The sequence below is a fragment of the Nordella sp. HKS 07 genome (assembly GCF_011046735.1).
Taxonomy (GTDB): domain Bacteria; phylum Pseudomonadota; class Alphaproteobacteria; order Rhizobiales; family Aestuariivirgaceae; genus Taklimakanibacter.
Genome location: NZ_CP049258.1, coordinates 1,857,539 through 2,087,199, shown reverse-complemented (window position 1 = coordinate 2,087,199; position 229,661 = coordinate 1,857,539). Strand labels below are relative to the sequence as shown.

Here is a 229,661-nt window from a genome sequence, read left to right as displayed (position 1 = left end):
GCTGTCGGCGCGCTCCTGTGAGCGGGTCGCCGCGGCATGGCGCGGCCATTCGATCTCATGCTGATGGTTGGTGCTGATGCGCCGGTCGAGAACCTCGGTCGGCCGGTCCGGCGCCACGAAGACGGTGGCATGACGGCCTTTGCGGTCGAGAAGGGCGATGGAATAGGACATATGCACCGGCACGCGCTTGAGGATCTTCACCGCCTCGGCGACGCTGGAGGAGAATTCCAGTACATAGCGCATGACGATCGGGATGCCGAAACCGTCGCCCACCGCGGTGCGCCCGCCAAAGGCGAGCGACACGGCAAGGCCGTCCTCATTGATGCCGTCGAGTGCGCCCCACAGGCAGTCGACCACCGCCAGGACGCGGCGGCCATGGAGCCTGGAGGCGAGCCAGGTCCCTTCCAGAAGCTCGGGACTGTAGTCGTAATTACGCAGGAGGGCGGGCGTGCTTCCCGCCACCACGGCCTGCGAACAGCCGCCGACATACATGGGCGGGCACCACATCGACAGGAAGCGCGCCTCGAGATCGCCGCCGCCAGCCGTTTCCGCGACGCGCTCATAAGCGGGTAGAAGCTCCGGCATATGCTGGCGCAGCGCGCGCAGGCTCGCCAGATAGGTCGGCCTCGGCTTCATCCCGTCACGCATGAACCAGCGGCTATAGGCATGCCAATGACGGTCATAGACCGCCCGCCATTTCGGTCCCGGCTGGTCTTCCGCGATCGCTTCGAAGATGAGGTTCATCTGCTTCCACTGCCCTTCATCCTCACCCTGAGGTGCCCGCCGAAGGCGGGCCTCGAAGGGTCTGTTGTAGCGAGCACGTTCTATCCTGATGGATGCTTCGAGGCTCGCTTCGCTCGCACCTCAGCATGAGGGTGTATCTTAGAGTATCTTGAACGATCCCGGCGCCGGCGCTTCCTCTCTCTGCACTTCGGTCAAGGGCTTTGCCGCATAGAGGCGCTTGATGCCCTTGATCCAGTCGCGCGCCCGGTCGTTCAAGTCGAAATCGTCGCTCATCACGCGTCCGCGGGTGATCAATATGCCGAGATCGGCGCCCTCATAGCGATAGTCGCCGGGACCGGTGATGCGCAGGAAGAAGGCTTCGCGCTCGGACTCGATCGCCTGCCGGTTATAGTCGAAGCGGTCATAGGAGACCGAGCCGTCGCTCGCCATGCGATAGACGCCGGTCGGCGGCGCATGGGTCACGATATCGACCGTCTCGTCGGTCGCCTTGATGACGAGCTGCGACCAGGAATCGATGAACTCCTTGCGCGCCCAGCGCTCGTTCAGTTCCTCGACATCGATCTTGTATTTGAGGCCGGAGAACTCGAGCAGATGGAAAAGGAAGAGCGGCGCGTCGGCATAGGCGAAGGCCGCGTGGTTGGTCATCGAAGAGGCGCCGCAGATGCGCGGATTGAGCTCGCCCAGATAGACCTCGCCGTCGGTCTCGTCGATCAGGAAGTCGAGATCGAAATAGCCGCGATAACCTTCTTTGATCAGCCGGTTGCCGAAGCGGAACGCCATGTCGCGCGCCTTGTCGCGCACCTTCTCGCTGAAGGCGCCGGGGAAGATCTCGTTGCCGCACCAGCCGCCTTTGTAAGGGGTGAGCTCCTTGCGGCCGACCACCTCGGTCAGGAGCGGGCCGACCAGCGTGCCGGAACGGGTGGCGCAGGCCTCCATCGTGGCACCGCGGCACTTGATCCGCTTCATGATCTTCACTTCCTTCTCGCCCGTGATGTCCTTCGCATGGCGGGCGAAGTCCTGCTCATTGGCGATGAAGAAGGTGGTGTGGCCGGAATCGCCAAAGGCGCTCTGCACCACGAGATCGCGGCCGATCTTGGCCTTGTCGGCGGCCTTGATCAGCTCGTCATAGCTCGAGGCTCTCGCCAGCGTGTTCGGCACCGAGGCGACGCCCGCCTTGTTGCCGATGCGGACGGTCTCCATCTTGTTGTCGCAGCGCGATCTGAGCTCGGCTTGCGGAAACCAGACATCGATGCCGAGCTCGTCGCACAGACCTTCGGTCTCTTCATCGAACATGAGGAAGGTGGCGGCCGGTGTGCCGCCGCGCTTCGTCACATGATCGACCACATCCTTGTGCTGGAGCATGTGGTTGTTGATGTCCTCGATGGACTCGAACTCGTCATGCGGCGCCTTGGACGGCACGAAGACATTAGGATGGCGGCCGTCGAAGCAGTCGATATAGGAGATGAATTTCAGATTGCGTACCCACTGGTCGATGCCGAGCAGATTGAAATTCGTCGCCGAGATGAAATAGATCGGCCGCTCGTTGCGGTGCATGACATTGCGCAAATCCGAAACGTTCCTGACCGTCTGCATCGCTCCCCCTTTAAGCCGCGGAACTTATCCGCCGGGTCTTGTGCTTGACTTCGAGATAGGCATCGAGGCCCCAGGGTCCGAGTTCGCGGCCGATGCCGCTCGCCTTGAAGCCGCCCCAGGAGGTCTCGACGAAAATCACTTGCGGACTGTTGATCCAGACGAGACCGGTCTCGATCGCATCGGCGACGCGCTCGGCCTTAGCTGAGTCGCGCGTCACCACCGTCGCCACCAGGCCGAAATCGCTGTCATTGGCGAGCGCCACCGCCTCTTCCTCGCTGGCGAAGGTCTTCACGCACAGGACAGGGCCGAAGATCTCCTCGCGCCAGAGCGGGCTCGAAGTCGGGACGTCGCCGAAGATTGTCGGTGCGATGAACCAGCCGGTCGCGAGTCCGCCCGGCCTGTCGCCGCCGAGGACCAGATCGAGGCCTTCGGCTTTGCCCTTGGCGATATAGGACAAAACCTTGTCATATTGCGCTTTCGTGGTGAGCGGTCCCAGTGTCGTTGACGGATCGAGCGGATCGCCGGGCTTCAGCGCCTTGGCCGCCGCGATGACGCGCTCCAAGAGGCTCGGTGCGATCGATTTCTCGACCAGCAGCCTGGATGTCGCCGAGCACATCTGGCCGGCGTTGAAGAAGATCCCGTTCACCACGCATTCGGTGGCGATGTCGAGATCGGCGTCGGCGAAGACGACGATCGGCGACTTACCGCCGAGCTCGAGGCTCACCGCCTTGGGGCCGGCCGCAGCCGCAGCCATCACCCGCGATCCCACCCCATTGCTGCCGGTGAAGGAGATCTTGGCGACATCCTTGTGGGTGGTGAGCGGGGCGCCGACATCGGGACCTGAGCCGGTGACGAGATTGAGCACGCCCTTGGGCAGACCCACCTCGTCGGCAATGGCGCCGAGCTCGAGCTCGACGATCGGCGTCACCTCTGAAGGCTTCAGCACCACGGTGCAGCCGGCGGCGAGTGCGGGCGCCACTTTCCACGCGGTCGTCACCATCGGGAAATTCCACGGCACGATCAGCCCCGCGACGCCGATCGGCTCGCGCCTCAGGCTGGCGCGGAAAGCGCTGTCCGGCACGGGGACGGACTGGTCCTGCTCGCGGTCGAGAGCCGCGGCAAGGCCGCCATAATAGTCGAAGCAGGCGGCGACATCCTGCATGTCGATGAGCGCCTCGGCGAGCGGCTTGCCGTTGTTGAACGACGACAGACGGGCGAGCTCGTCCTTGCGCTGGCGTATCTTCTCCGCGATGGCGCGCAGGAATTGCCCGCGGACCGCGCCCGAGATGCGCCGCCAGATCGGAAAGGCCCGCGCCGCCGCCTCGACCGCCAGGTCGACATCCTCAGACCCGCCCGCCGCGACATGGTGGATGACCTGTTCGGTATAGGGATCGAAGACGGGCAACTTGCCGCCTTTCACGGGGGCGCGCCATTCGCCGTCGATATAGAGCTTGTCCCGCATCACTTGGCCAGCTCGCGGGCGAGGCTGTCGCCAGCGCGGATCTCGATGATGGTCGGGACTTTGCGCTTCGCCGACTGCACGAGTTCCTTGTGCAAGGCGGCGATCGTGGCGGGCCGCGAGGCCTTGCAGCCGAGCCCTGAGGCGATCGCGACGAAGTCTGGCGTGTAGATATCGACGCCGATCTCGGGGATCTGGCGCTCCATCATGTAGGCTTTGATCTCGCCATAGCCGGTGTTGTTCCAGATCACAACCGCGAGCGGCACCTGCGCTTCAACAGCCGAGGCAAGCTCCGGCAGCGAGAATTGCAGGCCGCCATCGCCGATGAGGCAGACCGAGGGACGGTCCGGCTGGCCGAGCTTGGCGCCGATCGCGGCGGGCAGCCCATAGCCCAGCGTACCGTAGCCGGTGCTCGAATTGAAATAGGAGCGCGGCTTCGGCGCCTCATAGGTCTGGTTCGAGGCATAGACCGGCTCGGTCTGGTCGCCGGCGATGATGACATCGGGCAGGGCCTTGCCGATCACCTCGAGCAGGCGGCCATGCGTCTTGCAGGCGGGCCAGAGTTTGGCGGCGATTTTCTTGCGGGTGGCGGCCGCACGCTCAGTGCCCTTGCGCGCCTGGCCGGCGGCGGAGCCCAGAGCATCATTGAGCGCTGAAACCGCAAGCGCGCTGTCGGCGGTGATGGCGATATCGGCGGGCAACTGATTGACGATCTGCAATGGATCGATGTCGATGCGGATAAGCTTGCCCTTGATTTCAATCTGCCTGGCGGCCGGATACATCTCGGTCTCGCCGAATTCGGTGCCGATGGCGAGGACGACGTCACTCGCTTCCAGTTCGGCCTGCGCCGCATCCATGCCGAGATTGCCGGCGAGCGCCAGCCTGTGGCCGGGCGGCAGGATGCCCTTGCCGTTGATGGTGGTGAAAACCGGCGCGTCGAGCGTCTCGGCGAGCTTCTGAATGCCCTGCGCTGCGTCCGCCGCACCGCCGCCACCGATGACAAGCGGCGTCTTCGCCGCCTTGAGCAGCTTCGCCGCCGCGGCGATCAGCTTGGGCTCCGGCGCCGGGCGCGAGGGCAAGGTCCAGGCCTTGGCCCTTCCGTTCATCCTGGCGGTGATGACGTCGAGCGGGATCTCGATATGGACGGGACGCGGCCGGGCACTGGCGAAGACCGCGAAAGCGCGCGCCAGCACTTCCGGCAGCTGCCTGGGATCGAGCAGCGTGTGGCTGAAGGCGGCAACGCCCGAAATGAGATTGCGCTGCGATGGCAGCTCATGCAGGCGGCCCTGCGCCATGCCGAGATGCGTCCTGTCATTGACGCTCGAGATCACCAGCATGGGGATCGAATCGGCATAGGCCTGGCCCATGGCGGTGGCGATATTGGTCATGCCGGGGCCGGTGATGATGAAGCACACGCCGGGCTTTCCGGTGCTGCGGGCATAACCATCGGCCATGAAGCCGGCGCCCTGCTCATGGCGCGGCGTCACGTGGCGAATGCGCGTCTGCGGCAGGCCACGATAGAGCTCGACGGTGTGGACGCCCGGTATGCCGAAAATGGTGTCGACACCATAGGCTTCGAGGATTTTGACGAGGAATTCACCACAGGTAGGCACGTTCAATTCTCCTTGCAGATGGCGGCGTGTGAGCAGTACTGGGGTTCGGGCGCCGAGGCCATCTCATTCGTCATCCGAAAATTCGGCGGTGCGCGGCACGACGATGATCGGCACCGGCACGTTGCGGATGATGCGGTTGCCATTGGAGCCGAGAAAAACCTGCGCCAGGGGGACCGATGCGGCCGGAGCCGATCACCAGCATCTCGCCTGATTTCCAGCCGATGGAAGACAGCGCTTCCTTCCAGTTGGCGCCATCGCCGATCTCGGTCTTCACCGCCATGTCGCTGCCGATTTCGGCAAGGAGCGCTTTCTGCGCCGCGATGGCCTGGCTGCGCCATTGATTGGCGACGAGATTTTCGACCTGGTAGCCGGCACCTGTCGGATACATCTGCTTGTCGCGCACCACGAATGTGGCGAGCCTCAGGGGCACCTGATATTTGCGGCAGAATTTGACGCAGTAGTCGACGGTCGCCCTGGACTTGGGCGTCGCGGCGAAAGCACAGGTCAGCCGGGTCAGCACCGTCTTCGGCCCTGCGTCGAAGCCGCGGGTCGCGAGCGCCACCGGCAGCTTCGATAGATGCAGGAGATTGCGGGTGACGCTGCCTTCGAGGAATTTTCCCGACGAGGCACTGCGCGATGAGCCGAGCACGATCATGTCGGCGCCGAGCTCCCCGGCGGTGGCGATCAGCCCTTCTTCGGCCGAATTGTGGCTGCGGGAGATGAACTGCGCAGATAATTGACTGCCGACAGCGGCCCGGGCCTTGTCCAGCGTCTTCTGCGCGTATTTGTCGAGGAAGGCGGCATATTCCGCGTCGACGCGGGCCATCGAGGGATAGCCCCAGGTCCTCGGCAGAATGAGGCAGATGACGAGCTTCGCCTTGTCGCGCCGCGACAGCATCATGCCGAGCGAGAGCGCTTCCTGTCCGCCGCGATCGGCCGAATAGCCAACCAGATATTTCATGTGGCGCCTCCGTGCGTTCAGGATCTGGTGACACGAGCCTTGGGTTCGAGCCGGGATTTCTTCACGCTGTAGAGGAAGTAGAAGATGGCCGCGAGGAACAGCCATATGCCGAAGAGCTCGTAGACCTGCACCTTGAGATTGGAGATCAGGTAGAGCGAAGAGAGAATGCTGAGGATGGGCAGTACCGGATAGAACGGCACCTTGAAGCCGCGCGGCATGTCGGGCTTAGTTCGGCGCAGGATCATGACGCCGGCCGAGACGACGATGAAGGCGGTGAGCGTTCCAAGGCTCGTCAGATCCCACAGGATGTCGTTCGGGATGAAGGCGGCGATGGCGCCGACGAACAGTGCCACCGCGATGGTGTTGGCGACCGGCGAGAGCGTGCGCGGATTGACTTGGTTGAACAGTTCGGGGATCAGCCCGTCGCGTGACATGGCGAAGAGGATACGGGTCTGGCCGTAGAGCACGACCAGCGTCACGCTGAACACCGAGATGACCGCGCCGATGGCGAGAATCAGCGCCGGCCAGTCGGAGCCGGTGAGATTCTGCAGAATGGTGGCGAGGCCCGCTTCCTGGCCCTCGAAGGCGGCGGGCGCCTGGACGCCGATCGCTGTCACCGCGGTCAGCACATAGAGCGTGGTCACGATGATGAGGGCCGCAATGATGGCGAGCGGCAGATTGCGCTTCGGATTCTCCACTTCCTCGCCCGCCGTCGAGACCGCATCGAGGCCGACAAAGGTGAAAAAGATTGTGCCTGCGGCGGCGCTGATGCCGGCGAAACCGGCGGGCGCGAAGGGCTGAAAATTGGCGGAGGAGAAGCCGGTGGCGGCGATGGCGATGAAGAGGATGAGGACGCCGATCTTGATCATCACCATGATGGCATTGGCCCTGGCCGATTCCTTGGTGCCGCGGATAAGCATCAGGCAGCACAGGAAGACCAGGATGGCGGCCGGCAGGTTGATATAGCCATCCCCGCCCACGGCGAGCCGGTGGTTGTCAGAGATGAGGGGAGCTGAGGAGAGCGCCGCCGGAAGCCCTGAGCCGAAGACGATCTCGAACAGCTTGTTGAGATAGCCGCTCCAGCCGATGGCGACGGCCGACGCCGAGATGCCATATTCGAGGACGAGGCAGGCGCCGACGAAATAGGCGACGATCTCGCCCAGCGTCGCATAGGCATAGGAATAGGACGAGCCCGAGACCGGGATCATCGAGGCCATTTCCGCATAGCAGAGCGCGGTGAGACCCGCGACGACACCCGCCAGGAGGAAGGAGATGACGACTCCCGGACCGGCGGTCGGCACGGTCTCAGAGAGGACGAAGAATATGCCTGTGCCGATGGTGGCGCCGACGCCGAACATCACGAGCTGGAAGAGGGTGATCGAGCGGCTCAGATGGCCATGCTCCGAATCGGCCCCTTGCGTCTCGCTGAGCAGTTTCTCGACCGGCTTCTTGCGCAGCAGGCGAAAACCCAGCGTTTGCTGTTCCGACATATGCGTTCCTCCCAATCCCGTCGATGGCAACCGGTCTCGCGGAGTGCGCGGCCGGGCTTATTCTTCGATTTCTTCGAGGCGCGAAGACGCGCTTTCTTTGACGGCGCTTTTACAGTGAAACGGCCAAAATGTGCTGCCGTAGTTGATGCCGGGGACAAGCGAAGCTATCGGCACGTCTCCCCGGCAAAGCGGTTTCTGCTGTCCTACTCGACAGCATCCGCCCTTCGGTGTCAAATGGTAGGGCGGGGAGGGTGGATGATGAAAGACAATGTGAGGCTCGATCAGCTCGACCTCAAGATACTGGCCAAGCTCCAGACCGATGCCCGCATCACCAACCAGGAACTGGCCGATGCCGTGGGCCTGTCGCCGAGCCCGTGCCTGCAGCGCGTCAAGAGGTTGGAGCGGGCGGGCATCATCGCCATGTACCAGGCGCAGATCGACCTCAATAAAGTCTGCCGGCATGTCGATGTCATCGCCGCCGTCACCCTGAACAGCCACGGGCTCGAGGATTTCAACGATTTCGAGAGGATGGTCGCCGACATGCGCTATGTCGTCGAGTGCACGAAGGTCTCAGGCACCATCGACTATCTGGTGCGCTTCATCTGTCCCGATATCGGCTCCTATCAGATGCTGTCCGACGAACTCCTCAAGCTCGGCCCGAAAGTGGGAAATCTGAGCTCCTATATCGTGCTGAAGGCGGTGAAGCCTTTCCGCGGCGTGGTGCTCGACGATCTGGTGTCGACGACCTGAAGCACGCTGGCACCTCCTTAGCCCGGGATTCTTGCGAAAAACCGCTGCCCACTTTTCGCATCCCGCGCCAAGGCTTCGTACAAAACAGCGTCTTCCCGGCGAGAGCCCCTATCGGATTCACACATCTGATGATGGCCTGCCGCTTTACCCTCGCCCTGCAAGCGAAGCGCAGCGGGGAGAGGGAAGGGGCCCGACGCGCAGCGGCGGGAAGGGTGAGGGGCACGGCCACCGACGCAATGAGGGCATGCTTGTCGTGAGAGAGTTCAGTTGTCTGAGGTCGAACTCAATCTCGTAAAGGCCCCTCACCCTCCCATTGCTACGCAATGGGCCCCTCCCTCTCCCCGCTAAAGCGGGGCGAGGTAAAGGGCCGGCTTTCGTCGGGATGACAGGTTGCTGGTGCGGTATCGGGCGTTGCGCGCGGGCCGGGCCGCTTCTATCGTCGTCGCTTTGCAAGCCGTGAGCGTGAGTCCTTCATGAAAGCCGTCTATTACGAAACCTTCGGGCAACCGCCCGTCGTCGCAAAACTCGCCGATCCGACGCCTGGCCCACACGGCGTGGTCGTCAAGGTGGAGGCGACCGGTCTCTGCCGCAGCGACTGGCATGGCTGGATGGGGCATGATCCCGATATCGTGCTGCCGCATGTGCCGGGCCACGAGCTTGCCGGCGTGATCGTCGCGGTCGGCCCTGACGTGCGGCGCTGGCGTCCGGGCGAGCGGGTGACGGTCCCCTTTGTCGGCGGCTGCGGGGCGTGCCCCGAATGCACCAGCGGCAACCAGCAGGTTTGCGAAAGGCAGTTCCAGCCGGGCTTCACCGCCTGGGGCTCCTTCGCCGATTACGTCGCCGTCGATTATGCCGACACCAATCTGGTCAGGCTTCCCGAAGAGCTCGATTTCGCCACCGCCGCGAGCCTTGGCTGCCGGTTCGTCACCTCGTTTCGCGCCATCGTCGATCAGGGCCGCGTCGGGCCAGGTGAATGGGTGGCGGTGCATGGCGCCGGCGGCGTCGGCCTCTCGGCCATCATGATCGCCTCTGCCATGGGCGCCAATGTCATCGCCGTCGATCTCTCGCCCCGGAAACTCGCTCTGGCGATCGACTGCGGCGCCAAGGTCGGCATCGACGCGGCGAAGACGGAGGACGTGCCGGCGGCGATCCGCGACCTGACGCAAGGCGGCGCCCATGTCTCGATGGATGCGCTCGGATCGCCCGTCACCTGCTTCAACTCGATCGCCTGTCTGCGCCGGCGCGGCCGGCATCTGCAGGTCGGCCTGATGCTCGCCGATCACGCGCGTCCTGCCATCCCGATGGACAAGGTCATCGCGCATGAGATCGAGATCAGGGGCAGCCACGGCATGCAGGCGCATCGCTATCCGGCAATGATGGCGATGATCCTCGCGGGCAAGCTCAGGCCGCAGAAGCTCATCGGCCAGACGCTCCGCCTCGATGAGGCGCCGGCGGCGCTGATGGCGATGGACAAGTTCACCGGCACCGGCATCAGCATCATCGTGCCATAAAGCGGCCCGGTATGGTTAACGGCTTGTAAAGGTCGTGGGCGCAGACTGGACCGACATCCAGGAAAGTGCCGCGCCATGCCGACGACCGCAGTGCCCGAAGTCCCCGCTTTCACCTTGACCTGTCCGGCCAAGGACAGTCCCGATCACGAAGTGCGGGCGATAAGGGCGCGCGGCAACCTGCCCTTGATGATCGACGACCGGCTCCTGGCCGAGATTGCCCAGGGCGATCTGGCGGAGGGCTGGGAAACGGCGGTGCATCTGCCGACGAGCGTGCTTGCCGATATGAGCCGGCTCGCCGGTACGCGTCTCGCTTCCGTGCTCGACGCCAATATCGATTCCGCCGACCTCACCGATGTGGTGAGCGACGCGGCGGTGCTGTTCCTTCTCGCTATGCGCCGCGCCGGCGTCAAAAGCCCCGACGAGATCGGGCCCTGCACTTTATTGTTTGACGAAGAGCACCCCCAGGAGCTCATCCTCAAACGCGGGTGACTCATGGAAGATGATAACGGCTTCATGCCGGCGCCCGAGCTGGCCGGTCTTTCCGGCCGGGACTTGGCGTCAATCTTCTGATGCGTGATGTCGGCGAAGGCGTGCGTTTCGCCAGGGAAGTCCTCGGCGCCACCATTCTCCATGCCGATCAGGATTTCGCCGCCATCCGTTTCGGCGAAAGCGTGTGGATGCTGCATCACGACCGTACCTATCGCGGCAATGCGCTGCGCGGCGTGGTCGATGGCCTCGAAGGCCGTGGTGCCGGCGTCGAGCTCCGGCTCTATGGCTGTTCACCCGATGTGGCGGAAGAGCGCGCCCGGGCCCAGGGTTTCACCGTACTGGCGGGATCGATCGACAAGCCGCATGGGCTGCGCGAATGCGTCATTCTCGATCATGAAGGTTATGCATGGGTGCCGGGCATCGGTATTCCCGACAAGCAAGGATAAGAACCGGCGGATTGACAGTGCCGGTCCAGCGCAGCCTTGTGCGTTCCTGTTCGGGAAAGCCCGCGCGGACCGGTTGCCAGTATGCTTGCGCGATCATCAGCGCCGCCAGTCGAACACCGCGGTGACGAAGCCCTGCGCGTCATGGACGAACTCGTCGAGCAGCGACATGGGCGTCGGGCCGGGCGGTGTCATCTCGCCCGCCACCTCACCCTCGGCGAAGGTCAGCCGCGCGCCGAACTTGCCGGCGATATGGCGCATGCGGGCATTCTCGGTGAGGCAGATCATGTGCAGCCGTGCCACGCCGCGATTCTGCGCGGCGGTGAGGATGCGATCCATGAGCTCACTGCCGAGGCCCTGATCCTGCCAGCCGGCCTCGACCGCGAAGGCCGCTTCCGCGTCGGGCGAAGGTCCGCCGAAGATGCCGCGCAATTCGGCGGAGGCGCGGATCTCGCCGTCGATGACGACCCCGAAAATGGTGGCATCGAGCCGGAAGGCGGTGTCGACATAGGCGTCGATGAAGTCGTCGGTGGTGACGGCGCCGAAGCGCAGCCGTCTGGCTTCGGGGTCGAGGCGTTTCAGATGGGCGCGCAGCGCCGCCAGATCGCCAATCCACAGTTTGCGTAGGGTCTTGTGCATAATATCGGTCCGGTCTCACGAGGTGATCCCGACCTGGACTGTCCATCCCTTATATTACAGTTATGCTGCATCGCATCAAATTCAAGGAGATTTTTTGTGCAGTGCATGATATAAATTCCGGCAATGCAGGGCTCTCGCACAGGGCAATTTGGCGCATGAATTCAGGGTGCAAGGCGTCTATAGAGCCATCAGGGAATTAGGTTACGCCAGTTGGGCGCCGCGGGCGCCATCCGGAGGAGCTCATGACCAAGACAATCGGACATTTCATCGGCGGCAAACGGGTCGACGGCAAGTCGGGCCGCTTCGGCGATATTTTCAACCCTAATACCGGCGAGCTGCAGGCCAAGGTCGCGCTCGCCTCAGCCGCCGAAGTGCATGAGGCGGTGCTCAATGCCAAGGCGGCGCAGCCGGCCTGGGCGGCGAAGAACCCGCAAGTGCGGGCGCGTGTGATGATGAAGTTCCTCGAGCTCGCCAATGCGCATCGCGAGGAGCTGGCGATGCTGATCTCGATGGAGCATGGCAAAACCATACCCGACGCTCTGGGTGACCTGCAGCGCGGCCTCGAAGTGGCGGAATTCTGCACCGGCATCCCGCATCTCCTCAAAGGCGACTTCAGCGACAGCGCCGGTCCCGGCATCGACATGTATTCGATGCGCCAGCCGATCGGCGTCGCCGCCGGCATCACGCCGTTCAATTTCCCGGCGATGATCCCCTTATGGAAGGCGGCACCCGCCATCGCCTGCGGCAACGCCTTCATCCTCAAGCCGTCGGAGCGCGACCCGTCCTGCCCGATGCGTCTTGCCGAGCTCTTCGTCGAAGCTGGCCTGCCGCCGGGCATCCTCAATGTCGTCAATGGCGACAAGGAAGCCGTCGATGCGGTGCTCGATGATCCCGATATCGGCGCCGTCGGCTTCGTCGGCTCGACGCCGATCGCCGAATATGTCTATTCGCGCGGCACATCGCACGGCAAGCGCGTGCAGTGCTTCGGCGGCGCCAAGAACCACATGATCGTGATGCCCGATGCCGACATGGACAAGGCGGTCGATGCGCTGATCGGCGCCGGCTACGGCTCGGCGGGCGAGCGCTGCATGGCGATCTCGGTCGCCGTGCCGGTGGGCGAGGCGACCGCCAATGCGCTGGTCGAGAAGCTCATACCGCGCGTCGAGAAGCTCAAAGTCGGGCTCTCCACCGACCGCGAGGCCGATTACGGCCCGCTCGTCACCAAGGCGCATCTCGACAAGGTGAAGTCCTATATCGATCTCGGCGTCAAGGAAGGGGCGAGCCTCAAGGTCGACGGCCGCGGATTCAAGATGCAGGGCTATGAGAACGGCTTCTTCCTCGGCGGCTCGCTGTTCGACAATGTCACCAAGGACATGCGCATCTACAAGGAAGAGATCTTCGGTCCCGTGCTCTCGGTGGTGCGCGCCAAGACCTATGAAGAGGGCTTGGCGCTTGCCAACGACCATGAATATGGCAATGGCGTCGCCATCTACACGCGCGACGGCGATGCGGCGCGCGATTTTGCCGCGCGCGTCCAGGTCGGCATGATCGGCATCAATGTGCCGATCCCGGTGCCGCTCGCCTATCACACCTTCGGCGGCTGGAAGCGCTCGGCCTTCGGCGATCTCAACCAGCATGGGCCCGACGCGGTGCGCTTCTATACGCGCACGAAGACGGTGACCTCGCGCTGGCCATCCGGCATCAAGGAGGGCGCGCAGTTCTCCATTCCGACGATGCGCTGATCATGAGAGAGATCGAAAACGCCATCGCCGCCGCCCAGGTCCTGAGCTTCAGGCTGCCGATGCTGTGGGCGATGGCATTCTCGCCGACACCCGAAAGGCGGGCCGAGGCGGTCCGCATGATCGCCGAGAAGCAAATGGCGGTGGCGGAAGGTCTCAACGCCGCCGCCCTCTCGGCGCTTGCCACCTGGATGAAGCTCGCCAGCGGACAATCCGTCTCGGCCAGCACGGCCGCAAGCCGGATGGTCAAGGCGGCGACGCGCCCGGGAGAGCGACGGATGCGCGCCAATGCGCGCCGGCTCAGCCGTCGGCGGAAGGTGTGACCTGCGTTTACGACTGGAACGCGATCTTCATCTTTCGGTAACCATTCGGTGGGAGTCTGGAAAGTCTAGCGCGGAGCGTCGTTTGATGCTCCGGGGCTCCGCCTGACCGATAGTGTGGCGCAAGACCTCCGGCCAAACGGCGTCTCGGACCGAGATGGAGGCTTGCATGTTGCCGAGAACCCTCCGGCGCACCGCGTTCATCACCCTTGCGGCCGGTCTATATCTCCTCGCTCCCGTCGTCGCGCGCGCGCAATTCGCCATGTGCGGCGAGCGCGCCCCGATCGTCGAGGGCCTGAAATCGAAATACAACGAAACGCGCCAGGCGGTTGGCCTTATCGCCAGCAGCGGCGTGGCGGAGCTCTATGTGTCCGAAGCCGGCACCTGGACGATGCTGGTGACGCTGGAAAACGGCAAGAGCTGCATCATCGCCGCCGGCCACTCCTGGGATCCCTCGCCGAGCCTCGCGCAGGGCAGTGGTATCTGACCGGCGGATGTGACGGAACCTTTGACGGCTACCGCCTGACGGCCATGGGCCCGCCAGCTGAGCTGAACAAATCGCCCGCCCAATAGAGTCTGGTTGCCATTTCCACCGCGCGCTGGCAATTGAAGCAGCCATTGCATATCGGCGAACCTTCATCATCCGTGGACGCATTATAGGCGCATCGGCTTCAGCGATCCGCGGCCGGGTGTGTTCGCCGCCGGCAACCTAAAATAAGCGGGGCACTTCGATGCGTTCGATCAAAGGCTGCGAATTCGGATCACACCGGGCCAATGGCGTCATGCCGCAACCGGCCCGGGAGATCGACGCATCGCCGGATATCTGGTCCAACGAGGTCCTGCTGGAGGTCGAGTTTCTCAATCTCGATTCCTCAAGCATGCGCCAGCTGGCGAGCGAGGCGGGAGGCAGCGCCGAAAAAGTGGCGCAGCGGATTCTCGAGATCGTCCGGACACGCGGCAAGATGCACAATCCCGTCACCGGTTCGGGCGGCGTCGTGGTCGGCCGGGCGCTAGAGATCGGACCCGATCATCCGGCGCGGTATCTGAAGGCGGGCCAGCTGGTGTGTCCCAGCGTATCGCTGTCGCTGATGCCCCTGACCCTCGACCGCATCGAGCATGTCGATATCGCGACGACGCAGGTGCGGGCAAGCGGCAAGGCCGTTTTGTTCGAGAGCGCCACCATTGGCCTGATACCCGAAGACTTTCCCGTCCGTCTCGCCGTCGGCATCATCGATGTCTGCGGCGCCCCCACCACCGTGCATCGCTCCCTCGAACGCGGCCAGTCAGTCGCCATCATGGGCGCCGGCAAGGCCGGGCTCGTCTCGGCGGTCGCGGCGCGCGCGGCGGTCGGCCCCGAGGGTCGCATCGTGAGCTTCGATGTGGACGAGAAGTCGCTCGCCGAGATGGCGTCGCTCGGCGTCGTCGACGAAGTGATCGTCGCCGATCTGACCAACCCCATCGAAACCTATCGCCTGGCGCAGGCGGCGAGCGACGGCCGTCTCTTCGATTTCGCCGTGAATGTCACCAATGTCGGCGGCACGGAAGTCGCGACCATTCTCTCGACACGCCAGCGCGGCCGCATCTTCTTCTTCGGCATGGCAACATCGTTCCAGGTCGCGGCACTCAGTGCCGAAGGTGCGGGCAAGGATATCGACATGATCATCGGTAACGGATTTGCCGAAGGGTGCATCGACTTCGGCTTTGACGTGGTCCGCCGCAGCCCGGCACTGAGAACGTGCCTGGAGCGAAAATTTGCCTGATATGCCTCAGGCCGGTTGTGTATTCGCCGGGGCAGTCTGCAGTGCTTCCCGGAAGGAGACCAAGCGCCGCTTCTTCTCGTCCCACAGCACCAGTCGCACCGAGCGCAAACTGTCAAGCAGGGTCAGGCGGCCGACATCGCGAAGTTCGGGATGGTCGCGCAGGACTTCCGGCAGGCGGTAATAGGGAATCCGGCTCGACAGATGATGCACATGATGCACGCCGATATTGGCGGTGAACCAGCGCAGGATGGGCGGCAAGTCGTAATGCGAGCTGCCCCGCAGCGCCGCCTCGTGGAATTTCCAGTCGCCGTCGTGGTCCCACAGCGTCTCCTCGAACTGGTGCTGGACATAGAATAGCCAGACGCCGATTGCCGCCGCGAGAAGCGTAATCGGCAGATGCACCAGCAGGAATGGTACAAGGCCGACCAGCCAGATCGCCGCCCAGGCCAATAGGGCGATCGCGGCGTTTGTCGCCATGGCGCTCACCCAGGGCCGCCAGCCTTTGCGCATCAGACCCATCGGGAGCCGGTGGCGCAGCACGAACAGATAGGCCGGTCCGATGCCGAACATCACGATCGGGTGCCGATAGAGGCGATAGAGGCGTTGGCGCCACGGTGTCCGCGCCCGAAACTCGTCCACGGTCAGCGTGTCGATGTCGCCGATGCCGCGATGATCGAGATTGCCCGATGTCGCGTGATGCAAGGCATGGGAGTGCCGCCAGTAATCATAGGGGGTCAAGGTGAGTACGCCGAGCACGCGCCCGACCCAGTCGTTGGTGAGCCGATGGGAGAAGAATGAGCCATGACCGCAATCATGCTGGATCAGGAAGAGACGAACGAGGAAACCGGCCGCCGGCACGGCCAGAAGCAAGCCGATCCAGTAGCCCGCATCCACGGCAGCCCATATCAGCACCCAGATGAGCAGGAACGGCACTATCGTGGTCGCCAGCTCGAACAGACTGCGCATGCTGCTGGGCGCGCGATAGCGAGCCAGACCCTTCATCAGCCGGCGTGAATCGGGCGCGGCTCCGGCAATTGGGGATTGTTCAAGCATGAGAAGGCTCCTGACCGGCTGGAAGGCGTGAAGCAGTTCTTCCATCCGGGATGGGAACCTTGCACCGCGCCGCTTACTGTTTCCATCGGTGGGAGTTGCTTCCCGATATTGAAGCCAATGGGGCGATATCGCAATCGCCTGGAGATGCCCATTAGACATTCCAACGCCCGGCGTCCATTCAATATTGGGTGTGATTAGTGCGTTATCGGGTCTACCGGTTTCCCGCCCGATCACGCGCAAAACTCAGGATTCCGATCACATTAGATCACGTTGAGTTTGGATCGAATCGATCCAAACTCATAAACGTGATCGATTCTTATATGTTAGCGCGGGATTCTCGCGAAAGACCGGTGCCCACTTTTTCGCATCCCGCGCTAGGCCGTTCGGACCGGAAGTTATCTCGATTCAAGGGGCCGCCACCGTGATGCGGCCCTTCATATTGGGATGCAGGCGGCAATAATAATCGAACGTGCCGGCCTTATCGACGACGATGCTGCCCGATTTCTTCACCGGCAGCATCACCTCCCAGCCGCCCTTCACCGTCGCGGTATGGACGAAAGCATCCTTGTTGATCCATTCGATCGTGTCGCCGACTTTCGCCTCGATCGCGGCAGGCGAGAAGGCCATCTTGTCGATCGTGATCTCGATGGTCGCGGCGTGCGTCATGCCGGCGCCCAGCATCAGCGCCGGCACGATGGTTATCAGGAGACGATGTCTCATCGTCTCTACTTCAACTCGGCCGCGACATGCTCGGCATGCTGCTGGTGGCCCTGGAACAACTTCAGGCCGGTTTCGAGCAAGGCCTTCAGTTCAGCATTCTCCGCCGAAGGAATGAGCAGGGTTGCGAGCGCGTTGTTCACCTCTTTGTGGTAAGCCACCTCATTGTTGACGTAGGCCTTGTCGAAAGCGGCACCCTTGAGACCGTCCAGCTTGCCGCGCTCCTTCGTCGCCGCCTTTGACAACGCCTGGCTCGTCGCATTGTCCTCCGGCGTCACATTGAGCTTCTTCACAAGCGCCAGCGCCTGCTGGTTGACCGCCTCGTGATCGCGCACCATGGTTTCGGCAAAGGCGACCACTTCCTTGTTCTTGGATTTGGCGATGGCCTGTTTGGCCGCCTCGATGTCGATGACGCCGGCGGTGTAGGCGATATGGGCGATCTGCGGATCGGTCGGCTTGTCGGCCGCGTAGGTCAAGGACAGCGAGCTGAACAGGCCGAGAGCGGCGAGTGCCGCTAGTGATCTCAAACGCATGGGAGTTCTCCTTCGCCCGACGCTCAGCGCCGGGTCCGTTGCAAGTGACAAAGATTGGATGCGGAGAAGTGGGAAACGTTCCCGAGATCTTAGTCGCCGAAGCCGAGACGCTTCATCACTGCCGCGGTCAGCCGCTCGCAGCGCCGGCCGGCAAAGGGAAAGGCATCGAGCATCAAGGGACCGATCTGTTCGTCCAGGCGGCGGCGCACCAGCGCGCGGGCGCGATGCAGCCTGGTCTTCACCGTCTGCGGCTTGATGCGCAAGAGATCGGCCGTCTCCTCGAGGCTCAAGCCCTCGATCACGCGGGCGACGAAGACGGTGCGATAGACATCGGGAAGCGCGTCGGTCGCCTGTTCGACCAGCGCCAGGATCTGTCTCTGTGCCATGGTTCGTTCCGGATCGTCGCTGCCGGCATTGAGCGGGAAGGGAATGATATGGGCGTCGCCCGCCGGTTCATCCGAGATCAGGGCCGTCTGGCGCCGTCTCTTGCGCAGGCGGCCCAAAGCCTCGTTGATCGCGATGCGGGACAGCCAGGTCGCCAGGCTTGCCTCGCCCCGGAAGGTCCCCAGATGCGCGAAAGCCGTGACATAAGTCTCCTGGACAATGTCTTCGGCCTCGCTGTCGTTGCGGACGATGCTGCGCGCGAGGCGGTAGAGCTTCTGATTATGCCGGCGGAGGATGGCACGGAAGGCCTCGGCGTCGCCGGCCTGCGCCCTGCGGGCGAGATCGAGGTCATCCGGCGCGGCAACGTCGCGATGAAGCTGCAACATGATCAATCTCCTTAGCATTGGACGAAGTTCGAGGGAAAAGGTTCCCGGAAATCTCATCGCATGCCGAGCGAGGCCAGGAATTCGCCACGCAGCCCGGCATCGTCTTGAAATGCGCCGCGCATGCACCTCGTCACCATGCGCGTCCCGTGGGCGCGCACCCCTCTCGTCGTCATGCAGGCATGCTCGGCCACCAGAATCACCGCCACCCCGGCCGGACGGAGGGCGCGATCGATGGCTGATGCGATGTCGCCGGTCAGGCGCTCCTGTATTTGCAGGCGGCGGGCGCAGGCTTCAACGAGGCGGGCGAGCTTTGAAATGCCGACCACGCGGTGGTGCGGCAAATAGGCGACATGCGCCTTGCCGGTGATCGCGGCCATATGATGCTCGCAGACCGAATGGAACGGAATATCGTGTAGCTCGACCATCTGGTCATAGCCCCCCGTTTCCTCGAAAGTGCGCTCCAGCAAGGCGGCCGGATCCGCTTCGTAACCGCCGAACCACTCTTCATAGGCGCGGACGACCCGCTGCGGCGTCTCGCTCAAGCCCGGCCGTGCCGGATTGTCACCCGCCCAGCGGATGAGCGTGCGGACGGCCGCCTCGGCCTCGGCGCGAGTCGGGCGCTCTTGGGCGGATATTCCTTCTTTGCGCTGACCCGCTACATTCCCCGGCATATCCATCGGCTTCTCCCATCGTGGCCCGATTGATTGGATGCCGGCGAGCCGGTTTGGTTTCCGTCCTTCGCCCGGGCCGCTGTTGCGCTCGCAAGTGCGCCACGCCATAAGGCGGCATGGGGTTCTGGGCGGATTATCTGGAAAAGATCGAAAGCGGGACGCTCAAGCCGGACGAGGCGCAGGCTGACGTCGCGCGCCGGCTCGGCCGCCTGGCGGATGAGCTCAAGGACTATTCCCCCAGGCCTGCCGGCTTTTTCTCGAGGCTGATCAAGCCCAGGAACGGCCCGCCGCCGCAAGGCCTCTATATCCAGGGCGACGTCGGGCGCGGCAAGACGATGCTGATGGACCTGTTCGTAGCCGATGCGGAGATCGCGCCGAAGCGACGGGTGCATTTCCACGCCTTCATGCAGGATATCCATGCGCGCCTGCATGAGGCGCGTCGCGGCGCCAAGGATCCGCTTGTCACAGTCGCCTATGCGGTGGCGGCGGAGGCGCGCCTCCTTTGCCTCGATGAAATGCAGATCGTCGATATCGCCGATGCGATGATCGTCGGCCGGCTGTTCGGCATCCTGTTCGAGCGCGGCAGCGTCATCGTGACGACCTCCAATCTCAAGCCCGCCGATCTCTACAAGGACGGGCTCAACCGCCAGCTTTTCCTGCCCTTCATCAAGCTTTTGGAAGAGAAGCTCGAGGTGGTGACGCTCGACAGCCCGACCGATTACCGCCTCGGCCGCGTGAAGGGTCGCGAGACCTTTATCCATCCTTTGGGGCCTGAGGCGGACCGCAAGCTCCAGGATCTTTGGGAAAAGCTCACCGACACGGAGAAGGGCGAGGCTTCGACGCTCGACGTGCTCGGCCGCAAGCTTATCGTGCCGCAGGCGGCCCATGGCGCGGCGCGCTTCAGCTTTGCCGATCTCTGCGAGGCCCCGCTCGGGCCCCCCGACTATCTGGCGTTGGCGCAGAATTTCCGCACCTTGTTCATCGAGCATATTCCCCAGCTGACGCAGCGGCATCGCAATCCCTCGAAGCGCTTCATCCTGTTGATCGACACGCTCTATGACGCGCATGTGAGGCTGGTCGCCTCGGCCGCCGCACAGCCTGAGGCGCTCTACAGCGAAGGTCACCACGCCCAGGAATTCCTGCGCACGGTCTCACGTCTGCAGGAAATGCAGTCGGCGTCCTGGTGGGGCGCAAAAATCGTCGAAACTTGACGTTTTGGTCAAGAATTTTTCAATGATTTCTTGAACCTCCCAGCCTAGGGGAGTACAGGTTCCGTCGCTTTCGCACTGCAAAAAGGCGCGCATAACGCGTTGACCTGCACGTCACAGGGAAAATACTAAATGGCAAGAAACAAAATTGCGCTGATCGGCGGTGGCATGATCGGTGGGACTCTCGCACATCTGGCCTCCTTGCGGGAGCTGGGCGACATCACGGTGTTCGACATCGCGGAAGGCCTGCCGCAGGGCAAATCGCTCGACATCGCGCAATCGGGACCGGTCGAAGGCTTCGATGCCAAGCTCACCGGCACCAACAAATATGAAGCCATCGAGGGGGCGGATGTCGTCATCGTCACCGCTGGCGTGCCGCGCAAGCCCGGCATGAGCCGCGACGATCTGCTCGAGATCAATCTCAAGGTCATGGCCCAGGTCGGCGCCGGCATCGCCAAATACGCGCCCAAGGCCTTCGTCATCTGCATCACCAACCCGCTCGACGTCATGGTATGGGCGCTGCAGAAATATTCGGGTCTGCCCGCCAATAAGGTGATCGGCATGGCGGGCGTCCTCGATTCGTCCCGCTTCCGTCATTTCCTCGCCGAGGAGTTCAATGTGTCGGTCGAGGACGTCACCGCCTTCGTGCTCGGCGGCCATGGCGATACGATGGTGCCGCTGACGCGCTATTCGACCGTCGCCGGCATCCCGGTGCCGGATCTCGTCCAGATGAAATGGACGACGCAGCAGCGCATCGACCAGATCGTGCAGCGCACCCGCGACGGCGGTGCCGAGATCGTCGGCCTGCTCAAGACCGGCTCCGCCTATTACGCGCCCGCCACCTCGGCGATCGCGATGGCCGAATCCTATCTCAAGGACAAGAAGCGCGTGCTGCCCTGCGCCGCCCAGCTCACCGGCCAGTATGGCATCGACAATCTCTATGTCGGCGTGCCGGTGGTGATCGGTGCGAACGGCGTCGAGCGCATCGTCGAGATCAAGCTCGATCCGGATGAGAAGACCGCCTTCAAGAAGTCGGTCGACGCGGTGAAGGGCCTGATGGATGCGGCGAAGAAGATCGCCCCTGATCTCGCCTGATGTGAGCCACATGCGGAAGCTTCATTGGAACGACAACCCGTCATTCCCGGCGAAAGCCGGGATCCAATGAACCGGTGAAGCGCGGCAACCGCCGCCCGCTCTTTATCTATTATGGGGATCCCGGCTTTCGCCGGGATGACGACGTGAGGAAGATGCCATGAACATTCACGAATACCAGGCCAAGCAGGTTTTGAAGGCCTATGGCGTGCCGGTGGCCAAGGGCCTCCCGGCCTTCACGGTGGACGAAGCGGCGAAAGCCGGCGAGACGCTGGGCGGCCCGGTCTGGGTCGTCAAGGCGCAGATCCATGCCGGCGGGCGTGGCAAGGCCGGCGGCGTCAAGGTGGTGAAGTCGATCGACGAGGTAAAGAGCGAGGCCAAGCGGCTGCTTGGCTCGACCCTCGTCACCCATCAGACAGGCCCGCAGGGCAAGGTGGTGCAGCGCCTCTATATCGAAGAGGGCTCAGGCATCGAGAAGGAATTCTATCTGGCGCTCCTCGTCGACCGCGAGACATCCAGGCTCGCTTTCGTCGTCTCGACCGAAGGCGGCATGGACATCGAAAAGGTCGCCCATGACACGCCCGAGAAGATCGTCAATGTCTCGATCGATCCCGCCACCAATATCTGCCCGCATCATGTGCGCGCCATCGCCAAGGCGCTGAAGCTACCCTTGGGCGGCCCGCAACAGAAGCAGCTCGCCAAGCTCGTCACCGATCTTTATCGCGCCTTTGTCGAGAAGGATATGAGCCTGCTCGAGATCAATCCGCTGATCGTGACCAAGGCGGGCGACATTCTCTGCCTCGACGCCAAGATCAATTTCGACAGCAACGCGCTCGACCGTCATCCCGACATCAAGGAACTGCGCGACGTCAGCGAAGAGGATCCCAAGGAGATCGAGGCCTCGAAATTCGATCTTTCCTATATCGCGCTGGACGGCACGATCGGCTGCATGGTGAATGGCGCCGGTCTCGCCATGGCGACGATGGACATCATCAAGCTCTATGGCTCGGAGCCGGCCAACTTCCTCGATGTCGGTGGCGGCGCCTCGAAAGAGAAAGTCGCGGCGGCGTTCAAGATCATCACCGCTGATCCGAAGGTGAAGGGCATCCTGGTCAACATCTTCGGCGGCATCATGAAATGCGACATCATCGCCGAAGGCGTGGTCGCGGCGGTGAAGGAAGTGGGCCTCAAAGTGCCTCTCGTCGTCCGTCTCGAAGGCACCAATGTCGAGCTCGGCAAGCAGATCCTGCGCGACTCGAAGCTCAATGTCATCCCCGCCGATGATCTCGACGACGCGGCGCAGAAGATCGTCAAGGCCGTCAAGGAAGCCCATTAATGTCCATCCTGATCGACAAGAACACCAAGGTCATCTGCCAGGGCATCACCGGCAATAACGGCACGTTCCATACCGAGCAGGCCATCGCCTACGGCACGATGATGGTGGCCGGCGTCACGCCGGGCAAAGGCGGCATTACGCATGTCGGTCTCCCCGTCTATGACACGGTAGTGGAAGCGCGCGATGCGACGGGGGCGGACGCCACTGTCATCTATGTGCCGCCGGCTTTCGCGGCGGACGCCATCTCGGAGGCGATCGAGGCGGAGATCCCGCTCATCGTCTGCATCACCGAAGGCATCCCGGTGATGGACATGGTCAAGGTCAAACGCGCGCTCACCGGATCGAAGTCGCGCCTCATCGGGCCCAATTGCCCGGGCATCCTGACGCCAGGCGAATGCAAGATCGGCATCATGCCGGGCAACATCTTCCAGAAGGGCTCGGTCGGCATCGTCTCGCGCTCGGGCACCCTCACATATGAAGCGGTGTTCCAGACGACGCAGGAAGGCTTGGGCCAGACCACCGCGGTGGGCATCGGCGGCGATCCGGTGAAAGGCACAGAATTCATCGATGTGCTCGAGATGTTCCTCGCCGATCCCAAGACCGAATCCATCATCATGATTGGCGAGATCGGCGGCTCGGCCGAAGAGGACGCCGCGGAATTCATCCGCAAATCGAAGGTGAAGAAGCCGATGGCCGGCTTCATCGCCGGACGCACGGCGCCGCCCGGACGGCGCATGGGCCATGCCGGCGCCATCATCTCCGGCGGCAAAGGCAAGGCCGAAACGAAGATCGAGGCCATGAAGCGCGCAGGGATAGCGATATCGGATTCCCCGGCCGCCCTCGGAAAGACATTAAAGCATGTCTTGAAAGGCAAGTGACGCGTTCTATGTTGAACATGAGGAGGGCCGGACAGGGTTCCCGGTTCTTGGTGGAAATGAACAAGACAGATCTCACGACTGCTTTCGAGCAAACATCCTTCCTTTATGGCGGCAACGCCCAGTTCATCGAGCAGCTTTACGACAAGTTTCTCACCGACCCGGCTTCGGTCGATCCGGCATGGCGGCAGTTCTTCGCCACACTGGCCGATGACAAGGACGCGGTGAGGAAGCAGTTGAAAGGCCCGTCCTGGGCGCGGCCCGACTGGCCGCAGCCGCAGAATGGCGAGCTGATCTCGGCGCTCGACGGCAACTGGCCGGCGGCGGAAGCGCAGGTCGGTGCCAAGATCGCCGCCAAGGCGAAGGAAAAGGGTCAGGCGCTCTCGATCGAGGAAGTGCGCAAGGCGACGATGGACTCGGTGCGGGCGCTCATGATGATCCGCGCCTATCGCATGCGCGGTCATCTCGCCGCCGATCTCGATCCGCTCAGACTGCGCGAGCCGACACCGCAGCCCGAGCTCGATCCCAAATCCTATGGCTTCACCGAGGCCGATCTCGACCGGCCGATCTTCATCGACAAGGTTCTGGGTCTCGAGCAGGCGACCATCCGCCAGATGGTCGACATCCTGCAGCGCACCTATTGCAACACGCTCGGCGTCGAGTTCATGCACATCTCCGATCCCGACCAGAAGGCGTGGATCCAGGAGCGCATCGAGGGCCCCGACAAGGAGATCTCCTTCACACCCGAAGGCAAGATCGCCATATTGGGCAAGCTCATCGCGGCGGAAGGCTTCGAGCATTTCCTCAATGTGAAATATACCGGCACCAAGCGCTTCGGCCTCGATGGCGGCGAATCGATGATTCCGGCGCTCGAGCAGATCGTCAAGCGCGGCGGCCAGCTCGGCATGCAGGAGATCGTGCTCGGCATGGCGCATAGAGGCCGCCTCAACGTGCTCGCCAATCTGATGTCGAAGCCGTTCTCGGCGATCTTCCACGAATTCAAGGGCGGCTCCTCGACGCCCGACGAGGTGGAAGGCTCGGGCGACGTCAAATACCATCTCGGCTCGTCGTCCGATCGCGAATTCGACGGCAACCAGGTGCATCTCTCGCTCACCGCCAATCCCTCGCATCTCGAGATCGTCGATCCGGTGGTGCTCGGCAAGGCGCGCGCCAAGCAGGACCAGCGCGGCGACAAGGAGCGTACCAGCGTGCTGCCGCTCCTCATCCATGGCGATGCGGCCTTTGCCGGCCAGGGCGTGGTGGCCGAGTGCTTCGGGCTTTCGGGCCTCAGGGGCCACCGCTCGGGCGGCTCAATCCATTTCATCGTCAACAACCAGATCGGCTTCACCACGAGCCCGCTCTGGGCGCGTTCCTCGCCCTATCCGTCCGACGTCGCCAAGATGATCGAGGCGCCGATTTTCCACGTGAATGGCGATGATCCGGAAGCGGTGGTGTTCGCGGCGAAGATCGCCATCGAATTCCGCCAGAAGTTCAAGAAGCCGGTGGTCATCGACATGTTCTGCTATCGCCGATTCGGACACAACGAATCGGACGAGCCGTCCTTCACCCAGCCCTTGATGTACAAGCGAGTCGCGGCGCATCAGACGGCCGTTGCTCTCTACGGCAAGCGCCTCATCGATGCGGGCGTGCTGACGCAGGAACAGCTCGATGCGATGAAGGCCGAATACCGCAAGCATCTCGATGATGATTTCGCGGCATCGGAATCCTACAAGGCCAACAAGGCCGACTGGCTCGACGGACGCTGGTCGCATCTGAGCTATGCCAAGGACCATGAGGACCCGCGTCGTGGCCAGACGGGCTATGACCTGACCAAGCTCAAGGAGATCGGCCTCAAGCTCAACAAGGTGCCGAAGAGCTTCAAGCTGCACCGCACCTTGCAGCGCGTGCTCGATGCGAGGCGCAAGACGATCGAGGAAGGCCAGGGCATCGACTGGGCGATGGGCGAACAGCTCGCCTTCGGCACGCTGCTTCAGGAAGGTTTCCCGGTCAGATTGTCGGGCCAGGACGTGCAGCGCGGCACCTTCTCGCAGCGCCACGCCGTGCTGGTCGACCAGGACACGGAGAAGCGCTACACGCCGCTCAATCACCTGGTGAAGCAGCAAGCGGTCAGGATCAACGTCATCAACTCGATGCTGTCGGAAGAGGCTGTGCTCGGTTTCGAATACGGCTATTCGCTGGCCGAGCCCAACACGCTGGTTCTGTGGGAAGCGCAGTTCGGTGATTTCGCCAACGGCGCGCAGGTGGTGTTCGATCAGTTCCTGTCGTCGGGCGAGCGCAAATGGCTGCGCATGTCGGGCCTCGTCTGCCTCCTGCCGCACGGCTATGAGGGCCAGGGACCGGAACATTCCTCCGCCAGGCTCGAGCGCTATCTGCAGATGTGCGCCGAGGACAATATGCAGGTGGCGAACTGCACGACGCCCGCCAACTACTTCCATATCCTCAGGCGCCAGCTCAAGCGCGACATCCGCAAGCCGCTCATCCTGATGACGCCGAAATCGCTTTTGCGCCACAAGCGCGTGGTTTCGACGCTCGCCGAGATGGGGCCTGAGAGCAGCTTCCACCGGCTGCTTTGGGATGATGCGCAATATACGGGCGCGCTCGTCGCCGACGAGCAGATCCGCCGCGTGGTGATGTGCTCGGGCAAGGTCTATTACGACCTCTTCGAGGAGCGCGAGAAGCGTGGCCTGAAGGACATCTATCTGCTGCGCGTCGAGCAGCTCTATCCGTGGCCGCACAAGGCCCTGATCCAGGAGCTTGGACGTTTCAAGCAGGCGGAGATGGTGTGGTGCCAGGAAGAGCCGCAGAATATGGGCGCCTGGACCTTCGTGCAGCCCGGCATCGAACGGGCGCTCGACTATCTCGGCGCCCAGCACCGGCGCCCGCGCTACACCGGCAGGCCCGCGTCGGCCGCCACCGCGACGGGCCTGATGAGCAAACATCAAAGAGAACTGAAGGCGTTTCTCGAAGACGCGCTAGGGGAAAAATAGACGATGGCAAAGGAAATCCGCGTGCCGCAGCTCGGTGAATCGGTCACCGAGGCGACGATCGGCAAATGGTTCAAGGCGCAAGGCGAAGCGGTGAAGGTGGATGAGCCGCTGGTCGAGCTCGAAACCGACAAGGTGACGGTGGAAGTGCCGGCACCCGCGGCGGGCGTGCTCGCCACGATCGCGGCGCAGCCCGGCCAGACCGTGAATGTCGGCGCCCTTCTCGGCGCCATCGAGGAAGGTGCTGTTGCGGCCGCCGCGGCGCCGAAGGCGGCCGAAGCCAAGCCCGCGAAAGCGCCCGAGCCCGCGCCGCAGGCGCCGGCTGCCCCCGCTCAGGCGGCGGAAGCCAGGCCGCTTTCGCCGGCGGTGCGCAAGATCGTCGAAGAGAACAAGCTTGATCCCACTGCCATTGCCGGCACCGGCAAGGACGGCCGCCTGACCAAGGGCGATGTGCTGGAGCAGGTGGGCAAGCCCGCCGCTCCTGCGCCTCAGGTCTATGTGCCGCCCGCCGCACCCGCGCCGGCTGCGCCGCGTGCGCCCTCGCCGCAGGCCGATGCCGAGCGCGAGGAGCGTGTGCGCATGTCGAGGCTTCGCCTCACCATCGCGCGCCGCCTCAAGGATGCGCAGAACACCGCCGCGATGCTCACCACCTTCAACGAGGTGGATATGAGCCACGTGATGGCGCTGCGCAACCACTACAAGGAAGTGTTCGAGAAGAAGCACGGCGTCAAGCTCGGCTTCATGAGCTTCTTCGTGAAGGCGATCATCCAGGCGCTGAAGGAGATCCCGGCGGTCAATGCCGAGATCGACGGTGACGACATCGTCTACAAGAACTACTATCACATCGGCGTGGCGGTCGGCACCGACAAGGGCCTCGTCGTGCCGGTGGTGCGCGATGCCGACCGGCTTTCCTTCGCCGGCATCGAGAAGACGATCAATGATTACGGCAAGCGGGCGCGCGACGGGCAGCTGCAGATCGCCGAGATGCAGGGCGGCACCTTCACCATCTCCAATGGCGGCGTCTATGGCTCCTTGATGTCGACGCCGATCCTCAACGCGCCGCAATCGGGCATTCTCGGCATGCACAAGATCCAGGAGCGCCCGGTGGCGGTGGGCGGCCAGGTGGTGGTGCGGCCGATGATGTATCTGGCGCTCTCCTATGATCATCGCATCGTCGACGGCAAGGAAGCGGTGACCTTCCTCGTCCGCGTCAAGGAAGGGCTCGAAGACCCGCAGCGCGCGCTGCTCGATCTCTAATCCCCCGAACTCGTCATGGCCGCCTCCATGGCCGGGCTTGACCCGGCCACCCAGTACATAGAAAGGCAACCATAAAATGGCTGATCCCTTCGACATCACCATCATCGGCACCGGTCCTGCCGGCTATGTCTGCGCCATCCGCGCGGCTCAGCTCGGCATGAAGGTGGCGGTGATCGAGAAACGCGCCACCCATGGCGGCACCTGTCTCAATGTCGGCTGCATTCCGTCGAAGGCGTTGCTGCATGCCTCCGAGCTCTTCGCCGAGGCCGGGCATTCTTTCGCCAAGATGGGCATCGGCGTCTCGCCGACCCTCGATCTCAAGCAGATGATGGCCTTCCGCCAGGAAGCCATCGACGGCAATACCAAGGGCATCGACTTCCTGTTCAAGAAGAACAAGATCACGCCCATTCGCGGCACGGCCAGGATCGTGGCGCCCGGCAAGATCCAGGTCGACGGCAAGGACATCGTCGAGACGAAGAACATTGTCATCGCCACCGGCTCCGACGTGGCGGGATTGAAAGGCGTCGAGGTCGACGAGAAGCAGATCGTTTCCTCGACCGGCGCGCTGGTCCTCGACAAGGTGCCGGAGACGCTCGTGGTGATCGGCGCCGGGGTGATCGGGCTCGAGCTCGGCTCGGTCTGGGCGCGACTCGACGCCAAGGTCACGGTGATCGAATATCTCGACCGCATCCTGCCCGGCATGGACCTGGAGACGGCGAAGAATTTCCAGCGCCTTCTCACCAAGCAGGGCTTCACCTTCAAGCTCGCCAGCAAGGTGACAGGGGCCGAAAAGACGAAATCCAAAGTGAAGCTTTCGGTCGAGCCGGCCGCCGGCGGCGCGGCGGAGACGATCGAGGCCGACACTGTGCTGCTCGCCATCGGCCGCGTGCCTTATACGAACGGCCTCGGCCTCGATGAGGTCGGCGTCAAGCGCGACGCCAAGGGCCGTGTCGAAGTCGGCGATCATTTCGAAACCAATGTGCCCGGCATCTATGCGATCGGCGACGTCATTCGCGGCCCCATGCTGGCGCATAAGGGCGAAGACGAAGGTGTCGCTCTGGCGGAGCTGCTCGCCGGCCAGGCGGGTCATGTGAATTACGGCGTCATTCCGAGCGTCGTCTATACGACGCCGGAGATCGCCGCGATCGGCAAGACCGAGGAAGAGCTCAAGGCGGAAGGCGTCGACTACAAGGCCGGCAAGTTCCTGTTCCTCGCCAATGGCCGCGCCAAGGCCAATCAGACGACCGACGGTTTCGTGAAGATCCTCGCCGATGCGAAAACCGACCGCGTGCTCGGCGCCCATATATTGGGTGCGCAAGCAGGCGAGCTCATCCACGAGGTTGCGGTGCTGATGGAATTCGGCGGCTCGGCGGAAGATCTGGCACGCACCACCCACGCGCACCCGACGCTCGCCGAAGCGGTGAAGGAAGCCGCGATGGCGGTTGCGGGACGAGCTATACATTCGTAGCAATTGCCGCGCATCTGACCCAATATTGGTGGAGTCTATTGGGCCCCCGGCTGTCGCCGGGGTGGAAGGTGGGAGAAGTGGAGCCTGTCTACCCCCCTACTGTCATCCCGGCGAAAGCCGGGATCCATTAGGCTTGTTGCATATACGCAGCAGTACGTTATCTTGCGGGGGTGCGCGAGGAGAAGGTTCCGGCCGTCTATATTCTTGCGAGCAAGCGCTACGGCACGCTCTATATCGGCGTGACGAGCGACCTTTGCAGCCGTGTCGCGGCGCATAAGCAGGGTGAGCTTGCCGGCTTCATAAGGCAGTATAGCGTGAAGACACTCGTCTGGTACGAGTTCCTCGGATCCATGGAGGAGGCCATCAAGCGCGAAAAGCAGCTCAAGGAATGGCAACGGAAGTGGAAGATCGAGCTGATCGAGAAGCTCAATCCAACCTGGCGCGATCTCTTCGACGAAACCTGTGGCGCCTGGATCGCGTAAATACGCACGCAGTGTGTCAGCGGATGGAGTTTAGTGGATCCCGGCTTTCGCCGGGATGACGAGTTGAGAGAAGGAGCGCGAATACCCCTCCACCGTCATCCCGGCGGAAGCCGGGATCCATTAAAATCGTTGGAGGACTCAAAACCCCGTGGTCGGCTGCGGCTTGGTGCCGTCGAAATAGCGCGTGTAGCGGAAGGGCGCGGGATCGACACAAGGGGTGGCACCGGTGACGAGATCGGCCATCAGCCTGCCGGCGCCCGGACCTAAGCCGAAGCCATGGCCGGAGAAGCCGGTTGCGAGATAGAGCCCCGGCAGCTGCGCGATCGGCGACATCACCGGCACCGCATCGGGGGTCGCATCGATCACGCCACCCCAACGCTGGACGATCTCGATATCGCGGAAGACCGGGAAAAACTCCTTGAGACTTTCCGATGCCTCGTCGAGGATCGATGTCACGGGCTCGGGATCAAGAACGCGCACTTCTTCGAAAGGCGATGTCTCGTCCAGCGCCCAGCGGCGCTTGAGCCGCGCTTCGTCGAAGAAGCGCCTGCCGAAGCGCAAACGCAGGCCGCTCCAGTCGACTTTCAAGGCGGGCAGGAATTCGCGGAACAGGAGGACGGAATCAGGCACGATGTCGGCCACCGACAGATGCCGGTGTGTGATTGTATAGCCGCCGTCGAGGCGCTTGCGGATGGCGAATTTGCCGGCCGAGCAGGAGCGCTCGAGCGGCGTCTCGATCGGCGCCGACCGCATCACCGAATTGACGACGGAAAGCTGCGGGAAGGGAATGTCGAGATTGCCGAGGAAGCGGCGCGACCAGGCGCCGCCCGCCAGCACCACCGTGTCACAGGCGATGCGGCCCTTTTCGGTGACGACCGCCGACACTTTGCCGGCAGAGGTTTCAAGTCCCCGCACCGCGCAGTGGGTGAAAATCTTCGCGCCCTTCGCGCGGGCGCCCCGGGCCATGGCGGGCGCGGCCATGAAAGGCTCGGCGCGGCCGTCGGCGGAGGTGAAGAGCGCTCCTTTCCAGCGCCGCGTGGCGCCGGGCTGCAGGCTCTCCGCCTCTTCGCCCGAGATAAGCCGGGTGTCGAGGCCGAAGGGCTTCGCGTTGCGCTCATACCAGGTCTCACGCGCCGCCAGTTCCGCGTCGGTCTCGCAGAGATAGAGGATGCCGGATTGCCGGAAGCCGGTCTCGGCGCCGATCCTGGCATTCATGCCGCGCCACGCCTCGAGCGCGGTCAGGATCAGCGGGATCTCGCGGGGATCGCGGCCCATCTGCCGGCACCAGCCCCAATTGCGGCTCGACTGCTCGCCGGCGATGACGCCCTTCTCGAGCAGGGTTACGTCGACGCCGCGCTCGGCCAGTTCGAGCGCCGTCGCGACGCCGATGATGCCGCCGCCGATGATGGCGACGGTTGTCTTCTTGGGGATATCCGTGTCGGAATAGACGTGATCGGGCGTGACGGGCATGGCGAGGATGAGGCGATCAGTTGACGGGCGTCACTTCGTAGCCGGCTTTGCGAAAGAGCTCCACAAGACCTTGGTCGCCCGGCAGATGCGCCGCGCCCACGGCGATGAAGGCATTGCCGTCGGTCAGCAGCGGCAGGGCGCGCTCGGCCATGATCCGGTTGCGCTTGTCGATCAATTCATTCTTCATGAAGGCCGATAATTCGGCGTCCGTCTGATCCGTCGGCACGCCCTGTATCGACAACAGCAGCATGCTCGACAGCCGGCGGCCGGCATGGAGTTGCACGAAGGTTTCCGCCATGTCCTCGATCTTACTCCCGTATCGCGCCGTCATGACGAGGAAACGTGCCTGCTGCTCGAGCGGCGCGCCCGCGAGGATCGCCATCTGCTCCTCGACCTTTTCCAGGCCAACCACGGCAACTCCATGCGCGGAAGCGAGCTGGCCGATCGCCCGGTCGAGAACCGGGAGGTCCGCCTTCTGCCGCGCGACTTCGCACATCGGGTAGGACAGAGTGAAGGCTACCATCCAGGGCTGGACGGCACCCAGCGTGATCATCCGCTCCGGTGGAATCTGCGGTGCTTCGCGAATGAAGCGTTCATCTTCGTCCGGAATGAGGTCCCACATATCCTGGCCGAGCGGCATCGCCGTGAAACGGGCGTTGCGGTAATACGCGCGTATATGCGCGCGCGGATCGACTACTTCCTTGACTTCCAAGGCGACGACGCGGGCTTTCGCGATGGCGTTGCGGGCTTCCTCGGACAAGGCATGCACACGCGGATCGGTCAGATGAATCGTTCCGAAAAGATGCGAAGGTTCGGCCTGGCCGGTCTTGTCGATGATCCGCCAGAGGACCGCCTCACCGTTCGGGATGTCCTTCTCCGCGCTCGCGAGCCTGGCGCTCAGTTCGGGCGCGGTGCTTGCAAGCTCCGGCAGGATGCTCTTGCCGGCGCAGGCCGGCGGCTCGGCCGCTGAAGAAATCTCGATGCCGAAGAGAAGAGCGGCGATGGCGGCGAAAAGGCGGTTCGGCATCAGGCCCTCGGATGCGCCTTGGCATATTGCTCGAGCAGATGGGTGGTGTTGATCTCCGTATAGACCTGGGTGGTCGACAGCGAGGAGTGGCCGAGCAATTCCTGGATAGTGCGCAAATTGGCGCCGCCGGCCAGGAGATGGCTGGCGAAGGAGTGGCGCAGCGCATGCGGCGTCGCGGTATCGGGCAGGCCCAACGCGCTGCGCAATCTGGCGATCAGGAGCTGGATGTTGCGGGCATTGAGCGGACCGCCTTTCACGCCCCGGAACAACGGCGCCTTGGGATCGAGCGCCAGCGGGCAGAGTGCCAGGTAACGATCAAGCGCCGCGCGCGCCGCCTGAATGACCGGCACGATGCGGGTCTTGCCGCCCTTGCCGAGAATGGTCAGCGGATCCTGGCGCGCCTGCTGCGGCGTGAGGCTCAAGGCCTCCGAAATGCGCAAGCCACAGCCATAGAGCAAGGTGAGCACGGCGGCATCGCGGGCGGTGACCCAGGCCGGCGTCTCCTCACCGGCAAGCGTGTCGGCCTTGACGAGATCGCGCGCCGCGACCGCCGTCAGAGGTTTCGGCACGCCATGGGGGATTTTCGGCGCCCTGATCACGCTCAAGGCGGCGTTAGTGAGGATCTTGCGCCGCTCGAGGAACCGGAAATAGGTGCGGATCGCGGAAAGCTGGCGGGCGAGGCTGCGGCTGCCGCTGCCTTCGTTGCGCCGGCGCGCCAGGAAGGCGCGGAAATCGGATGGCGTCAGCCCAGCGAGGTCATCGAGCGTCGGAGAGCCGCCCAGATGATCGGCGAGAAAGGCCATGAACTGGCCGATGTCGCGGCCATAGGCATCGAGCGTGTGGGCGGAAGCGCGCCGTTCCGTCTTGAAATAGGAAAGCCACGCCGCGACGGTCTTGGCCGTGTCGGGCGCGGCATGGAACAGCTCGAGATCGCTCGCCTGGGACATGGTCCCAGACTAGCGCCGAAATGGTTACGAGATCACCTACTGCCGTCATCCCGGCGAAAGCCGGGATCCACTAGGTCAGTGCAAGCGGGTGACGGATCAAATCGCCTGGCCGGTCTTCTTCCAGTCGGCGAGGAAGGACTCGATACCCTTGTCGGTCAGAGGATGCTTGATCAGACCTTTCAGCACCGCGGGCGGAACGGTCGCCACATCGGCGCCGATGAGAGCCGCTTCCTTCACATGATTGGCGGTGCGGATCGAGGCAGCCAGGATCTCGGTGCCGAAATCGTAATTATCATAGATCTGGCGGATCTCGCGGATGAGCTCCATGCCGTCGATATTGATGTCGTCGAGACGGCCGATGAACGGCGAGATGAAGGTGGCGCCGGACTTGGCGGCGAGCAGCGCCTGATTGGCCGAGAAGCACAGGGTGACATTGACCATGGTGCCGGCCTGGGTCAGCGTCCGGCAGGCCTTGAGTCCATCGAGGGTGAGCGGCACTTTCACCGCGACATTCTTGGCGATCTTGGCGAGCTTCTTGCCCTCGGCGACCATGCCGTCGGCATCGAGCGCCGTCACTTCGGCGCTTACCGGCCCCTCCACCGCGGCGCAGATCTCGGCGATCACTTCCTTGAAATCGCGTCCGGATTTGGCGATCAGCGAGGGATTGGTGGTCACGCCGTCGAGGAGGCCGGTGGCGGCCAGTTCCTTGATTTCATTGATTTCAGCGGTGTCGACGAAGAATTTCATGGCGATGTCCTTAGAGATTTGAGCGGCAAACTAGTCCGCGAGGTCGGCCCTGACAAGGTCAAAGCGCATCCGCCTCACGCGGGTCGAGGCCCGATTCCCGAACGATTTCGGTGCATAAATGTTCGAAATAGCGCGCCAATGCCGCATCGTCATGACGCAGCGCCCGGCCGTCCAAGGCATGCACCGGGCGGACGAGGCGCAGGCTGTTGGTGAGGAACACCGCCTCGGCGTCGTGAAGCTCGGACGGCGCGATCTCCCTTTCAACGGCTTGCGTCAGGGACAAGAGCTTCTGCCGGGCGATGCCGGGCAGGATGCCTGCACTCAAAGGCGGCGTCGCCAGCCGGCCGCCGCGCCGGATGAAGATATTGGCGATGGTCGTGGCGGCGACCTCACCTCTGGTGTTGAGGAAAAGCGCATCATCGCATTGAGCCGCCGCCGCCTCGCGTACGGCCAGGATATTATCCATGTAGGAAAGCGTCTTGAGGCGCGAGACGGGCGATGTCTCATTGCGCCGGATTGTCGAGGTGAAAAGCGTCGCCGGCGCGAAAAGCGTGCCTTTGACCCACGGATTTGCGGTGACAAGCAGACTCGGCTCGGCGCCATTCGCGGCAAGCCCGCGCACACCAGCTCCGCGCGTCAAAGTGATGCGCAATATGCCGTGGCGATGTGCGCCCGCGCGCAAGGTCTCCGCGACGGCGGCTGCGATCGAAGCGCGATCGGCCGGGATACCGAGAAGCGCTGCGCCCGCCAACATCCGGTCGAGATGCTCGGTGAGCCATATGGGACTGCCGTTGAACACGGCGATGGTTTCAAAGAGGCCGTCTCCCAGCAGGAATCCGCGATCGCCCGGGTCGACGGCGAGCGTGCCGTTGACGAGTGTGCCCTTGAACCAGACGGTCGCGCTCATCCAGCCGCCTTCAGGAAATTGCGCAGGATGTCGTAGCCATGCTCGGTCAGCACCGACTCGGGATGGAACTGCACGCCATAGGTCGGATGGGTCTTGTGTTCGATCCCCATGATCTCGCCATCCTCCGAGCGCGCGGTGACGGTCAAGGGTTCACCGCCGCCAAGCTCGACGATGAGTGAATGATAACGTCCGGCATTGAAACCGTCGGGCAGTCCCGACAGCACGCCCGATCCCTGATGGCGAATGGCGGAGGCCTCGCCATGCATGGGACGTCTGGCGCGCGTCACCTTGCCGCCGAACGCCTCACCGATACATTGATGGCCGAGGCAGATGCCGAGAATGGGGACATGTCCGGACAATTGGCGCACGATGTCGAGCGAAACGCCGGCTTCATGCGGCGTACACGGGCCCGGCGAGATCACGATGCCCCGCACATCATCGCTGATCCTGTCGGCGGTAAGCGCGTCATTACGCTTGACTTCGGCTTCCGCGCCGAGTTCGCGCAGATACCGCGTCACATTGTGCACGAAGGAATCGTAATTATCGATGACGAGGATCATGTCGCGTCCCGCCTCTCGAAGCTCCGGGCGATACGCGCCACCTTGGCGAGCGTCTCCTCATATTCGTCGGCCGGATGCGACTTGGCGGTGATGCCGCCACCGCCCTGGAACTCGGCGCGCCCCTCATGGAAGAGAACGGTGCGGATGGCGATATTGAGATCCATTTCGCCCGTGAAGCTCAGGAAGCCGATCGAGCCGCAATAGACATTGCGCGGCACGCGCTCGATCTCGGCGATGATCTCCTGGGCCCGCATCTTCGGAGCCCCGGTGATCGAGCCGCCGGGGAAGCAGGCGGCGATGAGGTCGCCGCGGCTCTTCCCGGCAGCGAGGCGGCCGGTGACGACGGAGGTGAGATGATGCACCGAGGCGTAGCTTTCCAGACCGCACAGCACCGGCACCTGCACCGTGCCGGGCTCGGCGACGCGCGAGAGATCATTGCGCAGGAGATCGACGATCATCACATTCTCGGCGCGGTCCTTGCGGCTGGCGAGGAGCTCGGCCTTGAGCTCCGCATCGATGCTCGCATTGGCGTCGCGCCGCCTGGTGCCCTTGATCGGGCGCGCCTCGGCGGTCTCGCCGTCGAAACTGACGAGGCGCTCGGGCGAACTCGATGCGACCTTCACCGCGCCATAATCGAGAAAAGCGCCGAAGGTCGCCGGATTGAGCTTGCGCAGATTGAGATAGAAGGCGAGGGGATCGAAGCCAGGCGGAATTTCGGCGTCGAAGCGCTGCGCGATATTAGCCTGGAAGATATCGCCGGCCAGGATGTAGTCGATGGTGCGCTGGATCGCCGCCTCGTAGTCGGCACGTGTGAAGTTCGACCGCCAGCTCGCGATGACGTAATCGCCGGCTAGTGCGGGTTCGGGCGTCAGGCACAGATTCTCGATCTCGGCGATGCGCCGTTCGGCGCGCCGGATGCGTTCCTCCGGATCGGTCTCTGGAAAGCCGGTCGAGACGATCCAGCAGCGCCGGGCCTGATGATCGAAAGCGACGACCGTGTCGTAAGCGTGCAGCAAGATCGGCGCGATGTCGGGCGGCGGGGTCCTCGCCATGATCTGCGGCTCGAGCAGGCGGGCGAATTCATAGGCGATATAGCCGGCGAAGCCACCCTGGAAGGGCGGCAATTCAGGAGCGCGCGGCAGGCTCCAGCGTTTCAACCGGCGGTCGAGGCGCGCCAGCGCCGCGAGGCCTCCTTCGCCTTCCGCCAGCGTAAAGGTCTCGAAAGGATCGGCCGCGATGTAGGAGTAGCGGCCAAGCTCGCCCTGCGGAAGCGCGCTGTCGAGGAAGGTCAGGTCCTTCTGGCGCGCAAAACGGCGCAGCAGCAGGGCCGGATCGCCATAAGCGATCTCGCGCCGCAGCACCTCGCCGGTGGACGCAGGGACATGTTTCATGGTCGCCTCATATAGGCAATCGGGCGGGGTTTTGGGCCATTGCGCCAATTTGCATAAATCATTGATGTACGAGAACAAAATGGCAATTTTGGCCTGCGTTGGGTTGTTGTCTTTTGCATCATCTTGCGCATTTTTGCTTTCTATGTGCTTACTAGGCCCCTACTGGAATTTTCCGTGGAGGCACGGATGGCGAAACGCATCGGGCGCAGGGACGTGCGGGCCCTCGAACCCAACCAATCAATCTGGGACTCGGCAGTACCGGGGTTTCACGCCCGCCGCCAGCGCTCGACCGCAGTATCCTACGTTCTCTTCTACCGAACCGCCGAGGGCCGCCAACGCTTCTATACCATCGGGAGGCACGGTGCGCCTTGGACGCCCGAGACTGCGCGCGAGGAGGCGCGGCGTCTGCTCGGCGAGGTGGCGCAGAAGCGTGATCCCGCCGCGAGCTCGGCGGGATGCACGGTCGCCGAACTCTGTGACCGGTACATATCGGACGCGGAGTCCGGACGCCTCATGACGCGCCTCCGCAGAGCGAAGAAACCGAGCACCCTCGTGACCGACCGGGGCCGCGTCGAGCGGCACATCAAGCCGCTCCTGGGTCGCCGCAGCGTGGTGGAGGTCACATCGAACGATATCGAGCGCTTTATGCACGACGTCGCGAATGGGAAGACTAAGGCTAACATCAAGACGAAGGAAGGGCGCGCCATCATCGTCGAGGGGGGCATGGGCACCGCGAGTCGCACGGTGGGGCTGCTCGGCGGCATCTTCACTTATGCCGTGCGCCAAAAGCTCCGCCCGGACAATCCGGTGCGCGGTGTAGTGCGCCCGGCTGATGGACGCCGCACGCGTCGACTCAGCGACGCGGAGTACGCGGCGCTCGGGGCCGCACTCCGGACGGACGCATGGCCGCCCTCCGTCGCGGCGGTCCGTTTCCTCGCGCTCACCGGCTGGCGCTCGGGCGAGGCGCTCGGGCTCACGTGGCGCGAAGTAGATCTGGAGCGGCGGACGTGCAGGCTAGGTGACACCAAGACCGGAGAGAGCTTGAGGCCGCTCTCGGAGGCCGCGTGCGCAGTGCTGGCGGATATGAAGGTGCTGGGCCTCTCGGGCGAGCTCGCGTTCCCGCCGACGCGAGGATACCGATTGGAGCTGGGCGGGTTTTGGACGAGCCTGGGTTTGCCCAAGGACGTCACGCCCCACGTGCTCCGGCACTCATTCGCTTCCCTTGCGGCGGACCTCGGGCTTTCCGAGCCGACCATCGCCGCCCTCATCGGCCACAAGCGATGGACCGTGACGAGTCGGTACATGCACTCGGCGGACGCGGTGCTCCTTGCGGCGGCGGATCGCGTGGCGGGTGAGACACTGAAAAGGATGTGCGCTGCAGGCTAGCGGCGCTTTCCGCTACATAGCTAGCCATCTATCCGTGAGCCCGTTGGGCGGTTTTGCGAAGGTGGGCCCTCTGTTTGCGGATACTCGCTCGCAATCTAACGGAACTGTTACATAAATCTGGTCGCATCGAAAACGTTGAATTTCTTTTCCATCAACTGAGCTAGTTTCTTTGCCCCTCCGGTGGCGCGATAGGCAATCCCATCCGACACCGAACAATTCCAATTCTTATCTCCTACGCTAAGTATAAAGCCCGCATACTTACCCCGTCCCAGAACTGACAACGACATATGAGCGTCGTATCCTGTTTTCAGCATAAAAAGAAATTCTTTGAATTCTGGAAAGATGAAATTTACACCGGAGTGATCTATGTGATGTAAGCTTTCAGGGAAGGCTTGAGGAATCGTCGTTTTAAGTTCCTCGCGCGATAGCGAGAGGTATCTTGAGACTGCTTGATCAACTAAAGTCTTGAGGCGAACAGCATCATCGTTCACTTCGCTGCGTATTAAAAATCCAAACATGGGCTAGCTCCCCAAGTACATCTGGACGAGTTGAACGCGCCGCTTTGCGCGGAAAAGCCAGCCCTTTCCCAGTTCCGTGGCCTCCGTGCGGACTAACACTTCTATCGCAACATAACCTGCCTCACTCTCTTCACGCGAAAGGAGCTTCTGGTCCATTAGCGTGTTCACTCGAGCCAATCTAATTTCTGCATCAGCTCTCAGTTGCCGACGCCCCTCAGGTGTCGCAGAATCTATTATGTCTTGAATCTGCTGTTGTTCTGAACTCGACAGCGGCATGGCTTTCCTCTTTATCCAATATACTTACTTCTAAGTTCGAGGACTGGGACGCGGAATCGACCCCGGGACAAAGAAGTCTTCCTCGCAGCCCATGGCCGCGTGATGTAGAACCTTGGCAACCTTGCTGCTTGCGAATAGCTGTCAAATACTTGTTATTATATGCCATGGAGCCCTACATACGGGCCAATATTTACAAGGAAACGCCCCCCTTAGCGCTAATGTCTGGAATCTTGCTGGGCAGTGCTGCTCTTGCTTCTTCTCGGTGTCCGTTTCGTTACAAGGACTCGGATACTCTAGTTTGAGGGAAACAGAGATCACCTGATTCCTTGATCCAGGCTCGAGTCTAAACACAGGGACTTGAGCCGACTGAGTCCGGGCGCGTGGACTCGATTGGAGTCTAGTTGCGCAAACTCGGCCCGCGCTCCCCTCGAAGTGACGACCCGAACTCGGCGAGATTGGACTCAAAGTTGAGGACTCGGAAAATGGAGGAGTCCTGATCTCGCGCGCGCGAGGTTTGGGTGAATAAGCGCGAAACTCGATGATGTGCCAGACTCGGCATGCCGAGAACCTGGCGCGCAAATCTTGCGCTCCGAGGGACTCGTAATTTGTCTCGCAAGGCTTGTGATTTGAATCCCGAGGTTCGCAACATGGCTCGAAACTTGTGATTTAGCTCCCAAAACCTCATACATATCAATGATTTACCAAAATTGTAATTTGACAATCCATACCATTTGCGCGATGTTGTTGGAATATTAAAACCATGCCCGTTGTCTTGTTGCGCCACGGAAAACGCGAAGGCTATGAGTATGCGTACCGACATGAGCCTGTTAAGACGCCGCGCCCTGGCAGACGCCCTGACGGCTGAGGGCTTCACGATCAGCGCAACCACCCTGGCGACGATGGCGACACGAGGGGGCGGGCCGCCGTTCCGGCGGTTCGGGCGGGTGCCCCTGTACGAGTGGGGTGAGGCGCTGGAGTGGGCGCGCTCACGGTTGGGGAAGAAGGTGCACAGCACGGCGGAATTTGATGTGAAAGGACAACTGCAATGACAATGAATCACCGGGATAGGTTGCGCGAGATCACAGCGAAGAACTTCACACGTGAGCAGTTTTCGAGGGTGGATGCCAAGTAGGCGGAGATGCGGCGGCGGTATCCGGTGGAGTCGAAGCCGGTAGTAGACTTTCTAGAGCCGACGGGCCTGATCTGCCATGCGGACGTGATTGAACATTTTGCGAGTGGGGTGGGCGTGCCGGACTTCCGGGCGGGGCAGCAATTGCAGCTGTACCCGAGTGCAACGGGCGTCTGGTGGAATGATCAGGTGGGCGAGGACGCGAAGCTGTACAAGGAGCAGAAATGAGAGAGATGATGCCGGGGGTTGCGTGGCCGCGGTGCTTCGAGCATCGGTGGATTGGCTGGTCGCCGTACAAGGACCCGCGCGCGCTGAGTGTGGTGCACACTATGGAAGCGATGCTGCAGGGGGCGCTTGAGGAGGGTGATCCAGTCGAGATAGTGCGGATGTTGCGGGCGGTGCGGGAGGTGTTCGTGCAGTCTGTGAAACAGGGCTGTCCGCATGAGGAGTACCTGGCGATGATGGAGTATGCGCTGGAGGAGATCGGGGCGATGGCGCGGGCGGCATTGGCGCGGCGGGGGATCGTGGTGGATGACGGTGGGGGTGGGGATGACCGTGGGGGGCGGGATGCTGATTGGCCGGTGGATGATGGGCGGGATGCGGAACGGCCGGTGGTGGGCCGTTTGCGGGGCACCACGCGCCGTCCAAAGCGGCGGGCGCGGAACACGGGCCGTATAAAGCGGTGGCAGAAGCGGGACCGGCGACCGTGGGATGGCTGGCGGTACTGATGGGCGAAGAGGTGAAATGGACTCCCGAGAAGCACGCCAAGTTTAAGGAGATCGTGGCGAAGCAGCGGGTGGAGATTGATGAGGCTCTCAAGGAGGAGGACAGGCAGCTCGAGCGGATCGCGGGGAAGTGGCGCGACCTGAAGGTGGTGCCGTTCAAGGTGCAACTGCCGACTGTGTTGACGACGAGCGTGTCCAGGCGGGAGTCTAGCGCGCTTCGGACGGAGCCGACGCGGGCGATTGTGCTGAGCGCGTCGAGGGTGGCGGAGGCGGCTGAGGAGGCGATGCGGCGGCTCGTCGAGTTGGGGGAGCCAATCTATCAACGGGATGGGATGCTGGTGCGTCCGGTGCAAGCGGGCGCAGGCGTGGTCCTCGTTGGACTGGATGAGGCGTATCTCAAGATGACGCTGTCGAAGCAGTTTCGATGGCAGCAACCGGGCTCAAGAAAAGAGATCGGTCCGAGCAACGACGTGGTGGGGATGGTTCTTGCGGCGCGAGGGGATTGGCCGTTCAAGCGGCTGGATGGAGTGCTGAATGCGCCGACACTCCGGCGCGATGGGACGCTGCTCGATAAGCCGGGGTACGACGAGGAGACGTGCATGCTGCTCGCGGCGTCGGCGCTGCAGGTGTCGATCCCGCCTGAGCCGACTCGCGAGGAGGCGGAGGGGGCACTCGACGTGCTTCGGGAGCTGTTCGAGGAGTTTCCGTTCGTGGATGAGGCGAGCGAGGGGGTGGCGCTGTCACTAGTGCTGAGTACGATGGCGAGGAGCGCGCTCGACGCGGCTCCCCTGCACCTGTTCAAGGCGCCGGAAGCAGGCTCCGGGAAATCGTACATTGTGAACATTGCGAGCATGATTGCGACGGGCGAAAGTTGCGCCGTGATCGCGGCAACCTCGAACGTGGAGGAGCAGGAGAAGCGGATCGCGGGTGCGATGATGACGGGCCTGCCGCTGATCAGCCTCGACAACCTGAATGGGACGCTCGGATCGAGTCTGCTTTGCCAGGCGGTAACTGAGAAGCGGGTGACGCAGAGGCCGTTGGGTGGGAGTGGGCTGAAGATCATTTCGAACTGCAGCGTGTTTACGGCGAACGGCAATAACATTGCGATCATGGATGATCTGGCGAGGCGGACGGTTCAGGGGGACCTGGACGCGAAGATCGAGAAGCCCTGGCAGCGCGAGTTTCGGCGGAATCCGCTGGCGATGATCGAGGCGAACCGCGCGAAGTATGTGGCTGCGGCGTTGACGATCCCGCTGGCGTACCTGATGAGCGGAGAGCGGGTGCAGCTGGCTCCGGTGGCGAGCTTTGAGGGGTGGAGTCAGTTTGTGCGGGAGCCGCTGGTGTGGCTGGGGATGACGGACCCGGCGGTGACGATGGAGGCGGTGCGCGAGAACGACCCGAAGCTGCAAGCGAAGGCGGCGGCCCTCCATGCGATTGCGGCGATGTTTGGGTGCGGCAAGGAGAACGCGAAGACGGCTGCGGACATGATTGTGCCCCTCTCGATTAAGGAGGAGATCGAAGGGAATCGACGGGGCGCGGAGCTGCGGGAGGCGCTGATGGCGGTAGCAAGCGCGGGGAAGGAGATATCGGCCAAGAAGCTGGGCACCTGGCTTCGGGATACGCGGGGTCAAATGGCCGAGGGGCTCCGGCTGGAGGGCGAGCGCAATCGACTGAACACAATGGAGTGGTGGGTTGAGCGAGCTTGAAGGAGATGGTGCGGACATGGCCTTAGCCATGTCATGCGGGTTATGTAATGGAAATGAAACGGAAATATGGGACTGCTGGACATGCTGGACATAAAATGGATTATCCCCACCACCCACGCCAATACCACTACGCGTGACGAATTAATTCGGGGCCCAAAGAATCTGTGTCCAGCATGTCCAGCAAATATGCAAAAACCATGTATTTTCAATGTCTTATGTTGCTGGACATGGGCCCCCGCGATGTCCAGCAGGATGTCCAGCACCTCATGCATTACGCAACCCGGACTCCGTCGGACTGAATATCCTGCAGGCATGTTGCTCAGGTCCAACGGAACACATTGCCCAGAAGGGCGGTCCGCTCGTTGGGCTCACGCCAGACACATCCTCAGCGAGTGGGTCTTCCCTGCACTTAGGAGCCCACCCCGATGACCCGCTCAGTTGATGCCCTCCTCACCATGATGCTCGACTCGGGTGCGTGGCTCGGACGTCGGATTGAGGCCGCCGAGAGCCTGCTCGCCTACGAGGCACCCCCGGAGCACGTCGAAGCGGCGAAGGCGTTCCTCACCGCAGTCTTCGACGATCCCGACCAGGATGAGGAGTTCCGGATGAAGGCGCTCAAGCTGGTTCGCAAGGCGGAGGCCCGCAGGGTCGTGTCCTCGACCACCTCAGGTAAAATGGACGAGCGCCCGCACCGGGAACTCAACCGGAGAATGTTACGCGCCAAGCGTCGCCTCGCCCTCATGGAGGCGGGCCTGTGGCCCCCACCGAAAGGCTGGGACGCGGACATCGCGAATGCCGAGCCTCCACGCGGCGCGATCGTTGACCTCTCGAACATGGCGGAGCGGATGGAGGCGGCGAGGCTGAGGATCATCAAGAAATAGCGCCGCGCTTCGCGCGCGCTGATCGGCGGGGAAGAATCAAGGAGCGCGCTACGAAACACACACGCTGGGCGCGACGCGCCTGGGCGAGACGGTGAAGCCCGCAAGCCGCCCCAGTCTCACGTGGTCGTTAGACGTCGTCTAACAACCATATCGCACTGGCGGGCAACGTGCGCCGCGCGAAGCGCGCGCTGTATGGCTTTTTTAATGGTTAAAAGAGCCATATCGCCCTAGGCGGTACGGTCAAGGAGCGCCGGACGCTTCGCGCTCGTGCTAACTCGCCTTCGTTCAACATACAAGAGGCGGTATGTATGTTTGCACTAGGCATACCACTATACAGGGCGCGCGCTTCGCGCCCACGCGAATTGGCCTCACATCAACATGGAGAAGTTCCTTAGCCTGTATGGCTTGTTAAATCATTTAACAAGCCATACAGCCGCCTGCGCCCCGGCGAGGGCGAGGGCGGTTTCCAATGGATGCGATGCGAGCCGCGCTCCGGGTGGTGAAGCAGCCTGTATGGCTCCTTTCGTTTTGAAAGCAACCATATCGGCCTCGTCGCTTTTTCTGCGTTCCTCGTGATAAGGAACCAAGCGCGCAATCCGGGTGGTTAAGTAGCCTGTATGGCTATTGCGCTTGGCGTAATCGCCATATCGGCCTCGTCACTCTTTCTGCATACCCCATGATAAGGAACCAGGCGCGCGGGCGCGCGCGATGCGCTGGACGGTCCCGACGCCCACGCCCACTTTCGCAGCGACTTTGCGGGTACCGGCAGTCTCGAGGCCGCGCAGTCTTCGTGGGTCGCAAGACTGTCGCCGGTGATCATCGATTCAGTGGGCATAACGAGGTTAAGGGAAAATCCCGACCCGTTATTCCTCTGGCAGGTGGTGCAAACCCGCCACCAACGCCGGTTCGGCGACTGACGTGTTGCGGATCAGAGCAGCAGGTTTCCAGTGCAAGGCCTGACCTCTACGCGATCATTATGGAGGAGCGTCGCTCCTCGGCATGTACACTCAACTTGGAGGGGCCGGTCGCGGAGTTACTAATGTTCTGATTTACTTCCGCTTTCGAGGGCATAGTGGACATGGCCAGCCTTTGATGGATCGACCCGGTCGCAAATGACCCAAACCGGACATGCCGGGAACCTTCATTGCTGGGTGCAGCCAGCGCTGGAGTGATCTAACTTCCTTTGGTCCGTACCTCGGGCTCGTACCGTGGAAGACCTCATGATAGTATGGATTATAGTGGAGGGCGGGCTTGCGACATGAACTTGAGCATCGACCAATGGCTGACGGAACATGGGCTTGAGATGCTGGCAGGCACGATGCATGCGAACGATATAGATCTGGAAATATTGCAAGAATTATCAGAATCCGAATTGGCAGCTTTGGGGGTCTCACTTGGAAACCGCAAACGACTTCTGAAGGCCTTAGCTAACGCCAAAAAGACGCTCCCGCCAACCGCTGTCAGTTCGACGCCCATCGGTGAGCGACGACAAGTTACTATTTTATTCGCCGACATCGTCGGTTTTACGACATTATCTGACCGATTAGATCCCGAGGATACGCACCGTCTCTTGGGGCGCTATTTTCACGTTGTCGATCGTATCGTGGCTGATTTCGGGGGCTCGATTGACAAGCATATCGGGGATGCTGTGATGGCTGTCTTCGGAGCGCCGAAATCTCACGGCAACGATGCTGAACGGGCGGTGCGTGCAGCCAATGCCATTCACGAGGCGCTATCAAGTTTTGAGCCGCGCCTCGACGTTCACATTGGTGTTGCGGGAGGCGAAGTACTGGCCAGTCAAACTGGCAGCGAGGATCACGCAGAATACACGGTGACCGGTCCGTCGGTTAATTTGGCCTCTCGGCTTCAAGGTGTAGCTGGTGCGGGCGAGACTCTCGTCTCGGAAAGCGTCTATCAGGCGATTGCCGGTTTTACGGCATGTGAGAGTCGAGGAGAAATTCAAGTCAAGGGTCTGGGTGATGCTCTAAAAGTATGGTGCTTAGCCGGAGTTAGCGACAGGCGAGGTGTTTCGAGTGAGCAGGTTTTTGTTGGACGCAGGAATGAATTACAACAGGCTTTGGGGGTGCTCGATGCCCTCTTTAAGAACTCTTCTGGTAGCGTTTTGTACATTCGTGGAGAAGCCGGAATCGGGAAGACCCGGTTTGTTGACCAGGTGGAAAAACATGCTCAGACACGTGGTGCCGGGACCCATGCAGGACTGATATTGGATTTCGGCGTCGCTCAAGGGGAAGACGCCATTACATTGCTACTGCGAAGCCTGTGTTCAGTGCCGGCGCGAACAGACAAAAGCGATGTGATAATCGCCGTTCGAGAGCTTGTAGAAAAGTCTGTAATCACGCCATCCGATCAAGTTCATGCTTTTGCGCTTTTGGGCATTTCACAACCCTCAGAGCTCAAGCCTATCTTCGATGCCCTGGACAACGAAGCCCGAAAGTCAGGCAGGCTGAGGACGCTCTCGTCCATATTGAGACACGCTGCCAAAATGGCTCCGCTCTTTCTAAGAGTCGAAGATGTCCATTGGGCGGACGAAGCTATTCTTCAGTCTCTCGCGACTATAGCTGGCGAAACCGCCGAGCATCCCATCCTCTTGGTTATGACTTCTCGGGTTGAGGGCGAAAAGATTGACCATAGTTGGCGGGCGTCTGCACGAGACTGTTCTTTTTCGACCTTGGATCTGGGGCCTTTGCGAAAGGATGACGCAATGGTCCTTGCAAGCGGCTACTTGAGCGCGACGGATGGCTTTGCTCAGAAATGTATCGATCGGGCAGCCGGGAATCCTCTGTTCCTTGAACAGCTGCTAAGGAGCAAACAGGGCGATGCTGTCCCCGGCTCAGTACAGAGTATTGTGCAGGCAAGGATTGATCAGCTTAGCGAGACTGACCGTACCATCCTCCGCGCAGCCTCAGTCCTGGGCCAACGCTTTTCTCTCGCAGCCGTGCGGGCGATGATAAAAGATCCGGGATCTTCTTGTTCCAATCTCGTCGCCCAGCATCTGGTCCGTCCGCAAGAGGAGGACTACCTGTTTGCGCATGCGCTTGTGCGTGATGGCGTCTACCAATCAATCGTACTCAATCAACGCAAAGATTTGCATTCAGCTGCCGCCGGTTGGTTTGCCGGCCGAGATATGTCATTGCGAGCTTGGCACCTGGGTATGGCAGCCGACCCGTCGGCGCCCTCGGCATATTTAGACGCCGCTCAAGCGCATGCTGAGGCACATCGGCATGATCGTGCCACCGAGCATTGCAAGACTGCTCTTGGTCTTAACCCGCAGAGAGAGATCGTGTTCTCCTTGCTTGCATTGCTTGGAGAGGTTCAGCTTGAGTCTAACGACCCTGCCGGATCCATTGATACGTTCGAGCTTGCCTTGCAGACCGCTGAACACCCACTGGAGCGTGCCCGCGCTCTGACCGGGCTGGCATCGGCTATGCGTCTGGTCGATCGGCTGGCCGATGCCGAAGTGAACATAAATGAAGCTATCGAACTTGCGGGCCGTGAAGAAAACCACCTTATTCTATCGAAGGCTTACTTTCTGAGAGGCAATTTAGAGTGGCCAAGAGCAAATTATAGTGCGTGTATCACAAATCATCAGGCTTCGCTCGATCATGCGCGCGCATCGTCTTCTATAGAGCTTGAAGTTCAAGCACTCGGCGGTCTGGGAGATGCTAACTATCTTCGCGGTTGCATGATCACCGCTAACGAGCACTTTGAGCTGTGTGTCAGAAGAGCTGATGAGGGCGGGCTCGCCCGCGTGGCCGCTGCCAACCGCCCGATGCTTGCATGGTGCGCCATCTACAAGGGTGAGCTCGATCTTGCTTGGAATCATGCGATCGAGGCGCGTGAAAATGCCCAGTCAATCTCACATAAGCGCTCTGAGATTATTGCCTTGAATGCTCTTGCCCTAATTGCGGCAGAGCGAGGTGATGTCGCCTCAATTTTTCACTATACTGAGCCAGCTATGGCACTTGCCCGCGAGCTTGGATCCCAGCGCTTTCAGGCCATGGTTCTAATGCTGCAAAGCAAGGCTTTCTTCATCGAAGGTAGTCCAAATCGGGCTGCCAAGTATCTCCACACTGCCTTGGATCTCGCCAGTCAGACGCTAAGCTTTATCGGTCCATGGATTATGGGAGGTCTAGTCTTGGCCGCCGATTCGCCCACCGAGAGACGCCAGTGGTTAGATCAAGGCCTCTCTATCCTGCAAAACAGCGCAGTTTCGCACAACTATCTGTTCTTTCATGCTGACGCAATGGATGCCCACCTGATCGATCGAAACTGGGACGGCGTCCGGAAGCACGCCGAATTGCTGGATCGATATACGACAAATGAGCCCCTGCCGTTGTCGAGCTTCATGATCGAGAGAGCGCGGTGGGCTGCCGCAATTGGCGAGAACACGAACGATCACGAACTGCGTGCGGTCGGACGGCAGCTCCAGAGTCGCGGTCATCAAATGGGACTCAAGCGCTCATTAGAGTTGTTTTCCAATTTCTCTCATTAGCGGGTGCGTTGTCGGCCCTTTCGCCGAGATGCAGTGCTAGTCGGCTGTCCAAGATGTCCGCTATTGATGCTGTGGACGGCTCCTCCACCTGGTGCGCAAGCGCCATAGGATTGGTTGCCAAAAGGTGACTACGATTCGGAGGAGCTCGATATGCAAGCGGTGACGACAATCGGTTTCGACATTGCGAAGTCTGTTTTCCAGGTTCACGGCATTGACGCAGACGGCCAGGGCGTTATTCGCCAGCGCCTCAGGCGGTCACGGGTTCTCGGCTTCTTCAGGAAGCTTTCGCCTTGCGTGGTTGGTGTCGAGGCATGCGCGTCCTCGCACCACTGGTCGCGCCAGTTGCAGGCACTCGGGCACACGGTTCGATTGATGCCGCCGGCCTATGTGAAGCCGTATGTGAAACGCCAGAAGAACGATGCGGCCGATGCCGAGGCCATTTGCGAGGCGGTGCAGCGGCCAAGCATGCGGTTCGTGCCGACCAAGAGCAAGCCTGTCTGATGCTCCACCGTACGCGGCATCTGTTCATTCGCCAGCAGACTGCGCTGATCAATGCGATCCGCGCCCACCTTGCCGAGTTTGGCATTGTCGCACCAGTCGGCCGCAATGGCGTCGAGAAGCTGCTCGATGTGGTTGCCGATCCCGACGATGGACGCGTGCCCGAGATTGCGCGCGAGTGCCTGGAGGCACTGGGCCGTCAACTACGGCAGCTTAAGCTGCAGATCCTGACGTTCGACCAGCATATCAACGCCTGGCATCGCTCAAACGAGACCAGCCGTCGGCTCGACGAACTCCCCGGGGTCGGTCCGGCGCTGGCAACCGCGCTGGTCGCCAGTATTCCCGATCCGAGGGCGTTTCGCTCGGGACGCGACTTCTCAGCCTGGATTGGGCTGGTGCCGAAGCAGCACTCCAGTGGAGGCAGGGAGAGGCTTGGCAATATCACCAAACAGGGCGATCGATACCTGCGCTCGCTGTTCTGTGCTGGCGCGTTGGCGGTGATCCGATACGCGAAAATCCACGGCAGCAAGCATCGGCCATGGCTTGCCAAGCTGCTGGAACGGCGGCCGACAAAGGTGGCCGCGATCGCGCTCGCCAACAAGATTGCCCGCATGGCCTGGGCGATGATGGCCAAGGGCGAGCGTTACAGGGAACCCGCCGCGCTGGCTCGCTAGGGCACGGCGACTTTGGACGAGTTCGCGCCGGCAACGGCGTGATGTGAAGGCTGGAAAGGACTGACAGCAGGTAACGCAGAACCGGTCGATCCGGCGATCAGGACAACCCACATGGGCCACAGCATTGTCGAACGCGAGCTTTTGACCGGGACCTGATCCGCGGAAGGCATTATGGCCAGCGGCCCTATGAGCCGCGCTCAAAGGCCGAACACATGGCTGCTACGACCAGCGCTGCGACATGCAAAGAACCTTGACAGCCCGGAGCCGTCCACACATGGCCCTTCGCGTCACTTCTCGGCTCTGCAGGATTTTGTCGCTATCGGGGCAAAGCTGACAAGGCCGGACTTGCGGCTGGCTCGGCCCGGTCGCGAGTGACACAATGTATGGCCCGGCCGTGCGTCGCGTATCCGGCCTCTGATTGGAGTTAGTGTTTCAGATGATGCGAACGTTATGGCTTGGCAATCTTGGTTACCGCCATATTGCGCATCTTGATCGTAATTCCCTCAGGCTGAATGTCGGTGAATTGAGATTTCTTGCCGTATTTCTTCCATTCATAACCAAAGCCAGCCATCACAGGGCCGACGATAAAAGTGATCCGTTTCGGATTCTTTTTTACACCCGGCTCGCATTGATTTGTGATGTAACAGTGGGGTGCCTGATTTGTCGCAACGGCCTCTGCCGAATAGATGACCTTGTCGTCACAACTGACCTTGATCCATCCACGCTTGTCCGCAGTCCAGCGCACCTTCATCGAAAACGAAACCCACTGACCAAATCGTTCCTTCGGCTGGCACTGATTGCCGAGGAACGTAATGCCGTGGATGGTGTCGGCTTTCAACATATAGAGAAAATTGTGGAGGTAAGGACCTTCCCAACTTGCGATCCGCAGTCGGCTGTCGAGCGCGTCCTTCAAGAATCCTATGGAGTGGCCGTTGTAGAAGCCGCCGTAGGAGAACGATGGATCAATCCAAATGTCGAAGTGATATTCTAAAGCGGTGTTCAGTCGAGCGTCAGGTTGGTAAAGCAAGTTCGAACGCACATTTCCATTGTAACAGTCGCTTTCACCTCGCCCGTCACCGTAGTCAACTTTGCTGCACTGCTTGTCCTGAATCCGGAACGTCGTCACCCCGCCTTTTGTCACCGGCTTTACGGCATTGAATTGGTGGTTGGAAAAGCCCTTCGGATGTGGATCGGCAACACTATCCGAGCTAGGCAGAGCCACAAAGAGCCCCACGACCATCGTGGCGAGTAGATTTGTCATGTTTTTTCCTGCCCTCGCCTCAGGCTGACACGCCAGCGCAAATTGTGTCAACAAGCGCCTAGGCTTCCCCGCGCACAATGCCCCACGCGGTGGTGGCCGAGGAGATCAAGTTCGGACCCCAATGAAAGGTACAGACATTTTGTCTGCACTCTTGACGCACCGAACACTCTTAATGATGTCGCTTATTGGCCCATCGCGTCGCTTTGGTGCGCTGCCGAAATATTGTCGCTATCGGGGCAAAGCTGACAAGGCCGGACTTGCGGCTGGCTCGGCCCGGTCGCGAGTGACCCAAAGCTGAAGTGCGAACCTCTCGCACAAGCATCCGCGTTGTTAGGTAAAGCGGACTCAAACATTAGATGTCCAGATGACTTCGACACCAAGGTACGCGGAATTGGCTGCGGCCAACTCAGCAATCCGCACTCGCGTTTCTCGACAAGCCGTAATAGCATGCTTCGGGGCTTTGGCTGGCAGGGATCATGGAGCGAAGACTCGCAGCAATCTTGGCTGCCGATTTGGTCGGCTACAGCCGGCTTATGGGGCAGGATGAAGCTGGTACTTTGGCGGCACTCAAGGCTGTCCGCGCGGAGCTGATCGACCCCAAGATTGCCGAACACAAGGGGCGAATATTCAAGGCTACCGGCGACGGGGTGTTGGCAGAGTTTCCAAGCGTCGTAAATGCTGTCGCATGCGCGGTCGAAATTCAATCGTCGATGGCGACGAATAATGCGGAAGGGCCTGAGGAGCGGCATATCCTGTTTCGAATTGGGGTAAACCTTGGAGACGTAATTGCTGAGGGCGACGACATTTTCGGAGACGGAGTGAATGTAGCCACGAGGCTTGAAAGCACGGCACCACCGGGAGGTATCGCAGTATCTTCAGTGGTCCGTGACCAGATCGGTAACCGGCTCGACGTCCAGTTCGAAGATATCGGAAAACAAGAACTCAAGAACATCGCTCAGCCAGTACACGTCTACCAACTGGTAAATGGCAGGGCCAACAGGCCGATGAAGGAAAGGTTGGCACTGCCAGACAGACCATCAATCGCGGTGTTGCCCTTTCAGAATATGAGCGGTGATCCGGAGCAGGAGTACTTCGGCGACGGAATAGCAGAAGATATTATCACCGCAATATCGAAACTTCGGGGCTTCTTCGTCATCGCGCGCAACTCGAGCTTCGCATACAAGGGCAAATCCCCGGATATCCGTCAAATAGCACGGGAACTGGGGGTGCGTTATGTGCTCGAAGGCAGCGTACGTAAAGGAGGCGATCGGCTGCGGGTGACCGGTCAGTTGATCGATGCGACGAGTGGTAACCATATCTGGGCTGAGCGCTACGACCGCCCGACTGCAGAAATCTTTGCACTGCAAGATGAAATCACGGCCAGCGTCGTCGCAGCCATCGAGCCGCAGCTCTATGCTGCCGAAAGCCTCCGTTTGCGGAGCAAGTCACCGGAAAGCCTCGATGCATGGGGCTGTTTGGTGCGGGCAATGCCCTATATTTGGACCTGGGTCATCCAAGACGAAGACACCGGCATCAACCTCCTAAAGCGGGCCATCGAGCTCGATCCAGGCTATGCACGCGCACGCAGTCTACTTGCATGGGCATTCGCAACCCGCGTAGCGTCAGGAAAACTGGAATTTGAGCAAGGCATATTTGATGCCCTTACTCTTGCACAACGGGCTATTGACCTCGATCCCGATGACCCATGGGCCCACTTTGCGGCCGGATACGTTTATGCATTTTCGAGGCGACTGGGGCCGGCAGTTGAAGAACTGAATGAGGCGTTGCAACGCAACCCCAATTTTGCGTTTGCCCGAACAATCTTGGCGTGTGCGTATGGTTACGCGGGGCTTGCAGAAGATGGCGTCCATCAACTCGAACTTGCACGACGACTGAGCCCCCGCGACTATACGCAAGCCGCGAGTCTCTCCATCGAGGGCCTTTGCCATTTTGTCGCTGGGCGTTACGGAGACGCTGTGACTGCAGAACGTCGAGCGATTCAAATTCGACCCGATTTTTGCACAGCTTGGCGCACTTTCACCGCGGCTGCCGGTCTCGCAGATGACTTGGAGCAGGCGCGCATAGGTCTGGTGCAATGCAAGCGACTACAGCCGAATTTAAGTATTGACTGGGTGGAAAAATATCACCCGTTGATCAGACCTGACGACCGCGCCAAGTACATCGAAGGTCTGCGCCGAGCAGGTCTCGAATAGTTGGTGCCCCGCCGGAGAAGATTTGGACAATCTCGGTTTTGTCGAGAGACTTAGTTTTGACCGTCATAACAGCCCATTTGCGCTTGCACCGCGCCGTCATTGTATAGTGGAAGGTTGCCGGCACGCTAGGCCTTCCGCCTAGCCAGCGTTGTGCCTGGCTGAATTTGAGGCGGTTGGGCGCCAAAATGCTGGGCCAAGCCGCTTCCGCAACAATGAGCGCCGGTGGCGGTCCCAATGGCAAGTCACTCAGGTCTGCTTCTGGTCCGAACCAGACATGCCGCGTTCGCCAAATCAATGAGCCAAAGGGGTAACTATTGGCGAACCTCGGTGTCTAGTAGACTTCAACGGCAGCGGCAACTGCAAGACACGGCGGAGCGCTTAAAGGTGGCGAGGCTGCGCGATGCCTCGCTCCGAAACGAGAAATGATGCAAAGCGAGTCGTGAGTCGGGTACGTCGCTGCGACACCCACTGTCCCAGGCTCAGTCGAATTGGGTATGTCCCTGAAGCCATACCCCCGCCGCTCGGATAAGCCAAATCAGAGTCCGTGCGGGGACAGTTCTTGGGCAGGCCAATATAGGCCAGTCTTTCAGACCGCCCTGTTCTTCGCAATCATCGCCCAGACAGCGAGCACGATGACAGCTCCGACGACGGCTCCAATAAGGCCGGCGCCTTCGCCCGGGCCATATATTCCCAGGACCTGGCCCATGTAGCTCGCAACGAACGCCCCGACAATACCCAGGATTGCCGTCAGTATAAACCCGGACGGTTCATTCGGGCCAGGCATCAGGAATTTGGCAATTACCCCTGCAAGGAATCCGATGATGATTGTCCAGATAATACTCATGGGCGTCTCCCCTGTGTCGCAGTTATCCTGCAGCACTTCGAAAGTGCTATGCTGGAACCCGATGGTACTACGAAAAATAGGAGAGGAAAATGGCTAGAGGAATGCCTTCGCTCGGGGCTCTTTTGGGGCTGGTCGCCATCGCGGGATATCAAAATCGCGACAAGATCGGGGAATTTGTAAAGGGTCTCGGAATATCTGACCCCAATAGCCCCCTCGGTGGAATCTTGGAAGGCGCGCGGAAATCTCTTGGTGGCAGCGCGACAGGCACCGATATGAATAGTGGTCTTGGTGAGCTGGTCGACCGCTTCCGGCAGAACGGCCAGGGTGCAACTGCAGATTCATGGGTGGCAACCGGAGCCAACAAGCCGATCAATGATTCGGAAGTGGAACGCGCGTTAGGGCCAGACCTCATCGACAGTCTCGCTAAACAAACCGGCTTGAGCCGCGCGGATTTGCTTTCGCGCTTGGCCTCAATGCTTCCCGATGTCGTGGACAAGATGACCCCTGGAGGGCGTTTACCGCAATGACATGCGCTGCCCCTGAGTGACGTCCCGAAGCGTTGATTGCGGCCGGCCGTCGCAAACGGAGCACAGCAAACATCGAGTAAATTTCGTCGGGCAAGGACCAAGTCGCCAATGACCCAGAACGGACGTCGATCGGAGCCAAGGGATGTCAGCGAGGCACCGAACTTCTTCCCGACAGCGCTGTGTTTCTAAGGCCACTATTCCGGCAGCCCGGCTTGCCGTATAGCGCCTGCCCACCGATCGAAATGCTCCGATTGCCGAATTGGAATGAAGTCCTTCAGATTGGACATGCGGAGTTCGGGCATGAGTTGACGCAGGCGTGCCATGGCGACGTCTGCTACTGCGCGGTTTCCGGCGAGTGCGCCGCTGGCCGCCGCCAATGCGTTTGACGGGGCATGGACTGGTTGCGCTCGTCTTGCCATTTCCGCCCAGGTCAATGCCTCGCTGTAGCGGCCAGCGAAGAAATGAGCCAGCCCGATGGCGAACTGCATGACGAAAACTTGAGCATCTTGCGGACTGAGACGCATGGCATGGGTGGCGTGCTCAATCGCGACCTCCGGTTCGCCGAGCCACACCCTGACCAAGGCGCTGGATAGCCATACCCACGCCAGGTTCGGATTGAGGACGAGAGCCTTTTCGATATGGGCGGCGGCGCCGTCGAGGTCGCCCACGACAAACCCGAGGGCTGCCCCGGCCGAACAGAGAGCCGACGCATCGTCCCCACCGATTTCTCCCACTCGCTGTCCGAGCCGAGCCGTCTCAGCGACCTCATACGCGCGATCGGTCATCCAGCCACCCGATTTGCGCTGTGAGTAGCTGCGCGCCGCCATGCCATAGGCCGCAGCAAAATTGGGGTCGAGTTCGATAGCCTTGTAGAACAATCGCAGCGCCTCGTTGTTCGCTTCATTGTTCCACAGATGAAAGGCGGCCATGCCGCGCAGAAAATAGTCGTAGGCGTCAAGATTTTCAGTCGGCTTACGCGCAGCCCGCTCTATTTCGGCTCGCTCCAACCTGGGCGCGATGGCTCCGACAACTCTCCCCGTTATTTGATCCTGCAAATCGAAGATGTCTTCTAGCCGACCGTCGAACCGTTCCGCCCATAAATGAGCGCCGGTGCCAGCATCGATGAGTTGGCCCGTGATGCGCACACGGTTGCCGGATTTGCGGACACTGCCTTCGAGCAAATAACGCACACCGAGCTCGCGTCCAACCTGTTTAATGTCCAGGCTTCTACCCTTATAAGCAAAGCTGGAATTACGCGCGATCACAAACAGCGAACGCATTCGCGAGAGCGCCGTGATGATCTCTTCCACCATGCCATCGGCGAAATACTCCTGCTCAACATCACCGCTCATGTTTTGGAAGGGCAGGACGGCGATCGATGGCCGGTCGGGAAGCGGTCGCGCATCCCTAGCCGACGACGCGGATAAGCTGTTGACGGATGCATTGGGGGGCTTCACACGATAGGCGCGCACCGGCTCCGCAATGTTGTGCACCCGTTGCTCGCCGAGGTCATCATAGGCGTAAGCAAGTTTGCCCTTCACTTGATCGTAGATGGCGTGACCGATGCAGACACCGCCTGGCTCCGCGAGCTTTTCCAGTCGCGCCGCGATGTTAACGCCGTCTCCGTGGATCGTGTTGTCCTCGGCGATCACGTCGCCAAGGTTCACACCTACGCGGAACGCCATACGCCTGTCTTCCGGTAGACTGGCGTTCTGACCGACCAACTCACGCTGCACCTCAACAGCGCACTGCACCGCATTGACCGCGCTCGCGAACTCGATCAGCAGGCTGTCGCCCGCGGACCCGACGATGCGCCCGTAGAACTGGGCGATCTTTGGCTCGAATACCTCCGCTCGGAGCCGCCTGAGTCGTCCCAGCGTGCCCGACTCGTCAGCCGCCATTAGGCGCGAGTAACCCGCCACATCGGCAGCCAAGATCGCCGCCAGCCTACGTTGCCCTTCCTGCAAGGACAGACCTCCTGCCAGTTGGAGGCATCTTAGCCTATGGAGCGGCGCGCGCGAGCCCTTGTTAGGATGCCTCGAAGGTCCGAAAATGGCCCACTGCGTCATCTCGCTGCGCTGCGGAATTTAGCCGCTATCGAGGCATAGCGGACATGGCCCGACTTGCTGCTGGCTCGACCCGGAAGCGAATGACCCAAAGCGGAAATACCGTCCACCCATTTAACGCTGGCTTTGACAAAGGATGCATATGCATCCTGCACTATCACCAAGGCCCCACGGACAGCCTGCGGCAGCAATTCGCTTGCCAATAAATTGATACCAGCGCAGGTTTTAGGCCCGAGGCACTCGTCGAGTATCAGATAGACGTGTATTTGTGACGGCAGGGAGGCAAGCCATGACGTTCTGTTTCGGCGCAGCCATCGGAAGGATGGTCTGCACATTTATTGCTGTGACTGGAATTAGCCTAGCACTTCCGGGGATGTCGGTCGCACAGCAATCCAACGCTCCGGCGGGATCGCCAGCCGCGACACGGGCAATCGACGGATTGCAGCTGCCCGCGCCCGCTATGCCATTCGGAGGTAAGATCGATCGCAACGCACTGCAGTCGAAACCCTTTTGGCAGCCGCGCATAGCGCCACCTGAAGGCGCACCCAACGTATTGCTGATCATCACCGATGATGTGGGTTTCGGGGCGCCATCGACCTTCGGCGGTGTGATCCCCACGCCGGCGCTCGATCGGATCGCCCAAATGGGCCTGCGCTACACCAATATGCATTCTACGGCGCTTTGCTCGCCCACACGGGCGGCACTCATAACAGGGCGCAACCATCATTCGGCCGGGTTCGGCGTGATCGCAGAGCAGGCGACGGGCTATCCCGGCTATGATAGTGTCATCACTAAGGACAAGGCTACTATTGGCACGATCTTGAAGGACAACGGCTATGCCACGTCGTGGTTCGGCAAGAACCACAACACGCCGTCTTATACGATCAGCATGGCCGGACCCTTCGACCAGTGGCCTACCGGTATGGGCTTCGACTACTTCTACGGCTTCAACGGCGGCGACACGAGCCAGTGGACGCCGGGAAATCTCTTCCGCAACACGACTCAGATTTACCCGTTCGAGACGCAGAAGGGCTATAATCTGATCACGGCGATGGCTGACGAGGCCATCGGCTACATGCAGCAGCTCAACACGATTGCGCCACAGCAGCCCTGGCTCGTCTATTACGCCCCAGGCGGTACCCATGCGCCTCATCATCCGACCAAGGAATGGGTGGACAAGATCAGCGCCATGCACCTATTCGACGATGGCTGGAACAAGCTTCGCGATACCATCTACGCTAACCAGAAGAGGCTCGGCGTCATTCCACAGAACGCCGAACTCACTCCCTGGCCCTCGGACCTCTTGAAGAATTGGGACCAACTTTCGGCGGACGAGAAGAAGATGTTCATCCGCCAAGCTGATGTCTATGGCGCCTATCTCGCCTATACCGATCACGAGATCGGCCGGGTGATCCAGGCGGTCGAAGACATGGGGAAGCTCGACAATACCCTGATCATCTATATCTCGGGCGACAACGGTTCTTCTGCAGAGGGAACACTCGTGGGCACTCCTAACGAGGTGGCGCAATTCAACGGAGTTGATGTGTCGGTTGCGGATCAGCTTAAGTATTTCTATGACATCTGGGGGACAGAATACACCTATAACCACATGGCTGTCGGCTGGACGTGGGCCTTTGACACGCCGTTCAAGTGGACCAAGCAGATCGCGGGTTACTTCGGCGGCACAAAGCAGGGTATGGCCATCGCCTGGCCCAAGGTTATTGCCGACAAGGGCGGCCTCCGCACCCAGTTCGCCCATGTGATCGACATTGCGCCGACTATCCTCGAAGCAGCGGGTATTCGCGAACCTTCGGTGGTTGATGGCATCGCGCAGAGCCTGATGGAGGGGACAAGCCTCGTCTACACTTTCAATGCGGCCAACAAGGATGAACCATCCCATCATCGCACCCAGTATTTCGAGATGATGGGCGAGTTCGGTCTCTATCATGAGGGATGGATGGCAACGACCAAGGTCAAGCGTCCGGCCTGGGTTACATTCGGCAATGTGGACTCGGATCCCGCCAACAATGCGGTATGGGAGCTCTATGACATCAACAATGACTGGACCCAGACTAATGATCTTGCTGCTAAGAACCCGGAGAAGCTTAAGGAGCTTCAGGGCCTTTTCTGGCAGGAGGCTCAGAGATATAACGTCCTGCCGTTGGATGCCTCGGTGGCAACACGTGTTGTCACACCGCGTCCGAGTGCCACTGCTGGTCGAACGGAGTTCGAATTTCCTGGAAAGATGACTGGCATCTCGAACGGGGTGGCGCCGACTATCCTGAACTCTTCCTATACTTTCATTGCCGATGTGACGGTGCCAGAAGGTGGCGGCGACGGGATGATCATCACCCAAGGTGGACGCTTCGCGGGCTATGGTTTCTATATCAACAAGGGGAAACCCACTTTCGACTGGAATCTTCTCGGGTTGAAGAATGTAGTTTGGGAAGCTCCCGACGCGTTGAGTGCCGGTAAGCACACACTCGTGTTTGACTTCAAGTATGACGGGCTTGGCTTCGGCACGCTTGCGTTCAACAGCGTAAGCGGCCTAGGCCAGTCAGGCACGGGCATAATGACGGTGGACGGCAAGGTGGCGGCGGCGCAGAAAATCGAACATACCCTGGCAACGATCCTTGCCTGGGATGAGAATATGGACATCGGCTCGGATACCGGCACGCCAGTGAACGACAAAGTGTACCATGTGCCGTTCGCTTTCACTGGCACGATTGACAGCCTCAAGCTGGTGGTTGACCGGCCGCAGCTGAGTGATGCCGACAAAGCCAAGCTGGAAGCGGAGATGAAGAAGGCAGCCGACTGAAACTGTGAAAAACACATGGCTAAGCGGATAGGCTGGCGATGATCTGTGATGACCGCTCCTGGCCCTTCGCGATATTTTGCGCTGCCGCACGACTCGGCCGCTTTGTGAGCAAGGCGGACATGGGCGTCGCGCCACGCCACCAAGTTTAGGGGTATACGAAACTAACTACTGAGGACGCGAACCGAGCCTGAAAGTGCGAAGCGCGCCTCAGCGAAGCGAACTGCGATATGGCTGACGTACTTTGTACGTCGACCATATCATAGATTGCGATATGACTCGGCCAGCAGAATTGCACCTAGCCCCGAAGCGAAAGCGGGACCGAGTCCTTCTGCGGCGCGCGAAGCTCGCGGGCGATACGCTGAACCGTGCCAACGCCCACGCCCACCTTACGCGCGACCTTCCGGATGCCGTCTGTTTGCAGGAGTCGCACGATCGCGCGTTCCTTGCTCGGCTCAATCGGTTTGCGCCCCAGCTTCACGCCCTTCGCCTTTGCCCGAGCGAGCCCCGCCCGAATGCGCTCGCGGATCATGGCGCGCTCGAACTCCGCGAACACGCCACACATCTGGAATAGCGCCCGCCCCGCCGGAGTGGTCGTATCGAGACCCTGCTGCTGCAGGTACAGGTCCACCCTCGCCACAGCGATGTCCGCGAGGAAGGCGACGAGGTCCTGCAGCGAGCGGCCCAGCCGATCGACGGACCAGGCCATGATGACGTCGAACTTGCGGCGCGTGGCGTCCTTACAGAGGGCGTCGAAGCCCGGCCGTGCGGAGCGCGACTTCGCGCCCGAGATGCCCTCATCGCGATATGTGGCTACGATGTCCCAGCCCGAATGGGCCGCGACGTCCCGCAGTTCGCGCTCTTGGTTCTCGGTGGTCTGCTTGTCGGTGCTGACGCGCAGGTAGATGGCGGCTCGACGCATGCAGGAATGGTATCCTAGACGGGTACCGGAATCAACTGATTTCGGTACCAGGCAAAGCGGGGGGAAAAGCTCAATGAAATTGCGGGCGGAGCTGGGCGGACTGCAGAGGGTTTTCTGTACACCCGTCACCCCCGGTCAGAGCGCGCAGGTGATCGCGCTGGACATAGTTTGTTTCTCCTCGATGTGCTGTAGCATGCATCGCCTGTATGGCTGTTATCACCGTGATAACAACCATATTCACCTCGGTTCAAGCGGTACCGAGACTTGTTGCAATATTGCGCCAATTGGGCGCGCAAAAGTAAGCTCCTTTGTTTCTGGCGCTGGATTTTGGCGAGACAATTCGAGGCATGCCTCAGTCCGCGCGGGGGGTGGGGGGTTCGCTGGTGCCGGACACCCCCGTACCCCTAGGCCCCACCCTCGCAAATTTATTCGTGATATCCGAGTTTGCCCATGTTTGAGCTCTCGCAAATTCATTCGCAGAACTGGATTGAGTTTCCCTTGCCCCTTTGGATCAGTTGTCGCCATTGCTCGCATTTCCCGATCCTTCTGCAATCAATTCCACAATTAAGGATCATGCAGCGCGTGAAGCGATTGGATCGACGGTAAGCAACTGAATATGCGCGGCCCACCTGTTTAGTGCTTATTTCCGCTCTTCAACGAACTCATGCCGTTGATAAACGGCAGCTACGCCGGCAATCATGCCAGTCTGATGGTTCAAAATACGATCTGCGACATGAGGTGGCACTTCCAAGCGGTCGGATAACACCAGAACTCAACGAGATTGGCTCTTCTGCACACCCAATTCTGTGTAGGTGAAGGAGCGGCCCTCCAAGGTGATTGTATTGCCGCTCACGGTCGCTTCAACTTGCTCCCCAAAATCGATGCCACTCAGCCAAGTGCCTGGGATCGGCAAGGCAGCTATCGGCTCACCGGTAAATGGCGAAACAAGCCCCGGCGTCGCGACCGTTATGGAGCCTTCGCCAAGCCTAGTTGCGTAACGGACATCGACAGTAGCTTCCCGGTACGGCCTCGCCCAGTCGACGAGACCCGCCTCAGCAAGTTGGGTGTCGATGCGGCCCCGCTCGTAGAGGCGTTGCCAGAGAACTTGCCATTTGCTTCCCGTCTGATCGGCCACCTCGCGTAGGTGATCCGCATGCGTGGCGCACTCGACCAGTGCCCTACTGTGATCCGGGACCACAATCTGGCCATGTACGCGAACCCAATCCAGCGTTTCTCCTACACTCAAGATGTTCTGATAGACCCACGGCCAGCCCTGTCCGTCACGGCCAATAGGTTTTCCGTTCTCAGCGACAAACTCGGTCAGGGGACCTGGGTCGATTATCCAAGCTCGCGGTCGTGATCCATGCCGGTGGCGATGCAATCGGCCAAGGCGCTGGAGCAGAACGTCGGCCGGGCAGCTGTCGGTGATGAGAAGGTCGGCGTCGATGTCGAGCGACTGCTCTGCCGTTTGCGTCGTCACCGCGACGATGCCACGCCGCTGTGCTTTTGGACCGAAAATGCCGAGAAGGCAGCGATCCAACCAAGACCGATCTGCGAGCGCGTAACGACTGTGATGGAGCAACGCTTCGACCTCAGCGGAAACGGCAAGGTAGTCGGCAATCGCATCTTTTACTGTACTACGTATTAGCAGGACAGCATGTCCATCGCGCGCAGCTTCAACCGCACTGGCGCGAGCCTCATGGTGCGGCACAAGCCCAATATCTATCGCACGCCTTTGCGTGTTGGTGAGAACCGTGTCGCCGCTTGGCGTTCTTACTACAGGGTAGGAAACGCGTTGCGCGTCCTCGAAAGACTTTCGCCTTCGGTCCTGCAATTGCGCCAGCGCTGTCTCTCCCAGCGTCGCCGACATGGCAAGCACATGCCCCCCAAGGTTCAGATGCCGACGAACCAAGGCGTTGGTCAGCGCGGCCATGTAGGGGTCGCTGGCGTGGACTTCATCAATGATCAGAAGATGGCGGGAGAGCAGCGCGGCGCGCAGCCATGCATGGCGGTTGCGAATGATTGAAAGGAGGGCCTGATCAATGGTTCCAATGGCGATTGGTGCGGCAAAGACCCGCTTGGGTGCGGCCACTGCCCAAGTCTCTGGTGGATAGTCCGGGCGAGCATCCTCAACATCCAACATGCCTGGCACAGCGCGGACGATCTTCCCCCTCAATGCAGGATGCTGTCCGGTCATCACCCGGCCGATCCGGGCGTGGAGCTCTGTAGCGGCAGAACGCGTCGGAACCGCAAAATAGAGGCCGTCGACAAGATCGTCCAAGACGAGACGGCTTGCCCAGATCAGGGCGGCTTCGGTTTTGCCAGTCCCGGTAGGCGCTTCGATGATCACCAGGTTCTGAAGCGGGATTGTTTCAACCGCAGCCTGAGCCGCCGTAGGTTCCCAGCCACCCAGAAGTGCTCGCGGCGTAGCGCCGCTGTGCCAGCCGGACCAGCCGGTCCGATCAAGGAGCTCCTCGGCAAGCTCCCGCCTGCCACCCGGATCGAAGGCAAAGCCGGACGCCATCCAGTCTGCGGTCATTAGGATGCCTGCAAACAAGTGCTGGGCCGCAGGCGCGAACGTCAATTGCTCCGCCCCGGAGAGCGCTTGAGGGAATGCAGCGAGGAGGCGGTCCCTGAGCCGGGTTATTTCCGTGACCGGATCATGTCCGTAGCGTGTGGTCTGGAGAAGTTCGCGGACGATGGCGAGGTGTCGACGGAAGCGGTCCTCGCCTACCGGTTCGCCGTGATGACAGACTGATACATAGATTGGATTGGTGGGCTCCCCGAACCACTCGCGAAGCAGGGCTGTCCCAACCGCATCTCGCGTTTCACGCACTGATACGAGGACTGCCAGTGCTTCGGCTACATGGCCAGGTCCTAACGCGGATAGGGAGCCGAGCTTGTCCTGAAAACCTTTCAGGCATTTGCCAAAGTCGTGCAGGCCACCGAGGACCGCAAGCCGCGCCAAGTGCACATCAGTCAGTTTGACGTTGAAAGCTGACGACAGGCGTCGGCGCTCGATTTCACGGTCAAGGATAGCATGGATGGTGAGAGCCACGTCCAAGGAGTGTTCAAAGACGGAACGGGTTTCGCCTTGCGGATTGATCTTGGCCCACGGTTCAATCAGCTGATGCATTCCTTAGGTGACAGCGACGAGCAGGAGACAATTGTCCACCTCTGCGCAGTTGAAGAGACCATCGTTAAGTCAGCGCGGCTGTTTGCCCGCTCGGTCCACCTACGCACGGGGAAGAGACGTTTCACAATAACCTATCTGGCAGAGCACCCACGGTCCACCCCCGCGCACGGGAAGAGACGAGATGCAGACCACATTGATGCCGTTCCATGTTGGTCCACCCCCGCGTACGGGGAAGAAACCCACCGTCATAGACAACGTCGGCGCCCATGTATGGTCCACCCCCGCGTACGGGGAAGAAACGTGTTCATGCGCTCGCCGCCGATGGGCACCATGGGTCCACCCCCGCGTACGGGGAAGAAACTCGCCGGTCTTCGCCGTCTGGTAGGCGGTTTCCGGTCCACCCCCGTGTACGGGGAAGAAACGAGCCGTCATAGGTCCGCACCCCGTCGTCGCCGGGTCCACCCCCGCGTACGGGGAAGAAACGCCTGGGCGTACATCGGCAGTGCATGCCAATAGGGTCCACCCCCGCCTACGGGGAAGAAACTGGCCGGTGTCCTTCTCGGTGATGTGAGGATACGGTCCACCCCCGCGTACCGGGAAGAAACTAATCGTGCTCTTCGAAAAATCGACGATAGCGGAGTCCACCCCCGCGTACGGGGAAGAAACACGTCGGCAATGCGGCTGTCGAGATCGGGCGACGGTCCACCCCCGCGTACGGGGAAGAAACAGCAGCCCCTCGCGCACCACCACATCCTGCTCCGGTCCACCCCCGTGTACGGGGAAGAAACGCGTGGCGCTCCACTTCGAACAGCTCGAGGTCGGGTCCATCCCCGCGTACGGGGAAGAAACCCTTGTACGTAACTATCTGCAATCAAATGATTTAGCGAGGATAGCATCACGGTACCGACTAACCGCCCAACTTGACCGGTTGCAGGCGAACCATGCCGTAGCCATAGACCCGCTGCCGCCCAATGCCCGCTCGGATGCAGCTGGTACAAGTGGTGGCGTCGGTTACTTTCAGCGTTCCAGTGAGGATGGCTTCGGGCATGGTTATTTGGGCTCGGCCGTCCTTCTTTGGGCGTGTGAACCGTACCAACCGAAAGCCGTCAAGTCGGCACGATGTAACGTCAGCTCCGCCCAACTTGCTCTTCAGGTACCGCTCGTAGACTAGACCGCGAGCCAAGCCACCATCGGGTCCGGTCGCTTCCGCCGCGACAAGAAAGGCATCGCGCTCGCCGTGTCGTCGCTTGCCAGTCGGCGTGATACGCACAGTTGGGATCAAACGAACGTTGAAACGGAATGCATCGCCGTCTTTGAGCGGAGGCATCTCGACGCTGAGAGCTTCACCCACCGCAGCTTGCAGCGACGGTAAGGCAAGGGCACGACGCGCGTTCAGCGCCTCGGCACCCTCATCAGAGTACCCAACTATTGTGAGCAGAGGGCCGTGCCGTGAATGTACCGCCCAAGGCCTCACCAAGGCACCGCTGAAAGTTTCGGTGAGAACTGTCTTGATGAGCAGGCTATCGTCCTCCAGAGCACGCGACCCTATGAACGAACTCAGATGACGCGCGGACTTGGTGATGTCGAGCGTGAGCTGGATGAGATACATCGCGTTCACCCTGGCTCGACAGCGGCAGGCTGGCGACACACGTACAGTTCGCTGCCTGAATGACGGTTCGCGGGCCAATCCCGCCTTCCGGGAATTGAAACTGGCAAGTCTCCCCATTGGGGCTGGGTGCAACCGGCTGGCAGATAGATGAGCGCCGACGAGCGTTCGGAGGCGACCTTATTGACTGCATCTTCGAGACCGGCCGCCTCGATGATTGCACCTGCAAGGGCCACGTCCGGCGGGCAAGAGGATCGCCCGAGAAATAACGGGCGCGCTGGCTCGTGGAAGGCCGCAATGATCTCCTCGGCTGTGTTGGGGGCGCTGGGATCAAGCTCCACGACGAGCGTCATATCAACGTCGGCCAGGTAGGGCTTCCATTGCTGCCTCAGACCCGTGATCTGCGATCCCTCGCGCTCCACGATCCTCGCCCCGGACGACCACATGGGTCCAACGAGATATGGTTTTGAAAGGTCCGCTATCTGATAGTCGATCACTTCAACGCCCGGTTTGTGAACTACACAGGCAAGGCGCATCCCGTCCTGAAGGGCCTGTAGCCGCTCGGCCTCCGCGCGTGAAATACCGAGCGCTGCTCCAATCATTCCGGTGATGAGCGATGGCGTTGGAATGGGTAGTGTTTGCGGCTCACCATCGATCCGCGGTCCTTGTAGGGCTGCGAGTGGCCCCTTGAACCGAATGGTGAAGAAAGACATGGCTCACCAATTAGCTCTACGCGGCCCGTAGGTACTTAGCGGCTGCATCGCTCAGCGCCTCCACAGCGGGGAGGGTACCTCCTGTGTGCTCGCGAAGCAGAACCCGCCAACCGGATTTTCCGGTGAGGGCGTCCATTTCCGCCGCATGGGCAATGAGCCGGGCACGAGCTTCTTCCGACAGCGAACGTTCGGAGGTTCGATCTACTGGGTTCTCAAATGCACCGATGAGGCTGCGTGGCTGACGCCTGCCGATCTCGACCATTAGTTCACGCAGGCAGGAATACGGTGCAGTCGAGCCAAGTTTTGCAGCGGGCTCGACTTGCGCCACGGCACGAATAAGCCATGCAACAATCGCGCCGCGCTGAGCGCTGTCAAGCGATGCGAAGTTCTCCTCCAGCTGGCGTAGATCAACGACGACGTAGCCATAGAAAAGGCCGCTGGTCAGCTCGGCCGTGTTGATGTGGCTGCCGCCCCGGTCTTCGCCTTGGCCTGTCTTCAGCAAGTCCTGGACGGAAAAAAAGTCCGTCACGCTGAACAGCGGATGCACCGTGACGAGATGAGCGACATGCACAGCACTGTCCACATTGTCGACTGCAACTCCCGTTGCGAAACGTCCAAATAATGCTCCGTCCATACCGGCGTTTGCCTTGATGGCTCGCATATTCTCTATTGCTTGTCTGACCGCCTCAGGAGCCTTGTTTCGTGCCTGAGGCTTCTCAATCATGTTGCGGAACTCCTTTGTGTCCGTCCCCGCGACTTTCAAAAGGGTTGCGGCCCTCACCAACGCGTCAACTTCTTTCTCGCCGACGACGAGCGGGGTGTCGGACGCGACTGCAGCATCAGCCTTGCGCCAAAGTCCCATGATGGCATTGGCCCAGGTCTTGGCCTCTTCTTCGCTGAAACCCTTTTCCATGAGCTTGGGCAGCACAATGCGTTCCTCGATCAGAGCGGAGCGTATGCTCATGCCGATGCCACAACCATTCGCCAGCGCACGAAGTGTGTCGTCTACGGTTGAACCATCATGAGCAGTCCGGACCAATGTCTTGCTGTCGCGCAGCGCGGCTTTGAAGCTCTGCGAGGAGATACGCTGGCGCTCGATGCCGCCATAGACGGTACGCTTGGCGAGGCCATCCTGCCCTCTGTTGGGCAATGCCGTCGAGTAATCCCGCAGCGTATGTATTTGAACGAACATCAGTCCTCTCCTCCGACCGTCGCTTCACTTGTCCGCGCGGGCACGCTTGATACAATGGGCGCACCGACATATTGAAGAGCTATGCTTCGTCGCGCCCAGTCGCGCGCATCATGATCGTCGAGTGCATCGCCGAGCCCGACCGTTGCGAGGTCCGCGAGATTAGCCTTATCCACTTCGTGACTTACGAGCCACCGCGCCAACTCGTCGAGCAGGCCCGGAAGTGACGACCCTGTGGCGACCAGAAAACGGCTCAGACGGTGCTCTGGGAAATCCGTTTCCCGCAGAATGCGTCCAAGCGGACGCGATGCATGATAGACGCGACCGACCGTGCGCAACACAATTTGCCAAACTTCAAGGCAGCGCTTGTTCTCCGTATGTGCAGCAGGAACCTGGGCCATCAGTTTCCAGAAGGAAAGCGGTGGGTCGCTGAGTGACATGGTTCTCAGCCGTGCCCGGTCATCGGGAGAGAGGTGAAGCATCATCTTTGAAAGAATTGCGTAGGTTTGGCGGGCAAGAAGAGGTTGGACTTTTTGCTCGTTCATGGCGGCCCCCTTGAGTTGAAAGCGAATGCCGGTCATGAGCTTATCCTCGGCTCGCGCGTGTTTGAGTGGATTGGCGAGTGCGGTAGCGGCAAGCTTGAAGCACTCGAATACGACTTCGGCCACGAGCTGATCGAGTGACCGCTGCTCCATTGCGATGTCCTCATCGCGCGATAGCGCGTCGAACACAAATTGGATTGAGCGCGGAGCTACGGTTGATCGGAACGTCTGCCGGACTGTATCGATACGGTTCCAGTCAACATCACTCGGCTCGTCCGCTTCCTTGAATAGTTCGATAAGCGATCTGTTGAGTATCTTTAGTCCGGTCTCAATGGTTTCCAAGGCTCGCCGCGACAGGCGAGCCGGACGATCTGCCTCGGAAGGCTCATCGAACGAAAGCAAGCTGCTGCCACGTGCGGCGACATACGTTGCCTCGCGGTACCCTTTCGTCTTGCCCTGTTCCGATCCAAGCGCACAGAGCCGTACCACCCGATACTGCCCGAGGTCGAGAATGCGGGGTCGCACGACATCTTCCTTGTCGCTACGAGCACCAAACAGCACCGCGTGTTCGAAACGATAATCGAAAGGCTTTCTCGCCAATTTGTAGCGCTTGGCATCTTTGGATGTGACCACCTTGGGTGTGTGGGGATCATCGAGCCACGGGTCGGCGTCTGCGTTGATCCTGGCGGTATTGTTCGGCACGGCCCAGACCTCGAAAAGGTCCCTATCTACCGCCCTTAGTCTCTGCGCGCGGCCGACATCGAGGAAAGGTAAGGGTAAATCGGCGAGACTGAGGGGGGCGGTCTTAGGCGAGTACATTCTCAGCCAGACGAGATGATCCTTCGTTGCGTGATCCGCCGCGGGGCCAACGAAGAGGGCATCAAACGCAGCTGCGAGATGGGCGATTTCATCGCCGAGTGCGCCATTGTTGCTGGTAAGAACCGCGGTCAGGCCGATACGGCTGGAGCTGCGATGATCCTTGACGTTGGGGCGAAGCATACTCCCCATGATTGCGAACAGGCCGCGCTCAGCCGTAGTGCGCCACGTCTGTTTGACTTCATGCTCCACCTTGGCAAGCAGCAGATCGGCTGCCTCGATGGATTGTTGTGAAGTTGGTTCGATGGTAGGCGGCTGCAAGAAGGCAACCTCGTCATGCGATGCCGTAAGACGCAGGGCATCATGGCCGATCAGGCGTTCCCATGCGGACGCCCAACTCCGAGGATCAGCAACATCGATGTTCCCATATCGGCACAGCAAGTGGCTGAGGATCGCGAATACGGTGACGACAGCCGGTCTTTGGTGCGCGGCCATGGCAGTCAGATCGACCAGCTTCGTGGTGGCAGCGGAGCATAAGAGCTCAAAGAGATTCAGCTTCTTGATCTCGGTTTGCAGCCGTGCCGAAAAAATGGGGTCGGCTAGCGTGGTAGGATTGGATACCATTTATTTCGTGGAAAGTAGCAGGGCCTGAGCCGTCTAACTGGGCTGCTGTGAGTTCGGTTGAAGCGCTTAACCTACTCCTGCCTCATCTTGAAGTCTACAAGCGCTGGTCGAAGGACAACGGCATCGCCATCCTCACAGGTCCAGCACAAAAGGTAGTGATGGGCTGATAGTCGTCCTTTACACCTGAAATGAGGAGACTAAAGCTACGTCGGTACCATATTCATTCATTTGCACCGGAACCCTTGTCTACTCGGATAATTATGCTCTTGCCGCGAGCCGCGCGGAACTGCATCAGGCGGCCGGACCAACATCGGTCTGGTATTCACGGACGGCTATTCCAGGCCCGGCAGCGAAATTGATGGCACTTTTGTCTTGTACGTGCCAGCCAGCATCCGTCAGCCTCTAGTCGATCTTGTCACGTGCGATCTGTTCTGGGTTCTGGTTATTGCTGGTTGCCACGAGTGAGCTCTTTAGTTCAATGATCCGAAGCCGCAGAAGCTACATGGAGTCTTGAGATTCCAGAAACCCCATTTTCGCTGGGCTAAGTGATATCCTTCGGTTGCATTAGTTGCTTGCTAATTGCTTGCTACCCAATTTTGGAATGAATTAATTGTCATCTAACTAATTCAAATCATTAGCGGACCTGAAAGGATTCGAACTGTGCCATTTGCTTCATATAGGCAATGGAGCCGCGCCACGCCATGGGCTTGTCCCCTGCCGATGGATGGCGCAAGTCTTCGATCATGTCCGCCGATTCCCTCGTCACCGCCGATGTCCTGCTGCCGCTCGCGCTCGAGGGGCCTTATACTTATGCAGTGCCATCTGGCCTTGCGGTGGCGCCCGGCGACTATGTCGAGGTGCCGCTGGGGCCGCGCTCCTTCATCGGCTGCGTGTGGAAGCTTGGTGTCGGCGATGGCGGCGGCAAGACCTTGCGGCCGATCGTGCAGAAATTCGACCTGCCGCGCTTGAGTGACACGCATCGCGCCTTCATCGACTGGGTGGCGCAGTATTATCTCGAGCCCCTCGGCAATGTGCTGAGGCTCTGTCTGCGCGCCCCCGGCGCCTTCGGCGAGTCGAAGGGCGAAACCGCCTATCGTATCGGGCCCCACCCGCCGGCGAAACTCACCGCCCAGCGCGCCCGCGTCCTCGATATTGCGTGCGAGGGACCGGCGATGAAGGCGCCCGAACTGGCGGAACTCGCCGGCGTCGGCACGTCGGTGGTGAAGATGCTGGCCAAGACGGGGGCGCTCGAAACTGTTGCGCTGCCGCCGCATCGCGCCTTCCCGATGCCCGATCCTGCCGCCGGCAAGCTCACTCTGTCGCACGAGCAGGAAGAGGCCGCCCAGGAACTGCGGGCTTTGGTCACGCGCCGCACCGCCGGCACCTTGCTGCTCGACGGTGTCACCGGCTCCGGCAAGACCGAAGTCTATTTCGAGGCCATGGCGACGGCGCTCGCGTCCGGCCGCCAGGTGCTGCTGCTGCTGCCCGAGATCGCACTCACCCCGCCATTCATCGAACGGGTGGAGCGGCGCTTCGGTGTCGCGCCGGCGCAGTGGCATTCCGGTATGCGGCCACGCGAGCGCGAGCGCGTCTGGCGCGGCGTCGCGGAAGGCGGCGCGCGCATCGTCGTCGGCGCGCGCTCGGCTCTGTTCCTGCCCTGGGCCAAGCTCGGCCTCGTCGTCGTCGATGAGGAGCATGAGAGCGCCTACAAGCAGGAGGACGGTGTGCCCTATCACGCGCGCGACATGGCGATCGTCTATGGCGCGCTCGGCAAATTCCCGGTGGTGCTCGCTTCCGCCACGCCCTCGCTCGAAAGCCTCGTCAATGCCGAGCGCGGGCGCTACGTTCACGTACGGCTCACGAGCCGCCACGGCACGGCGGAATTGCCACCGAGCCACATCATCGACATGCGGCAATCGGCGCCACCATCGGGCTCATGGCTGTCGGAGCCTCTGGCGCAAGCGGTTGCTGAGACGCTGGCGCAGGGTGACCAGGCGCTGCTCTTCCTCAACCGGCGCGGTTATGCGCCGCTCACCTTGTGCCGTGCCTGCGGCCATCGCTTCGATTGTCCCAACTGCGCCGCCTCCCTGGTCGAGCACCGCTTCCGCAAGCAGCTGATGTGCCATCATTGCGGCCATACCGCCGCGATCCCGCCGGCCTGCCCGAAATGCGAAACGGCGGGCAAGCTTGTGCCCTGCGGGCCGGGCGTCGAGCGGCTGGCCGAGGAAGTCGTGCAGCGCTTCCCGGAGGCGCGCCTCACCATATTGTCGAGCGATCTGGCGCGCGGCACGCTGCTCAAGGATGCGATCCGCGAAGTGGCCGACGGCGTGCACAATCTTGTCATCGGCACGCAGCTCGTCGCCAAGGGGCATCACTTCCCGCATCTGACACTGGTCGGCGTCGTCGATGCCGATTTCGCCCTCGATTCCGGGGATCCGCGCGCCGGGGAGCGCAGCTGGGCGCAAATGGCGCAAGTGGCGGGACGCGCCGGGCGCGGCGAGAAGCCGGGCCGCGCGCTGATCCAGACCTATCGGCCCGATCATCCCCTGATGCTCGCTCTGGCGGCGGGCGACCGCGACGGTTTTCTCGCCGAGGAGAAGCGTCTGCGCGAGGGCGCCGAGCTGCCGCCTTACGGACATCTCGCGGCCCTCGTGATATCGGGGCGCGACGGGCACGAGACCGAACGCTTCGCGCGTTCACTGCAGCCCTTGGCGCCCTATGGCGAGGGCGTGCATGTGCTGGGCCCGGCACCCGCTCCCTTGCATCTGGTGCGTGGCCTGCATCGCTGGCGCTTTCTCGTCAGGGCGCGCCGCGGCATCAATGTTCAGGCCTATCTCAGGGCCTGGCTCGGCGACATCAAGCCCAAGGGGTCGCTCCGCCTCGCCATCGATGTCGATCCGTATAGCTTCCTCTAACCCGCTTGCTCCGCTAGGCGGCGCCATTTTTCGGCGTAGTCGGCGATCATCGCGGGGGCCTCCGGTGCGATGCGGTCGAGCGACAGAGCGAGCTCGGGCAGCTTGTCATCCTCGCCCATCAAGGCCAGCACCATGGCGCCCTGGGTGGTGCCGTCGCGCAATTGCGAGGCGAGCACATTCTGCTGCGGGCGCAGGCCGGCGAGCGATGACAGGAAGACCGGATTCTTGGCGAAGGGTCCGTCGACGATGATGTCGCCTTTCGACTTCACGGCGCAGAGCGAGCGATCGACCATCAGCGCGCAATATAGGGCCGCGAGTGTCGCGCGCTCCTCCTCATTGGAGGGGCGGGGCCCTTGACCAGGCCTTTGTTGCCGGTGCCGGGCAGGGGACCGCCGCTGTCGGTGTAGGAGGGCAGCGCGAAGCTCTCTTGCGCCAGTATATCCGTCAAAGCCCGGAAGCTCGCGGCTTCGGCGGATGCGCCGCGTGAGAGATTTCGAATTCGCGCCCGCCCATGAAGCGGCAGCAGGCCACGGGCTTGCCGAAGATGTCGGTATTGGTCACCGTGTCGCGCTCGGGATCGAGCTCGGTGATGACGGTGTTGGTGTCGAAACCGATGATCCAGGTGCCGGTCGACAGCAGCGTGAAATGACGCCTGCCGCCGGCGAGATAGCGCAGATAATTGGCGCTCGAATCATGGATGCCGGCAAGCACGTCGCCCCGCCCGCGGAAACGTTTGCCACGAAAGCCGTCCTTGAGCGGCCCGGTCACTTCCCAGGCCTTGGCCCAGGGCGCGAAGAGCCTGTCCCAGCCGCGCCGGCGCGCCAGTGAGGAAAAGCTGTTGTCGCGCACATCCATGAGCTGCGACTGGCAGGACATGCTGGCGATCTCGATCACCGCCTCGCCGCTCAGGAGATAGCCGACATACTGGATCCAGGGCAGGATGGTCCTGACCTTGGCGAATTCGGCGGGAAAGGCCGTCTCCTGCCAGAAGAGCTGTAGCCCATGGGTCAGCGCCATGGGCAGCAGAGGGCCGAAGACTTCCTGGAAAGGCGGCTCGATCTCGCGATAGGCGGCGATGATCTCGGGCGGCGGCTCCGCCATATAGTCCATGACCGGCAGCGCCAGTGACCCGTCTCCTGCCAAACAGGCGATCGCCGCGCCATGGGCCGAGGGTACGATGACATCGATGGGAAGCACGGCGTCGAGATCGGGCAGGTGCTCGGCGCAGAAGGCGACCAAGGGTCCCGGATCCAGATGCGGAAAGGGCGGCCCGGCGCCATGGCGGCTTGCCATCTTGCGCTCGGCCAAAGGCTTGCCGGCACTGTCGAAAAGAACAATCTTGCTGTTGGTCGCTCCGACATCGACCACGGCGATGCCGCGCAATCTGTCTTCGGTCATGATCCCCTCTGTGCCGTGCCTCCCGTCACAGATTTTTGTACATGATCGTAGTGGAGTCGAGACGATCTTTATGGGTATCGCGGCAATAGCCGGGGATGACGCCGACGGTACGATAACCGAGCGAGGCATAGAGCGGCTCGGCATTGTCGCCGGTGCGGGTGTCGAGGGTGAGGAGGCTGCGCCCCAGGGCGCGCGCGTGATCCTCGATCCCGGCCATCAGCAGGCGGGCGATGCCCAGGCGGCGAAAATCGGGATGCACCAGCAACTTGCGGATCTCGGCGCGGTGCGGCTGGTTGGCCGGCGTATCGATATCGAGCTGGACGGCGCCGGCGATGCGCTCACCGCAGGTCGCCACGAGCAGCAGGCGTGTGCCAATGGCCACCGCGCCTTCAACTTGTCGCGCCAGAAGGCTTCAGCGTCCTTAGGGCCGTGCGGCATGATGAAACCGATGCTGGCGCCGGCATGGACGCAATCATGCAGGAGCCGCGCCAGCTCCGGCAGATGTGCTGCGATGTCACAACTTTCGAAGAGCGCCAGGGTGACCGGAGATTTGGCGAGCATGTTGCGTCACACCATGAAGATCAGATAGCGGGCCGATACTCTCTTCGGCGTCGCGAAGCTGCTCGGGCCGAAAAGCTGATAGCGCAGGCAGTCGCCGGCTTTCAGCTCGTGGGTCGTGCCGGCGACCGTGATTTCGAGCTGGCCTTCGAGCAGCACGAGATGATGCTCGAGGCCCTGTTTCGGTGATCTGTCGTAGTCGATGCGCGTGCCGGGGCCGATCTCGCCTTCGATCACCTCGCCGGCGAGCGTCTGCGCCGGCGGCGACACGGCGCGGCGGCGGAAGCTGATCTCGGGATCGCTCCACACCGTCTGGGCGCTGCGGCGGAGGAGCGGCGCGAAACCGTCTTCCGCCATATGCATGAGGCGGGACAAGGTGATACCGAAGGCGGCGCACAGCTTGCCGAGCATGCTGGTGGTCGGGCTGATGGCGGAATTCTCGAGCCTCGACAGAGTGGCACGGCTGACCCCGCTGCGCCCCGCGAGCTCGTCGAGCGACCAGCCGCGGTCGACGCGCAGAGCCTTCAGGCGCTGGGCGATCCGCCGGTCCACGGCGTCCTCGAGGATTTCCTGTTCTTCCATATATGAGAATTTTTCTCATAATGGAGAGATTGTCAAGGCCTTCTCAAGCCGCGTTGCTGGACCTTTCGGCTTTCCAGTTGTAGGGTCCGCCCGATTTTGATCAAACCCGGAGCGGACGCAATGTCGAAGTCGAAGAATGCCGATCTCAAGAAGAAGATCATCTCGGTCTGCCGCCGGATGAACGAGATGGGCATCAATCAGGGCACGTCGGGCAATGTCAGCGCCCGCACCGCGGACGGCTTCGTGATCACCGCCTCGGGTGTTCCTTATGACATCATGGATGTCGAGCATATCGTCGAGATGGATCTCGAGGGCGGCTATTACGGCAAATATCTGCCCTCGACCGAGTGGCGCATGCATATGGACATCTTCAAGGCGCGCCCCGAGGCGGGCGCCATCGTGCATACGCATTCGATCTATGCCACCGCGCTGTCGAGCCTGCGCAAGGACATTCCGCCCTTCCACTACATGATCGGCGTGACCGGCGGCTCGACCTTGCGGGTCAGCGATTATGCCGAGTTCGGCACCCAGGCGCTTTCCGACACGATGCTCGCGGCGCTGAAAGAGCGCACCGCCTGCCTTCTCGCCAATCACGGTCAGATCGCCTTCGGGCCCAATCTCGACAAGGCTCTGTGGCTCGCGGGCGAGATCGAGACCTTGTGCCATCAATATTGGGCGGCGAGCCTCGCCGGCAAGCCGGTCATCCTCTCCGACACGCAGATGAAGACGGTGTTGGCGCGCTTCAAGACCTATGGCAAGCAGGCCGGAGAACTGAAGCAGGGCGAGGCCCTGGCGGTGATCGCGCCGACGCGGCGTGACGCGCCTAAAGCCGCGTCGCCGAAAAGCAAGAAAGAAAAACCAAAGAAAGACAAGTCGAAGTGATCGCCAATGTGTCGTCGCTGGCGCGCGAGCTGCGCCAGCATGCCGAAGCCAAGGGCCCCATCAGGATCGGCGTCGCCGGCGCCGGCCAGATGGGCACCGATCTCGCGGTGCAGCTCGCCCGCATGCAGGGCCTGAGGCTCGCCGCCATTTCCGAGCTCAATATCGCCAATGCGCGCGCGGCCCTTCTCCTCGCCGGCCATACGCCTGATGATTTCGCCGAAGCCAGAAGCGCCCGTGACATCGATCGGCTGATCGAGCTGAAGAAGATCGCCATCACCGGCGATCTCGAGGCGCTCGTCAATGCGGGGCGCGTCGATGTGGTGATCGACGCCACCGGCAACCCCGACACGGGAGCGGTCTTCGCGCTGGCGGCGATCAAGGCCGGCAAGCCGATCGTCATGCTCAATGTCGAGGCCGACATCACCATCGGGCGCTTCCTGCATCAGGAAGCGCGCCGCGCCGGTGTCGTCTATACCGGGGCGGCGGGCGATGAGCCCGCGGCGGCCCTCGAGCTCATCGGCTTCGCCCAGTCGCTCGGCCTCTCTATCGTCTGCGCCGGCAAGGGCAAGAACAACCCGCTCAAATTCGACGCGGTGCCGGCCGAGTTCGAGGCGGAAGCGAAACAGCGCAACATGAATGCGCGTGTGCTGGTCGAATTCGTCGACGGCTCCAAGACGATGGTCGAGATGGTGGCGATCGCCAATTCGACAGGCCTCGTGCCCGACGTGCCCGGCATGCACGGGCCGGCGGCGACGCGCGACGAGCTCGCCGATGTGCTGATCCCGAAGGACAAAGGCGGGGTCTTGAGCAAGGCGGGCTGCGTCGATTATTCGATCGGCAAAGGTGTGGCGCCCGGCGTCTTCTGCATCGTCGAGGCCGACCATCCGCGCGTCATCGAGCGCATGATCGATCTCAAAGTCGGCAAGGGCCCGTATTTCTCGCTGTTCCGCCCGTTCCACCTGACCAGCCTCGAAGTACCGATCTCGGCGGCGCATGCGGTGCTGCACAAGCAGGCCGATATGGTGCCACTCGATCACCCGGTGGCGGAAGCCATCGCCGTCGCCAAGCGCGACCTTGCGCCCGGCGAAACGCTGGGCAAGATCGGCGAGACGCAATATCGCGCCTGGGCCATGACCTGGAGCGAGGCGCGCCGCGCCAATGCGATCCCCATCGGCCTCGCCGAGCGGGCGAAAGTGATGAAGCCGGTCAAGGCCGGCAGCTATCTCACCTACGAAAATTGCGCTCCCGACGACGCGCTCACCATCACGCAGCTGCGCCGCCGCCTCGATCAGGCCGACGCGCAGTTCCTCGCCGCGGCGGAGTAAAGACTGCACGCATGCGTAGTTCCCCTTCTCCCGCTTGCGGGTGAAGGTGGCGCGAAGCGCCGGATGAGGGTGTCTCGCGCCGCATTGCTATTCGAGAAGATGCATTCCCAGCTGCGTTTCAACGGCAGCGTCTGTATCAGCTGCCCCAACACCCTCATCCGCCCTTCGGGCACCTTCTCCCGCAAGCGGGAGAAGGGGAACTGTTGGACGGTCTGAATAGTCTCAGCCTACAATCACTCGCGCTATATCCCCGGCGCGCTTGCTGATATGGGGCACGGCGACGGTCTCGAAGAACTGGCCGCGGGTCAGCGTGCCTAGCGCGAAGAGGCGCGACGGCTGGCCGTCCCGCGTCCGGCAGCTTCCGTCATCGTCGATGGCGATACCGAGGCCCAAGGGGCATTCGGCGATCAGGCCCGCATCGAGAGCAGCGCTGAGCAAGGCATGTGAGCGCAGTGACAGGCTTGGCCCCGTCGTGTTGACGACGAGATCGGCCGGCAAGGCGCCGGTGGCGAAGTCGACATCGATGCGTTCGGCATGCGCGGTGAGACCGCGTATGCGGCCGGCGCGCAAAGACAGCCGGCCTGTTTGCATGAGCTCTTCGATTCTCCGCCAGGTTGGCGGCGGCGAGCGGTGCCGGTGATGCAGCCAGAGCCGGGCGCCGTGTTTCACGAAACTGCGACGCTGCTCCTGCGTCCAAGAGGCCCAGATCGCCTCGACATGCGACCGCAAGCCATCGACGATCTCATACCAGTCTTGACAGCGGATCGCATGCTTCGCCGTGCCCCAGATCGCAGCGGGTGACCGGCCGACGACCTGTGCCGCCTCGGGCCATGGCGTGACGGTGCGGTCGCAAGGCGGCAAAAGTGGATGCGCGGCGGCCAAGGTGAAATGCGCATGGGGATTGGCGTCGGCGATCAGCACGACCGCGTCGAGCGCGGTGAGGCCGGTGCCGGCGATGACGACACGGTCGCGGCCTTGCGCCATATCCGGCGTGAGGCTCCAGGGATTTTCGACGAGGCGCGGATCGCTGATCTCGGGCGCCAATCGTTTGGGCGACAGATTGCCGAGCGCCAGCACCGCCTCCGCGGCATGAAGAGTTGTCCCATCCGCAATGGTGATGGCGAGGCCGTCGCCGTCGCGACGGATTGATGTCGCCTTTGTTCTGAAATGCCGGACATCCGTGCCTGCGACGGCTTTCGCCACCGCTTCCAGCAGGAAGTCGCCATAGAGCCGTCGCGGCGCATAGTCAAAATCGGCGCGCTGGGCGAGCCAGGGCGCGAAAAGCGGATCGCTGTCCTCCGCCAGCATGTCCATCTTGGGCGTCGCCACATTGAGCAGGTGCTTGTCGAAACTTGCCGAATAAGCGAGGCCGCGGCCCAATCCCTCGCGCGGCTCGATGATGTCGATGCCATCGCAGCCTCTTTGCAGGAGACGCAGCAGCATCCAGGCGCCGGCGGCGCCGCCGCCGATGATGACGGTGCGCTGCTTCATCAGCGCCGGCGTTCATGCACGATGCGGCCGCCCACCATGGTGAGAAGGCTCGACAGGTCTTTCAGCCCTTCAGCCTCGACATTCAGCGGATCGGCGTCGAAGACCGCGAGATCGGCGAGGAAGCCCGGCGCGAGCGGGCCCTTGTGATGCTCATCGTAGGTGAGCCGTGCGCCGCTGACCGTCAGCGCATGCAGCGCCTCCCGGCGCGTCAGGCGCTCGGCTGCGCCCATCACCCTATCGTCGGAGCGGCGCCGGCGTTCGCACATCGACCACAGAGTGAAGCCGGGATTGTGGGGAATGTTGTCGGTGGCAGCGGCGGTGTCGATGCCGAGATCGAGCATGGTGCGCATCGGCACGATGCGGTCGCCGTCCTTCTCGTCATACCAATGGCCGCCCTTCCACAGGAAATAAACCGGGATGGTGGTCACCAGCACGCCGAGCCGCGCCAGGCGGGCGAGTGTCTCAGCCTCCGTCTTCGCGATATGCTGGATCACCCAGCGCCGGCCGGCGAGCGGCGATATCTCATTCACCCGCTCGAGGATGGCGACGACGTCGCCCAGGCGGTCGGCGACGATGGTGTTGAGCCGCAGATCATGCAGCAGCGCCAGCCGGCAGAGTGCTTCGAAATCCTTCGGTCCCTGCGCCTGCTCGACGAAGCCCGACCAGCCGGTATTGGGCAGATCCATGCGGGCGATCTCTGCCATGCGCTCGTCGCCGCCAAAGGCGACATGGATGCCGGAAAGGCGGAACCATGGATCGCCGAGGCCGGAGCCCTGCGCATGGGCCAGCCAGTCGCGCATGATAACGGCCGCCTCGCTGACATCCTTCCAGGACGGGCTCGCCACCAGCCCCATGCGCACCGTGAGTTCGCCTTTCTCCCACAGATCGCGATAAAGGCCGATGATCTCGGCGGCCGAGCCATGGCCTTCATAGGCCGATGTCGTGCCGACGCTGTTATAGAGATGCATCGAAGAGATGATGCCGGCGCGGCGATCGGCGGCGGAAAAACGCGGCACGGCGGGCAGGAGATCGAACTCCACCATCGGGCGCGGATTGCGCTCGATGATGACGCCGGTCGGCTCGCCCTTATCGTCCTTGACGATCTCGATGCCGCCAACGCTCGGCGTCGAGGCGCCAGTGATGCCATTGAGCGCCAAAGCGCGCGTATTGAGGCAGGAAAAACCAGGTGGCGCACCCCAATTGCCGAACAGGCCCGATATATAGACGGGATGATCGGGGGCGGCGGCGTCGAGATCGAAGCGATCGGGAGCTCTGGCCTCGGCAAGCCCAGCGATGGCATTGAAGAAGAAAGGCGGCGCGCCGATCGGCATGGTGACGATCCAGTCGCCGGGCTTCGTCCTTTGCACTTCCGCTTTGATCAACGCCTGGATGTCGGCGATCGAGCGGCAGCCGGCGAGCGACGGACGCCTGAGCTTCAGCCCCTCGCGCTCCATATGCGCATGGGCGTCGTTGATGCCGGGCGTGACGGTGGCGCCGGGCAGATCGATGAGGCGCGTCTTCGGCGTGGCGCCAGCCTTGAGTGCTGCCGCATCACCGACGGCAAGGATGCGGTCACCCTTGATGGCGATCGCTTCGGCGACACGATCGTCGCGGTCGAGCGTGCGCACACAGCCCGTGGTGATGATGATGTCAGGCACTGGGGCGATACCAGGGGAAGAGCTTCCGGCACAGAGCGACGAACAGACGGTCTCCCGCGAAACCCAGGAAGCCCAAGATCACCAGGCCAGCGAACATGATGTCGACGCGGAAGAGCTGGTGGCCCATCGACATCATATAGGCGACACCGGCGCGGGCACCGGCGAGCTCGGCGGCGACGAGAACGATGAGCGCGATGGCGATACCCTGCCTGAGCCCCGCAATGATGAAGGGCAGTGCTGCCGGCAGGACGACGAAACGCAAGGTCTGCCAGCGATTGGCGCCGAGACAGGCGGCGGAGCGCAGATAGATCTCATGCACGTCGCGCACGCCGATGAAGGCGTTGATCCAGATGGGGAAGAAAGCGCCGGTGGCGACGAGCGCGATCTTGGCGCCTTCGCCGATGCCGAACCAGAGCACGGAAACGGGCACAAGTGCTATGACCGGAACCGAGCGGAAGCCGTGCAGCAGAGGCTCGACCAGGTCGCGGATCAAGGGGGCCCGCGCCGTCGCGACGCCGATGGCGACGCCCAGCACGGCGGCGATGAGGAAACCGGCGCCGGCGCGGCCGAGGCTGACCAGGATATTGTAGGGAATCTCACCCGAGCCGAGCATCGGCAAAGCGGCCTCGACGACTTTCGAAGGCGGCGGGAAGAGGACCGGATTGGCGATGAAGCCGAGACGCGGGATCAACTCCCACAGCGCCAGGAACAGGAGAACGCCCAAAATGTTGAGGGCAATGCCGCGCCAGCGTCTGAGCCTGAGGCTGCGCTGATGATCGGCGAGGAAGCGGGCTTCGAAGGCGGCGGTGTCCATCACATTGTCACGCATCAGGCGGCCTGCTTCCGTTTCGGGTCCTGATGCAGCGCTGAATTGATGCGCGCATACCATCTGGCGAATTCGGGCGAGCCGCGGTCGCGCGGATGCGGCATGTCGATGGTCATGATTTCCTGGATGGTGCCGGGATGCGCCGACATCACCACCACATCATCGGCGAGGAACACCGCCTCGTCGACATTGTGGGTGATGAAGACGATGCTCAGGCCCAGCTGCTGCGACAGCCGCAGCAGTTCCTCCTGCAAAGTCGCGCGCGTCAAGGCGTCGACCGCCGCGAAAGGCTCATCCATCAGGACGAGCTGCGGATGGGTGGCAAGGGCGCGCGCCACCGCCACGCGCTGGCGCATGCCGCCCGACAATTCATGCGGGTAGCGGTCGGCGGCCTGCGCCATGCCGACCATGGCCAGAAGATCGTCCGAGCGCTTGCGCCGCTCCGCCGCCTTCATGCCGGCGATGCGCAAGCCGAATTCGACATTCTGGCGCACGGTGAACCAGGCGAAGAGGGCATATTCCTGGAAGACGACGCTGCGGTCGGGGCCGGGAGCGGTGATCGGCTTGCCGTCGAGACGGACGCTGCCCGCCGTCGGCTTGAGGAAGCCGGCGATGAGCTGCAGCAAGGTGGTCTTGCCGCAGCCCGAGGGGCCGACCAGGCAGGTGAAGCGGCCGCGTTCGAGGCCGAGGCTCACATCGCGCAGCGCCCAGGACGGTGTGCCGCCGGTCCCGACATAGAGATGCGAGACATGCTCGATCGAGATCAGCGGCATGACGTCAGAGGCTCACGCGGTCGGGGGCGACCTTCTTCAAGGGCTCGGCGGCGATGAGACCGGCGAGCAGGGTGCGCACATCCTCCGCCGGCGCCTGGGCGAGACCGGCGGCGATCGCCCATTCGGCCTGTTTCACCAGATCGTCGAGGAAAGCCTTGTCGAGGCGGACCTGGAACTCGAAGACCGAGGTCATCTCGCGCACGAAATCGGCTTCGGCGCGCACGCGCGGCGCCACGATCTCGGGCCAGGAGGCGTTCTTGGCCATGTAATCCTCGGCGGCGAGCAAGGCGCGGTCGGCTCTTTCACCCAGTTCCGGCTGGGCTGCGAGTGCCGCGTCGTTGGCGAGCAGCAATTGATGGCTGACGAAGAAATTCTCGAGACCATCCTGCGACATCTCGAAGATCTTGTCGGGTGCGGCGTCGAGGGCGAGCTTCGAGGCCTGCGAGGTCCAGGCGAAGCCGTCGACATCACCGCGCAAGGTGGCGGCGAGCATGTCGCTCGGATTGAGGTCGACGATCTTGACGTCGCTGTCTTTCAGGCCACCCATCGCCAGATAGCGCGACAGCATATACTGGCCGCTGGTCCCGACCCTGGTGCCGATGGTCTTGCCCTTGAGCGAGGAGGGATCCTTCTCGGAAGCGCCGCTCGCCTTGCTCATCGTCACCTTCATGTCGCGCGAATAGCGGCTGTAGCTCGCCAGGATCTTCGGCTTGAGGCCCTGGAGGGCGGCGAAGATCACCGGCGTGTCGGTCGAGGTGGCGAACTGTGCCGAGCCGCCGAGCAAAGCCTGCATGGACTCGCGGCCCGTCGGGAAATCGAGGGCGGTCAAGGACACGCCTTCCTTCTTCCAGCTGTCGATGCCTTCGGCGACGAAGGAAAGCGCCCAGGTATAACCGGTGCTGCCATAGGCAATGGTCGCCTCGATCGGGGCGGCCTCGGCCCGGGCGCCCCGCAAGGGCGTCGCCAGGAGGGCGGTGCCGCCCAAAGCCAGAAGGGCGGAACGTCGGGTCAGCAGCATTGTCTCATTCTCCTTGTTCAGCCGGCAGTAACGGTATCCGCACCCCTCGGCAACTCGATTGACCGGTTTCTCACAGCAAAGTGCGGCGCCGCCGCCAACCTAAAAAGCTCACCGAAGCGTAAAGATTTTCTAATGATTATTTAGGGTTGTGAGAGGCGCCGGGTACGCGGGGAAAATCCGGGTTGACAGGGACGCGACGCACGCGTTTACTCTCGTTACATTTGTTCCGGTGGAATTACAAAAGTTCAAAACTCGCCGGAGGGACTCGATGGGAGGCCACATGACCGCGAGCTGGGGCGGCGAGACGATCCATGCCGGAGTCCGCGCATGAGCGATGCGGCGCTCGCCCAGAGCCCGTCACCCGGCTGGTCATGGCCCAAATGGCGCTGGCTTACCTCCGAACATCCCTTGCCCTGGCTGCTGCCGGCCTCGGCGCTGATGATCGTTTTCGGCATCTATCCGCTGCTCTATGCGCTGTGGCTGTCGCTGCATAAGCGCAACCCGGTGACGCGGGCCAATATCTTCGATCCCGCCTATAACTGGGCCAAGGCCTTCGGCGATGCCCGCGTCTGGGACGCGATCGCCACCACCTTCCTCTATACCGGCATCGCCCTCGTCATCCAGCTGGTGCTCGGCCTTCTCATCGCGCTGCTGCTTGATTCCGACCGCAAGGGCTATGGCGTGCTGCGGGCGCTGATGACCTTGCCGCTGGTGGTGCCGCCCGCCGTCACCGGCATGATGTTCCTGCTCATGCTCGACGGCTCCTTCGGCGTGCTCTCCCGCTCGCTCTACGCCGTGGGGATGCTGTCGCCGCAATATCCGATCCTCGCGACGAGCTCGACGGCGCTTGCCGGCGTGCTGCTCGCCGATATCTGGCAATGGACGCCCTTCATGGTGCTGATCATGCTAGCGGGCCTGCGTTCGCTGCCGAAGGAACCCTTCGAGGCGGCGGCGATCGACGGCGCCTCATCGGTGCAAGCCTTCTTCAAGCTGACGCTGCCGATGATGTCGAAGGTGATCGCCATCGCCGTCCTCATCCGCGGCATCGATCTCTTCCGCATCTTCGACTATGTGAAGGTGATGACGGATTCGGGGCCCGGCACCGCCACCGAAACGCTCACCTCCTATGCCGGTCGCATCTATTTCAACGGCGATTTTCCCTATGCCTCGACGCTCTCGCTCATCACCCTCATCCTGGTGATCGTCGCGTCGAGCCTGTTCATGAAGATTTTCCGGGTGAAGCTCTGATGGAACAGTCACTCCCCAAGCGCATATTGCGCGATATCACCGCGGTCACGGTCGTGGCGATCTTCATGTTCCCGCTGTTTTGGTGGGCGCTGACCTCGATCAAGCCGATGTATGCGATCTTCAACAAGGACGAGGTCGTCGTCTTCGATTTCGTGCCGACGCTCATCAACTATGCCGTCGTGCTGCTCGGCTGGTCGCGCGCCGAGATCGCTATCGAAAGCGGCTCGACCTTCGGCGTCGGCGGCACCAGCTCCTATGATTCGCGCCAGACCATCGTCGACTCGATCATCGTCGCGGTGGGCTCCACCGGGCTCACCATCATCATCGCGGTGCTCGCGGCCTACGCTCTCTCGCGAATGCGCTTCCGGGGGGCGCGACGGCTTCCTCAACTGGGTGCTCGGCCAGCGCTTCCTGCCGCCGATCGCGATCATCGTGCCGCTCGTCGGCATGTACAAGGTCGCCGGCATGCGCGACACCGACAATCTCTTTCTCGGCTATGTCGGGCTCATCATCATCCATTCGCTGATGAACCTGCCGATCGCGGTGCTCCTGCTCAAATCCTTCTTCGACGATGTGCCCAAGGATGTCGACGAGGCGGCGATGATCGACGGCGCCACGCGCTGGCAGACCTTCCGCAAGGTGGTGCTGCCGATGGTGAGGGGCGGCGTCGCCGCGGCGGCGGTCCTGTGCTTCATCTTCTCGTGGACCGAGTTCCTGCTGTCACTCTTCCTCACCACCATCATCCGCACGGTGCCGGTCAAGATCACCACCTTCGTCACCTCCACGGGCTCGGAATGGGGCTTCATCTCGGCGCTCGGCACCGCGGCGATCCTGCCCGGCTTCATCTTCATTCTTCTGGTTCAACGGCATCTGGTCCGCGGCCTCACTCTGGGCTCGCTCAAGGAATGAGACACGGACGAGCAAATACATACGCAACCCATGGGAGGAATTCATGAGTTTCCGTGACTACGACAAGAAGACCTTCATTATCGACACGGCGCGCGACTTCGCGGCGCGGCGCATCTCCAAGCGCGACTTCCTGCGCAAGGCCGGCATGGCGGGCATCGGCTTCTCGGCCTTCGCCTCGGGCCTTCTCGGCACGACGCGGCCCTTCCGCGGCAATCTCGGCGGCAATGCGGCCTACGCCCAGACGCCGGAAGAGATGACCAAATGGCTCAAGGATGTCGGCGGCCAATTCAAGGGCACCAAGGTGCGCTACACCTCGGAAGCCACGCCGCCCACCGTCGTCCTCAACCAGATCAAGGGCGAATTCACTGACGCGACCGGCATCGATGTCGAGATCGAAATCGTGCCGCTCGAGCAGGTGCTCGCCAAGGCGACGCAGGACGTGCAGGGCCAGCTCGGCACCTATGACGTCTATTATCTCGACCAGTCCTGGGTGGCGACCTTCGCGCAGGATACCGTCGACCCGGTCCAGTACTACAAGGACAAGCCCGATCTCGCGATGCCGGGCTTCGACTTCGACGACTTCTCCAAGCCGCTGGTCGAGGGTCTGGCGCTCTATGACGGCAAATGGGCCGGCATTCCCTTCGACATTCCGATTTTCATCACCATGTATCGCAAGGACATCCTCGAAAAGCACGGCATCAAGCCGCCGACCAATTTCGACGAGTTCACCGCCGGCGTGAAGGCGATCACCGAGGCCGAGAAAGCCAACGGCATCTTCGGCACCGGCCTGCAGGCGAAATCGGGCCACTATTCGCTCGAATGCGATTGGACGGCGGCGGTGTGGGGCCATGGCGGCTCGATCTTCGGCAAGGACAAGAAGTTCGCCGGCAATGACGAGCAGGGCATCAAGGGTCTCCAGTGGTATCAGGAGATGCTGAAGAACGCCCCGCCGCAGTCGACCGCGTCGACCTGGGATGGCCAGTTCCAGATGATGCATGCGGGCCAGGTGGCGCTGGTCAACAGCTGGGACGAGTTCTTCCCCGGTCTCGATGCCGATGATTCGAAGGTGAAAGGCCTGTGGGAGCCGCTGCACCCGATCTCCTCCATGAGCGGAATCCGCGCCGTGGCGGATGCGGGCTTCGGCGAGATCCCGAATGTCGGCCATCAGGGCGGCTCGATCCTCGGCCTCTCGAAATACTCCAAGAATCTCGACGCCGCCTGGGTCTTCATGCAGTGGGCCTGCTCGAAGGAGATCATGACCCGTTGCACGCTGTTGGGCGGCTTCGCGCCGATGCGGCTTTCCTCCTTCGAGGATCCGCGCGTCAAGGCCAAGGCCGTCGTCGGCCCCGGCACCACGCGCCATCTCGAAGTGGTGAAGTGGACGATCGACAATGTCATGGCGTCTGAACCCGACATGCCCCTGTGGGCGGGCTTCTCCAACAATGAGATCCCGGTCGAGCTCGGCAAGCTGCTCACCAATCAGGACTATGGCGGCGATGCCAAGAAGTGCATGGACAACGTTGCCAGCCTGATCAACAAGGCCGTCGAAGACGCCGGTCTTCTCTGATACTCCCTGGACTGGGCGGAGGCGGACGATCCCGTCTCCGCCGCTTTTTTTGATGCATTCATGACCCGCGACCTCGTCATCGGCCTTGATTCCTCGACAACCGCCGCCAAGGCCATCGCCTGGGACCGCGACGGCAATGCGCTGGCAGAAGGCCGCGCCGGGATCGCCTTGTCCAATCCGCAGGCCGGCTGGTTCGAGCAGGAGGCGGAAGACTGGCGGCGCTCCGCCGAAACCGCGATCCGCGAAGTCCTGGTCAAGGTGAAGCCCGAGCGTGTCGCCGCCATCGCCATTTCCAATCAGCGCGAGAGCTTCGCGCAGTTCGACGCGGCGGGATCGCCGCTCAGGCCCGGCACGCTGTGGCTCGATGAGCGTGGCCGCTCCGAAATCGAACGGCTCGCTCAGCTCATCGGCCGCTCCGAGATCCATCGCATATCCGGCAAGCCGGTCGACCTGACGCCCTGTCTCTATCGCTGCGCCTGGTTCGACGCGCATATGCCGGAGATGTGGAGACGGACCGCCCGGACCGCCGAGGTGCATGGCGTCCTCATCCATCATCTGACCGGCGAATGGGTCACCTCGACCGCTTCCGCCGATCCGATGGGGCTTCTCGACATGGCGGCGCAGGACTGGTCCGACACGCTACTCGACGCCGTGGGCCTGAGCCGTGCGCAATTGCCCAGGCTGATGCGGCCGGGCCAGAAGATCGCGGCATTGTCCGAGGGTGCGGCAAAAGCCACCGGCCTGCCACGCGATTGCATCGTGGTGGCGGGCGGCGGTGACGGGCAATGCGCCGGCAGCGGTGCCAATGTGTTCGAGAAGGGCCGTGCCTATCTCAATCTCGGTACCGCCGTGGTGTCGGGCAGCTTCGGCGAGGCCTATGCGCATGATCCGGCCTTCCGCACCATGACGGCGATCGCCGAAACCGGCTATATCTACGAGTCCTGCCTGCGCACCGGCACCTTCCTGGTCAACTGGTTGGTGGAGCAGCTCTTCAATATCGATCCTGTGAAGAATCCGCAGATCTTCAGGACGCTCGAGGCGGAAGCCCAACAGTCGCCCATCGGCTCCAACGGCCTGGCGCTGGTGCCTTACTGGTCGGGATCGATGACGCCCTATTGGGATCCCCATGCGCGCGGCGTCATCGCCGGCCTCACCGCCTCGCACCGGCGCGGCGATGTCTATCGCGCACTTCTCGAAGGTGTGGCACTCGAGCAGGCCATGGTGACGGACCGCATCGGCCGAGTGACGCAGCCCATCGATCATTTCGTCGCCATTGGCGGCGGTGCGGCTTCCGATCTCTGGTGCCAGATCATTGCCGATGCGTCGGGCCGCAAGGTCCTGCGCTCGACGACGGTCGAGGCATCGTCGCTGGGGGCGGCCGCCGCCGCGGCGACGGGAGCGGGCTGGTATCCAACCGTCACGGAAGCCGCGCGCAATATGACGGGCGACCTCACCAGGACGTTCACCCCGGACAGCCGTTCGCATGCGCGCTATGCCGAACTTTCCGCCATCTATGCCGATCTCTGGCCGTCTCTTTCGAAATGGAATGCACGCATGGCCGCCTTTGCCCAAGGAACAAATTGATGACTGACGCCATGCGCGACTGGAACGAACTGATCGGCGATGTCGTCGCCGGCAACTGGACCGATCCCGAGACCGGCAAGCCGGCGAAAGTGCCGTTCAAGACCATACTTCTCGCCGAGACGCTCGATGGTGGTGCAGCCGACGTGGCCGCGCCCTTGAAGCTCGGCAAGCGCCTCGCCGTCGTCTCCGACAGCAACACGCTCGAGGCGATGGGCCGGCGCGTCGCCAGGGAATTGAAGGCGCTCGGCACGATCGACGAGATCGTGATGCCCGGCAATATGGAATGCGACGAGCCGTCGATCGCGCTCGTCCAGGAGAAGACCCGTCATGCCGATGCGGTGATCGCGGTGGGTTCGGGCGCGCTCAGCGACACTTGCAAATACGCGACCTTCAAGGACGGCCGGCCCTATGCCACTTTCGGCACCGCCGCCTCGATGAACGGCTATGCGGCCTCCACCGCCTCGGTGACGCTCGCCAATGGCTACAAGACCTCGCTGCCGGCGCATGCGCCCAAGGGCATCTTCCTCGATCTCAAGGTTTCAGCTGATGCGCCGACCTGGCTTTCGGCCGCGGGGTTGGGCGACTGCCTGTGCCGTTCCACCGCGCAGATCGACTGGTGGGCCTCGCATCGCCTCTTCGACACCTTTTACTCCTCGGTGCCCTATGCGCTGCAGAAGGACGACGAGGCGCCGATGCTGAAAGCCGCGTCCGGTCTCGCCCGGCACGACGTCGCCGCCAATGGCTACCTGCACCGGGTGCTCACGCTGTGCGGCCTCGGCGTCTGCTTCACCGGCATCTCGCATCATGGCTCGATGGGCGAGCATCAGGTGTCGCACTGGATCGACATGTTCGCCGGGCCCGCTCATCCCGGCACCACCCATGGCCAGCAGGTCGGCGTCGCCTCGCTCGCCATCGCGCGTCTCCAGAGCGAATTGCTCAAGCTCGACAAGGCGCCGAAGATCAAGCCGACCCATATCGTCGAGGCGGAGTTCATCGATCGTTATGGCCGCGAGATCGGCAGCATGTGTTATGCGGAAGCGAAGAAGAAGGCCTTCGACAAAAAGGGCGCCGACGCGTTCAACGCCAAACTGGCCGATCTCTGGCCGCAATTGCGCGAGGAGCTCAAGGGTTTCGTGATGGACCCGGCCGAGATGGAGAAGGCACTGAGGGAAGCCGGCGGCCCCACCACCGCGACCGAGATGAATCTGCCGCGCAAGATCTGGCGCGATGCGATGAAATATGCCCGCGAGGTGCGCAACCGCTGGTCGTTCCTCGACCTGGCCGATGACGCAGGCCTGCTCGACGACTTCCTCTCACGTGATCCGCAATAGGGACGGGTAAAGCTCATGGCATCGGTTTCCGCCAAGAAGGTCTTCAAGAGCTACGGGGATGTCGCGGTCGTCCATGGCATCGATCTCGATATCGAGGACGGATCCTTCGTCGTGCTGCTCGGGCCTTCGGGCTGCGGCAAGTCCACGCTCCTGCGCATGATCGCCGGGCTCGAGAGCGTCACCAAAGGCGATATCGAGATCGCGGGCAAGCGCGTCAATGACGTGCATCCCAAGGACCGCAATATCGCGATGGTGTTCCAGAATTATGCGCTCTATGCGCATATGAATGTCGCCGACAATATGAGCTTCTCGCTGAAACTCGCCAAAAGGCCGCAGTCGGAAGTCGACCAGAAGGTCTCCTGGGCGGCGAAGATCCTCAATCTCGAACCCTATCTCAAGCGTTACCCTCGCGAATTGTCGGGCGGCCAGCGCCAGCGCGTCGCCATGGGCCGCGCCATCGTGCGCGACCCGGCGGTGTTTCTCTTCGATGAGCCGCTTTCCAATCTCGATGCCAAATTGCGCGTGCAGATGCGCACCGAGATCAAGGAGCTGCATGAGCGGCTCAAGACGACGACCGTCTATGTGACTCATGACCAGATCGAGGCTATGACCATGGCCGACAGGATCGTCATCCTGCGCGACGGGCGCATCGAGCAGATCGGCTCGCCGCTCGAAGTCTATGACCATCCGGTCAATCTCTTCGTCGCGACCTTCATCGGCTCACCGGCGATGAACCTGCTCAAAGGCGAGACGGTCAAGGCCGATGGCGGCATCGCGGTCAGATCGGGCGACGTGCTGCTGCCCTTGCCGAAAAGCAACGAAGTGGAAGCGGGCCGCAAGGTCATCTATGGGGTGCGTCCTGAGCATCTCGATCCGGTTTCAGGCTCAGGCGGCCTCCCCGCCACGATCAGTGTCACCGAGCCGACGGGCCCCGAGATCCATATCTATGCCGAGCTAGCCGGCGAGGAGATCTGCGCCATCACCGACGAGCGGCGCGAACTCAAGCGCGGCGAGACCCTCGGCCTGCAGCCGCGGCTCGACCGCATTCACCTGTTTGACGCTGAGAGCGGCAGAGCGATTTTGTGAGGAGTTTCAGATGAGAGTGTTGAGCTCATCCACTTATCGTCATCCCGGCGCAAGCCGGGATCCATTAAATTCTTTCCACGCGGGCAGCGTTTCCCAGGTCGCGCTTATTGAATGGATCCCGGCTTGCGCCGGGATGACGGTGTAGAAAATGGCGGTCATCACCATTCTCGGCGCCGGCGTCATGGGATCGGCGATGGTCCTCCCCGCCCGCGACAGAGGTCATGAAGTCAGGCTCGTCGGCACGCATCTCGACCAGGCGATCATCGACAGCGTCGCCAGGACCGGCCGGCATCCGCGACTCAATGTGAAATTGCCGGACGGAGTCAAAGCCTTCGCGCATGGCGACTTCGGCGAGGCGTTCGGCGGCGACACCGATCTCGTGATCCTCGGCGTCAGCTCGGCCGGCGTCGGCTGGGCCATCGAGCGCCTGTGCGAGACGCTGAAGAAGCCGGTGCGGGTGATGATGATCACCAAGGGACTGATGCCGAAAGACGGCACCATCCTGACATTGCCCGATTTTGTCCAGGCGGAAGTGCAGCGGCGCACCGGCATGGTGCTCGATCTCGCCGCGGTCGGCGGGCCCTGCATCGCGGGCGAGCTCGCGGTGCGCCGGCAGACCGGCGTCGTTTTCACCTCGCGGACCGCCGGCCTTGCCGCCAAACTCTGCGGCTGGCTCGAGACCGACTATTATCACCCGCGCGTCTCCGACGACCTGGCCGGCGTCGAGCTCTGCGCCGCCTTCAAGAATTTCTTCGCCATCTCGGTCGGCTGGGCGGCCGGCCAGCATGAGAAGATGCCGCCCGTCGAAAACGGCGCTTTCAATTTCAACGCGGCGTCCGTGATCTTCGACCAGGCGATCGCCGAAATGATGGTGCTGGCGCGATTCATGGGCGGGAGCGAGAAAAGCGTCTGGGGCATGCCCGGCGCCGGCGACCTCTATGTGACGTGCCAAGCCGGCCGCAATTCCAGGCTCGGCCGGCAATTGGGCCTCGGTCTCTCTTACGCGGAGGTCAAGGCCGGGCCGATGAAAGATGATACGATCGAGGGCGCCGAGCTCGGCATCGCCTTGGCTTCGACGCTCAAGGAACTGATGGCCGCGGGCAGGCTCGATGCCGCGCAATTGCCGGTGACGGCCGCTTTGCTCCAGGCGCTCACCGCCAACGACAAGCTCGCAATGCCGTGGAGCAAGTTGCATCGTTACGCGTGACTGGTTACGGAGTGTGCCATGACTGAGAAGAAATCCATTGCGATCGGCGCCGATCATCTGGGCCTCGACCTCAAGAACACGCTGGTCGAGCATCTCAAGGCCAAAGGCTATGAGGTGGAGGATATGGGTGTCGTCGACAGTAATCCGGTCGACTATCCCGATATCGGCGTCAAGGTGGCGGAAGCCGTCGGGCGCGGCGACTATCCGCGCGGCATCCTGGTCTGCGGGACGGGGGCCGGCATGGCGATCACCGCCAACAAGGTGCCTGGCGTGCGCGCCGTGCCGGTGATGGACCCCTATACGGCGGAACGCGCCATGGCGTCCAACAACGCGCAGATCATCACCTTCGGCCAGCTTATTGTCGGGCCGGCGGTCGCCAAGATGCTCACCGATATCTGGCTCAATGCGGAATTCCAGGGCGGCCGCTCGGGACCGAAGGTCGCCAAGATGGATGCCATCGACGAGAAGTACCGCAAAGCGGTCAAATGAACGACGAGTCCCTGCTGGTATTGCCGGTCGACCGCGACGAGCAGCTCGCGACGCGCGCCGCATGGCTCTATTTCGTCGCCGGCCTCACCCAGGCGCAGATCGGCAAGAAGCTCGGCATCAACCGCATCCGCGTCAACCGGCTGCTCGCCCAGGCGCGCGAGCAGGGAATGGTGCAGATCCGCATCACCGGCCGCCTCGCCGACTGCGTCGCGCTCGAGAACAGGCTGACCGAGCGTTTCGGCCTCGACCAGGCGATCATCGTGCCGACCCCGCCCGATCCGGCGCTGGTGCGCCATGTCATCGGCGCCGCCGCCGGCAGCGCCCTTGCCGAGCGCCTGAAAGACGGCATGTCGGTCGGCGTCGGCTGGGGCCGCACCCTCAGGCTCAGCCTGCGCTCGGTGCCGCGCCGGCCCTTGCGCCGCGTCTCGGTCGTCTCGCTGATGGGCGGCCTTACCCGCGGCGCCGCCGTCAACCCGCATGAGACGGCCTCGCATCTCGCCGATCTGATCGACGCGCAATGCTATTACATCGCGGCACCCGCGCTCGCCGATACGGAAGCGACGCGCGATCTCCTCGCCCAGCAGCCGATGCTCAGGGACGTGTTCGACCGCCTGCGCAAGGTCGATCTGGTGCTCGTCTCGGCGGGCGGGCTCGCTGCCGACAGCACCATCAACCAGGTCGACCTGATCAGCGCCGCCGATGCCGGGTCGCTGAAGGAGGCGGGTGCCGTGGGCGATCTCTGCGCCCATTGGCTCGATATTCACGGCCGGCTCGTCGATCATCCCTTGAACAAGCGGGCCGTCGGCCTGTCGCCGCTCGATCTCAAAGCGGTGCCCTGCGTCATCGTGGCGTCAGGCGGCGCCGATAAGGTCGATGTCCTGCATGGCGCGCTCGAAGGTGGCATGGTCGACATATTGATCACCGACGAGGCGACGGCATCCGGAATTCTGGCAACGGCTGATCGGGTGATGTGATGAGCGAAGCAGCCCTCGGCATAGATATCGGCACTTCGGGCCTGCGCGCCGTCCTGCTCGGGCGCGGCGGCGACATCCTGGCGATGCGGGAGACCGCGATGGTCCTGCCGCTGCAGAGCTTCGGCCGCCTGTGGCAGGATCCGCATGTCTGGGCGGCGGCGCTGGACGAAGTGTTGCTCGCGCTCAGATCAGAATTCAAGGCGCACCAGGTTCTGGCGCTGGCGATCGACGGCACCTCGGGCACGATCGTGCCGACCGACATCGAAGGCACGCCGGCCGGCCTCGCCTCGATGTATAATGACGTGGCCGCTCAGAAATATCTCGATCCGGTCATGAAAGTGGCGCCGCAGGAGACGGCGGCGCGCGGCGGCTCTTCGCCACTGGCGCGGGCACTTGAAATGCAGGCGACGATCAAGCCCGTCCGCATTCTGCATCAGGCCGACTGGCTTAGCGGACGCTTCTCGGGCCGCTTCGATGTGAGCGATGAAAACAACGCGCTGAAGACCGGCTATGATCCGGTCGCGCGGCGCTGGCCCGGCTGGATCGTCGAGACGGGTCTCGCCATGGAGCTCCTGCCGCAAGTGGTGGCGGCGGGTGAGCGCACGGCCAAGATCCGTCCCGCCATCGCCGATCGCTACAGTCTGCCGCGCAATGTCGCGATCGTTGCAGGCACGACCGACGGCTGCGCCGCCCTTCTGGCGAGCGGCGCCTCTGAGCCCGGCGACGGCGTAACCTCGCTCGGCACGACCTTGACTCTCAAGCTGCTCTCCGACCGGCCGGTCTTCGCGCCGGATTACGGCATCTACAGCCACCGCATCGGCGATCAATGGCTGGCGGGCGGCGCTTCCAATACCGGGGGCGCTGCGCTCAATGCCTATGTGAGCCGCACGGACATCGTGCGCCTGACGCCCCTGATCGATCCCGATCAACCGACCGGCCTCGATTACTACCCGCTGCCGAAGCCCGGCGAGCGTTTCCCGATCAATGATCCGAATATGGAGTCGCGTGTGACACCAAAGCCCGATGATGAGCGGCTGTTTTTTCAGGGACTGCTCGAGGGCATAGCGGGCGTCGAGGCGCTGGCCTATCGCCGCCTCGCCGAGCTCGGCGCCACGCCGCTCAAATCCCTGCGCACAGTTGGTGGCGGCGCCGCCAATGAAGGCTGGACGCGCATCCGCGAAAGACTGCTCGGGGTCGCCAATGAAACGCCGCGCAGCGAACATGCGGCGGTCGGCGCCGCGCGTCTCGCCTGGCGGGGGATGGGTCATGATCCCTATTGAAGGCGTCGGCGAAATCGCCGGCCAGTATGACGGCATGCTGATCGACCAGTTCGGCGTGCTGCATGACGGATCGAAACTTTATCCCGGCAGCCTCGAGGTGCTGGCCGAATTGCATCGGCTCGGCATTCCGGTCGCGGTGATGACCAATTCCGGCAAGCGCGCGGCCGCAAATGTCACGCGCCTCACGGGGATCGGCATACCGCGCGACTATTTCGTCGACGCGGTGAGCTCCGGAGAGGTCGCCTATCAGCTGCTGGCGTCCTCGCCGGCGAAACGCGCCTTTATCATCGGCAAGGAAGGCGACGATTATGGCTTCGATCATTTCGATCTCGTCGCCCGGCCGCAAGATGCCGAAGTACTTCTGATTCTCGGATCGGATGCGCCCCGGACCTCGCTCGAAGACTATGAGCGACTGCTCAAGGGCCTCACCCAGCCCGCCATCTGCTGCAATCCCGATCGGTGGATGATCACCTCGTCAGGCCTTTATCCCGCTCCCGGCGCCATCGCTGCCCTTTACGAAGCGCAGGGCGGTTCGGTGCGGTGGATCGGCAAGCCCTATCGCGACATCTATGATCATGCGCTCAAGGTGATCGCACATCCGAAGCGCGTGCTGTGCATCGGCGACAGCGCCGAGCATGATGTCGCCGGCGGTCGCGGCGCCGGACTTGCGACACTGCTGATCAAGACCGGCGTTTCGGAGGGGCTCAGCGAATTCGAGCCGGCGCCCGATTATCTGATGGAGCGCTTCATTTGGCGATGAGCCATTCATGCTCCTTCGCATTGTGGAATTTCCAGGTGCGCTTCGGCCCCGCCATCACATTGAGGTAATAAAGATCGTAGCCATGCGTGGCGGCGCAAGGGTGATAGCCCTTGGGCACCAGCGTCACATCGCCGTCCTCGACCGCCATCGCCTCGTCGAGCGAGCGGTCATCGGTATAGACGCGCTGGAAACCGAAACCCTGGGGCGGGTTGAAGCGGTGATAATAGGTTTCCTCGAGGAGGGATTCACGCGGCAGGTCGTCCTGGTCGTGCTTATGCGGCGGATAGGACGAGGTGTGGCCGCCCGGCGTGATGACTTCCACGACGAGTAGGCTTTCCGCCGGCTCGGTCTCGGGCAGGATATTGGTGACATAGCGCGTATTGGTGCCCTTGCCGCGCGTCTCCTGGCCGAGGCGGTCGGGGGAGATGACGCGCAGCGGCAATTTGCCGGTGCCGGGTGCGGTGCAGACGCCGAGCTCGAGCGGCGTCTCGGCGGTGACGCTCCAGGCCGCCCCCGCCGGCACATAGACCGACCAAGGCTTGCCGTCGAAAGGCGACATACGTTCACCAAGAAGCCCCAGCTCCTTGCCATCGACCGTGACGCGTCCCTTGCCGGAAATGAAGACCAGGCACGTCTCGCGGCTTTTGTCGTCACCCTTCGCGCTCTGGCCCTTGCCGAGCTTCCACACATCGAAGCCGACATAGGTCCAGCCGGCGCTTTCCGGCGTCACATGCAGGATGCGTCCGTCACCCTTCTTGTGTTTCAGCAGCAGTTTCGACATCAGGTGAGCCCGCCTTCTTTCAGGAACCGGACCAGATTATCATGGCCGAGCCTGGCATATGTCGCCGGCTCCGCCTTCTTCGGGTCCTGCTCGGCCTCGACCACCACCCAGCCGGAATATCCAGGCAGTTCCTTGAACACCGAGACATAATCCACCATGCCGTCGCCCGGCACCGTATAGACGCCGGCAATGACCGCATCGAGGAACGACCAGTCTTTCTGCTCGGCTTCCTTGCGCACGGCCGGACGCACATCCTTGCAATGAATATGGCTGATGCGTTTGCGGTAGGTTCGCGCCAGCTTGACCGGATCGGCGCCGCCCCAGGTGGCGTGGCCGGTGTCGAGCAGGAGGTGAACGGCTTCACCCGTCTCCTGCATCAGCCGGTCGATCTCTTCCGGCGTCTGCACGACCGTGCCCATATGGTGATGATAGACGAGCTGGAAGCCTTCCGCGCGCAGGAGCTCGGCGAGCTTTGTGAGCCTTTCGGTGAAGCGCTTCCACTCGGCTTCCGTCATCTTCGGTCGTGTCGAAAGTGGCCTCGACTTGTCGCCATGGATGGTGCGGGTGCATTCCGCCACGATGAAGACATTTGTGCCCATGTCCTTCAACAGCTTGCGGTGATGCGCGGCCTCGGCGAATTCGGTCTCGGCATCGCGCTCGATCAGGAAGATCGAATGCCAGCCGCCGATCAGCGCATGGCCGTATTTCTCCAGGATCGGACGCAGCTTCGCCGCCTCGCGCGGGAATTTGTTGCCGAGCTCCATGCCGACAAAACCCGCGGCCTTCGCCTCGCTCAGGCACTGCTCGAGCGGAATCCATCCGCCGAGCTCCTGCATGTCGTCATTCGACCAGCCGATCGGATTGGCGCCGATGCGGATTGCCATGTGTGATGTCTCCTCTTCAAACCTCAAACAATTTACTTGCTCCGTCCGTCCTCACCCTGAGGTGCGGCCCCGGCCTTGAGCCGGGGGAGCCTCGAAGGGTGTGTTGCAGCACTCTCGCCTTGTCCGGAGGGATGCTTCGAGGGCCGCTTCGCGGCCACCTCAGCATGAGGGTGTTGCAAGAGAAGAATCGAATTCCCTAATCCCCCACCCGCTGCTGCTTGACCGCCGTCTCGTATTTCTTGCGCGCCGCGTCGACTTCCTTGCGGCTTGAGACTTCCGGCACCGCCACATCCCACCAATGGCCGCCGGCCTCGGTGGAAATCCACGGATCGGTGTCGATGACGATGACGGTGGTGCGCTTGTTGGTCTTCGCCGCCGCCAGCGCCGTTTCCAGATCGGCGAGCGAGCTCACTTTCTGGGCGTCAGCGCCCATGCTGCGCGCATGGGCGGCGAAATCGATCTCGGGCAGCGTCTCATGCACGCTGTCGGCGAGCAGATTGTTGAAGCGGGCGCCGCCCGTCGCTTTCTGCAGCCTGGTGATGCAGCCATAACCCCGGTTGTCGAGCAGCACGATGGTGAGCTTGACGCCCATCATCACCGAGGTCGCCACTTCCGAATTGAGCATGAGATAGGAGCCGTCGCCCACCATCACCACGACCTCGCGCTCGGGCTGCGCCAGCTTCATGCCGAGGCCGCCGGCGATTTCGTAGCCCATGCAGGAGAAGCCGTATTCGAGATGGTAGGAAGACGGCGTGCTCGCCTGCCAGAGCTTGTGCAATTCGCCGGGAAGTCCGCCCGCGGCGCACAGCAGCGAGATATCGCGGCCGAGAGCGCGCTGCACCGCGCCGATCACCTGCGCGTCGGAGGGCAGCGCATTGCTGGCGGCGGTCACCGCATCCGCTTCCTTCATCCAGGCCTTGAAGCCGTCCTGCGCCGCCTTCGTCCAAGCGGCGGGCGCCTTGTAGCTGCCGAGATTGGCGGACAGCTCATCGATCCCCACCCGCGCATCGGCGATCAGGGGCAAAGCGCGATGCTTGCCGGCGTCGAAACCTTGCGCGTTGAGCCCGATGATCGTCTTGTCGGGATTCTTGAACAGCGCCCAGGAGCCGGTGGTGAAATCCTGAAGCCTGGTGCCGACCGCCAGGATCACATCGGCTTCCTCCGCCAGCCGGTTGGAGGCCGAGGTGCCGGTGACGCCGATGGCGCCCATATTGAGCGGATGCAGGAAGGGGAGCGAGGATTTGCCGGCCTGCGTCTCGGTGACGGGAATGCCATGGCGCTCGGCGAAGCCCGCCAGCGCGGCGGAGGCTTCCGAATAGAGAACGCCGCCGCCCGATATGATCACCGGCTTCTTGGCGGCGCGCAGTGCGCTCACCGCACGCGTTAGCTCGCTTTCATCCGGTCGAATGCGGCGCGGCGACCACACCGTCTCGGCGAAGAAGCTCTCCGGATAGTCGAAGGCTTCAGCCTGCACGTCCTGGCACAGCGCCAGCGTGACGGGGCCGCATTCAGCCGGATCGGTCAGCACCTGCATGGCGCGGTGCAGTGCCGGTATCAGCTGCTCCGGCCTGGCGATGCGGTCGAAATAGCGCGAGACGGGACGGAAGCAGTCATTGGCGGACGCCGTGCCGTCACCGAAATTCTCGATCTGCTGCAGCACCGGATCGGGCTTGCGGTTGGCAAAGATGTCGCCGGGGAGGAACAGGACCGGCAAGCGGTCGACATGGGCGACGGCAGCGGCGGTCACCATATTGAGGGCGCCGGGACCGATCGAGGTGGTGCAGGCCATCATACGCCGACGGCGCGTGGCCTTGGCATAGGCGACGGCCGCATGCGCCATCGCCTGCTCATTATGGGCGCGATAGGTGGGAAGCGTATCCCTCACGCCATAAAGCGCCTCGCCCATGCCGGCGACATTGCCATGGCCGAAAATGGCCCAGACCCCGGCGAAGAGCGGCACCTTGCGGCCATCGACCATGGTCATCTGGCGGGTCAGGAAGCGCGCCAGCGCCTGGGTCATCGTGAGGGGGATCGTCCTGGTCATGAATGCGTCCTCTTCCACAAATCGACGAGCTTGCCGAAGCGCCCGGCCATGGCGGCGACCGCCTGATCGTCGCTTTTCTGTCCGCCGAGCCAGTCCTTCGCCACATCATTGAAGATCGTGCGGCCAATGGCAAATCCCCTCACCTCGGGCTGGCCGGCCGCCACCGCGAAGGCTCTGGCGAGCGCGTCCTCCGGGGCTTCCAGCCCCAGAAGCACGATGCCCCGGCAATAGGGGTCGTTGCGCTTTATGACGGCGCCGATGGTTGCCCAGGCCTGGGCCGTGGCTTGCGGCTCGAGCTTCCACCAGTCGGGCCGGATGCCCTGCGCATAGAGCTCTTCCATGGCGCGCGCCACCGTATCGTCCTCGAGCGGGCCGTTCTTGCCGCAGATGATCTCGACCAGGAGCTCGCGGCCGACGCGGCGCGCCGCTTCGAACAGAGTGAGGAGCTTCTGCGCCTGCTCGTCCTTCAAGGCCTTGTCGTCATCGGGATGATAGAAAGCGAGGCATTTGATCGTGTGCGTCACCGGCCATTCGACGAGGCGCGCGCCGACATCCTGGGTGAATTCGAAGCGCAAGGGCCTGGAACCTGGCTCCTCCAGCGGGCGGGCGATCCACAGATTGTGCTTCGCCGCGTCGAACATGGCGTCCCGGCCATAGGTGTCGTCGAGCAGCATGCCGAAGCCTGCAGCACCTTGCGCAACCTGCGCCGTGGCCTTTACCGCGAGGCGCTTGAAATCGGCGATGCGGTCGCGCGGAACATTGAGCTTGTCGGCGATCTCCTCGAGCTGCTTCCTGTGATCGATCGCCAGCGCCAGCAGGGTCTTCGCCTGCGGCCGTCGCGTCGTCGCCCAATGGACATGGTTGATCGCCGCGTCCTTGCGCAAGGCGCGATAGGGGCTGCCAACTTTGAGAAAATACTGCAGCTCTTCCCAGGTCGGGATTTCCGGCGAGCACAGCAACCGCGACACGGCGAAAGCGCCGCAGGCATTGGCCCAGGTCGCGGAGGTGGCGTGGTCCTCGCCCGTGAGCCAGCCGCGCAGAAAGCCCGACATGAAGGCGTCGCCGGCGCCCAGAACATTGTAAACCTCGATGGGGAAACCCTTGCCGACAATGCCGTCCTCGATCCGGTCCGGAATGGCGTCGGGATAAACGACGCAGCCCATCGGCCCGCGCTTCAGCACGATGGTCGCCTTGGAAAGGGAGCGGATCTTGCGCAGAGCGGTGAGCGTATCCTCGGCGCCGCCGGCAATATGCACTTCCTCCTCGGTGCCGACGATCAGGTCGCAATCGGCGAGGATGGCCTGCAGGCTTTGCGAGACCTTGTTGGATTTGATGTAGCGCGCTTCGCCCGCTCCATGGCCGGCAAGGCCCCAGAGATTGGGCCGGTAGTCGATGTCGAAGACGACCTTGCCGCCATTGGCCTTGGCGATGCCGATGGCCTTTTCCTGCGCGGTGCGATTGTGGGGCCTCGCGAAATGCGTGCCAGTGACCAGGACGGCCCGGCTCGAGCGCATGAAATCGGGATCGATATCGGCTTCCGACAGCGCGCTGTCAGCGCAGTTGTCGCGGTAGAAGATGAGCGGGAAGGTCTTGTCGTTCTCGACCGAGAGCAAAACGAGGGAGGTGAGGCGTTCCTTGTCGGTGACGATGCCCTTCAGGGAAACACCTTCGCGGACCATCTGCTCCTTGATATAGCGGCCCATCGGCTCATCGCCCACGCGGGTAATGAGGCCGGATCTCAGACCCAGCCGGGCGGTGCCGATGGCGATATTCGACGGACAGCCGCCGACCGATTTGGCGAAGGAGCCGATATCCTCGAGCCTCGACCCGATCTGCTGGCCATAGAGATCGACGGAGGAGCGGCCAATAGTAATGATATCCAATTCCGCCATGGCCTGCCGATCATCCTTGATTGCTGTGCTTGACGGCATGAAACAATAATTCTATTCAATCGTCAATTCAGAATATTTGTTCCGTTTCGGGAGGTCGCATGATCAGCTTCGGAGTTCTGGGCGCTGGCCGCATCGGCAAGGTCCAGGGGAACACACTGGCCAATTCCGGCCGCGCCAAGGTCGCCTATGTCGCCGATGCCGATGGCAAGGCCGCCGACAATCTGGCCAAGGCGGTGGGGGCGAAGGTCGCCTCGGTGGACGAGGTGATCAAGGCGAAGGATGTGGATGCCATCCTCATCGCCACGCCGACCGATACCCATGCCGACCTGATCGAAGCCGCGGCCAAGGCCGGCAAGATGATCCTGTGCGAGAAGCCGGTGTCGCTGTCGGTCGAGCGCATCCAGAAGTGCCTCGCCGTGGTGGAGAAGGCGAAAGTGCCGCTCATGATCGGCTTCCACCGCCGCTATGATCCCAATTTTTCGGTCCTGGAAAAGCGTCTGCGCAAGGGCGAGGTGGGAGAGGTCGAGATCGTCACCATCACCTGCCGCGATCCCGCTCCGCCGCCGGTCGCCTATATCGAGCGCTCGGGCGGCCTCTATCGCGACATGATGATCCACGATTTCGACATGTCGCGCTTCCTCTTGGGCGGTGAAGAGATCGAGCTCGTTCATGCGCTCGGCGGCAACATGGTCGATCCCGCCATCGGCAAGGCCGGCGACATCGACACCGCGGCAGTGCATATGCAGACGAAGCGCGGCGCCATGGTGATCATCACCAATTCACGGCGCGCCACTTATGGGCACGACCAGCGCATCGAGGTGCACGGCAGCAAGGCGATGCTGCGTGCCGGCAATATCCATGTCACCACCGTCGAATGCGCCAGCGGCGACGGCTTCACCAGCGACCTCATTCCGTTCTCCTTCATCGAGCGTTATGCCGAAGCCTACCGCCTCGAAGTGCTGGCCTTCCTCGATGCGATCGAGAAGGGCGTGGCACCCACCGCTTCCGGCCATGACGGCCTTCAGGCGCAGAAGCTCGCCGAAGCGGCGACGGAAAGCTGGAAGACCGGTAAGCCGGTGAAGGTGAAGTAAGAAAGCGAGCGGCCGTTCGCTTTGCACGGGTCTATTTGGGGCCCGGCTTTGCCGGGATCAAGTACGTCATCCCCTAAAGTAGGTCATCCCGGCGAAAGCCGGGATCCATTAAACTCATGCACTTTGCAAGTGCGCCTCCTCCTCATTCGTCATCCCGGCGAAAGCCGCTATCGGATTCACACATCTTTTCGATTCGAGAAAATGACTCTGCATCAAGGGCTTAGCTGATGCTCGACGACAATCATGGCTAGCGAGCTGCAGTGAAAAGGATCCGACTTTCCGCATTTTTTCGCCAACTCATTGGAAAGACTCCGGAAGATGTGTGCATATGATAGCGGCGAAAGCCGGGATCCACTAAACTCATACAAACTTCGCAAGTGCCGCTCGCGTTGAAAGGCTTCATTGGATCCCGGCTTGCGCCGGGATGACGATGTTGGAGTTCGGTGTAAAGTCTCTATGGCATCCTGCTCTTGCTAGTTTTCCTTCTCCCGGTTGCGGGAGAAGGTGCCCGAAGGCCGGATGAGGGTGTATCTTTGAAATGATGAGCACGCCCGTCAATGAGTCCAACGTCTCCGTCAGGCCTGGCATCTGCATCCATCGGTCCATTCACCATCGATTTTCTGCCGCGAAGCGGCCCCCATCATTGAAGTCGACGGATAAGCTGCCGCAAGATTGACCAACACCCTCATCCGCCCTTCGGGCACCTTCTCCCTCAAGCGGGAGAAGGGGAGTAAGAGTGAGTGATTCAGTTCCCCCGCTTCTCCGCCACGGCGACGGTGAGCGTCATCGCCAGCGCCAGGGTAGCGGCGAGGGAGCGGAAGCCTTCGAAATTCGCTTCCGCCACTTCGAACCAGATCTCGGCATCGCGCGCGAGCGGCGAGAAGGCGCTGTCGGTGAGGGCGATCACCGGCACATGGGAGCGGGCCGCTTGCGCGACGAGCGTCACCGTCTCGCTGGCATAGGGCGTGAAACTCACCGCCAGCACCGCATCCTTGGGTGTTGCGAAAGTGAGATCATTGGAGGCGAGCCCGCCCAGCCCGTCGACCAGCACATGGCGGATGCCGAGCTTGCCGAAGGCATAGGCCATATAGGACGATATCGGGAAGGACCGCCTCAAGCCGATGATATAGATCGTCTGCGCCGCGGCGAGCCGCGCCACGGCCTTGTCGAGCGTCCTTGCCTCGAGCTTGCTGGCGAGATCGGCGATCGATTTCTGCGCGGCATCCGAGAAACCCTCGAACAGGATATGTGCCTTTGACGCCGATTTCGCATGCTCGCGCAATTGCGCGATGCGCTCCTCGTAATTGGGGACGCGGTCGCGCAGACGGGCGCGGAAGATCTCCTGCAATTCGGAAAAGCCCTGATAGCCCATGGCCTGCGAGAAGCGGATCAAGGAGGAGGGCTGCACCTTCGCCTGCTCGGCGATCGAGGCCACCGTGCCGAAGGCGATGTCGTCGGGATGCTCGAGCGCGAAAGCCGCGATCTGGCCCAGGCGCTTGGGCAATGACTTGCCGCGCTCGATGATCAGCGCCTTCAGGGCGGCGAAATCGCGGGGCGTCGTGTCGGTCGGGATCATGGAGAGCATGTCAACAGAAGGGCTTGACGTCGTCAAGCAAAAATGGAATAAACATTCTAATAATAAAAATAATCACCAGAATATTCCATTTTGAGTCCTGGACCGGCTGTCGGATCCTGGAAGAGGGAGGATGGACAGGTGAGTGCCACGCTTAGCCCGATATTGGAAGCCAATGGCGTCACGAAGTATTTCGGGGCGATCACCGCGCTGCGCAATGTGAATTTCCATGTGAATGCCGGCGAGGCGCTGGGGGTGGTGGGCGACAATGGCGCCGGAAAGTCCACCCTCATGAAGATCCTGTCCGGCCTCTACCAGCCGAGCGAGGGCCAGCTCATCTTCGAGGGCCGGCCCGTCCATTTCGGGAGCCCGCGCATCGCGCGCAATATCGGCATCGAAATGGTCTATCAGGATTTCGCGCTCGCCGGAAACCTGCCGATCTATGAGAATATCTATCTGGGCCGCGAGCCCGGCACGAAAATCGCCGGCCTCACCGTCATCGACAGGGCCCGCGAGCGCGAGATGGCCCAGGCCCATCTCGACAAGCTCAAGATCCATGTGAAAAGCGTCGACCAGCCGGTCGAGGAGCTTTCCGGCGGCCAGCGCCAGGCGGTCGCCATCGCGCGCGCCACCGCCTTCGACGCCAAGGTCGTCATCATGGACGAGCCGACGGCAGCACTCGCCATCAAGGAGGTCGGCAAGGTGCTCGACCTCATCAAGACGCTGAAGGAGCATGGCGTCGCGGTGATCATGATCTCGCACCGCATGGACGACATCTTCTATGCCTGCGACCGCGTGATGGCGCTGTTCCACGGCGCCAATTTCGCCGACGCGCCGCTCGACAAGACCAACCGCAACGAGGTCATCGGCTGGATCATGGGCACCAAGGATCACACCGCGCAGCTCGCCCATGACCGGGTGCATTGATGATCAGCAATAATCCGGCCCTGTCCCGTTTCCTCGAAAGCTACGGCATCATCGTCGTGGTCCTTGTCATGATGGCGATCCTCTATGCCACCCAGCCGGCGACCTTCCTGTCGGCCACCAATCTTTCCAACATCATCAAGCAGAATGCCTATCCGGCCATGCTGGCGCTCGGCATGTTCGTGGTGATCATCACCGCCGGCATAGATCTGTCGGTGGGATCGGTTCTCGGACTGTCGATCATCTGCCTCGCAGTCGCCGACAAAGCGGGCGTGCCCTGGCCGATCGTGCTGCTCATCGGTCCTTTGGTCGGCACCGCCTGCGGCCTCGTCAACGGGCTCGGCTATACGCTGCTCAAGCTGCCGCATCCCTTCATCATGACGCTCGGCACGCTCAACATCGCGCGCGGGCTCACCAGCCTCATCAGCCAGGCGCCGATCTCCGGCCTCCAGCCCGAAGTGCGTTACGCCGGACAGAAAGTCTTTACCGAGTTCCTTGGTTACCAGGTCTTCACGCCGCCGGCCGGCATACCCTTCAGCCTGCTCCTGGTCATCGTCTGCGCCGTGGCTCTATGGTTCTTTCTCAACCGGACCAATATGGGCCGCCACATCTTCGCCATCGGCGGCAATCCGCAGGCGGCGCGCGTCTCAGGCATCGATGTCGACCGTGTGCTGGTCTATGTCTATGCGATCTGCGGTTTCTTCGCCGGGCTCGCGGCGCTGCTGCTCGCCGGGCGCACCGATTCGGGCTTTCCGCTCGCCGGTGTCGGCAACGAGCTCGATGCCATCGCCGCGGTGATCATCGGCGGCGCCAGTTTCTTCGGCGGGCGCGGCACGGTCCTGGGCGTGCTGGCCGGCGTGCTGATCATGGGGCTTTTGCGCAACGGGCTCAATCTCAACAATATCAGCCCGTTCTGGCAGCAGATTCTCATCGGCCTCATCATCATCATCGCCGTCTATATCGACGTGCTCAGGCGGCGCGCCGCGACACGAAGGTAGAAATTTCGCAGCCGGCCTTGTCTCCGTGCCGGCTGTCCTGCGTGTTGGAGACATCATGTTCCAAGGGAGGAGTAAGATGAAGAAATTGCTGATCGCGGGTGCCGCTCTTGCCGCACTCGGCTTCGCCGGCTCGGCCTTCGCCGATCCGATCGTGCTCGACATGAAGGGCCCGGGTGCCGGCAACCCGTTCTGGGCGGCGGTGCAGGCGGGCGCCGAAGCGAAGGGTAAGGAGCTCGGCGTCGAGGTCGTCGTCATGTCGCCGCCGGCCGAATCCGATGTGCAGGCGCAGATCGGACAGCTCGAGGACATGCTGGCCAAGGGCATATCCGGCCTCGCTCTGGCGCCGACCGATCCCAATGCGCTGGCGCCGGTCGTCGATGCGGCCAAGGCCAAGAATGTGCCGGTCGTCTTCGTCGACACCAAGGGCACCAATGAAGGCGTGACCTTCATCGGCACCAACAACCAGGTCGGCGCCAAGCTCGCCGCCGATTTCATCTGCTCCAAGATCGAGAAGGGATCGGAAGTGGTGATCCTGCAGGGCATCATCACGCAGTCGACCGGCCAGGCCCGCGCCACCGGCGCCAAGGAAGGCCTGGAAGGCTGTGGCCTCAAGGTCGTCGCCGAGCAGCCGGCCGACTGGGACCGCGCCAAGGGCCAGTCGGTGATGGAGAACATCCTCACCGGCAATCCGAATATCAAGGCGGTCTTCGCCTCGAACGACAATATGGCGCTGGGCGCAGTAGAGGCCCTCAAGTCGGCCAATAAGCTCAAGGACGTCATGGTGGTCGGCTTCGACGCCAATCCGGACGCGGCCGCCTCGATCATCGCCGGCGATATGACGGCCTCCGTCGCACAGGCGCCAAAGAATATGGGCGCCTTCGCCGTCGAGAATCTGATCAAGCTCCAGAAGGGCGAGAAGATCGACGCGGTGATCGATACCGGCACGGTGCTCGTCACCAAGGACAATGCCGACCAGTACAAGTGAACTCGGTTCGGTCTTGAAGTTGCGGCAGGTCCCGGCGAAAGTCGGGGACTTGCCTCCTAGTTCGTCATGGCCGCCCTTGAGGCGGCCATCCAGCCCATCCGTGCAGCAACTGTATGGCGTCGAGGCTGGATAGCCGGGTCAGGCCCGGCCATGACGAGTGGGGGAAGCGTTGTGAGGGACTTACATGGCATCTCTCGGCATCGGCCTGATCGGCACCGGCTTCATGGGCAAATGCCACGCCATGGCCTGGAGCCATGTGCGACCCGTCTTCGGCGATGTTCCCGAGATCAGGCTCGAGACCTTGTGCGACATCGATCCGGCTATGACCAGCAAGCGCGCCGCCGAATATGGCTTCGCTCGTGCCGAGACGGACTGGCGCAAGCTCGTCGACGACAAACGCATCGATATCGTCTCGATCACCGCGCCCAACAATGTTCATCGCGAGATGGCGGTCGCCTTCCTTGAAGCCGGCAAACATGTCTGGTGCGAGAAGCCGATGGCGCTTACCCTCGATGAAGCCGAGGCCATGACGGCGGCCGCCGCGAAAGCCAAAGGCCGCACGCTGCTCGGCTACAACTACATCAAGAATCCCGCCGTGCTGCATGCCAGGAAGCTGATCGAAACCAAAGCCATCGGCGAGATCGTGCATTTTCGCGGGCAGGTCGATGAGGACTATCTCGCTTCCCCCGATGTGCCCTGGAGCAAAAGGGCGCGGATCGATCTGTGGGGCTTGGGGACGCTGGGCGACATCACCTGCCATCTGGTGAGCTTCGCGCATCTTCTCATCGGCGATATCGCTTCCGTCTCGGCCGACATGGAAACGGTGGTGAAGGAACGGCCGGTGCCCGGCACGAGTGAGATGCGCGAGGTCGAGAATGAAGACATCGCCCATGCCATCGTGCGCTTCAAATCCGGTGTCTCGGGTACGCTCGCTTCGAGCCGCGCCGCCTGGGGCCGCAAGAACCTGATCCGCTTCGAGGTCCATGGCACCAAGGGCATGCTCACTTTCGATCAGGAGCGCCTCAATGAATTGCAGCTCTATATGACGGAAGGCCCGGAAGCGACGCGCGGCTTCCGCACCATCCTCACCGGTCCCGTCCATTCACCCTACGGGCAGTTCACCCCCGCGCCCGGCCATCAGCTCGGCTTCAACGAGCTCAAGGTGATCGAGGCGAAGCATCTTCTCGACTGCATCGCCAGCGGAGACGAATGCTTCGTCAATTTCGCCGAAGGCCTGAAGATCGAACGCGTCATCCACGGCATGGCGCGCTCGGCCCGCGAGCGGCGCTGGGTGGATGTGGGGTGAAAACCACTGCGGAGCAGAGGAGATCGACGTTCGATTTCGCGGCGCGTTGCAGATGAGTGCATCGCACCCACCCCCTCGTCATCCCGGCGAAAGCCGGGATCCATTCAATAGACCTGACCGGGCGGAGAGTGTCTATTGGATCCCGGCTTTCGCCGGCATGACAAATAATTGTGTCCAAGGACCAACCGTGGGAATCAAGCGGCTCGTCGAGGATCGTGGGATCAGGCTCCTTCTGATATTTCCTGCTCCTGCGGCGTGACCGGCGAAGGCTTCGCAGTATATATCGACGCGGCACGGCTAGAGCGCTTCCCGCGAAAGTTGCTCGACTTTCGCGACAAGGAAGCGCTCCACATAAATGTAATCGAGCCTTTTATCCCGTTTTGATCGAATCCATTGATTCGATCAAAACGGGAAAGGCTCTAGATGGACGCTCATTGGAATCAGGCCTGTGGAGGGGCAGCGACAGGCAAAATGTCGATCCGTTGACATCGCTGGCGGCCAGTATGAGATCTCCATTGTGCTGCCGGGCGATTTCTCTTGAAATGTAGAGCCCGAGACCGGAGCCATTCACCCGTTGTCCCGGGGCGCGGTAATACTTCATGAATATGAGCTCGCGGTCGTCGGGCGCCACGCCGATGCCCTGGTCTATCACATATATGAACGCCAACCCTTGATCAGCGGAAAGCCGAACAGTTACCGTACCGGTCGCAGTCGAGTATTTCAGAGCGTTGTGGATCAGGTTATGCAGTGAAATCTCAACAAGATTGCGGCTGGCTTCCACAGTCGCTTCGTCAGCGTGAATGAAGCGAACACGACTGGCGGCATTGTCGTCCAATCCCGCCTCGGCAGTGTGCAATATGTCGTTCAAATCGAAGATTTCTATCGCGGCGCGCGAACTTTGTCCGGCACTGAGCCGCTCGTCGGCCAGGACATTCTCGATCAGAATCGACATTCGTTTCACAGTCTGCCTGATCTTGTCTGTGCGCAGCTTGATCATGTCGGTGCTTTCGGGCGCGGAAAGCGACAGGTTCTCCGCGGCTGCCGCTATGACGGCCAAAGGACCGCGAAAGTCATGCGAGACCAGGGCCAAGAAATTCCGCTGCTGAGCCAGGGCATCGTTGATGGAGTCCAGAGACTGCCTGAGCTTGGCCTCCAGCAGGTGACGTCGGTCGATTTCCGCGTTGAGCGCGGCATTCCGTTCCGCAAGCTCCGCGGTCCTCTCGCGCACTTTAACCGTCAGCTCCTGTTCAGCCGACCGTGACAAGGCGATGACACGATCCTTCTCGGCACTCAGATGGCGCTCGGCGAGCTGCGCGCGCCGCGCGACAGCCGCGCTCAGCAGCACCAGATGAATCAATATCCCGACAGCCATGATCCTGGCCAAGGAACTGTCGATCTGGAATGGATTGGCTCCAGTATACTGCATCTGCATGACCAGGCCGATCGCGATCACACTCGCAAAAGCAAGCGCCGGCAGCAGATACTGATATTGCCGTCGGAATCCGATCAGATAGAGAACGAACAAGGCAATGAGGATGTGGGACAATTGCTGCAGCCGCGATACAAAGAGCCCTACGTCACCGTAACGGCCAGCCAGCGCGAACAGCAAGGCGATGCCGTTGAGTAAGACGATGCCCTGCGCGATGCGCCAGGCCCAGGCCCAGTAGCGACGGAACTCGAACAGCCAGGCCAGAAACAATACCATGACCATGCTGTATAGGCAGACTATGGCGCCCCAGCTGCGATAGAGCTGCTGCTTTTCCAGGAAAAACAGAAACTCGACGGCGTAGCCCATATAAAAGACAATCAGCAGCCCGGATTCAAGCAGGACAGCGGCATACAAAATATAGAGAGAGTCCCGCAGCCAGGCCGCGTAAAGGAGATTGGCGAGCATCATGGCGCCAATGGCGCCGACCACTATTCCCATGATCAAGTCGTTGGAACGGCGATAACTCTCGTAACCGGGCTCCTGCCAGATGTTGAATGACGTGGTCATCGAAGTCGCCGACTGGAGGCGAACATAATATTCGCTTTCTACCAGCGGCACGGAGATCTGAAAAAGACTCGGATAGGCGCGAACCTCGCCTTTATCCCATAGATATGTGCCGCGTGGAGGCGATACCACTAGGTGCCCCGCCCCGTCAGGAACATAGAGTGTGACCTGCTCGATCAGGGGCCGCTCCACCTGCAGCAGCCACTGATTTTGGGCCATCGGGGCGGACAGGGAGAACCGGACCCAGACCGCGCCCTCCCGATAACCTTCGGTAAGCATCGACGGGATGGGTTTGAACTTGATGTCTCGGCGTCCGGAAATGATGTCGTCGATTGTCAACGCGCCGGTGGGATCATGCAGGACAGCGAGGTGACCACCTAGCGAAACGGGATCCTTGGTGCCGTCAGCCGGATTTAATTCAATGGCCCATGACGTTTGTGGCACAAAGCATCCGAACAGGATGGACAAAACAACGAATATGTGAAATCGGATGTTGGAGAAGTGCTGCATTGGGGATACCGATTGATGATCGGAGAAAAATCCAAACAGGGCGGTGCCACGATCACTCCCCTGGTTTATCTTGTCGATGACGACGAGGATTTTCGCGAGGAAATGGTCCTCGGCCTATCCAGGTTAGGCTTGGAAGTGCATGGATTTCACGATGCCGCCGCTCTCTATCGCGTCTACGCTACAAGGCCGCCCGATATAGTCATCCTCGATATTGGCTTGGAGGGCGAGGACGGTCTGGCAATAGCCGCCCATCTGCGGGCCTCGCAGTCTCTGGGTATCATCATGGCGACGGCCCGGAGTTCCATAGATGACCGGGTTGATGGCCTTACGAGGGGGGCAGACGCTTACCTCGTCAAACCAATTGATCTCCGGGAGCTCGCGGCAACAATTGTAGCGCTCAACGAGCGTCTCAAAAGGCTTCGCACCCCTTCGCAGCCCCCGCCCCCAACCCCACAATGGGCGCTGGTGGAGGGTGGCTGGGTGCTCACCGACGGCATTGGCCACCGTCTCCGCTTGACCACGTCGGAACAGTGTTTCCTGGGACGCTTGTTCAGTGAGCGCGGTAAGACCGTCGGACGGCGTGCGCTCGTCGAAGCCCTGGGAGCGGACGTCTATGACTTCAACTACGGTCACCTGGACACCATTGCGAGCCGCCTGCGTCGAAGAGCGGAAAAGTCCAACATGCTTCTTCCCTTGCACACAATTCGCGGGTCAGGCTTCGCGTTCAGCGATTAGGATCATCCTGCCTGTTTTGTCCAGAGGAAGTTGGTTCGTTGCAGAACCACCTTAGGTGGCGATTCTTTACCGACACATGCACGCCTCGTCGGAAAACATTTGCTAGAGCGCTTCCCGCGAAAGTTGCTCGACTTTCGCGAGAAGGAAGCGCTCCAGATATATGTAATAGAGCCTTTCTGTCTCGCTTTGATGGAATCCCTTGATTCGATCAAAACGGGAAAGGCTCTAGTAGGCCGGCCACGGCGTTCAACGTCTTCGGCAAGAGCGACGCCCCACGATGCGGAAGAATCTTTCCTACTCAATCAACGAGTTGAAAATCGTTCGTGGGAGAGAGCGGCTGTATCGAGAATTCAATGCATGTCAGTGAGTGCGAGGAAGTGACAGCTGCTGACGTTGCGAAGAGCAGGAAGGACGCTTGGCCCAAGGACAAAGGAAACAGGTCGCTGCTTTCGCGGATTTTGATGGAGTTGGAAAGATCATTCCTCAATCCGAATGAGTGACAGCAAGTGACATGATCCGACAGTTGCTGTGATTGTTGAAGATCGATCGATGCAATAAATCTGACCCGGTGAAAGCTGAAGCTTCGAAGGGGCTGGATATGAAAACTGCGGTTAGTGTTGGAACTTTTGCGTTTGTCCTGGCGCTCGGCGCCGCCGGGGCCCAGGCTGCTGATGTGGAATCCGCGGCTGAGGAGTCATTTGACTGGAGCGGCTTTTATGTGGGTGTTCACGGTGGCTATGGCCAAGGAAAGTCGGAATACTCATACGAAGGACACACGGAATATTGGGACGACAATCTTACCGATCCGACTGCTCCCGGAGATCCCGGTTACGGAACGGGAGATACCCTTCAATTATATCCTGAATTGTCCGATGAATACCGTGGTGGGAACGAGCAGGATCTGGATGGGGCATTCGGTGGCGCGCAAATTGGCTATAATTTTCAATATTCGAACTTCGTCATCGGGGCTGTAGCTGACATTTCGGCCGCCGATCTCAAGAGCGACTCTGCCAACATAGCCATTGGCGACGGCGGAGATTTTTCTGTTAGCAGCAAGGTCGACTGGTTTGGTACGATCCGTGGCCGCGCCGGCATTGCCTGGGACGAAGTGCTCTTTTACGGCACGGGAGGCCTTGCCTACGGTCGTGTGAAGTCGTCGTATGACTATAATGTCAATGGTGATGACTACAGCGGATCGACATCCGCGACGAAGTGGGGGTGGACCGTTGGCGGTGGCATCGAATACGCGCTGACTAGGAACATCACGCTGGGTACCGAATATCTCTATGTCGATCTCGGCAAGAGTGATGTGATCGATGAAAGCCGTCAGATTGACTCCGTGGATCACGTTAACGGAGGAGGCGTTTGGACTGGTTTCACGGGGGGCTATTTGGATTCGTTGAGCGCGAAGACGCAGTTCCATACCATCAGGGCCTCACTGAACTACAAGTTCTGATCAGGAAATGGAGACAGTAGGCGCGCTTTCGTCCGGCATGACCTATGCATCCCGATCGCTATTGGGATGACCGCGATCGGTCGACATGGGATTCTGCTGCCCAAATGTGGGAACGCGGCGGACGCTGGCTGAAGCGCAGGACCACGAGCGAAAGCACCGTAACGACACCGGTGCTCTCGCCCGTGTCGATCTCCCCGCCGCCGAACCCTCGAAGATGGAGTTGAACCCGGTATAGCCGCCGGCATGCAGATGAATGACGGGCTGACCAGGAGCAGAAGCCGGTCTGTGCATCATGGTGAGAACCGGCATCCCCTTATAAAGGATCGGGGCCCCGCAAGAGGGGCCCTGATCTTTCTTTCAAGAAATCCGAAGCAGCTTTCGCTCGAACTGGTGCTTCCTCATGGGCTGAGCCCAGCGCCTAGATCACGATGAGTTTGGATTGAATCAATCCAAACTCATCGTGATCGAAATCTAATATTCTAGCGCGGGATTCTTGCGAAAAGCCGGTACCCAATTTTTCGCATTCCGCGCTAGTGCCATGGGCTTCCCACGTCACACATACCGTCATCCCGGCTTTCGCCGCTGCCGTATTCACACATCTGCTTTTTCCCGTGCGGGCAGTGAGCAGCCCTCCCGTTTCTGCTTCTGCGCGCTTGCGGCGTCGCTCTTCCCTGCTCGGACAACGGGGCTCTGTCACACAATCCACAGCCAATGCAATGAGTTGTGCCGAAGACCGAGTCTGGAGAAAGCCGTTCTTCGCAACTACCCTGTATCTACCCTGTATCCGACCCGGGGCGGGACGTGGGTGAGCAGATGGGTCCCCGGACTTTGGCCGGGCCGGGGGAGCCGCTTTCCCCACAAGGGGACGGAGGAAGATGTGTGAATCCGATAGCGGCTTTCGCCGGGATGACAATTTACTATTGTGATCGTGGGCGCAACCGTGGGAGTCAAGCAACCCGCCGGGACCCGGGAGTCTGCCTCCTCCTGTTACTTCCTGTTCCTGCGGCGTGACGGAGGATTAAGCCCTTGAGAAATCTGGAGTCACCAAGCCGATTTCAAAAAAGCCCTGTTCTTCCCTGTATCTGCCTGTTTTTTCCTGTAATCGCCTCAGCCCTCGTCGAAGCCGTGGGCGCCGCCGCGGCCTTCCTCGCGAGGCTTCTGCCTGCCATTGGGTGGCGGCATCCGGCCGTTGCCGTTTTCTTCCTCGAGCGCGCGCTTCAGCCTGCGGATGATGACCGCGCGGGCCTTCTCATCCGCCGCCTTGCCCACTTCCTCATTGATGCCGAGGATGAGTTCGGCGAGCTCATTATGCCAGTCGCGGCGCGCCAACTTGTCGGGGCTGATGCGCGGCTTGGTCTCAGCGGCACGCAGCACAGGTTCTTCACCCGTCAGATCGTAGATGTCATCAAGGCTCGGGCGCGCGATCCGGTCGGCCGTCATGAGGCCGGCCTCGGCCATCTCCTCGGCCATCGCGACCTGGGCGGTTTCTTCGCCATGGGTGAGGAAGACCATCTTGGCGATGGGCAGGCGCTCCCTCAACCATTGCAGAAGTTCCGGCCCGTCGGCATGGCCGGAGTAGTCCTCGAAGCGGCGAATCGTGGCGCGGACCTTGATCTCCTCGCCATGAATCTTGACCGCCTGCGCGCCATCCTCGAGCAGGCGGCCGAGCGTGCCCGCCGCCTGGAAGCCGACCAGCAGCACCGTGGCATTCGGCTTGAACAGATTGTTCTTGAGGTGATGGCGGATGCGGCCGGCCTCGCACATGCCGCTCGCCGCGACGATGAGGTGGAAGCCGGAGAAGCGGTTGATCGCCTTGCTCTCCTCGACGCTCTCGGTTGTCTTCACGTAAGGAGACTCGAGGGCGTGGAGAAGCGCTCCGCCATTGCGCAGCGACTTGGCGTGCTGGGTGAAGATGTTGGTGGCCTTGAGCGCCAGGGGCGAGTCGATGAAGACCGGCGCCTTGGGGATGACACCCATATCCATCAGCGCAATGAGATCGACGAGGACTTCCTGGGTGCGCTCGACCGCGAAGGAAGGGATGAGGACGGCGCCCTGGCGGCTCGCGGCGGCGCGCAATTCGGTGCCCAGCACCTCGCGGCGCTTCTCTTCCGAGCGCTCGAAGCGGTCCTTGCCGCCATAGGTCGATTCGCAGACGACATAATCGAAGTCGGCCGGCGCCTCGGGATCCGGCTCGAAGAGCTTGGCGTCGGGGCCGATGTCGCCGGAGAACAGGATGCGCAAGGATTTCTGGCCGGGACGCTCCACCTCCACCTCGATCGAGGCGGAGCCGAGCAGATGGCCGGCATTCCAGTAGCGCGCGCGGATGCCGGGAACGGGCGTGATCCACGTTTTGTAGGCGATGCCCTCGAAGAATTCGAGGGAGCGATGCGCGTCCTCGGCGGTATAGATCGGCTCGACCTCAGGCAGACCGCGCTTGCGGTTGCGGTCATTGAGCTGCCTGACCTCGGTCTCCTGGATGAAGCCCGAATCCGGCAGCATGACGGCGCAGAGATCGCAGGTCGCATGCGTCGCATAGATCTTGTTGGTGAAGCCGGCCTTGACCAGCTTGGGGATCAGCCCGGCATGGTCGATATGCGCATGGGTCAGCAGCATGGCGTCGATCTTGCGCGCATCGAACGGGAAGGCGCGGTAGTTCAGCTCCTTCTCGGTCTTCGAGCCCTGGAACATGCCGCAATCGATGAGAAGGCGCGCCCGCTCCGTCTCGATGACATACGAGGAGCCCGTGACGACGCGGGTGGCGCCGTGGAAATGCAGCTTGACGGTCATGCGTTATCCTTTGCGTTCGGGAATCTTGAGGCCGCGCGCGATGAGCTCGAGCCATGCCTCTTCGGGCGTGTCGGCGAAGCTGAAGAGATTGAGATCATTTTTGGCGCACAGGCCTTCCTCGACGAAGCGGTTGAAGTCGATGGTCTTGCGCCAGAAGATGCTGTCATAAAGCACGATGGGCAAAGCGTCGTCCATCTTGCCGGTCTGGCGGAGCGTCAGGATCTCGAACAATTCATCGAGAGTGCCGAAGCCGCCCGGAAACACCACCAGGGCCGCGGCGCGCATGGCGAAATGCATTTTGCGCATCGCGAAATAGTGGAAGCGGAAAGTGAGATCCGGCGTCGAATAGGCATTGGGCTCCTGCTCGTGCGGGAGCGTGATGTTGTAGCCGATCGAGGGCGCGCCGGCATCGTCGGCGCCGCGATTGGCGGCCTCCATGATGCCCGGGCCGCCGCCGGTCGCGACCACGTTCTGGCGCGGACCGGAGTGGCTGTAGAGGGCGCCGCCTCTTTCCGAGACGATGCGGGCGAAGGAACGCGCCGCCTCATACCAGCCGCGCTTGTCGCCTTCCTTGACGCGTGCGGAGCCGAATACCACCACGGTGGTGGCCACGCCCCATTTGCGCAGATATTCCTCCGCCTTCTGATATTCGAGGTGGAAGCGCACCCCGCGCATCGTGTCGCCGAGAACAAAATCCTGATCGAGGGCGGCGATCCGGTAGGCCGGCGACGCCATCTGAGCCTTGTTGCTTGTCATCATGTATCCTTCTGATCTTAGGGAATAGAAGCCTCGGCCCTTGCAATCAAGCCCTGTTTGCCTCACGCTTATGCGAGCAAAAACAGGAGCTTGCATGGCCAGTCAATTTGCGAGGAGATTCACCGTCGAGGCGGCTAAGGGCGTCTCGCTCGCCAGGATCGACCCGCGCGACGAAAGCGCATTCCAAAGCAAGGAAAAGGCCAAGGCGGATACGGTCAAGGACGCCGAGGCCATCAACCAGCTGCAGGACGCCCTTTATGCGGAACATGAGCGCAGCCTGCTTGTCGTGCTGCAGGGCATGGATTGCAGCGGCAAGGATGGCACCGTGCGCGCCGTCTTCAACACCTGCGGCCCCATCGGAGTCGAGGTGACGCCTTTCAAGGCGCCTAATGAGGAAGAGCGCGCGCATGACTATCTCTGGCGTGTCCATAAGGCCGCGCCGCGCAAGGGCATCATCGGCATCTTCAATCGGTCGCACTACGAGGATGTGCTGATCGTGAAGGTGAAGAAGCTCGCGAAGCCCGAAGACATCGAGCGGCGCTATGAGGAGATCAACAATTTCGAGAAGCTGCTGAGCGATCACGGCACGCGCATCCTCAAATTCATGTTGCATATCTCAAAGGACGAGCAGGCCGAGCGCCTGCGCGAGCGCGTCACCGATCCCAAGAAGCATTGGAAGTTCAATCCGGCCGATCTCGAGGACCGCAAGCTGTGGAGCCACTACATGGACGCCTATGAGACGGCGCTCAGGCGTTGCTCGCCGGCGCATGCGCCCTGGCATGTGATCCCGTCCGACCGCAACTGGGTGCGCAACGCCGCCATCGCGCGCATCGTGCGCGAGACGCTGGAGGATATGGCGCCGAAATATCCCAAGCCCGAAGGCTGGGATCCGAAGAAAGTGGTGATCGAGTAGGGCGGTTTTGTTAGCTCGTCATGGCCGCCCGGATGGCCGGGTTTAACCCGGCCATGGAGGCGGCCATCCAGCCCATCCGTTGGCGTCGAGTCTGGATGGCCGGGTCAAGACCGGCCATGACGGGGATGTGAAGGTTGATCGGGTCGTGTTTACTGACGGGCGGACAGAACTGATGCTTACTCCGCCGGTGATGGCGCCGGCGCGGGAATCGCCGCTTCCTTGAGTTCGCCCGCTTTGCGGCCGAAGAGGCTGTAGACAGCGGGCACGACGAACAGCGTCAAAAGCGTGCCGACTGTCATGCCGCCGACGATGACCCAGCCGATCTGCTGGCGGCTCTCGGCACCGGCGCCTTCGGCGAGCGCCAGGGGCACGGCGCCCAGCACCATCGCCGCGGTGGTCATCAGAATAGGGCGCAGGCGCAAGGCGGCTGCCTCGACAATGGCCTCGGCGCGGCTCTTGCCGTCCTCCTGCAGGCGATTGGCGAAATCGACGATCAGGATGCCGTGCTTGGTGATGAGTCCGACCAGCGTCACGAGGCCGATCTGCGAATAGATGTTGAGCGTGCCGCCGGTGAGCTTGAGGGCGAGCAGCGCACCCGCCATCGACAGGGGCACGGTCAGCATGATCATCAACGGATCGCGGAAACTCTCGAACTGCGCCGACAGCACCAGATAGATGAAGGCCAGCGCCAGCACGAAGATGAACAAGATGTTGCTCGAGGCGTCGCGGAATTCGCGGCTCTGGCCCGACACGTCGGTCAGCGCCGTCGACGGCAGGATCTCATTGGCCGTCGCCTGGACCGCCTGCAAGGCTTGGCCCAGCGTGTAGCCGGGCGACAGATTGGCGTGGATGGTGACGGCGCGCAGCTGGTTGAAGCGGCGCAGATCCTTCGGCGCCACCGTCTCCTGGATCGACACGATATTGGAGAGCTGGATCATCTCGCCGGCGGCGCTGCGCACGAACATGCGGGCGAGATTGTCGGGCGCCGAGCGCTCGCGCGGATCGAGCTGGACGATGACGTCGTACTGCTCGCCGCCGATCTCGAAGCGCGTCACCTGGCGGCCGCCGAGCATGGTTTCGAGCGTGCGGCCGATGACCGACACGTCGAGACCCAGATCAGCGACGCGGTCGCGGTCGATCTTCACCTCGAGCTGCGGCTTGTTGAGCTTGAGATTGGTGTCGAGGTCGGTGAGACCCGGATTCTCGGCGAGCTTGTCGAGCAACGTGTCGCTAGTATTTCTGCAGATCCTCATAGGTGCCGGAGGTCTGTATCACGAATTCGACCGGCCGGCCGCTGCCGCGGCGGCCGAAGCCGCCGGAAGAACGCGCCGAGACCTGGGCGCCCGCCACCTTGCGCAATTCGGGGCCGAGGCGCTGGGCGATCTGCGACTGGCTGAGCTCGCGCTCGGAATAGTCCTTGAGCCGGCCGATGGAGTTGAACTCGTTCACTTCCGGCTGGCCGACGGTGACGAGATAAGCACGGATGTCGGGCGCCTTGGAGAGAATGCCCTCGACCTGTGCGGCATAGCGGTCGGTGAATCCGATCGTCGAACCTTCCGGCGCCTGGCCTGAGATCTGGATTACGCCGCGGTCTTCCGGCGGGGTCAGCTCGGAATTGAGCCCGGTGAAAAGCACGCCGCCAAGGCCGGCAACGCCGAGCGCGATGAGGAAGACGAGATAGCGTGCCTTGATCGCGAATTTGAGCGCGCCGCGATAGAGCTTCTCGAGGCGGGCGAGGAAGGCTTCGATGAAGCGGGCGATGATATTGGGCCGGTCATTGTGCTTGAGCAGCTTCGAGCACATCATCGGTGTCAGGGTAAGGGCGACGAAGCCCGATATGACCACCGCGCCAGCGAGGGTGAGGGCGAATTCGAGGAACAGGCGGCCGGTCGAGCCCGGCATGAAGGCGATCGGTGCGTAGACGGCGGCCAGCGTCAGCGTCATCGCGACGATGGCGAAACCGATCTCCCGCATGCCCTTGAGAGCGGCTTCGAAAGGCTTCATGCCTTCCTCGATATGACGGTAGATATTCTCAAGCACGACGATCGCGTCGTCGACCACGAGGCCGATGGCCAGCACCATGGCGAGCAGCGTCAGCATGTTGATCGACAGACCGGCCGCCAGCATGATCGCGAAAGTGGCGACCAGCGAGATCGGAATGGTGACGATCGGGATGATCGCGGCCCTGAGCGAGTGCAGGAAGAACATGATGATCAGGATCACCAGTGCTATGGCCTCGAGGATGGTCGTGAAAACGGAATCCACCGACTGTTCGATGAATTGCGTCGAATCGTAGCCAATCTCGGCGGAGACACCCTCGGGCAGCGAATCGATGATCGACGGCATGACCTCGCGTACCGCCTTCGAGACGTCGAGCGGATTGGCGACCGCCTGCTTGATGATGCCGACGGTGATCGAGGTCTGGCCCATATAGCGGCTGATGCGGCGTACATCGGTCGAGCTCAGTTCGACCCGGGCAACGTCGCCGAGCTTCACCTGCAGCCCGCCCGCGGGCTTCAGCATGATGTTGCGGAATTCCTCGGGCGTCGCCAGCGCGGTCTTGGAGAGAACGGTGAACTCGCGGTCCGTACTTTCGATGCGCCCGGCCGGGATCTCGGCATTCTGCTTGCGCAAGGCGTCTTCGATATCCTGGGCGGTGAGGCCGTAGCCGGCGAGCCGGTCGCGGTCGAGCCATATGCGCATGGCATAGAGACGCTCGCCATAGATGGCGGCGTCGGAAACGCCGGTCAGGTTCTTGAAGCGGTCGACGACGTAGCGGTCGACATAGTCGGTAAGCTCGATGGCGTTCAGGCGCTCGGAGCGGAAGTTGATGTAAATGATGGCCTGGGCATCCGCTTCCACCTTGGCGATGATCGGCTCATCGACCTCGTCGGGAAGCCGGCCGCGGACGCGGCTCACGCGATCGCGAACGTCACTCGCCGCGGTGTCGATATCGACGTCCGACTTGAAGCGGATAGTGATGCGGCTCGATTCGGAGCGGCTGGTCGATTCGATGATGTCGATACCTTCGATGCCGGCGAGCGAGCCCTCGAGGACCTGGGTGATCTGCGATTCGATGAGGACGGCGGAGGCGCCCTTATAGGTGGTCGTCACTGAGACGACCGGCTCGTCCACCTGCGGATATTCGCGGACCGTCAGGCGGCCATAGGCGACGATGCCGATCAGCAGGATGATCAGGCTCAGGACTGTGGCGAAGACCGGGCGGCGGATACAGATTTCGGAAAGTGACATAACTCCGGCCCTAAGCTGACGTGAAACTGAGCCGGCTTACCCTCACCCTGAGGTGGCCGCGCAGCGGCCCTCGAAGGGTGTGGTGCAATAGCCTCGCTCTATCCTGAGGGATGCTTCGAGGCTCGCTCCGCTCGCACCTCAGCATGAGGGTGTTGAAAGAGGCTATGCGCTCCGACTCCATCCCGCTCAGCCCTCGACGGCGGCGGTCGCCGGCGGGACGATCTCGACATCGGACCCGTCACGCAGGCGCGACTGCCCGGCGACCACGACCTGCTGTCCGACCTCGACCCCGTCGAGGATCTCGACGAAGCCGTTTTCGCGCCGACCAGCCAGGACCTTCGTCTCCTTCGCCTTGCCATTGTCGGCCTTGAAGACGAGGAAGTCGTCGCCGCGCGGCACGAGCGCGCTTTCGGGAATGGTGACGGCGGTGCGCGGCTGACCTTTCACCGTGATGCGGGCGAGGAGGCCAGGACGCAATTTGCCATCCTGATTGGCGAGCTTCGCCTTGACCCTGACGGCGCGGCCATTGACGTCGATCGCCGGGTCGATGGCGTAGACGGTGCCCTCGAAGCGCGCGCCGGGCAACGCGTCGGCGACGATCTCGATCTTCTGACCGACGACGAGCTTGCTCAGATAGAATTCCGGCACACTGAAATTCACCTTGAGCTGGTCGATCTTCTCCAGATTGACGAGCGGCGTGCCGGCGGTGACATAGGCGCCCAATGAAATAGTCCGGAAGCCGAGCTCGCCCGGGAAGGGCGCTTTGATCGACAGCTTGTCATGCTGGGTGCGGATCAGATCATAGACCGCCTGCTGGACCAGTAATTCGGACTGCGCGGTGTCGAGGGTCGTCTGCGAAGCGGTGCCCGACTTGCGCAAGGTGACGGCGCGGTCGTAATTCGCCTTCGCCAGAGCGAGGCGTGCTTCGGCATCCCCGCGCTGGGCGTTGATGAGCGCGTCGTCGAGCCGGATGAGCACGGCGCCGGCGGCGACGGAATCGCCTTCGGTGAAGCGGATCTCCGCCACCCGGCCATCGGTCTCGGCGGCGATCTGCACGGACTCGTCCGAGAGCAGCGAGCCCACCGCGGTGATATCGTCGCTCAGCGTCTTGGCGGCGGCGGCGACGACCTCGACGGGGGAGGCATTGGCGGGCCGCGCCTGGCGTTTTTCCGGCGACGACGGCGCTGGCGCCGCCTCGCGCAGCTTGCCGGTGATTGTCGCCCAGATCGGCTCCACCCAGCCGGAGCGCTGAGCGGTGTAGCCGGCGCCAGCCAGCAATGCCAGAACAAACAGAGAAACCAGCGTTTTCTTCATCGAACTCTATAATAGCGGATATTGGGCCCACGGATAAGACGAAGGGACTGCTAAATCCCGTCGCTTTAATGGCGGCCTAATACCATGGCGCGTGATCGGCAAAAGTGGCCACCGGTTTTCCGGCCGATCACGCGCTGAACCAGAGAATTCGATCACGTTTGATCACCTCAGGCCATAAAGGCCTGAAGCGATCGTGATCGATGTCACGGGGTCGTGATCGGTCCGGCAATGCGGCCCTGCTTGTCGCTGGTGAAGATGGCTTCCTCGCCGCGCCTGAGGGTGAGCGTCCTGTCCCTGCGCGTCACCGTCACGCTGCCCAAGGGGCTCATGACCGGGCCGACGCTGAAATCCTCGCCTTCATTGCGCAAGACCCATCCCTGCCAGGGCAGGAAACTCATCACCTTGGCATGCGCTATAAAGGGCAGAAGCGCCGACCAGGAATAGAAGGGGTCGGTATCGGGCTGATCGAGACCTTCGCCGGTCTCGGGATGGTAGTTCTCCGGCGACAGGCGCCTTTCGTCCCAGCTGCGGCCGAAGAGGCGCCAGCTCTTCTCGACCAGCCGATCGGCGGCCCCAAATTCGCCGGCGCGCTCGAGCCCGTTCCATGTCAGCCAGTTGAGGATCGGCCAGATGCGGCCGCGCCAATAGACGTTGTCGTGGACCGCCGGGTCGTCGCGCGACACCGAGGGGAGCCCGAAGTCTCCACCGAACACCTCCGGGTCTTCGAGATGCTTCAGCAGGTGTTTCGTCTGTTCCTTCGAGGCGGCGCCGCACAGCAGGGGATAGAAGCTTGTCGGCGCCACGCTCTTCACGAAAGCGCCCGACCACAGGCGGTTGGCGAAGATCTTGCGATTGTCGTCCCAGAAATGCGTACCGATCTTCTTGCGCATCGTCTCGGCATGAGCGTCATGCCGCTTGGCCTCCGCGCTCAGCCCCAGTGCGCGAGCCATATGCGCCAGCATCTCGCAATCGAGGCAGACGAGGCTGTTGAGCCCGACATCCTCGCTGTCGAGGGTGCGGCTTTCCGCGTTCCAGCGCGCCTCGTCATGAATAGGCGAATTGTCCATGAAGGACTCGTCCTTGGCGGCGAGCTTGGTGCCCTTATAGAGGCCCTGGCCTACATCGGAGGAACCGAATTCGAGCAAACCATTGCCATTGCCGTCGCGCACCGAGCGGATCCATTCATTATTGCGCGCCAAGGTCGCATAGGCCATCTCGATGAAGAGGCGGTTGCCGGTGCGCAGAAAGATCTGCCAGACGATGAAGGAGATGAGCGGCGTCTGGGTGCGGTCGACCCAGGCGTCATTGCCGGTCATGATGCAAGGCAGGTTGCCTTGCGGGGTCGCCGCCGATAGCAGCATGGCCAGATTCTCGCGCGCCTGATCGGCATCGAACTGCGCGACAATGAACGCGTTGATCGCGGTGTCGTTGAGCCAGAAACCGAAGCCGCCGAATTTCTTCAAGTCCCAGTTGCGCGAGCAGGTGATGTAGGGACGATGATTGACGCTGTCCCAGATCGTATTCCATCCCATGATGTCGGCCATCGCATCGAGTGCTGCGCCGCGCGAGGAGGGCGTGGCTTGAGCGGCAGGCTTGGCGACCAGCGCGAAAGCCACTTCCTTGCGGTCGGCGATCGCGATCGTGAAATCATTCTCCGCCGCCTCTTCGAGATTGAAGCGCAAAGCCAGCACCTTGGCAGTCTCACCGCGCGATGCCAGATACCAATAGCCATTGGTCTCATATTCGCCGCGCAGGTCCTCGAGCGTCTCATGCGCCGTCACCAGAAGCGGAGCATGCTTCGCCTTGATCGCCACGCTGCGCGGCCCGATGGTGCAGTAGGCGGTGCGCGTCTGTTCGTCATAATGCCAGAGCGCGCCGTCGGTCTGGCTCAAGGCGAGGACCACCCAGTAGCGCAGGCCCCATTCACCGAATTTCGTCGTCTTCCAGCGTCCGGCGACGGCGAAGGGCGACGGCTTCGTGTAGGTCCAGTCGAGATGCGTGCCGCCATGCGCGAAGGAGGCTTCGATGAGGCGTCCGTCCGGCTCGTGCCGGCCGAGCCTGATGTCGGCGCCAGGGCCCATGAGCGTCGTCTTGCCGATGCTCGCGGCATAAAAGACCGGCGTCACCTTCACGCCGAGCGGCAGATGCGACATTTCGAGATAGCGGTCGGCGGCCCAGCTGTTCCAGGCGCGGTGAGTCGGGATGTTTGGGGTGCGCAGGTAGTTCGGAACCGTCATGGCGACCAGGCCTTCAGCAATGTGTCGGTGTCGATGAGCTCGACCTGCTGGTCGAAGCGCGGATAGATGCCGTCGAACGCGGCCTCGTGGCTCGCTTCATTCGAGCTCGCGATCGCATCGGAAACGAGGATGGTGCGGTAGCCACGATCGATCGCGGTCAAGGCGGTGGCGAGCACACAGACATCCGTCTCGACGCCGGTGAAGATGATCGTGTCGGCATTGAGGTCGTCGAGCGCTTCCTGGAATGCCGGCGCCTCGAAGGCGGAATGCACATATTTGTCGATGACGCGCGCCGGCGGCACAAAACGACGCAGAGCCGGCAGGAGATCGAGCATGTCGGCAGCGATATTGCTGGCCAGCACGCTCTTCCAGTGGCGGTAATAGATCTGCCACTGGCCCTTCGCCTCCTCGACGTGCTCCGGCGTCAGGAAGCGGGTAAAGAGAGTGAGATGCGGGGCATGCGCGCAGATCCGGGCTACCTTGGGCGCGATCGCATGCACGACCGGCGAGGCCCATTCGGTATCCTCGGCGAAAAGCCGCTGCATGTCGATCGAGGCATGGACGGCGTGCTTACCGATGGCGCCGAAGCGAAGTCCGCTGATGGTCATGTATTCACCGGAATGGTCTGTTCCTTGTCCCAGTTCACCGTGACGGAGGCGCCGGTGTCGAGCACCTCGCCCGTCTGGTTCTGGATGAAAGCGAGAAGCGGCGTCTCGCCCAGCACCTTGGTGCGGATGCGATAGGTCACGCTGGCGCCGGAATAGATCGCCTGGATGATCTCGCCCTGAAGGCTGTTGCCGCTGCACTTGGTATGTCCGCTGGTGACGCGCAATTTCTCCGGCCGCACGATGGCCGCACCTGTCGAAGCGGTGAACGTGGCGATGATCGTGCCGTCGGCGAGCCTGAGCCCCTCCGGCACCGGCGTGCCGCGGAACACATTGGCGTCGCCCAGAAAGTTCGCGGCGAAGATATTGGTGGGACGCTCATAGACTGTGTGCGGCGAGTCGACCTGGATCAATCGGCCCTGGTCGATGATGGCGATGCGGTCGGAGAGCGTCAGCGCCTCCTCCTGGTCATGCGTCACGAAAATCGCGGTGATGCCGGTTTCGCGCTGGATGTCCTTGAGCTCCACCTGCATTTCCTGGCGCAGCCTGCGGTCGAGGGCGCCCAAAGGTTCGTCGAGCAGCAGTACTTTGGGCTTGGTGATCAGCGCGCGGGCAAGCGCCACGCGCTGCTGCTGGCCGCCCGACAATTGCCGTGGATAGCGGCCTTCGAGACCGGCGAGGCGGACGAGGGAAAGCATCTCGGCGACGCGCTTCCTGATGTCCTCGCGCGCGATACCCCGCACATCGAGGCCGAAGCCGATATTTTCGCCGATGGTAAGATGCGGGAAAAGCGCATAGGACTGGAACACCATGCCGATGGCGCGCCGATGCACCGGCACGTTCTCGACCTGCTCGCCGTCGAAGGATATCGTGCCCTCGTCCGGCGTGATGAAGCCCGCGATCGAGCGCAGCAAGGTGGTCTTGCCCGAGCCCGAGGGGCCGAGCAGGCCGAAGAACTCGCCGTCATTGAAGGTGATCGAGACATTGTCGAGCGCGGCGAAGGTGCCATAGCGCTTGGTCACATGCTGGATGTCGACGCGGCTCATCAATTGTCTCCGCCGAATTTGTAATTGCGCGCCACGATCAGCATGAGACCCATCGAGAACAGGATGATGATCGACGAAATGGCGTTGATCTCCGGCGTAAAGCCCTTGCGGATCGACGTGTAGATCTCGACCGGCAAGGTCGAAGTGCCGGGCGGCGCCAGAAAATAGGAGATCACGAACTGATCGAAGGACACGGCGAAGGCGAAGAGCGCTGCGGCGGTGATGCCGGGCAGCAGCACCGGAATGGTGACGCGCCAGAAGGTCTGCCAGGGCGCGGCGCCCAGGCTTGCGGCGGCTTCCTCGAGCTCAGGTCCGAAATTAGCGAAGCGGGCACCCACCACCACGATCACATATGGCAAAGAGAGCGCCACATGGCCGAGCAGGATTGCATGCAGGCCGCGGCCGATGCCGGTCCAGAAGAAAAAGATCAGCATCGAGGTGCCGATGATCAGCCACGGGATAGTGATCGGCGGAAAGAGCAGGACCTGCAGCAGGCGCTTGGCGCGGAAGTCGTAGCGCGCGAAGGCATAGGCCGCGAGCGTGCCAAGCGTCGTCGCGATCACCGCATTGACGGTGGCAATCCACACGCTGTTCCAACTCGCCTGCAGCAGCCGTTCGTTCTGCGCGAGCGCCTTGAACCAGACGAGATCGAAGGTGAAGGGCAACTCGTAGAGCGCCGAGCGGTTGAAGGCCATGACGATCATCACCGCGATCGGCAGATAGAGAAAGACGAGGACGAGGCCCAGATAGGTCTTGGCGGCGCGTTCCATCAGCCTTTCTCCAACTGGCGCTTGAGGAAAGGGGCCGCGATCAGCAGGATGAGCAGCACCATGCCGAGCATGGTGAAGGAAAGGGCAGCACCCAAGGGCCAGTTGAAGGCGGTGATGAACTGGCCCTCGATGATCGGCCCCAGCATGATCGCATCCTTGCCGCCCAATATGCGCGGCTCCATGAAGGAGCCGATCACCGGCACGAAGATGAGGAACACCGCCGCCAATATTCCGGGCAGGCTCAAGGGCAAGGTGATGCGGCGGAAGGCCTGGGCGGGTGTCGCGCCGAGGCTGCGGCCCGCCTCGATGAGCGAGTCGTCGATCGCCTGCAGCGAGATGTAACAGGTGAGGATCGCATAGGGTAGATAAGCATGGACGAGGCCGACGACGATCGCCGGATAGGAGAAGAGGATGTTGAAGGGCTCGCGCAGCACCATGGTCCAGGAGAAGGTGCGCACCAGCGCGTTGGACCAGAAGGGCAGGATGATGAGCAGGAAGATGGCCTCGCGCCAGCGGCCCTTCACATATTTGGCGAGCCCTAGGGCGGCGGGATAACCGATGATGAGGCAGAGCGTGGTCACATATAGGCCGAGCTCGATCGAGCGCCAAGCATTGTACCAGTAGATCTGCTTGGTGAAGAAGGCCGTGTAGTGCTTCAGCGTGAACTGCACTTCCTTGCCGCCGAGCGGCGAGGCGGTGAGGAAGCTGAAGTAGAACATCGCCGCGAGCGGCAGCAGCACCGTCACGGCGAGCCACAGATAGGCCGGCGCCGTCAGTGCGAATACTGTGCGGGTCTGGCGAGAGAGAGCCATCAGCCGTCACTCCCGCAGGATGTGGACCTTTTACCCTCGCCCCCTACGGGGGAGAGGGAGGGACCCAATGCGAAGCATTGGGAGGGTGAGGGGGAACTGGCAAGGATTTTTCCTCGGATCTCGCGGAAGTTTTTGCGCCCGTTCCCCCTCACCCTAACCCTCTCCCCCGCGGGGGAGAGGGGATTTCGTGCCGGCGCGACGGAATATCAAAGGGCAAAGCTCGTCTTGACCTCGTCCCAGAGTTCCTGGTTCTTCTGCTTCTGCTCGTCGGTGATCGGCGCCATCCACTGGACGCGCTTGACCACTTCGGGATCGCCGAGCACGACGCGGTTGAGCGCATCCTCGGGCAGCTGGGCGTTGGCCTTGGCGTTGGCGGAAGCAGGTGCTCCGATATCATTGTCCCATTTTACGTAGAATTCGGGATCGACCATGAAATTGATGAAGGCGGCCGCTCCTTCCGGATTGGGCGCATTGGCGGCGATGGTGAGGCCGTCGAACCAGCCGATGGCGCCTTCCTTCGGCACCACAAATTCGACCGGCAGCTTCATCGCCTTCTTGGAGCGCGCCGCCGAGCCCGACCAGTAGACGGCGATATCGTAATCGCCGGCCGCCATATATTTGTTCCACTCGTCCTCCGACGACCAGAAGGTCTTGATCTGCGTCTTGAGGCCTTTCAGCTTTTCCTTGATCTTCTCGATATCGGCGGGCGCGTTCATATCCTGGCCGGTGGCAAGCGCAGCGATCTGGATCGATTCGAGCGCGTCGTCGCGCCAGCCGACCTTGCCGGCATGGGCCGGATCCCACAGCGCGTTCATGCTGTCGGGCCTGGTGGCGATCTTCTGGGTGTTGTAGGCGAAGGAGGTGAGGCCCCAGACCCAGGCGATGGCGAAGTGCTTATCGCCCATCACGAAACGATCGCTGTCGCGCAGCGCCGGAGTGAGATCGTTGAAGTTGGAGAATTTCGCGGTATCGAGCGCCTGGACGAGGCCCTCATGGGCGGCTTCCATGACATAGATGTTGTTCATCAGCACCACGTCGTAGACGCCGGGGCTGGTACGCAACTTGGTCAGCATCTCCTGCTCGGAGTTGAAATAGTCATGGACGACCTTGATGCCGGTCTTCTTCTCGAACATCTCGAGCGCCCATTTCTCGTCCGTGCCATAGCCCTGCCAGTTGAGAACCTTGATCTCGCCAGCAGCAAAAGCGCGGCGGCTGGTGGCCCCAAAAGCGACCGCGCCGCCCATCAGGGCCAAGGCGGATCGGCGGGACAGTGCAAAGCGTGACATCGTAGTCTCCCTCGGTCTTGTTCTCTCTTGGCGGCGGACTTTAACGGAAGGGCATCAGCCCCGCAATGCGCCGGCGCGCCGCGTTACCCTGAGTGAGACGCGAGAAAAGCATCGATCTCGGCACGCGTTGGCGCGGCGGTGGAAGCGCCTTTTTTGGTCGTCGACAGAGCGCCTGCGGCGGCGGCGAAACGCACCGCGTCGGCGAGCGGTCTGCCTTCATCGAGAGCAACGGCGAGGCCGCCATTGAAACTGTCGCCGGCCGCCACCGTGTCTATGGCCGTGACCTTGAAGGGCGGCACGAAGCCTTCCGATTCGGGACCTGAGAAGGCGACGCCCTTGGCGCCGAGCTTGACCAGCGCGGTGCGGAAGCCTTTGCTCCTGAGCTCGCGCGCCGCGCGCACGGCGTCATCGGCCGTCGCCGGCTGCCAGCCGAGCAGGCCCGCCGTCTCGCTTTCATTGGGGGTTACGATGTCGACCGCCGCGATGACCTCGGCGGGAAATGGTTCCCTTGGCGCCGGCGCCGGATCGAGAATCACCGTGCCGCCCTTGGCGCGCACGGTCCGGGCGGCGGCGAGGGCCCCTGTGAGCGGCACTTCGAGCTGCAGCAGGAGCACGCGTGCGCCCTCGAGATCGGCTTTCGCGGCCGCGGCGTCGCTTGCATCGACCGCGCCATTGGCGCCGGCGATCACGCTGATCATGTTCTGCCCGCCTTCGCCGACCTTGATGATGGCGATGCCTGTCGCCGAGTCTTCGTCGCGGCGGATATGGGCGAGGTCGACATTATAAGAGGTGAGTTCGGCGCGCGCCGCATCGCCGAAAGAATCAGCGCCGGTGCGGCCGATGAAACACACATCGGCGCCGAGCTTGCGCGCCGCCACCGCCTGGTTGGCGCCCTTGCCGCCGAGTCCCATCTTGTAGCCCGCGCCATGCAGGGTTTCGCCGGGCCTCGGCAGACGATCGAGATAGGCGATCACATCCATATTGATGGAGCCGAAAATGGCGACGGTCATTCATTCCTCCCCACAAAGACGGCCGAGCATATGCCGGAAGACATCGGCGCCGACAACAGCGCTCAGGGTGGGTGGGGGACGCTGCTCGAAAGCAGGGAATCAGGGTGCGACATTCTATGCTGCGGTGCATGAATTTTGGACAATTCGGGGCGGGAAAAGGCTCTGAGAAAGCCTAAGTCTATGAATTCGATCGTGTTTATCGCGTCACGAAAGAGACACAGTAATTTCAGATAGTTAAGGGAGACGAATGTTAAGGTTGTGTGAAGCCGAGGGTAAAGTCAGCCATGTAAATTTTGCATTGCACAAAATGGTGCGACGCACCATATTAGACCCGTCCAAAGCAACCAACCAACCCGTCAATCCATAGGGGAAAGACCATGTTCAACTTCTTCACTGATGGCCTCAAGCGCTGGAACCGTTACAACACCACCAAGCGTGAGCTCGACCTGCTCACCGACCGTGAGCTTGCCGATCTCGGCATCATGCGCTCCGACATTCCGCGCATCGCGCGGGATAGCGTGAGCCGCTAAACGTCTCACCGAGAGAGATTTGTAGGAGCCCGCCGGCCTTCCGGCGGGCTCTTCGCATTTTACGTGCCGAGTGCTCCGCCACAATCCTGTCCCATTGCGGCAATCCGCCGTGCCTTCCTTGTTGCGAGTCCATTTCCCATGTGATAACCCACGCCCGCGGCTTCAGGCGGAACCCTTGCCGCGCGTACTTTCTTAAGTGCGATTATCCAATAAATTCAAGCTTTCCGGACCGCTGCCAAGGGTCCGGAGAACGCGGGTTCGGCGGGGAGTTGTCGTGGCTCAAAGTGATCAAACGGTATCAGGCGTCCCGGGACGTTATGCGACCGCCCTTTTTGAACTGGCGCAGGAAGACCAATCGGTCGACCAGGTCGGCGCCGACCTGGCGAATTTTCAGGCGCTGCTGGACGAATCCGACGATCTGAGCCGGCTCGTCCGCTCTCCAGTCTTTTCCGCCGAGGACCAGATTTCCGCCCTCGAGGCGATCTGCGACCAGGCCGGCATCAAGAGCCTCGCGCTCAATTTCATCAAGCTGGCCGCGCAAAACCGCCGACTCTTCGTGATCTCCGACATGATCAAGGCCTACCGCACGCTGGTGGCCCAGTCGAAGGGCGAGATCAGCGCCGAAGTCACTTCGGCCGACACTCTCACACCGAAACATCTCGACGACCTCAAGGCCGCCATCAAGGCGAGCGTGGGGCGCGACGTGCAACTCTCCACCCGGGTTGACCCCTCCATTCTCGGCGGCCTTATCGTCAAGGTCGGTTCGCGCATGGTGGACAATTCGCTCAAGACCAAACTTCAAAACCTCAAGATCGCGATGAAGGGGACCGGCTGATATGGATATCCGCGCCGCCGAAATTTCCGCAATTCTCAAGAAGCAGATCAAGGACTTCGGCAAGGAAGCCGAAGTGTCCGAGATCGGCCAGGTGCTCTCCGTCGGTGACGGCATTGCCCGCGTCTACGGCCTCGACAATGTCCAGGCCGGCGAAATGGTCGAGTTCCCGAACGGGATCCGCGGCATGGCCCTCAACCTCGAAGTCGACAATGTCGGTATCGTGATCTTCGGTTCCGACCGCGACATCAAGGAAGGCGATACCGTCAAGCGTACCGGCGCCATCGTGGAAGTCCCTGTCGGCCGTGAACTGCTCGGCCGCGTGGTAGATGCGCTCGGTAATCCGATCGACGGCAAGGGGCCGATCAAATCGACGGAACGCCGCCGCGTCGACGTCAAGGCGCCCGGCATCATTCCGCGCAAATCGGTGCATGAACCGATGTCGACCGGCCTCAAGGCCGTCGACGCGCTGATCCCGATCGGCCGCGGCCAGCGCGAGCTGATCATCGGCGACCGCCAGACCGGCAAGACCGCCATCGTTCTCGACACGATCCTCAACCAGAAGCCGATCCATATCGCCGGACCCGACAAGGAAAAGCTGTACTGCGTCTATGTGGCCTGCGGCCAGAAGCGCTCGACCGTCGCCCAGTTCGTGAAGATCCTCGAAGACAATGGCGCGCTCGAATATTCGATCATCATCGCCGCCACCGCGTCCGATCCGGCGCCGCTGCAGTACCTTGCCCCGTTTACGGGCTGCACCATGGGTGAGTATTTCCGCGACAACGGCATGCATGCCGTGATCGCCTATGACGATCTCTCCAAGCAGGCGGTTGCCTATCGCCAGATGTCGCTGTTGCTGCGCCGCCCACCCGGCCGCGAAGCCTATCCGGGCGACGTCTTCTATCTCCATTCGCGCCTGCTCGAGCGCGCCGCCAAGCTCAATGATAGCCAGGGTGCGGGTTCGCTCACCGCCCTTCCCATCATCGAGACGCAGGCCAACGACGTGTCGGCCTATATCCCGACCAATGTGATTTCGATCACCGACGGTCAGATCTTCCTCGAAACCGATCTCTTCTATCAGGGCATCCGCCCGGCGGTGAACGTCGGTCTGTCGGTGTCGCGCGTCGGTTCCTCGGCGCAGATCAAGGCGATGAAGCAGGTCGCCGGCAAGATCAAGGGCGAGCTCGCGCAGTACCGCGAAATGGCGGCCTTCGCGCAGTTCGGCTCCGATCTCGACGCCGCCACGCAGCGTCTGCTCAACCGCGGCGCCCGCCTCACTGAACTCCTGAAGCAGCCGCAATTCTCGCCGCTGAAGACGGAAGAGCAGGTCGTGGTGATCTATGCCGGCGTGAACGGCTATCTCGACGCGCTGCCGGTCAACAAGGTGCGCGATTTCGAGGACGGGCTTCTGCGCCTCATCCGCGAGAACCATGCCGATATCCTCGATGCGATCCGCACCGAGAAGGAAATTTCCAACGATGTCGGCAACAAGCTCAAGAACGTCGTGGCGGACTTCGCCAAGGCGTTCGCTTGATCATCCTGAACGAGGCAACAAGCTGAAGGCAGGACGATGCCAAGTCTAAAAGACCTTAGAAATCGCATCACGTCGGTGAAGTCGACGCGCAAGATCACCAAGGCGATGCAGATGGTGGCGGCGGCGAAATTGCGCCGCGCCCAGGAAGCGGCCGTCGCGGCGCGCCCCTATTCGGAGCGCATGGCGACGGTATTGGCCAATCTCTCGTCTTCGATGGAAGGCCGCGATGACGCGCCGCAGCTCCTTGCCGGCAACGGCAAGGACCAGGTGCACCTGCTCGTCGTGTGCACCGCCGAGCGCGGCCTGTGCGGCGGCTTCAACTCATCGATCGCCAGGCTGGCGCGCGATCATGCCGACCGGCTGATGGCGCAAGGCAAGACGGTGAAGATCATCACCGTCGGCAAGAAGGGCAACGACATCCTGAAGCGGCTCTATGGCCGCTTCATCATCGATACGGTGGACCTGCGCGCGGCGCGCACGCTGGCCTTCGGCCATGCCCAGGCCATCGCCCAGAAGGTGCTCAAGCTCTTCGAAGAGGGGCAGTTCGACGTCTGCACCCTGTTCTTCGCCGAATTCAAGTCGGTGATCTCGCAGAAGCCGACGGCGCTGCAGCTTATTCCGGCCAGCGTCAAAGGCGGCAATGCTCCCGATCTCGGCGGCGCCATCTACGACACCGAGCCGGATGAAGGCGAAATCCTTGCCGATCTCCTGCCGCGCAATATCGCGGTGCAGATCTTCCGGGCGCTGCTCGAAAACGCGGCATCCGAACAGGGTGCGCGGATGAGCGCCATGGACAGTGCGACGCGCAATGCCGGCGACATGATCAACAAGCTGTCGATCCGTTACAATCGCCAGCGCCAGGCGCAGATCACCAAGGAACTCATCGAAATCATTTCGGGCGCGGAAGCGCTCTAGACCGGAACTGACGACAGAAGGAACATCGAGATGGCAAAGAAACCCGCAAGTGCCAAGGCCGGCAAGTCGGTCGGCCGCATCCGTCAGGTGACGGGCGCTGTCGTCGACGTGCAGTTCGACGGCGAGCTGCCGCAAATCCTCAACGCGCTCGAGACGATGAACGGCGATGTCCGACTGGTGCTCGAAGTCGCTCAGCATCTCGGCGAAAACATGGTCCGCACCATCGCCATGGACTCGACCGAAGGCCTGGTGCGCGGCCAGGAAGTGTCCGACAACGGTGCTCCGATCACCATTCCGGTCGGCGATGAGACGCTCGGCCGCATCATGAACGTCGTCGGTGAGCCGGTCGACGAGGAAGGCCCGATCAAGACCGCCTCGTCGCGCGCCATTCACCAGCCGGCGCCTGAGTTCGTCGAGCAGTCGACGGAAGCGCAGATCCTCGCCACCGGCATCAAGGTCGTCGATCTGTTGGCTCCCTACGCCAAGGGCGGCAAGATCGGCCTGTTTGGCGGCGCCGGCGTGGGTAAGACCGTGCTCATTCAGGAGCTCATCAACAACATCGCCAAGACCCATGGCGGCTATTCGGTGTTCGCCGGCGTCGGCGAGCGCACCCGCGAGGGCAACGACCTCTATCACGAATTCATCGAATCGGGCGTGAACCAGAAGGGCGGCGGCAAAGGCTCGAAATGCGCCCTGGTTTACGGCCAGATGAACGAGCCGCCGGGCGCGCGCGCCCGCGTCGGCCTGACCGGCCTCACCGTCGCCGAGCACTTCCGCGACCAGGGCCAGGACGTGCTGTTCTTCGTCGACAACATCTTCCGCTTCACGCAAGCCGGCTCGGAAGTGTCGGCTCTCCTCGGCCGCATCCCCTCGGCGGTGGGCTATCAGCCGACGCTGGCCACCGACATGGGTGCTCTGCAGGAGCGTATCACCACCACGACCAAGGGCTCGATCACCTCGGTGCAGGCCATCTACGTGCCGGCCGACGACTTGACCGACCCGGCGCCGGCGACATCGTTCGCTCACTTGGATGCGACCACCGTGTTGTCCCGCGCCATCGCCGAGAAGGGCATCTATCCGGCGGTCGATCCGCTCGACTCGACGTCGCGCATGCTCGACCCGCGCGTCATCGGTGACGAGCACTACCAGACGGCGCGCCGCGTGCAGGTCATCCTGCAGCGCTACAAGGCTCTGCAGGACATTATCGCCATTCTCGGCATGGACGAGCTCTCGGAAGAGGACAAGCTCACCGTCGCCCGCGCCCGCAAGATCGAACGCTTCCTGTCGCAGCCCTTCGACGTGGCTGCCGTGTTCACCGGCTCGCCGGGTGTCCAGGTCAAGCTCGAAGACACGATCAAGGGCTTCAAGGGTCTGTGCGAAGGCCAGTATGACTATCTGCCTGAGCCGGCCTTCTACATGGTCGGCACGATCGAAGAAGCGGTCGAAAAGGGCAAGCGCCTGGCTGAGGCGGCCTGATCACCATGGCCCTTCACTTCGAACTCGTCTCTCCGGAACGCTTGTTGTTCTCGGGCGATGTCGCGGAAGTCGATATTCCCGGCACCGAGGGCGATATGGGCATCCTCCCTGGCCACGCGCCGGTGCTTTCCACGCTGCGTCCGGGTGTCGTCACCGTCACCATGGAAGGTGGCGGGAAGGAGCGCATCTTCGTACGCGGCGGCTTCGCCGAAGTGAATCCGCAAGGGCTCACTGTCCTGGCAGAAGTCGCGGTGCCGGTCGCCGAGCTCGATGCCGAGCGCCTGGCGCAGGAGATCAGGGACGCGCAGGAAGACGTATCGGACGCGCAGGACGATGAAACGCGCCGTCGCGCCCAGGAGAATGTCGATCACCTCCAGGCCCTGCAAAGCGCACTGTGATGACCACCACAAGATGAAATGACAGGCCCGCCTCGCGCGGGCCTTTCCTTTGGGGGCGGCGGCTTCATGATGCGCCGAGCTTCTTGACCTCTATGCGCTTTGCTTCGGCGGCGACCGAAATCTCGAAATGATCGGCCTGGACCACGTCCAGGATAGAAGTCGGGCGGAAGACAGCGGCATTGTGGCCGCCGGCAAATCTGACACTGTGATAGAGCAGGCCAGTTTCGCCCTTCTTGCGCAGATCCTCGCCGAAAGCTTGCGAGGCCGTATAGTCATCCGGCGCATAGAGGTCCGGGAGAGCCGATTGCCGGCCTCTGATATCGACATATTTCCCGTCGAGCCGCGCTGAATAAGCGCGATAGGTTCGTGAAAGGTTAGGAATGCGGCGCGCAACGGCTTCGCGGCGCAAATGATGGCCGACTTCGGCTGCCGCCGTCCGGATATCGGCGCACGCATACCAGACGCCGAGATCGCGGCTGTTGAAACGCGCGCCGGTCAAAGGGGCGTGCAGGAACGCCGCCATGATCACACTGGAATTGGCACGGCCGAAGACCCATTCGGTGTGCGGCAGGCGCGCCAGCCGCTCGGCGACGAGGCGGTCATTGGTCCAACCGGCAAGCTCCATCACCGCGCCGAGATCGGCGGCGGCGACCACCGTGTCGAAAAGCCCGATCGGTGGAAAGCGAGACGGGATCAGCCGATAGGATGGATGAAAGGCCGGAGAGAGGACATAACTCACGCCAGAACGATGTCCGCTTCCGAATAAGGCGTGAAGCCGGCATCGATGCGGTTTGGTTCCATATATTGGCCGCCGCGCGCGGCATCCAGGAAACGTCGCACCAATAAAATTCCGTCCTGCGATCCGCTGGTGATCAGAGCGAGCGGCGGCTTGCCGCCGAAGACGATGCCGTCATGCGGGCCGCGCAGCCAGGCGACCGCGTCATGCTCGTCGGCGTGGAGAACGCCCAGAGCCTGGTGAATGCCAAAGACGGCAGAGAGGCGCATGAGCACATCGACATCGAGGGTGATGTCGCGGTGCTCGCGCGCGAGCTTGGCCCAATGATGATAGGTGGAGCGTGACGGGTAGCCGAGGACGAGCCGGCGCTCCTCCTCGCTCAGGCCCCAGAGATCGGCAATGGCGAGGAAGCTGCGCAAAGCCGGCGCGCTGAGGCGCCGGCGGTTGGCCGGTGCGAAACGGTCGAGATCAGAGCCCAGATGAGGCTGCGGTGCTTCCTCGAAACCTTGCCGGCGATGGCGCTGGCGTGCCATGATGCCCTCCGTTGTCCGAATTTGGATATAGTCCAAATTCGGACACTTTACAAGGGGCGCGGAATCCGGACTTCAGGAAGGCTTAGCGATGTTGCCCGCCGCCACCACCTTGGCGCTGCTGCTGCTTCGGACGCCATTTGCCGCCGCCGTTTTGCTGCTTGTGGCCGGGCTTCTTACGCCAGGAAGGCTGGTTCTGCTGCGGACGATGATGACCCTGTGGACCGCCCGAGCGCTCATTGCCCTCAGGTGCCGCGATGCTCAGCGCATGCTGAGCGACCGGGATCTTCTGGCGGATGGTGCGCTCGATGTCGCGCAGCAGCGGACGCTCTTCCGGATCGCAGAAAGCCACTGCCTCTCCGGAAGCGCCGGCGCGCGCCGTGCGGCCGATACGGTGCACATAGGAGTCCGGCACGAAGGGCAGATCGTAGTTCACCACATGCGAGACGCCGTCAACATCGATGCCGCGCGCGGCGATGTCGGTCGCCACCAGCACGCGCAACTTGCTGCTCTTGAAGCCGGCGAGCGCAAGCTCGCGCTGGCTCTGCGACTTGTTGCCGTGGATCGCGGCCGCCTCGATGCGTTTCTGGATTAGGCCCTTCACCACCTTATCGGCGCCGTGCTTGGTGCGCGTGAAGACCAGTGTGCGCGGCATGGCGCCGTTTTCGAGCAGATCGAGCAGCAGGCCGAGCTTGTTGCGGGTCTCGACATGGATGATGCTCTGGTTGACGCGCTCGGCGGTCGTGGCCACAGGCGTGATCTCGACGCGCACCGGATCCCTGAGGAGGGCGGCGGCGAGGCCGGCGATCTCTTTCGGCATGGTCGCCGAAAAGAACAGGTTCTGGCGCTTGGCCGGAAGCAGGCCGGTGATCTTGCGGATCGCATGGATAAAGCCCAGATCCAGCATCTGATCGACTTCATCGAGAACAAACACCTCGATCTTGCCGAGGCTCAGTACGCGGCGATCGATGAGGTCGACGAGCCGGCCAGGCGTGGCGATCAGGATGTCGACGCCGTTACCGACAGTACGGATCTGGTTGTTGATCGAAACACCGCCGAAGACGACCGCCTGTGTCAGGCGCAGGAATTTGCCGTAGGTGCGGAAGCTCTCGCCGATCTGCGCAGCGAGTTCACGCGTCGGCGACAGAATGAGAGCCCGGCACGTACCGCGGTCAGGGCGCCCCTTCAGCTTCGACAGACGATCGAGGATCGGCAGCGCGAAGGCGGCGGTCTTGCCGGTGCCGGTCTGGGCGATACCGAGCAGATCGGTGCCCTTCAGAAGTTCGGGAATGGACGCCGCCTGGATCGGCGTGGGGGTCTGATAGCCTTGCTGGTCCAGTGCTTTGAGGAGCGCAGCGTCGAGGCCAAGGTCTTTGAAATGAGTCAAAATACTGCTTTCAATTCGGAACGGATGAGCAGCACCGTCCTGTCCGAAACGGGCATACGCGATGAGGCGCAGACCCTGGGCGCGGCGCTGAAACCTTCCGCGTGACAGGAATGTTTGGAAATGCTCGCGTGAGCCGGACGGGGCGCACAGGCGCCACTTCACGCATCCGTAATTATGCAGCGAGCAAGCGGTATATGGGCTGGTCCGCCCCGAATGTCAAAGGCTTAAACGGCAGCAAATGCCGCAGGCAAATCGGCATGGCGGGCGATGACTTTCCGGGCGCCGAGACGCAGGAGGGCCTGTTCCAAGGCATCGCCGTCATGGGCCAGGCCGGTGAACCCGATGACGGGACAGCCGGCCGCCACCGCCGAGGCAACGCCCGCCCTGCTATCCTCGATGGCGAGACAGGCCGCAGGTGCGAGGCCAGCGCGCCGCGCCGCCTCGACATAGACGTCGGGCGCCGGCTTGCCTTGCGCCACATCCTCGAAAGTGGTGATGCGGCTCCCGAAGAACGGCGTGAGGCCGGCGATGCGGAAGGCCGCCTCGACGCGGTGGCGCGGGCTGTTGGAAGCGACGCTGGTCGGCGTCGCCATCCGCGCCAGTATGTCGTGGATGCCGGGCGCGGGCTTGAGCTTGCGTTCATAGAGGTCGAGCAGGCGGCGGTTCTTGTCCTCCGTCACATCGGCCGGCAGCTTGATGCGGTAGTCGGTTTCAATCTTCCTGATGAAGTCCTCGAAGGTGAGGCCGATGAACTGGGCGCCGACCTCCTCCACCGTCATGGCGATGCCGTTCTCGGCAAGTATGTCGCGATCGACCTCCATCGAAAGCGGCTCGCTGTCGACCAATACGCCGTCACAATCGAAGATGATGTGCTTGAACATGGGGCAGTCAGCTCACGCGCCGAGATGGCGGAAAGCGGCGATCACCTTGGCATAGACCTCACGCTTGAAGGGCACGATCTGGTCCTGGATCTCATCCATGCCGGCCCAGCGCCATTCGTCGAATTCCTGCTTGTGACCGGGCGACTTCAGATTGACCTCGCTGTCGGTGCCCGTGAAGCGCAGAGCAAACCACTTCTGCGTCTGGCCGCGATATCTGCCATTCCACGATTTGCCGATCAGATGCTCGGGCAGATCGTACTTGTACCATTCGGGCGATTCGGTGATGACCTCCGCCGAGGTGACGGAAGTCTCCTCCTGCAATTCGCGCAAAGCGGCCACTTGCGGGTCCTCGCCTTTGTCTATGCCGCCTTGCGGCATCTGCCACCATTGGCCCGAGCCTTCGTCATTAGGCTTGTCGGCGCGCCGGCCAATCCACACGAGACCCAGGCGATTGATCAGCATGACGCCCACGCAAGGGCGGTAAGGCAGGTCGGATAGCTTCTTGCTCACTAGCTCGCTCGTCCACGATAGGCGGCACTGACGGGGACCAATAATATGCCCTTTTCGGAGAGCGAACGCGACCATTGATCGAGCGTATCGATGGTGACGTCGAGACCGGTTCCGGTGCCAATCGCCACGCCTTTGTCGCGGGCCTCGGTTTCCAGCTCTTCAAGGGCCTTCTCAATGCCTTCTTCCGTCGCGTCCAAGTCGATCACCTTAACCCCGTTACGCACCGGTAGGCCGACAACCTGCCCGACCTGTGCGGCCATGCTGCGGGCTGCCTGGCCATCATCCAGGAAGACGACTCCGCGCTTCTTCATTTCGGCAAGCACCGGGCGCAAGGCCTGGGCATCAGTCAGGAACCGTGCTCCCATATAGTTGGTGATGCCGGTATAGCCGGCAAAGCGCCCCATATGCCAGGCGAGCGCATCGAGATTGGCGCCGGCGTCTGCGTGCGCCATCAATGTCTTGGGGCCGGGATTGGCGGCGGGAAAGCCAAAGGGCTCGAGCGGCAGCTGCAGCATGACTTCGTGGCCATCGGCGCGCGCCTTGTTTACTTGCACCTGCAGATTCTCGCCATAGGGGGCGAAGGCGAAGGTCACCTCGCCGGGCAGCGACTTGATGGCCTTCTGCGTCAGTTCGGTGTTGAGTCCCATGCCACCCAGCGCGATGGCCACTTTCGGCATGTTGGAATACAGGATGCTGGCAGAAACGGGCCGTGCGTAGATGTTATGCGGCTTCTTGTTGCCGGCGCCGATGCGCGGCAGGGCACCATAAGGTCCCGTCTCGCTCACTTCGGCGAAGGGGGCGGGTTTCAGGCTGCGGCGCGGCGAGATGATGATCGCAGCTTCCGTCTCCACGGTCTCCTGGGGGGGAGCCTCCAGGATCTCGACCTTCCTGCTGTCTTCGTCTTCGGATGGCGTTTCGGGGGCTTCCGCTTCGGGTCTCGGCGCGGGGTCGGTTGATGCGGTGTTCAGTTCCGCAACGGGGGGGATCTTGACCACTATCACTGGCTCACCGGCATAGGGATAGGGGACGCGGGAGAGCCAGACGGTGCCGGCGGTCAGCAGCACGATGGCCGAAACCGATGCCACCCACAAGGAAGACGGGCGCTTGGCCCAGAGCTTTTCCCATGCCCCGCGCCGACGCAGAGGCTGCCGAAATTCGTTTCGCCGCATAACCGAATCGTCTCCCTCGGCCGATGCTGCCCTGGGAAGGGTTAATGCCGCGTTCACCCTTTGAATTACAACGGGATTCTATATTCTGTCGGCTTGCCAACGTAGGGTTGCATCATCGACACAATGCGCGCCTTGAATGCAAAGCGCGCGACTGGAGGCCAGTCGCGCGCAGATGCTTACCCAACAAAATCAGTTGGCGTTGGTTTCGTCGTCCGAGTTATTGGTCGTCTGCGGCGGCTTGGCGGCTTCCTTTGGCTTGGCGTTGCTCGCCACCTTGACGCCATGAAGAACGTCGATCGCCGCCTGCAGCTGCAGATCCTTCGTCTTGTCTTCCGGCACATAGGCCGAAGAACCGCCACCCTCGTCGCCGCCGCCCTCATTGGTGAGGTGGCCCTTGAGGCTCGCCTCGCCCTTGGTCGATGTATCCTTGCCGAGAAGCTCGGGCGGCAGTTCCTGCTCGATCACGGTATCGGGGTCGATGCCCTTGGCCTGGATGGAGCGGCCGGCAGGTGTGTAGTAGCGCGCCGTCGTGAGGCGGAGAGCGCCCTGGCTGCCGAGCGGGATGATGGTCTGCACCGAACCCTTGCCGAATGAGCGCGTGCCGATGACGGTAGCGCGCTTATGGTCCTGCAAGGCGCCGGCGACGATCTCCGAGGCAGAGGCCGAGCCGCCATTGATCAGCACCACCACCGGCTTTCCGTCGGAGGTGTCGCCCTTCTGGGCGTTGAAGCGCTGGGTCTCGTCGGCATTGCGGCCGCGCGTCGAAACGATCTCGCCGCGGTCGAGGAACGTATCCGACACCGAGATCGCTTGGTCGAGCAGGCCGCCCGGGTTGTTGCGCATGTCGATGATATAGCCCTTGAGCTTGTCGCCGGTGTCTTTCCGGATCTGGCTCAGCGCCGCATCAAGGCCTTCCTGGGTCTGCTCGGTGAAGGAGGAGATGCGGATATAGCCGACGTCCTTCTGCGGGCCCTCGATTTCGAATTTCACCGACTTCACGCGGATGATGTCGCGCACCAGCTTGAATTCGAGCGGCTCCTTGGCGCCCTGGCGCATCACGGTGAGCGTGATGGGCGTGTTCACCTTGCCGCGCATCTTGTCGACCGCTTCATTGAGCGACATGCCCTGCACCTCGGCGCCGTCGAGCTTGATGATGAGGTCGTTGGCCATGACGCCGGCACGGGCGGCGGGCGTTTCGTCGATGGGAGCCACAACCTTGACCAGGCCGTTCTCCATGGTGACCTCGATGCCGAGGCCGCCGAACTCGCCCTTGGTCTGCACCTGCATTTCCTGGAAACGCTTGGCGTTCATGTAGCTCGAATGCGGATCGAGCGAAGTGAGCATGCCGTCGATGGCGGCTTCGATCATCTTCTCTTCATCGGGCGGCTCGACATAGTCGGAGCGCACGCGATCGAACACGTCGCCGAACAGGTTCAGCTGCTTGTAGGTATCGGAATTCGACGCGGCAATGGCGCCACTCCAAGCCTGCCAGAGTACCGTCGCCGAGACAGCGCCTGCCAGAACCAAACCAAATGACCGTATCTTCATATCAGGCCTCATCCTCGGGCTTGCGCGAAGCCGCCGATCCACCAGGGTGACGAATCGATCGCCTCGCCATTCTTCCGGAACTCAATATATAGTACGGGCCGGCCATTTTGCAGCTGGTCGCCCGTCAACGTCCCCGGCGCGGCGCTCTTTCCCATTATTCCTACAGGCTCTCCGGCTTGCAGAAATTGTCCCTGCTCAGCCGTAATCTCACCCAAGCCTGCCAGGAGCACATGATAGCCGCCGCCCGTGTTCAAGATCAAGAGTTGGCCATAGGAGCGGAAAGGTCCAGCGAATTCCACATGGCCGTCAGCCGGGGTGACCACCTGGGCATCGGCCCTTGTGGCGACGAAAATGCCTCTGGTCGTGCCGCCGAAACCGTCGCTTGCGCCATAGACCTTAAGAATCTGGCCCTGGGCCGGATATTGCAGGCTGGCCTTGATATCGGCAAAGGCCATGCGCGGCTGGAGCTTCTTCGCCGCGGCGATGCGGGCCTGGGCTTCGGCCTTGGCCTTGAGCTCCGCGGCAGTCTTCGCTTCCGCCTCGGCTCTCGCCTTTTCGGCCGCCTCGGCCTTGAGGCGCTCCTCTTCCAGTGTGGCAAGGAGCTGCTTCATGTCCTTCGCCTTCTCGGCGAGTGCGCGGGCTCTCTGCTTCTCGGCCTTGAGACGTTCATTCGTATCGGCGAGCAGTGATTTCTTGCGCGCCTGGAGATCGGTCATCTCGCGGCGCGACGAGAACAGCCGGGCGACATGGTCCTTGAGGCTTTCGCGCTCGGTCACCGTCTGAGCCTGCAAGGTCTCGAGCCGGGCCAGCTGGGCGGACAGCGATGCCGCTTCCTGGCGCAACTCGGGGACGATCGTCCCGAACATCATGGCGCTGCGCAAGGCGGACAGCACGTCCGTAGGCTCTACGACCAGGGCCGGCGGCGGATTGCGCTCGATGCGCTGGAGCCCGGCGAGAAGCCGAGAGATCTCCTCGCGCCTGGCGGCGAGACCGGTATGAATCTTCAATTGTTCGGCATCGAGCTCCTGCAGGCGCTCCTCGGCGCCGAGGATGGCGGCCTCGCGCGACTGGATCTTCTCGGCCAGCGCGATCAGCTTCTGCGACAGTGCCGCCTGCTCCTGGACGATCGCCTCGCGCTCGGCGGCGATCTGCTCCTGCAGGGACTTGGAGGCGTCGAGCTGCTGCTCCAGGGTGTTGAGGTCGTCCGCCGTCTGTGCCGAGGCGGCCGGAATCATGACGGCAAAGGCGGCCAAAGCCGCCAGCATCGGACGCAGATTCGGGAGGGACGACGTCATCGGATGGGCAAATTATCGAGGCGAGATGTCCAAAGTAGGGCTTCACTAGTACGTAATCAGGAAAAGTGGCTACCGGTTTTCCGTCCAATTACGCGCTAAATATAAGATTCCGATCACGTTTATCATTTCAGGTCGACCCAACCTGAAATGATCGTAATCTAAAGCAACACGAATTACCGCATCCGGCTTCAAATGCGATGATAGGGATGTTTCACCAAAATGGTGACTGCCCGGTAAATCTGCTCGGCCAGCATCACGCGGGCGAGGCGATGCGGCCAGGTCATGGAACCCAAGGACAAGAGAAGCCCGGCCTTCCTGCGCAGTTCCGGTCCATGCCCGTCCGGTCCGCCGATGAGACAGGCAATCGATTGTGTTCCCTGATCGAGATGGCGGCGGAAAAGCTGGGCGAACTCATCGCTCGACAGTGATTTTCCCCGTTCGTCGAGGACAATGGTGAAGGCGGATGGCGGTATCGCTTCGGTGAGCAGGGCGGCTTCGGCCGCCATGCGGCCGGGCGCGTCGGAAAGTTTCGATTCGGCGAAATCGCGCGCCGTGATCTCGGTTATGCCGCAAGCCCGGCCCAGCCCGCGAGCCCGCTTGGCATAGTCGTCGAACAGGTCAAGCTCAGGGCCGGCCTTGAGCCGGCCAATAGCAAGAATGGCGAGCCTCACCCTGGCGAAGCGCCGTCAGACCGCGACGCGTTCGTCGGGCGCGTGGTCCGACCAGAGCTTCTCGAGATTGTAGAAGCTTCTGACTTCCGGCCGGAAAATATGCACGACGATGTCGCCGGCATCGACCAGAACCCAGTCCGCATGCGGCAAGCCCTCGACGCGCAGGTCCTTGTAGCCTTCGCCCTTGAGCTTTTCGACCAGCTGGTCGGCGATGGCGCCGACATGACGGTTCGAGCGTCCGGTCGCGACGATCATGCCGTCGGCGATGACCGCCTTGCCATTGAGATCGATGGTGACGATGTCCTCGGCCTTGGCATCTTCGAGATGGCTGAGGATGGAAGTGAGGAGAGCGTTCTTCGTCTTGCGCTTCGGCGCAGACTTCACCGCTACGGCGCGCTTAGGCGCGCCGGTTTTCTTTCTTGGCGCTGTCAGTGTGGATGTCCTCTTCAATAAGGCAGTGCTTCATAGAGACTGCGTCAGTTCCCTTCAGGGATTACGACACCCTAAGAATAGGAGCGTCGGCGATTCTATTCAAGCACCTCGCTCATGACGTGGTCATGACGTTTGTTTCCGGTTTTTGGCGCGTTCCCGGATCGCCGTGGAACTTTCGGACCGCAATGGCATGGGAATAAAGCACCAGGCCGGCGGTGGAGCCCCCGGCAATTCCTTCGCCCTTTCGGTGGCGATGCGCCGGTTCTCATACCGCAGTGCCGCCGGGCTTTCGAGGGCCCGCATGGAGTATCCCGGCCTCGCCAATATCGCGAGCGGGATGGTTTCTGGAATTTCGGTCCAGTCGTTCCAATGGTGCAGATTGGCGAAGCTGTCGGCGCCCATGATCCAGACGAAGCGGCCGCGCCGCAAAACCGGGGCCAAGGCGGCGAGCGTCGCCGCGGTGGTGCGGGTCTTGAGCTGCTCCTCGAGATTGCTGACGATGAAACGCGGATGCCGCGCCACCAGCCGCGTCACCGCAAGGCGTTCGTCATAGTCGCGGTAGTCTCCGGCATCCTTCAGCGGGTTCTGCGGCGAGACCAGCCACCAGATCCAGTCGAGCCCCAGGCGCTTCAGCGCATACAGCGCCACGGCCCGATGGCCGCTATGCGCCGGATTGAATGAGCCGCCGAAGAGCCCGATGCGCTGGCCGGCACCGAAAGGAGGGGGGACGATCACGCAGGCCTCACGGGCGGATCTGCCCCGTGCCCGACACCTGATATTTGAAGGTGGTCAATTGCTCGAGGCCGACGGGCCCCCTGGCATGCAGCCGGCCGGTGGCGATGCCGATCTCGGCGCCGAAGCCGAACTCGCCGCCATCGGCAAACTGCGTCGAGGCATTGTGCAACGTGATCGCGCTGTCCACTTCAGCGAGAAAGCGTCGGGCCGCCTGCTCGTCGCCGGTGATGATCGCATCGGTGTGCTGCGAGCCGTAGCGGGCGATATGCGCCATCGCGTCATCCAGCCCCGCGACGACTTTCATGGAGACGATGGCGTCGAGATATTCGGTCGACCAGTCCTCCTCGCTCGCCGGGGTCACGCGCGGGTCCGCCGCCTGTGTCTCGGCGCAGCCCCTGACCTGACAGCCTGCCTCGATCAGCATGGTGATGAGAGGCTTGAGATGGCTCGCCGCGCAAGCACGGTCGACAAGAATGGTTTCGGCGGCGCCGCATATGCCGGTGCGCCGCATTTTGGCATTGAGGACGATCTTCGTCGCCATGCCGAGCTCGGAAGCCTTGTCGACATAGACATGGCAAATGCCCTCGAGATGGCTGAACACCGGCACGCGAGCCTCCTGCTGCACGCGCGCCACCAGGCTCTTGCCGCCGCGCGGCACGATAAGATCGACCGTGCCGTCGAGGCCCGAAAGCAGATGGCCAACGGCGTCGCGGTCCATGGTCGGCACCATCTGGATCGCTTCTTTTGGCAGGCCGGCCTGGACGAGGCCGCGCTGCAGCGCGGCGACGATGGCCGCCGATGAGCGATAGCTGTCCGAACCACCGCGCAGGATGGCGGCATTGCCGGATTTCATCGCCAGGGCGCCCGCATCGGCGGTCACATTGGGGCGGCTTTCATAGATGATGCCGATGACGCCGATCGGCACGCGCACCCGCGCGATGGTAAGGCCATTGGGCCTGGTCCAGCTCTCGGTCACCCGGCCAATCGGATCAGGCAAAGCGGCGATGTCGTCGAGGCCTTTCGCCATCGCCTCGATGCGCTCCGGTGTCAGAGTCAGGCGATCGAGGAAGGAGCTCTTGAGGTCCTTGCTCCTGGCGGCCGCGAGATCGGCGGCATTCTCGCGCGCGATGAGGAGGGCGTCGGCGCGGATCGCCTGCGCCATATGAGCGAGAGCCTGGTTCTTGATGTCCGGCGAAGCGAGCGCCAGCTGGCGGGCAGCCAGACGGGCGGCGGCGCCCATGGCCAGAAGCGTCGCCTTGGTGTCGGATTTGGATTCGATCTTGTTCACGCGCGTGCTCCCGCCGTCATCACCAGGTCATCCCGATGCACCATCTCGTCGCGGCCCCTGAAGCCCAGGGCCTTCTCGATCTCATTCGTCTTGCGCCCGGCGATGCGCGCCGCGTCGTCGCGATCATAGGCGACGAGGCCACGGGCGATCTCCAGGCCGGCGGTGCTTACAATACTCACCGCGTCGCCCCTGGCAAAGCTGCCTTCGATGCGCTTCACACCGGCCGGCAACAGGCTCTTGCCCTTGTTCAAGGCGGCCGCCGCGCCGTCATCGACATGGAGCCTTCCCATCGGCACCAGGGTGCCGGCGATCCAGCGCTTGCGCGATTGCAGGGGAGTGGCGCCGGACAGAAACCAGGTGCAGGCCTCGCCTTTCTCGATGCGCTGGAAGGGATGCAGCGCGTGGCCCGAGGCGATCACCATGTTGCAGCCGGCCGAAAGCGCGATCTTGCCGGCTTCGATCTTGGTGATCATGCCGCCTGAGCCCAGACCCGACACCGGCTTGCCGGCCATGGCTTCGATCTCAGGCGTGATTTCGGCGACCTCAGGGATCAGCCGGGCGTCGGGTGTGCCGGGCGGCGCGGTATAGAGTCCGTCAATGTCGGAGAGCAGCACCAGGCAGTCGGCCGACATCATCGAGGCGACGCGGGCGGCGAGGCGATCATTGTCGCCATAGCGGATTTCGGAGGTGGCGACCGTGTCGTTCTCGTTGATCACCGGCACGGCGCCGCGCGCCAGGAGGGTCGAGAGCGTGGAGCGGGCATTGAGATAGCGGCGGCGCTCCTCGGTATCGTTGAGCGTCACCAGAATCTGCGCGGCGACGATGCCATGCTGGCGCAAGGCCTCCGACCACGCATGGGCGAAGGCGATCTGGCCGACCGCGGCCGAGGCCTGGCTCTCCTCGAGCCTGATCTGCCCCTGCGCGAAGCCCAGATTGCGGCGGCCGAGCGCTATGGCGCCCGACGAGACAATGATGATGTCCTGGCCGCGGGCGCGCGCCTTCGCCAGGTCTTCGACGAGAGAGCCGAGCCAGTCGGCCTTGATCGCGCCGGTCTTGCCGTCGACCAGCAGCGCCGAACCGATCTTCACCACGATGCGGCGGGCTTCATTCAGTCTCTGTGTCACGGCTGCCAGTTCTCTATCTTGATTTTGTCGCTGGTCTCGCCCCTTTCGGCGCGGCGCGTGTCGGTGATGACCGTGAGGAGCTTCTTCATCACGTCCTCGACATTCCTGCCGGTGACGCCCGACATCACGATCGGCGTCTTGCGGATGCGGCGCTTGAAGTCGGCGAGCTTGAGGTTGAGGTCCTCTTCGGAAACCGCATCGACCTTATTGAAGGCAATCACTTCCGGCTTGTCGGCGAGATGGCCGCCATAGGATTTGAGCTCCTTGCGGATGACCCGATAGGCGGCGACGGGATCTTCCGCCGTCACATCGATGAGATGCAAGAGAACGGCGCAGCGCTCGACATGGCCGAGGAAGCGGGTGCCGAGGCCATGGCCTTCATGGGCGCCCTCGATAAGGCCTGGAATGTCGGCCAGCACGAAGCTCGATCCGGCCGCGCGCACAACGCCAAGCTGTGGGGTGAGCGTGGTGAAGGGATAATCGGCGATCTTCGGCTTCGCGGCCGAGACGGCGGCGAGCAGGGTCGATTTGCCGGCATTGGGCATGCCCAGAAGGCCGGCATCGGCGATGAGCTTCAACCGCAGCCACAGCCAGCGCTCCTCGGCATCCTCGCCCGGATTGGCGCGGCGTGGCGCCCGGTTGGTCGAGGACTTGAAATGCGCGTTGCCGAAGCCGCCATTGCCGCCGCGCGCCAGGCGGATGCGATCGCCGATCTTGGCGAGGTCGGCGACAAACGTCTCATTGTCCTCTTCGAAGACCTGCGTGCCGGCCGGTACTTTCAGCGTGATGTCGGGCGCATTGGCGCCGGCGCGATCGCGGCCCATGCCATGGCCGCCCGTCTTCGCCTTGAAATGCTGCTGATAGCGATAGTCAATAAGGGTATTGAGCCCGTCGACCGCCTCGATCCAGATGTCGCCGCCGCGGCCGCCATCGCCGCCATCGGGTCCGCCCATCTCGATGAACTTCTCACGCCGGAAGCTGACGCTGCCGGCGCCGCCATTGCCGGAGCGGATGTAGATCTTCGCCTGATCCAGGAATTTCATAATAACTGCCTAACTCTGTAAGCCTCAATTGTGGCGAATGCCCTTACGTCACTTGCCTGCAAATGACACCGAAAGCTCCTCATTCTGGACACAACCGGCGGGCTTTTAGCACCCTCACCGCTGGGTGTGACAGGGACAGTACACCAGCGAGGGGACATCGAAAAAGAAAAGGGAAATCCTGAATGAGGTCTGTATTTGCGTTGATTCCGGCTGCTTTCTTGGCCGGCACCGTCCTTGCTGCGCCGGCTCACGCCCGGAAAAGTGAAGATCCGAATTCGCATGCCGAGCGCGTCAGCGCCCAGAAGAAGAATTTCAAGTCGGCTACGGCCAAGAAGGCGGGCAAGGTCCGCAAATCCACCAACCTTAAGACCCGCAAGGCGGCAAGCGCCAAGACGCGCAAGACCGCGAAGAGCACACCAAAATTCGCGCAGACCAGACTGACCAAGAAGATAAAGCCCAAACGTCAGTTGAGTGCGAAGAAGATGTCGGGCACGAAAATGACCATGTCCGACCAGAGCCTCAGCATCAACGGTGCCAGCGACCAGCGCGTCGCCCAGATCATCCGCGACATGGCGCCGTCCTATGGCGTGCCGACCTGGTTCGCTTTGCGCATCGCCAATGTCGAATCCGGTTACAATCCCTACGCGCGCGGGCGCGCCGGCGAGATCGGCGTCTTCCAGCTCAAATGCCAGACGGCGAAGGGCATGGGCTTCAGCGGCGACTGCTCGAAGCTCACCGATGCCCGCACCAATGTGCAATGGGGCCTGAAGCATCTCTCGCTCGCCATCGAATCCTCGAACGGCAATCTGAAGCTCGCCGCGTCGAAGCATAATGGCGGCCTCGGCCGCAAGTCCCTGGTCCACAGCTACGTCGCCAAGGTTTTCTGATCCGCTGGAGCATCGGACCGAAAAGTGCGAAGCGGTTTTCGGATAATCCGATGCGCAAATCAAAGAGTTAGAGCATCGGACCGAAAAGTGCGAAGCGGTTTTCGGACAAGCCGATGCTGCAACCTTCCTCATCGCGCGGCGCTTTCCCAGCGCTCGCGCGTGAGGACGAATCGATGGCCGGGCACCTTCGCTTTGAGTATCAGCGAGTCGATCTCATAGGGACCGCTGTGCTCGAAGCCGGCCTTCTCCAGAACCCGGCGCGAGGCCAGATTCTGCAAGCGGCAGCCTGATATCAGGCGCTCATGCCGTGCGCTCTTGAAGGCGTGATCGACCACGGCCTTCACCGCTTCGCTCATATAGCCCTTGCCCCAATAGGGCTCGCCCAGCCAATAGCCGAGCTCAGGGTCCTTTTCTCCACGGCGCTCATAGGCGCAAACGCCGATAAACGTCTGGGCTTCGTTTCGTAGACATAAGACGAAGACCGTCTCGTCGGCAGGCTGCGTCGCGACCCAGTCAATGAACTGCCGGGCGTGCTCGACTTTGTATGGAAAGGGCAGGCGCGCCAGCATCACGGCGACCTTGTAGTTGTCGGCGAGGGCGGCGATGGCTTCCGCGTCACCCGCCGCGACAGGGCGTAAGATGAGGCGCTCGGTGGTAATCAGGAAATCGGTCATCGTTTCGTCCAAACAAAAAGGGGAGATGGTCTGCCCATCTCCCCGTTTGTCGAAACACCTTCATTCGCACCGGTTCGATGAGCCCGGTGGAACGATATGATCCACCGTTGTTATTCCGCGGCCTTCGGCGGGAGCACGGACACGACTTGCTTGTTGCCCTTGCTGGCGCGGAAGTTCACCGTGCCGACAACAGTGGCGTAGATCGTGTGGTCGCGGCCGATGCCGACGCCCGTGCCCGGATGCCACTTCGTTCCGCGTTGGCGGATGATGATGTTGCCCGGGATGACGGCTTCGCCGCCGAAATGCTTGACGCCGAGACGACGGCCGGCCGTATCGCGCCCGTTGCGGGATGAACCGCCTGCTTTTTTGTGAGCCATGGGGGGTTCTCCTTACCTTATTCCTTGCTCTTCTTGGCGGCCTTGGCCTTCTCGGCCTTGGCTTCCTTGTCGACCTTGGCGCGCGGCGGCTTGCCGGCGGCGAGTTCCTTGGCCTGCTCGATCCATTCTTCGCGGGCGACACGACCCGGCATCTTGATCTCGGCCTCGATCTTCTCGATCTCGTCGCCGGTCAGATTGGCGACCTGAGCGTATGTCGTAAAGCCCATATCGGCCAGGATCTTCACGATCTTGGGGCCGACGCCGCCGATGAGGGAAAGATCGTCACCCGCCTTCTTGTCGCCGATCGGGGCGGCGAGGGGCTCGGCTTTGGCGGGCTTGGCGGCCTGCTTGGCCGGCTTGGCGCCGCCGGTGAGGATCTCGGTGATCTTCACCGAGGTAAGATCCTGGCGATGGCCGTTCTTGCGGCGGTAATGCTTGCGGCGATGCTTCTTGAAGATGATGATCTTGGGACCGCGCACCTGGCCGATGATCTCGGCGGCGACGGTGGCGCCCGCGACGAAGGGCGCGCCCACGTCGACATTGCCGTCGGAGGCGACCATCAGCACATTGGTGAATTCCACGATGTCGCCGGCTTCGCCCGGAAGCTTCTCGATCTGGAGTTTGTCGTCGGCTGCAACGCGATATTGCTTGCCGCCGGTCTTGATGACTGCGTACATATTTGTTCCTTTTCCCGCGCCCATCGGCGCCGCCAGATGGCGGACTTCGGTCGAATTATGAGCCTGAGGCAGCGTCTTTGCTGCGGAGGCAGGGCCCCCACAAGTCGGCGCGGTTCTAGCCAGGGGGGGAATATAATGTCAAGGAAATCGCAGTCCGGGGTTGCCGGGCGGGAATTCATTCGCTATCTAGCCCCCCGCCGCCCAAAAGCGCGCCTCATCAATATGCGGAGAGGTGGCTGAGCGGTTGAAAGCACCGCACTCGAAATGCGGCATACGGGCAACTGTATCGGGGGTTCGAATCCCTCCCTCTCCGCCATAACTACTTGATATAATTGTATAATTTTATGATAGGCGCAGGAGCCCCTGCGAGCCGCCGGTGAAGCTGGCATTTTTTCTCTCGTCTCGTCAGCATCCCTGAGTATGCGAGCATCCTGTACTGAGGAGCCTTCTGGCTGCGCCGAAGGCGCTTTTTCTCAGTTGGCCTAAGCGGTGGTACAGATGGTGGCCTGTCCGACCCGGAGACATGGGAAACGGAATGCACCCAAGAGATGGGTGACAACCTCGTGCCGAATGGGTTGTCGATGGTCTGCAAGGGCCTCTGTTCCAGGTAGATATATCCGAGATTGTAATGCATGAAGGAGACGCGCCATACGCCGTCTCGACTGCTTTAGATTGCCCCGGCCGACTCGGGGCCGTGAGGTTCAGGCCTCGGCGATCATTGCGATCGAGACCTTGAGGCCAGGAACTCTGACCGGTAGCTTGGCCCCCTGACGGGCCGGCGCATCAATCGTGTGCCGAGATGCCCAAATCCCTTCCGTATTTTTCGCGATTTTTTCCCTGTTTTACATCTGCACGCGCTGGGGGCTAACGCGTTGAGAGGGCGAAAATTTCCATGCATTCAGCCAACGAATCTGCTGAGAATTCTGTGCGCTTCCCAGTATTTTTCCCTGATACATGGGTAAATCCGTCAGAGATAGGTTCGTAGATGACTGCGTGCGCCACCATAATCTTTTGATATCATTGTGTGATCTGGTGCGCGCCGCAGAGGCACGGCCGGGCGCCAGTCTGGAAAGCCCACGGGCGCTTCAGTAAGCTACGCCACCCGAAAGCCCTAGATGCTGTGGAAATGCCAGCTCAATCCGACACGTACGGCGTTGAACGTGTTGTCGAACTTCACTTCGTCGCCGATCTCGGGCGTAGTCGAATCGAGCTTGGTGTTATCAAGATCCGTGTAGCGATATTCAAGGCGGGCACTGAGATCATCCGTGAAGGCGTATTCAATTCCCGCACCGATCGTCCAACCCCAAGCGGTGTCGCTCTCGGAATTGCTGCCGAAATCCACGTCGGTGATTTTCATGTCCACCCCGCCGACGGCAAGGCCGCCAGTCGCATATAGAAGCGCGCGATCCATGGCGAAGCCCGCCCGAAGCCGCAGAGAACCGAGCCAATCGATCTCCTGCTTGATCTCCCCGAACGGTGTTTCGGTATCGCCATCCATGCCGGAGTATTCAATGTCGCCCTCGAGGCCAAATACAAGGCTGTCCGACTGATAGTTGTAGCCCGCATGCAGGCCACCGACAAAGCCCTCCAGCGCGATCGACCCTTTATTGTCAGGGGGGGTCACCGGGTCGCTCTGAATTGCCAGCCCTTCTCCTCCGTCTAATACTTCATTGCCCTGAACGTCATTCTCGCCCCAGGCGTAGCCTCCCTGGAGGCCGATATAGGGACCAGTCCAGTCATAAGAGACAGGCTCGATATCAGCGGCTCGCGCGCCGGCGCCCATGAGAAGAAGGGCGGCCCCGCCCAGAAGGACCTTATCGAACATGATTCTCTCCAAAGGAACTTTTGCTGTTATTGCGTTGTTATCAGGCCGCCGTCAATTGAAGCGACCCTCCGGAAGCGCTTTCTATTCCCAGATGTGGCCTAAAAGCCACAATCATGGTAATGTCGGCGACTCCATTCAAACTGGCCCGAAACTCCTCTCGGATGGGTCTGAATCCAGTTGCCGCGAGCGACGTGGCGGGCTCCTTCTGAACGTTCTCGGTAATTAGAGCGCCGGACGCTCACATGGAATCGGTCCGGCGCTCTAACTCTTTGATTTGCGCATCGGATTATCCGAAAACCGCTTCGCACTTTTCGGTCCGATGCTGTAGCTCGAAAAAGCCAAAGTCGCTGGGCGGGATCGTGTTGAACGAGCCTCCTTGGCGGGTAATGCGCACTGCAGCGATCCTCAGAACGGGGTCCCGAGTTTGGAATGGCGACGCGGCTTGTCTGAACCGTTCTCCAGCCTCCATGCGGTGACATGCACGCAGCCGCCGTCCCCGCATAAGACCACAAAGCCGTCCGTCGTATGGCTCTGCACCTGGCCAGGCAAACCGATGAAGCGGTGGGAATCGGGAAAGTAGCTGGCGATGTCGATGATGAGCCGGCGACCGTTCCAGGTCGTGAATGCGCCGGGATAGGGATCCCCGACAGCGCGGATCAAGCGTAACACCGCGTCTGCCGGATCAAGCCAATTGATCAGGCCGTCTTCGGCGCTTCTTCTTGCACAATAGGTGGCGTGCTCATGTTCCTGCGCGATGCGTGGCGGGTCACCGGAAAGCGCCAGTTCGAGAGCCTTCGGCAGCATCCGGGCCATTGCAGTGGTCTGCTTGACGTAGAGCGTGCGAGCCGTTTCAGCGGAATCGACGGTGATCGTTTCCTGAAGCAGGATCTCGGGCCAGAATCGACACCACCGTCCAACCAAAACTGGGATGCCGCGAGGCGCGTGTTCGACCGTGCCCAGGCCGCTGATCTGTTCGAGCAGCCTTGGAATCTGGAGAAGCTCGGCTCGATCCGCTTGCTGCGTCTGACCATTGATCGGATCGACGCATGACGGGAGCGGCCCCGAACGAGGGATCGATGCCGCGCATCTGGTATCAGTCGGTCAGGACCGCCAAATCAATCGGCCTTACTCTATCGCCGATGCTGCTTGGGCGCCGACGAGGTGATCGAATGATGGCGCCTATTCGCCGATCGCGTAGTTTTGCTGCGCTGCAGAAATTTGGTCGCTATCGGGGCATAGCTGACATGGCTGGATTTGCTGCCGCTTGACCCACGGTAGCGAATGACCCTTAGCGGACGTGGCTCAGGTCTGCCGAGTGCGAACGGTCAACGATCAACGAAGGGTGCCACTGTCCATCCAGCCATTCGCAGCAGGTCGTTCATTTGGTCCCGCCACTGTGGGATTGTCTGTCTAAGCGACGCGAGGTTGTCGTCCGACTGCCCTTTGCGTTCCGCCTCCTGAACGCAACGACGGGCGTCATCCCACTTGCCGGCGACCGCGTAGCAGCAGGTCATTGTTTCCAACGTTGGCCGCCAGTCTGGTCGAGCCGCCAGAGCGCGGGCCGCGGTCAGCGAGGCGCCTTCGGTGTCACCCGCAATCAACTGCGACATTGCGAGCAGATTGAGCCAGGCAGGATTCTGCGGGTCGTGCGGGCTCAGCTTTAGTCCGCGCTGAAACGGCAATATCGCGTCGGAAGCCCGCCCTCTGGAAAGCTGAGCCAATCCGACGGCAAAATGGCCAAGAGCGAAGCCTGGACTGAGTTCAACGGCCTTTTCCGCGGGAAGGATCGCTTGCTCCGGGTTCGAAAAGACGCTGGCCATCGCGAGTGCGTAGTGCGCATATGGATTCTTCTCGTCCAGATAAATCCCGCGCAACGCAGCCTCCATTGCCTCTCGCAGATCGGCTGAGGGATCATTGGACCACCCGTATGAGATCACTCCGTTGCTAACGCGCGCACGCCAGACGTGGGCTTCGGGAAGCTGTGGATCCAGCCGGCATGCCTCGCGGAAAAGGTCTCGCGCCTCGTAGTGGGTGGGCCGGGTGACTTGATGAAAAAGCCAGATCCCCCGTCGGACGCGGTCCCAGGCGGTCATGTTGCCGGTGTGCCTTGACACGGCGAGGTTCGATTCCGATTTTATCAGTTCGGGCTCGATTTCTCCGACGACCCGCTCAGCAATCTCGTCCTGTATTGCGAAGACTTCCGTCATCGCCAGATCGTAACGCTCGGCCCAGATTTGGGCGCCAGTGGTCGCGTCGACTAATCTCGCCGAGATACGAACGGCCTGACCGGATTTGCGCACGCTTCCTTCCAGAAGATACTGCACACTGAGTTCACGCGCGATCTGCTTCGGGTCGATAGCCTTGCCCTTGTAGACGAAGCTCGAATTCCTCGCGATCACGAAGAACCAGCGGAAACGCCCCAGCGCCGTGATGATGTCCTCGGTAATGCCGTCCGCGAAATACTCCTGCTCCTTTTTCCCCCGAGATTGGCGAAAGGCATCACGGCGATGCTGGGTCTCCGTGCAAGCGTGGTCTCCTCCCCGGGAGAATCAAGGCTGCTTTCGCGATCCCCCGAACCTAAATCCGGCCTCAAGGCGAAGCGGTAGCCGACCCGTGGGATTGTGGTGATCCACTCCCCGCCCTCGGGCGATTGTCCCAGCAGCTTCCTCAGGGCGGCGATTTGAACGGCGAGATTTCCCTCCTCGACGGCTGCGCCCTGCCAGGCCGCGTCAATGAGATCGGACTTGGTGAGCACCTCACCCGGGCGACTCAGAAAGGCCGTCAGGAGAAGAGAGGCCCGATAAGGGACGGGCACGGGCACCCCCTTGCACAAAAGCGTCCCGACCTCGGAGTTGAGAACAAAAGGGCCAAAAGCAAAGCGCCGGCTCAGCATGGGGCCAACTTACATATCTTTTGAGAATTTTTCAGAATTATTCAGCGGGGCTTAAAGACACTCGCCGCCGGATTGGCCGATCCTGTTGCCGATGCTTGCGAGTCCGAAAAACCGGAATCGTGACGCTCTGATCTGTGGGCTCGGGAGCAAATAAGGGAGGAGAGTCAAATGTCAGACAGTCTGATCGGGAAGGACGTTATCGCTGCTCTTGCCGCCAGTGCCGCCGGGCTTCACGGTGCTGACGGCAATCCGCGCGTTAAGCAGGTTGTCAATCGCCTGCTTGTCGACCTGATGGTTGCAATTGACGAACTCGACATCTCGATGGACGAGTTCTGGACTGGCATTGCCTATCTCACCCAAGCAGGCAAGCAAAACGAGTTTGGACTGATCGTTCCGGGCGTTGTGCTCGAGCATTTCCTCGATCTGCGCCTCGACGAGGCCGAGCGGCGGGCTGGAATCACCGGCGGCACAGCGCGCACGATAGAGGGCCCGCTCTACATAGCCGGCGCCCCACTTTCAAAGGGCGAGGCTCGGCTCGACGATGGTACGGACGATGGCCAAGTGCTGTTTATGGAAGGTCAGGTGCGCGATATCTTGGGAAAGCCGATCAGCGGCGCCATTGTCGATGTTTGGCACGCCAACACGATGGGCAACTATTCGCATTTCGATCCGACGCAGGCAGCCTATAACCTGCGTCGGCGAATCGAGACAGACGAGGAAGGCCGCTATCGTTTCCGCTCGATCATGCCGAGCGGCTACGCCTGTCCGCGTGGTAGTCAGACCGAGAAGCTCCTGAAGGCCGTGGGCCGGCATGGCAATCGGCCGGCACACGTCCACTTCTTCATAACCTCTCCCGGCCACAGAAAACTCACGACCCAGATCAATATAGACGGTGACAAATACCTGTACGACGATTTCGCCTTCGGCACCCGCAGCGAACTGATCCCGGTAGTCGAGCACGTCTCGGACGCGCGAAAGATCGACCAAGCTGGCCTCAACAAGCCCTTCGCGCGCATTCGGTTCGATTTCACGCTCGCCAAGAGCGCCATTGCCGCGCCGACGACTATAGTCAACCGCGAGCATGCAGAAGCTGCTTGAATAGAACACGGCCGGTGCGGATCCAATCGCGCCGGCGAGCGCGGCAGCCAGCGACGTCTTTCTCCGTGAACGTACCGCCAAAGCATGTAACAACCGCGTTCGCGGGGACGCCACACTTCCGTCTTTGGCCCATCGCGTCATATCTCTGCGGTACAGAATTTAGTCGCTATCGGGGCATAGCTGACATGCCCGGACTTGCTGGCGGCTCACCCGGTAGCGAATGACCCCATCCGGCCATCACTAACAGCCCCCGCGTTGCGGTCGAAAGAAGGGGAGCCACCGATGATGCGACAGGGCATGGCTGGTGCCTGGCGCGGTGCGTAGTCTGCCCCAACAAGAAAGCCCGCCTTGCGATGGCATGGCGGGGTTGGAGGTTCAAGGCGTTGTCACTTGACCGGTTCGAATTCACCCGGCTTCCAGCTTTTGTCGAACCACGGTTCCAGCGGACCGTAGAGGCGCAGGAGGACGTTCCATCCCTTGCCGGGAACGGTCTGCACCCAGTTGGCCTCGTGACCTGCCGGCGCTGTCGGGCCGAACCAGACATCCACCGAGGAATCCGCATTGATGACAAGATCCTTCTTGTCGCTGCCGATGCTCGGGAATTGCTGGTCGGTCTGCAGCATCGACCGGGTCTGGTTGTCATAGACGACGAATGACCAGAAGTCCTTCGCCGGGATGTTCGGCGGCAGGCGAACCTTATAGGTCTTGCTGCCATCCAGGGGGTTGTTCTCGCTGTCGGTCGTTGCTGCCGCGTATTGCGAGCCGATGCCGACACGTTTTATCGCCATCGCCGGTGTGATCCCCGTCGCATAATAATGAAACAGCACACGGGCATCGAGGTTGCGAACGCCGGGCTGCGCAAGGAATTCGTAGCTGCCGCCGACAAACCCCGTGAACCACGCGCTGTCGGGATAGTAGTATGCGTCCTTCATCCGCGTATCGAAGGTGATCGTGCGCGCGGTGGCATTGCCGACCGCCACGGCTTCGGTGAGGATTTTCTTCATCCGCTCGTCGGGCGCGAAGGGCTTGCCCTTCTCGATGCCGATGGCGGCAAGCTGTCCGAGCACTTCCGGGTGGTAAGCCTCGTTCGGCTCATATTGAACGATGTTGTTCACTTCCTCGAAGAAGTGAAAATTGTTGGCATGGATGGTGTTGAATTCCTTGCCGCTGACGTTGATGAACTTCATCGGCGGCGGATTGCCGGCCTCCGACAGCGGACATACTTTCGCAAATTTCCTGGTGTTCTCGACGGCGGTCTTCGTGCTGCCGCCTTCGAGAAAACCTCGCCAGAAAAACAAGTTGCCGTAGGTCGAACTGCGCAACACGAAATAGCCGTCCGGAATCTCGCCCTGGTAGCCGGGAGGCAGGAGCAGGTACTTGCCGCCCTTGCCCCTGTCCGGGCCGGCATTTCCTACGTCGCCTACATATTTGAACCAGTGGGTGTCGATCATGCCCAGGATATTGGGGGGTGTTTCGATCACCAGCGGCCCCGCTTTGGTGTCGAGCCACATCAAGTTGTAGATGCTCTCGGTATTGCCCGTGAGGAACAACGACCGCGAGTCCATCAGGTCCTCGAAGATGAGGATGGTCTGATTGTTGTCCGCGCCCTGGCTGGCAACGCCGACCCTTATTGCTTCGGCCGACGCGCCCGGCATGGCGTTGAGAAAGGCATCAACACCGCGCATGAAGTCGAGATTGTCGTAAAGCTTCTCGGCGGTGACTTTGTCCGGGAAACCATCGAAGAATTTCAACGTTCCCAGTCGCGTTTCGACGCTCTGCGGAGTGACAATGGAATCGGGTATTGGCGTCGTCATTTCCATCTTCGGCGCAGTCTGCGCCTGCGCAACCCCGGCAAGAAGTATCAGTGCCGATGCCGTGCCCAGCAGGCCTTTCATCGAAAGAGTCATCATTGTGGTCCTCTATAAGGGAAGAATTCAACGACGGCAGGGAACAGTCCGTTTGCCGTCGCATGCAGCTTTGGCCTCAGTTGATGTAGACCACCACGTAACGCCCGCCATAGGGCTGGTAATAGACGCCACCGCAATGCCAGATCAGAGCGCCGTTGATACTGGTCTTGATGCAGCTGGCGGGCAGGGTGGCGACATATATCGAGGAACGGCGGATCACTCGGCGCGTGGTGCGGCGTGCGACGCCGGCCACGCTGCCCGGTGTCGTCCCCAGGCCATTTCAATTTGAATCTGCTCATCCGCTCACCTTCAGATTTCAGTTCTCCACCAGGCTCAATGACCAGGGGTTGCGCCCGTCTTGCCCGTTGCACAACTTCTTCGCGAAATTTCCGCAATCAGTCGCATATTGTTACGGCTGCACGTGTTCGGTCTTGTCTTTTCGTGTCAAACTGCGCGTTTTGCGCATCGGATTATCCGAAAGCTGCGTCGCGGCCGAGACAGGACGAGTGCCTTCGCGTTCATATGCTCTCAAGCGGAAAGCCGATGGCCTGCCGCTTCTGTCGGTTTACGTGAGAATGATGCCCGAAGTTTTCGACCTGCTCGTGTCGCGATATTGCCGTGGAGCAACACCGGAAAGCCGGCGAAATGCGCGTGTGAAACTTGCGGACTCCGAGTATCCCAAGGATAGCGCAACATCTATGATCTTGGCATCCGTATCGCGCAGCAGCTTCTTCGCGTTCTCAAATCGAACCGCATCTACGAGATCCGAATATGTCAGGGCCGCGCTCGAAAGCCTCCGTTGAAAGCTTCTGACGCTGATATTCGTCATCTCGGCGATTTCGGCGATCGACGGGATTCTCTCATCCAGATAGGATGGCAACATCAATTGGAGCATCCCAATAAGATCGGTGACGGGCGGTTCCGCGTCCTCCGCCGGCGGACCAGGCGGCGATTCATTTCCGAGGGGAGGAAAGCTCAGATACCCGACAGGAATATCAATCCATGACGCTTCTTGCGCTGATAGAAAGCGTGTGTTGGACCAGAAGGCCTGAGGCTCGCCGCCGGGCACATAGCGGGCCTCAAAGCCCACGGTTGTAGGCGCCCACTCTGGCCCGACGAACTGCCGAACGATATGGATGACAAAAAGATTCTGAAGCCACTGGGAGTGTTCAAGGTGCTGCAGTCCCGCCGTTCCTAGGAGTTTGGTGCAGACTCTCAAATTCCCATCGTGGAGTTCTAGCCACATGCTCAAATTGGTGTCTTCAGACTGTCCATGCTTGCATGTCTGCTGCAGCGCAACAAGCAGAGTCGGAGAACAGCGGATTATTGTACGCAGTTTCTCGCTGAGGTGACAAAACTGCATCCGCTGAGAGGCGAGAAATCCGATATCGCTGATGCCTTCAGATCCCTGTGCGGCCTCGGCGAACTGGATGGCTCGCAATATTGGAACATAGTGATCCGCCTTCTCTTCCAATGATACGGGAAGGCGAAACTTTTGCAGGAGCGCCTCGGTCGGTCCCCCAATTTCGCTGTAAATATCGGCAAAGGGCAGGAGGAATTGACAGCGGGTTAAAGGAATCCCCCTCATGCTCACCTATAATGCTCCTGTGCGAGGCAGCGGCATTTCTGCTACAACGCATACGCCTCTTAATTCGAAGCTATGTGACTGCCGTAGAACTGCGCAACTCACTTTGGGTGCTGCATCTGACCGCGTGAGCCTCTCTGATAGTTTGGTAGCTTATGGCAAGATGGCGGTCAACTGGTGTGTTGGAACATCGCATCAGGTTCCGAGTTTGGAATGGCGACGCGGCTTGTCCGAACCGTTCTCCAGCCTCCATGCGGTGACATGCACGCAGCCGCCGTCCCCGCATAAGACCACAAAGCCGTCCGTCGTATGGCTCTGCACCTGGCCAGGCAAACCGATGAAGCGGTGGGAATCGGGAAAGTAGCTGGCGATGTCGATGATGAGCCGGCGACCGTTCCAGGTCGTGAATGCGCCGGGATAGGGATCCCCGACAGCGCGGATCAAGCGTAACACCGCGTCTGCTGGATCAAGCCAATTGATCAGGCCGTCTTCGGCGCTTCTTCTTGCACAATAGGTGGCGTGCTCATGTTCCTGCGCGATGCGTGGCGGGTCACCGGAAAGCGCCAGTTCGAGAGCCTTCGGCAGCATCCGGGCCATTGCAGTGGTCTGCTTGACGTAGAGCGTGCGAGCCGTTTCACCGGAATCAACGGTGATCGCTTCCTGAAGCAGGATCGGGCCAGAATCGACACCAGCGTCCAACCAAAACAGGGATGCCGCGGTGGCTGTTTCACCACGCAGAATGGTCCAAGGGATAACAGCGCGACCGCGCATGCGCGGCAGCGGTCCGGGATGAAAGCCGATATTGCCCAATCGGGAGATTGACAGGAACGCCTCGCGGCAGATTTGAGACCATCCAAGCACCAGCACGAGATCCGGTCTAAAACTCCGCAAGGCTTTGATGGTTTCAGGCCCGTTGATATCGCGCGCGTAAAAGACTTCAGAGCCTGCCTTGCGGGCCAGGGGTGTCAGGTCAACAAAATCCGAATGCCGCTGAGCGGCTTCCCGCGGCAGCGTGATCACAAGGTCGGGCGCCTTGCCGGCCCGGCCCAGTGCCGCAAGCGCGATCGCAGAACCCTCGACAGTTCCGACAAACGCGACGTTCATGTGATATGCCGGTTGACGGGCAGAGTGTCTACGGCAACTCTTCCGCTGCGCGCAGCAAGATGAGCCCTGGCCGTACGAAGCGAGGCGTCGCAAACTCGTTCGCCACGAACGATCACCGAAACGGTGAGAAGCAGGATGCGCAGGTCGAGCAAAACCGACCTGTTGTCGACATACCAAAGATCGAGCGCCAGCTTCTCCTTGTCGGTAAGACAGGTATTGCCATTGACCTGGGCCCAGCCGGTCAGGCCCGGCCTCACTGAACCGCGCACCTGCCCCAGCCCTCCAAACGCTGCAATGGTTGTCGGCAGCAGCGGGCGTGGGCCGACAAAACTCATGTTGCCATCGAGAATTGACATCAGTTGCGGAATCTCGTCGAGACGCAAGCGTCTTATGAGGCGGGTCAGGCTGGTTTCGCGAGCGCTATCCGGCAGCAGTTGCCCGCTAGCGTCGCGCGCCTCATGCATTGTCCGGAATTTGACCACTGTGAAAGGACGCCCCCCCAAACCACTTCGCAATTGACGGAACAGCAGCGGCCGCCCAAGCGAGGACCAGACGAGGATAGCTGTCAGCGCCGCCGGGAGCGCCGCCAGAAGCAAAGCAACAAGTGCCACGACGCATTGAAGAGCCTGCCAAACAAAAGCGGTGGAGTGGAACTCGGCTCTGGTTTCGCTGTCTGCGTTCATGCCGTCCTCCGCTGCAAACAGTGACCGCTCCCATGTCGCCCGATGGTCAAAACCGAGGTTGGATCGGCCGCCCCCTGCACCTCGTGCTGACAAGCTGGCGCACCTGTGTCATTCCAGAGTTGAACTGATTGGCGGCACGGTTGTCGCGTTTGTGAGCTCGTCATGGTTGCGTACCCTGACCATCAGAACATCTCCAGGGAGCAGGAGTGTTTCCGGGGGCGCTTTCAACGTCGTTAACTTCTCACCTCGTATCCAGCTCATTGCGCAGGCGGCCGCTGGCGTACATCGCCGATATTTAAGACAGGGCGATGAACAGCCATCAACAGGCTGCGATCCGGGACAACGAAAATGCGCTCCTCGCCATAAATGCGGCCCAGCTCCTTCAGAGCCTGGATAGTGTCAATCCACCCGCTTGTACCGCTCCCAAGGGTGGAGTTTGGATTGATCCGTCAGGGCCCAAAAAAGACCCCCCGAGAACTCGTCATCCAGAGTATCGAATTTTACCTTACCACCCGGAGACAGTGTGTAAAGCCATTTCCCTGGAGGGGTCGCCGCTGGCCGCTGAGCCGATTTGCGCAATTCGATCAACATCATAGGAGGAAGCTTATTCTGAATCTTACATTAGATTAAGAATGCGTCGCAACGCTATTGCCGGGGCTGAGAGCGATCGGGGCTGCGAGTAAACTTCTCCTGGCTGCGCGGTCCGCTCTGCGGGTCGCTAATCTCCCTTCACCGCGTGCCTGCTTGCCTTCTTCCTCTCGGCTGTCCTTTCCAGGGCGTCCGCCTCCGCATCCATCTTTCGGGCGAGTTCCACAAAACCCTGCTCCGCTTCCGGGTCGGACAAATCCACAGAAAGTGCCCGAGCCTGTTCCGCCGCTTCGCGAAGCTCAGCTATCTTGGCCTGGAGTGCCTTCTGGTCCATTTGTCTGATTAATGGATGTCGATCGAAAACGTTCCTTTCCGGGCTTGAGGTCGGCTGAATTATTTCGCAGGCCCTGGGCGGTAAGCTGTCCAGTCTGGAAACCGCGAGCGCTTTTGAAATCTGTACCGCCCAACACAATTGAACATGAGTTTCCGGGAGGGTATTTGCAGGGTATGCTCACCCCGCTGCCGCCCGATATTTATTGTAGAGGGCCTTCGTGATGCCGCGGCGCCTCCCGGTGATATTGATCGCTCGCGGATGGGGCAGCGTCGCCGAACGATGGAGGAGAACTTGGCTATGGTCAGCGCTCATCGGTCGAAGCGGTTCCCGGCGGCGTTGCTCGCGGCGCTGGCGATCTGGGTGGGCGCCAATCTGTCTGAGGCCGCCGCGACTACGGCGTCAGCTCCTTGCGGGACACCGGCCGCCGCAGAGGACTGGCCGACAGGGGCGCCCGGGGATGTCGGTCTCGATGCCGCGCGGCTCTGCGCGCTCGGCGAGATGCTCGACACGTCGCCGGACATCAATGTGCATGCGGTGCTCGTCGTGCGCCACGGCAAGCTTGTCTATGAGACCTATCGATCCGGAGTGGATGAAAGATGGGGCTGGCCGGCGGGTGTGGTAGCCCACACGCCGCAGATGAAGCATGATCTGCGCTCGGTCAGCAAAAGCGTGACGTCCCTTCTCGTCGGCATAGCGCTCGACCGCAAGCTCATCGGCGATGTCGATCAGCCGGTCTTCGCCTTCTTCCCCGACCTTGCGGCTCTGCGCACGCCGGAGAAGGACCGCATCACGCTCCGCAACCTTCTAACCATGGCGTCGGGCCTCGCCTGGAACGAGGACCGACCCTATGACCGGCCGGCGAACGACGACAGCCGGATGAATTATTCGACCAATCCCTATCGCTTCACGCTCGAAAAGCCGGTTTCGGAGAAACCCGGCGCCAAGTGGAACTACAGCGGCGGCGACACGCAGCTCCTTGCCGGGGTGCTGCAACGCAGGACGGGCAAGTTCATCGGCGATTTCGCCAAGGAGGCTTTGTTCGAACCGCTCGGCATCCGCGATTTCGAATGGGTGAAGATGCCCGGCAATGGCGAGACCGCGGCAGCTTCCGGTCTCAGATTGCGGCCGCGCGACATGGCCAAGATCGGCGAGCTCGTGCTGAGGCGGGGCCTGTGGAACGGGCGTCGCGTCATCTCGCAAGGATGGATCGACGAGTCGACGCGCACCTATATGCGGAACTTCGATTCCTTCGCGTCGATCGGCTACGGATATCAATGGTGGACCGACTATGAGGAGAAAGGCGGCAGGCGATCATCGTGGATCTATGCCGTGGGGCTTGGCGGCCAGCGCATCTATATTCATCCCGAGTTTGATCTCGTCGTCGTGATCACGGCCGGGTTCTATGCCGAAGATCGCCAGGATTTTCTTCCCTATGACATATTCGACAAATATGTGATCGCGGCGATACGTCCGTGATAGCTGGCGGGTCAATCTCCGAGTGCCAGAACTTTGGCCAGATCTCCGTCCACAATCAGGCGATTGATCAGGCCTGAGCGCAGGAGGGCCGCTGCGGCGTCCGCCTTCGCGAGGCCTGCGGCCAAGAGGACGATCTCGTGCCTCGCCATGTCGTCGAGTGAGACTCCGGGCGTGCGATAGTTCAGCTTGCTGGGGACCGGCTTGCCGTCCCGGTTGAAGAACTTGCCGAGCATGTCGGCGACGGCGCCGGATGAAATGACGTCCTCGATCTCCTCCGAGCGGAGCAGGCCATGTTGGTGGATAAAGGAGTTCATTGAGCAGTCGCCGAAGCTCGCAATATAAAAGTCGGCCTTTTGCGCCAGAGCGAGGGTCTGGCGCACCAGACTCTGCGCCATGATGATCTGATAATCCTCCTCGCTGTCGGTGATGAAGGGCGCAGGTAGGATGTAAGCCTCGCCGCCGCAGGTCTCGGCGAGTTTCTGAACCACCTCGAAGGGATTGGTACGTGCGGTCCGGCTCAGCGATCCCATCAGAGACACAAAGCGGGCATCGGTGCGGTTGAGCTTCGGCATCTCATCAACCATCGCCGCGATGGTGCGGCCCCAGGCCAGCCCGACCACGGGCGGGGTGGCGCCCTGCAGCCGGCGCGCCAGAAAGGCTGCGGCGCAGATGCCCACGGCGTGGCGGGCGCGCACTTCATCCGCCTGGGGATCGGCGGTGGCACCGAGCGGCGGGGTGACAATGCATTCAAGAAGGCCGAAGCGGCGGGTGAGCGCGTCGGCAAGCTGGTGCGTCTCAATCGAATGATGGTCGATCGAGATCTTCACGATCTTGGTTTCGCGGGCCTTGGAAAGCAGCCTCAAGATCTTGAAGCGCGATAGTCCCGTCTGCTCGGAAATCTCTTCCTGACTATGCCCGCCGACATAATAGAGCCAGGCCAGGCGGACGAGGAGTTGCTGTTCCTGATCGGTCGAGTGGTCCATGGGGCACTTTACTGCACTTTGTGCACTTTTGTGTTGACGGTCAATTCGGGCATTGTTACGCTTAATGTGCATGAATTGCACAAAAGTGCAAACACCTTTCGGATCATATCGATAGCGTGCCGGGAAACGGCCTGGAGGAAACAAACATGTTTGAAGTAAAGCGTGGAAGCTCCACGATCGGGGTAGTTCGCGGGATGGCGTTCGCCCTTATGTGCTCGCTCGCGGGTCTCACCGTGGCGCCGGGTCCGTCATGGGCCGAGGTCAACTGGAAGCAGGCCGAGGGCGCAAGTCTCAATCTTCTCCTGATCTCGCATCCTTTCGTTGACGCACTGAAGCCGATGCTGGCGGACTTCACGGCGAAAACCGGCATCAAGGTCACTTTCGAGGAGCTCGCCGAGCAGCCGGGTTTCGAAAAGCTTCTAGCGGATCTGTCCTCCAAGACCGGCGCCTATGATGTCTTCATGACGTCACCCTTGAACAACTGGCAGTATGCCTCGGCGGGCTGGCTCGAGCCGCTCGATGAATTTATCGCCAATGACAAGCTCACCGACCCTGCCGAGTATGACGTGAAGGACTTCATCCCTGGAATCCTCGCTTCGGGCCGCTGGACGCTCGAGCCCATGAAGGGCCTGGGTGAAGGCAAGCTTTGGGCGATGCCGATCAATGCCGAAAGCTATCAGATCGCCTACAGGCCGAGCCTCATGAAGAAGCTCGGGCTCGAAGTGCCCAAGACCTATGCCGATCTACTGGCCATGGCGCCCAAGCTCAAGACAGAGGGTCCCGATGGCCCGATCCACGGGTTGATCACACGCTTCGACAAATATTGGGATCTGCCCTATCTCACCTTCGGCACGATGCTGCAGTCCTATGGCGTCGAGATGGTCGACGCTTCGGGCAAGCTGCAGATCTGCTCCGATGCCAGCGTCAAGGCGACGGAAGATTTCGTCAAATTAATCCGTACCGCGTCACCGGAAGGGGCGGGCGCGTTCACCTGGGACCAAGCCATGCAGGGTTTCGCCTCGGGACAGTATGTGATGTCCCTGAACGAGGCCAACCTCTTTGCCTCCGTCTATGAGGATCCCAAGCAGTCCAAGATCGCCGACGATGTTGGCTATGCGCTGACACCGCTCGGGCCCGATGGCCAGCGCGCCGCCGCCGCCTGGGTGTGGTCGATGTCGATGAATTCCGCCTCGAAGCAGAAAGACGCCGCATGGCTGTTCCTCGAATGGGTCACGTCAAAGGATGTGATGGTCAAGATGCATCTTGCCGGCAATATGAACCCTGTCCGCCAATCGGCCTGGGCGAACCCCGAACTCGCGGCGAAAGTCGAGAGCTGGGGCGCGGAGCCCGGCCAGTATCGCAAAGTCACCGAGGAAGAGAGCGCAGTGGCGGCGGTGCGCTTCCCGCCCCATCCGGAGCTGACGCGCATGCTCGACCGTTGGGCGGAAGCCGTCCAGAAGTCCTATTTCGACAACGGCAATGTGCGGGAAAATCTCTGCGCGGCTCAGGAAGCTGTCGAGCAGATGCTGGCTGAATAAGCGAAGTTGAAGCCGTCGGGTCGACAGATGCGCAGCGCAGCAAGCGGAAAAGGTGCCCTGGCGGGCGGGCGGGCGGTCTATATCGCCATGCTCGCCCCGGCGCTGTGCCTTTTGTTCCTAACCGTCGTACCCTTTCTCGACGGCGTCTATACGAGCCTCACCAATGAGAAGCTATATGCCGGCGTAACCCGCTTCATCGGCTTCGCGAATTACCTGAAGCTCGCACAGAACCCGACCTTCTGGATCGCGCTCGGCAACACTTTGCTCTATGCCGGATTGGCGACGCTGATCCAGATCCCGCTCGGGCTCGCCGTCGCCCTTCTGCTCGATGTGCCGAGCAAGGTGCAGTGGTTCTTCCGCAGCACCATCGCGCTGCCACTTCTCATCCCGCCCGTCGTTGCGGGTTTGATGTGGAAGACGATGATGCAGCCGCAAAGCGGCGTCCTCAATTGGCTCCTGGCGCAGGTCGGCCTACCGCCGTTCTCCTGGCTCAGCGATCCCCAGACCGCGCTCGTCTCGATCGTCCTGATCGATACCTGGCTGTTCATGCCACTTGCCGCGATCATCCTGCTGGCCGGGCTGCAGTCGATCTCGGGCGAGGTGCTGGAAGCGGCGCGTATCGACGGCGCGAATGCCTGGCAGACGATCCGCCATATCAAGCTGCAGGCGCTCAAGCCCTATATCGTTCTGGTCGCTATGTTCCGCATTCCGGACGCGCTCAAGTCGCTCGAAATCATCTATGCGACGACGAGGGGCGGCCCCCTCAATGCGACGCGAACCCTGCACGTGATGGCCTATGAGGAGGCCTATCGGTGGTCGAGCCTTGGCCGCGCGATGGCCATCGTCTTCATCCTCTGGATCCTCTCTTACGTGTTCAGCACGATTCTCCTGTCGCTCTGGCGCAAGGAGGAAATGAGGTTCCATGGCCGCTAGCCGCAACTCTCGCCGCCTCGTCCACACGGCGCTGCTCGCGTTGGGCTATGCACTGCTCGCCGCGTTTGTGTTGTTTCCGATCTATTGGATCTTCACGATGTCGCTCAAGGAGTTCGGCGACATCATCGCCTACCCGCCGCGCTTCACCTTCGTTCCGACTTTCGCCAATTATACTGAGATCCTGTTCGGTACCGAGGCCGACCAGGCCGGCGGCGTGATGCCGGATCTCTTGCGCTTTCTGCGCAACTCGGTGATCATTTCCTCGGGCGCCGTCCTGCTCTCGATCATCCTGGGTCTGCCGGCCGCTTACGCGCTGGCGCGCGGCGAAGCGCGCCGCGCCAATCGTGCGCGCTTCACCATCCTTTCCTTCCGCTTTGCGCCGGAGCTGGCGATCATCCTGCCGTTATATGCCTTCTATACGACCACCGGCCTCTATGACAGCTATGTCGGAATGATCCTGGTGCACCAGCTGATCACCTTGCCGCTGATCATCCTGATCCTCATGAGCTTCATCCGCGACATACCGCTCGAGATCGAGGAAGCGGCGCGCATCGACGGGGCGGGGCCGCTCACTATCCTATTGCGGATCATCGTGCCGATCGCCAGACCGGGCCTCGCCAGTGCGATGATCATTGCCTTTATCTTCAGCTGGAACAATCTGATCTTCGGTCTGGTGCTGGCCGGTGGCGAAACGCGGCCGATCACCATGGGCATCCTGCAGGCCATGACTTTCGACCAGATCAAATGGGGATTGATGGCTGCGGCGGCGATGGTCTCGGCCGTGCCCGGCATGATCGCCTCACTGCTGTTCCAGCGCCAGATCACGCGCGGCCTCACCCTCGGAGCGGTCAAATGAGCGGTCTTGAACTGTTCTCCATCGGATCGTGGTCGATCTTCGACCACCTCCTGCGCATGCAGCGCCTGCCCGCCGAAGGCGAGACGGTCGCGCTCGACATGCCGATCGCGGAAATGGAACGCATCCACTTCGGCGATTGCAGCGCCAATATCGCGGCCGTGGCGGCCCGGCTTGGCATACGCACCGGCCTTGGCATGGTGGTGGGCGATGATTTCGATACGTCGGGCTATGCCGCGCATCTGCGCCAGCTTGGCGTCGATCTCGCGGGCGTCGAAATCCGCGGCGGCACCAGGTCCGGCCATAGCTTCAATTTCTTCGATGCGGAGAATCGCAGCTTCTGCGTGTCGCATCTGGGCGTCGCGGAATGCCAGGACGATTGGCGGATACCGGAAGTCGCCATCGCGAGCGCCAAGGCGCTGGTGGTGAGCGAAAAGTTCAGCCACTATACGCTTGGAGCCATCGAATCCGCTAAGCGCGCCGGCCGACTGACGGCGATCAACGGAATGGTGGCGACCGCAGGCCAGTCTGCCTCCCGCTTCCTCGCAGCCGCCGACATTCTGATCCTGAGCCGCGGCGAGGCCGCCGATCTCATCGACCGGCTTTCGTTCAGCTCCGCCAGCGCATTGCTGGATCTCGGCCCGCGCCTGGTGGTGGTGACGGAAGGCAGCAATGGCAGCCGGTGGTACCAGGCGCAAGGCGAGATCCGTCTGCCGGCGGTGAAGACCGAGCACTTCGTCGACTCGACAGGCGCCGGAGACAGTTTCGCGGCTTCAGTCGTGTGCGGCCTCGTGCGCGGCTGGCCGGTCGAACAGACCGGCAAATTCGCTGCGACGGTCGCGAGCTTCGTGGTCGAGGCCTGGGGCTGCCAGACCAACCTGCCCGACATGGACCAAGTGGCCGAGCGCTACCGCAACCACTTCAAGGAGAACCTGATCCGATGAAGGTCATCGACGCTCATATGCATTATGGCACCGACGCCAATGTAGCGGCGCACACTTGCGTACCTTATCTGGTGAACGGCCAACCCGACAGTGTCATCAGGCTTCTCGACGAGCAGAATGCATCGCATGGCGTGCTCTTCCCGCATGACCGGCGCATGAGTCCACCTTGGGACGCCGACTATGACAAGGCCAACGGACTGGTCGGCGAAGCGGCCAGGAAATATCCCGACCGCATCGTTGGCGTGGCGCGCATCGACCCAACATTCGGGACTGAGCATACACAAACGCTCATTGACCGTTATGTCGGGGAATGGAATTGCCGCGGCCTGAAACTGGTCGCCGGCTATGATTTCTACCGGCCGAACGACATGAAGGTAATGGGGCCGCTGCTCGACAAGGCCGAGCAATATGGCCTCACCGTCCTGTTTCATTCCGGTGACGCGCCGCGCGATCTTCCCTATCTGCAGGCGCAGGCAGCAAAGGCCTATCCCAAGGTGCAGTTCGTTCTTGCCCATATCGGCATGCATGCCTTCCTGTGGGAATGCATCCTCGCCTGCCAGGAATATCCCAATATATGTGTCGACATGTCCCAGGCCTTCGCCTTCGACATCATGACATTCATCAAGAACGTGTCGGCCGACCGGCTGCAGTACGGCTCCGATGTGCCCTATCAATCTCCGAAGATCGAACAGCTTAAGCTCAGGGAGATCGGTCTTTCGGACGCCGATCTCGAAAAGGTGTTCTGGCGCAACGCCGCCCGCATCTGGGGCATCGACCGGACCGAATAATCAACCATGAACTCGCAGATCAGGACAAAAACCATGCTCGATCAACCGCCCGCAAACCCCAATCCCCTGCGCAAGCTGTTCGCCGTAAACAAGCCAATCATCGGCATGGTTCACGTCAAGCCGCTGCCCGGATCGCCGCGCGCCAGGGCGGTCGATCTCGAAGCGGTCTATGATGCCGCTGTGGAAGAAGCCTTGCGTCTCGTCGGCGGAGGCGTCGATGGACTGTTGCTCGAGAATGCCGGCGACATTCCTTTCCTCAAGCCCGAGGATATCGGATATGAGACGGTGGGCGCGATGTCGGTCGTGGGCGACCGCATCCGCAAGGCTACGCGCGTCCCCTTGGGCTTCAACATCGTTGCCAATGCCGCGCGCGCCTCGCTCGCCTGCGCCAGAAGCTGCAATGCCGATTTCGTGCGCGTCAATCAGTGGGCCAATGCCTATGTGGCAAATGAAGGCATCATCGAAGGTGCAGCACCCCGGGCCTTGCGCTATCGCAGCGCCATCGGCGGTGACAATATACTCGTTTTCGCCGATGTGCATGTCAAACACGGCAGTCATGCCATCGTCGGCGACCGTCCTCTCTCCGAGCAGACGCGCGATGTCGAATTCTTCGGTGCCGACGTACTGATCGCGACCGGCAACCGTACAGGCCATGCTGCGGAGGTCGAAGAGATCGAAGGCATAAGGGAGGGGGCGACACGGCCGATCCTGGTCGGCAGCGGGATCACCCCCGACACGGCCGAACGCCTTCTCACCGCGGCTGACGGGGCGATCGTCGGCAGCTGGTTCAAGGACACCAACAACATGTGGGGTGTCGTGGTGCCGGACAAGGTTTCACGGCTCATGGAGAAGGTGCAGCGCTTTAGATAGCGCCGGCATCCCGCATATCCAACAGAGCAGACGAGGGATCCCATGGCATCGGTCGCGATCAATGACGTTCGCAAGCTCTTCGGGCAAGTGGAGGTCATCAAGGGTTTGTCGCTCGATATCGGCGAGGGTGAGTTCGTCGCTCTTGTGGGGCCGTCGGGCTGCGGAAAGTCGACGCTTTTGCGCATGATCGCCGGGCTCGAGGATGTATCGGAAGGCGAGATCCGCATCGGTGGCCGAGTCGTCAACGACATCGAGCCGAAGGATCGCGATGTGGCGATGGTGTTCCAGAGCTATGCGCTCTATCCGCATATGACGGTGGCGGAGAATCTGAGTTTCGCGCTTCGCCTCAAGAAGACGCCGGCGGATACGGTCGATGGTCGGATCCGACAGGCCGCCCAGATGCTCGGTCTTGCTGATCTTTTGAAGCGGCTACCTCGCCAGCTTTCTGGCGGTCAAAGGCAACGCGTCGCGATGGGCCGGGCGCTGGTCAGAAATCCGCAAGTGTTTCTGTTCGATGAGCCCTTGTCCAATCTCGACGCCAAGCTCCGCGTCCAGATGCGGGCCGAGATCAAGAAGCTGCATCAGACACTGAAAGTGACGACCGTCTATGTCACCCATGACCAGATGGAGGCCATGACATTGGCCGATCGCGTCGTGGTGCTGCAAGGCGGTGTCATCGAGCAGGCTGGGCGGCCGCTCGAACTCTATGATCGTCCGGCCAATGCCTTCGTCGCCGGCTTCATCGGCTCGCCGGCGATGAATCTGCTGCCCGGCCGCATCTCCGCCGATGGTACTGATTTCGAGGTCCAGTCGGGGGCAACGCTGCCGTTGCCGGAGCCATTGCCGGCGCTGGCGGGCCGACCCGTCACTCTCGGCATCAGGCCCGAGCATCTGGCCGTCAGCAAGGGTTCCTCGGGCGCCCCGGCAAAGGCCCTCGTCATCGAACCCACCGGTGCGGAGACGCATGCGGTCCTCGATCTCGACGGACAGGAACTGACCACCGTCTTCCGCGAGCGCCTTCCGATCGCGCCCGGCGAGATTGTCGCCATGTCCATTGCGCCAGGATCCGTACATCTCTTCGATCCGGGTTCGGGCAGGCGGCTCTGAGCGCGCAGACCCGCTTAACCGTCTTGGGACATTGTCCTCAACTTTAACTTGTTAGTGACGTCATCACTCCATAGCCTTGGCCTTCTTCGGAAGGAAAGTGCCCATGAGCAGAGTCCGACGAAGACAAAAGAGCGTCGTTCCGATCGTGCTGGTCTGGGCTGCCTCGGTAGCTGGCGCCGCGATGGTCTGGTTCGCGGTCGTCTGGCTTGCCCTCAAATTCTGGGCGTGAGCTAGAGCGCTGCCCGCGAAAGTTGCTCGACTTTCGCGACAAGGAAGCGCTCCAGATATATGTAATCGAGCCTTTTTGTCCCATTTTGATTGAATCCATTGATTCGATCAAAACCGGAAAGGCTCTAGCGGTTGGAAGCAATTCCTAGCAGTTGCACCGTAATCAGTGACGGGGTGGCAGGAAAAGCGATGACCGGCAATCCGGTCGAAGCAGGGCCGGGCTTGGAATAATAGCCATTGCGGACCTGCATATTGAGGTGAAGCTCGTCCGCCGAGCTGCCAGCCAGATAATAGGTCGTTGACTTGCGCACATCGGAGAAACGCAAGCCGCGCCGCCTCAGATTTGCTTCGATGGTGCGCATGATGGCCTGCGTCTGCTCCACCAGGCCGCCCTCTGCGGTCACATCCCGCGCCGCGACATAGAAGTGATCGCCACTGTGGCGGATGGTGAGCGCGACAGGCTCTTCGATGACTTCACTTTGCACCGGCGACTTCGCGAAAGTCAGCTCACCGATCGCGGCATCGCTGTCGAGATCGGCGCTGACATCGGCCCCGGATGCAAGATCTTGTGCTTCTTTCGACCTGAACCATTGGTCGGCCAGAAGGCGGTCTTTCGCCAGTCCGGCGTCGGCCAGGAGCTTGTCGATTGCCGGCTCCGCCGGCCGCGTGCAAGTCTTTGGCACACGCAGCGCCGCCCAGACGAGGGGACCGGCATCAATCACTTCCAAGGCGATGCGGGTTTCGGCGTCCTCGAGGCGTTGCATCGGGCGGCGGGTAGTCGAGGCATAGACGTCGATCTCGAGCAGCATGCCATCATAGTAGAAATACGGCACCGCCACGGGAATGATCTGCAGGTCATCGCCGAGCCGGTCGCGCAGGAGCCGGGTCAGCATCTGTTCGTCGCCCGGATGCTGCTTGACATAATAGGCCACCACGCGGCCAAGGGCAGAAGCCGCGCAGCCGATCTCGCGCATGAAGCGCTTGATGAAATCGCAGACGACGAGGCCCTGTGCCAGGAGATTGCCAGGATAGAGAACTTCGCCTCGCTGATCGAGCGGGCATTGGCCGGTCGACCAGGCCATGTCGCCATCGCGCACGAACATCGAATAGGGATGATCGATGCGCATGCGCCAGATTTTTTCGAAGGGGATGAAGGAGAGTTTATTGGCAGACATGGATTCAGGCTGATTTCTTCTCACCGTCGAGACGGCGGGCAAGGAGGCTGATGGGGAAAATCATGAGGAAGAACAGGATGGCGACGCCGGTCAGCGGCTCGAGATAGCGATAGGTGGCGGCACCCTCAATATAAGCGGCATAGGCCGTCTCGCCGACGCCGACGCCCGCCAGCAAGGTGGTGGCCTTGATGAGATCCGCCAGATAGTTGACCGTGGGGGGCAGCATCTTCTTCGCCGCTTGCGGCAGGACGACATATGTCCAGGCGATGATGCGCGGCAATGCCAGGGACTTCGCGGCCTCCCATTGCCCTTTGCCGATGGCCAGCACGCCGCCGCGCACGATCTCGGCCATATAGCCGGCGCCGATCAGGCCGAGCGCCAGGATCCCGCAGGTGATCCCGGAAAGATTGGCGCCGAGGAGGATCGGCAGGCTGTAATAGGCCCAGAAGATCGCGATGATCTCAGGGGTCGCGCGCGCCACATGCGTAAAGCCCGAGGCCGACCGTACGAGCCATTTCTTCGCCGACAGGGAGGCGAGACCCAGCAGGAAGCCGCCGGCGCAGGCGATGAGGGAGGCCGCCACCGTTACAAGGAAGGTGATGCCGAGGCCCTGCAGCAGCGTCGGCGCCGCCTTGAGGAAGAGATTGATGTCGAACATCATGGCGCGCCCCATCTGGCGAGACGCAACTCGATGCGGCGGGTGACCTGGGCCAGGAGCAGCCCCAGCGCGATGTAGATCAGCGCCGATATCGAATAGAACAGGATCGGATCGGCGGTGTAGTCGCTGATCCGGCTGGTGGTGCGCATGAGCTCAGGCACGGACAGGATGGACAGGATCGCGGTCGCCTTCAGCAGGCTGACGAGAGTGTTGCCGATGGCCGGCAGCGCGATGCGGAAGGCCTGCGGAATGACGACGAGCCACCAGCGCTGCGCCGATGTGAGGCCGAGGGCGAAAGCCGCCTCATGCTGGCCCTTGGCCACGCCGCCCAGTCCCGAGCGGTAAACCTCCGCCATATAGGCGGTCATGACGAGAACGATGGCGATGCCCGCCGTCTGCTGCACGCTGGTGTTGAAACCGGTGAGCATCGGCAACGCAAAATGCAGCCAGAACAGCTGCACCAGCAAAGGCGTATTGCGGAAGAATTCCACATAGGCGATGGCGGGCAGGCGGATGAGCCGGTGCTTATGCGCCATGGCGAGCGAGACGGGAAGCGCCAGCACCATCGAGCCGATGGTGCCGAGCGCGAAATAGAAGAGCGTCACAGACAAGCCGTTCAGCAGCGCGGGTACGAATTGCCACTGCATGGATGCTAATGCCGCTCTTGCCGATCAGTGCTTACTTGAGGCCGAACCATACCTGCTTGCGATCAGAGATGAAGCCGGTCGTGGTGTTGTAGGCGATCCAGGTGTTGAGGAAGGCGAGGAAGTGATAGTCGCCGGGCTTGACCGCATAGGCATAGCCGGTCGCCTCGATCGGATTGTCCTCGCCGAGGATCTTCACCTTGGCGTTGGGATTGGCCTTCTTGAACACCGCGTTCTGAATGTTGTCACTCAAATGCGCATCGGCGCGTCCGGCGGCGACTTCGAGCTGGCCGGCGACGGCGTTGTCGGACACGATGACCTTCTTGGTGGCCTGGGGCAGGAGGCGGTCGCTCTGCGCCACCGCGGTCATGCCGGCGATGTTCACGATCGTATATTTGGGATCGTCGAGCTGCTTCCAGTCGTTGATGTCGAGGTCGGCGCGGACGAGCCAGCTATTGCCGGTGCTCATATAGCTGTCGGTGAAATCGACGGTCAGGGCGCGCGCCGGCGTGCGGAACATGTCGACCATGACGATGTCAAACTGCTGCTGCATCAGCGAAGGAATGAGCGTCGCCCAGGTGGCGTCGACGATCTCGAGCTTGACGTCCAATGCCGCGGCGAGATTCTTCGCCATGTCGACATTGAAGCCTTCCCACTCGCCGGTGACCGGGTTCTTCTGCTGCGCCGGGATCGAATCGGCCATGCCGACCTTCAAAACCCCCGCCGCCTTGATGCGGGCCAGGGTATCGGCATCCTGAGCCTTCGCCAAAGATGACAGGACAAGCATGAGGCTGAACGCCAGGGAGGCGAACAAGGCGGCCATTCTGCGCATGAAAATTTCCCTTTATTCTTATTGTTGACAGATAGATAGGCGGGGACCCTGGTCATTCGGGCGATCTAGTGGAAGGTCGAAAAAGATGATATCGCTCATAACCACACGTTATCAGACTGCAATTGGTTCATGACCGACCTGCGCAAAACGATCGGCTCGCTCGATAATCTCATTGCCTTCGAGGCCGCGGCGCGGCATCAGAATTTCAGCCGGGCCGCCAAGGAGCTCTCGGTGGCCCAGCCGGCGATCAGCCGGCGTATCCAGCAATTGGAGGCCTCACTCGGCACGCCGCTTTTCGCGCGGCACGGCACCCGCATCCAGCTGACCCGCGCCGGCGAAGAGTTCCATAGCGTCGTGGCCAATGCCTTTGACAGCATCGACCAGTCGTCCAAGGCGCTGCCGCGCAATGATGACGGCATAGTATCGTTGCGGGTCAATGTTGCCGCGGCGTCGCTCTGGCTCATGCCGGCGCTCGGCGATTTCTACGCGCGCTACCCCGATATCCGGCTTCACCTCGTCTGTGTCGATGAATTGCCGGAATTCGCCGGCGGCGGCTTCGATCTCGAGATCCGATTCGGCCTCGGCTCATGGCCGGGCTATGACAGCTTCCCGCTGCTGCCGGAAGAGATCTATCCCGTCGCCTCGCCGTCGCTCCTGCGCGCCCACCGCATCGAGGACGCCGCCGATCTGGCGAAAGTGCCGTTGCTCCAGCTCGCCAATTTCACCAGCCCGCTGATGGACTGGAGGACCTGGCTGGGCGCTGCAGCCCAGTCCGACCAGCCCGTCATCCGGCCATTGACCACCTATGCGATGGTGCTCGAGGCGGCGATCTTCGGTCATGGCGTAGCGCTCGGCTGGCATGAATATGTGCGCCGGGCGATCGCGAAAGGCGACCTCGTCCGCCTGCCCATCGAGGCCCGGCGCAGCGACTATCGCGAATTTCTAGTCGTCAAGTCTGGCTGCAAGCGTTTCTCCGTCGAGCAGACGAAATTGTGGCTGCTGGAATTGGCGGGGAGAAGCTAGCTTCTCACCATGCGCGCCACTCGAAATGTCTTCATTACCTTCCTGACGCGACGGTGGGCGCTTGACATTGTGGGCCAAACGGCAGGATTGGGAAATATCAAGGTAAGGAGTTGCGTCCGGACTTCAGAACCCCGATAGGATCAACCGAATGGCTCTCGGCCTCCGAATAATCCGTGAAATCGTGCAAGCTTTGCTACGCGTGTGGACCAAGAAGGATGAGGGTAACCTCCTCAAGAATGTCGCACAAACCAACACGGCCTCTGGCGATGGAGCTGCGAGTCAATCGCCCGGAACTACATCACGGCCGGCGAAGATACAGACCATCCACTGCCGGCCATTGAATGCGGCCGGATTGCGTGCCGTAGAGCATCGATGTCTTATGCCAACGGTCATGGGGGCATTGCGGAACTGCAAAGACCACCCCGCACGGACAGGGCGCAGCCATTTTTCGTCTGCCCAGGAAAGCTCCGCACCAGGAGAAGCAGTTGCTGGAAATTCGCTGCAAAAGGTCCCGCGAAGTCAATTGGCAAGTGCGGCCAGAACAAGTCCGCTGGCAGGTATCGCCACGTAAATTGTGTAAGGCGGGCAGGTTGTCCGGATGCGAAAAAGTGGATACCGGCTTTTCGCAAGAATCCCGCGCTACGGATCGATCACGTCAATGAATCAGTTCACCACTTGCCGCTTGGCGCCACTGTCGGCGCCGGCGTCGCTCGCATAGGCGCCCGGCCTCTCGAACATCCGGCAGGATTTTTCCGTCTTGACGAAGGAGTAGGCGACACAAGTGTCGCTGATCTGGCAGGTCGCCTCGCAATCCTCGATACGGTTGGCGTTACTCTCTCTGACGGGCTCGCCTGGAAAGATCTTGTTGTGGAAACGAACCATTGAGACGCCGGCGTCGGAAATAGGAGGCGGATAGGTCTCGCTCTTGAGACCGCTCATGGTGCTGGGCTCGAGGAAGCGCAGGGCCGGATCGCCCTTGAGGAAGCACAGCGCGTTCCACATGTTGAAGGAATAGGCCCGGCAGTAGCTGTTGGCGGCGCACGCGGCTTCGCAGGCGTCGATACTGTCGGCCGCGACCGTGTCGAGGAGAGCGGCGGCGAGATCTGTATTGGGCATCCGCCGAAAGCTCATTGGTGCAGCTGAAGTCTGCGCCGTCTTGGCGGCGATCCGCGCCTCCAGGGCCGCGAGGCCGGCCTTCGCCGTGTCATTGGGGCGCAGCGCCATCGAACGGCGGAAGTCGTCGGCGGCCTCGGCAAAGCGGCCGAGCGCGCCATAGGCCATGGCGCGATTATTGAAGGCGCCGACATAGGAAGGCTTGAGCACGATCGCCTGGCTGTAATCCTGCACCGCCTGGCGGAAGTCGCCCTGCTTGGCGCGGATATTGCCGCGATTGTTGTAGGCGCTGGCATAGGCGGGATGGATGGCGATCGCCTGGTCGTAATCCTGGATCGCGCGCGCATAGTCGCCCATGTCGCCATAGACGATGCCGCGATTGTTATAGGCGAGCGCGTGGGCGGGATTGATGGCTATGGCGCGGTCGAAATCCCGGATCGCCATGGGGTAGTCGCGCTTGGCGTGATAGGCGTTGCCGCGGTTGTTGAAGACATCCGCCTTGCTCGCATCGAGTGCGATCGAGGCTGTGTAATCGGCGATCGCCTGGTCATAATAGCGCAGGGCGAAATATTCGAGGCCGCGATTGAGATAGGCGGTCGAGAGGTCGGCAGCATCGTAAGTGCCGGCCTCGATCACCGCGGTGCAGGCGCCGATACTGGCTTCACCGTTCAGCTTTTCGCAATCGGAGCGCTCATCGGCGCGCACCGATCCGGGCAGCATCATCCAGGCCATGAGCAGCATGGCTGCGAACGCTGGCCTTATTATGCCGCATGTCGGCCGCACCCATTTCCTCTCGAAATGAGAAAAACTGTACTGTCGCCACTATGGTGGCCCGATATCACCAAACAATTAATCGCCCGGATGACTTGTCCCCGACGCACATACCGGCGAGTGGTGGAAATTGTTCTAAGCCGGGCGGAAACGCGTATTCCGCCTGAGTCGGGCCAGCGGCGGCGGGCCGTCGCGGAACAGCCGGGTGAGGTCGAGCTCGGTCACCATCTGCTCGCAGATTCTATAGCCCACCTCGCGATAGGCCTCGAACTGCTCCTCGTCGAAGAACTGATCGCCGGTCGATTCATTGGGGAAGTCATGATGGGCGCCGCGATAGCCCTTGGCGCCCACCGCCAGCTCGCGGATCAGAGCCGATTTCAGATAGATCACTATCCCGCTCTCGGGCCAGCCCTTGCTGCCGCGCTCGCCATAGTCGATCCGCCCGACGAAATAGCCTTTCTCGGCGAATTCGGCGCCCTTGGGATAATCGGTGAGCGTCGCCTTGGCGATCATCTGCGCCGGACCGGACTTCTCGAAGCCGGCGCCATTCTTTACGGTCATGTCGAAATGCACGGTGGCGCCAAAATCCTGCCCGATGCGCTGCACCGCGGTGACCATATCGGCATAGGAGGAGGCATTGTCCTGGCCGCCGTCGCACACGATGATCAGGCCGCAGCGCCGGCGCACCAGCTCGTAGATGGCCAGGTTCTCGAAATGCCCGCCATCGGCCAGTTCCAACCACTTCGCCGTCTCGACATAGCCGCCGCGCGTCAGCGCGTAGAGGCCGCCCGGCCAGAAATGATTGGGGCGGCGGAGCAGCATGCCGGGCTGTCCGTGCACCGGATTGGGAATCCAATAACCGAGCCTGACATTGAGCAGGCTCATGGCGAGCGCCACAGAGGGGCTGCGCGTCAACCCGTGGCCGCCCGCGGCGCCGCGCGGATTGGCGGCGGCGCCCGAAATGGCCATGGCGGAAGACAGTGTCATGTCGGCGCAGGCCGTGTCCTTGCCGCGATACCATTTGGTGGCCGACGAGCCGACGAAATGCGGGGTAAGCATGAAATTCTCGCCGCCGCGGAGACGGTGCTTGCGCACGGTTGAATTGCTCAAAACCATATTGGCGTTGATGATCTGGTAAGGTCCCTTCGACCAGACGCTGCTCCAGCAGTCGGAAAGCTTGAGCTCATTGGCGCCGGTCGCCGCGGCATTGGTGTCGCGGCGCAGGGCGGCGACATCGGGAAGGAAGGCTTCCATCAGCCGGTCGCGGTAGAAGCGATGCAGGCCGATCTGGTTGGTGTTGACGAACCAGCCGGCGATCAGCGCGCCGATGACGGCGGCGGCGATCAGCGCGCGCAACGCGGCGTCGCCATCCATGAAGGTGACGGCAAGGCGATGTCCGATCAGGAGGATGCCGTAGGCGAGGAGAGCGGAGCCGATGATGATGGTGAGTTCGGTGAGCCTGCTGTTGCCGCGTATGCGGCTCCAGAGCTGGCCGCCCAGTGTGACGGCGAGGCCCAGCGCCGTCCAGACGCCGCCCAGGCCGTAATCGATATAGTGGCTCACCAGCGGCAGGCTGCCGACGATGATCAGCACGATGATGACGAACAAGGCTTTGCCGTAGAACCACTCGAAGACCCGGCGCGCGCGGTATTGCAGAAGAGCAGGCGTCGGTGTCTGCATATCCGCCAGCGGGTTGCCCACCGCCTCGGCCCTGAGGATATTGCGGATTAGAAGACCGATCAGATAATTGACGAAAGCGATATAGGCCACGCCATAGGTGAAGAGCAGGAAGGCGGCGATCCGGTCGACCAGCGTGACGCCCGGCCCGTTGAACAGGTGGTCGACGAGGTAGCCGGCCGCCATGATGATGAAGAGGCCGATCAGAACGAGGAGCACGGCCTTCTGGCTCTTTCCGCTGAGGTTGCGCCTCGCGCCAGCTTCACCCATGAACCAGAAGAAGAGCCCGGTGGAGATAAAGACGGCAAGCCAGAGGAGAAGTGCTGTCAGGATGCCGGGGCTCAGCATGGGAGGCGGTGGGATCGGCAGCAGCCATTGATGGCGATCGGTGAACAGGAGCTTGATCGCCGGCAGGAGCCACAGGATGGTGATGCCCAGCAAAGCGACATTCGCGAGGCCGGCGAGACCCGCCAGCAGCCAGCTGTACCATTTCTGCTTCTCGACCGCCGGCTTCTCCGTCCGCTCGGCCCGCATTTCCGATTCGGTCAGGCTCGTCCAGGACAACAGGGAATGATTGATGCTGCCGATGACAAACAGGACGGCGAGCGCCACGGCCGAGACGAGCATCAGCAGGAAGGCCGGCGGAATCGTTCGGTTCACCTCGAGCTCTCCGCTGGAGCCGACGATGTCGCCGGCGGTCTCCAAAGCGCCGGGCGCCACCATACGGATCGCGAAGGGAAGCCCCTTGAGACCCGGTATCTGACCCAAAGCGTAGAGCACGCCCATCACGAGGGCGGCAACCGGAATCCAGATCATCAGATTGAGCAGAATGGCCCGCAGCACCACCGCGACGCCCGACCAGAAGCTGATGCCGTTGCCGGGCGCCAGATAATTGCCCTGGTCGCGAAGATATTGCAGGGGCGTCAGCGCCGGGGCTTCCGCGGAAATGCCGCCCGCGGCTGGCTCCGGTACGCGCGGATCCTGGGTGCCGAAGGGGAAGCGCGCCTCGACGTCATAGAGGCTCTCATATTCCGGCTCGTCTGACGCATTGCCGCGCAGCCACCAGGTAAGGGCGGAGCCGATATAGCCACCGCCCGAAACGGTCGAAAGATAGTCGACATGCTTCAGAAGGCCCGCGCCGGCGAGCTTCTGGAGGATGCCGAGCGAAACTGTCGCTGATCTGATGCCGCCGCCCGACAAGGCGAGGCCGATCGTATAGGGGCCTTCGTCTTCCGCACCGCTCGCAAGATGGTCGTTCAACCGGCTCGCCGCGGGTCGCTTCGCGGCGATTTCCGCGAGCTCTTCCCTCAGCATCTGGTCTTCGCTCCTGACCATCTCGTCACCGTCGGGAAGCGCCGGGCTGGTCACATCGGGAAAGGCATCCATCTGGGCGTCCCTTCGCTCACAATGTCTTCAGATATTCGATGAGCTGCGTCTTCTCGGCCGGCGTCAGGCCCGTGCCATAGTCATGGCCGCGATTGCCGTTGCCCGGAAGGCGCGTATCGAAGAGGAAGTTGCTGGGGCAGGATGGCTCCACGCGGTCGGATATGAAACCCATCTTGTCGTGGTCATAGAGATCGCAACCGCGATAGAAGGTGACGCGCCGGTCCTCGGGGTGGGTGAGCAGTTCCGCGAGGTTGGCCACGGAGCCATTGTGCAGATAGGGCGCGGTGAGCCACAGGCCCGACAAGGGCCCGGCAATATAGCCTTTGTCCTTGATCATGTCCTTGCGTATGACGCCCATCTCGCGCGCCACGCGGTTGGCGCCATCGGCGTCTTCCTGCCGCCAGGTGTCGAAGCGCTCGCGATCGGTGCCGATATCCTCGATGGGAACGGTCTTGCCGTAATAGTGCCCGCCGGTCGCGTGGCAATCGGCGCAATAGGTCTTGAAGAGCTTGGCGCCGGCAAGAACGGCGGAATCCCGGGCATCGGGGGCCAGAGGATATCGGGGCGGCTTCTTGCTCTGCAGATAGGCGCGCAAATCGCGCATCTGGCTTTCGAAATGCGGCCCCGGCGGCGCGCCGAGACCAAGTGCTGAATCGGTGAGCACCGCGAGGGGATCGAGTGTTTCGCCCGCCCAGTTCATCGATTGTCCCTCGCGCACCGACAGATCCCAGATGGCCGGAAAATCCGCGTTGCCGGTGGTCTGGTCCTTGAGGCGATCGGCTTTGAGGAGGAAGAACTTGGTGAGATTCATCGGATCGTCGCGCCCCGGCCCCCAATCGGGCCTTCTCATGCCGGGGCGGAACTCATCCTGATCCATCCAGGCGAAGCCCTCCACCTGTTCGCGGATGCGGTCGCGCACGACCGGGATCAAGGCGTGATAGATCGCCCAGTCGTCGAGCCCCATCTTGAAGTTGCGCTTGATCTCATCCCACATCCCCTCGAAGCTGAAATTCTTGTCGTTGGCGGCGCAGCGCAGGAAGCGCAGGAATTCCTGCGACGCCGTGGTGTGCGAGGGGCCGGTCGGCACGATGACCGGCTTGTCCGCGACATTCATGCGATAGGTCGCCGTGTGGCAGATGGCGCAGGTCTGGGTGATGCGGTCGAAACCGAGCCGGCGCTTGGAGAAGCCGACCGGCAATTCGCGGCCTTCCTCCCAGGGCAGGCCGAATGCCCGATAGCCGCCGAGCTTGTTGCCGGGCAGGCACTGCGGAAAGACGCGCGGCATGACATAGAAGATGGGATAGGGAATGCCGCGCTCATTCTCGGCATTCAGCGAGCCATATTTGAACTGTTCCTCGGCGATGTTGTCCTGGCACCGGCTCGCCTGCGCCTTTTCGACATCGGCGCAAAGATTCTGCGGTTTGGGGCTGAAGAATTTCCAGTTGGCGTAGTAGAGGCCGGCGACGGCGAGGAATATGAGGATGCCCGGTCCGCGCAGGAATCTGAGACCCTTGTCTTTGATCAATGCGCCGAACGATTTCCAGGACATGGAGCGGCCTCTCAGAACGTCTTGAGATATTCGATGAGCGCGTCTTTGTCGGCGTCGGGCAGCGATGTGCCATAATCGTGGCCGCCATTGCCGTTGCCCTTGCATGTCGCGGCATCGCAGGTATCGCGGTTGTCGGGCGCGTTCGCCCCGCACTGCGCAAGCCCGGCCGCATTGGTGGCATAGCAGAAGAGCTGCGCCTTGGCGGCATCCGGAATCTGGTCGGGTCGCGACACGAAACCCAGATCGACTGGGTCATAGACCGTGTAGCCGCGATAGAACATCGCCGGACGGTCGGCGGGCTTTCTCAGGAGATCGCGCAGGCTGGGCACGGATCCGTTGTGCAGATAGGGCGCCCTCAGCCACAGGCCGTCGAGCGGCATGTTGGCGTAGCCGTCGCTCTTGCGGAAATTCTGAAAGCGCTCCTCGGCATTGCCGGCATAAAGCGTGCTCTGATTGAGCATGAGATCATAGGTATAATTGTCGAAGCGGTAACGGTCGGTGCCGATCTGGGCGATAGGCGTCGTCTTGCCGACGAACGTGCCGGTGAAGTCGGTGCCCGTGGCACCATGACAGTTGGCGCAGGCGCTTTCATAGAGAACCTTGCCGCGGGCGGCCTTGGCCGCATCGATCGTAACCTTCAAGGTCGTGGCGAAGTCGGGCGGCCGCGCAGTAAGCAGCCACTCCTCCATGCGCTTCACCGAAGCCCGGTCGAGCAGTGGAAAATTGGCGCCGGTGCCGAAGGCTGCCGAGCGGTTGCGCTCCTCGAGCTTGTTGTTGTTGCCGTCCCAGTGGAGCCACATTGAGCGCTTCTTGTCCTGCAGCCAGACGGATGGAAAGTCGACGACGCCGATCCGCTCATGCGCCGGAATGTTCTCGAACGGCCAAGCCATAAGGGCCTTGGCCGGCGAGAAGGTATCGAAGCGGCCCGGGCCGAATGCGGGCTCCGCCGTGGTGAATTCGAACCGCTTGCCGATGCCGATGATCAGGTCCTTCATCTGCTGGACACCGATGAAACGCAGCGCCAGGCGGTTGATGATGTCGATGTCGACCTTCTGGTTATCGATCGCTTTGAGGATGTCGTCGGCGGTGAAGCGCGGATCGTTGGCGATGGCCACGAGGAAATTCTGGAAGCCTTCGAGATCGACCGTGTTGGCGGGCATGCCGAGCACGACGAGGCGCTGGCCGCCAGGCGCCGGCGTTACGACGCCGGCATGGCAGGCGGCGCAATTCAGGAAGATGCGCTCGATCCCCATATAGTTGCGCAAGGTCGTGCCGATCGGCCGCGGCCGGCGCGGGTGCTCGTCCTTATCGGCGAAAGTCTCGCTGATGAAGCCGAAGGCGCCCCAGCCCTGATCCTCGCGACCCTTCGGCAGCTTGTCCTTGAAGAGGACCGGAAGCACCTCCCAGACCGGGAAGGGAATGCCGAAATTCTTGTCGCCGCCGGTCGAGCCATATTTGAACTGCATCGCGCCGGACGCGAAGCTCTCCGGCTCGTCGCGGCTGAGGCGCCAGCCGAAATAGACCCCCCCAGGACGACGAGTGCGAGAACGACTTGGGCGGTCCTGCGCCAGGTGAAGGTCATGGCAGTTCCGCCTCCTCGATCAGGCGCAACGCATCTTCCGAGCCGGTCAGTCCCGGCTTCCAGAGAAGTACCGGCTGGCGCGGCGTCTCCGGCGCGAAGACGCCCTGGGTCTCGAGCGTCTTGTCGGCGGGTACGCCGGATGCGATCAGCGCCAGGGGATCGCGATTGGGGATTTTCGGCTCGGTGACGGCAAGGCCCTGCGGAAAGGCCTTGGCCAGACTGTCGGCATCCTGACCGGCGAGCGCGTGTTTCAGTTGCGTCGCGACGAGAAGCCGATTGGCCCGCATCACCGATCTGGCGAACTGGTCGAGGCCATCGAAATCCTGATGGATGGCAAGTCCCTCGAAAGCCTTCGGCAGCGCCGCGACGACGCGCGGATTGGCATTCGTCTCGTCCCAGGGCGGCGCGGAGAAAATGGGGCTGCGGGCTTGATGGCAGGTGGCGCAGACATCCTCATTGAGCTCAGCCAAAGCGGGCCGGCCTTGCGGCCCGTAATCATCGACTTGCGCGAAGCGGAAGCGCCCCTCCGCCTCGTCGAACGAGATGATCTCGATGGCGCGGGCGGCCGGCTGATAGCCCATGAACAATCGGTCGCGCAGCCCGTGTCCAGGCGCGCCGTTGCCGATCACCGCCAGGATGATGCGGGGCGAGGCGAAAAAATCGGGATCAGCGGCGTAGCGTTGCAGCGAGCGGCCGAGCGGCACGAAGCCCAGCTGGATCTCGGCTCCCGTCCGCACTTTCAGATCCTCGATCAACCGGGCGAATGGATAGGGCAGCGAAAGAGCGCCATTATTGGCCGGATAGAGACGATCGAACGCGGTTCCGGCGATGGCGGTGCTCGCCATCACCGTAACGGTCAGCGCAGCGGGGCCGAGCGCTCTATTGAGCCGCCGCCACACCTTGCTCGCCCACCCAGCAATCTTCCGCGACGGGCTTGCCGTCCAGGAAGGCCTGAAGGCCATTGTCGGCGGTCTCCGCATCATAGACGGTGAAATTCAGGAGAAACACGCGGTTGGCATAAGCGCGTCCGAGATAGAAGCCGGGCCGCACCATACGGATCTCGTCGCGGATCATGAGGCCGCCGCGGCCTGCCAGCGCATCGGGCCTTTCCATGTAGCCCGGCAGATCGTGCGTATAGGCGTAATCGATGATGATCGATTCACGCCGGCCGTCGACGAGACTCTGGCCGCAATACAGCTTGGCGGGAAACAGGAGCCAGGCGGTGGTGCGCGGGCTGATGTAGGACAGGAGCCCCTGGCGTGGAATCTCGACCGTCTGGAGTTTGCCTGGATCGTCGATGAGCCCCTCGAGCGGCTTGAAATCCTCGATCACGTTGCGCAGTATCCGTTCGTCACGATAAAAGCGCTTGCCCTTCCACAAGGACCGCCCGAACTTCTCCAGCGCCTCGATCTTCGTGTCGGCGACGGTACCCAGGCCGCCATCGAGGATCTCACCGAGCCGGGTCCGCAAGCCCTTCTCGCCTTTTGCGAAAAAGAGATCGCCGCGCATGAAGCCATCCGGAATGGGGCCGGCGGTGAGCCGCGCATAGATCTGATCAATCTCTTCCTGACTCAGCGTTTTCAGATTCTCCGGCGTGATCTTGGCGCGATCGGCGAGGCTCAGCGGCAGGTCATGCTCGATCCTGGCGAAATCGACGTGGAACACCTTAATCGGGTTGTCGGGATCCTTGAGGGTAGTGTCGGTGAGCGGCGCGAAAGCAATGTCGGGCCGTTCGGGCGTATTCTCGGCGGGCGCGTGCCACAGATAAGCGAGGGCCGCGATGGCGAGAAGCAGCGCGACCCCGAGCGTGCTGATGAAATGGCGTGCCGTCATAGCGTGGCCACGAAAGCGATGAGGGCGTCTTTGTCCTCATCCGACAAGGTCTCGCCGAAGCGGTGGCCGCTGTTCTCGACGCGCCCGAGAATGTTGGAATAGAAGCGCTGCACGAACTTGTCACGGTCGGCGACGAGATCGATCACGGTGGGGCGATCCTTCACGATGGCCTCGAGGATCAGGCGCTGCAGGCCGTCCTTCAGATCGGCGAGTTGGTCCTTGTCGAGCAACCCGGCGTATTTCTCGTCGAGCTTGCCGGGATCGGTGCGGCGCAGCACGGCATCCTGGATGAGGTCCTTGAAGCGCAGGCTGTTGATGGCGAGCGCTGGATAGCCTTTTGGCACGCGCACACTGATCTCGATGCCGAGGAGCTTGTTCAGTTCCGGATTCTGTAGCTTGGGCGCGATGTCGATTATGATGTCGTCATCGAGGAGATGCATCTTGTCGATGCGCTTCTGCGGGTTGAGCAGGTCGCGCATCGAGGCGACATAGAGTTGGAAGCGGCCGTCGACGCTCGTGTCATAGGGAAGGCAGGCGGGCGGCGAGGCGAGGGGTTTGCCTTGCGAATCCACATAGGGTGAATCGTAGAAATCGAGCGCCTTGTCGTTCGGCTTTCCGCAGATCTCCGGGCCGATGGCGTTGTTGTGCATGAAGGGCGCATCCGCCCAGGCCGAGAGCAGCGACACATTGCGGTAATAGCCGCGCCCGGCGCCGGCCATGATTTCGGGCCGCGCCGGGTCGCGTGGGCGGTCCTTGAGATCCAAGGCGGCATATTGCTCCCAGACGCGGCTCGGCATGTGATTCGAATGCATGGCGCGCCCGGCATAGGTGCCGATCTCGCTCGCCGGCTCCACCGCGTCATTGCCCAGCCAATCGGCCCGCAAGGTCGGATCGCCCGGAACGGTGGCCAGGAAATCGGTATTGTCGAAAGGCGGCTTGCCGCTCGAATGGCAGCTCGCACATTGCCGCGCAAAGATGTCGCGGCCACGCTTCACCGCGCCGGGGAAAAACTGCGTGTCGAGCTGGGCTTCGAGTGCCGCGGGTGAAGCGAGACCCCGTGCTTTCCAGAGATCGCTCGGGCGGGCGGTGAGGAAGAACGCCTTCACATCGGGGAGGCGGTCCTCGATGGCGCGGAAGCTCGCGCAGTCGCGCCGGCATTGACCGATATCGAAAGGCGTCTGGCCGTAATTGCGCTGATTGGGATCAGCGGCGCGCAGATCCGGAATGTGGTTGAGCCAGCATTGCTCGGAGCACGAGCCGATATTGAAATAGACGCGCTGGATCGCCTCCTCCATGCCGATCGAATCCTCTCCGCCCTTGAGGATGTTCGGCACCAGCTCCTTCTTGGTCGAGCGCTCCCAGCATTTGCCGGGCTTGCCGGGCTCGCACCAGCATGTGTCGGCAGGAGCTCCCGCCGGGCAGGCCGATGCCTTGCGCCATTTCAGGACGTCATGCTCGAAAAGAGGTCGGCGCGCGAAATTGATGATCGAATTCATGGTGCCGGGATTGGAGACGTAATCCATCGGCAGCGCCGATGTGTCGACGATACCTGGCCTCGCCCTGGCGATAAGTTGCCATTCGAGCGCGTGCTTGCCGAAGCCCGAGCCCAGCAAGTTCGACACGCGGCTATATTGGTTGCCGACCAGGCCGTCGATATTCTCCCACAGAGGTTGGTCGGGATCCTTCGGCGGATTGCCGGGCTTGAATCCGATATGGCAGGCGCCGCAGGCCATTCCGATCCGGAAAGGCGGCTCGATGGAGCCGTCGAACAGGCGGTTGGCGCGCGCTGCCGCATCGGTCGGATAGGTTGATAGCGTGCCGCGATAGCCTTCCCAGGATTCGGGGCTGCCGTTGAGCTTGAGCCAGGCCTCCTTGTCGAAGCGCGGATTGGGGAATTTGCGCAGGCCCAGAATACCGGTCGAGGTGCCGAAATGGAGATCGCAAGAGCTCTGGCGCTGGTCGGTGCCCTGAGCCGGCGTGTCCTTCAGGTCGCAGGCCGGATCGCGATAGCCATATTTGCCGATGAATTGCAGAAGCGCATCATCGCCGGGACACCATTGGAAGCCATAGGTCTCGGCCAATGTCTTGGCCGGACAATCGGGTTCGCCCGGCACGCAGCAATCGGGATCGGGGATGCCACCCCAAGCCTGGAAGATGTCCTGCTTTTTCGAGGCGGCGAGAATACCGTACCAGTCGATCAGGCCGCCCAGGCGCTGCTGAAAACCGTAGGTGAAGAAGCGGTCGTTGAAAGCGGTGGCGTTGAACCAGATCTCGCTACCGACGCGTTCACTGTTCGAGAGCGGGGCCAGTTCGCGCGCATAGCCTTCGCTCAGGCTCGATTGCGCCTTGGCCGTCCCGACAATGCATAACAGAAAGACAACCCACAGCCATCCGTTCAGAAGCCGGACAGCATTGGATAAAGGCGGCTTGGTGCGATCGTCAGAGGGACAATACACGAAACACTCCCACGGCTGCTACACCGGTCGAATGCTTATCTGCCTTCCCAGAAACTCAGCAGTCGCTTAGCCCTCAAGCGGAAATTATACCTTGGATGTTGGGAACCCGCAATCGCTTGTTCCTTAACGTTCATCCCGAAGGCTGCGGAATGCGTCGTCGGCCGCTGCGCGTGACCGCTCCTTCATATTGATTCTGTTGTTTGATTCGATTGTGGTAAGCATGCCGGCCGACGAAGCCAGGGAGACGCGATTTGACCGAACTCAAAGTTGCGATGGTTACCGGAGCCGGTTCAGGGATAGGCCGTGCCGTGGCGAAGGGATTGGCCGAATCGGGTTATGCGGTCGTTCTCGCCGGGCGAAACAAGGATAAGCTCGAGGCGGTGAAGGCCGAGATAAGAGGCAAGTGCCTGGCGGTCCCGACCGATGTGGGGGATCCCGCCTCCGCCGCCCAACTCTTCGCGGAGACCCGGAAGGCCTTCGGCCGGCTCGATGTCCTGTTCAACAATGCCGGCATCGGCGCGCCGGCGGTACCTTTGGAAGATCTGACGCCCGCGCAATGGAAGGCCGTGGTCGACACCAATCTGTCGGGCGCCTTTTATTGCACGCAGGAAGCCTTCCGGCTGATGAAAGCGCAGTCGCCGGCGGGCGGCCGCATCATCAATAACGGCTCGATCTCCGCCCATGTGCCGCGGCCTTTGTCGGCGCCCTATACGGCGACGAAACATGCGATCACCGGCCTCACCCGTTCCACCTCGCTCGATGGCCGCAAATACAATATCGCCTGCGGGCAGATCGATATCGGCAATGCCGGCACAGAAATGACGGCGCGCATGAAGAGCGGCGTCCTGCAGGCTGATGGCACGACGAAGCCGGAGCCGACGATGGACGTCCGCCACGTGGTGAACGCCGTCGTCCACATGGCTTCCTTGCCGCTCGACGCCAATGTCCTGTTCATGACCGTGATGGCGAATGAGATGCCATTCGTCGGACGCGGATAAAAATAGCTCCAAGCATTTGATATAGCTAATTTTTATTCGATGGACCTTGGTCCAACTGGCCTCGGGACGGCTTCCCTTGCATAATCACCGCCATCGGGCGGAATGGGGAATCGGGGAAACGACATGTCCAGCACGATCGTGTCGAGAGGGCGTTCTATCGCTTCTATGGGAATTGCCGCAGCACTGGCTGCAAGCCTGGCACCCAAAGCTCATGCCGATGAAGGCGGTGTCGCCTTCTGGCTGTCGGGCCAGTTCGGCAGCCTCATTGCCATACCCGGCGCGCCGGGCTGGTCGGCAACGGGTCTCGCCTATTATTCATCGGTGAAGGCTGGTGGTGGTCAGCAGTTTCCGCAAGGCGGACAAGTTCATGCCGGGCTCGATGCGGATCTGAGCGTCATAGGCTTCGGTCCCGGCTACACATTCGATACGACGATATTGGGCGGGTCGCCTTCCCTCAGCGTGGTGGGGCTCGCAGGGAAAGTCAAAGCCTCGGCCGAAGCCACCTTGACGGGTCCGAATGGTGGTCAGATTTCGGGACAGCGCACCGACACGCTGGTCGGCGTCGGCGATCTCTACCCAATGGCGGCGCTCAGATGGAATGCGGGCGTCAACAACTTCATGACTTATGTGATGGGTGATATACCGGTCGGTGATTATCAGCCCGACCGCCTCGCCAATCTCGGCATTGGCCATGGCGCGATCGATGGCGGCCTCGCCTATACCTATTTCAACCCGCAATCAGGAAACGAATTCTCGATCGCCAGCGGTCTCACTTATAATTTTGAGAACCCGGACACCAACTACCAGAATGGCATCGACAGTCATTTCGACGTGGCCGCCTCGCACTTCCTGTCGCAGCAGGTTCATGTGGGCGCCGTCGGCTACTACTATCAGCAGCTCACGGGTGACAGTGGCTCAGGCGCCACACTCGGCGATTTCAAGTCTCGTATCTTCGGCGTCGGGCCGCAGATCGGCTATTTCGTCCCGGCCGGCGACATGCAGGGCTATGTGAATCTGAAAGGCTTTTACGAATTCGGCGCCGAGAATCGCGCGGAAGGCTGGAATGTCTGGTTGACATTGGCGCTGACGCCGAAAGCCGGCAAGTGACCGGCGTCGCTATGCCGTATGTGAAGAAAACTGTCATCGCCGCGCTGTTGCTCGTCCTCATGCCATTCGCGGCATCGGCACAGGATTTCTCCGCCGAGGAACTGGCCCGCCGTGCCATCGAGCGGCGCGCCGTGGAGGCGGTCATCTGGGGCATGCCGGCGGTCAATACCGACCTCATGCGTCAGGAGATGCTCAGCAAGACGAAGGGCAAGGAGAACCAGGTCATCTATTGGGGAAAGCCGCTCGACTGGCGCAATCAGACGCTCACCCCCAATCCGGATGCCATCTATTTCATGACCTTCGTCAATACAAAGGAGGTCGGGCCCGTCGTCATCGAGGTGCCACCCGCCAAAGGCGGCTCGCTCAACGCCAATATCGTGGATATCTGGCAAATGCCGCTCGAGGATGCGGGGGCTTTGGGCGCCGACAAGGGCAAGGGCGGCAAATATCTGATCCTCCCGCCAGGCTATGTCAAGAAAGCCCCCGGCGGATATTTCGTTCTGCGCCCCGGCACCTTCACCAGCTATGCGCTGATGCGTTCCAATCTCAAAAGCCATGAGCCTGCCAACGTCGAGAAGTCGGTCGCCTATGGCAAGCGGATCAAGGTCTATCCTTTGTCGCAGGCCGCCAAGCCGGCCCCGACCGTCTTCACCGACGTCCAGGACGTCATCTACGATTCCACCATCCGCTACGATCTGAGCTTCTTCCAGTCGCTGCATGGCATTATCCAGAGCGAGCCCTGGCTAGACCGTGACCGCGTCATGATCGACCAGCTCAGGACGCTCGGCATCGAAAAGGGCAAGCCCTTCAAACCCGATCAGCGGACCAGGGAGGCTTTGCAGAAGGGAATAGCGGAAGCAAAGGCCTTGCTCGCGGCCAGGTATGAAGAGTTCTTTCCACCCTTCTTCGAAGGCAGCCGCTGGGCGCTGCCGGCGGCGCAGGAATTCATGAAGGCGACCCAGTCAGGTTATAGCGATCCGGATCAATATCCAGTCGATTTGCGCGGACTCGCCTACACTTACGCGTATATCGGCATCAAAAGACTGGGCGCCGGTCAATTCTATCTGATGACGATCAAGGATAAGGACGGCAACAGCCTGGACGGTGGAAAAATGTACCGTCTCCATGTGCCGCCCGATGTGCCGGTCGAGCAATATTGGTCGGCGACCGCCTATGACCGCGATACGCATGCCTTGATCAAGAACATGGATCGCGCCAGCCGCGCTTCGAACAATACCGACATGAAGACGAACGAAGACGGCTCGGTCGATATCTATTTCGGCCCAAGCGCTCCGCAAGGCCAGGAACGCAATTGGGTGCCGACCGATCCGAAGCGCGGCTTCGAGGTGATGTTCCGCCTCTATGGTCCCACCAAGGCGCTGTTCGAGAAAAAGGCGTGGATGTTGCCCGATATCGAAAAGGTGAGCGCGCCGTGAATCGCGGCAACGCGGGCGATGTGATGTATTGAGGCCCTCCTTTCAGTGAGCGGCGTGATTGCGCTTGGCCGCCGTTTCCCCGGACTTCTTGTCCATGGCGCCATGAATGGCGGAAAGCAGGCGCTCTTCCTCGACTGGCTTTGTCAGATAGGCGCTGGCACCGTCGGCAAGACAGTCCAGCCGGCTTTGCGGACTGTCATGACCGGTAATCACGATCACGGAAATGGCGGGGTCGTGCTTGGCGATGTGGCGCTGCACGTCGCGTCCGCCCATTCCTGGCATGTGCAGGTCGATGATGGCGCAGTGCGGCCGGAAGCTCCGGCTGGCGGCGATGAACTCCTCGCCCGTGCCATAGGCGCGCACCTCGAACTTCGAAGCGCGCAGCAGACGGAACAGCGCGTTGCGGACAGAGGCGTCGTCATCGAGGACGCAAATGCGGATGCGAGGCTTTCCCATGTCCACCTAGGCCTAGCGCAAGGCGGCGGCGTATCCTAGTTGGACCTAGGGCCATCATCGCTGCTTGTGCTCACTTTTCCTGCGCCTCGACCCGTTCCACGGCGGCCTTGCGATCGGCCGAGATGCGGGCGGCGAGCGTGTAAGCGATATAATATTTGTATATATTACTTACATATTGCACCGTCTCGCGCCCGACTATGGCGGCGGCGCCATTCTCCACATTGCCGAACCACTGGTTGGCGTCGAGCCCCATTTCGGCGGCCTTGGCCCGGAATTTCCTGAGATTGCCAGGGCCAGCATTGTAGGCCGCGAAGGCGAAGAGGACCCGGTTGCGATCGTCGATACCCTCATCGGTGATGTAAGTGCCGATGAGATAACGCAGATATTTTGCCCCGGCATAGATGTTGCGGTCGGCGCTGCCGACAATGTCGTGCACGCCGACGCTCTTGTCGGCCGCTGTGCTGGGCAGCAGCTGCATCACGCCGACGGCGCCGCGCGGGCTGCGCTTGTTCTGGTCCAGCTCGGATTCCTGGTAACCCTGGGCGGCGATCAGAAAAAACTCGAAGCCGAACTCGTCGCCATAGCGGCGGAAGGCACTGGCCAGGGTCTCGTATCGCCTTTGTGCATCGACCGAGAGTGCCCGCCTCGCCATCTTCTCGCTGGTATAGTACCGCTTCCGCAGTATGTTCCCGAAAGTCGTACCGAGTTTGTGCGACGCAACGAAGGCGTCGGCCTTGGCCTTCAGCAGCGGACTGTTTTTGCGCATGGCCCAGGCGATCTCGCCATCCTGATTGACCGCAAGGTCACTGCGCACGGTGAGGTCGGGCAGCACCTTGGCCCAGATCTGCGCCTTATAGTCGTCGACCACCGCATAAGGCAGGAGTCCGGCGCTGACCATTTCCAGCAGGTCCTCGTCCTCGAGCGTCTCTTCGGCGGGAATGAGATTGACGGGTGTCTTGAGCGTGCCGTTCAGCGCTTGCAGATGTTCATAATAGCTGCTCGACTTGCGGACATAGAGATCGCGGCCGGCAAGATCCTCGATTTGCGCCAGGGACGGGGCTGCCGGGCCGTCACCAGAACTTCCTTGATATTGTCGGCGAAGGGACGGCTAAAATCGACAAGAGCCTCACGCGTCGAGGTGATCGTCAGGCCGCCGGCGGCGATGTCGCCAAGGCCTTGGGCGAGCGCCGGCAATAGCCGGTCGCGCGGCACGGGCACAAAAGCCACCCTGATCTGCTCGACCGCGCTTTTCTTTCCTTGATTCAGAGCTTTCTCGAAGGCTCGGCCAAGATCCACAGCCGTGCCAAATTCCTCGCCCTTGTCAATGAAGTAGATGGTCTTGTTGTAGGGCACGAGAATGCGCACGAGCCGGCGCTGCGCCATGACATCGAAGTCGCCAGTCCAGGACTTGCCCATATCCAGACCGTCAGGCGGGCCGGCCTCTTCAGCGCGAGTGGTGGTGGTGAAAATAGGAATGAGGGCGAGGAACAGGAAGAGTCCCGCCTGTACTAAGCGCATTGTGAAGCCGTTCATGATTTGCCGCCGTCGTGGATGCCTGAGCTTAGAGCAAATCCCGCCAAAGTCGAAGACTTTGGCGATAAGGATTTGCTCCAACATATTGAATTGGCGCCGAATCCTTTTCGACGAAGTGATTCCACTTCGCCGGGATGCGCGAGATCTAGCGCGCCAGGCGACACGCGAACAAGACATGTCGTTCGCCCCGGAATTCAACCAAATTTGAGGCGTTTGCACCAGTTGGACCAAGGCCCAGCCGGATTTGCTTCCCTGAACAGGGTATGAGAAAAGTGGGCCAGTCGGAATCAATTGCCTGGCGCGCCCGCTTCGCGCGCTGAGGGGGTAGCGGGGGTCAGTTGTGCATGCGTCCAAATCACTGGCTTTAGGCGTCGCGGCGCTGCTGCTGCTCGGGGGCTGTGCCGGCGGAGTGCGCAATCCGGTGCCTGAGCCCCTGGTCGCGACGGCCGCCCTTCCGGGCTATGCTCATATCCGCTTCTGGGGCGACGATGGCGGCGGCGTCAGTCCCGCTGTCCTCAAGACCCAGGCCACGCAAGTGGTCAGGGCCGCCAAGGCGGACAAGTCGGTCAATCTCTATGACCGTAAATTCCTCGCCATTTCCGGGGGTGGCAGCAATGGCGCCTTCGGGGCCGGCCTGCTTATCGGCTGGACTGCGTCGGGCACACGGCCGAAATTCGACGTGGTCACCGGCGTCAGCACCGGCTCGCTCATTGCTCCTTTCGCCTTCCTCGGACCCGACTACGATCCGCAGTTGCGGGAGGTCTATACCACCATTTCGGGCAAGGACATTTTCGAGACCAGGGGGATACTGAGCATCATTGGCGGCGACTCCGCCGTCGACGATACGCCATTCAAGCGTCTGGTCGGGCGTTACGTCGATGACACGCTCATGGCGGCGGTGGCCCGTGAGCATGCCAAGGGACGCCGGCTTCTGGTCGGCACCACCAATCTCGATGCGGAGCGTCCGGTCATCTGGGACATGGGGGCCATCGCCTCAAGCCACGTGCCTAACCGCAAGCAGCTTTTCCGCGACATCCTCGTGGCGTCGGCCTCGATCCCGGCGGTGTTTCCGCCGGTCCGTCTGTCGGTCACCGCCGACGGCCAGAGATATGACGAGATGCATGTCGACGGCGGCACGACCAACCAGGTTTTTCTCCTCCCCTCCAATTTCACAGCGCGTGAGGTGGATGCGATCATCGGCCGGACGCCGAAGCGCACGCTCTATGTGATCCGCAACGGCAAGGTCTCGCCGGAATGGAGCGCGGTGAAGCCACGGATCACCGCCATCGCCGCCAAATCTCTGAACTCGCTCATCAAGACCCAGGGCATCGGCGATCTCTACCGCCTCTATGCCAATGCGAAGCGCGACGGCATGGATTACAATGCGATCTGGGTTCCGGAAGACTTCGAGCTCAAGGAGAAGGAGCCCTTCGATCCGGTCTATATGAGGAAGCTGTTCAACCTTGCCTATAAAACCGGCAAGAATGGCATTCCGTGGTCCAAAGTCCCCCCGAATGAGGAGTAGCGCGTAGATCACGATGAGTTTGGATTGAGTCAGTCCAAACTCATAAACGTGATCGATTCTTCTATGTTAGCGCGGAATTCTTGCGAAGAATCCGGTGCCCGCTTTTTCGCATCCCGCGCTAACCGCTATCGCCGGGACACGAGCTCGAACAGCTCGACTTTCTCCGCGCGGCCCTTGGCCTGATGAAAGCCCAGACGGCGGAAGATGAAGTTTCCTTCGCAGCGATCCTTGAGCGCGCGGCTCGTCATGATCGTGGTGCCGAATTCCTTGTTGATGCCTTCGAGACGCGAGGCCACGTTCACCGTGTCGCCCATGGCGGTGTAGACGAGCCGGCGCTCGGCGCCGACGCTGCCCACGACCGCCGCGCCGCTATGGAGGCCGAAGCGGGTCACGAATTCCGGCCTGCCCTCAGCGCGCTGGCCGGCGTTGAACTGGATGAGTGCCGCCGCGAGGTCGAGCGCGCAGCGGCAGGCATTGCCGGCGTGGTCGGGATCGGGTACCGGCGCATTCCACATGGCGAAGACGGAATCGCCCAGGAACTGGATGATTGCGCCTTTGTGGCGCTCGACACCCTTGTTCATCAACTCGAAATAGGTCGACAGCATCGCCACGACTTCCTCCGGCGAATGACGCTCGCTGATGGTGGTGAAATCGCGGATATCGGTGAACATCACCGTCACCTCCTGACGCGCAGCACCGCTTTGGCTGTCGCCCCGCGAGGTGACGATTTTTCGCACCAGCTCGCGCGGCACATAGAGAGCGAAGCTGCGAATGGCGTCACGGGCCGCGGCGATCGCGGCGGAGAGGGAATTGATCTCTCTGATATAAGTGGACTCGGGTGCGGCCTTCCCGAACTCGAAATCACTCAGCCGCATCGCATCCTCGGTCAAGGAGGAAAGCGAGCGGGTGATGAGGCGGGCGATCAATATCGCGGCGATGATGCCGATCGCCAGCAGAAGGCCCGAGACGACAAGAGCGCGGCGCAGGAGCTCTTCATTCGCCGCCGTGAAATCGGACAGCGGTGCCGTGATCACCAGAGTATTGCCGGCGAGCAGCGGCGAAAAGGTGATCGGTGCCGCCTGTCCGAGATAGGGTTCGCCCGCCACCTCGAAAACAAAGGAGCCTTCCGCCGCGGGAAGCGCCGAGCGCGCAGCGGCAATTGTCGCGTCGCTGATATTGGGGTCATCCGCCGAAACCCGCGTCTTGCGGCCACGCAGCAGGAGCAGTTTCTCCATCAGGTTCGGATCGGAATGGATGAGGAGATCGCGAGTGTCATCGAGAATGAAAGACGTGGCGCGTGGCGAGACCTTTTCGCTGTCCAGAAAATGACCGATGGTGGCAAGCAATATGTCGGCGCCGGCAACCGCGCCGTTTGCATCATGGTGGCGTTGCGACAGCGTGAGAGCCAGAGCGCGCGTCGTCGCGGTGACATAGGGCCCGACGGAAGAGATGTCCGGCGTCGCCAGTGCGCGCTGATACCAGGGCCTGGTGCGCGGATCATAGCTCGCCTCGGTCGGCGCCAGCGCCGCCACAACCCGGCCGTCACGGCCAAGGAAACGCCAGACGGACGACATGTTTCCGTTGGCTGGTTCACGGGCGATGACGCGTAGCGCGAAGGTCGCCTCCGCCGGGGCGCCCAGTACCTTGCGCCAGGTCTTGTCGTTGTCGAGGCTCACGACATGGATAAAGGAGCCGTCGCCATAGCCGACATAGAGGCCGTCCAGATTGGGTGAGCCGGCCAGCCCCTCGAGCAGCAGGCGCGTCTTGGCGGGAAGATCGGCTGGGGGAGGGGTCGCGAAGGCATCGGATATGGCGGCCATCGACACGAGGGGGACGGCATCACCGAAGACGATGCGGAAGCGGTCGGTTGTGCGCTCGCTCAGGAGCTGCATCTTCTCGTCGGCAGCGGTCTCGGCGGCGGCCTCGCCGCGCTGATGCGCCATCCAGATCAAGGGGAGCGCAACGCCCAGTAGCAGAAGTATGATGAGGAGGCTCAGATGCAGCTTCAGCGGGCCTGCCCATGAGGCCGGTTTCTGGGGATGCAAATGCGCGCTGGGTTGCTGCACTATCGACTGCCGGTAATCTCGAAGAATCAGATGACGCCATATCCCTGAAAGCAGGAAAGGCGCCACATGGGAAGCCCCATGTCGGGCCGCAGTTACTAGATCACGATGAGTTTGGATTGAGCCAATCCAAACTCATAAACGTGATCGATTCTTATATGTTAGCGCGGGATTCTTGCGAAAAACCGGTGTCCACTTTTTCGCATCCCGCGCTAGGCAAGTGGACATTGAGGGAATAGTTGGACCAAAGCCCAACGGGACGGCCCCAAGTCCATGACACCATTCACGTAATAGTGTCTTCCATTGCGCGCTCGTTCCGAAACTCCTACGATCCGCGCCGCACCGGGGGTTTGCTGTCTCCTATTGGCGACGGTGAGTGAAGATGTGTGCGGCAATGTCCCATAACTCGGCTGCGATCCTGCTTGCCTTGATGGCGCGGGCCCGGCTGGCTGTGGGCGCGTCATGCCTCGCCGTTCTTCTGGTGATGTTCGCGCCTGCTGTCCTGGCACAGGAGAACGCACGTAACATTCTCATTCTCCTCTCGAACGATCCGGGCCTTTCCGCCAATGTCGAGATGTTGAAGGGCGTGCGGTCGGCCTTGGGCCCGGATGATCCGGGGCCGGCGCAGATATTCGACGAGTATCTCGATGCGGCGCGCTTTCCGGAGGCGGAGCGTGCCGAAGCCATGCGCGGCTTTCTCAAGACGAAGTTCGCAGCGACCCACATTGATCTCGTGGTGACAATAGGTCCGGAAGCGCTCCGCTTCATGATCGGCCATCGCCAGGAGCTGTTTGCGGGCGCTCCGGTCGTCTTCGCCGGCATCAGGGAGGAATCGCTAAAGTCGCTCGCGTTGCCCGCCGACATGACGGGCATCATCAGCCAGATCGATCCGGCAAAGACATTGGAGCTCGCCTTGCGGCTCAAGCCGGACACTGAACAGGTCGTCGTCGTCTCGGGTGCGGCTCCTTTCGACAAATCCTGGGAGGCGAAAGCCAGAACGCTATTCGCGCCATTCGAGCCGAAGCATGCCTTCACCTATTTGAGCGGGCTTCGCATGGCGGATCTCCTGGATCGCGTCGCTAAACTGCCGCCGAATTCGCAGATCGTCTTCCTATCGTTCTTTGAAGACGGATCAGGCGCGCGTCTGCGCCCAAATGCGGTCGTGGAGAAGGTGGCACTGGCCGCGAATGCCCCGGTATACGGCATATACGACACCTATCTCGATCGCGGTATCGTCGGGGGCTACATGGACACGTTCGAGGCTGTCGGGCGCGAGACCGGAAAGCTCGCGCTTGCCGTGCTCGATGGAGAATCGCCTCAGAGCATCTCTCCGCATGAGGCGGAAACCCACAGATTTATCGTCGACTGGCGTCAGATCGAGCGCTGGAATCTGAACGCGGACGCGCTGCCGGCCGGCACCGAGATCCGCTTCAAGGAGAAGACCGCCTGGGAACGCTACAGGAGGGAGATCATCGCCATCGCGGCGGTGATGCTCGTGCAGTCCGCCATGCTGCTGCTGCTGGCGTCAGAGGTGCGTCGCCGCAAGCGCGCCCAGCGCGCCGCGGAGGAGGCGAGCGAACGCATGGATGCGGCGGTCACCGGTGCCGATCTGGGCCTGTGGAACTGGAGCGCCGATACGGACACAGTGTGGACCACGCAGCGCTGCCGCAAGCTCCTCGGTCTCAATGCGGACATCCCGCTCCGGCGTGACAACTTCCTCGGCTGCCTGTCGCCGGAGGACCGCGCGCTGGCCCTGGAGCGCATGGCGAGCGCGCTGCGCACCGGCAGAATCTGCGTTTCCGAATATCTGATCCGGTTGCCCGGGGACGGAGAGCGCTGGATCATGACCAAGACCATTCCGAAGAGCAGGATCAATGGCTCGGCCGAACGGCTCATCGGCGTCATTCTCGACATCACGGAACGCAAGCAGCGCGAGATGGAGGCCGAAAGACAGCGCCAGGAGCTGGCGCATCTTTCACGTGTGTCGGTGCTGGGCGCGCTGTCGGGAGCGCTCGCCCACGAGCTCAATCAGCCGTTGACGGCGATATTGAGCAATGCCGAGGCAGCCAGCATGCTGGCCCGCCGGCCCGGCAATGCGAAAGAGATCCAGGGCATTCTCCGCGATATCATCAAGGACAATAAGCGCGCCGGGCAGGTCATCCATCATCTGCGCTCGCTCCTCAGGAAGGAGCAGGCGGCGAAGGAACATTTCGCGGCAAATGAGATCGTGAATGATGTGCTGGGCCTGTGCCACAGCGACCTGGTTATAAAGGGAGTCACGGTCGTGAAGAGACTGGGGAAGAATCTCCCGATGCTGCTCGGAGACGCCGTGCAACTGCGGCAAGTGCTGTTGAATCTCGTCCTCAATTCCTGCGACGCCATGGCCGAACGGCCGGCGGGCGAACGAATCCTCACCATCGCAACCACGACGGAAACCGATACGGTAGCCTTCTCGATCAGCGACAACGGTCGCGGCGTGCCCGCCGAAACCATCGAAGATCTTTTCCAGCCCTTTTATACGACGAAGAGCTTCGGCATGGGGCTGGGCCTGCCGATCTGCCAATGGATCGTCGCGGCGCATGGCGGCGAGCTGTCGGCGCGCAACAATCCGGCGGGCGGCGCGACCTTCTCCTTCGAGCTGCCCAGTCCAGGCATGGGATGCGAAAAAGCGGGCACCCGTTTTTCGCGAGAATCCCGCGTTAATATATGAGAATCGATCACGTTTATGAGTTTGGATTGATTCAACCCAGATTCATCGTGGGAAAGGAAGATATGACGAACTCGCCGCCCGTCGTTTTCCTGGTTGACGACGATCCGAGCGTGCTCAAGGCGCTTGGCCGGCTATTGACGATCAAGGGCTTCGAGGCGCGGCCCTTCTCGACACCGGGCGCCTTTCTGCGCGAGCACGATCCCACTGTACCGGGCTGCATCCTTCTCGATGTCGCGATGCCGGAAAGAACCGGCCTGGAGCTGCAGAAGCTTCTGACAAGCGCCCAGCCTATCCAACCGGTGATCTTCATTTCGGGGAACAGCGACATTCCGACGAGCGTGTCGGCGATGAAGGAGGGCGCTTTCGACTTCCTGACCAAGCCGGTTGCCGGCAAAACCCTGCTTGCCGCAATTCGCAAGGCCATCGCCAAGGATGCCGAGACCCGCCGGCGGCGCTCGGCCCAGGACAGGATGAAGGCCCTGGTGTCGGCTCTGACAAAGCGGGAAAGGGACGTGTTCGACCTGGTCGTCACCGGCAAGCTCAACAAGCAGATCGCCGGCACGCTCGGCATCGCCGAGAAGACCGTCAAGGTGCACCGAGCCCGCATGATGAGCAAGATGGGCGTGCGCACACTGGCCGAGCTGGTGCAGGTCGCGGAGCGCATCGGGGCCATCGCCCATGACGGCCCGTAGGCCCTAGGTCCATCTATCGCCCGGGATCGGATTTGCCTACGCGGTATCGGATGATGGTGAAGATCAAGGATCGCATCGCCATAGTGGATGACGACGCGGCGGTCCGTCAGGCGCTCAGGCGACTGTTGAACGCAGCGGCTCTCGAGGCGGTATCCTATTCGTCGGGCGCCGAGTTCCTGGAGGCGCTGGCGTCGGGGGAGCCGAGTTGCGTCATTCTCGACATGCACATGCCGGGTCTCAGCGGACTCGATGTGCAGCGGCATCTTGCCAAGTCCAAGTCGACCGTGCCGGTGATCGTCATTACCGGACATGACAGCCCGCTTGCCCGCGAGGAGGCCATGGCGCTGGGCGCGCGCGCCTATCTGGCGAAGCCGGTCGAGGGACGCCTGCTCATCGCGCAGCTGCGCAAGCTCGCCCGGCCGGCAAAGGTCCGAAATTAGGATGCCCGATTATTTGCTGCTGCTGATCGAGTCCGGCCTTTGGACGCGCTTCAATGTCGAGTCGATTGGTAGCGTGAGTTCTCTGACAAATTCGATTGGGCCGCGACCCGGCGAAGCATGATTGAGAACTGACGATCCAGTAGGCGCCCTAAAAATTGAATACGAAACCAATCAGCGGACCGGAGAATTCGGCATCTATTGCAAGATCGTTTCTTCTGTAGTCGAGACCCATGCTACGATAGCCGAGTGTCATTGAGAACAAGTCGTTGAAATCATATCCGACGGTTCCCATAACATCCCACATCAATTTGTCATCGGACACGTCAAAACCGCCGATCAACCCCCAGCCGGCCAGATAGAAATTCTCATTGATATTGGCACGGCCCTTGAGGCCGACGACGGGATCGACCCAGGTGTCACCGCGACCAAAGGAGTGGCCGCCAAGCAGGTCGTCAAGCAGGCCGCGTTCACCCTTGATGTCCAGACCAATGTCCACTGACCACATCCTCGCGCCAGCGACCACATCAAGATTGCCGCCATCGCCGTACCACAGGCTATAACCGCCTATGCCTGTCAGCGAAGCAATCTCTAAGGTTCCTTCCACGTCCCTGGCAAAGAAACCCCTCGGAGTCTGCACATTATCCGACAATTTTGCCCAAATGAGATCGCTGCCAATGCTGAAGCGGCCATTGCGGGCCTCTCCCACGAACATCACAGGCGGCGCGGCTAAGTGGTTCAGGATCTGGCTGAAATCGACGTCAAACTCTACTTCTGGTGGTAAGCGGCCCACCGTAGCATTGCCATTAACTCCGATGGCCCACCCGTAGGGTGCTAATGTGAACACCCAATCGGACTCTACGGGCGGAAGGTCGGCTGCATTTGCCAGACCGGCCATGCCACTCACGACAATAGTAACTAGCCCGATTTTCTTCAGCATGCCCGCTTCCTCCATGCTGGATAATACAACGCAATTAGCCCCCCACGCGTTGAGCATAGCAGTATTCGTAGGATTTTACGATCCCAAAGCCTAAGCGAGACACTCGCAATCCCTAATGCGGTGGATAGCCCAGCTCCCGCGATGTCTCGAAGACCCGGATCAGCGTCAGCCGGTCACCGGCTATCGCGCCCTCGCCGCCGACTACGAGCAGAACGACTTCACCTTCGATGTCGTCGAGCACGGCCCGATATCAGGCGCCGCCTCCACCTTCTGACGCGGATCGGCTCTCCGCCTCGTCGGCGAGACCGTGTTTGTAGGCGAGCCGCACCAGCTCGGCGAGCGTGCGCACGCCCATTTTCTTCATCACGCGGGCGCGGTGCACCTTGACCGTCTTCTCGACGATCCGCAGATCGGCGGCGATCTGCTTGTTGAGGCGTCCGGCGATGACGCGGAAGAACACCGCCCGCTCACGCGGCGTAAGTTCGTTGATCCGCGCCGTGATGTCGCTGAATTCCGCGTCGGCGGCGCGTTCGGTCGCGTTGCGCTCGATGGCCTGGCGCACCGCCCGCAGGAGGTCGGTTTCGTCGAAGGGCTTGATGAGAAAATCCGCAGCGCCACCCTTCATCGCCGTCACCGTAGCCGGCACGTCGCTTGCACCGGAAATGAAGATGACCGGCTGGCGGTGATGTGCGGCGGCAAGCCGTCTTTGCACGTCGACGCCGCTCAGGCCTGGCAGCGCCATGTCGAGCAGGATGCAGCCCGGCGCCGACGGATTGTGCTCGGCGAGGAAAAGGGCCGGATCGCTATAGGCCCTGGTGTCGAAGCCTCCGGCCGTAAGCAGGCGTTTCACGGCGCGCAGAACCGAGGGATCGTCATCAACCAAATACACGAGAGGACTCTGTGTCCTCATCAGTCACCTTTGCCGCCGTTGCCGTCTCCGTGGGCAATGGTAGCTCAAAGGCGAAGGTCGCGCCACCGCCCGGATTGCCCTGGGCGAAGAGCCGGCCGCCATGTGCCATGATGATCCAGTTGCATATCGGTAGGCCGAGGCCCAGGCCCAGCGCCTTCGTGGTGTGGAAGGGCTCGAACAGGAACTGCAGGCTGCTTTCCGAAATACCCTCACCAGTGTCGGTGACGGAAACGCGGAGCTTGCCGTCCTTGGTCTTCTCCGTCACGATATGAAGGGATTTCCCGGCGGCGGGTGTCTGGCTCATTGCCTCGCCCGCATTGACGAAAAGATTAAGCACCACCTGCTGCAACTGGACCGGATCGCCGTCGATGAGGGCGCAATCCTCGCAGAAATCCTTGGTGACGCGCACGCCCCGGAGAGCGAGATCGCTCTTGGAGAAGGCGAGCACTCCATCGATGATCTTGTTCATGTCGACTGGACGCCGCATCATCTCGTCCTTGCGCAACAGCGAACGCAGATGGGTGATGATGTCCCCGGCGCGCATATCGTCGGCCACGATGTCTTCGAGGATCTGGCGGATCTCTTCGATGTCGTAGCGCTTGTGTGAGAGAATGCGCCGGGCCGCCTGGGCGTTGCTGAGGATGGCAGTCAGCGGCTGGTTGAGTTCGTGGGCGAGAGCGCCGGACAGCGCGCCCAGGACCGAGACGCGGGTCAGATGGGTGAGCTGCTTGCGCTGCTCGACGGCCTCCTGCTCGGCCTGCTTGCGCGAGGTGATGTCCATCAGCACGCCCAGAAGATGGTCCGGCTTGCCGCCGCGCCGGCTGCGCGGCGTCGCCCGCGAGGCGACCCAGTGCGCTGTGCCGTCGGGCTGAACAAAGCTGTATTCCGCCTCGCATGGTTTGCCGGTGAGCATGGCCTCCGTCATGCGCGCCTCGGCCAGCGCCCGTTCCTCGCCTTGCAGGCAGTCGAGGAATTCGTCGCGCAACATGGTGGGGCCCCCTTCGAGCCCCAGCATTTTGCGGCAGTGGTCCGAGGTCCAGACCATGTCGGTCGCCGGGTCCCAGTCCCACAAACCCAGATTGGCGGCGACCACGGAGATCTCGATCTGATCACGGCTGTCATTGGCGGCCAGCTCGGCCAGGCGGCGGCTTTTCACCTCGCGATAAAATTTGAAGACGAGGTAGGAAAGGCCGAACAGAATGGCGAGCGTGAACAGCACCGAGCCGTAGTTGAGGTGCCAAGTTGCCAGGAGGATCGGGTGCATGTCGCTGGGGCCCAACGCAGAGGCCGGCCGCACGGTGCCGACCAGCAATGCGGCAAAGAGCGGGAGCACCAGCAATAGATTCGGAATCTTGTCCGCGAGCGGGAACGCAGAAAGGCGTGACTCGATCGTCAAGCGCAAAAGCGACAACCTCCTAAGCTCGGCGATGCCGTCCCCGCGCCCGGTAGTACCCCGTGGGCGTGAGAATAGGTCAGGTAATGCCTATTGATCAAGCATGTAGCGGGCGCGCGTGAAGCCGTTGGGCGAGTGGGCGCGCACCGCAGAGCCCGGCCGGCGAGTTTGCCGCCCCGGGCTATGCCGTGGCGATCTGGCCGGTCTCGACCTTGCGTGTCGCAATGCAGGCAATGCAGCGTAGCGGATAAGCTACGCCTACACCGCCAGCCGCGCTGTCGCCTGCCAGCCGCCATGGGCGCGTTTGTAGGCTTCAAGCGCCGGATAGATATGGTTGACGCAGAGCGTCACGAAAGTCGCGCGGTCGCCGCGGGCCAGCGCATCGAGGATGGCGCGGTGCTCGAGGCGCGACTGGTCGAGCATCTGCGGGTCGCCGATCGCATAGCAGCGGATCGCCGTGGTGCGCGACCAGAAATGCTCGATCATCTCGGCCAGATAGCGGTTGTTGCAGGCGCCGTAGAGCACCTCGTGGAATAGATTGTTGAGCTCGGTGGTGCGCTTCAGATCGAGCGCGTCGACGGAGCGCGAATACTCCGCATGGATCTCCTCGAGCCGGCTCAACAGGGCAGGGGGTGCCGGCATCGGCACGCGGCGCGCCGCTTCCGCCTGCAGGATGGCGCGCATCTCATAAAGCTCATTGACCTCCTCGACGGAGAAGTCGCGCACCACATAGCCGCGATTGGGCCTTCGCGTCACAAGGCCCATCTGCTCGAGCGACACCATGGCGGAGCGCACGATATGACGGGTCGCCCCATAGCGCTCGATGAGATCGTCCTCGACCAGACGCTCGCGCGGTCGCAGACGTCCGAAGATGATGGCTTCCCTGATCTTTTCGGCCAGTTCCGGCATCTGCCTTTCGGAAACGGTTTGCATCAGGACGCCGCCTTTCTCGCCTCGGCGTGCGTCAGACTAAGTGTTTCCTGAAAGCTTGTCCGCCCCGCGATGGTTTGAGCGACATGCTCGGCGATGGCGAGCGAAGAGGTGAGGCCCGGCGATTCGATGCCGTAGAGATTGATGAGCCCCGGCACGCCATGCACCGCCTCGCCCTGGATGACGAAATCCGCCGCCGGCTCACCGGGCCCATGCAGCTTGGGCCTGATGCCGCAATAATCGGGGAAGATCGCGTCCGCCGGCAGAGACGGCCAGTATTGCCGGATCGAAGCCTCGAACTCCGCCCGGCGCGCATCACTCACTTTATAATCGATGCTGTCCACCCATTCGACATCCGGGCCGAAACGCGCCTGGCCACCGAGATCGAGGGTGAGATGGACGCCCAGGCCCCCCTGCGTCGGCATCGGATAGATGAGGTGCCGGAACGGCGCCTTCTGCGCCAGGCGGAAGTAATTGCCCTTGGCGAGACGCAGTTTCGGGATCGAGGCCTCAGGCAGGCCGTCGATGCGCTGGGCCACTTTTTGCGCGCCAAGCCCGGCACAATTGACGAGACTTCGGCACAGAAGTTCGAAAGGCCCGCCGCTGTCGACCGCGAGGCGGAAGCCCTGGTTCGTCGCTTGCGCGGACAGGACCTCGGAGCTGAAGGCGACCACGCCACCGTGATTCTCGAGATCGCCGCGGTAGGACAGCATCAGCTCATGAATATCGACGATGCCGGTCGAGGGCGAGAACAGCGCGGCTTCGCCGGAGAGCGCGGGCTCACGCGCCTGGAGCTCCTGCCGGTCGAGCCAGACCAGATCGTCAACGCCGTTGCGGCGCGCGAAATCCTGAAGAGCGCGCAATGCCGCGACCTCATCGGCGCGCGCCGCGACGATCAGCTTGCCAAGGCGCCGGTGGGCGATGCGGCGCTCGTCGCAATACTGATAGAGCAGCTGGCGGCCGAGCACGCATAGCCGCGCCTTCAGAGACCCTTGCGGGTAGTAGATCCCGGCGTGAACGACCTCGGAATTGCGCGAGCTCGTCTCGGTGCCGATGGCATTGCGCGTTTCCAGCACCAGCACGTCGCGGCCGGCCAAGGCCAGGGCGCGCGCCACGGCGAGGCCGATAATCCCGGCGCCGATGACGACAACATCAGCCCTTTCGATGCCGGTTGAAGATTCCATGAGACACACTTTCTAGGAGGGGAGACAAAAGTAGCGAGCTTCCTATATACGATATTATTGATAATCTTATATTGGATAATAGAGTTCGTCCTCATGTTTCCGGCGCGCTTTGCCCGGAGCGGGGAGCGATGGCCGCCACCATGTCCAGGCAATATGAGGCGAGCCCCGGCGGTGATGCTGCCACTCCGGCGCAAGCGCATCGCGCCTCGGTCGAAGGACGCGACCTACTCGACATTCGTAATGCGACCAAGCGACAAGACGGCTGGGCTGATCCATAAAGGGGCATAGATTCAAAAAAAGGAGGAAACGATGAGGAAATTGAATCGCCGCAGCGTGATGAAGCTCGGGGCCTCGGCCGCCGTGATGGCGCCTGCCATCATCGGGCGCGCGCCGGTCGCCTCGGCACAGGACGCCTTCAAGGATGAGAGCCTGATCGTCGTCTCCTGGTCGGGCAATCACGAGCTCAATTTCCGCGAGGCGGTGATCAAGCCCTTCAATGAGAAATACGGCACCAAGGCCGAGACGGTCGGCGGCTGGGACCAGATGGTGGCGCAGATCGTCGCCGCGCCCGCCGACAACCCGCCCTTCGACCTCACCATCGCGGACGAATATACGACCGCGGCGGGGCTCGCCGAGAAGCTCTTCCTCGAGACCGACCGCAGCAAGATCAAGGGTCTCGACGCCGTCTTCCCGTGGTTCGACGATCTGCGCGGCGATGCAAGGAAATACGGCATTCCTTTCGGTGGCGGCTCGCTATGGATGCTGACCGCCAAGAGCACCGGCTTCAAGCCCGACAGCTGGAAGAATTTCTGGGACGAGAAACTGCGCGGCAAGACTACGATGGACGCCGCCGCCTTCTACTGGGACCTGTGCATCCCGGCCATTCTTTCCGACAAGATGCCGGGCATCGATGAAGTGTTCCAGAAGCCCGCCGACATGGAGCCGCTCTTCCTCGAGCTCGAGAAGCTCAAGATGGCGAAATGGTACAAGGATGGCGCCGAGCTCTCCAATCTCATGCTGCAGGACGAGGCGCAGGTGGCGATGATGTATTCGTCCGACGCCTATGGCTTTATGAAGGATCATGGCAGCGAGTTTGAGGCTGCCATCCCCACTGAGGGTACGGCCTCCTACACCAACTGGTTCATGAAGGTGCGCGGCACGAAACATGGCGAGCTCGCCGATCTGTTCATGAACTATCTGCTCGAGAAGGAGACGCAGCAGAGCTTCCTCAATGTGGCGACCGACTTCATGGCACGCTCGGATTTGGAAGTGCCGGCGCATTGGCCGAACTATCCGAAGTCGAATGACGACATGAACCGCATGTTCAAGCTCTTCAGTCTCGAGGGCTGGACCATCTTCGGGCCGAATTGGGACGTGCTCGATGCGCGCATGAAAGAGACGATATCCCGCACGACGCAAGGTTGACGACCTCACCATTGACGCTTGCGTAATGAGCCTTCCGGGCGCGACGTCACCGTGCGCCCCGGATCATGGGGCCTAACAAAGGATTAACGTCGGGCTGGGCGAAGTGTAACCGAAATAACACATTCGATATAATTTGCACCCTTCCGTTGTGTCGTCTGATTGTATTGCACCGCACAGCGGATCATGATCTCGCCATCGTGATTCAAAGCGGTGCCGCGTGCGGCCGCCGCCTCGGGGAGGACACGATGAGGAGCATGACCTCCATTCTGCTGGCCGGCAGTGCTGTTGCTCTCAATGCAACCGTCGCAAAAGCAGATGATCTCTCGGCGCTCAAAGTCGAGCTCGAAGCTCTGCAGAACCGGGTCTCACAGCTCGAGGCGCAGCCCAAAGCGGCGCTGCCGTCAGGCTACAGTCTGCTGACGATCCGCGACGGCCAGGCCGATTTTAGATACTTCACGCCCCAGAGTCGGGACGACACGGTGCCCGAGGATTCGGGCTTCACGATTTCGGTACTGCCGACAGCCGATGTTGCGCCCGTGGCGGAAGTCTCAATATCGGGCGAGATCCGTACCGCCGTGATGTATACGGACTTCGACAGCGGCGCCAATGCCGATGTCATCAATCGCGGCCGTCTCGTGATCATGGGCAAGGCCCAGACCGCGGTCGGCGAGGTTGGCGGCTATGTTCGTTTGCAGGCCAATGGCGGCGGCGATTTTTCGGATTACTCCGAGGACGCCCACATGAACAAGGCGTATGGCTGGTGGGATTTCGCGCCCAACTGGCGGCTCCTCGCCGGCTTTGAGGACACCACCGCCACGCTCCTGTATAGCTGGGATTATTATGCCGCCACGGCGCCGACGCGCACCTTCGGTCCGTCCTATATCTACAATGAGCAGATGCGGGTCACTTATTCCGACGAAACATTCTCCTTCGCCGTGGCGCTTGAGGATCCCGATTTCGACCAGGTCGATGAGCGCAGCGACGTTCCTTCCGTGATCGCCTATGCGACATATACGTCCGATCCGTTCACCGGCCAGATCGTCGGCCTGTGGCAGCAGGATACTGTGGGCGACGAGGACGACTGGTCGATCGGTGGTGGCTTCAAGCTCGGCATCGCCAAGAATTTCGATCTCATCGCCGCCGCCGTCATCGGCGAAGGCACGTCGATCTATTCCGCCAATCTGTCGCCGATCACCCCCGATGAGGATTTCTGGGACGGCAGCATCGGCATTCTCGCCAATCTCACCGAACACACCCGCATCGAACTCGGCGTCGGCTACGAAGACTACGATGTGGCCGGCAAGGCGCTCGGTTATGGCGGCGGCGTCTATTGGGATCCGGTCAGCCAGCTGACCGTCGGCGCCGGCGCCACCTATATCGATTTCAATGACGCCTTTACCGAAGACGACGATACCGTGACGCCGATCGAGGACAACAGTCTCGAGATCTTTCTCGGTACCTGGCTGCGCTTCAAGTAAAGCATCGGACGATCATCGCGCGGCCGCGGCGGTCCTCTGGGCATATTCGAGCAGCGGCATCATCAAGGCGAAGAGCTCGGCCTGCGATGACAGATTGCATTTGCCATAGAGCTGCTTGCGGAAGACTTTCACGGTCTGCGGGCTGACATCGAGATGCAGGCCGATCGAGGGCGAGGAGTGGCCCTGCAGAATGAGGAGCGCCACTTCCGCCTGCCTTCGGCTCAAGGTCACGTTGTGCAGCGAGCGCATCGCGGCGATCAGGCTGTCGGTGATCGAGCGCGCCTCCGCTTTCACCGAAGGCAGCTTTTCCTCCGCACCCCAATGCGCTTTCAGTAGCGCCATGATGACGCTCTCATAGCGGCGCAGATTCTCCTCGGCCTTGGGGGTGAAGAGCTGATCGGACGAAATGTCCTTGCCCATCGAGATGGTGAGGGTCGCATTGTCGCCGATGGGCAGGATCACCGAGATCTCGTCAGTGATGCCGATCTTGCCATAATACCATTTGTAATAGCGGCTGCGGCGGAACTGGTCGGGCGCCACATCAAGGAGCCTGTAGAGGCCCGGCACGCCGCGGTTGAGATGGAAGTGATAGATCGGGTCGAGGAGATAGGCGCCGGGCAGATATTGCTCATCGAGATAGCTGAACACGTCAGGCCCGTGGATCTCCTTATAGAGCACGGCCGGCGTGGCGGTGCCCTGGAAGACGATCACGATCACATTGTCATAGACGATGCAGCGGCGCAGGAAATGCGCCACGACGCGATAGAAATCAGCCTTGCCGATGGCGCCGATCGCCACGCTCAGGCTGTCAAGATCAGACTGCATAGGATTGTGCGGTGCTCATACCCCGATGGGGGTATATACCCCTCATTTTTGCCAAATGTAAGGTAATTTGGCGATGCAGAGGGGTATAGGAAATGACGGCCAACCGTCAGCCCGGGAGACCTCTGCGTCCCGCCTGAAATCGAGGACAGGACATGAAGCGTGACGTGGACCACGGCGCGATGGCGGTGGTCGGCTATACGACGCCCTGGAGCGCCCGGGCGACCGAGACGGTGGAGCTGCATCTCTCCTGCGGCCGCCGGTCGCGCATGTCGCCGTCCGCCGGCTCGATATTCCGCTTCCGGAACGAATGGATTGGGCCGTTGAACCCATTGGGGAATCGCCTCGGCAGCAGGCCTTCGAGCAGGGATCTTATCTGCATATCGCGGCCGCCGAGATCGGCCAGGCCGGCACCATCACCGGTCTCGACTTCGAACTCTTTCTGACCCGTAACGAAGGTCCGCGCACCATCGCGGCGTGTGATGCCTTCCATCTGGGCCTCGAGAATCAAGTCGTTTCGCTGGTGCGGGACGGCGTCACGCTGATCGATTCGGTGCCGGTACCATCGCAAATCTGGCTGAGCGTCGTCCTGAGACAGGAGGGCCAGGGACTCTCGCTCTCCATCCGCGGCCATGACCCTCTGGCGCCTTTCACGTATCATCACCATGTCGCCGATGTCGCCTGGCGGGCACCCAGCGGTGATCTGCGCCTCGGCAGCAGTGGCGCCGCCGACGCCCGAACGCTCAACGCGAAATTCGCCCGGCTCACGCTCGCGACGCCTCAACCGCCGGTCGCCTGGATCTTTCCGACACTTCTACCGGACGGGCCGATCCTGTCTACGAACGGGCTGAAGCTCGACTCGGTCAATTTGCCGGCCTTCTGCATCACGTCGCCGCGCTGGGACGGGTCGAGCTTCGAGCCGCGCCTGGTGCCGTCGCATTACGACGCCGTTCACTGCCATGACGACGATATGGCGCGGCTCGCCTGGCCCGCGTCCTATCGCCTTTCAGTGCCCGCGGACGCCGCTCCTGGTATTTATGCCTTTGATGTCGACTATGAAGGCGGCAGCGAAGAGATCGTCTTCTTCGTCACCTCATCCGCGCCGCAGGCGCCGATCGTCTTCCTGGTGCCGACCGCCACCTATCTCGCTTATGCGGACGAATATCTGCCGCGGCATCTTTATGAATGGAAATGCGACGATCGCGGCCACGCTTTCGCCGTCGCCAACAATCTGAGGTCGCTCTACGACTATCACGGCGACCGCTCCGGCGTGTCGATCTGTTCCTGGCGCAAGCCAAAGGCCACCCTGCGCAGCGACTATCTCTATCCGCTGTGCGGCGCGCCCCACAATCTTCCTGTCGATTTGCATCTCCTGCGCTTCTGCCACGCCAATGGCATCGCCTTCGACCTGATCACCGATTTTGATCTCGACCGCCACGGTATCGAGGCGCTGCGGAATTATCGCACCGTCGTGACCGGCAGCCATCCCGAATATATCTCGGTCCGGATGGAATCGGCGTTGCGGCGCTTCGCGGCCGAAGGCGGATCGCTCGCCTATCTGGGCGGCAACGGCTTCGCCGGCACGGTTGCTTTCCGCGATGATCTGCTCGAACTGCGCCGCGGTCCGACGGAAGCGGGTCGCACCTGGGATGGAAAACTCGCCGAGCAGTCGCTGGCGCTGACCAACGAGCCCGGCGGTTACTTGCGCTCGCGCGGGCGCGGCGAATTCTCGCTCATCGGCGGGGCCATCTCATTGATGGGCTTCGACGGCGCGCGCCCTTTCACGCGCACGCCCGAGAGCCATAGCGATGAATGCGCATGGCTGTTCGAGGGCGTCGAGAACGACACGTTCGGCGACGAAGGAATCGTCCTCGGAGGTGCCGCGGGCTACGAAATCGACGCCACCGATCCGCATCTCGGCACCGCGCCCGGGACGATCGTGGTAGCGCGGGCCGACGGCTTTCCGGAGAGCTTTTTCCACGATCCGACGCGCTGGTATGAGGGCGGCGAGGCGGAGATGCGCGGACGGCGCGTCGCCGAAATGACCCTGCGCTTTCTATCCAAAAGTGGCCTCATCTTCTCGGCGAGCTCGGTCGCCTGGTGCGGCGCCTTGCCCGAACCCGGCGGCATGAACGATGTCGGCCGCATCACGCTCAATCTCTTGCAATTCCTTTCGCAGCCAAAACCGGAATAACTAAAGAGGAGATCCCGGAATGCTGAAGAAACTAGGACTGGCGGTCGCGCTTTTGGCGGCGTCGATCACGACGGCGGTGGCCGAGCCGGTCAAGATCGGGCTGCAGCCCTGGCTCGGTTATGGCCCGCTCTGGGTGGCCGAGCAGAAAGGCTTCTTCGCCAAGCATGGCGTCGAAGTGCAGCTCACGACCTTCAACTGGGACCAGGACATGACCGCGGCACTCGCCAGCGGCAATCTCCATGTCATCGCCGCCGCCACCAACGGCCTCATCACCAATTTCAATCAGGGCGTCGACCAGAAGGGCTTCCTGGTGATGGATCTGTCCTTCGAGGCGGATGCCATCGTCACGGGCACCGCGATCACCACCGTGCCGGAGCTCAAAGGCAAGAAGGTCGCTTTCGAGGCCGGTACCACCAGCGCTCTCCTGATCAACTACGCGCTCAAGGAGAACGGCATGTCGCTCGCCGATATCGAGCATGTGCCGATGGGCGCTTCCGAAGCGGGGCTCGCTCTGATCGCCGGCCGGGTCGATGCCGCCGTCACCTATGAACCCTATGTCTCGACGGCGCTCGCCCAGGACGCGTCCTACAAGGTCATCTTCACCTCGGCGAAGAAGCCCGGCCTCATCAGCGACATGCTGACCGCCAACTCGACCTGGATCAAGGCAAACTCGAAGGACGTGCAGGGCATGATCCGCGCCTGGGACGAGGCGATCAACTTCATCCGCGCCAACCCGAAGGAGGGCGGTGAGATCATCGCCAAGGCGGTCGGCAGCCCGATGGAGGAGTTCGAGCCGGCCTTCAAAGGCGTGCGCTTCTACAATGTCGCGGAGAACATGGAGTTCCTGAAGGGCGACTTCCAGGCCACGATCCAGGAGATCGGCGAAATCATGAAGACGACCAATCCGAAGGAGATCACCAAGATCCCGACGGCGGACGACCTCCTGATGCTCGACGACCTCAACGCGGTCGCGGCGAAGTAACGCGCTCTTACCCTCTCCCCCGCTGGGGGAGAGGGGATAGCTAAAGAGCGTCGGTACGATGCGTGACTAGTACAAAGTGATGGAGGACGACATGTCCCAGACTCAGGCGGCGCACCAGCAGCGCCAAGGCATCGGGCGGCTGTTCCGCCTCAGGCAGGAGATCCCGGCGGGCATCTCCTCCGCCGCGGGCTTCGTCGTGCCGGTGACGCTTCTGTTCCTGTGGTGGCTGATCACCAGCTTAGGCGTGGTCAAGCCGCTGTTCCTGCCGAGCCCGGGGGCCGTGCTTGAAGAAGGCTGGCGCCAGCTTTCGGAAGGGATCCTCGTATCGGACGCCTCCGTCAGCATCTATCGCATCCTCATCGGCTGGTCCGCCGCCACCATCGTCGCCGTGCCGGTCGGCATTCTCATGGGTAATTTCCGCATCATCGAAAGCGCGCTCGAGCCGCTGATCTCGACGGTGCGCTACATGCCGGTCGTGGCGCTGATCCCGCTGTCCATCCTGTGGGCCGGCATCGGCGACCTGCAGAAGGTCCTCATCCTGTTCCTCGCCACCTTCTTCCAGCAGTCCCTGATGATCATGGACAATGTGAAGAACATCGATCGCAATCTGATCCGCGCCGGCCAGACACTGGGCTTCAGCAATTTCGAGATCCTCTATCGCATCATCCTGCCGGCCGCCTTGCCTGGCATCTGGGACACGTTCCGCATCACCATCGGCTGGACCTGGACTTTTCTCGTGGTCGCCGAGCTCGTTGCGGCGAGCGAAGGCCTGGGGCGGCGCATCATGGACGCGCAGCGCTATCTCGCCACCGACACGATCCTGTTTGGCACTCTGTTCATCGGCATCATGGGACTTCTTACCGATTATCTCTTCAAGAAGTCCGGTCGCGTGCTGTTCCGCTGGAACAATCAGTCAAGATGAGCCCTCCCGTGAAAACCAAAGTCGCCATAGACGGCGTCGGTAAAATCTTCCAGGTCGACGGTTCTCCCGTCACCGCCATCGGGCGTGTCGATCTCGCCATCAAAGAGAACGAATTCGTCTCCATCGTCGGCACCTCGGGCTGCGGGAAGTCGACGCTCCTCAATATCGTGGGCGGGCTCGACGAGCCGTCATCGGGCGAGATCCGCATCGACGGCGAAAGGGTTCTGGGCCCCGGGCGCAATCGCGGCTTCGTCTTTCAGTCCTACAGTCTGTTCGAATGGATGACGGTCAAGGGCAATATCCGTTTCGCGCTCGAGAAGAGCGCGCTCGGCAGGCCTGAGAAGGACGAGCTCGTCAGCCATTTCATCCAGGCGGTCGGACTTTCAGGCTTCGAGAACGCCTATCCGCAGCAGCTGTCGGGCGGCATGCGCCCGCGCGTCGCCATCGCCCGCGCCCTTGTCTACAAGCCCTCGATCCTGCTGATGGACGAGCCCTTCGGCGCCCTTGACGCACAGACGCGCGGCATGATGCAGGAGCTGCTGCTGAAAGTCTGGGAAGACCACAAGGTCACGGTGCTGTTCGTCACCCATGACGTCGATGAGGCGATCTTCCTCGCCGACCGGGTCATCGTGCTGGCGAGCCGGCCCGGCAAGGTGAAGAAGGACCTCGCCATCAAATTGCCGCGGCCGCGCAACTTCGAGATCGTCACCGACGCGCAATTCACCGTCTACAAGCGCGAGATCCTCGCCGATATCCGCGAGGAGACGCTGAAGGTCATGGCGCTCGAACGGAAATAAGAGAATCATTATGTCTGAAGTACCGAAAGTCGCTCTGCACGAGCTTGCGAAACTGTCTTCGGCCGAGCGCCAGAAGCTATTGTTGCGTGTCGATGTCGATCTCGACCCGTTTCTCGAGGGCGTCAGGCCGATCATCGAGGCGGTAAGGCGGGAAGGCGATGCCGCGCTGGTGCGCTACGCAAAGATGTATGACCGCGCCGAGATCGATGCGAGCGGCATTGCCGCGAGCGAGGCCGATTTCGACGAGGCTTTCGCGGCGCTCGATCCCGACATGATCAAAACGCTCGACTACGCCGCCGACAATATCCGGCGCTATCACGAGGCACAGCTGCCGGGCGAGATGTGGATGAAGGAGATCCGTCCCGGTGTGCTGGTGGGCGAGCGCTATACGCCCATCGACAGTGTGGCCGTCTATGCGCCCCGCGGCAAAGGCTCCTTCCCCTCGATGACCCTGATGACCGCCATCCCCGCCGTGGTGGCGGGCGTGCCTCTGCCGATCCTGCTGACGCCGGCCGGGCCCGACGGCAAGGTCGACGCGGCGACGCTGGTGGCGGCGAAGCTCTCAGGCATCACGCGCGTCTACAAGGCGGGCGGCGCCGTGGCGGTGGCGGCGGCGGCCTACGGCACTGAAACGGTGCCGCGCTGCTGCAAGTTCGAAGGTCCGGGAAGCCCCTGGGTGGTCGCGGCCAAGCGGCAGCTGCAGGGCCTGATCGGTTCGCGCGTTGCGGCCGGCCCCAGCGAAGTGATCGTGTTCGCCGACGACACGGCGGATCCGCGCATCGCCGCCCTCGATCTCCTGATCGAGGCCGAGCACGGACCCGATAGCTCAGCCTTTCTCGTTACCGCGTCGCGCCGGGTGGCGGAGAAGGCGCTCGCGGCCCTTCCCGAATTCTGGCGCGAGATGAGCGCGCTTCGCGTCGGCTATGCGGGAACCGTGCTGGGCGGCACGCGCGGCGGCATCGTTCTCGCCGCCTCGGCCGCGGAGGCCTATGGGTTCATCAACGACTATGCGCCCGAGCACCTGCAGATCCTGTCCAAGACACCCTTCGAGCATCTGGCCCATATCCGCAATGCCTCCGAGATCCTGCTCGGCGAATATGCGCCGGGTTCGATCGCCAATTACCTGATGGGGCCGAATGCGGTTCTGCCCACCGGCGGGGCGGCGCGCTACAGCTCACCGCTGGGCGTTCATGATTTTATGAAGAGCGCCTCGATCGGCCATGTCACGCAAGGTGGCTATCGTGAGATGGCGCCCCACACGCACCGCTTCGCCCGCTATGAGGGCTTCGATGCGCATGCCAATGCCGTGTCGCCCTTGCGGGGCCTATAGTGCGTATCCCGGCGACGTGATTCCACGTCGCCGGGATGCGCGCTGAGATCACCGTTGCGTCAGCTCCCCAAACGGGTTCATATGCGCGCCGCGATGCTTTGAGTCTAAAGGGGGAGTTCGATGGGACAGTTGGCGCGTTTGTTCGGCATGGGCCTGGTAGCGGCAGGGATTCTCGCGACAGGCGCGCTTGCCGCCGCATCGCAGGAGACGACCAACCCGGAGCAGCCGAAGCAGAATGCGGCACCGCGCGAGGCCTGGGCGACCAATTGCTCCTCGCCCGCCCGCGGCCAGGCGCAGGACTGCGCGATGGAGCAGCGCGCCGTCGCGAGCGAGACCGGCCAGGCGATCGCCCAGATCACCATCCGCGTGCCGCAAGACACCAAGAAACCGGTCACCATGGTGCAGGTGCCGCTCGGTCTGTTCCTGCCGGCCGGCCTGTCGGTCGATGTCGACGGCGATCTGTCGGAAAACTTCCCGTTTCAGACCTGCAATAATAGTGGCTGCTTCGTCGGTTTTCCGATTCCCGACGTTATGCTCAAGGCCATGTTCAATGGCGGCAAGCTCAACCTGACGTTTCAGAATCTGAACAAGAAGCCGGTCGTGCTGCCAATGTCGCTGTCGGGCTTTACCGGGGCCTATAACAAGATCAAATAGTCCCGCCCTAGATTACCTCCTGCGACCTCGTCGTCATCACCAATACCGGCCTGAAATTCTCCGGGTAGGAGCGCGTGGCCTTCTGGCGCGTGTGAGCCTATACTTGCCTCTCACTGGCGCGTGATCAGGAAAACCGGGTACCCGCCTGAAGTGGTCGCGATCGGTGGAGACGATCAATGCCGGCGATTGAGGTGAAGCGGATCTATGATGCGCCGGCGCGCGGCGACGGCCTGCGCATTCTGGTCGATCGCATCTGGCCGCGCGGCATCTCCAAGGAGAAGGCGGCGCTCGATTTCTGGGCCAAGGACGTGGCGCCTTCCACGGCGCTGCGCCAGTGGTTTCATCATGATCCGAGCCGCTGGAGCGAATTCAAGACACGCTATTTAGCCGAGCTCGCGACACATGAGGCGGAGCTCGCCGACTTGCGCGCCAGGATCGCCGGCCACAAGGCGACGCTCCTCTATGCGGCGGCGAACATCACGCAAAATCACGCGCATGTGCTGAAGGATGTTCTTTCGCGACCGGCATCGCGTGATTGATCGCTATCTTACTCAATTAATCTCCAAGTGGCCGAAGGCCGGGTGAGGGCTCTTAGGACAGGTCCGCAGCTCTCGTCAACGAGCCCTCATCCGCCCTATCGGGCCCCTTCTCCCACGCGTGCCGCGCGGGAGAAGGGGAACGCAGAGGAGGCTGGCGAGGTCGCCGCGACGCGCTATAAGCTCCATCATGATCAGGCCGGAAAGCCGGAACGCCGATCGATCGGAGAATATGTGACGACGCGCCGCCATCTCGGGAGCTGGGACTATGTGATCGTCGGCGCCGGATCGGCAGGCTGTGTGCTCGCCAATCGCCTGAGCGCCCGCTCCGGCAACCGCGTGCTGCTCATCGAAGCCGGCGGCTCCGACAACTACCACTGGATTCACATTCCCATCGGCTATCTCTATTGCATGGGCAATCCGCGCACCGACTGGGGCTACAGCACGGTGGCGGAAGCCGGACTCAACGGACGCTCGCTCGCTTATCCGCGCGGCAAGGTGATGGGCGGCTGCTCATCGATCAACGGCATGATCTATATGCGCGGCCAGGCCGCCGATTATGATCACTGGCAGCAGCTCGGCAATCCCGGCTGGGGCTGGGAGAGCGTGCTGCCGCTGTTCCGTAAGTCGGAACGCCATCACGCTCTGGGCGAACCCTATCACGGCCAGGACGGCGAGCTCAGGGTCGAGCGGCAGAGACTCTCCTGGCCGATCCTCGATGCGGTGCGTGAAGCTGCGGAAGAGCTGGGTGTGCCGAAGATCGATGACTTCAACGGCGGCGACAATTTGGGCTCGTCCTATTTCGAGGTCAATCAGAAGGCCGGCTTCAGGTTCAATTCGGTGCGCGCCTTTCTCGCACCCGTGCGGCATCGCGCCAACCTCACCGTGCTCAGCCATGCCCAGGCCGAGCGCATCCTGTTCGACGGCAGGCGCGCCAAGGGGCTGGAGCTCAGGTTGAAGGGCGAAAGCGTCAGGCTCGATGTCGGCAAAGAGCTCATCCTGTCGGCCGGCGCTATCGGCTCTCCGCAGCTTCTGCAATTGTCAGGGATAGGACCTTCGGCGCTGCTCGCCCGCCACGGCATCCCGGTGCTGTATGAGCTTCCGGGCGTGGGCGAAAATCTGCAGGACCATCTGCAGATCCGCACCGCCTTCAGGATATCCGGTGCCGCCACCTTGAATGAAAGACAGGCGAAGCTTCGGGGCAAGCTCGGCATCGCGCTCGAATATGCGCTCAGACGCACAGGCCCGATGGCGATGGCGCCGAGCCAGCTCGGCATCTTCATGCGCTCCGATCAGCGCTTCGCCACGCCCAATATCGAGTTCCACGTCCAGCCCTTGTCGCTAGAGCGCTTCGGCGAGCCCTTGCATTCCTTTCCGGCGATCACCGTGTCGGTGTGCAATCTGCGTCCCGAATCGCGTGGACATGTGCGGATCGTTTCAGGTGATCCCAAAGCCCATCCCGAGATCGCGCCAAATTATCTGTCGACCGCGGGCGACCGTGAGGTGGCGGCGCAGTCGATCGCCATCGCGCGTCGCCTGATGCAGACGAAACGTCTGGCCGCCTACCGGCCGGTGGAGTTCAAGCCGGGCACGGAAATCCAGACGCCGGAGGAGCTGGCGCGGGCGGCGGGCGACATCGCGACGACCATCTTCCATCCCGTCGGGACAGCAAAGATGGGGACCGACCGGCACAGCGTGGTCGATCCTTCACTCTGCGTTCATGGCATCGCCGCCTTGCGCGTCGTCGACGCCTCGATCATGCCCACCATCGTCTCAGGCAATACCCATGCGCCCGTGGTGATGATCGCCGAAAAGGCGGCTGAACTCATTAATACGCGATTATTTTAGACGACAACACACCCTCATGCTGAGGCGCGACCCCGGCCTTGAGCCGGGGGAGCCTCGAAGCATGATCCAGGTACACAGGCTTGCCGCCCTTCGAGGCCCGCCTACGGCGGGCGCCTCAGGGTGAGGGTAGGAATCTGAAGGATGTCTATTCCTTCACGACATGCCAGACGCCACCCTTGCCGTCGCCCATGGCGTCGCCAGCCTTCTTGTCGTCCGCATAATAATAGAGCGGATGTCCATCATAGGCCCATTGCATGGCGCCGTCCTTGCGCTTCGACTTGGTCCAGTCCTTGCCCATTTTATCGCCCTTGTGAACGGCATAGGGCGGCCAATGCTTGGCGCATTCGCCATAGCAGGACGACATGTGACCTTTGTCCTTGTCGTAAGTGTAAAGGGTCATGCCCTTGGAATCGGTGAGCATGCCCGCCGCGAAAGCCGCCGACGCCGGCAGCAGCGAGGCCAGAGCAAGTGTGCAGATAACGAGCTTATGCATTCGGATTCTCCCTTTCCGTTGAATCCCCGCGCCTTTTATTCTTACGCCATGGCGATGCCCGGTATTCCCGGGCTCGTTTGGCAAGCCGGATCAAAGGAATTCCCCTTGGCCGGGAGGCGCGCTAAACCTGCGGTCCCTCCAATCTCCTTCGCGGCGGTCGCCCCCATGCCTCTTCTCAACACAGCTTCCGAAACCCAGCCTGAAATCGCCGCCTGGCGGCGCAGCCTGCACAGCCGGCCGGAGCTCCTGTTCGACGTGCATGAGACGGCGAAATTCGTCGCCGAGAAGCTCACAGCCTTCGGCTGCGACGAGGTGGTGACCGGCATCGGCCGCACCGGGATCGTCGGTCTCATCCGCGGCCGGCATGGCGAGGGGCCGGCGATCGGGCTCAGGGCGGATATGGACGCGCTGCCGATCACCGAGGCGACCGGGCTTCCCTATGCATCCCAGGTGCCGGGCCGTATGCATGCCTGCGGCCATGACGGACACACCGCCATGCTGCTCGGCGCCGCCCGCCATCTCTGCGAGACGCGCAATTTCAAGGGCAGCGTGGCGGTCATCTTCCAGCCGGCCGAGGAAGGTGGCGGCGGCGGGCGCGAAATGGTGGAGGACGGCATGATGGAGCGCTTCGCCATCCGCCAGGTTTTCGGCCTTCATAACGAGCCGGGTGTTCCGGTCGGGCGGTTCAGCATCCGCGCCGGCTCCTTCATGGCCGCCTATGACGAGATCACCATCACTGTCACCGGGCGCGGCGGCCATGCCGCCATGCCGCATCAGACGATCGATCCCATCTTCATCGGCGCCCAGATCATCTCGGCGCTGCAGGGAATAGTGGCGCGCAATACCGATCCCGTCGATGCGCTCGTCGTGTCGATCACCAAGTTCCATGCCGGCGACGCCATGAATGTGATCCCGCCGTCGGCTGAGCTCGCCGGCACGGTGCGCACGCTGTCCAAGGATGTGCGCGAGGCGGCCGAGACGCGCATCCGCGCGACGGTTGAAGGTGTCGCGAAAGCCCTGGGCGGCGCGGCGAGCCTCGACTATGTCCGCAAATATCCGGTCACCGTCAATCACGAGGCGGAAACACAGATCGCGATCGCCGCGGCGCGCGACGTCATGGGAGAGGGCTCGATCGAGACGGAGGCGAAGCCGATCATGGGGGCAGAGGATTTCGCCTTCATGCTGGAGGCGCGGCCGGGGGCGATGATCTTCATCGGCAATGGCGATACCGCCTGGTGCCACAACCCCGAATACGACTTTAATGACGAAGCGATCCCCGTCGGCGTCAGCTATTGGGTCAGGCTCGCGGAAATGCTGCTCAAGCCCTGATCAGGCGGCTCATGAATTCCTGCGTTTCCGAGAGAAGATGGCGCATGGCGGCTTCACCTTTCTCGCCGTCGCGCGCCAGGATCGCATCGAGGACCGCCTTGTGCATCGGGAGGAAGACGACGAAGGATTCGCTCGACAGGCGATGCGCGATATCGAGGCCGACGGCGATCAGATTGCCCATCTGCAGAAGCAGGGCATTGTGAGCCGCCGCGAGGATGGCGCGGTGGAAGGCAAGATCGGCCGCGACGCCTGACCGCTCGGCGCGTGACGCCTCGCTCATGGCGGCGAAGGCCGAGACTATCGCGGCGATCTCCGTCGCACTGCCACGCAACGCGGCGAGGCGCGCCGCCTCGGGCTCGATCAGCCGACGGATCTCGAACAGCTCGCCATAGAACTGGTCAGGCGGCATGACGCTGTAGCGCCAGTTCAGCACTTCGGCATCGAGCAGGTTCCAGTTGATCGGTTCGAGCACGCGGATGCCGGTGCGTGTCTGTGAGGTGATGAGGCCGCGCGCCGCCAGCGACTTCACCGCCTCGCGGATGACGGAGCGGCTGGCGCCGAATTCGGTGCCGAGATCGGCCTCCTTGGGAAAAGGCAGCGAGGGACTGAGCTCGCCCCTGATGATGCGCAGGCCGATGCTTTCCACCACATGGGCGAAGAGATTGCGCTTCGGGCCTTGCCCGAAAGTGAGTCTCGACATCTCTTGGGCCATTCGGAGTTCCTGCTCGGGAAGACGGAGGCCGCTTGACAATCTTCAGCATATTATCTGATAATATGATAAAATAAAGTGGCGGCGGGTGAAGATGGGAGCTCGGCAGTAGGTGGCACAGGGATCGCAGGCGCAAAACGTAGCCGGCGCGGCGCTGGTGCTCTCCATGCGCGGGGTCTGCAAGAGCTTTCCGGGCGTCGTGGCGCTCGAAAATGTCGATCTCGACGTCGATCAAGGCGAGGTGCTGGGCCTTGTCGGCGAGAACGGCGCGGGCAAATCCACCCTCATCAAGATTCTCTCAGGCGCCCATCATGCGGATCAAGGCGAGATCACCATCGCCGGCGAGAAGGTCGACCGGCCGACGCCGCTGCAGATGCTGGAGCGCGGCGTCGCCGTCATCTATCAGGAAACGATGCTGGCGCCGCATCTGAGCGTGGCCGAGAATATCTGGCTCGGGCGGATGCCGAAGACCCGCGCCGGCCTCATCGACTGGCCGGGAACCTGGCGGGCGAGCCGCGAGGTGCTGACGCGCCTCGGCTTCAATCTCGATCCCAAGACGAGCACCGGCGCCTTGAGCGTCGCGCAACGCCAGATGACCGAGATCGCCGGTGCTCTGTCGCGCCATGCGCGCCTCGTGGTGCTGGACGAGCCCTCGGCGGTCTTGGGTGCGGCCGAGCTCGAGAAGCTGTTCGAGATCATCCGCAAGCTCGCGCGCAACGGTGTCAGCTTCATCTATATCTCGCATCGCCTGTCCGAGGTCTTCGCGATCTGCGATCGGGTCACCGTGCTGCGCGACGGGCGTGTCGTCGGTGGCGGCGCCACGGCTTCGCTCGACAATCAAAGCCTCGTCAGCATGATGGTCGGCCGCAAGATCGAGGACATCTATCCTGAACGCCGGCGCCGGCCGGGGCCGGTGGCGCTCGCAGCCCAGGGACTCACGCGCGGAACGGCCTTGCGGGATGTCGGCATCGATGTACGGGCCGGCGAGATTCTGGGCATATGCGGTCTCGCGGGCTCCGGCCGCTCCGAACTCCTGCGGGGTCTCGCCGGCGCCGACCGTGTCGAGGCCTCGTCCTTCACGCTCCTGGACGGAAAGCGACCGACGAGCCCGAAGCAGGCGATCGCGCGTGGTCTGTGCCTCTTGCCCGAAGACCGCAAATCGGAAGGCTGCTTCCTGCCGCAGGACGTCGCCTTCAATATCAGCATTTCCGGGCTGGCGCGGATCAGGCGCCGGGGAATTCTGAACCGGCGCCAGGAAGAGATGGCGGTGCGGACGCTGATCGACCGCCTGCGTATCCGCACCAGGGGACCGGCGGAAAAGATCAGCCAGCTTTCCGGTGGCAATCAGCAGAAATGCCTGATCGCGCGCAGCCTCAATGCCAGATGCCGCGTGCTTCTGATCGACGAGCCGACGCGCGGCGTCGATGTTGGCGCCAAGCGCGAGCTTTATCAATTGATGGCGAAGCTCGCCGACGAAGAGGGCGTCGCCATCGTCATGGTCTCCTCCGAGCTTCCTGAGATACTGGGCTTGAGCGACCGCATCATCGTGATGCGCGAGGGCCGGGTGGCCGGACGGTTCGACCGCGCCGAAGCCAACGAAGAAGTTCTGATGCGCGCCGCCCTTGGTCTCGACCGGCGGCACGCGGAAGGAGCGGCGGCATGATCGACGAGAAGCTCGACCGGCGGCAGGCGGCCCCCAGCTTGACCGCTTTCGGCGTCACCCAGCTTAGACGCCTCGGCGCCTTGCGCGCCTCAGGCCTGATCTGGGTGCTCGTCATCATGTGCGCCGTCGCGGCTTTGGTGTCGGACGCCTTCCTCAACCCGTTCAATCTCATCAATGTGCTGCGCCAGGTGGCGCTGTTCGGCATCGTCTCGGTCGGCATGACCTTCGTCATCCTCACCGCCGGCATCGATCTCTCGGTCGGCTCGATCGTTGCCGTCGTCGCGGTGACGGCGGCGATGCTGCTCGATGCCGCGGTGCCCATTCCGCTCGTCATCGTCGCCGGTCTCGCCATCGGCTCGGCTATGGGGGCCGCCAATGGCGCCGGCATCACGCTCGGCGGCATCCCGCCCTTCATCATGACGCTCGGCACGATGGTGATGGGGCGCGGCCTCGCCATGACCATTTCCGATGGCCATCCGATCCATTTCCGCGCCGTCGCCGATCAGTTCGCCTGGCTGGGTCAGGGCCATCTGCTCGGCCTGCCGGTGCCGGTCTGGGTCTTCGCCGTGGTCGCGTCACTCGCGGCGGGAATCCTGCGCCTCACCGCCTTCGGCCGCAACATCTATGCGGTCGGCAGCAATCCGGAAGCGGCGCGCCTCGCCGGCATCGACGTCAAGCGCACCATCTTCATGGTCTATCTGATCAGCGGCTTTCTCTCCGGCCTCACGGCCCTAATTTTCATCTCGCGCCTCACCGTCGGCGAACCGGTCGCCGGCACCGGCCTCGAGCTCGAGGCCATCGCTATCACCGTCATCGGCGGCACCAGCCTGTTCGGTGGCGAAGGCCGCATCAGTGGCACCATACTGGGGGCGGCGATCGTCGCGGTGCTCGCCAATATCCTCAATCTGTTCGGCGTCTCGCCCTTCACCCAGCAGATCGTCAAGGGCGCCATCATCGTCGCCGCGGTGCTGTTCGAGATCATCCGGAGACGAAAAGCTTCCGCGCCATAGCGCGTGATCAGGAAAAGCGGATACCGGTTTTCCGTCCGATCACGCGCTGTAATTTGGGGACGATCACGTTTATCACTTCAGGTCGAACCGACCTGAAGTGATCGTGATCTAACCGCGGATGAACGACCATCGGCGGGCAATCCTGCCTGCCGGGGCGATGAACGGGAGGTAGTCATGCAGAGAGCCTTAAGAAAAAGCGCAATGTTCTTCACGGCCGCCTTGGCCTTAGGCGTCGGCGCCACAGCGCAGGCGAGTGGCGACAAGCTGAAGATCGGCTTCTCGCAAGGCACGATGGAAAGCTCGTGGCGCGTCAACATGGTGGAAGGCAACCGCAAATATGCGGAAGCCAATCTGCCCGATGTCGAGCTCATCGTCACCAATGGTGAGAACAACGCCTCGAAGCAGGTGGCCGATGTCGAGAGCCTGCTCGCCCAGGGAATTCAAACGCTGATCATCAGCCCGGTCACCGCCGACGCGCTGACACCCGTCGTGAAGCAGGCGATGGATGCCGGCATTCCGGTGGTGACGCTCGACCGCAAGGTCAATACCGACGTTACCCTGCATATCGGCGCCGACAACAAGCTGATCGGCAAGTCGGCCGGCAGCTATGTGTGCAAGGCGCTGGGCGGCAAGGGCAATGTGGTGGAGATTCAGGGCACGGCCGGCGCCTCGGCTACCGTCGACCGGCATGATCTCTTCGTCGAGACGATCGGCAAGGAATGCCCGGATGTGAAGATCGTCGCTAGCCAAGTCGCCAATTATGTGCGCGAGCCCGCGATCAAGTTCATGGAGGACACGCTGCAGCGCTTCAAGGACGGCGAGATCCAGCTCGTCTATGCCCATAATGACGACATGGCGCTGGGTGCGGTGACCGCGCTTGAGGCCGCCAACAGGCAGAAGGGCGTTTTGGTCGTCGGAATCGACGGCGAGAACGCCGCCTACGACGCAATCAAGTCCGGCAAGATGGTCGCCACCTTCACCTATCACTTCGTGGCGCCAGAAGGCGTCCAATATGGCTACAAGATCGCCAAGGGCGAGAAGCTCGACAAGGAGATCGTGCTGCCCACCCACCAGGTAGATTCCAGCAATGTCGATCAGTTCCTGGGCAAAGGGTTCTGATCGTCAGGGGACGGCCCCCGGTACTCCCTCCGGGGGCTGTCTCCAAAATTATCATATTAAAATATTAATGAGGAAGCGACCGCATGCTCCGCGTTGAAGATCTCGACACACCGGCCGTCATCGTCTTCCTCGACCGGCTCGAAGCCAATATCGCGCGGGTGCAGAGCCTGATCGCGCGGCAAGGCATCGGCAACCGACCCCATATCAAGACGCACAAGATCCCGGCCATCGCCCAAATGCAGATGCAGGCCGGCGCCGTGGGCCTCACCTGCCAGAAGCTCGGCGAGCTCGAGGTCTTCGTCGATGCCGGCGTGTGCGACGACTATCTGCTCACCTACAACATCATCGGCCCGCACAAGACCGACCGATTGATGCGGCTTGCCGGTCGCGTGAAGCGGCTTGCCGTGGTCGCCGACAATGACGTTGTTCTGCGCGGGCTCTCGGAAGCGGGCCTGCGCCACAGCCGCGACATCCCGCTCCTCATCGAATGCGATACGGGCTTCGGCCGCAATGGCGTGCAGTCGCCGGAGGCGGCGCTCGATCTCGCCAGGTTGGCGCTGAAGCTGCCGCGCATCGCCTTCGAAGGGTTGATGATGTTCCCCAACACAGCACCCCACACTCATGAATTCTTCACCCGCGCCGTGAAGTTGTTCCGCGAGGCTGGCATAAAGCTGCCTGTGGTCTCAGGTGGCGGCACGCCTGCCCTCAACAGCCTGGCCGAGTTTCCGATGATGACCGAGCATCGCGCCGGCACTTATGTCTATAACGACGTGATGATGGTGCATTCGGGTGTCGCATCCTGGCAGGACTGCGCGCTGCAGGTGCGCGCCACCGTGGTAAGCCGCCCGTCGCCTGCGCGCGCCGTGCTCGATTGTGGCTCCAAGGTGTTGACTTCTGATCAATATTACGTCCAGCATTATGGCCGGCTCGCCGACTATCCGGGCGCCGTCATTTCGGCGCTGTCCGAAGAGCATGCGATCGTCGATCTGACTGCCGTGTCCAAACGTCCGAAGATTGGTGAGGTGGTGAATGTCATTCCCAATCATTGCTGCTCGGTTTCCAACATGAATGACGAGGTGCATGGCGTGCGCAACGGCGTGGTCGAGCTCACCTGGCCGGTGGCGGCGCGCGGCAAGGTACGCTGATGCGCGAAGAAATAGCCCGCCTGTTCGACCTAACCGGTAGAACGGCTTTGGTCACAGGCGCTCGAAGCGGGCTCGGCCAAGCCATGGCGCTGGCGCTCGCGGCCGCCGGCGCCGACATATCGGGACTCGGTTCATCACCCATGCCAGAGACACGCAAGCTCATCGAAGAGGCGGGCCGCGGCTTCTGCGAGATCCAGTGCGATCTGGCGCTGCTCGACGATGCCGATGAAGTCGTCTGCGGCGCCGCCCATGAGCTGGGACCGGTCGACATACTGGTCAATTGCGCCGGCATCATCCGGCGCGCCGAGATCGGCCAATTGGCGATCGAGACCTGGGACGAGGTGCTCGACGTCAATCTGCGCAGCCTGTTTCTCTTGAGCCAGGCGGCGGCGCGCCACATGGTGGCCTATCAGCGGCCGGGACGCATCATCAATATCGCCTCGCTATTGTCCTTTCAGGGTGGGATCAGGGTGGCGGCCTATACGGCGGCTAAGCATGGCGTCGCCGGCCTAACGCGCGCCATGGCCAATGAACTGGCGCCGGCCGGCATCACCGTCAATGCGATTGCGCCCGGTTATATGGCGACCGCCAACACGCTGGCGCTGCGGGACGATCCCGTAAGATCGCGGGAGATACTTGGCCGCATCCCAATAGGACGCTGGGGCGTCCCGCAAGATATCGCGACCGCGATCCTGTTCCTCGCCTCGCCCGCCAGCTCCTATGTGACGGGCACGGTGGTCACGGTCGATGGCGGCTGGCTCGCGCGCTAAGCTTGAATTTGCGGCTTCGCCGGATGGCGGCGGAGCAATAACGGGAGGAGTGGAAATGAAGAAGATCGTACTTTGCCTGTTGATGGGGGCAAGCCTCGCCGCATTCAGCGGTGGTGCACAAGCCGACAAGCTCGCCGACGTCCTGGCGCGCGGAAAGCTGGTGGTGGGTACCGGGGTGGGGAACCCCCCCTGGCATTTCCGCGACGAGGCCGGCAACATGGCCGGCTATGATGTCGACATCGCCAAGATCATCGCCAAGGGCCTGTTCGGCGACGACACCAAGATCGAGTTTGTCAATCAGGCTTCCGATGCGCGCATCCCCAATATCGTCACCGACAAGGTCGACATCACCTGCCAGTTCATGACGGTGACCGCCGAGCGCGCCCAGCAGGTCAACTTTACCATTCCCTATTACCGCGAAGGCGTCGGGCTGATGCTGACGGCGGGCGGCAAATACAAGTCGCGCGACGACATGAAGGCGGCGGGCAACGCCGTCACCGTGGCGGTGCTGCAGAATGTCTATGCCGAGGACATGGTCCATTATGCGCTGCCCGAGGCCAAGGTCGACCAGTATGAGAGCGTCGATCTCGCTTATCAGGCGCTCAATTCCGGGCGAGCCGACGCGGTGGCGACAGACATGTCGTCGCTGCTGTGGTTCATGAAGCAGAATCCCGGCAAATATGGCGATGGCGGCTATGGCTGGTATCCGCAGACCTATTCCTGCGCGGTCAAGCGCGGCGAGCAGGACTGGCTCAATTTCGTCAATATCGCGCTGCGCGAGGCGCTGACCGGCGTCGAATTCGCCACCTTCTCGAAATCCTTCGAGCAGTGGTTCGGCGTCAAGCCGCCGGAGCCCCAGATCGGCTTCCCGGCCGAGCTACGTTAGCGCGGGATGCGAAAAAGTGGGCACCGGTTTTTCGCAAGAATCCCGCGCTCACATATAAGAATCGATCACGTTCATGAGTTTGGATTGGCTCAATCCAAACTCATCGTGATCTAAGGGAAGGGCGCGAGGGCAATGGGATACTCCTTCAATTTCGGAGTGATCTGGGCCAGGTTTGATGTCTTCCTCCTCGGTCTGGCACTGGGTCTTGCCCTCGCGCTCGCCGCCCTCGCTATCGGCACCATACTGGGCCTCATCGCGGCCTTCGCGGCCCAGGCGGGAGGCTTGAGGCGCCGGCTCGTCGCCATCTATGTCTCGGTCTTCCGCAATACGCCGCTCCTGGTGATCGTGCTCTTCGTCTATTTCGGCCTGCCGCATTGGGGCCTGCGCTTCGGCAAGTTCGAAAGCTTCATCCTGGCGCTGGCGGTCTATTCCGGCGCCTATCTGACGGAGGTTTTTCGCGCCGGGCTCGACGGCGTACCCAAGGGTGTCATCGATGCCGGGCGCGCCGTAGGCCTCCACCAGTTTGCGCTCATCCGCCTCATCGTGCTGCCGATCATGCTGCGCAACTGCCTGCCGGCTCTGGGCACCACCTTCATCTCGTTGTTCAAGGACACGTCGCTCGCCGCGGTGATCGCAGTGCCCGAGCTCACCTATGAGGCGCGCAAGCTCAATACCGAAACCTTCCGGGTGGCCGAGGCCTGGGCCACCGCCAGCGTGCTCTA

General features: G+C 61.8%; 201 protein-coding genes, 1 tRNA gene, 1 pseudogene and 1 CRISPR repeat array (2 of these 204 running past the window's edge). Of the genes and pseudogenes, 95 read left to right on the top strand and 108 right to left on the bottom strand.

What is annotated here, in order from left to right:
• From G5V57_RS09730 to G5V57_RS09705, 6 genes are all read right to left on the bottom strand, one after another.
• On the bottom strand, positions 1-744 hold the 5' portion of the coding sequence (locus G5V57_RS09730; RefSeq protein WP_165167304.1) for a C45 family autoproteolytic acyltransferase/hydolase. It extends 285 nt beyond the left edge of the window; 744 of the gene's 1,029 nt are visible here — the first part of the coding sequence; the start codon lies at positions 742-744; its stop codon lies off the left edge, out of view.
• Positions 745-882: 138 nt separating this feature from the next.
• Positions 883-2,337, bottom strand: coding sequence for a biotin carboxylase (locus G5V57_RS09725; protein WP_165167303.1), 1,455 nt, complete (start codon positions 2,335-2,337; stop codon positions 883-885).
• A 10-nt stretch (positions 2,338-2,347) separates the two neighbouring features.
• A complete protein-coding gene (locus tag G5V57_RS09720; RefSeq protein ID WP_165173996.1) occupies positions 2,348-3,799 on the bottom strand; it encodes an aldehyde dehydrogenase family protein in 1,452 nt (483 codons plus the stop codon).
• Complete coding sequence (locus G5V57_RS09715; protein WP_165167302.1) at positions 3,799-5,409, bottom strand: 5-guanidino-2-oxopentanoate decarboxylase; 1,611 nt, start codon at positions 5,407-5,409, stop codon at positions 3,799-3,801. Before G5V57_RS09715 ends, G5V57_RS09720 begins: the two co-directional genes overlap by 1 nt.
• Before the next feature lie 70 nt (positions 5,410-5,479).
• Positions 5,480-6,370, bottom strand: coding sequence for a universal stress protein (locus G5V57_RS09710; protein WP_165167301.1), 891 nt, complete (start codon positions 6,368-6,370; stop codon positions 5,480-5,482).
• Between the two features lie 17 nt (positions 6,371-6,387).
• The gene (locus tag G5V57_RS09705; protein ID WP_165167300.1) at positions 6,388-7,860 is read right to left on the bottom strand and encodes an amino acid permease; all 1,473 of its coding nucleotides are present in this window, start codon (positions 7,858-7,860) and stop codon (positions 6,388-6,390) included.
• 255 nt (positions 7,861-8,115) lie between these two features.
• On the opposite strand from G5V57_RS09705, the gene G5V57_RS09700 reads away from it, so the two are divergent.
• The 4 genes from G5V57_RS09700 (at position 8,116) to G5V57_RS09685 (ending at position 11,056) form a co-directional block, all read left to right on the top strand.
• Positions 8,116-8,610 carry an Lrp/AsnC family transcriptional regulator gene (locus G5V57_RS09700; RefSeq protein ID WP_165167299.1) on the top strand — a complete coding sequence of 165 codons (495 nt, stop codon included), beginning with the start codon at positions 8,116-8,118 and terminating at the stop codon, positions 8,608-8,610.
• A 473-nt stretch (positions 8,611-9,083) separates the two neighbouring features.
• Positions 9,084-10,121 (top strand): zinc-dependent alcohol dehydrogenase family protein, encoded by a 1,038-nt coding sequence (locus tag G5V57_RS09695; protein ID WP_165167298.1) that lies wholly within the window; start codon positions 9,084-9,086, stop codon positions 10,119-10,121.
• A 75-nt stretch (positions 10,122-10,196) separates the two neighbouring features.
• Positions 10,197-10,610: a hypothetical protein gene (locus G5V57_RS09690; RefSeq protein ID WP_165167297.1), complete on the top strand. Its 414-nt coding sequence runs from the start codon at positions 10,197-10,199 to the stop codon at positions 10,608-10,610.
• A gap of 80 nt (positions 10,611-10,690) precedes the next feature.
• Positions 10,691-11,056 carry a hypothetical protein gene (locus G5V57_RS09685; RefSeq protein ID WP_165167296.1) on the top strand — a complete coding sequence of 122 codons (366 nt, stop codon included), beginning with the start codon at positions 10,691-10,693 and terminating at the stop codon, positions 11,054-11,056.
• A gap of 96 nt (positions 11,057-11,152) precedes the next feature.
• On the opposite strand, the gene G5V57_RS09680 is transcribed toward G5V57_RS09685, so the two are convergent.
• On the bottom strand, positions 11,153-11,692 hold the full coding sequence (locus G5V57_RS09680) for a GNAT family N-acetyltransferase (RefSeq protein WP_165167295.1): 540 nt from the start codon (positions 11,690-11,692) through the stop codon (positions 11,153-11,155).
• 242 nt (positions 11,693-11,934) lie between these two features.
• Between G5V57_RS09680 and G5V57_RS09675 the strand changes: the two genes are divergently transcribed.
• The 4 genes from G5V57_RS09675 (at position 11,935) to G5V57_RS09660 (ending at position 15,511) form a co-directional block, all read left to right on the top strand.
• A complete protein-coding gene (locus tag G5V57_RS09675) occupies positions 11,935-13,434 on the top strand; it encodes a CoA-acylating methylmalonate-semialdehyde dehydrogenase (RefSeq protein WP_165167294.1) in 1,500 nt (499 codons plus the stop codon).
• A gap of 2 nt (positions 13,435-13,436) precedes the next feature.
• A complete protein-coding gene (locus tag G5V57_RS09670; RefSeq protein WP_165167293.1) occupies positions 13,437-13,754 on the top strand; it encodes a hypothetical protein in 318 nt (105 codons plus the stop codon).
• 166 nt (positions 13,755-13,920) lie between these two features.
• Positions 13,921-14,238 (top strand): hypothetical protein, encoded by a 318-nt coding sequence (locus tag G5V57_RS09665; RefSeq protein WP_165167292.1) that lies wholly within the window; start codon positions 13,921-13,923, stop codon positions 14,236-14,238.
• A gap of 244 nt (positions 14,239-14,482) precedes the next feature.
• The gene (locus G5V57_RS09660) at positions 14,483-15,511 is read left to right on the top strand and encodes an L-erythro-3,5-diaminohexanoate dehydrogenase (protein ID WP_165167291.1); all 1,029 of its coding nucleotides are present in this window, start codon (positions 14,483-14,485) and stop codon (positions 15,509-15,511) included.
• Between the two features lie 6 nt (positions 15,512-15,517).
• Here G5V57_RS09660 and G5V57_RS09655 read toward each other — a convergent pair whose 3' ends face one another.
• The 5 genes from G5V57_RS09655 to folE all read right to left on the bottom strand — a co-directional run bounded on the left by G5V57_RS09655 (position 15,518) and on the right by folE (position 19,261).
• Positions 15,518-16,564, bottom strand: coding sequence for a fatty acid desaturase (locus G5V57_RS09655; RefSeq protein WP_206530238.1), 1,047 nt, complete (start codon positions 16,562-16,564; stop codon positions 15,518-15,520).
• A gap of 405 nt (positions 16,565-16,969) precedes the next feature.
• A complete protein-coding gene (locus G5V57_RS09650) occupies positions 16,970-17,284 on the bottom strand; it encodes a cupredoxin family copper-binding protein (protein ID WP_165167290.1) in 315 nt (104 codons plus the stop codon).
• A 5-nt stretch (positions 17,285-17,289) separates the two neighbouring features.
• Positions 17,290-17,814 (bottom strand): DUF4142 domain-containing protein, encoded by a 525-nt coding sequence (locus tag G5V57_RS09645; protein ID WP_165167289.1) that lies wholly within the window; start codon positions 17,812-17,814, stop codon positions 17,290-17,292.
• 89 nt (positions 17,815-17,903) lie between these two features.
• Complete coding sequence (locus tag G5V57_RS09640) at positions 17,904-18,584, bottom strand: RNA polymerase sigma factor (RefSeq protein ID WP_165167288.1); 681 nt, start codon at positions 18,582-18,584, stop codon at positions 17,904-17,906.
• A gap of 53 nt (positions 18,585-18,637) precedes the next feature.
• Positions 18,638-19,261, bottom strand: a complete 624-nt coding sequence (gene folE / locus G5V57_RS09635) for a GTP cyclohydrolase I FolE (RefSeq protein WP_165167287.1) — start codon at positions 19,259-19,261, stop codon at positions 18,638-18,640.
• A 110-nt stretch (positions 19,262-19,371) separates the two neighbouring features.
• Between folE and zapE the strand changes: the two genes are divergently transcribed.
• The 8 genes from zapE to G5V57_RS09595 all read left to right on the top strand — a co-directional run bounded on the left by zapE (position 19,372) and on the right by G5V57_RS09595 (position 29,978).
• The gene (gene zapE, locus G5V57_RS09630; RefSeq protein WP_165167286.1) at positions 19,372-20,466 is read left to right on the top strand and encodes a cell division protein ZapE; all 1,095 of its coding nucleotides are present in this window, start codon (positions 19,372-19,374) and stop codon (positions 20,464-20,466) included.
• Between the two features lie 129 nt (positions 20,467-20,595).
• Complete coding sequence (gene mdh, locus G5V57_RS09625) at positions 20,596-21,558, top strand: malate dehydrogenase (protein ID WP_165167285.1); 963 nt, start codon at positions 20,596-20,598, stop codon at positions 21,556-21,558.
• A 157-nt stretch (positions 21,559-21,715) separates the two neighbouring features.
• Complete coding sequence (gene sucC, locus G5V57_RS09620; RefSeq protein ID WP_165167284.1) at positions 21,716-22,891, top strand: ADP-forming succinate--CoA ligase subunit beta; 1,176 nt, start codon at positions 21,716-21,718, stop codon at positions 22,889-22,891.
• Positions 22,891-23,769, top strand: a complete 879-nt coding sequence (gene sucD / locus G5V57_RS09615) for a succinate--CoA ligase subunit alpha (protein ID WP_165167283.1) — start codon at positions 22,891-22,893, stop codon at positions 23,767-23,769. The genes sucC and sucD overlap by 1 nt, the downstream gene beginning before the upstream one ends.
• A gap of 56 nt (positions 23,770-23,825) precedes the next feature.
• Complete coding sequence (locus tag G5V57_RS09610) at positions 23,826-26,774, top strand: 2-oxoglutarate dehydrogenase E1 component (RefSeq protein ID WP_165167282.1); 2,949 nt, start codon at positions 23,826-23,828, stop codon at positions 26,772-26,774.
• Between the two features lie 3 nt (positions 26,775-26,777).
• Positions 26,778-28,028 (top strand): 2-oxoglutarate dehydrogenase complex dihydrolipoyllysine-residue succinyltransferase, encoded by a 1,251-nt coding sequence (gene odhB, locus G5V57_RS09605; protein ID WP_165167281.1) that lies wholly within the window; start codon positions 26,778-26,780, stop codon positions 28,026-28,028.
• A 76-nt stretch (positions 28,029-28,104) separates the two neighbouring features.
• On the top strand, positions 28,105-29,496 hold the full coding sequence (gene lpdA / locus G5V57_RS09600) for a dihydrolipoyl dehydrogenase (RefSeq protein WP_165167280.1): 1,392 nt from the start codon (positions 28,105-28,107) through the stop codon (positions 29,494-29,496).
• 170 nt (positions 29,497-29,666) lie between these two features.
• Positions 29,667-29,978, top strand: coding sequence for a GIY-YIG nuclease family protein (locus tag G5V57_RS09595; protein ID WP_165167279.1), 312 nt, complete (start codon positions 29,667-29,669; stop codon positions 29,976-29,978).
• Between the two features lie 138 nt (positions 29,979-30,116).
• Here G5V57_RS09595 and G5V57_RS09590 read toward each other — a convergent pair whose 3' ends face one another.
• The 7 genes from G5V57_RS09590 to pabB all read right to left on the bottom strand — a co-directional run bounded on the left by G5V57_RS09590 (position 30,117) and on the right by pabB (position 37,027).
• Positions 30,117-31,448 (bottom strand): FAD-binding oxidoreductase, encoded by a 1,332-nt coding sequence (locus tag G5V57_RS09590; protein ID WP_165167278.1) that lies wholly within the window; start codon positions 31,446-31,448, stop codon positions 30,117-30,119.
• Between the two features lie 16 nt (positions 31,449-31,464).
• On the bottom strand, positions 31,465-32,475 hold the full coding sequence (locus tag G5V57_RS09585) for a TraB/GumN family protein (protein ID WP_165167277.1): 1,011 nt from the start codon (positions 32,473-32,475) through the stop codon (positions 31,465-31,467).
• The gene (locus G5V57_RS09580; protein ID WP_165167276.1) at positions 32,475-33,422 is read right to left on the bottom strand and encodes a tyrosine recombinase XerC; all 948 of its coding nucleotides are present in this window, start codon (positions 33,420-33,422) and stop codon (positions 32,475-32,477) included. The genes G5V57_RS09585 and G5V57_RS09580 overlap by 1 nt, the downstream gene beginning before the upstream one ends.
• A gap of 96 nt (positions 33,423-33,518) precedes the next feature.
• Positions 33,519-34,169, bottom strand: coding sequence for a fructose-6-phosphate aldolase (gene fsa / locus G5V57_RS09575; protein ID WP_165167275.1), 651 nt, complete (start codon positions 34,167-34,169; stop codon positions 33,519-33,521).
• A 58-nt stretch (positions 34,170-34,227) separates the two neighbouring features.
• Positions 34,228-35,076 carry an aminotransferase class IV gene (locus G5V57_RS09570; RefSeq protein WP_165167274.1) on the bottom strand — a complete coding sequence of 283 codons (849 nt, stop codon included), beginning with the start codon at positions 35,074-35,076 and terminating at the stop codon, positions 34,228-34,230.
• Positions 35,073-35,636: an aminodeoxychorismate/anthranilate synthase component II gene (locus G5V57_RS09565; RefSeq protein ID WP_165167273.1), complete on the bottom strand. Its 564-nt coding sequence runs from the start codon at positions 35,634-35,636 to the stop codon at positions 35,073-35,075. The genes G5V57_RS09570 and G5V57_RS09565 overlap by 4 nt, the downstream gene beginning before the upstream one ends.
• Complete coding sequence (pabB, locus tag G5V57_RS09560; RefSeq protein WP_165167272.1) at positions 35,633-37,027, bottom strand: aminodeoxychorismate synthase component I; 1,395 nt, start codon at positions 37,025-37,027, stop codon at positions 35,633-35,635. The genes G5V57_RS09565 and pabB overlap by 4 nt, the downstream gene beginning before the upstream one ends.
• A 186-nt stretch (positions 37,028-37,213) precedes the next feature.
• Here pabB and G5V57_RS09555 point away from each other — a divergent pair, with 186 nt between their 5' ends.
• A complete protein-coding gene (locus G5V57_RS09555; RefSeq protein ID WP_165167271.1) occupies positions 37,214-38,413 on the top strand; it encodes a site-specific integrase in 1,200 nt (399 codons plus the stop codon).
• A gap of 107 nt (positions 38,414-38,520) precedes the next feature.
• Here G5V57_RS09555 and G5V57_RS09550 read toward each other — a convergent pair whose 3' ends face one another.
• Positions 38,521-38,931 carry a hypothetical protein gene (locus G5V57_RS09550; RefSeq protein WP_165167270.1) on the bottom strand — a complete coding sequence of 137 codons (411 nt, stop codon included), beginning with the start codon at positions 38,929-38,931 and terminating at the stop codon, positions 38,521-38,523.
• 1,082 nt (positions 38,932-40,013) lie between these two features.
• On the opposite strand from G5V57_RS09550, the gene G5V57_RS09545 reads away from it, so the two are divergent.
• The 8 genes and pseudogenes from G5V57_RS09545 (at position 40,014) to G5V57_RS09515 (ending at position 49,333) form a co-directional block, all read left to right on the top strand.
• Positions 40,014-40,256 carry a DNA-binding protein gene (locus G5V57_RS09545; RefSeq protein ID WP_165167269.1) on the top strand — a complete coding sequence of 81 codons (243 nt, stop codon included), beginning with the start codon at positions 40,014-40,016 and terminating at the stop codon, positions 40,254-40,256.
• An 89-nt stretch (positions 40,257-40,345) separates the two neighbouring features.
• Positions 40,346-40,564 (top strand): hypothetical protein, encoded by a 219-nt coding sequence (locus G5V57_RS09540; RefSeq protein WP_165167268.1) that lies wholly within the window; start codon positions 40,346-40,348, stop codon positions 40,562-40,564.
• Positions 40,561-41,064 (top strand): hypothetical protein, encoded by a 504-nt coding sequence (locus G5V57_RS09535; RefSeq protein ID WP_165167267.1) that lies wholly within the window; start codon positions 40,561-40,563, stop codon positions 41,062-41,064. The genes G5V57_RS09540 and G5V57_RS09535 overlap by 4 nt, the downstream gene beginning before the upstream one ends.
• On the top strand, positions 41,064-42,767 hold the full coding sequence (locus tag G5V57_RS09530) for a hypothetical protein (RefSeq protein WP_165167266.1): 1,704 nt from the start codon (positions 41,064-41,066) through the stop codon (positions 42,765-42,767). The genes G5V57_RS09535 and G5V57_RS09530 overlap by 1 nt, the downstream gene beginning before the upstream one ends.
• A gap of 425 nt (positions 42,768-43,192) precedes the next feature.
• On the top strand, positions 43,193-43,648 hold the full coding sequence (locus G5V57_RS09525) for a hypothetical protein (RefSeq protein ID WP_165167265.1): 456 nt from the start codon (positions 43,193-43,195) through the stop codon (positions 43,646-43,648).
• 1,258 nt (positions 43,649-44,906) lie between these two features.
• Positions 44,907-48,161 carry an adenylate/guanylate cyclase domain-containing protein gene (locus G5V57_RS09520; RefSeq protein ID WP_165167264.1) on the top strand — a complete coding sequence of 1,085 codons (3,255 nt, stop codon included), beginning with the start codon at positions 44,907-44,909 and terminating at the stop codon, positions 48,159-48,161.
• A gap of 150 nt (positions 48,162-48,311) precedes the next feature.
• A pseudogene (locus G5V57_RS34300) lies at positions 48,312-48,590 on the top strand (IS110 family transposase); the annotation flags it as partial.
• Positions 48,473-49,333 carry an IS110 family transposase gene (locus tag G5V57_RS09515; protein WP_246737585.1) on the top strand — a complete coding sequence of 287 codons (861 nt, stop codon included), beginning with the start codon at positions 48,473-48,475 and terminating at the stop codon, positions 49,331-49,333. The pseudogene G5V57_RS34300 and the gene G5V57_RS09515, both read left to right, overlap by 118 nt.
• Positions 49,334-49,781: 448 nt before the next feature.
• Here G5V57_RS09515 and G5V57_RS09510 read toward each other — a convergent pair whose 3' ends face one another.
• A complete protein-coding gene (locus G5V57_RS09510; protein ID WP_165167263.1) occupies positions 49,782-50,594 on the bottom strand; it encodes a hypothetical protein in 813 nt (270 codons plus the stop codon).
• A 476-nt stretch (positions 50,595-51,070) separates the two neighbouring features.
• Between G5V57_RS09510 and G5V57_RS09505 the strand changes: the two genes are divergently transcribed.
• Positions 51,071-52,807 (top strand): adenylate/guanylate cyclase domain-containing protein, encoded by a 1,737-nt coding sequence (locus tag G5V57_RS09505; protein ID WP_165167262.1) that lies wholly within the window; start codon positions 51,071-51,073, stop codon positions 52,805-52,807.
• Positions 52,808-53,393: 586 nt separating this feature from the next.
• On the opposite strand, the gene G5V57_RS09500 is transcribed toward G5V57_RS09505, so the two are convergent.
• Positions 53,394-53,651 carry a GlsB/YeaQ/YmgE family stress response membrane protein gene (locus G5V57_RS09500; RefSeq protein WP_165167261.1) on the bottom strand — a complete coding sequence of 86 codons (258 nt, stop codon included), beginning with the start codon at positions 53,649-53,651 and terminating at the stop codon, positions 53,394-53,396.
• An 89-nt stretch (positions 53,652-53,740) separates the two neighbouring features.
• On the opposite strand from G5V57_RS09500, the gene G5V57_RS09495 reads away from it, so the two are divergent.
• On the top strand, positions 53,741-54,178 hold the full coding sequence (locus G5V57_RS09495) for a YidB family protein (RefSeq protein WP_165167260.1): 438 nt from the start codon (positions 53,741-53,743) through the stop codon (positions 54,176-54,178).
• 194 nt (positions 54,179-54,372) lie between these two features.
• On the opposite strand, the gene G5V57_RS09490 is transcribed toward G5V57_RS09495, so the two are convergent.
• The gene (locus tag G5V57_RS09490) at positions 54,373-56,145 is read right to left on the bottom strand and encodes an adenylate/guanylate cyclase domain-containing protein (protein ID WP_256378658.1); all 1,773 of its coding nucleotides are present in this window, start codon (positions 56,143-56,145) and stop codon (positions 54,373-54,375) included.
• Positions 56,146-56,566: 421 nt separating this feature from the next.
• On the opposite strand from G5V57_RS09490, the gene G5V57_RS09485 reads away from it, so the two are divergent.
• Positions 56,567-59,062: an arylsulfatase gene (locus G5V57_RS09485; protein ID WP_165173992.1), complete on the top strand. Its 2,496-nt coding sequence runs from the start codon at positions 56,567-56,569 to the stop codon at positions 59,060-59,062.
• Positions 59,063-59,357: 295 nt separating this feature from the next.
• Here G5V57_RS09485 and G5V57_RS09480 read toward each other — a convergent pair whose 3' ends face one another.
• From G5V57_RS09480 to G5V57_RS09455, 6 genes are all read right to left on the bottom strand, one after another.
• The gene (locus G5V57_RS09480) at positions 59,358-59,981 is read right to left on the bottom strand and encodes a recombinase family protein (RefSeq protein WP_165167258.1); all 624 of its coding nucleotides are present in this window, start codon (positions 59,979-59,981) and stop codon (positions 59,358-59,360) included.
• A gap of 772 nt (positions 59,982-60,753) precedes the next feature.
• On the bottom strand, positions 60,754-63,117 hold the full coding sequence (gene cas3, locus G5V57_RS09475; protein ID WP_165167257.1) for a CRISPR-associated helicase Cas3': 2,364 nt from the start codon (positions 63,115-63,117) through the stop codon (positions 60,754-60,756).
• A 92-nt stretch (positions 63,118-63,209) separates the two neighbouring features.
• Positions 63,210-63,966: direct repeats of the CRISPR family, unit length 28 nt; unit sequence GGTCCACCCCCGCGTACGGGGAAGAAAC.
• A gap of 58 nt (positions 63,967-64,024) precedes the next feature.
• Complete coding sequence (locus tag G5V57_RS09470; protein WP_165167256.1) at positions 64,025-64,726, bottom strand: type I-E CRISPR-associated protein Cas6/Cse3/CasE; 702 nt, start codon at positions 64,724-64,726, stop codon at positions 64,025-64,027.
• A gap of 5 nt (positions 64,727-64,731) precedes the next feature.
• On the bottom strand, positions 64,732-65,436 hold the full coding sequence (gene cas5e / locus G5V57_RS09465) for a type I-E CRISPR-associated protein Cas5/CasD (protein WP_165167255.1): 705 nt from the start codon (positions 65,434-65,436) through the stop codon (positions 64,732-64,734).
• A gap of 16 nt (positions 65,437-65,452) precedes the next feature.
• Positions 65,453-66,628, bottom strand: a complete 1,176-nt coding sequence (gene cas7e, locus G5V57_RS09460) for a type I-E CRISPR-associated protein Cas7/Cse4/CasC (protein WP_165167254.1) — start codon at positions 66,626-66,628, stop codon at positions 65,453-65,455.
• On the bottom strand, positions 66,628-68,607 hold the full coding sequence (locus G5V57_RS09455) for a hypothetical protein (RefSeq protein WP_165167253.1): 1,980 nt from the start codon (positions 68,605-68,607) through the stop codon (positions 66,628-66,630). The genes cas7e and G5V57_RS09455 overlap by 1 nt, the downstream gene beginning before the upstream one ends.
• Before the next feature lie 743 nt (positions 68,608-69,350).
• Here G5V57_RS09455 and G5V57_RS09445 point away from each other — a divergent pair.
• Complete coding sequence (locus G5V57_RS09445) at positions 69,351-71,522, top strand: primosomal protein N' (protein WP_165173990.1); 2,172 nt, start codon at positions 69,351-69,353, stop codon at positions 71,520-71,522.
• Here G5V57_RS09445 and G5V57_RS35165 read toward each other — a convergent pair.
• From G5V57_RS35165 to G5V57_RS09425, 4 genes are all read right to left on the bottom strand, one after another.
• Positions 71,519-71,998, bottom strand: coding sequence for a hypothetical protein (locus G5V57_RS35165; RefSeq protein WP_371744812.1), 480 nt, complete (start codon positions 71,996-71,998; stop codon positions 71,519-71,521). The genes G5V57_RS09445 and G5V57_RS35165 overlap by 4 nt on opposite strands.
• Positions 71,967-72,920: a hypothetical protein gene (locus tag G5V57_RS09435; RefSeq protein ID WP_165167251.1), complete on the bottom strand. Its 954-nt coding sequence runs from the start codon at positions 72,918-72,920 to the stop codon at positions 71,967-71,969. The genes G5V57_RS35165 and G5V57_RS09435 overlap by 32 nt, the downstream gene beginning before the upstream one ends.
• Before the next feature lie 25 nt (positions 72,921-72,945).
• Complete coding sequence (locus tag G5V57_RS09430; protein WP_371744756.1) at positions 72,946-73,302, bottom strand: GNAT family N-acetyltransferase; 357 nt, start codon at positions 73,300-73,302, stop codon at positions 72,946-72,948.
• Between the two features lie 185 nt (positions 73,303-73,487).
• Positions 73,488-74,060 carry a helix-turn-helix transcriptional regulator gene (locus G5V57_RS09425; protein ID WP_165167250.1) on the bottom strand — a complete coding sequence of 191 codons (573 nt, stop codon included), beginning with the start codon at positions 74,058-74,060 and terminating at the stop codon, positions 73,488-73,490.
• Between the two features lie 120 nt (positions 74,061-74,180).
• Between G5V57_RS09425 and G5V57_RS09420 the strand changes: the two genes are divergently transcribed.
• Both G5V57_RS09420 and G5V57_RS09415 read left to right on the top strand, forming a co-directional pair.
• The gene (locus G5V57_RS09420) at positions 74,181-74,942 is read left to right on the top strand and encodes a class II aldolase/adducin family protein (RefSeq protein ID WP_165167249.1); all 762 of its coding nucleotides are present in this window, start codon (positions 74,181-74,183) and stop codon (positions 74,940-74,942) included.
• A complete protein-coding gene (locus G5V57_RS09415) occupies positions 74,942-76,267 on the top strand; it encodes an NAD(P)H-dependent oxidoreductase (RefSeq protein ID WP_305849391.1) in 1,326 nt (441 codons plus the stop codon). Before G5V57_RS09420 ends, G5V57_RS09415 begins: the two co-directional genes overlap by 1 nt.
• A gap of 222 nt (positions 76,268-76,489) precedes the next feature.
• On the opposite strand, the gene G5V57_RS09410 is transcribed toward G5V57_RS09415, so the two are convergent.
• From G5V57_RS09410 to G5V57_RS09390, 5 genes are read right to left on the bottom strand one after another with little or no spacing between them, the layout of a single operon-like run.
• Positions 76,490-77,758 carry an FAD/NAD(P)-binding protein gene (locus G5V57_RS09410; RefSeq protein WP_165167248.1) on the bottom strand — a complete coding sequence of 423 codons (1,269 nt, stop codon included), beginning with the start codon at positions 77,756-77,758 and terminating at the stop codon, positions 76,490-76,492.
• Entirely contained in the window at positions 77,758-79,416 is a 1,659-nt protein-coding gene (locus G5V57_RS09405; RefSeq protein WP_246737584.1) for an amidohydrolase, read from the bottom strand. Before G5V57_RS09405 ends, G5V57_RS09410 begins: the two co-directional genes overlap by 1 nt.
• Positions 79,409-80,245, bottom strand: a complete 837-nt coding sequence (locus G5V57_RS09400; RefSeq protein WP_165167247.1) for an ABC transporter permease — start codon at positions 80,243-80,245, stop codon at positions 79,409-79,411. Before G5V57_RS09400 ends, G5V57_RS09405 begins: the two co-directional genes overlap by 8 nt.
• Positions 80,245-81,015: an ABC transporter ATP-binding protein gene (locus G5V57_RS09395; protein ID WP_165167246.1), complete on the bottom strand. Its 771-nt coding sequence runs from the start codon at positions 81,013-81,015 to the stop codon at positions 80,245-80,247. The genes G5V57_RS09400 and G5V57_RS09395 overlap by 1 nt, the downstream gene beginning before the upstream one ends.
• 4 nt (positions 81,016-81,019) lie before the next feature.
• Positions 81,020-82,033, bottom strand: a complete 1,014-nt coding sequence (locus G5V57_RS09390) for an ABC transporter substrate-binding protein (RefSeq protein ID WP_165167245.1) — start codon at positions 82,031-82,033, stop codon at positions 81,020-81,022.
• Positions 82,034-82,360: 327 nt separating this feature from the next.
• On the opposite strand from G5V57_RS09390, the gene G5V57_RS09385 reads away from it, so the two are divergent.
• Complete coding sequence (locus G5V57_RS09385; RefSeq protein ID WP_165167244.1) at positions 82,361-83,281, top strand: carbohydrate ABC transporter permease; 921 nt, start codon at positions 82,361-82,363, stop codon at positions 83,279-83,281.
• Between the two features lie 8 nt (positions 83,282-83,289).
• On the opposite strand, the gene G5V57_RS34295 is transcribed toward G5V57_RS09385, so the two are convergent.
• The gene (locus tag G5V57_RS34295) at positions 83,290-83,712 is read right to left on the bottom strand and encodes a hypothetical protein (RefSeq protein WP_246737583.1); all 423 of its coding nucleotides are present in this window, start codon (positions 83,710-83,712) and stop codon (positions 83,290-83,292) included.
• On the opposite strand from G5V57_RS34295, the gene G5V57_RS34290 reads away from it, so the two are divergent.
• The 10 genes from G5V57_RS34290 to G5V57_RS09335 all read left to right on the top strand — a co-directional run bounded on the left by G5V57_RS34290 (position 83,675) and on the right by G5V57_RS09335 (position 94,468).
• Positions 83,675-84,190 (top strand): carbohydrate ABC transporter permease, encoded by a 516-nt coding sequence (locus G5V57_RS34290; RefSeq protein WP_246737582.1) that lies wholly within the window; start codon positions 83,675-83,677, stop codon positions 84,188-84,190. The two genes, G5V57_RS34295 and G5V57_RS34290, sit on opposite strands and share 38 nt — an antisense overlap.
• 43 nt (positions 84,191-84,233) lie before the next feature.
• Positions 84,234-85,757 carry an ABC transporter substrate-binding protein gene (locus tag G5V57_RS09375; RefSeq protein ID WP_165167243.1) on the top strand — a complete coding sequence of 508 codons (1,524 nt, stop codon included), beginning with the start codon at positions 84,234-84,236 and terminating at the stop codon, positions 85,755-85,757.
• 60 nt (positions 85,758-85,817) lie between these two features.
• Positions 85,818-87,341: an FGGY-family carbohydrate kinase gene (locus tag G5V57_RS09370; protein WP_165167242.1), complete on the top strand. Its 1,524-nt coding sequence runs from the start codon at positions 85,818-85,820 to the stop codon at positions 87,339-87,341.
• The gene (locus tag G5V57_RS09365) at positions 87,341-88,672 is read left to right on the top strand and encodes an iron-containing alcohol dehydrogenase (RefSeq protein WP_165167241.1); all 1,332 of its coding nucleotides are present in this window, start codon (positions 87,341-87,343) and stop codon (positions 88,670-88,672) included. The genes G5V57_RS09370 and G5V57_RS09365 overlap by 1 nt, the downstream gene beginning before the upstream one ends.
• A gap of 15 nt (positions 88,673-88,687) precedes the next feature.
• Positions 88,688-89,758 (top strand): ABC transporter ATP-binding protein, encoded by a 1,071-nt coding sequence (locus tag G5V57_RS09360; RefSeq protein WP_165167240.1) that lies wholly within the window; start codon positions 88,688-88,690, stop codon positions 89,756-89,758.
• A gap of 148 nt (positions 89,759-89,906) precedes the next feature.
• Positions 89,907-90,965, top strand: a complete 1,059-nt coding sequence (locus tag G5V57_RS09355; protein ID WP_165167239.1) for a glycerol-3-phosphate dehydrogenase — start codon at positions 89,907-89,909, stop codon at positions 90,963-90,965.
• A gap of 18 nt (positions 90,966-90,983) precedes the next feature.
• Positions 90,984-91,454 (top strand): RpiB/LacA/LacB family sugar-phosphate isomerase, encoded by a 471-nt coding sequence (locus G5V57_RS09350; RefSeq protein ID WP_165167238.1) that lies wholly within the window; start codon positions 90,984-90,986, stop codon positions 91,452-91,454.
• On the top strand, positions 91,451-92,428 hold the full coding sequence (locus G5V57_RS09345; protein ID WP_165167237.1) for a sugar-binding transcriptional regulator: 978 nt from the start codon (positions 91,451-91,453) through the stop codon (positions 92,426-92,428). The genes G5V57_RS09350 and G5V57_RS09345 overlap by 4 nt, the downstream gene beginning before the upstream one ends.
• Positions 92,428-93,708: an FGGY-family carbohydrate kinase gene (locus tag G5V57_RS09340; RefSeq protein WP_165167236.1), complete on the top strand. Its 1,281-nt coding sequence runs from the start codon at positions 92,428-92,430 to the stop codon at positions 93,706-93,708. Before G5V57_RS09345 ends, G5V57_RS09340 begins: the two co-directional genes overlap by 1 nt.
• Positions 93,695-94,468 carry a TIGR01459 family HAD-type hydrolase gene (locus G5V57_RS09335; RefSeq protein ID WP_165167235.1) on the top strand — a complete coding sequence of 258 codons (774 nt, stop codon included), beginning with the start codon at positions 93,695-93,697 and terminating at the stop codon, positions 94,466-94,468. The genes G5V57_RS09340 and G5V57_RS09335 overlap by 14 nt, the downstream gene beginning before the upstream one ends.
• On the opposite strand, the gene iolB is transcribed toward G5V57_RS09335, so the two are convergent.
• The 4 genes from iolB to iolC all read right to left on the bottom strand — a co-directional run bounded on the left by iolB (position 94,455) and on the right by iolC (position 100,069).
• Positions 94,455-95,249, bottom strand: coding sequence for a 5-deoxy-glucuronate isomerase (gene iolB, locus G5V57_RS09330; protein WP_165167234.1), 795 nt, complete (start codon positions 95,247-95,249; stop codon positions 94,455-94,457). The genes G5V57_RS09335 and iolB overlap by 14 nt on opposite strands.
• Entirely contained in the window at positions 95,249-96,133 is an 885-nt protein-coding gene (gene iolE / locus G5V57_RS09325) for a myo-inosose-2 dehydratase (RefSeq protein ID WP_165167233.1), read from the bottom strand. The genes iolB and iolE overlap by 1 nt, the downstream gene beginning before the upstream one ends.
• A gap of 196 nt (positions 96,134-96,329) precedes the next feature.
• A complete protein-coding gene (gene iolD, locus G5V57_RS09320) occupies positions 96,330-98,177 on the bottom strand; it encodes a 3D-(3,5/4)-trihydroxycyclohexane-1,2-dione acylhydrolase (decyclizing) (protein WP_165167232.1) in 1,848 nt (615 codons plus the stop codon).
• Positions 98,174-100,069, bottom strand: coding sequence for a 5-dehydro-2-deoxygluconokinase (iolC, locus tag G5V57_RS09315; RefSeq protein ID WP_246737581.1), 1,896 nt, complete (start codon positions 100,067-100,069; stop codon positions 98,174-98,176). Before iolC ends, iolD begins: the two co-directional genes overlap by 4 nt.
• 98 nt (positions 100,070-100,167) lie before the next feature.
• Here iolC and iolG point away from each other — a divergent pair, with 98 nt between their 5' ends.
• Positions 100,168-101,160 carry an inositol 2-dehydrogenase gene (gene iolG / locus G5V57_RS09310; RefSeq protein ID WP_165167230.1) on the top strand — a complete coding sequence of 331 codons (993 nt, stop codon included), beginning with the start codon at positions 100,168-100,170 and terminating at the stop codon, positions 101,158-101,160.
• 745 nt (positions 101,161-101,905) lie between these two features.
• Here iolG and G5V57_RS09305 read toward each other — a convergent pair.
• Entirely contained in the window at positions 101,906-102,736 is an 831-nt protein-coding gene (locus tag G5V57_RS09305) for a MurR/RpiR family transcriptional regulator (protein WP_165167229.1), read from the bottom strand.
• A 138-nt stretch (positions 102,737-102,874) separates the two neighbouring features.
• Here G5V57_RS09305 and G5V57_RS09300 point away from each other — a divergent pair, with 138 nt between their 5' ends.
• From G5V57_RS09300 to G5V57_RS09285, 4 genes are all read left to right on the top strand, one after another.
• Positions 102,875-103,660 (top strand): ATP-binding cassette domain-containing protein, encoded by a 786-nt coding sequence (locus tag G5V57_RS09300; protein WP_165167228.1) that lies wholly within the window; start codon positions 102,875-102,877, stop codon positions 103,658-103,660.
• Positions 103,660-104,655, top strand: coding sequence for an ABC transporter permease (locus G5V57_RS09295; RefSeq protein ID WP_165167227.1), 996 nt, complete (start codon positions 103,660-103,662; stop codon positions 104,653-104,655). Before G5V57_RS09300 ends, G5V57_RS09295 begins: the two co-directional genes overlap by 1 nt.
• 76 nt (positions 104,656-104,731) lie before the next feature.
• Entirely contained in the window at positions 104,732-105,640 is a 909-nt protein-coding gene (locus G5V57_RS09290; RefSeq protein ID WP_165167226.1) for a sugar ABC transporter substrate-binding protein, read from the top strand.
• Between the two features lie 184 nt (positions 105,641-105,824).
• Positions 105,825-106,946 carry a Gfo/Idh/MocA family protein gene (locus tag G5V57_RS09285; RefSeq protein ID WP_165167225.1) on the top strand — a complete coding sequence of 374 codons (1,122 nt, stop codon included), beginning with the start codon at positions 105,825-105,827 and terminating at the stop codon, positions 106,944-106,946.
• 370 nt (positions 106,947-107,316) lie between these two features.
• On the opposite strand, the gene G5V57_RS09280 is transcribed toward G5V57_RS09285, so the two are convergent.
• On the bottom strand, positions 107,317-109,449 hold the full coding sequence (locus G5V57_RS09280; RefSeq protein WP_165167224.1) for a sensor histidine kinase: 2,133 nt from the start codon (positions 109,447-109,449) through the stop codon (positions 107,317-107,319).
• A gap of 15 nt (positions 109,450-109,464) precedes the next feature.
• Between G5V57_RS09280 and G5V57_RS09275 the strand changes: the two genes are divergently transcribed.
• Entirely contained in the window at positions 109,465-110,184 is a 720-nt protein-coding gene (locus tag G5V57_RS09275; RefSeq protein WP_165167223.1) for a response regulator transcription factor, read from the top strand.
• Positions 110,185-110,716: 532 nt separating this feature from the next.
• Positions 110,717-111,640: an outer membrane protein gene (locus G5V57_RS09270; protein ID WP_246737580.1), complete on the top strand. Its 924-nt coding sequence runs from the start codon at positions 110,717-110,719 to the stop codon at positions 111,638-111,640.
• A gap of 1,107 nt (positions 111,641-112,747) precedes the next feature.
• On the opposite strand, the gene G5V57_RS09265 is transcribed toward G5V57_RS09270, so the two are convergent.
• Positions 112,748-114,427 carry an MBL fold metallo-hydrolase gene (locus G5V57_RS09265; protein WP_165167222.1) on the bottom strand — a complete coding sequence of 560 codons (1,680 nt, stop codon included), beginning with the start codon at positions 114,425-114,427 and terminating at the stop codon, positions 112,748-112,750.
• 3 nt (positions 114,428-114,430) lie between these two features.
• Positions 114,431-115,183 (bottom strand): TIGR00730 family Rossman fold protein, encoded by a 753-nt coding sequence (locus tag G5V57_RS09260; RefSeq protein WP_165173982.1) that lies wholly within the window; start codon positions 115,181-115,183, stop codon positions 114,431-114,433.
• Between the two features lie 94 nt (positions 115,184-115,277).
• Here G5V57_RS09260 and G5V57_RS09255 point away from each other — a divergent pair, with 94 nt between their 5' ends.
• Positions 115,278-116,096, top strand: coding sequence for a PPK2 family polyphosphate kinase (locus tag G5V57_RS09255; protein ID WP_165167221.1), 819 nt, complete (start codon positions 115,278-115,280; stop codon positions 116,094-116,096).
• Positions 116,097-116,272: 176 nt separating this feature from the next.
• On the opposite strand, the gene G5V57_RS34815 is transcribed toward G5V57_RS09255, so the two are convergent.
• From G5V57_RS34815 to rbsK, 10 genes are all read right to left on the bottom strand, one after another.
• Positions 116,273-117,319: an efflux RND transporter permease subunit gene (locus G5V57_RS34815; protein ID WP_256378657.1), complete on the bottom strand. Its 1,047-nt coding sequence runs from the start codon at positions 117,317-117,319 to the stop codon at positions 116,273-116,275.
• Positions 117,320-117,326: 7 nt separating this feature from the next.
• Positions 117,327-119,348: an efflux RND transporter permease subunit gene (locus G5V57_RS09250; RefSeq protein WP_256378656.1), complete on the bottom strand. Its 2,022-nt coding sequence runs from the start codon at positions 119,346-119,348 to the stop codon at positions 117,327-117,329.
• Positions 119,349-119,534: 186 nt separating this feature from the next.
• The gene (locus tag G5V57_RS09245) at positions 119,535-120,662 is read right to left on the bottom strand and encodes an efflux RND transporter periplasmic adaptor subunit (protein ID WP_165167220.1); all 1,128 of its coding nucleotides are present in this window, start codon (positions 120,660-120,662) and stop codon (positions 119,535-119,537) included.
• Between the two features lie 203 nt (positions 120,663-120,865).
• Positions 120,866-122,899 carry an amylo-alpha-1,6-glucosidase gene (locus tag G5V57_RS09240; protein ID WP_165167219.1) on the bottom strand — a complete coding sequence of 678 codons (2,034 nt, stop codon included), beginning with the start codon at positions 122,897-122,899 and terminating at the stop codon, positions 120,866-120,868.
• Positions 122,896-123,507, bottom strand: a complete 612-nt coding sequence (locus G5V57_RS09235; protein ID WP_165167218.1) for a cysteine hydrolase family protein — start codon at positions 123,505-123,507, stop codon at positions 122,896-122,898. The genes G5V57_RS09240 and G5V57_RS09235 overlap by 4 nt, the downstream gene beginning before the upstream one ends.
• Positions 123,504-124,550: an ABC transporter ATP-binding protein gene (locus G5V57_RS09230; protein ID WP_165167217.1), complete on the bottom strand. Its 1,047-nt coding sequence runs from the start codon at positions 124,548-124,550 to the stop codon at positions 123,504-123,506. The genes G5V57_RS09235 and G5V57_RS09230 overlap by 4 nt, the downstream gene beginning before the upstream one ends.
• Positions 124,550-125,320 carry an ABC transporter permease gene (locus G5V57_RS09225; RefSeq protein WP_165167216.1) on the bottom strand — a complete coding sequence of 257 codons (771 nt, stop codon included), beginning with the start codon at positions 125,318-125,320 and terminating at the stop codon, positions 124,550-124,552. Before G5V57_RS09225 ends, G5V57_RS09230 begins: the two co-directional genes overlap by 1 nt.
• Positions 125,320-126,132 carry an ABC transporter permease gene (locus G5V57_RS09220; RefSeq protein ID WP_165167215.1) on the bottom strand — a complete coding sequence of 271 codons (813 nt, stop codon included), beginning with the start codon at positions 126,130-126,132 and terminating at the stop codon, positions 125,320-125,322. The genes G5V57_RS09225 and G5V57_RS09220 overlap by 1 nt, the downstream gene beginning before the upstream one ends.
• Positions 126,133-126,338: 206 nt before the next feature.
• Complete coding sequence (locus G5V57_RS09215; RefSeq protein ID WP_165167214.1) at positions 126,339-127,418, bottom strand: PotD/PotF family extracellular solute-binding protein; 1,080 nt, start codon at positions 127,416-127,418, stop codon at positions 126,339-126,341.
• Positions 127,419-127,501: 83 nt separating this feature from the next.
• Positions 127,502-128,428: a ribokinase gene (gene rbsK / locus G5V57_RS09210; protein WP_165167213.1), complete on the bottom strand. Its 927-nt coding sequence runs from the start codon at positions 128,426-128,428 to the stop codon at positions 127,502-127,504.
• Positions 128,429-128,805: 377 nt separating this feature from the next.
• Between rbsK and G5V57_RS09205 the strand changes: the two genes are divergently transcribed.
• The 6 genes from G5V57_RS09205 (at position 128,806) to G5V57_RS09180 (ending at position 134,113) form a co-directional block, all read left to right on the top strand.
• The gene (locus tag G5V57_RS09205; protein WP_165167212.1) at positions 128,806-128,958 is read left to right on the top strand and encodes a DUF1127 domain-containing protein; all 153 of its coding nucleotides are present in this window, start codon (positions 128,806-128,808) and stop codon (positions 128,956-128,958) included.
• Positions 128,959-129,232: 274 nt separating this feature from the next.
• The gene (locus G5V57_RS09200) at positions 129,233-129,793 is read left to right on the top strand and encodes a F0F1 ATP synthase subunit delta (protein WP_165167211.1); all 561 of its coding nucleotides are present in this window, start codon (positions 129,233-129,235) and stop codon (positions 129,791-129,793) included.
• A 1-nt stretch (position 129,794) separates the two neighbouring features.
• Complete coding sequence (atpA, locus tag G5V57_RS09195; RefSeq protein WP_165167210.1) at positions 129,795-131,324, top strand: F0F1 ATP synthase subunit alpha; 1,530 nt, start codon at positions 129,795-129,797, stop codon at positions 131,322-131,324.
• Positions 131,325-131,360: 36 nt separating this feature from the next.
• Complete coding sequence (locus tag G5V57_RS09190; protein ID WP_165167209.1) at positions 131,361-132,239, top strand: F0F1 ATP synthase subunit gamma; 879 nt, start codon at positions 131,361-131,363, stop codon at positions 132,237-132,239.
• A 30-nt stretch (positions 132,240-132,269) separates the two neighbouring features.
• Positions 132,270-133,715 (top strand): F0F1 ATP synthase subunit beta, encoded by a 1,446-nt coding sequence (gene atpD, locus G5V57_RS09185; protein ID WP_165167208.1) that lies wholly within the window; start codon positions 132,270-132,272, stop codon positions 133,713-133,715.
• Between the two features lie 5 nt (positions 133,716-133,720).
• Complete coding sequence (locus G5V57_RS09180) at positions 133,721-134,113, top strand: F0F1 ATP synthase subunit epsilon (RefSeq protein WP_165167207.1); 393 nt, start codon at positions 133,721-133,723, stop codon at positions 134,111-134,113.
• Between the two features lie 64 nt (positions 134,114-134,177).
• On the opposite strand, the gene G5V57_RS09175 is transcribed toward G5V57_RS09180, so the two are convergent.
• The 14 genes from G5V57_RS09175 to obgE all read right to left on the bottom strand — a co-directional run bounded on the left by G5V57_RS09175 (position 134,178) and on the right by obgE (position 147,462).
• The gene (locus tag G5V57_RS09175; RefSeq protein ID WP_165167206.1) at positions 134,178-134,852 is read right to left on the bottom strand and encodes an RES family NAD+ phosphorylase; all 675 of its coding nucleotides are present in this window, start codon (positions 134,850-134,852) and stop codon (positions 134,178-134,180) included.
• Positions 134,849-135,382 (bottom strand): MbcA/ParS/Xre antitoxin family protein, encoded by a 534-nt coding sequence (locus G5V57_RS09170; protein WP_165167205.1) that lies wholly within the window; start codon positions 135,380-135,382, stop codon positions 134,849-134,851. The genes G5V57_RS09175 and G5V57_RS09170 overlap by 4 nt, the downstream gene beginning before the upstream one ends.
• Before the next feature lie 82 nt (positions 135,383-135,464).
• Positions 135,465-136,766, bottom strand: a complete 1,302-nt coding sequence (locus G5V57_RS09165; protein ID WP_165167204.1) for a DEAD/DEAH box helicase — start codon at positions 136,764-136,766, stop codon at positions 135,465-135,467.
• Between the two features lie 224 nt (positions 136,767-136,990).
• On the bottom strand, positions 136,991-137,647 hold the full coding sequence (locus G5V57_RS09160) for an HAD family phosphatase (RefSeq protein WP_165167203.1): 657 nt from the start codon (positions 137,645-137,647) through the stop codon (positions 136,991-136,993).
• A 12-nt stretch (positions 137,648-137,659) separates the two neighbouring features.
• On the bottom strand, positions 137,660-138,157 hold the full coding sequence (locus G5V57_RS09155; protein ID WP_256378655.1) for an RNA pyrophosphohydrolase: 498 nt from the start codon (positions 138,155-138,157) through the stop codon (positions 137,660-137,662).
• On the bottom strand, positions 138,157-139,326 hold the full coding sequence (locus G5V57_RS09150) for a divergent polysaccharide deacetylase family protein (protein ID WP_165167201.1): 1,170 nt from the start codon (positions 139,324-139,326) through the stop codon (positions 138,157-138,159). The genes G5V57_RS09155 and G5V57_RS09150 overlap by 1 nt, the downstream gene beginning before the upstream one ends.
• Before the next feature lie 189 nt (positions 139,327-139,515).
• Positions 139,516-140,874, bottom strand: a complete 1,359-nt coding sequence (locus G5V57_RS09145; RefSeq protein ID WP_206530236.1) for a S41 family peptidase — start codon at positions 140,872-140,874, stop codon at positions 139,516-139,518.
• Between the two features lie 8 nt (positions 140,875-140,882).
• On the bottom strand, positions 140,883-142,169 hold the full coding sequence (locus G5V57_RS09140) for a murein hydrolase activator EnvC (RefSeq protein ID WP_165167200.1): 1,287 nt from the start codon (positions 142,167-142,169) through the stop codon (positions 140,883-140,885).
• Between the two features lie 188 nt (positions 142,170-142,357).
• Positions 142,358-142,840, bottom strand: coding sequence for a 23S rRNA (pseudouridine(1915)-N(3))-methyltransferase RlmH (rlmH, locus tag G5V57_RS09135; protein WP_165167199.1), 483 nt, complete (start codon positions 142,838-142,840; stop codon positions 142,358-142,360).
• A 15-nt stretch (positions 142,841-142,855) separates the two neighbouring features.
• Complete coding sequence (gene rsfS / locus G5V57_RS09130) at positions 142,856-143,224, bottom strand: ribosome silencing factor (RefSeq protein ID WP_246737579.1); 369 nt, start codon at positions 143,222-143,224, stop codon at positions 142,856-142,858.
• Between the two features lie 171 nt (positions 143,225-143,395).
• Positions 143,396-144,007: a nicotinate-nucleotide adenylyltransferase gene (locus G5V57_RS09125; protein ID WP_165167198.1), complete on the bottom strand. Its 612-nt coding sequence runs from the start codon at positions 144,005-144,007 to the stop codon at positions 143,396-143,398.
• Between the two features lie 7 nt (positions 144,008-144,014).
• A complete protein-coding gene (locus tag G5V57_RS09120; RefSeq protein ID WP_256378654.1) occupies positions 144,015-145,295 on the bottom strand; it encodes a glutamate-5-semialdehyde dehydrogenase in 1,281 nt (426 codons plus the stop codon).
• Complete coding sequence (gene proB, locus G5V57_RS09115) at positions 145,292-146,419, bottom strand: glutamate 5-kinase (RefSeq protein WP_165167197.1); 1,128 nt, start codon at positions 146,417-146,419, stop codon at positions 145,292-145,294. The genes G5V57_RS09120 and proB overlap by 4 nt, the downstream gene beginning before the upstream one ends.
• A complete protein-coding gene (gene obgE / locus G5V57_RS09110; RefSeq protein WP_165167196.1) occupies positions 146,416-147,462 on the bottom strand; it encodes a GTPase ObgE in 1,047 nt (348 codons plus the stop codon). The genes proB and obgE overlap by 4 nt, the downstream gene beginning before the upstream one ends.
• Positions 147,463-147,644: 182 nt before the next feature.
• Between obgE and G5V57_RS09105 the strand changes: the two genes are divergently transcribed.
• Positions 147,645-148,349: a transglycosylase SLT domain-containing protein gene (locus G5V57_RS09105; RefSeq protein ID WP_165167195.1), complete on the top strand. Its 705-nt coding sequence runs from the start codon at positions 147,645-147,647 to the stop codon at positions 148,347-148,349.
• A gap of 128 nt (positions 148,350-148,477) precedes the next feature.
• Here G5V57_RS09105 and G5V57_RS09100 read toward each other — a convergent pair whose 3' ends face one another.
• The 3 genes from G5V57_RS09100 to rplU all read right to left on the bottom strand — a co-directional run bounded on the left by G5V57_RS09100 (position 148,478) and on the right by rplU (position 150,077).
• Positions 148,478-149,023 carry a GNAT family N-acetyltransferase gene (locus tag G5V57_RS09100; protein ID WP_165167194.1) on the bottom strand — a complete coding sequence of 182 codons (546 nt, stop codon included), beginning with the start codon at positions 149,021-149,023 and terminating at the stop codon, positions 148,478-148,480.
• A gap of 110 nt (positions 149,024-149,133) precedes the next feature.
• Positions 149,134-149,400 carry a 50S ribosomal protein L27 gene (gene rpmA, locus G5V57_RS09095; protein WP_165167193.1) on the bottom strand — a complete coding sequence of 89 codons (267 nt, stop codon included), beginning with the start codon at positions 149,398-149,400 and terminating at the stop codon, positions 149,134-149,136.
• Positions 149,401-149,417: 17 nt separating this feature from the next.
• Positions 149,418-150,077 carry a 50S ribosomal protein L21 gene (gene rplU / locus G5V57_RS09090; protein ID WP_165167192.1) on the bottom strand — a complete coding sequence of 220 codons (660 nt, stop codon included), beginning with the start codon at positions 150,075-150,077 and terminating at the stop codon, positions 149,418-149,420.
• 226 nt (positions 150,078-150,303) lie between these two features.
• On the opposite strand from rplU, the gene G5V57_RS09085 reads away from it, so the two are divergent.
• A tRNA-Ser gene (locus G5V57_RS09085) sits at positions 150,304-150,393 on the top strand.
• A gap of 795 nt (positions 150,394-151,188) precedes the next feature.
• Here the strand turns inward: G5V57_RS09085 and G5V57_RS09080 are convergent.
• The 4 genes from G5V57_RS09080 to G5V57_RS09065 form a co-directional block, all read right to left on the bottom strand.
• Entirely contained in the window at positions 151,189-151,902 is a 714-nt protein-coding gene (locus tag G5V57_RS09080; RefSeq protein ID WP_165167191.1) for an outer membrane protein, read from the bottom strand.
• A gap of 405 nt (positions 151,903-152,307) precedes the next feature.
• Complete coding sequence (locus tag G5V57_RS09075) at positions 152,308-152,823, bottom strand: methionyl-tRNA formyltransferase (RefSeq protein ID WP_165167190.1); 516 nt, start codon at positions 152,821-152,823, stop codon at positions 152,308-152,310.
• A gap of 404 nt (positions 152,824-153,227) precedes the next feature.
• The gene (locus G5V57_RS09070) at positions 153,228-154,301 is read right to left on the bottom strand and encodes a hypothetical protein (RefSeq protein ID WP_165167189.1); all 1,074 of its coding nucleotides are present in this window, start codon (positions 154,299-154,301) and stop codon (positions 153,228-153,230) included.
• Complete coding sequence (locus G5V57_RS09065) at positions 154,298-154,795, bottom strand: transcriptional regulator (protein ID WP_165167188.1); 498 nt, start codon at positions 154,793-154,795, stop codon at positions 154,298-154,300. Before G5V57_RS09065 ends, G5V57_RS09070 begins: the two co-directional genes overlap by 4 nt.
• 168 nt (positions 154,796-154,963) lie before the next feature.
• Here G5V57_RS09065 and catA point away from each other — a divergent pair, with 168 nt between their 5' ends.
• The gene (catA, locus tag G5V57_RS09060; RefSeq protein ID WP_165167187.1) at positions 154,964-155,893 is read left to right on the top strand and encodes a catechol 1,2-dioxygenase; all 930 of its coding nucleotides are present in this window, start codon (positions 154,964-154,966) and stop codon (positions 155,891-155,893) included.
• A gap of 386 nt (positions 155,894-156,279) precedes the next feature.
• Here the strand turns inward: catA and G5V57_RS09055 are convergent, their stop codons facing one another.
• From G5V57_RS09055 to G5V57_RS09030, 6 genes are all read right to left on the bottom strand, one after another.
• Positions 156,280-157,800 carry a DUF1254 domain-containing protein gene (locus G5V57_RS09055; RefSeq protein WP_165173966.1) on the bottom strand — a complete coding sequence of 507 codons (1,521 nt, stop codon included), beginning with the start codon at positions 157,798-157,800 and terminating at the stop codon, positions 156,280-156,282.
• Positions 157,801-157,876: 76 nt separating this feature from the next.
• Entirely contained in the window at positions 157,877-158,020 is a 144-nt protein-coding gene (locus tag G5V57_RS09050; RefSeq protein ID WP_371744755.1) for a hypothetical protein, read from the bottom strand.
• A 345-nt stretch (positions 158,021-158,365) separates the two neighbouring features.
• On the bottom strand, positions 158,366-159,388 hold the full coding sequence (locus G5V57_RS09045) for an AraC family transcriptional regulator (protein WP_165167186.1): 1,023 nt from the start codon (positions 159,386-159,388) through the stop codon (positions 158,366-158,368).
• 192 nt (positions 159,389-159,580) lie between these two features.
• Entirely contained in the window at positions 159,581-160,489 is a 909-nt protein-coding gene (locus tag G5V57_RS09040) for a methionyl-tRNA formyltransferase (protein WP_165167185.1), read from the bottom strand.
• Complete coding sequence (locus G5V57_RS09035) at positions 160,486-161,172, bottom strand: sugar transferase (protein ID WP_165167184.1); 687 nt, start codon at positions 161,170-161,172, stop codon at positions 160,486-160,488. The genes G5V57_RS09040 and G5V57_RS09035 overlap by 4 nt, the downstream gene beginning before the upstream one ends.
• 718 nt (positions 161,173-161,890) lie before the next feature.
• Complete coding sequence (locus G5V57_RS09030; RefSeq protein WP_165167183.1) at positions 161,891-162,094, bottom strand: hypothetical protein; 204 nt, start codon at positions 162,092-162,094, stop codon at positions 161,891-161,893.
• A 297-nt stretch (positions 162,095-162,391) separates the two neighbouring features.
• On the opposite strand from G5V57_RS09030, the gene G5V57_RS09025 reads away from it, so the two are divergent.
• Positions 162,392-163,570: a serine hydrolase gene (locus G5V57_RS09025; RefSeq protein ID WP_165167182.1), complete on the top strand. Its 1,179-nt coding sequence runs from the start codon at positions 162,392-162,394 to the stop codon at positions 163,568-163,570.
• 11 nt (positions 163,571-163,581) lie between these two features.
• Here G5V57_RS09025 and G5V57_RS09020 read toward each other — a convergent pair whose 3' ends face one another.
• A complete protein-coding gene (locus G5V57_RS09020) occupies positions 163,582-164,553 on the bottom strand; it encodes a sugar-binding transcriptional regulator (RefSeq protein WP_165167181.1) in 972 nt (323 codons plus the stop codon).
• Between the two features lie 194 nt (positions 164,554-164,747).
• On the opposite strand from G5V57_RS09020, the gene G5V57_RS09015 reads away from it, so the two are divergent.
• From G5V57_RS09015 to G5V57_RS34810, 8 genes are all read left to right on the top strand, one after another.
• Positions 164,748-166,091 (top strand): ABC transporter substrate-binding protein, encoded by a 1,344-nt coding sequence (locus G5V57_RS09015; RefSeq protein WP_165167180.1) that lies wholly within the window; start codon positions 164,748-164,750, stop codon positions 166,089-166,091.
• Positions 166,092-166,118: 27 nt separating this feature from the next.
• Complete coding sequence (locus G5V57_RS09010) at positions 166,119-167,024, top strand: carbohydrate ABC transporter permease (protein WP_165167179.1); 906 nt, start codon at positions 166,119-166,121, stop codon at positions 167,022-167,024.
• The gene (locus G5V57_RS09005) at positions 167,014-167,880 is read left to right on the top strand and encodes a carbohydrate ABC transporter permease (protein WP_165167178.1); all 867 of its coding nucleotides are present in this window, start codon (positions 167,014-167,016) and stop codon (positions 167,878-167,880) included. Before G5V57_RS09010 ends, G5V57_RS09005 begins: the two co-directional genes overlap by 11 nt.
• Positions 167,877-168,821, top strand: coding sequence for a carbohydrate kinase family protein (locus tag G5V57_RS09000; protein WP_165167177.1), 945 nt, complete (start codon positions 167,877-167,879; stop codon positions 168,819-168,821). The genes G5V57_RS09005 and G5V57_RS09000 overlap by 4 nt, the downstream gene beginning before the upstream one ends.
• Positions 168,818-169,609 carry an amidohydrolase family protein gene (locus G5V57_RS08995; RefSeq protein ID WP_165167176.1) on the top strand — a complete coding sequence of 264 codons (792 nt, stop codon included), beginning with the start codon at positions 168,818-168,820 and terminating at the stop codon, positions 169,607-169,609. The genes G5V57_RS09000 and G5V57_RS08995 overlap by 4 nt, the downstream gene beginning before the upstream one ends.
• 33 nt (positions 169,610-169,642) lie before the next feature.
• The gene (locus tag G5V57_RS08990) at positions 169,643-170,479 is read left to right on the top strand and encodes a BtpA/SgcQ family protein (protein ID WP_165167175.1); all 837 of its coding nucleotides are present in this window, start codon (positions 169,643-169,645) and stop codon (positions 170,477-170,479) included.
• A gap of 42 nt (positions 170,480-170,521) precedes the next feature.
• Positions 170,522-171,586 carry an ABC transporter ATP-binding protein gene (locus tag G5V57_RS08985; protein ID WP_165167174.1) on the top strand — a complete coding sequence of 355 codons (1,065 nt, stop codon included), beginning with the start codon at positions 170,522-170,524 and terminating at the stop codon, positions 171,584-171,586.
• Positions 171,587-171,689: 103 nt separating this feature from the next.
• Complete coding sequence (locus tag G5V57_RS34810) at positions 171,690-171,815, top strand: hypothetical protein (RefSeq protein WP_256378653.1); 126 nt, start codon at positions 171,690-171,692, stop codon at positions 171,813-171,815.
• A gap of 124 nt (positions 171,816-171,939) precedes the next feature.
• Here G5V57_RS34810 and G5V57_RS08980 read toward each other — a convergent pair whose 3' ends face one another.
• From G5V57_RS08980 to G5V57_RS08965, 4 genes are read right to left on the bottom strand one after another with little or no spacing between them, the layout of a single operon-like run.
• Positions 171,940-172,989, bottom strand: a complete 1,050-nt coding sequence (locus G5V57_RS08980; RefSeq protein WP_165167173.1) for a hypothetical protein — start codon at positions 172,987-172,989, stop codon at positions 171,940-171,942.
• Positions 172,990-172,993: 4 nt separating this feature from the next.
• Positions 172,994-173,650, bottom strand: coding sequence for an amino acid ABC transporter permease (locus G5V57_RS08975; RefSeq protein ID WP_165167172.1), 657 nt, complete (start codon positions 173,648-173,650; stop codon positions 172,994-172,996).
• Positions 173,647-174,294 (bottom strand): amino acid ABC transporter permease, encoded by a 648-nt coding sequence (locus G5V57_RS08970; RefSeq protein WP_165167171.1) that lies wholly within the window; start codon positions 174,292-174,294, stop codon positions 173,647-173,649. Before G5V57_RS08970 ends, G5V57_RS08975 begins: the two co-directional genes overlap by 4 nt.
• 31 nt (positions 174,295-174,325) lie before the next feature.
• Positions 174,326-175,123 (bottom strand): transporter substrate-binding domain-containing protein, encoded by a 798-nt coding sequence (locus G5V57_RS08965; RefSeq protein ID WP_165167170.1) that lies wholly within the window; start codon positions 175,121-175,123, stop codon positions 174,326-174,328.
• A 129-nt stretch (positions 175,124-175,252) separates the two neighbouring features.
• On the opposite strand from G5V57_RS08965, the gene G5V57_RS08960 reads away from it, so the two are divergent.
• Positions 175,253-176,146, top strand: coding sequence for a LysR substrate-binding domain-containing protein (locus G5V57_RS08960; protein WP_165167169.1), 894 nt, complete (start codon positions 175,253-175,255; stop codon positions 176,144-176,146).
• A 663-nt stretch (positions 176,147-176,809) separates the two neighbouring features.
• On the opposite strand, the gene G5V57_RS08955 is transcribed toward G5V57_RS08960, so the two are convergent.
• The 7 genes from G5V57_RS08955 to G5V57_RS08925 form a co-directional block, all read right to left on the bottom strand.
• On the bottom strand, positions 176,810-178,000 hold the full coding sequence (locus G5V57_RS08955; RefSeq protein ID WP_165167168.1) for a tetratricopeptide repeat protein: 1,191 nt from the start codon (positions 177,998-178,000) through the stop codon (positions 176,810-176,812).
• 165 nt (positions 178,001-178,165) lie between these two features.
• Positions 178,166-181,093 carry a patatin-like phospholipase family protein gene (locus G5V57_RS08950; protein ID WP_165167167.1) on the bottom strand — a complete coding sequence of 976 codons (2,928 nt, stop codon included), beginning with the start codon at positions 181,091-181,093 and terminating at the stop codon, positions 178,166-178,168.
• Between the two features lie 16 nt (positions 181,094-181,109).
• The gene (locus tag G5V57_RS08945; RefSeq protein ID WP_165167166.1) at positions 181,110-182,642 is read right to left on the bottom strand and encodes a hypothetical protein; all 1,533 of its coding nucleotides are present in this window, start codon (positions 182,640-182,642) and stop codon (positions 181,110-181,112) included.
• A gap of 11 nt (positions 182,643-182,653) precedes the next feature.
• Complete coding sequence (locus G5V57_RS08940) at positions 182,654-184,108, bottom strand: cytochrome c (protein ID WP_165167165.1); 1,455 nt, start codon at positions 184,106-184,108, stop codon at positions 182,654-182,656.
• A 112-nt stretch (positions 184,109-184,220) separates the two neighbouring features.
• Positions 184,221-185,123, bottom strand: a complete 903-nt coding sequence (locus tag G5V57_RS08935; RefSeq protein WP_165167164.1) for a hypothetical protein — start codon at positions 185,121-185,123, stop codon at positions 184,221-184,223.
• On the bottom strand, positions 185,104-186,057 hold the full coding sequence (locus G5V57_RS08930) for a hypothetical protein (protein WP_165167163.1): 954 nt from the start codon (positions 186,055-186,057) through the stop codon (positions 185,104-185,106). Before G5V57_RS08930 ends, G5V57_RS08935 begins: the two co-directional genes overlap by 20 nt.
• Positions 186,054-188,513, bottom strand: a complete 2,460-nt coding sequence (locus G5V57_RS08925) for a hypothetical protein (protein WP_206530235.1) — start codon at positions 188,511-188,513, stop codon at positions 186,054-186,056. Before G5V57_RS08925 ends, G5V57_RS08930 begins: the two co-directional genes overlap by 4 nt.
• Positions 188,514-188,785: 272 nt before the next feature.
• Between G5V57_RS08925 and G5V57_RS08920 the strand changes: the two genes are divergently transcribed.
• The 3 genes from G5V57_RS08920 (at position 188,786) to G5V57_RS08910 (ending at position 192,054) form a co-directional block, all read left to right on the top strand.
• Complete coding sequence (locus tag G5V57_RS08920) at positions 188,786-189,511, top strand: SDR family oxidoreductase (protein WP_165173962.1); 726 nt, start codon at positions 188,786-188,788, stop codon at positions 189,509-189,511.
• A gap of 123 nt (positions 189,512-189,634) precedes the next feature.
• Complete coding sequence (locus tag G5V57_RS08915; RefSeq protein WP_165167162.1) at positions 189,635-190,618, top strand: transporter; 984 nt, start codon at positions 189,635-189,637, stop codon at positions 190,616-190,618.
• 11 nt (positions 190,619-190,629) lie between these two features.
• Positions 190,630-192,054 (top strand): DUF1254 domain-containing protein, encoded by a 1,425-nt coding sequence (locus tag G5V57_RS08910; protein ID WP_165173960.1) that lies wholly within the window; start codon positions 190,630-190,632, stop codon positions 192,052-192,054.
• A gap of 42 nt (positions 192,055-192,096) precedes the next feature.
• Here G5V57_RS08910 and G5V57_RS08905 read toward each other — a convergent pair whose 3' ends face one another.
• From G5V57_RS08905 to G5V57_RS34800, 3 genes are all read right to left on the bottom strand, one after another.
• Entirely contained in the window at positions 192,097-192,510 is a 414-nt protein-coding gene (locus G5V57_RS08905; RefSeq protein WP_165167161.1) for a response regulator transcription factor, read from the bottom strand.
• A gap of 70 nt (positions 192,511-192,580) precedes the next feature.
• Positions 192,581-193,408, bottom strand: a complete 828-nt coding sequence (locus G5V57_RS34805) for a transglycosylase SLT domain-containing protein (protein WP_371744754.1) — start codon at positions 193,406-193,408, stop codon at positions 192,581-192,583.
• 71 nt (positions 193,409-193,479) lie between these two features.
• On the bottom strand, positions 193,480-194,043 hold the full coding sequence (locus tag G5V57_RS34800) for a transporter substrate-binding domain-containing protein (RefSeq protein WP_256378652.1): 564 nt from the start codon (positions 194,041-194,043) through the stop codon (positions 193,480-193,482).
• A 340-nt stretch (positions 194,044-194,383) separates the two neighbouring features.
• Between G5V57_RS34800 and G5V57_RS08895 the strand changes: the two genes are divergently transcribed.
• Complete coding sequence (locus G5V57_RS08895; RefSeq protein ID WP_165167160.1) at positions 194,384-195,568, top strand: patatin-like phospholipase family protein; 1,185 nt, start codon at positions 194,384-194,386, stop codon at positions 195,566-195,568.
• Positions 195,569-195,693: 125 nt separating this feature from the next.
• Here G5V57_RS08895 and G5V57_RS08890 read toward each other — a convergent pair whose 3' ends face one another.
• Entirely contained in the window at positions 195,694-197,634 is a 1,941-nt protein-coding gene (locus G5V57_RS08890) for an adenylate/guanylate cyclase domain-containing protein (RefSeq protein ID WP_246737578.1), read from the bottom strand.
• Positions 197,635-198,025: 391 nt separating this feature from the next.
• Here G5V57_RS08890 and G5V57_RS08885 point away from each other — a divergent pair, with 391 nt between their 5' ends.
• From G5V57_RS08885 to G5V57_RS08875, 3 genes are all read left to right on the top strand, one after another.
• The gene (locus tag G5V57_RS08885) at positions 198,026-200,341 is read left to right on the top strand and encodes an ABC transporter substrate binding protein (protein WP_165167159.1); all 2,316 of its coding nucleotides are present in this window, start codon (positions 198,026-198,028) and stop codon (positions 200,339-200,341) included.
• A gap of 62 nt (positions 200,342-200,403) precedes the next feature.
• Positions 200,404-201,033 (top strand): response regulator transcription factor, encoded by a 630-nt coding sequence (locus tag G5V57_RS08880; RefSeq protein ID WP_165167158.1) that lies wholly within the window; start codon positions 200,404-200,406, stop codon positions 201,031-201,033.
• A gap of 50 nt (positions 201,034-201,083) precedes the next feature.
• A complete protein-coding gene (locus G5V57_RS08875) occupies positions 201,084-201,473 on the top strand; it encodes a response regulator transcription factor (protein ID WP_165167157.1) in 390 nt (129 codons plus the stop codon).
• A gap of 148 nt (positions 201,474-201,621) precedes the next feature.
• On the opposite strand, the gene G5V57_RS08870 is transcribed toward G5V57_RS08875, so the two are convergent.
• Positions 201,622-202,410, bottom strand: a complete 789-nt coding sequence (locus tag G5V57_RS08870) for a hypothetical protein (RefSeq protein ID WP_165167156.1) — start codon at positions 202,408-202,410, stop codon at positions 201,622-201,624.
• Between the two features lie 115 nt (positions 202,411-202,525).
• Between G5V57_RS08870 and G5V57_RS08865 the strand changes: the two genes are divergently transcribed.
• Positions 202,526-202,684 carry a hypothetical protein gene (locus G5V57_RS08865; RefSeq protein ID WP_165167155.1) on the top strand — a complete coding sequence of 53 codons (159 nt, stop codon included), beginning with the start codon at positions 202,526-202,528 and terminating at the stop codon, positions 202,682-202,684.
• Here the strand turns inward: G5V57_RS08865 and G5V57_RS08860 are convergent.
• The 4 genes from G5V57_RS08860 to G5V57_RS08845 form a co-directional block, all read right to left on the bottom strand.
• Positions 202,661-203,299: a response regulator transcription factor gene (locus G5V57_RS08860; protein WP_246737577.1), complete on the bottom strand. Its 639-nt coding sequence runs from the start codon at positions 203,297-203,299 to the stop codon at positions 202,661-202,663. The two genes, G5V57_RS08865 and G5V57_RS08860, sit on opposite strands and share 24 nt — an antisense overlap.
• On the bottom strand, positions 203,286-204,722 hold the full coding sequence (locus G5V57_RS08855; RefSeq protein WP_165167153.1) for an ATP-binding protein: 1,437 nt from the start codon (positions 204,720-204,722) through the stop codon (positions 203,286-203,288). The genes G5V57_RS08860 and G5V57_RS08855 overlap by 14 nt, the downstream gene beginning before the upstream one ends.
• Positions 204,723-204,971: 249 nt before the next feature.
• Positions 204,972-205,646, bottom strand: a complete 675-nt coding sequence (locus G5V57_RS08850) for a GntR family transcriptional regulator (protein WP_165167152.1) — start codon at positions 205,644-205,646, stop codon at positions 204,972-204,974.
• A complete protein-coding gene (locus G5V57_RS08845; RefSeq protein WP_165167151.1) occupies positions 205,646-206,827 on the bottom strand; it encodes an NAD(P)/FAD-dependent oxidoreductase in 1,182 nt (393 codons plus the stop codon). The genes G5V57_RS08850 and G5V57_RS08845 overlap by 1 nt, the downstream gene beginning before the upstream one ends.
• A 309-nt stretch (positions 206,828-207,136) precedes the next feature.
• Here G5V57_RS08845 and G5V57_RS08840 point away from each other — a divergent pair, with 309 nt between their 5' ends.
• Complete coding sequence (locus G5V57_RS08840) at positions 207,137-208,252, top strand: extracellular solute-binding protein (RefSeq protein WP_165167150.1); 1,116 nt, start codon at positions 207,137-207,139, stop codon at positions 208,250-208,252.
• A 245-nt stretch (positions 208,253-208,497) separates the two neighbouring features.
• The gene (locus G5V57_RS08835) at positions 208,498-209,730 is read left to right on the top strand and encodes a hypothetical protein (RefSeq protein WP_165167149.1); all 1,233 of its coding nucleotides are present in this window, start codon (positions 208,498-208,500) and stop codon (positions 209,728-209,730) included.
• A gap of 12 nt (positions 209,731-209,742) precedes the next feature.
• Here G5V57_RS08835 and G5V57_RS08830 read toward each other — a convergent pair whose 3' ends face one another.
• A complete protein-coding gene (locus G5V57_RS08830) occupies positions 209,743-210,555 on the bottom strand; it encodes a helix-turn-helix transcriptional regulator (protein ID WP_165167148.1) in 813 nt (270 codons plus the stop codon).
• A 307-nt stretch (positions 210,556-210,862) separates the two neighbouring features.
• Here G5V57_RS08830 and G5V57_RS08825 point away from each other — a divergent pair, with 307 nt between their 5' ends.
• The 8 genes from G5V57_RS08825 (at position 210,863) to G5V57_RS08790 (ending at position 219,815) form a co-directional block, all read left to right on the top strand.
• Entirely contained in the window at positions 210,863-212,746 is a 1,884-nt protein-coding gene (locus G5V57_RS08825; protein ID WP_246737576.1) for a N,N-dimethylformamidase beta subunit family domain-containing protein, read from the top strand.
• Between the two features lie 19 nt (positions 212,747-212,765).
• A complete protein-coding gene (locus tag G5V57_RS08820; RefSeq protein ID WP_165167147.1) occupies positions 212,766-213,728 on the top strand; it encodes an ABC transporter substrate-binding protein in 963 nt (320 codons plus the stop codon).
• Positions 213,729-213,819: 91 nt separating this feature from the next.
• The gene (locus tag G5V57_RS08815) at positions 213,820-214,650 is read left to right on the top strand and encodes an ABC transporter permease (protein ID WP_165167146.1); all 831 of its coding nucleotides are present in this window, start codon (positions 213,820-213,822) and stop codon (positions 214,648-214,650) included.
• Positions 214,651-214,658: 8 nt separating this feature from the next.
• On the top strand, positions 214,659-215,447 hold the full coding sequence (locus G5V57_RS08810; protein WP_165167145.1) for an ABC transporter ATP-binding protein: 789 nt from the start codon (positions 214,659-214,661) through the stop codon (positions 215,445-215,447).
• Positions 215,448-215,457: 10 nt separating this feature from the next.
• The gene (hisD, locus tag G5V57_RS08805; RefSeq protein ID WP_165167144.1) at positions 215,458-216,777 is read left to right on the top strand and encodes a histidinol dehydrogenase; all 1,320 of its coding nucleotides are present in this window, start codon (positions 215,458-215,460) and stop codon (positions 216,775-216,777) included.
• A 120-nt stretch (positions 216,778-216,897) separates the two neighbouring features.
• Positions 216,898-217,431, top strand: coding sequence for an invasion associated locus B family protein (locus G5V57_RS08800; protein WP_165167143.1), 534 nt, complete (start codon positions 216,898-216,900; stop codon positions 217,429-217,431).
• 176 nt (positions 217,432-217,607) lie between these two features.
• A complete protein-coding gene (locus G5V57_RS08795) occupies positions 217,608-217,970 on the top strand; it encodes a DUF488 domain-containing protein (protein ID WP_165167142.1) in 363 nt (120 codons plus the stop codon).
• A 231-nt stretch (positions 217,971-218,201) separates the two neighbouring features.
• On the top strand, positions 218,202-219,815 hold the full coding sequence (locus G5V57_RS08790) for a GMC family oxidoreductase (RefSeq protein WP_165167141.1): 1,614 nt from the start codon (positions 218,202-218,204) through the stop codon (positions 219,813-219,815).
• Positions 219,816-219,960: 145 nt separating this feature from the next.
• Here the strand turns inward: G5V57_RS08790 and G5V57_RS08785 are convergent, their stop codons facing one another.
• Positions 219,961-220,308 (bottom strand): hypothetical protein, encoded by a 348-nt coding sequence (locus tag G5V57_RS08785; RefSeq protein WP_165167140.1) that lies wholly within the window; start codon positions 220,306-220,308, stop codon positions 219,961-219,963.
• A gap of 165 nt (positions 220,309-220,473) precedes the next feature.
• On the opposite strand from G5V57_RS08785, the gene G5V57_RS08780 reads away from it, so the two are divergent.
• The gene (locus tag G5V57_RS08780; RefSeq protein WP_165167139.1) at positions 220,474-221,637 is read left to right on the top strand and encodes a M20 aminoacylase family protein; all 1,164 of its coding nucleotides are present in this window, start codon (positions 220,474-220,476) and stop codon (positions 221,635-221,637) included.
• On the opposite strand, the gene G5V57_RS08775 is transcribed toward G5V57_RS08780, so the two are convergent.
• A complete protein-coding gene (locus tag G5V57_RS08775) occupies positions 221,627-222,349 on the bottom strand; it encodes a FadR/GntR family transcriptional regulator (protein ID WP_165167138.1) in 723 nt (240 codons plus the stop codon). The two genes, G5V57_RS08780 and G5V57_RS08775, sit on opposite strands and share 11 nt — an antisense overlap.
• Positions 222,350-222,458: 109 nt before the next feature.
• Between G5V57_RS08775 and G5V57_RS08770 the strand changes: the two genes are divergently transcribed.
• The 7 genes from G5V57_RS08770 to G5V57_RS08740 all read left to right on the top strand — a co-directional run.
• The gene (locus G5V57_RS08770) at positions 222,459-224,009 is read left to right on the top strand and encodes a sugar ABC transporter ATP-binding protein (protein WP_246737575.1); all 1,551 of its coding nucleotides are present in this window, start codon (positions 222,459-222,461) and stop codon (positions 224,007-224,009) included.
• Complete coding sequence (locus G5V57_RS08765) at positions 224,006-225,019, top strand: ABC transporter permease (RefSeq protein WP_165167137.1); 1,014 nt, start codon at positions 224,006-224,008, stop codon at positions 225,017-225,019. The genes G5V57_RS08770 and G5V57_RS08765 overlap by 4 nt, the downstream gene beginning before the upstream one ends.
• A gap of 174 nt (positions 225,020-225,193) precedes the next feature.
• Positions 225,194-226,138, top strand: a complete 945-nt coding sequence (locus G5V57_RS08760) for a substrate-binding domain-containing protein (protein WP_165167136.1) — start codon at positions 225,194-225,196, stop codon at positions 226,136-226,138.
• A gap of 83 nt (positions 226,139-226,221) precedes the next feature.
• A complete protein-coding gene (locus G5V57_RS08755) occupies positions 226,222-227,283 on the top strand; it encodes an alanine racemase (RefSeq protein ID WP_165167135.1) in 1,062 nt (353 codons plus the stop codon).
• A complete protein-coding gene (kduD, locus tag G5V57_RS08750) occupies positions 227,283-228,053 on the top strand; it encodes a 2-dehydro-3-deoxy-D-gluconate 5-dehydrogenase KduD (protein ID WP_165167134.1) in 771 nt (256 codons plus the stop codon). The genes G5V57_RS08755 and kduD overlap by 1 nt, the downstream gene beginning before the upstream one ends.
• Positions 228,054-228,135: 82 nt before the next feature.
• Positions 228,136-228,939, top strand: a complete 804-nt coding sequence (locus G5V57_RS08745) for a transporter substrate-binding domain-containing protein (RefSeq protein ID WP_246737673.1) — start codon at positions 228,136-228,138, stop codon at positions 228,937-228,939.
• A 132-nt stretch (positions 228,940-229,071) separates the two neighbouring features.
• Positions 229,072-229,661 carry the 5' portion of an amino acid ABC transporter permease gene (locus tag G5V57_RS08740; protein WP_165167132.1) on the top strand. It continues 67 nt past the right edge of the window, so only the first 590 of its 657 coding nucleotides appear in the window; the start codon lies at positions 229,072-229,074; its stop codon lies beyond the right edge, outside the window.

Excerpts from the sequence above, each read along its gene's own strand:
- G5V57_RS09225 (WP_165167216.1), bottom strand. The coding sequence starts at position 125,320 with ATGGAACGCGCCGCCAAGACCTATCTGGGCCTCGTCCTCGTCTTTCTC.
- G5V57_RS08905 (WP_165167161.1), bottom strand. The coding sequence starts at position 192,510 with ATGGGAAAGCCTCGCATCCGCATTTGCGTCCTCGATGACGACGCCTCT.
- G5V57_RS09690 (WP_165167297.1), top strand. The coding sequence starts at position 10,197 with ATGCCGACGACCGCAGTGCCCGAAGTCCCCGCTTTCACCTTGACCTGT.
- lpdA (WP_165167280.1), top strand. The coding sequence starts at position 28,105 with ATGGCTGATCCCTTCGACATCACCATCATCGGCACCGGTCCTGCCGGC.
- G5V57_RS09150 (WP_165167201.1), bottom strand. The coding sequence starts at position 139,326 with ATGCGGCGAAACGAATTTCGGCAGCCTCTGCGTCGGCGCGGGGCATGG.
- G5V57_RS08910 (WP_165173960.1), top strand. The coding sequence starts at position 190,630 with ATGCCGTATGTGAAGAAAACTGTCATCGCCGCGCTGTTGCTCGTCCTC.
- G5V57_RS09040 (WP_165167185.1), bottom strand. The coding sequence starts at position 160,489 with ATGAACGTCGCGTTTGTCGGAACTGTCGAGGGTTCTGCGATCGCGCTT.
- cas5e (WP_165167255.1), bottom strand. The coding sequence starts at position 65,436 with ATGTCTTTCTTCACCATTCGGTTCAAGGGGCCACTCGCAGCCCTACAA.
- rplU (WP_165167192.1), bottom strand. The coding sequence starts at position 150,077 with ATGTACGCAGTCATCAAGACCGGCGGCAAGCAATATCGCGTTGCAGCC.
- G5V57_RS08980 (WP_165167173.1), bottom strand. The coding sequence starts at position 172,989 with ATGTCTGCCAATAAACTCTCCTTCATCCCCTTCGAAAAAATCTGGCGC.
- zapE (WP_165167286.1), top strand. The coding sequence starts at position 19,372 with ATGGGGTTCTGGGCGGATTATCTGGAAAAGATCGAAAGCGGGACGCTC.
- G5V57_RS08755 (WP_165167135.1), top strand. The coding sequence starts at position 226,222 with ATGCTCCGCGTTGAAGATCTCGACACACCGGCCGTCATCGTCTTCCTC.
- obgE (WP_165167196.1), bottom strand. The coding sequence starts at position 147,462 with ATGAAATTCCTGGATCAGGCGAAGATCTACATCCGCTCCGGCAATGGC.
- G5V57_RS09505 (WP_165167262.1), top strand. The coding sequence starts at position 51,071 with ATGGAGCGAAGACTCGCAGCAATCTTGGCTGCCGATTTGGTCGGCTAC.
- G5V57_RS08775 (WP_165167138.1), bottom strand. The coding sequence starts at position 222,349 with ATGGCCCAAGAGATGTCGAGACTCACTTTCGGGCAAGGCCCGAAGCGC.
- G5V57_RS08845 (WP_165167151.1), bottom strand. The coding sequence starts at position 206,827 with ATGGAATCTTCAACCGGCATCGAAAGGGCTGATGTTGTCGTCATCGGC.
- G5V57_RS09420 (WP_165167249.1), top strand. The coding sequence starts at position 74,181 with ATGTCGAAGTCGAAGAATGCCGATCTCAAGAAGAAGATCATCTCGGTC.
- G5V57_RS09570 (WP_165167274.1), bottom strand. The coding sequence starts at position 35,076 with ATGAGCGCGACCGTCTGGTTCAAGGGCACACTCGTCAACGGCACGCTC.
- G5V57_RS09205 (WP_165167212.1), top strand. The coding sequence starts at position 128,806 with ATGTTCAACTTCTTCACTGATGGCCTCAAGCGCTGGAACCGTTACAAC.
- G5V57_RS08915 (WP_165167162.1), top strand. The coding sequence starts at position 189,635 with ATGTCCAGCACGATCGTGTCGAGAGGGCGTTCTATCGCTTCTATGGGA.
- G5V57_RS09015 (WP_165167180.1), top strand. The coding sequence starts at position 164,748 with ATGGCGTTCGCCCTTATGTGCTCGCTCGCGGGTCTCACCGTGGCGCCG.
- G5V57_RS09530 (WP_165167266.1), top strand. The coding sequence starts at position 41,064 with ATGGGCGAAGAGGTGAAATGGACTCCCGAGAAGCACGCCAAGTTTAAG.
- G5V57_RS09005 (WP_165167178.1), top strand. The coding sequence starts at position 167,014 with ATGGCCGCTAGCCGCAACTCTCGCCGCCTCGTCCACACGGCGCTGCTC.
- G5V57_RS09370 (WP_165167242.1), top strand. The coding sequence starts at position 85,818 with ATGACCCGCGACCTCGTCATCGGCCTTGATTCCTCGACAACCGCCGCC.
- G5V57_RS08945 (WP_165167166.1), bottom strand. The coding sequence starts at position 182,642 with ATGTCCTGGAAATCGTTCGGCGCATTGATCAAAGACAAGGGTCTCAGA.
- G5V57_RS08950 (WP_165167167.1), bottom strand. The coding sequence starts at position 181,093 with ATGGATGCCTTTCCCGATGTGACCAGCCCGGCGCTTCCCGACGGTGAC.
- G5V57_RS08780 (WP_165167139.1), top strand. The coding sequence starts at position 220,474 with ATGCCTCTTCTCAACACAGCTTCCGAAACCCAGCCTGAAATCGCCGCC.
- G5V57_RS09640 (WP_165167288.1), bottom strand. The coding sequence starts at position 18,584 with ATGTTGCAGCTTCATCGCGACGTTGCCGCGCCGGATGACCTCGATCTC.
- iolC (WP_246737581.1), bottom strand. The coding sequence starts at position 100,069 with ATGGCGGAATTGGATATCATTACTATTGGCCGCTCCTCCGTCGATCTC.
- G5V57_RS09525 (WP_165167265.1), top strand. The coding sequence starts at position 43,193 with ATGACCCGCTCAGTTGATGCCCTCCTCACCATGATGCTCGACTCGGGT.
- G5V57_RS09650 (WP_165167290.1), bottom strand. The coding sequence starts at position 17,284 with ATGAGACATCGTCTCCTGATAACCATCGTGCCGGCGCTGATGCTGGGC.
- G5V57_RS08800 (WP_165167143.1), top strand. The coding sequence starts at position 216,898 with ATGGGACAGTTGGCGCGTTTGTTCGGCATGGGCCTGGTAGCGGCAGGG.
- G5V57_RS09140 (WP_165167200.1), bottom strand. The coding sequence starts at position 142,169 with ATGACGTCGTCCCTCCCGAATCTGCGTCCGATGCTGGCGGCTTTGGCC.
- G5V57_RS08765 (WP_165167137.1), top strand. The coding sequence starts at position 224,006 with ATGATCGACGAGAAGCTCGACCGGCGGCAGGCGGCCCCCAGCTTGACC.
- G5V57_RS08955 (WP_165167168.1), bottom strand. The coding sequence starts at position 178,000 with ATGCTGCTCATGGCCTGGATGATGCTGCCCGGATCGGTGCGCGCCGAT.
- G5V57_RS09215 (WP_165167214.1), bottom strand. The coding sequence starts at position 127,418 with ATGTCACGCTTTGCACTGTCCCGCCGATCCGCCTTGGCCCTGATGGGC.
- G5V57_RS09305 (WP_165167229.1), bottom strand. The coding sequence starts at position 102,736 with ATGATCCCGACCGACACGACGCCCCGCGATTTCGCCGCCCTGAAGGCG.
- G5V57_RS09500 (WP_165167261.1), bottom strand. The coding sequence starts at position 53,651 with ATGAGTATTATCTGGACAATCATCATCGGATTCCTTGCAGGGGTAATT.
- G5V57_RS09495 (WP_165167260.1), top strand. The coding sequence starts at position 53,741 with ATGGCTAGAGGAATGCCTTCGCTCGGGGCTCTTTTGGGGCTGGTCGCC.
- G5V57_RS09395 (WP_165167246.1), bottom strand. The coding sequence starts at position 81,015 with ATGCCGCTGATCTCGATCGAGCATGTCTCGCATCTCTATGTCGGGACC.
- kduD (WP_165167134.1), top strand. The coding sequence starts at position 227,283 with ATGCGCGAAGAAATAGCCCGCCTGTTCGACCTAACCGGTAGAACGGCT.
- G5V57_RS09590 (WP_165167278.1), bottom strand. The coding sequence starts at position 31,448 with ATGCCCGTCACGCCCGATCACGTCTATTCCGACACGGATATCCCCAAG.
- G5V57_RS09190 (WP_165167209.1), top strand. The coding sequence starts at position 131,361 with ATGCCAAGTCTAAAAGACCTTAGAAATCGCATCACGTCGGTGAAGTCG.
- G5V57_RS08970 (WP_165167171.1), bottom strand. The coding sequence starts at position 174,294 with ATGCAGTGGCAATTCGTACCCGCGCTGCTGAACGGCTTGTCTGTGACG.
- G5V57_RS09480 (WP_165167258.1), bottom strand. The coding sequence starts at position 59,981 with ATGCGTCGAGCCGCCATCTACCTGCGCGTCAGCACCGACAAGCAGACC.
- G5V57_RS09280 (WP_165167224.1), bottom strand. The coding sequence starts at position 109,449 with ATGCAGCACTTCTCCAACATCCGATTTCACATATTCGTTGTTTTGTCC.
- G5V57_RS09385 (WP_165167244.1), top strand. The coding sequence starts at position 82,361 with ATGAGCGATGCGGCGCTCGCCCAGAGCCCGTCACCCGGCTGGTCATGG.
- rbsK (WP_165167213.1), bottom strand. The coding sequence starts at position 128,428 with ATGACCGTCGCCATTTTCGGCTCCATCAATATGGATGTGATCGCCTAT.
- atpD (WP_165167208.1), top strand. The coding sequence starts at position 132,270 with ATGGCAAAGAAACCCGCAAGTGCCAAGGCCGGCAAGTCGGTCGGCCGC.
- G5V57_RS09265 (WP_165167222.1), bottom strand. The coding sequence starts at position 114,427 with ATGACCGTCAAGCTGCATTTCCACGGCGCCACCCGCGTCGTCACGGGC.
- G5V57_RS09425 (WP_165167250.1), bottom strand. The coding sequence starts at position 74,060 with ATGGAAGAACAGGAAATCCTCGAGGACGCCGTGGACCGGCGGATCGCC.
- cas7e (WP_165167254.1), bottom strand. The coding sequence starts at position 66,628 with ATGTTCGTTCAAATACATACGCTGCGGGATTACTCGACGGCATTGCCC.
- G5V57_RS09375 (WP_165167243.1), top strand. The coding sequence starts at position 84,234 with ATGAGTTTCCGTGACTACGACAAGAAGACCTTCATTATCGACACGGCG.
- G5V57_RS09235 (WP_165167218.1), bottom strand. The coding sequence starts at position 123,507 with ATGACCATCAGCGGACTTCGCTTCGGCGCCATCGGTAAGCACGCCGTC.
- G5V57_RS09670 (WP_165167293.1), top strand. The coding sequence starts at position 13,437 with ATGAGAGAGATCGAAAACGCCATCGCCGCCGCCCAGGTCCTGAGCTTC.
- G5V57_RS09355 (WP_165167239.1), top strand. The coding sequence starts at position 89,907 with ATGGCGGTCATCACCATTCTCGGCGCCGGCGTCATGGGATCGGCGATG.
- G5V57_RS08745 (WP_246737673.1), top strand. The coding sequence starts at position 228,136 with ATGGGGGCAAGCCTCGCCGCATTCAGCGGTGGTGCACAAGCCGACAAG.
- rpmA (WP_165167193.1), bottom strand. The coding sequence starts at position 149,400 with ATGGCTCACAAAAAAGCAGGCGGTTCATCCCGCAACGGGCGCGATACG.
- G5V57_RS09445 (WP_165173990.1), top strand. The coding sequence starts at position 69,351 with ATGTCCGCCGATTCCCTCGTCACCGCCGATGTCCTGCTGCCGCTCGCG.
- G5V57_RS09610 (WP_165167282.1), top strand. The coding sequence starts at position 23,826 with ATGAACAAGACAGATCTCACGACTGCTTTCGAGCAAACATCCTTCCTT.
- G5V57_RS09545 (WP_165167269.1), top strand. The coding sequence starts at position 40,014 with ATGCGTACCGACATGAGCCTGTTAAGACGCCGCGCCCTGGCAGACGCC.
- catA (WP_165167187.1), top strand. The coding sequence starts at position 154,964 with ATGTCAGACAGTCTGATCGGGAAGGACGTTATCGCTGCTCTTGCCGCC.
- G5V57_RS08920 (WP_165173962.1), top strand. The coding sequence starts at position 188,786 with ATGGTTACCGGAGCCGGTTCAGGGATAGGCCGTGCCGTGGCGAAGGGA.
- G5V57_RS09160 (WP_165167203.1), bottom strand. The coding sequence starts at position 137,647 with ATGTTCAAGCACATCATCTTCGATTGTGACGGCGTATTGGTCGACAGC.
- G5V57_RS08850 (WP_165167152.1), bottom strand. The coding sequence starts at position 205,646 with ATGCAAACCGTTTCCGAAAGGCAGATGCCGGAACTGGCCGAAAAGATC.
- G5V57_RS09585 (WP_165167277.1), bottom strand. The coding sequence starts at position 32,475 with ATGCCGAACCGCCTTTTCGCCGCCATCGCCGCTCTTCTCTTCGGCATC.
- G5V57_RS09025 (WP_165167182.1), top strand. The coding sequence starts at position 162,392 with ATGGTCAGCGCTCATCGGTCGAAGCGGTTCCCGGCGGCGTTGCTCGCG.
- G5V57_RS09335 (WP_165167235.1), top strand. The coding sequence starts at position 93,695 with ATGATCCCTATTGAAGGCGTCGGCGAAATCGCCGGCCAGTATGACGGC.
- G5V57_RS34800 (WP_256378652.1), bottom strand. The coding sequence starts at position 194,043 with ATGAACGGCTTCACAATGCGCTTAGTACAGGCGGGACTCTTCCTGTTC.
- G5V57_RS08870 (WP_165167156.1), bottom strand. The coding sequence starts at position 202,410 with ATGCTGAAGAAAATCGGGCTAGTTACTATTGTCGTGAGTGGCATGGCC.
- G5V57_RS08820 (WP_165167147.1), top strand. The coding sequence starts at position 212,766 with ATGCTGAAGAAACTAGGACTGGCGGTCGCGCTTTTGGCGGCGTCGATC.
- G5V57_RS08990 (WP_165167175.1), top strand. The coding sequence starts at position 169,643 with ATGCTCGATCAACCGCCCGCAAACCCCAATCCCCTGCGCAAGCTGTTC.
- G5V57_RS09360 (WP_165167240.1), top strand. The coding sequence starts at position 88,688 with ATGGCATCGGTTTCCGCCAAGAAGGTCTTCAAGAGCTACGGGGATGTC.
- G5V57_RS09220 (WP_165167215.1), bottom strand. The coding sequence starts at position 126,132 with ATGGCTCTCTCTCGCCAGACCCGCACAGTATTCGCACTGACGGCGCCG.
- G5V57_RS09455 (WP_165167253.1), bottom strand. The coding sequence starts at position 68,607 with ATGGTATCCAATCCTACCACGCTAGCCGACCCCATTTTTTCGGCACGG.
- G5V57_RS08875 (WP_165167157.1), top strand. The coding sequence starts at position 201,084 with ATGATGGTGAAGATCAAGGATCGCATCGCCATAGTGGATGACGACGCG.
- G5V57_RS08965 (WP_165167170.1), bottom strand. The coding sequence starts at position 175,123 with ATGCGCAGAATGGCCGCCTTGTTCGCCTCCCTGGCGTTCAGCCTCATG.
- G5V57_RS09030 (WP_165167183.1), bottom strand. The coding sequence starts at position 162,094 with ATGGACCAGAAGGCACTCCAGGCCAAGATAGCTGAGCTTCGCGAAGCG.
- G5V57_RS09680 (WP_165167295.1), bottom strand. The coding sequence starts at position 11,692 with ATGCACAAGACCCTACGCAAACTGTGGATTGGCGATCTGGCGGCGCTG.
- G5V57_RS09410 (WP_165167248.1), bottom strand. The coding sequence starts at position 77,758 with ATGAAGCAGCGCACCGTCATCATCGGCGGCGGCGCCGCCGGCGCCTGG.
- sucC (WP_165167284.1), top strand. The coding sequence starts at position 21,716 with ATGAACATTCACGAATACCAGGCCAAGCAGGTTTTGAAGGCCTATGGC.
- G5V57_RS09645 (WP_165167289.1), bottom strand. The coding sequence starts at position 17,814 with ATGCGTTTGAGATCACTAGCGGCACTCGCCGCTCTCGGCCTGTTCAGC.
- folE (WP_165167287.1), bottom strand. The coding sequence starts at position 19,261 with ATGGATATGCCGGGGAATGTAGCGGGTCAGCGCAAAGAAGGAATATCC.
- G5V57_RS09035 (WP_165167184.1), bottom strand. The coding sequence starts at position 161,172 with ATGAACGCAGACAGCGAAACCAGAGCCGAGTTCCACTCCACCGCTTTT.
- G5V57_RS09660 (WP_165167291.1), top strand. The coding sequence starts at position 14,483 with ATGCGTTCGATCAAAGGCTGCGAATTCGGATCACACCGGGCCAATGGC.
- G5V57_RS09470 (WP_165167256.1), bottom strand. The coding sequence starts at position 64,726 with ATGTATCTCATCCAGCTCACGCTCGACATCACCAAGTCCGCGCGTCAT.
- G5V57_RS09720 (WP_165173996.1), bottom strand. The coding sequence starts at position 3,799 with ATGCGGGACAAGCTCTATATCGACGGCGAATGGCGCGCCCCCGTGAAA.
- G5V57_RS09435 (WP_165167251.1), bottom strand. The coding sequence starts at position 72,920 with ATGACCGAAGACAGATTGCGCGGCATCGCCGTGGTCGATGTCGGAGCG.
- hisD (WP_165167144.1), top strand. The coding sequence starts at position 215,458 with ATGTCTGAAGTACCGAAAGTCGCTCTGCACGAGCTTGCGAAACTGTCT.
- G5V57_RS09515 (WP_246737585.1), top strand. The coding sequence starts at position 48,473 with ATGCGCGTCCTCGCACCACTGGTCGCGCCAGTTGCAGGCACTCGGGCA.
- G5V57_RS09540 (WP_165167268.1), top strand. The coding sequence starts at position 40,346 with ATGCGGCGGCGGTATCCGGTGGAGTCGAAGCCGGTAGTAGACTTTCTA.
- G5V57_RS09705 (WP_165167300.1), bottom strand. The coding sequence starts at position 7,860 with ATGTCGGAACAGCAAACGCTGGGTTTTCGCCTGCTGCGCAAGAAGCCG.
- G5V57_RS09250 (WP_256378656.1), bottom strand. The coding sequence starts at position 119,348 with ATGTCACTTTCCGAAATCTGTATCCGCCGCCCGGTCTTCGCCACAGTC.
- G5V57_RS09510 (WP_165167263.1), bottom strand. The coding sequence starts at position 50,594 with ATGACAAATCTACTCGCCACGATGGTCGTGGGGCTCTTTGTGGCTCTG.
- G5V57_RS09550 (WP_165167270.1), bottom strand. The coding sequence starts at position 38,931 with ATGTTTGGATTTTTAATACGCAGCGAAGTGAACGATGATGCTGTTCGC.
- sucD (WP_165167283.1), top strand. The coding sequence starts at position 22,891 with ATGTCCATCCTGATCGACAAGAACACCAAGGTCATCTGCCAGGGCATC.
- G5V57_RS09290 (WP_165167226.1), top strand. The coding sequence starts at position 104,732 with ATGAAGAAATTGCTGATCGCGGGTGCCGCTCTTGCCGCACTCGGCTTC.
- G5V57_RS09400 (WP_165167247.1), bottom strand. The coding sequence starts at position 80,245 with ATGCGTGACAATGTGATGGACACCGCCGCCTTCGAAGCCCGCTTCCTC.
- iolB (WP_165167234.1), bottom strand. The coding sequence starts at position 95,249 with ATGTCGAAACTGCTGCTGAAACACAAGAAGGGTGACGGACGCATCCTG.
- G5V57_RS09675 (WP_165167294.1), top strand. The coding sequence starts at position 11,935 with ATGACCAAGACAATCGGACATTTCATCGGCGGCAAACGGGTCGACGGC.
- G5V57_RS34805 (WP_371744754.1), bottom strand. The coding sequence starts at position 193,408 with ATGGTCAGCGCCGGACTCCTGCCTTATGCGGTGGTCGACGACTATAAG.
- G5V57_RS09105 (WP_165167195.1), top strand. The coding sequence starts at position 147,645 with ATGAGGTCTGTATTTGCGTTGATTCCGGCTGCTTTCTTGGCCGGCACC.
- fsa (WP_165167275.1), bottom strand. The coding sequence starts at position 34,169 with ATGAAATTCTTCGTCGACACCGCTGAAATCAATGAAATCAAGGAACTG.
- G5V57_RS09655 (WP_206530238.1), bottom strand. The coding sequence starts at position 16,564 with ATGCTTGAACAATCCCCAATTGCCGGAGCCGCGCCCGATTCACGCCGG.
- G5V57_RS09180 (WP_165167207.1), top strand. The coding sequence starts at position 133,721 with ATGGCCCTTCACTTCGAACTCGTCTCTCCGGAACGCTTGTTGTTCTCG.
- G5V57_RS09710 (WP_165167301.1), bottom strand. The coding sequence starts at position 6,370 with ATGAAATATCTGGTTGGCTATTCGGCCGATCGCGGCGGACAGGAAGCG.
- G5V57_RS09260 (WP_165173982.1), bottom strand. The coding sequence starts at position 115,183 with ATGACAAGCAACAAGGCTCAGATGGCGTCGCCGGCCTACCGGATCGCC.
- G5V57_RS08785 (WP_165167140.1), bottom strand. The coding sequence starts at position 220,308 with ATGCATAAGCTCGTTATCTGCACACTTGCTCTGGCCTCGCTGCTGCCG.
- G5V57_RS09580 (WP_165167276.1), bottom strand. The coding sequence starts at position 33,422 with ATGTCCCAGGCGAGCGATCTCGAGCTGTTCCATGCCGCGCCCGACACG.
- G5V57_RS09695 (WP_165167298.1), top strand. The coding sequence starts at position 9,084 with ATGAAAGCCGTCTATTACGAAACCTTCGGGCAACCGCCCGTCGTCGCA.
- G5V57_RS09020 (WP_165167181.1), bottom strand. The coding sequence starts at position 164,553 with ATGGACCACTCGACCGATCAGGAACAGCAACTCCTCGTCCGCCTGGCC.
- G5V57_RS09230 (WP_165167217.1), bottom strand. The coding sequence starts at position 124,550 with ATGAGCCGCGTCGACATCCAGCATGTGACCAAGCGCTATGGCACCTTC.
- G5V57_RS09555 (WP_165167271.1), top strand. The coding sequence starts at position 37,214 with ATGGCGAAACGCATCGGGCGCAGGGACGTGCGGGCCCTCGAACCCAAC.
- G5V57_RS08885 (WP_165167159.1), top strand. The coding sequence starts at position 198,026 with ATGTCCCATAACTCGGCTGCGATCCTGCTTGCCTTGATGGCGCGGGCC.
- G5V57_RS09245 (WP_165167220.1), bottom strand. The coding sequence starts at position 120,662 with ATGAAGAAAACGCTGGTTTCTCTGTTTGTTCTGGCATTGCTGGCTGGC.
- G5V57_RS09000 (WP_165167177.1), top strand. The coding sequence starts at position 167,877 with ATGAGCGGTCTTGAACTGTTCTCCATCGGATCGTGGTCGATCTTCGAC.
- mdh (WP_165167285.1), top strand. The coding sequence starts at position 20,596 with ATGGCAAGAAACAAAATTGCGCTGATCGGCGGTGGCATGATCGGTGGG.
- iolE (WP_165167233.1), bottom strand. The coding sequence starts at position 96,133 with ATGGCAATCCGCATCGGCGCCAATCCGATCGGCTGGTCGAATGACGAC.
- G5V57_RS08830 (WP_165167148.1), bottom strand. The coding sequence starts at position 210,555 with ATGCAGTCTGATCTTGACAGCCTGAGCGTGGCGATCGGCGCCATCGGC.
- G5V57_RS09255 (WP_165167221.1), top strand. The coding sequence starts at position 115,278 with ATGGCCAGTCAATTTGCGAGGAGATTCACCGTCGAGGCGGCTAAGGGC.
- G5V57_RS09065 (WP_165167188.1), bottom strand. The coding sequence starts at position 154,795 with ATGCTGAGCCGGCGCTTTGCTTTTGGCCCTTTTGTTCTCAACTCCGAG.
- G5V57_RS08880 (WP_165167158.1), top strand. The coding sequence starts at position 200,404 with ATGACGAACTCGCCGCCCGTCGTTTTCCTGGTTGACGACGATCCGAGC.
- G5V57_RS09080 (WP_165167191.1), bottom strand. The coding sequence starts at position 151,902 with ATGTTCGATAAGGTCCTTCTGGGCGGGGCCGCCCTTCTTCTCATGGGC.
- G5V57_RS08995 (WP_165167176.1), top strand. The coding sequence starts at position 168,818 with ATGAAGGTCATCGACGCTCATATGCATTATGGCACCGACGCCAATGTA.
- G5V57_RS08975 (WP_165167172.1), bottom strand. The coding sequence starts at position 173,650 with ATGATGTTCGACATCAATCTCTTCCTCAAGGCGGCGCCGACGCTGCTG.
- G5V57_RS09365 (WP_165167241.1), top strand. The coding sequence starts at position 87,341 with ATGACTGACGCCATGCGCGACTGGAACGAACTGATCGGCGATGTCGTC.
- G5V57_RS09100 (WP_165167194.1), bottom strand. The coding sequence starts at position 149,023 with ATGACCGATTTCCTGATTACCACCGAGCGCCTCATCTTACGCCCTGTC.
- G5V57_RS09520 (WP_165167264.1), top strand. The coding sequence starts at position 44,907 with ATGAACTTGAGCATCGACCAATGGCTGACGGAACATGGGCTTGAGATG.
- G5V57_RS08865 (WP_165167155.1), top strand. The coding sequence starts at position 202,526 with ATGCGGTGGATAGCCCAGCTCCCGCGATGTCTCGAAGACCCGGATCAG.
- G5V57_RS09285 (WP_165167225.1), top strand. The coding sequence starts at position 105,825 with ATGGCATCTCTCGGCATCGGCCTGATCGGCACCGGCTTCATGGGCAAA.
- G5V57_RS08940 (WP_165167165.1), bottom strand. The coding sequence starts at position 184,108 with ATGCAGTTCAAATATGGCTCGACCGGCGGCGACAAGAATTTCGGCATT.
- G5V57_RS08795 (WP_165167142.1), top strand. The coding sequence starts at position 217,608 with ATGCCGGCGATTGAGGTGAAGCGGATCTATGATGCGCCGGCGCGCGGC.
- G5V57_RS09295 (WP_165167227.1), top strand. The coding sequence starts at position 103,660 with ATGATCAGCAATAATCCGGCCCTGTCCCGTTTCCTCGAAAGCTACGGC.
- G5V57_RS09055 (WP_165173966.1), bottom strand. The coding sequence starts at position 157,800 with ATGACTCTTTCGATGAAAGGCCTGCTGGGCACGGCATCGGCACTGATA.
- G5V57_RS09485 (WP_165173992.1), top strand. The coding sequence starts at position 56,567 with ATGGTCTGCACATTTATTGCTGTGACTGGAATTAGCCTAGCACTTCCG.
- G5V57_RS08960 (WP_165167169.1), top strand. The coding sequence starts at position 175,253 with ATGACCGACCTGCGCAAAACGATCGGCTCGCTCGATAATCTCATTGCC.
- pabB (WP_165167272.1), bottom strand. The coding sequence starts at position 37,027 with ATGAAACATGTCCCTGCGTCCACCGGCGAGGTGCTGCGGCGCGAGATC.
- G5V57_RS09010 (WP_165167179.1), top strand. The coding sequence starts at position 166,119 with ATGCGCAGCGCAGCAAGCGGAAAAGGTGCCCTGGCGGGCGGGCGGGCG.
- atpA (WP_165167210.1), top strand. The coding sequence starts at position 129,795 with ATGGATATCCGCGCCGCCGAAATTTCCGCAATTCTCAAGAAGCAGATC.
- G5V57_RS08930 (WP_165167163.1), bottom strand. The coding sequence starts at position 186,057 with ATGACGGCACGCCATTTCATCAGCACGCTCGGGGTCGCGCTGCTTCTC.
- G5V57_RS09345 (WP_165167237.1), top strand. The coding sequence starts at position 91,451 with ATGAACGACGAGTCCCTGCTGGTATTGCCGGTCGACCGCGACGAGCAG.
- G5V57_RS34810 (WP_256378653.1), top strand. The coding sequence starts at position 171,690 with ATGAGCAGAGTCCGACGAAGACAAAAGAGCGTCGTTCCGATCGTGCTG.
- iolG (WP_165167230.1), top strand. The coding sequence starts at position 100,168 with ATGATCAGCTTCGGAGTTCTGGGCGCTGGCCGCATCGGCAAGGTCCAG.
- G5V57_RS09045 (WP_165167186.1), bottom strand. The coding sequence starts at position 159,388 with ATGAGGGGGATTCCTTTAACCCGCTGTCAATTCCTCCTGCCCTTTGCC.
- G5V57_RS09170 (WP_165167205.1), bottom strand. The coding sequence starts at position 135,382 with ATGGCACGCCAGCGCCATCGCCGGCAAGGTTTCGAGGAAGCACCGCAG.
- G5V57_RS08760 (WP_165167136.1), top strand. The coding sequence starts at position 225,194 with ATGCAGAGAGCCTTAAGAAAAAGCGCAATGTTCTTCACGGCCGCCTTG.
- G5V57_RS09565 (WP_165167273.1), bottom strand. The coding sequence starts at position 35,636 with ATGATCCTCGTCATCGATAATTACGATTCCTTCGTGCACAATGTGACG.
- G5V57_RS09350 (WP_165167238.1), top strand. The coding sequence starts at position 90,984 with ATGACTGAGAAGAAATCCATTGCGATCGGCGCCGATCATCTGGGCCTC.
- G5V57_RS09340 (WP_165167236.1), top strand. The coding sequence starts at position 92,428 with ATGAGCGAAGCAGCCCTCGGCATAGATATCGGCACTTCGGGCCTGCGC.
- G5V57_RS09685 (WP_165167296.1), top strand. The coding sequence starts at position 10,691 with ATGCGTGATGTCGGCGAAGGCGTGCGTTTCGCCAGGGAAGTCCTCGGC.
- G5V57_RS09535 (WP_165167267.1), top strand. The coding sequence starts at position 40,561 with ATGAGAGAGATGATGCCGGGGGTTGCGTGGCCGCGGTGCTTCGAGCAT.
- G5V57_RS08825 (WP_246737576.1), top strand. The coding sequence starts at position 210,863 with ATGGATTGGGCCGTTGAACCCATTGGGGAATCGCCTCGGCAGCAGGCC.
- G5V57_RS34295 (WP_246737583.1), bottom strand. The coding sequence starts at position 83,712 with ATGATCGCGATCGGCGGCAGGAAGCGCTGGCCGAGCACCCAGTTGAGG.
- G5V57_RS09240 (WP_165167219.1), bottom strand. The coding sequence starts at position 122,899 with ATGACGGTTCCGAACTACCTGCGCACCCCAAACATCCCGACTCACCGC.
- G5V57_RS09700 (WP_165167299.1), top strand. The coding sequence starts at position 8,116 with ATGATGAAAGACAATGTGAGGCTCGATCAGCTCGACCTCAAGATACTG.
- G5V57_RS08985 (WP_165167174.1), top strand. The coding sequence starts at position 170,522 with ATGGCATCGGTCGCGATCAATGACGTTCGCAAGCTCTTCGGGCAAGTG.
- G5V57_RS09275 (WP_165167223.1), top strand. The coding sequence starts at position 109,465 with ATGATCGGAGAAAAATCCAAACAGGGCGGTGCCACGATCACTCCCCTG.
- cas3 (WP_165167257.1), bottom strand. The coding sequence starts at position 63,117 with ATGCATCAGCTGATTGAACCGTGGGCCAAGATCAATCCGCAAGGCGAA.
- G5V57_RS08840 (WP_165167150.1), top strand. The coding sequence starts at position 207,137 with ATGAGGAAATTGAATCGCCGCAGCGTGATGAAGCTCGGGGCCTCGGCC.
- G5V57_RS09665 (WP_165167292.1), top strand. The coding sequence starts at position 13,921 with ATGTTGCCGAGAACCCTCCGGCGCACCGCGTTCATCACCCTTGCGGCC.
- G5V57_RS09145 (WP_206530236.1), bottom strand. The coding sequence starts at position 140,874 with ATGAAGATACGGTCATTTGGTTTGGTTCTGGCAGGCGCTGTCTCGGCG.
- odhB (WP_165167281.1), top strand. The coding sequence starts at position 26,778 with ATGGCAAAGGAAATCCGCGTGCCGCAGCTCGGTGAATCGGTCACCGAG.
- G5V57_RS08835 (WP_165167149.1), top strand. The coding sequence starts at position 208,498 with ATGAGGAGCATGACCTCCATTCTGCTGGCCGGCAGTGCTGTTGCTCTC.
- G5V57_RS09725 (WP_165167303.1), bottom strand. The coding sequence starts at position 2,337 with ATGCAGACGGTCAGGAACGTTTCGGATTTGCGCAATGTCATGCACCGC.
- G5V57_RS09390 (WP_165167245.1), bottom strand. The coding sequence starts at position 82,033 with ATGCTGCTGACCCGACGTTCCGCCCTTCTGGCTTTGGGCGGCACCGCC.
- G5V57_RS08815 (WP_165167146.1), top strand. The coding sequence starts at position 213,820 with ATGTCCCAGACTCAGGCGGCGCACCAGCAGCGCCAAGGCATCGGGCGG.
- iolD (WP_165167232.1), bottom strand. The coding sequence starts at position 98,177 with ATGACCAGGACGATCCCCCTCACGATGACCCAGGCGCTGGCGCGCTTC.